211 protein-coding genes and 14 pseudogenes (2 of these 225 only partly in view) are annotated in these 222,957 nt (G+C 69.4%); 103 read left to right on the forward strand and 122 right to left on the reverse strand.

The genetic code is table 11. The features are described 5' to 3' along the window. Positions 1–744, forward strand: partial view of a class I adenylate-forming enzyme family protein gene (locus ACZ4S3_RS19890; protein ID WP_467935906.1) — the 3' portion only. Its footprint begins 1,134 nt before the window's first position; only the last 744 of its 1,878 coding nucleotides appear in the window; the start codon falls outside the window, past its left edge; the stop codon is at positions 742–744. Between the two features lie 59 nt (positions 745–803). Here the strand turns inward: ACZ4S3_RS19890 and ACZ4S3_RS19895 are convergent, their stop codons facing one another. The 4 genes from ACZ4S3_RS19895 to ACZ4S3_RS19910 form a co-directional block, all read right to left on the reverse strand. Continuing rightward, positions 804–1,637, reverse strand: a complete 834-nt coding sequence (locus tag ACZ4S3_RS19895; RefSeq protein ID WP_467935909.1) for a metal ABC transporter substrate-binding protein — start codon at positions 1,635–1,637, stop codon at positions 804–806. Continuing rightward, positions 1,574–2,458, reverse strand: coding sequence for a metal ABC transporter permease (locus tag ACZ4S3_RS19900; RefSeq protein WP_467935912.1), 885 nt, complete (start codon positions 2,456–2,458; stop codon positions 1,574–1,576). Before ACZ4S3_RS19900 ends, ACZ4S3_RS19895 begins: the two co-directional genes overlap by 64 nt. Then, positions 2,455–3,075: an ATP-binding cassette domain-containing protein gene (locus ACZ4S3_RS19905; protein ID WP_467936458.1), complete on the reverse strand. Its 621-nt coding sequence runs from the start codon at positions 3,073–3,075 to the stop codon at positions 2,455–2,457. Before ACZ4S3_RS19905 ends, ACZ4S3_RS19900 begins: the two co-directional genes overlap by 4 nt. A 182-nt stretch (positions 3,076–3,257) precedes the next feature. Continuing rightward, positions 3,258–3,854: a Type-2Aa cytolytic delta-endotoxin gene (locus ACZ4S3_RS19910; RefSeq protein WP_467935914.1), complete on the reverse strand. Its 597-nt coding sequence runs from the start codon at positions 3,852–3,854 to the stop codon at positions 3,258–3,260. 668 nt (positions 3,855–4,522) lie between these two features. Between ACZ4S3_RS19910 and ACZ4S3_RS19915 the strand changes: the two genes are divergently transcribed. Beyond that, complete coding sequence (locus ACZ4S3_RS19915) at positions 4,523–4,948, forward strand: hypothetical protein (RefSeq protein ID WP_467935915.1); 426 nt, start codon at positions 4,523–4,525, stop codon at positions 4,946–4,948. A gap of 117 nt (positions 4,949–5,065) precedes the next feature. Here ACZ4S3_RS19915 and ACZ4S3_RS19920 read toward each other — a convergent pair whose 3' ends face one another. Both ACZ4S3_RS19920 and ACZ4S3_RS19925 read right to left on the reverse strand, forming a co-directional pair. Next, positions 5,066–6,076, reverse strand: coding sequence for a hypothetical protein (locus tag ACZ4S3_RS19920; protein WP_467935918.1), 1,011 nt, complete (start codon positions 6,074–6,076; stop codon positions 5,066–5,068). A 266-nt stretch (positions 6,077–6,342) separates the two neighbouring features. Further along, entirely contained in the window at positions 6,343–7,116 is a 774-nt protein-coding gene (locus ACZ4S3_RS19925; protein WP_467935920.1) for a hypothetical protein, read from the reverse strand. 290 nt (positions 7,117–7,406) lie between these two features. Here ACZ4S3_RS19925 and ACZ4S3_RS19930 point away from each other — a divergent pair, with 290 nt between their 5' ends. The 4 genes and pseudogenes from ACZ4S3_RS19930 to ACZ4S3_RS19945 all read left to right on the forward strand — a co-directional run. Further along, positions 7,407–8,150 (forward strand): hypothetical protein, encoded by a 744-nt coding sequence (locus ACZ4S3_RS19930; RefSeq protein ID WP_467935921.1) that lies wholly within the window; start codon positions 7,407–7,409, stop codon positions 8,148–8,150. Positions 8,151–8,474: 324 nt separating this feature from the next. Further along, the gene (locus ACZ4S3_RS19935) at positions 8,475–11,273 is read left to right on the forward strand and encodes an AfsR/SARP family transcriptional regulator (protein WP_467935924.1); all 2,799 of its coding nucleotides are present in this window, start codon (positions 8,475–8,477) and stop codon (positions 11,271–11,273) included. Positions 11,274–11,406: 133 nt separating this feature from the next. Continuing rightward, positions 11,407–12,120: a DUF4232 domain-containing protein gene (locus ACZ4S3_RS19940; protein ID WP_467935926.1), complete on the forward strand. Its 714-nt coding sequence runs from the start codon at positions 11,407–11,409 to the stop codon at positions 12,118–12,120. 229 nt (positions 12,121–12,349) lie between these two features. After that, a pseudogene (locus ACZ4S3_RS19945) lies at positions 12,350–12,449 on the forward strand (universal stress protein); the annotation flags it as partial. A 281-nt stretch (positions 12,450–12,730) separates the two neighbouring features. On the opposite strand, the gene ACZ4S3_RS19950 reads toward ACZ4S3_RS19945, so the two are convergent. Then, entirely contained in the window at positions 12,731–14,008 is a 1,278-nt protein-coding gene (locus ACZ4S3_RS19950; protein ID WP_467935928.1) for an MFS transporter, read from the reverse strand. 138 nt (positions 14,009–14,146) lie between these two features. On the opposite strand from ACZ4S3_RS19950, the gene ACZ4S3_RS19955 reads away from it, so the two are divergent. The 8 genes from ACZ4S3_RS19955 (at position 14,147) to ACZ4S3_RS19990 (ending at position 22,130) form a co-directional block, all read left to right on the forward strand. Continuing rightward, positions 14,147–15,076 (forward strand): LysR family transcriptional regulator, encoded by a 930-nt coding sequence (locus tag ACZ4S3_RS19955; RefSeq protein WP_467935930.1) that lies wholly within the window; start codon positions 14,147–14,149, stop codon positions 15,074–15,076. 222 nt (positions 15,077–15,298) lie between these two features. Then, a complete protein-coding gene (locus tag ACZ4S3_RS19960) occupies positions 15,299–15,382 on the forward strand; it encodes a putative leader peptide (protein WP_393905965.1) in 84 nt (27 codons plus the stop codon). A gap of 398 nt (positions 15,383–15,780) precedes the next feature. Then, positions 15,781–16,860, forward strand: a complete 1,080-nt coding sequence (locus ACZ4S3_RS19965; RefSeq protein ID WP_467935932.1) for an ABC transporter substrate-binding protein — start codon at positions 15,781–15,783, stop codon at positions 16,858–16,860. A gap of 4 nt (positions 16,861–16,864) precedes the next feature. Next, positions 16,865–17,776 carry an ABC transporter ATP-binding protein gene (locus tag ACZ4S3_RS19970; RefSeq protein WP_467935934.1) on the forward strand — a complete coding sequence of 304 codons (912 nt, stop codon included), beginning with the start codon at positions 16,865–16,867 and terminating at the stop codon, positions 17,774–17,776. Beyond that, positions 17,773–18,774, forward strand: a complete 1,002-nt coding sequence (locus ACZ4S3_RS19975) for an ABC transporter permease (protein WP_467935936.1) — start codon at positions 17,773–17,775, stop codon at positions 18,772–18,774. The genes ACZ4S3_RS19970 and ACZ4S3_RS19975 overlap by 4 nt, the downstream gene beginning before the upstream one ends. Positions 18,775–18,820: 46 nt before the next feature. Further along, positions 18,821–20,176: an LLM class flavin-dependent oxidoreductase gene (locus ACZ4S3_RS19980; RefSeq protein ID WP_467935938.1), complete on the forward strand. Its 1,356-nt coding sequence runs from the start codon at positions 18,821–18,823 to the stop codon at positions 20,174–20,176. Further along, complete coding sequence (locus tag ACZ4S3_RS19985; RefSeq protein ID WP_467935940.1) at positions 20,173–21,765, forward strand: FAD-dependent oxidoreductase; 1,593 nt, start codon at positions 20,173–20,175, stop codon at positions 21,763–21,765. Before ACZ4S3_RS19980 ends, ACZ4S3_RS19985 begins: the two co-directional genes overlap by 4 nt. Then, the gene (locus ACZ4S3_RS19990; RefSeq protein WP_467935942.1) at positions 21,762–22,130 is read left to right on the forward strand and encodes a 4Fe-4S dicluster domain-containing protein; all 369 of its coding nucleotides are present in this window, start codon (positions 21,762–21,764) and stop codon (positions 22,128–22,130) included. The genes ACZ4S3_RS19985 and ACZ4S3_RS19990 overlap by 4 nt, the downstream gene beginning before the upstream one ends. A 17-nt stretch (positions 22,131–22,147) precedes the next feature. Here ACZ4S3_RS19990 and ACZ4S3_RS19995 read toward each other — a convergent pair whose 3' ends face one another. The 7 genes from ACZ4S3_RS19995 to ACZ4S3_RS20025 form a co-directional block, all read right to left on the reverse strand. Next, positions 22,148–22,567: a hypothetical protein gene (locus tag ACZ4S3_RS19995; protein WP_467935944.1), complete on the reverse strand. Its 420-nt coding sequence runs from the start codon at positions 22,565–22,567 to the stop codon at positions 22,148–22,150. Between the two features lie 120 nt (positions 22,568–22,687). Next, positions 22,688–22,885 carry a hypothetical protein gene (locus ACZ4S3_RS20000; RefSeq protein WP_467935946.1) on the reverse strand — a complete coding sequence of 66 codons (198 nt, stop codon included), beginning with the start codon at positions 22,883–22,885 and terminating at the stop codon, positions 22,688–22,690. 145 nt (positions 22,886–23,030) lie between these two features. After that, on the reverse strand, positions 23,031–24,620 hold the full coding sequence (locus ACZ4S3_RS20005; RefSeq protein WP_467935948.1) for an amidase: 1,590 nt from the start codon (positions 24,618–24,620) through the stop codon (positions 23,031–23,033). After that, positions 24,617–25,837, reverse strand: a complete 1,221-nt coding sequence (locus tag ACZ4S3_RS20010) for an MAB_1171c family putative transporter (RefSeq protein ID WP_467935950.1) — start codon at positions 25,835–25,837, stop codon at positions 24,617–24,619. The genes ACZ4S3_RS20005 and ACZ4S3_RS20010 overlap by 4 nt, the downstream gene beginning before the upstream one ends. Positions 25,838–25,852: 15 nt before the next feature. Further along, the gene (locus ACZ4S3_RS20015; RefSeq protein WP_467935952.1) at positions 25,853–26,398 is read right to left on the reverse strand and encodes a hypothetical protein; all 546 of its coding nucleotides are present in this window, start codon (positions 26,396–26,398) and stop codon (positions 25,853–25,855) included. Positions 26,399–26,446: 48 nt separating this feature from the next. Beyond that, on the reverse strand, positions 26,447–26,893 hold the full coding sequence (locus ACZ4S3_RS20020) for a hypothetical protein (RefSeq protein ID WP_467935953.1): 447 nt from the start codon (positions 26,891–26,893) through the stop codon (positions 26,447–26,449). Between the two features lie 174 nt (positions 26,894–27,067). Next, entirely contained in the window at positions 27,068–27,553 is a 486-nt protein-coding gene (locus ACZ4S3_RS20025; RefSeq protein ID WP_467935955.1) for a winged helix-turn-helix transcriptional regulator, read from the reverse strand. A 70-nt stretch (positions 27,554–27,623) separates the two neighbouring features. On the opposite strand from ACZ4S3_RS20025, the gene ACZ4S3_RS20030 reads away from it, so the two are divergent. Together ACZ4S3_RS20030 and ACZ4S3_RS20035 are read left to right on the forward strand one after the other, a co-directional pair. Then, entirely contained in the window at positions 27,624–28,451 is an 828-nt protein-coding gene (locus tag ACZ4S3_RS20030; protein WP_467935957.1) for an NAD(P)H-binding protein, read from the forward strand. Between the two features lie 1,331 nt (positions 28,452–29,782). Further along, the gene (locus ACZ4S3_RS20035; RefSeq protein ID WP_467935959.1) at positions 29,783–30,379 is read left to right on the forward strand and encodes a dihydrofolate reductase family protein; all 597 of its coding nucleotides are present in this window, start codon (positions 29,783–29,785) and stop codon (positions 30,377–30,379) included. Positions 30,380–30,675: 296 nt separating this feature from the next. Here the strand turns inward: ACZ4S3_RS20035 and ACZ4S3_RS20040 are convergent, their stop codons facing one another. Continuing rightward, a complete protein-coding gene (locus ACZ4S3_RS20040; protein ID WP_467935960.1) occupies positions 30,676–31,041 on the reverse strand; it encodes a winged helix-turn-helix transcriptional regulator in 366 nt (121 codons plus the stop codon). 299 nt (positions 31,042–31,340) lie between these two features. Between ACZ4S3_RS20040 and ACZ4S3_RS20045 the strand changes: the two genes are divergently transcribed. Beyond that, entirely contained in the window at positions 31,341–31,523 is a 183-nt protein-coding gene (locus tag ACZ4S3_RS20045; protein WP_467935962.1) for a DUF4180 domain-containing protein, read from the forward strand. A 287-nt stretch (positions 31,524–31,810) separates the two neighbouring features. Here ACZ4S3_RS20045 and ACZ4S3_RS20050 read toward each other — a convergent pair whose 3' ends face one another. Continuing rightward, on the reverse strand, positions 31,811–32,491 hold the full coding sequence (locus ACZ4S3_RS20050; RefSeq protein ID WP_467935964.1) for a hypothetical protein: 681 nt from the start codon (positions 32,489–32,491) through the stop codon (positions 31,811–31,813). Positions 32,492–33,280: 789 nt separating this feature from the next. On the opposite strand from ACZ4S3_RS20050, the gene ACZ4S3_RS20055 reads away from it, so the two are divergent. Then, the gene (locus ACZ4S3_RS20055) at positions 33,281–34,900 is read left to right on the forward strand and encodes a M4 family metallopeptidase (RefSeq protein WP_467935966.1); all 1,620 of its coding nucleotides are present in this window, start codon (positions 33,281–33,283) and stop codon (positions 34,898–34,900) included. Positions 34,901–35,343: 443 nt separating this feature from the next. On the opposite strand, the gene ACZ4S3_RS20060 is transcribed toward ACZ4S3_RS20055, so the two are convergent. The 3 genes and pseudogenes from ACZ4S3_RS20060 to ACZ4S3_RS20070 all read right to left on the reverse strand — a co-directional run. Further along, positions 35,344–36,420, reverse strand: a complete 1,077-nt coding sequence (locus tag ACZ4S3_RS20060) for a mechanosensitive ion channel family protein (protein ID WP_467935968.1) — start codon at positions 36,418–36,420, stop codon at positions 35,344–35,346. A gap of 1,265 nt (positions 36,421–37,685) precedes the next feature. Next, positions 37,686–38,588: pseudogene (locus tag ACZ4S3_RS20065) on the reverse strand (ATP-binding cassette domain-containing protein); the annotation flags it as partial. Beyond that, positions 38,495–38,692, reverse strand: a pseudogene (locus ACZ4S3_RS20070) (ABC transporter permease); the annotation flags it as partial. The pseudogenes ACZ4S3_RS20070 and ACZ4S3_RS20065, both read right to left, overlap by 94 nt. 8 nt (positions 38,693–38,700) lie before the next feature. Between ACZ4S3_RS20070 and ACZ4S3_RS20075 the strand changes: the two are divergent. After that, positions 38,701–39,423 (forward strand): alpha/beta hydrolase, encoded by a 723-nt coding sequence (locus ACZ4S3_RS20075; RefSeq protein ID WP_467935970.1) that lies wholly within the window; start codon positions 38,701–38,703, stop codon positions 39,421–39,423. An 86-nt stretch (positions 39,424–39,509) separates the two neighbouring features. Here the strand turns inward: ACZ4S3_RS20075 and ACZ4S3_RS20080 are convergent, their stop codons facing one another. Then, a complete protein-coding gene (locus ACZ4S3_RS20080) occupies positions 39,510–39,935 on the reverse strand; it encodes a nuclear transport factor 2 family protein (protein WP_467935972.1) in 426 nt (141 codons plus the stop codon). A 114-nt stretch (positions 39,936–40,049) separates the two neighbouring features. Here ACZ4S3_RS20080 and ACZ4S3_RS20085 point away from each other — a divergent pair, with 114 nt between their 5' ends. Together ACZ4S3_RS20085 and ACZ4S3_RS20090 are read left to right on the forward strand one after the other, a co-directional pair. Beyond that, entirely contained in the window at positions 40,050–40,619 is a 570-nt protein-coding gene (locus tag ACZ4S3_RS20085; protein WP_467935974.1) for a PadR family transcriptional regulator, read from the forward strand. Further along, positions 40,606–41,430, forward strand: a complete 825-nt coding sequence (locus tag ACZ4S3_RS20090; RefSeq protein WP_467935976.1) for an SGNH/GDSL hydrolase family protein — start codon at positions 40,606–40,608, stop codon at positions 41,428–41,430. The genes ACZ4S3_RS20085 and ACZ4S3_RS20090 overlap by 14 nt, the downstream gene beginning before the upstream one ends. 28 nt (positions 41,431–41,458) lie before the next feature. Here the strand turns inward: ACZ4S3_RS20090 and ACZ4S3_RS20095 are convergent, their stop codons facing one another. The 4 genes from ACZ4S3_RS20095 to ACZ4S3_RS20110 are packed head-to-tail and all read right to left on the reverse strand — an operon-like array spanning position 41,459 to position 44,146. Next, the gene (locus tag ACZ4S3_RS20095) at positions 41,459–41,911 is read right to left on the reverse strand and encodes a lasso peptide biosynthesis B2 protein (RefSeq protein WP_467935978.1); all 453 of its coding nucleotides are present in this window, start codon (positions 41,909–41,911) and stop codon (positions 41,459–41,461) included. Beyond that, positions 41,908–42,159, reverse strand: a complete 252-nt coding sequence (locus ACZ4S3_RS20100; protein ID WP_403498489.1) for a lasso peptide biosynthesis PqqD family chaperone — start codon at positions 42,157–42,159, stop codon at positions 41,908–41,910. Before ACZ4S3_RS20100 ends, ACZ4S3_RS20095 begins: the two co-directional genes overlap by 4 nt. Then, positions 42,143–43,978 (reverse strand): lasso peptide isopeptide bond-forming cyclase, encoded by a 1,836-nt coding sequence (locus ACZ4S3_RS20105; protein WP_467935981.1) that lies wholly within the window; start codon positions 43,976–43,978, stop codon positions 42,143–42,145. The genes ACZ4S3_RS20100 and ACZ4S3_RS20105 overlap by 17 nt, the downstream gene beginning before the upstream one ends. 33 nt (positions 43,979–44,011) lie before the next feature. Next, positions 44,012–44,146 carry a lasso RiPP family leader peptide-containing protein gene (locus ACZ4S3_RS20110; protein ID WP_169314248.1) on the reverse strand — a complete coding sequence of 45 codons (135 nt, stop codon included), beginning with the start codon at positions 44,144–44,146 and terminating at the stop codon, positions 44,012–44,014. A gap of 386 nt (positions 44,147–44,532) precedes the next feature. Between ACZ4S3_RS20110 and ACZ4S3_RS20115 the strand changes: the two genes are divergently transcribed. The 3 genes from ACZ4S3_RS20115 to ACZ4S3_RS20125 all read left to right on the forward strand — a co-directional run bounded on the left by ACZ4S3_RS20115 (position 44,533) and on the right by ACZ4S3_RS20125 (position 46,551). Beyond that, on the forward strand, positions 44,533–45,117 hold the full coding sequence (locus ACZ4S3_RS20115) for a hypothetical protein (protein ID WP_467935984.1): 585 nt from the start codon (positions 44,533–44,535) through the stop codon (positions 45,115–45,117). Positions 45,118–45,634: 517 nt separating this feature from the next. Then, complete coding sequence (locus ACZ4S3_RS20120; protein ID WP_467936461.1) at positions 45,635–45,982, forward strand: DUF6545 domain-containing protein; 348 nt, start codon at positions 45,635–45,637, stop codon at positions 45,980–45,982. Further along, positions 45,979–46,551 (forward strand): hypothetical protein, encoded by a 573-nt coding sequence (locus ACZ4S3_RS20125; RefSeq protein WP_467935986.1) that lies wholly within the window; start codon positions 45,979–45,981, stop codon positions 46,549–46,551. Before ACZ4S3_RS20120 ends, ACZ4S3_RS20125 begins: the two co-directional genes overlap by 4 nt. Before the next feature lie 308 nt (positions 46,552–46,859). On the opposite strand, the pseudogene ACZ4S3_RS20130 reads toward ACZ4S3_RS20125, so the two are convergent. Beyond that, positions 46,860–47,703, reverse strand: a pseudogene (locus tag ACZ4S3_RS20130) (IS5 family transposase). Here ACZ4S3_RS20130 and ACZ4S3_RS20135 point away from each other — a divergent pair. From ACZ4S3_RS20135 to ACZ4S3_RS20145, 3 genes are all read left to right on the forward strand, one after another. Continuing rightward, positions 47,685–47,846: a hypothetical protein gene (locus ACZ4S3_RS20135; RefSeq protein ID WP_467935988.1), complete on the forward strand. Its 162-nt coding sequence runs from the start codon at positions 47,685–47,687 to the stop codon at positions 47,844–47,846. The pseudogene ACZ4S3_RS20130 and the gene ACZ4S3_RS20135 sit on opposite strands and share 19 nt — an antisense overlap. 62 nt (positions 47,847–47,908) lie before the next feature. Continuing rightward, a complete protein-coding gene (locus tag ACZ4S3_RS20140; protein WP_467935990.1) occupies positions 47,909–48,592 on the forward strand; it encodes a TetR/AcrR family transcriptional regulator in 684 nt (227 codons plus the stop codon). Next, positions 48,585–49,931: a serine hydrolase domain-containing protein gene (locus tag ACZ4S3_RS20145; protein WP_467935992.1), complete on the forward strand. Its 1,347-nt coding sequence runs from the start codon at positions 48,585–48,587 to the stop codon at positions 49,929–49,931. The genes ACZ4S3_RS20140 and ACZ4S3_RS20145 overlap by 8 nt, the downstream gene beginning before the upstream one ends. 127 nt (positions 49,932–50,058) lie before the next feature. Here ACZ4S3_RS20145 and ACZ4S3_RS20150 read toward each other — a convergent pair whose 3' ends face one another. Beyond that, on the reverse strand, positions 50,059–50,985 hold the full coding sequence (locus ACZ4S3_RS20150) for an immunity 49 family protein (RefSeq protein WP_467935994.1): 927 nt from the start codon (positions 50,983–50,985) through the stop codon (positions 50,059–50,061). 61 nt (positions 50,986–51,046) lie between these two features. On the opposite strand from ACZ4S3_RS20150, the gene ACZ4S3_RS20155 reads away from it, so the two are divergent. Further along, a complete protein-coding gene (locus ACZ4S3_RS20155) occupies positions 51,047–51,199 on the forward strand; it encodes a hypothetical protein (protein WP_467935996.1) in 153 nt (50 codons plus the stop codon). Positions 51,200–51,300: 101 nt separating this feature from the next. Here the strand turns inward: ACZ4S3_RS20155 and ACZ4S3_RS20160 are convergent, their stop codons facing one another. Both ACZ4S3_RS20160 and ACZ4S3_RS20165 read right to left on the reverse strand, forming a co-directional pair. After that, positions 51,301–52,062: an SDR family oxidoreductase gene (locus ACZ4S3_RS20160; protein ID WP_467935999.1), complete on the reverse strand. Its 762-nt coding sequence runs from the start codon at positions 52,060–52,062 to the stop codon at positions 51,301–51,303. 273 nt (positions 52,063–52,335) lie between these two features. Then, positions 52,336–53,202, reverse strand: a complete 867-nt coding sequence (locus tag ACZ4S3_RS20165) for an alpha/beta fold hydrolase (RefSeq protein WP_467936001.1) — start codon at positions 53,200–53,202, stop codon at positions 52,336–52,338. A 62-nt stretch (positions 53,203–53,264) separates the two neighbouring features. On the opposite strand from ACZ4S3_RS20165, the gene ACZ4S3_RS20170 reads away from it, so the two are divergent. From ACZ4S3_RS20170 to ACZ4S3_RS20180, 3 genes and pseudogenes are all read left to right on the forward strand, one after another. Further along, a complete protein-coding gene (locus ACZ4S3_RS20170; protein WP_467936003.1) occupies positions 53,265–53,816 on the forward strand; it encodes a helix-turn-helix domain-containing protein in 552 nt (183 codons plus the stop codon). A gap of 79 nt (positions 53,817–53,895) precedes the next feature. Then, a pseudogene (locus tag ACZ4S3_RS20175) lies at positions 53,896–54,195 on the forward strand (transposase); the annotation flags it as partial. 280 nt (positions 54,196–54,475) lie between these two features. After that, positions 54,476–54,856 (forward strand): transposase, encoded by a 381-nt coding sequence (locus tag ACZ4S3_RS20180; RefSeq protein ID WP_467936463.1) that lies wholly within the window; start codon positions 54,476–54,478, stop codon positions 54,854–54,856. Between the two features lie 39 nt (positions 54,857–54,895). Here ACZ4S3_RS20180 and ACZ4S3_RS20185 read toward each other — a convergent pair whose 3' ends face one another. Continuing rightward, positions 54,896–55,819, reverse strand: coding sequence for a LysR family transcriptional regulator (locus ACZ4S3_RS20185; RefSeq protein WP_467936004.1), 924 nt, complete (start codon positions 55,817–55,819; stop codon positions 54,896–54,898). 123 nt (positions 55,820–55,942) lie between these two features. Between ACZ4S3_RS20185 and pcaD the strand changes: the two genes are divergently transcribed. Both pcaD and ACZ4S3_RS20195 read left to right on the forward strand, forming a co-directional pair. Further along, on the forward strand, positions 55,943–56,749 hold the full coding sequence (gene pcaD, locus ACZ4S3_RS20190; protein ID WP_467936006.1) for a 3-oxoadipate enol-lactonase: 807 nt from the start codon (positions 55,943–55,945) through the stop codon (positions 56,747–56,749). A gap of 143 nt (positions 56,750–56,892) precedes the next feature. Further along, positions 56,893–57,462, forward strand: a pseudogene (locus tag ACZ4S3_RS20195) (HEAT repeat domain-containing protein); the annotation flags it as partial. A gap of 387 nt (positions 57,463–57,849) precedes the next feature. On the opposite strand, the gene ACZ4S3_RS20200 reads toward ACZ4S3_RS20195, so the two are convergent. From ACZ4S3_RS20200 to ACZ4S3_RS20210, 3 genes are all read right to left on the reverse strand, one after another. Continuing rightward, positions 57,850–59,220 carry an LCP family protein gene (locus tag ACZ4S3_RS20200; RefSeq protein ID WP_467936008.1) on the reverse strand — a complete coding sequence of 457 codons (1,371 nt, stop codon included), beginning with the start codon at positions 59,218–59,220 and terminating at the stop codon, positions 57,850–57,852. A gap of 77 nt (positions 59,221–59,297) precedes the next feature. After that, the gene (locus tag ACZ4S3_RS20205) at positions 59,298–61,418 is read right to left on the reverse strand and encodes a bifunctional polysaccharide deacetylase/glycosyltransferase family 2 protein (RefSeq protein WP_467936010.1); all 2,121 of its coding nucleotides are present in this window, start codon (positions 61,416–61,418) and stop codon (positions 59,298–59,300) included. Beyond that, complete coding sequence (locus ACZ4S3_RS20210; protein ID WP_467936012.1) at positions 61,415–61,816, reverse strand: hypothetical protein; 402 nt, start codon at positions 61,814–61,816, stop codon at positions 61,415–61,417. Before ACZ4S3_RS20210 ends, ACZ4S3_RS20205 begins: the two co-directional genes overlap by 4 nt. A 1,222-nt stretch (positions 61,817–63,038) precedes the next feature. On the opposite strand from ACZ4S3_RS20210, the gene ACZ4S3_RS20215 reads away from it, so the two are divergent. Then, positions 63,039–63,209, forward strand: a complete 171-nt coding sequence (locus ACZ4S3_RS20215; RefSeq protein WP_467936014.1) for a hypothetical protein — start codon at positions 63,039–63,041, stop codon at positions 63,207–63,209. A gap of 356 nt (positions 63,210–63,565) precedes the next feature. Here ACZ4S3_RS20215 and ACZ4S3_RS20220 read toward each other — a convergent pair whose 3' ends face one another. Then, complete coding sequence (locus tag ACZ4S3_RS20220; protein ID WP_467936016.1) at positions 63,566–64,489, reverse strand: alpha/beta fold hydrolase; 924 nt, start codon at positions 64,487–64,489, stop codon at positions 63,566–63,568. Positions 64,490–64,581: 92 nt separating this feature from the next. On the opposite strand from ACZ4S3_RS20220, the gene ACZ4S3_RS20225 reads away from it, so the two are divergent. Next, positions 64,582–65,253: a TetR/AcrR family transcriptional regulator gene (locus tag ACZ4S3_RS20225; RefSeq protein ID WP_467936018.1), complete on the forward strand. Its 672-nt coding sequence runs from the start codon at positions 64,582–64,584 to the stop codon at positions 65,251–65,253. A gap of 112 nt (positions 65,254–65,365) precedes the next feature. On the opposite strand, the gene ACZ4S3_RS20230 is transcribed toward ACZ4S3_RS20225, so the two are convergent. Further along, a complete protein-coding gene (locus ACZ4S3_RS20230; protein WP_467936020.1) occupies positions 65,366–66,592 on the reverse strand; it encodes an agmatine deiminase family protein in 1,227 nt (408 codons plus the stop codon). Positions 66,593–66,602: 10 nt separating this feature from the next. Beyond that, positions 66,603–68,231, reverse strand: a complete 1,629-nt coding sequence (locus ACZ4S3_RS20235) for an APC family permease (RefSeq protein ID WP_467936022.1) — start codon at positions 68,229–68,231, stop codon at positions 66,603–66,605. Between the two features lie 164 nt (positions 68,232–68,395). Between ACZ4S3_RS20235 and ACZ4S3_RS20240 the strand changes: the two genes are divergently transcribed. From ACZ4S3_RS20240 to ACZ4S3_RS20275, 8 genes are all read left to right on the forward strand, one after another. Then, positions 68,396–69,019, forward strand: a complete 624-nt coding sequence (locus tag ACZ4S3_RS20240; RefSeq protein ID WP_467936024.1) for a TetR/AcrR family transcriptional regulator — start codon at positions 68,396–68,398, stop codon at positions 69,017–69,019. 227 nt (positions 69,020–69,246) lie between these two features. After that, a complete protein-coding gene (locus ACZ4S3_RS20245; protein ID WP_467936026.1) occupies positions 69,247–69,711 on the forward strand; it encodes a DUF6153 family protein in 465 nt (154 codons plus the stop codon). 94 nt (positions 69,712–69,805) lie between these two features. Then, positions 69,806–70,501: a DUF305 domain-containing protein gene (locus ACZ4S3_RS20250; protein ID WP_467936028.1), complete on the forward strand. Its 696-nt coding sequence runs from the start codon at positions 69,806–69,808 to the stop codon at positions 70,499–70,501. Between the two features lie 316 nt (positions 70,502–70,817). Then, a complete protein-coding gene (locus ACZ4S3_RS20255; protein WP_467936030.1) occupies positions 70,818–71,786 on the forward strand; it encodes a cyclase family protein in 969 nt (322 codons plus the stop codon). 321 nt (positions 71,787–72,107) lie between these two features. Continuing rightward, positions 72,108–75,035 carry a SpoIIE family protein phosphatase gene (locus ACZ4S3_RS20260; RefSeq protein ID WP_467936032.1) on the forward strand — a complete coding sequence of 976 codons (2,928 nt, stop codon included), beginning with the start codon at positions 72,108–72,110 and terminating at the stop codon, positions 75,033–75,035. Between the two features lie 192 nt (positions 75,036–75,227). Further along, a complete protein-coding gene (locus tag ACZ4S3_RS20265) occupies positions 75,228–76,763 on the forward strand; it encodes a sugar ABC transporter ATP-binding protein (protein WP_467936034.1) in 1,536 nt (511 codons plus the stop codon). Next, positions 76,760–77,800 carry an ABC transporter permease gene (locus tag ACZ4S3_RS20270; protein WP_467936036.1) on the forward strand — a complete coding sequence of 347 codons (1,041 nt, stop codon included), beginning with the start codon at positions 76,760–76,762 and terminating at the stop codon, positions 77,798–77,800. Before ACZ4S3_RS20265 ends, ACZ4S3_RS20270 begins: the two co-directional genes overlap by 4 nt. Before the next feature lie 44 nt (positions 77,801–77,844). After that, positions 77,845–79,008 carry a substrate-binding domain-containing protein gene (locus ACZ4S3_RS20275; RefSeq protein WP_467936038.1) on the forward strand — a complete coding sequence of 388 codons (1,164 nt, stop codon included), beginning with the start codon at positions 77,845–77,847 and terminating at the stop codon, positions 79,006–79,008. Positions 79,009–79,448: 440 nt separating this feature from the next. Here the strand turns inward: ACZ4S3_RS20275 and ACZ4S3_RS20280 are convergent. Then, positions 79,449–80,208, reverse strand: a pseudogene (locus ACZ4S3_RS20280) (DUF5655 domain-containing protein); the annotation flags it as partial. Between the two features lie 118 nt (positions 80,209–80,326). Here ACZ4S3_RS20280 and ACZ4S3_RS20285 point away from each other — a divergent pair. The 6 genes and pseudogenes from ACZ4S3_RS20285 to ACZ4S3_RS20310 all read left to right on the forward strand — a co-directional run bounded on the left by ACZ4S3_RS20285 (position 80,327) and on the right by ACZ4S3_RS20310 (position 84,663). Continuing rightward, the gene (locus ACZ4S3_RS20285; protein WP_467936040.1) at positions 80,327–81,445 is read left to right on the forward strand and encodes a tyrosine-type recombinase/integrase; all 1,119 of its coding nucleotides are present in this window, start codon (positions 80,327–80,329) and stop codon (positions 81,443–81,445) included. Further along, a complete protein-coding gene (locus tag ACZ4S3_RS20290; RefSeq protein ID WP_467936042.1) occupies positions 81,442–81,576 on the forward strand; it encodes a hypothetical protein in 135 nt (44 codons plus the stop codon). Before ACZ4S3_RS20285 ends, ACZ4S3_RS20290 begins: the two co-directional genes overlap by 4 nt. Positions 81,577–82,746: 1,170 nt before the next feature. After that, positions 82,747–83,154 (forward strand): annotated as a pseudogene (locus ACZ4S3_RS20295) (tyrosine-type recombinase/integrase); the annotation flags it as partial. A 100-nt stretch (positions 83,155–83,254) separates the two neighbouring features. After that, positions 83,255–83,689 carry a hypothetical protein gene (locus tag ACZ4S3_RS20300; protein WP_467936495.1) on the forward strand — a complete coding sequence of 145 codons (435 nt, stop codon included), beginning with the start codon at positions 83,255–83,257 and terminating at the stop codon, positions 83,687–83,689. After that, positions 83,679–84,116: a DUF6262 family protein gene (locus ACZ4S3_RS20305; protein WP_467936044.1), complete on the forward strand. Its 438-nt coding sequence runs from the start codon at positions 83,679–83,681 to the stop codon at positions 84,114–84,116. Before ACZ4S3_RS20300 ends, ACZ4S3_RS20305 begins: the two co-directional genes overlap by 11 nt. 61 nt (positions 84,117–84,177) lie before the next feature. Then, positions 84,178–84,663 (forward strand): hypothetical protein, encoded by a 486-nt coding sequence (locus tag ACZ4S3_RS20310; protein ID WP_467936046.1) that lies wholly within the window; start codon positions 84,178–84,180, stop codon positions 84,661–84,663. Between the two features lie 135 nt (positions 84,664–84,798). Here ACZ4S3_RS20310 and ACZ4S3_RS20315 read toward each other — a convergent pair. Continuing rightward, positions 84,799–84,942, reverse strand: a pseudogene (locus ACZ4S3_RS20315) (DUF5655 domain-containing protein); the annotation flags it as partial. Between the two features lie 276 nt (positions 84,943–85,218). On the opposite strand from ACZ4S3_RS20315, the gene ACZ4S3_RS20320 reads away from it, so the two are divergent. Then, a complete protein-coding gene (locus ACZ4S3_RS20320) occupies positions 85,219–86,070 on the forward strand; it encodes a hypothetical protein (protein WP_467936048.1) in 852 nt (283 codons plus the stop codon). Between the two features lie 507 nt (positions 86,071–86,577). Here the strand turns inward: ACZ4S3_RS20320 and ACZ4S3_RS20325 are convergent. The 6 genes from ACZ4S3_RS20325 to ltrA all read right to left on the reverse strand — a co-directional run bounded on the left by ACZ4S3_RS20325 (position 86,578) and on the right by ltrA (position 96,690). Further along, on the reverse strand, positions 86,578–88,002 hold the full coding sequence (locus ACZ4S3_RS20325; protein WP_467936050.1) for a serine hydrolase domain-containing protein: 1,425 nt from the start codon (positions 88,000–88,002) through the stop codon (positions 86,578–86,580). A gap of 420 nt (positions 88,003–88,422) precedes the next feature. Next, on the reverse strand, positions 88,423–89,565 hold the full coding sequence (locus tag ACZ4S3_RS20330) for a serine hydrolase domain-containing protein (RefSeq protein ID WP_467936052.1): 1,143 nt from the start codon (positions 89,563–89,565) through the stop codon (positions 88,423–88,425). Positions 89,566–89,654: 89 nt separating this feature from the next. Beyond that, positions 89,655–92,885, reverse strand: a complete 3,231-nt coding sequence (locus tag ACZ4S3_RS20335) for a BTAD domain-containing putative transcriptional regulator (protein ID WP_467936054.1) — start codon at positions 92,883–92,885, stop codon at positions 89,655–89,657. Between the two features lie 231 nt (positions 92,886–93,116). Continuing rightward, positions 93,117–93,569 carry a hypothetical protein gene (locus ACZ4S3_RS20340; RefSeq protein WP_467936056.1) on the reverse strand — a complete coding sequence of 151 codons (453 nt, stop codon included), beginning with the start codon at positions 93,567–93,569 and terminating at the stop codon, positions 93,117–93,119. Positions 93,570–93,640: 71 nt separating this feature from the next. Continuing rightward, a complete protein-coding gene (locus tag ACZ4S3_RS20345; protein WP_467936465.1) occupies positions 93,641–94,897 on the reverse strand; it encodes an IS256 family transposase in 1,257 nt (418 codons plus the stop codon). A 56-nt stretch (positions 94,898–94,953) separates the two neighbouring features. Beyond that, the gene (gene ltrA / locus ACZ4S3_RS20350) at positions 94,954–96,690 is read right to left on the reverse strand and encodes a group II intron reverse transcriptase/maturase (protein WP_467936467.1); all 1,737 of its coding nucleotides are present in this window, start codon (positions 96,688–96,690) and stop codon (positions 94,954–94,956) included. An 852-nt stretch (positions 96,691–97,542) separates the two neighbouring features. Here ltrA and ACZ4S3_RS20355 point away from each other — a divergent pair. Beyond that, positions 97,543–98,070: a hypothetical protein gene (locus ACZ4S3_RS20355; RefSeq protein ID WP_467936058.1), complete on the forward strand. Its 528-nt coding sequence runs from the start codon at positions 97,543–97,545 to the stop codon at positions 98,068–98,070. 17 nt (positions 98,071–98,087) lie between these two features. Here the strand turns inward: ACZ4S3_RS20355 and ACZ4S3_RS20360 are convergent, their stop codons facing one another. Beyond that, a complete protein-coding gene (locus tag ACZ4S3_RS20360; RefSeq protein WP_467936497.1) occupies positions 98,088–98,315 on the reverse strand; it encodes a hypothetical protein in 228 nt (75 codons plus the stop codon). Positions 98,316–98,676: 361 nt separating this feature from the next. Here ACZ4S3_RS20360 and ACZ4S3_RS20365 point away from each other — a divergent pair. Continuing rightward, positions 98,677–98,820 (forward strand): annotated as a pseudogene (locus ACZ4S3_RS20365) (IS5 family transposase); the annotation flags it as partial. Between the two features lie 565 nt (positions 98,821–99,385). Here ACZ4S3_RS20365 and ACZ4S3_RS20370 read toward each other — a convergent pair. Next, positions 99,386–99,901 carry a transposase gene (locus tag ACZ4S3_RS20370; RefSeq protein ID WP_467936060.1) on the reverse strand — a complete coding sequence of 172 codons (516 nt, stop codon included), beginning with the start codon at positions 99,899–99,901 and terminating at the stop codon, positions 99,386–99,388. Between the two features lie 571 nt (positions 99,902–100,472). Here ACZ4S3_RS20370 and ACZ4S3_RS20375 point away from each other — a divergent pair. Further along, complete coding sequence (locus ACZ4S3_RS20375) at positions 100,473–100,622, forward strand: hypothetical protein (RefSeq protein ID WP_467936062.1); 150 nt, start codon at positions 100,473–100,475, stop codon at positions 100,620–100,622. A gap of 289 nt (positions 100,623–100,911) precedes the next feature. Here ACZ4S3_RS20375 and ACZ4S3_RS20380 read toward each other — a convergent pair whose 3' ends face one another. Next, positions 100,912–101,661: a helix-turn-helix domain-containing protein gene (locus ACZ4S3_RS20380; protein ID WP_467936064.1), complete on the reverse strand. Its 750-nt coding sequence runs from the start codon at positions 101,659–101,661 to the stop codon at positions 100,912–100,914. Between the two features lie 6 nt (positions 101,662–101,667). On the opposite strand from ACZ4S3_RS20380, the gene ACZ4S3_RS20385 reads away from it, so the two are divergent. Together ACZ4S3_RS20385 and ACZ4S3_RS20390 are read left to right on the forward strand one after the other, a co-directional pair. Then, positions 101,668–102,039, forward strand: a complete 372-nt coding sequence (locus ACZ4S3_RS20385; RefSeq protein WP_467936066.1) for a MauE/DoxX family redox-associated membrane protein — start codon at positions 101,668–101,670, stop codon at positions 102,037–102,039. 68 nt (positions 102,040–102,107) lie between these two features. After that, the gene (locus ACZ4S3_RS20390) at positions 102,108–103,250 is read left to right on the forward strand and encodes an NAD(P)/FAD-dependent oxidoreductase (protein WP_467936068.1); all 1,143 of its coding nucleotides are present in this window, start codon (positions 102,108–102,110) and stop codon (positions 103,248–103,250) included. A 34-nt stretch (positions 103,251–103,284) separates the two neighbouring features. Here the strand turns inward: ACZ4S3_RS20390 and ACZ4S3_RS20395 are convergent, their stop codons facing one another. The 6 genes from ACZ4S3_RS20395 to ACZ4S3_RS20420 all read right to left on the reverse strand — a co-directional run bounded on the left by ACZ4S3_RS20395 (position 103,285) and on the right by ACZ4S3_RS20420 (position 107,087). Further along, a complete protein-coding gene (locus ACZ4S3_RS20395) occupies positions 103,285–103,704 on the reverse strand; it encodes a class I SAM-dependent methyltransferase (protein ID WP_467936070.1) in 420 nt (139 codons plus the stop codon). Between the two features lie 100 nt (positions 103,705–103,804). Next, positions 103,805–104,062, reverse strand: a complete 258-nt coding sequence (locus tag ACZ4S3_RS20400; RefSeq protein WP_467936072.1) for a cation transporter — start codon at positions 104,060–104,062, stop codon at positions 103,805–103,807. 11 nt (positions 104,063–104,073) lie between these two features. Continuing rightward, positions 104,074–105,282 carry an urease accessory protein UreH domain-containing protein gene (locus ACZ4S3_RS20405; RefSeq protein WP_467936074.1) on the reverse strand — a complete coding sequence of 403 codons (1,209 nt, stop codon included), beginning with the start codon at positions 105,280–105,282 and terminating at the stop codon, positions 104,074–104,076. A 131-nt stretch (positions 105,283–105,413) separates the two neighbouring features. Continuing rightward, complete coding sequence (locus ACZ4S3_RS20410; RefSeq protein WP_467936076.1) at positions 105,414–105,839, reverse strand: hypothetical protein; 426 nt, start codon at positions 105,837–105,839, stop codon at positions 105,414–105,416. Positions 105,840–105,948: 109 nt separating this feature from the next. Then, positions 105,949–106,110, reverse strand: coding sequence for a hypothetical protein (locus ACZ4S3_RS20415; protein ID WP_467936078.1), 162 nt, complete (start codon positions 106,108–106,110; stop codon positions 105,949–105,951). A 404-nt stretch (positions 106,111–106,514) separates the two neighbouring features. Continuing rightward, positions 106,515–107,087, reverse strand: coding sequence for a hypothetical protein (locus ACZ4S3_RS20420; protein ID WP_467936080.1), 573 nt, complete (start codon positions 107,085–107,087; stop codon positions 106,515–106,517). Between the two features lie 218 nt (positions 107,088–107,305). Between ACZ4S3_RS20420 and ACZ4S3_RS20425 the strand changes: the two genes are divergently transcribed. After that, positions 107,306–108,139 (forward strand): ZIP family metal transporter, encoded by an 834-nt coding sequence (locus ACZ4S3_RS20425; RefSeq protein WP_467936082.1) that lies wholly within the window; start codon positions 107,306–107,308, stop codon positions 108,137–108,139. Positions 108,140–108,228: 89 nt separating this feature from the next. Here ACZ4S3_RS20425 and ACZ4S3_RS20430 read toward each other — a convergent pair. The 8 genes and pseudogenes from ACZ4S3_RS20430 to pabB all read right to left on the reverse strand — a co-directional run. Further along, positions 108,229–108,455, reverse strand: a pseudogene (locus ACZ4S3_RS20430) (thioredoxin domain-containing protein); the annotation flags it as partial. 707 nt (positions 108,456–109,162) lie between these two features. Then, a pseudogene (locus ACZ4S3_RS20435) lies at positions 109,163–109,597 on the reverse strand (amino acid permease); the annotation flags it as partial. A 54-nt stretch (positions 109,598–109,651) separates the two neighbouring features. After that, on the reverse strand, positions 109,652–110,737 hold the full coding sequence (locus ACZ4S3_RS20440; protein WP_467936084.1) for a pentapeptide repeat-containing protein: 1,086 nt from the start codon (positions 110,735–110,737) through the stop codon (positions 109,652–109,654). A gap of 394 nt (positions 110,738–111,131) precedes the next feature. Then, complete coding sequence (locus ACZ4S3_RS20445) at positions 111,132–112,301, reverse strand: 3-deoxy-7-phosphoheptulonate synthase (protein WP_467936086.1); 1,170 nt, start codon at positions 112,299–112,301, stop codon at positions 111,132–111,134. Between the two features lie 246 nt (positions 112,302–112,547). Next, positions 112,548–112,976, reverse strand: a complete 429-nt coding sequence (locus tag ACZ4S3_RS20450) for a MaoC family dehydratase (protein WP_467936088.1) — start codon at positions 112,974–112,976, stop codon at positions 112,548–112,550. Further along, the gene (locus tag ACZ4S3_RS20455; RefSeq protein WP_467936090.1) at positions 112,976–113,437 is read right to left on the reverse strand and encodes an FAS1-like dehydratase domain-containing protein; all 462 of its coding nucleotides are present in this window, start codon (positions 113,435–113,437) and stop codon (positions 112,976–112,978) included. Before ACZ4S3_RS20455 ends, ACZ4S3_RS20450 begins: the two co-directional genes overlap by 1 nt. Further along, positions 113,437–114,216: an aminotransferase class IV gene (locus ACZ4S3_RS20460; RefSeq protein ID WP_467936092.1), complete on the reverse strand. Its 780-nt coding sequence runs from the start codon at positions 114,214–114,216 to the stop codon at positions 113,437–113,439. The genes ACZ4S3_RS20455 and ACZ4S3_RS20460 overlap by 1 nt, the downstream gene beginning before the upstream one ends. Beyond that, on the reverse strand, positions 114,213–116,321 hold the full coding sequence (gene pabB / locus ACZ4S3_RS20465; RefSeq protein ID WP_467936093.1) for an aminodeoxychorismate synthase component I: 2,109 nt from the start codon (positions 116,319–116,321) through the stop codon (positions 114,213–114,215). Before pabB ends, ACZ4S3_RS20460 begins: the two co-directional genes overlap by 4 nt. A 309-nt stretch (positions 116,322–116,630) precedes the next feature. Here pabB and ACZ4S3_RS20470 point away from each other — a divergent pair, with 309 nt between their 5' ends. Continuing rightward, entirely contained in the window at positions 116,631–118,049 is a 1,419-nt protein-coding gene (locus ACZ4S3_RS20470) for a class I adenylate-forming enzyme family protein (protein ID WP_467936095.1), read from the forward strand. Here the strand turns inward: ACZ4S3_RS20470 and ACZ4S3_RS20475 are convergent. Continuing rightward, the gene (locus ACZ4S3_RS20475) at positions 117,949–118,674 is read right to left on the reverse strand and encodes a 4'-phosphopantetheinyl transferase family protein (RefSeq protein WP_467936097.1); all 726 of its coding nucleotides are present in this window, start codon (positions 118,672–118,674) and stop codon (positions 117,949–117,951) included. The two genes, ACZ4S3_RS20470 and ACZ4S3_RS20475, sit on opposite strands and share 101 nt — an antisense overlap. A gap of 31 nt (positions 118,675–118,705) precedes the next feature. Here ACZ4S3_RS20475 and ACZ4S3_RS20480 point away from each other — a divergent pair, with 31 nt between their 5' ends. The 9 genes from ACZ4S3_RS20480 to ACZ4S3_RS20520 are packed head-to-tail and all read left to right on the forward strand — an operon-like array spanning position 118,706 to position 125,706. Continuing rightward, positions 118,706–118,978 carry an acyl carrier protein gene (locus tag ACZ4S3_RS20480; RefSeq protein ID WP_467936099.1) on the forward strand — a complete coding sequence of 91 codons (273 nt, stop codon included), beginning with the start codon at positions 118,706–118,708 and terminating at the stop codon, positions 118,976–118,978. After that, positions 118,975–119,238 carry an acyl carrier protein gene (locus ACZ4S3_RS20485; protein WP_467936101.1) on the forward strand — a complete coding sequence of 88 codons (264 nt, stop codon included), beginning with the start codon at positions 118,975–118,977 and terminating at the stop codon, positions 119,236–119,238. Before ACZ4S3_RS20480 ends, ACZ4S3_RS20485 begins: the two co-directional genes overlap by 4 nt. After that, on the forward strand, positions 119,213–120,364 hold the full coding sequence (locus ACZ4S3_RS20490; RefSeq protein WP_467936103.1) for a beta-ketoacyl-[acyl-carrier-protein] synthase family protein: 1,152 nt from the start codon (positions 119,213–119,215) through the stop codon (positions 120,362–120,364). Before ACZ4S3_RS20485 ends, ACZ4S3_RS20490 begins: the two co-directional genes overlap by 26 nt. Next, positions 120,361–120,909, forward strand: a complete 549-nt coding sequence (locus ACZ4S3_RS20495) for a beta-ketoacyl synthase chain length factor (protein WP_467936105.1) — start codon at positions 120,361–120,363, stop codon at positions 120,907–120,909. Before ACZ4S3_RS20490 ends, ACZ4S3_RS20495 begins: the two co-directional genes overlap by 4 nt. Next, positions 120,906–121,439 (forward strand): hypothetical protein, encoded by a 534-nt coding sequence (locus ACZ4S3_RS20500; protein WP_467936107.1) that lies wholly within the window; start codon positions 120,906–120,908, stop codon positions 121,437–121,439. Before ACZ4S3_RS20495 ends, ACZ4S3_RS20500 begins: the two co-directional genes overlap by 4 nt. Before the next feature lie 50 nt (positions 121,440–121,489). Continuing rightward, on the forward strand, positions 121,490–122,947 hold the full coding sequence (locus ACZ4S3_RS20505) for a DHA2 family efflux MFS transporter permease subunit (RefSeq protein WP_467936109.1): 1,458 nt from the start codon (positions 121,490–121,492) through the stop codon (positions 122,945–122,947). Next, positions 122,944–123,966 carry a diiron oxygenase gene (locus tag ACZ4S3_RS20510; RefSeq protein ID WP_467936112.1) on the forward strand — a complete coding sequence of 341 codons (1,023 nt, stop codon included), beginning with the start codon at positions 122,944–122,946 and terminating at the stop codon, positions 123,964–123,966. The genes ACZ4S3_RS20505 and ACZ4S3_RS20510 overlap by 4 nt, the downstream gene beginning before the upstream one ends. 45 nt (positions 123,967–124,011) lie before the next feature. After that, on the forward strand, positions 124,012–124,737 hold the full coding sequence (gene fabG / locus ACZ4S3_RS20515; RefSeq protein ID WP_467936114.1) for a 3-oxoacyl-ACP reductase FabG: 726 nt from the start codon (positions 124,012–124,014) through the stop codon (positions 124,735–124,737). 36 nt (positions 124,738–124,773) lie between these two features. Further along, entirely contained in the window at positions 124,774–125,706 is a 933-nt protein-coding gene (locus ACZ4S3_RS20520; RefSeq protein WP_467936116.1) for an alpha/beta hydrolase, read from the forward strand. 389 nt (positions 125,707–126,095) lie between these two features. Here the strand turns inward: ACZ4S3_RS20520 and ACZ4S3_RS20525 are convergent, their stop codons facing one another. Continuing rightward, on the reverse strand, positions 126,096–126,668 hold the full coding sequence (locus ACZ4S3_RS20525) for a response regulator transcription factor (protein WP_467936118.1): 573 nt from the start codon (positions 126,666–126,668) through the stop codon (positions 126,096–126,098). Positions 126,669–127,120: 452 nt separating this feature from the next. On the opposite strand from ACZ4S3_RS20525, the gene ACZ4S3_RS20530 reads away from it, so the two are divergent. Continuing rightward, positions 127,121–127,780, forward strand: a complete 660-nt coding sequence (locus tag ACZ4S3_RS20530; protein ID WP_467936469.1) for a TetR/AcrR family transcriptional regulator — start codon at positions 127,121–127,123, stop codon at positions 127,778–127,780. Positions 127,781–127,904: 124 nt separating this feature from the next. Here ACZ4S3_RS20530 and ACZ4S3_RS20535 read toward each other — a convergent pair whose 3' ends face one another. After that, positions 127,905–128,480, reverse strand: coding sequence for a TetR/AcrR family transcriptional regulator (locus ACZ4S3_RS20535; protein ID WP_467936120.1), 576 nt, complete (start codon positions 128,478–128,480; stop codon positions 127,905–127,907). Positions 128,481–128,582: 102 nt separating this feature from the next. Between ACZ4S3_RS20535 and ACZ4S3_RS20540 the strand changes: the two genes are divergently transcribed. The 4 genes from ACZ4S3_RS20540 to ACZ4S3_RS20555 all read left to right on the forward strand — a co-directional run bounded on the left by ACZ4S3_RS20540 (position 128,583) and on the right by ACZ4S3_RS20555 (position 132,053). Then, complete coding sequence (locus tag ACZ4S3_RS20540; protein ID WP_467936122.1) at positions 128,583–129,731, forward strand: agmatine deiminase family protein; 1,149 nt, start codon at positions 128,583–128,585, stop codon at positions 129,729–129,731. A gap of 544 nt (positions 129,732–130,275) precedes the next feature. Further along, complete coding sequence (locus tag ACZ4S3_RS20545; protein WP_467936124.1) at positions 130,276–130,479, forward strand: hypothetical protein; 204 nt, start codon at positions 130,276–130,278, stop codon at positions 130,477–130,479. A 345-nt stretch (positions 130,480–130,824) separates the two neighbouring features. Then, entirely contained in the window at positions 130,825–131,145 is a 321-nt protein-coding gene (locus tag ACZ4S3_RS20550) for a TetR-like C-terminal domain-containing protein (RefSeq protein WP_467936471.1), read from the forward strand. A gap of 161 nt (positions 131,146–131,306) precedes the next feature. Beyond that, positions 131,307–132,053: an SDR family oxidoreductase gene (locus ACZ4S3_RS20555; protein ID WP_467936126.1), complete on the forward strand. Its 747-nt coding sequence runs from the start codon at positions 131,307–131,309 to the stop codon at positions 132,051–132,053. Between the two features lie 54 nt (positions 132,054–132,107). On the opposite strand, the gene ACZ4S3_RS20560 is transcribed toward ACZ4S3_RS20555, so the two are convergent. Together ACZ4S3_RS20560 and ACZ4S3_RS20565 are read right to left on the reverse strand one after the other, a co-directional pair. Then, positions 132,108–132,566 carry an MmyB family transcriptional regulator gene (locus ACZ4S3_RS20560; protein WP_467936128.1) on the reverse strand — a complete coding sequence of 153 codons (459 nt, stop codon included), beginning with the start codon at positions 132,564–132,566 and terminating at the stop codon, positions 132,108–132,110. A gap of 47 nt (positions 132,567–132,613) precedes the next feature. Then, positions 132,614–132,775 (reverse strand): annotated as a pseudogene (locus tag ACZ4S3_RS20565) (NAD(P)-dependent oxidoreductase); the annotation flags it as partial. A 120-nt stretch (positions 132,776–132,895) separates the two neighbouring features. Between ACZ4S3_RS20565 and ACZ4S3_RS20570 the strand changes: the two are divergent. Beyond that, positions 132,896–133,534, forward strand: coding sequence for a molybdopterin-dependent oxidoreductase (locus ACZ4S3_RS20570; RefSeq protein ID WP_467936130.1), 639 nt, complete (start codon positions 132,896–132,898; stop codon positions 133,532–133,534). Between the two features lie 65 nt (positions 133,535–133,599). Here the strand turns inward: ACZ4S3_RS20570 and ACZ4S3_RS20575 are convergent, their stop codons facing one another. Further along, positions 133,600–133,962, reverse strand: coding sequence for a TOBE domain-containing protein (locus ACZ4S3_RS20575; protein WP_467936132.1), 363 nt, complete (start codon positions 133,960–133,962; stop codon positions 133,600–133,602). Between the two features lie 41 nt (positions 133,963–134,003). Then, positions 134,004–134,720, reverse strand: coding sequence for a DUF4232 domain-containing protein (locus ACZ4S3_RS20580; RefSeq protein ID WP_467936134.1), 717 nt, complete (start codon positions 134,718–134,720; stop codon positions 134,004–134,006). Between the two features lie 198 nt (positions 134,721–134,918). Here ACZ4S3_RS20580 and ACZ4S3_RS20585 point away from each other — a divergent pair, with 198 nt between their 5' ends. Next, positions 134,919–136,340, forward strand: coding sequence for a helix-turn-helix domain-containing protein (locus ACZ4S3_RS20585; RefSeq protein ID WP_467936136.1), 1,422 nt, complete (start codon positions 134,919–134,921; stop codon positions 136,338–136,340). Positions 136,341–136,721: 381 nt separating this feature from the next. On the opposite strand, the gene ACZ4S3_RS20590 is transcribed toward ACZ4S3_RS20585, so the two are convergent. From ACZ4S3_RS20590 to ACZ4S3_RS20625, 8 genes are all read right to left on the reverse strand, one after another. Next, positions 136,722–137,003 (reverse strand): hypothetical protein, encoded by a 282-nt coding sequence (locus ACZ4S3_RS20590; protein ID WP_467936138.1) that lies wholly within the window; start codon positions 137,001–137,003, stop codon positions 136,722–136,724. Positions 137,004–137,254: 251 nt separating this feature from the next. Further along, positions 137,255–137,596, reverse strand: coding sequence for a hypothetical protein (locus ACZ4S3_RS20595; protein ID WP_467936140.1), 342 nt, complete (start codon positions 137,594–137,596; stop codon positions 137,255–137,257). Between the two features lie 281 nt (positions 137,597–137,877). Further along, positions 137,878–138,426, reverse strand: a complete 549-nt coding sequence (locus ACZ4S3_RS20600) for an SRPBCC family protein (RefSeq protein WP_467936142.1) — start codon at positions 138,424–138,426, stop codon at positions 137,878–137,880. 75 nt (positions 138,427–138,501) lie between these two features. Further along, positions 138,502–139,098 (reverse strand): TetR/AcrR family transcriptional regulator, encoded by a 597-nt coding sequence (locus ACZ4S3_RS20605; protein WP_467936145.1) that lies wholly within the window; start codon positions 139,096–139,098, stop codon positions 138,502–138,504. A gap of 209 nt (positions 139,099–139,307) precedes the next feature. Then, complete coding sequence (locus tag ACZ4S3_RS20610; protein ID WP_467936147.1) at positions 139,308–140,945, reverse strand: APC family permease; 1,638 nt, start codon at positions 140,943–140,945, stop codon at positions 139,308–139,310. Positions 140,946–141,500: 555 nt separating this feature from the next. After that, positions 141,501–142,115, reverse strand: a complete 615-nt coding sequence (locus tag ACZ4S3_RS20615; protein WP_467936149.1) for a GOLPH3/VPS74 family protein — start codon at positions 142,113–142,115, stop codon at positions 141,501–141,503. Positions 142,116–142,200: 85 nt separating this feature from the next. After that, a complete protein-coding gene (locus ACZ4S3_RS20620) occupies positions 142,201–142,569 on the reverse strand; it encodes a DUF1330 domain-containing protein (protein ID WP_467936151.1) in 369 nt (122 codons plus the stop codon). Between the two features lie 223 nt (positions 142,570–142,792). Continuing rightward, on the reverse strand, positions 142,793–143,812 hold the full coding sequence (locus ACZ4S3_RS20625; protein WP_467936153.1) for a helix-turn-helix domain-containing protein: 1,020 nt from the start codon (positions 143,810–143,812) through the stop codon (positions 142,793–142,795). Between the two features lie 115 nt (positions 143,813–143,927). Here ACZ4S3_RS20625 and ACZ4S3_RS20630 point away from each other — a divergent pair, with 115 nt between their 5' ends. The 5 genes from ACZ4S3_RS20630 (at position 143,928) to ACZ4S3_RS20650 (ending at position 152,065) form a co-directional block, all read left to right on the forward strand. Then, on the forward strand, positions 143,928–145,520 hold the full coding sequence (locus ACZ4S3_RS20630; RefSeq protein WP_467936155.1) for an alpha/beta hydrolase: 1,593 nt from the start codon (positions 143,928–143,930) through the stop codon (positions 145,518–145,520). 401 nt (positions 145,521–145,921) lie between these two features. Then, on the forward strand, positions 145,922–146,902 hold the full coding sequence (locus tag ACZ4S3_RS20635; protein ID WP_467936157.1) for an ABC transporter permease: 981 nt from the start codon (positions 145,922–145,924) through the stop codon (positions 146,900–146,902). Positions 146,903–147,007: 105 nt separating this feature from the next. Continuing rightward, positions 147,008–148,042: an ABC transporter permease gene (locus ACZ4S3_RS20640; protein ID WP_467936159.1), complete on the forward strand. Its 1,035-nt coding sequence runs from the start codon at positions 147,008–147,010 to the stop codon at positions 148,040–148,042. Between the two features lie 79 nt (positions 148,043–148,121). After that, positions 148,122–150,299: a dipeptide ABC transporter ATP-binding protein gene (locus ACZ4S3_RS20645; RefSeq protein ID WP_467936161.1), complete on the forward strand. Its 2,178-nt coding sequence runs from the start codon at positions 148,122–148,124 to the stop codon at positions 150,297–150,299. Between the two features lie 68 nt (positions 150,300–150,367). Next, positions 150,368–152,065: an ABC transporter family substrate-binding protein gene (locus ACZ4S3_RS20650; RefSeq protein ID WP_467936163.1), complete on the forward strand. Its 1,698-nt coding sequence runs from the start codon at positions 150,368–150,370 to the stop codon at positions 152,063–152,065. A gap of 144 nt (positions 152,066–152,209) precedes the next feature. On the opposite strand, the gene ACZ4S3_RS20655 is transcribed toward ACZ4S3_RS20650, so the two are convergent. Continuing rightward, entirely contained in the window at positions 152,210–153,343 is a 1,134-nt protein-coding gene (locus ACZ4S3_RS20655; protein WP_467936165.1) for a glutathione-independent formaldehyde dehydrogenase, read from the reverse strand. Between the two features lie 224 nt (positions 153,344–153,567). Between ACZ4S3_RS20655 and ACZ4S3_RS20660 the strand changes: the two genes are divergently transcribed. Then, positions 153,568–153,759 carry a hypothetical protein gene (locus ACZ4S3_RS20660; protein WP_088795864.1) on the forward strand — a complete coding sequence of 64 codons (192 nt, stop codon included), beginning with the start codon at positions 153,568–153,570 and terminating at the stop codon, positions 153,757–153,759. A gap of 15 nt (positions 153,760–153,774) precedes the next feature. On the opposite strand, the gene ACZ4S3_RS20665 is transcribed toward ACZ4S3_RS20660, so the two are convergent. From ACZ4S3_RS20665 to ACZ4S3_RS20685, 5 genes are all read right to left on the reverse strand, one after another. Next, positions 153,775–154,395 carry an L-threonylcarbamoyladenylate synthase gene (locus tag ACZ4S3_RS20665; protein WP_467936167.1) on the reverse strand — a complete coding sequence of 207 codons (621 nt, stop codon included), beginning with the start codon at positions 154,393–154,395 and terminating at the stop codon, positions 153,775–153,777. Between the two features lie 141 nt (positions 154,396–154,536). Beyond that, positions 154,537–155,127 (reverse strand): GTP-binding protein, encoded by a 591-nt coding sequence (locus ACZ4S3_RS20670; protein WP_467936169.1) that lies wholly within the window; start codon positions 155,125–155,127, stop codon positions 154,537–154,539. Then, the gene (locus ACZ4S3_RS20675) at positions 155,114–155,479 is read right to left on the reverse strand and encodes a DUF742 domain-containing protein (RefSeq protein WP_467936473.1); all 366 of its coding nucleotides are present in this window, start codon (positions 155,477–155,479) and stop codon (positions 155,114–155,116) included. The genes ACZ4S3_RS20670 and ACZ4S3_RS20675 overlap by 14 nt, the downstream gene beginning before the upstream one ends. Next, a complete protein-coding gene (locus tag ACZ4S3_RS20680; RefSeq protein ID WP_467936171.1) occupies positions 155,476–155,877 on the reverse strand; it encodes a roadblock/LC7 domain-containing protein in 402 nt (133 codons plus the stop codon). Before ACZ4S3_RS20680 ends, ACZ4S3_RS20675 begins: the two co-directional genes overlap by 4 nt. After that, on the reverse strand, positions 155,874–158,213 hold the full coding sequence (locus ACZ4S3_RS20685; RefSeq protein ID WP_467936173.1) for a sensor histidine kinase: 2,340 nt from the start codon (positions 158,211–158,213) through the stop codon (positions 155,874–155,876). Before ACZ4S3_RS20685 ends, ACZ4S3_RS20680 begins: the two co-directional genes overlap by 4 nt. 759 nt (positions 158,214–158,972) lie before the next feature. Here ACZ4S3_RS20685 and ACZ4S3_RS20690 point away from each other — a divergent pair. Further along, a pseudogene (locus tag ACZ4S3_RS20690) lies at positions 158,973–159,275 on the forward strand (sugar phosphate isomerase/epimerase and 4-hydroxyphenylpyruvate domain-containing protein); the annotation flags it as partial. A gap of 133 nt (positions 159,276–159,408) precedes the next feature. Here the strand turns inward: ACZ4S3_RS20690 and ACZ4S3_RS20695 are convergent. The 4 genes from ACZ4S3_RS20695 to ACZ4S3_RS20710 all read right to left on the reverse strand — a co-directional run bounded on the left by ACZ4S3_RS20695 (position 159,409) and on the right by ACZ4S3_RS20710 (position 164,204). Then, complete coding sequence (locus ACZ4S3_RS20695) at positions 159,409–160,944, reverse strand: DEAD/DEAH box helicase (RefSeq protein WP_467936175.1); 1,536 nt, start codon at positions 160,942–160,944, stop codon at positions 159,409–159,411. Positions 160,945–161,238: 294 nt separating this feature from the next. Beyond that, complete coding sequence (locus tag ACZ4S3_RS20700; RefSeq protein WP_018536328.1) at positions 161,239–161,442, reverse strand: cold-shock protein; 204 nt, start codon at positions 161,440–161,442, stop codon at positions 161,239–161,241. A 357-nt stretch (positions 161,443–161,799) separates the two neighbouring features. Further along, the gene (locus ACZ4S3_RS20705; RefSeq protein WP_467936177.1) at positions 161,800–162,678 is read right to left on the reverse strand and encodes a carbon-nitrogen hydrolase family protein; all 879 of its coding nucleotides are present in this window, start codon (positions 162,676–162,678) and stop codon (positions 161,800–161,802) included. 5 nt (positions 162,679–162,683) lie between these two features. After that, positions 162,684–164,204, reverse strand: coding sequence for an APC family permease (locus ACZ4S3_RS20710; RefSeq protein ID WP_467936179.1), 1,521 nt, complete (start codon positions 164,202–164,204; stop codon positions 162,684–162,686). 140 nt (positions 164,205–164,344) lie between these two features. Here ACZ4S3_RS20710 and ACZ4S3_RS20715 point away from each other — a divergent pair, with 140 nt between their 5' ends. The 4 genes from ACZ4S3_RS20715 to ACZ4S3_RS20730 all read left to right on the forward strand — a co-directional run bounded on the left by ACZ4S3_RS20715 (position 164,345) and on the right by ACZ4S3_RS20730 (position 168,329). Next, entirely contained in the window at positions 164,345–164,941 is a 597-nt protein-coding gene (locus ACZ4S3_RS20715; RefSeq protein WP_467936181.1) for a TetR/AcrR family transcriptional regulator, read from the forward strand. A gap of 439 nt (positions 164,942–165,380) precedes the next feature. After that, a complete protein-coding gene (gene asnB, locus ACZ4S3_RS20720; RefSeq protein ID WP_467936183.1) occupies positions 165,381–167,225 on the forward strand; it encodes an asparagine synthase (glutamine-hydrolyzing) in 1,845 nt (614 codons plus the stop codon). A gap of 29 nt (positions 167,226–167,254) precedes the next feature. Next, complete coding sequence (locus ACZ4S3_RS20725) at positions 167,255–167,683, forward strand: MarR family winged helix-turn-helix transcriptional regulator (RefSeq protein WP_467936185.1); 429 nt, start codon at positions 167,255–167,257, stop codon at positions 167,681–167,683. 169 nt (positions 167,684–167,852) lie between these two features. Next, positions 167,853–168,329, forward strand: a complete 477-nt coding sequence (locus ACZ4S3_RS20730; RefSeq protein ID WP_467936187.1) for a hypothetical protein — start codon at positions 167,853–167,855, stop codon at positions 168,327–168,329. 133 nt (positions 168,330–168,462) lie between these two features. Here ACZ4S3_RS20730 and ACZ4S3_RS20735 read toward each other — a convergent pair whose 3' ends face one another. The 4 genes from ACZ4S3_RS20735 to ACZ4S3_RS20750 all read right to left on the reverse strand — a co-directional run bounded on the left by ACZ4S3_RS20735 (position 168,463) and on the right by ACZ4S3_RS20750 (position 174,124). Beyond that, complete coding sequence (locus ACZ4S3_RS20735; RefSeq protein WP_467936189.1) at positions 168,463–170,568, reverse strand: SpoIIE family protein phosphatase; 2,106 nt, start codon at positions 170,566–170,568, stop codon at positions 168,463–168,465. A gap of 343 nt (positions 170,569–170,911) precedes the next feature. After that, a complete protein-coding gene (locus ACZ4S3_RS20740) occupies positions 170,912–172,480 on the reverse strand; it encodes a glutamate synthase subunit beta (RefSeq protein WP_467936191.1) in 1,569 nt (522 codons plus the stop codon). A gap of 199 nt (positions 172,481–172,679) precedes the next feature. After that, complete coding sequence (locus ACZ4S3_RS20745) at positions 172,680–172,883, reverse strand: ferredoxin (protein ID WP_467936193.1); 204 nt, start codon at positions 172,881–172,883, stop codon at positions 172,680–172,682. A gap of 20 nt (positions 172,884–172,903) precedes the next feature. Beyond that, complete coding sequence (locus tag ACZ4S3_RS20750) at positions 172,904–174,124, reverse strand: cytochrome P450 (protein WP_467936195.1); 1,221 nt, start codon at positions 174,122–174,124, stop codon at positions 172,904–172,906. A gap of 185 nt (positions 174,125–174,309) precedes the next feature. Here ACZ4S3_RS20750 and ACZ4S3_RS20755 point away from each other — a divergent pair, with 185 nt between their 5' ends. Further along, positions 174,310–174,891, forward strand: coding sequence for a TetR/AcrR family transcriptional regulator (locus ACZ4S3_RS20755; protein ID WP_467936475.1), 582 nt, complete (start codon positions 174,310–174,312; stop codon positions 174,889–174,891). Between the two features lie 40 nt (positions 174,892–174,931). Here the strand turns inward: ACZ4S3_RS20755 and ACZ4S3_RS20760 are convergent, their stop codons facing one another. The 3 genes from ACZ4S3_RS20760 to ACZ4S3_RS20770 all read right to left on the reverse strand — a co-directional run bounded on the left by ACZ4S3_RS20760 (position 174,932) and on the right by ACZ4S3_RS20770 (position 178,743). Then, positions 174,932–175,768 carry an NB-ARC domain-containing protein gene (locus ACZ4S3_RS20760; protein ID WP_467936197.1) on the reverse strand — a complete coding sequence of 279 codons (837 nt, stop codon included), beginning with the start codon at positions 175,766–175,768 and terminating at the stop codon, positions 174,932–174,934. Positions 175,769–176,109: 341 nt separating this feature from the next. After that, positions 176,110–177,312: a PP2C family protein-serine/threonine phosphatase gene (locus tag ACZ4S3_RS20765; protein ID WP_467936199.1), complete on the reverse strand. Its 1,203-nt coding sequence runs from the start codon at positions 177,310–177,312 to the stop codon at positions 176,110–176,112. Positions 177,313–177,765: 453 nt separating this feature from the next. Continuing rightward, the gene (locus ACZ4S3_RS20770) at positions 177,766–178,743 is read right to left on the reverse strand and encodes a TauD/TfdA dioxygenase family protein (protein ID WP_467936201.1); all 978 of its coding nucleotides are present in this window, start codon (positions 178,741–178,743) and stop codon (positions 177,766–177,768) included. 530 nt (positions 178,744–179,273) lie between these two features. On the opposite strand from ACZ4S3_RS20770, the gene ACZ4S3_RS20775 reads away from it, so the two are divergent. Further along, positions 179,274–180,503 (forward strand): ROK family protein, encoded by a 1,230-nt coding sequence (locus tag ACZ4S3_RS20775; protein WP_467936203.1) that lies wholly within the window; start codon positions 179,274–179,276, stop codon positions 180,501–180,503. On the opposite strand, the gene ACZ4S3_RS20780 is transcribed toward ACZ4S3_RS20775, so the two are convergent. From ACZ4S3_RS20780 to ACZ4S3_RS20790, 3 genes are all read right to left on the reverse strand, one after another. Then, complete coding sequence (locus tag ACZ4S3_RS20780; RefSeq protein ID WP_467936205.1) at positions 180,495–181,268, reverse strand: DUF72 domain-containing protein; 774 nt, start codon at positions 181,266–181,268, stop codon at positions 180,495–180,497. The genes ACZ4S3_RS20775 and ACZ4S3_RS20780 overlap by 9 nt on opposite strands. A gap of 111 nt (positions 181,269–181,379) precedes the next feature. Continuing rightward, entirely contained in the window at positions 181,380–181,850 is a 471-nt protein-coding gene (gene cynS / locus ACZ4S3_RS20785; RefSeq protein WP_467936207.1) for a cyanase, read from the reverse strand. A gap of 117 nt (positions 181,851–181,967) precedes the next feature. Next, entirely contained in the window at positions 181,968–182,600 is a 633-nt protein-coding gene (locus ACZ4S3_RS20790; RefSeq protein ID WP_467936209.1) for a carbonic anhydrase, read from the reverse strand. 136 nt (positions 182,601–182,736) lie between these two features. On the opposite strand from ACZ4S3_RS20790, the gene cynR reads away from it, so the two are divergent. After that, entirely contained in the window at positions 182,737–183,681 is a 945-nt protein-coding gene (gene cynR / locus ACZ4S3_RS20795; RefSeq protein ID WP_467936211.1) for a transcriptional regulator CynR, read from the forward strand. A 278-nt stretch (positions 183,682–183,959) separates the two neighbouring features. Then, the gene (locus ACZ4S3_RS20800; protein ID WP_467936213.1) at positions 183,960–184,127 is read left to right on the forward strand and encodes a hypothetical protein; all 168 of its coding nucleotides are present in this window, start codon (positions 183,960–183,962) and stop codon (positions 184,125–184,127) included. A gap of 139 nt (positions 184,128–184,266) precedes the next feature. On the opposite strand, the gene ACZ4S3_RS20805 is transcribed toward ACZ4S3_RS20800, so the two are convergent. Further along, positions 184,267–184,767: an FBP domain-containing protein gene (locus ACZ4S3_RS20805; RefSeq protein WP_467936215.1), complete on the reverse strand. Its 501-nt coding sequence runs from the start codon at positions 184,765–184,767 to the stop codon at positions 184,267–184,269. A 138-nt stretch (positions 184,768–184,905) separates the two neighbouring features. On the opposite strand from ACZ4S3_RS20805, the gene ACZ4S3_RS20810 reads away from it, so the two are divergent. Together ACZ4S3_RS20810 and ACZ4S3_RS20815 are read left to right on the forward strand one after the other, a co-directional pair. Further along, positions 184,906–186,174, forward strand: a complete 1,269-nt coding sequence (locus tag ACZ4S3_RS20810) for an ATP-binding protein (protein ID WP_467936217.1) — start codon at positions 184,906–184,908, stop codon at positions 186,172–186,174. Positions 186,175–186,331: 157 nt separating this feature from the next. Next, entirely contained in the window at positions 186,332–187,273 is a 942-nt protein-coding gene (locus ACZ4S3_RS20815) for a DUF5996 family protein (protein WP_467936219.1), read from the forward strand. A 79-nt stretch (positions 187,274–187,352) separates the two neighbouring features. Here ACZ4S3_RS20815 and ACZ4S3_RS20820 read toward each other — a convergent pair whose 3' ends face one another. Then, positions 187,353–187,712 (reverse strand): UBP-type zinc finger domain-containing protein, encoded by a 360-nt coding sequence (locus ACZ4S3_RS20820; RefSeq protein WP_467936221.1) that lies wholly within the window; start codon positions 187,710–187,712, stop codon positions 187,353–187,355. Positions 187,713–187,930: 218 nt separating this feature from the next. Between ACZ4S3_RS20820 and ACZ4S3_RS20825 the strand changes: the two genes are divergently transcribed. The 4 genes from ACZ4S3_RS20825 (at position 187,931) to ACZ4S3_RS20840 (ending at position 192,480) form a co-directional block, all read left to right on the forward strand. Beyond that, positions 187,931–189,529, forward strand: a complete 1,599-nt coding sequence (locus ACZ4S3_RS20825) for a glycosyltransferase family 39 protein (protein ID WP_467936223.1) — start codon at positions 187,931–187,933, stop codon at positions 189,527–189,529. 128 nt (positions 189,530–189,657) lie between these two features. Beyond that, the gene (locus ACZ4S3_RS20830; RefSeq protein WP_467936225.1) at positions 189,658–189,867 is read left to right on the forward strand and encodes a ferredoxin; all 210 of its coding nucleotides are present in this window, start codon (positions 189,658–189,660) and stop codon (positions 189,865–189,867) included. After that, a complete protein-coding gene (locus tag ACZ4S3_RS20835; RefSeq protein ID WP_467936227.1) occupies positions 189,857–191,224 on the forward strand; it encodes an NAD(P)/FAD-dependent oxidoreductase in 1,368 nt (455 codons plus the stop codon). The genes ACZ4S3_RS20830 and ACZ4S3_RS20835 overlap by 11 nt, the downstream gene beginning before the upstream one ends. A 35-nt stretch (positions 191,225–191,259) precedes the next feature. Continuing rightward, positions 191,260–192,480 carry a cytochrome P450 gene (locus tag ACZ4S3_RS20840; protein WP_467936228.1) on the forward strand — a complete coding sequence of 407 codons (1,221 nt, stop codon included), beginning with the start codon at positions 191,260–191,262 and terminating at the stop codon, positions 192,478–192,480. Between the two features lie 79 nt (positions 192,481–192,559). On the opposite strand, the gene ACZ4S3_RS20845 is transcribed toward ACZ4S3_RS20840, so the two are convergent. The 3 genes from ACZ4S3_RS20845 to ACZ4S3_RS20855 form a co-directional block, all read right to left on the reverse strand. After that, positions 192,560–192,916 (reverse strand): hypothetical protein, encoded by a 357-nt coding sequence (locus tag ACZ4S3_RS20845; RefSeq protein WP_467936230.1) that lies wholly within the window; start codon positions 192,914–192,916, stop codon positions 192,560–192,562. 157 nt (positions 192,917–193,073) lie between these two features. Continuing rightward, entirely contained in the window at positions 193,074–193,931 is an 858-nt protein-coding gene (locus ACZ4S3_RS20850; RefSeq protein ID WP_467936232.1) for an RNA polymerase sigma factor SigF, read from the reverse strand. Between the two features lie 92 nt (positions 193,932–194,023). Next, a complete protein-coding gene (locus tag ACZ4S3_RS20855; protein WP_467936234.1) occupies positions 194,024–194,443 on the reverse strand; it encodes an ATP-binding protein in 420 nt (139 codons plus the stop codon). Positions 194,444–194,913: 470 nt separating this feature from the next. Between ACZ4S3_RS20855 and ACZ4S3_RS20860 the strand changes: the two genes are divergently transcribed. Further along, positions 194,914–195,237, forward strand: coding sequence for a hypothetical protein (locus ACZ4S3_RS20860; protein ID WP_467936236.1), 324 nt, complete (start codon positions 194,914–194,916; stop codon positions 195,235–195,237). A gap of 77 nt (positions 195,238–195,314) precedes the next feature. Here the strand turns inward: ACZ4S3_RS20860 and ACZ4S3_RS20865 are convergent, their stop codons facing one another. From ACZ4S3_RS20865 to ACZ4S3_RS20885, 5 genes are all read right to left on the reverse strand, one after another. Then, positions 195,315–197,129, reverse strand: a complete 1,815-nt coding sequence (locus ACZ4S3_RS20865) for a M28 family peptidase (RefSeq protein WP_467936238.1) — start codon at positions 197,127–197,129, stop codon at positions 195,315–195,317. A gap of 109 nt (positions 197,130–197,238) precedes the next feature. Beyond that, positions 197,239–197,529 (reverse strand): hypothetical protein, encoded by a 291-nt coding sequence (locus ACZ4S3_RS20870; RefSeq protein ID WP_467936240.1) that lies wholly within the window; start codon positions 197,527–197,529, stop codon positions 197,239–197,241. A 197-nt stretch (positions 197,530–197,726) separates the two neighbouring features. Beyond that, complete coding sequence (locus tag ACZ4S3_RS20875; RefSeq protein ID WP_467936242.1) at positions 197,727–199,571, reverse strand: phospholipase C; 1,845 nt, start codon at positions 199,569–199,571, stop codon at positions 197,727–197,729. Between the two features lie 190 nt (positions 199,572–199,761). Then, positions 199,762–201,015, reverse strand: coding sequence for an iron uptake transporter deferrochelatase/peroxidase subunit (efeB, locus tag ACZ4S3_RS20880; protein ID WP_467936244.1), 1,254 nt, complete (start codon positions 201,013–201,015; stop codon positions 199,762–199,764). 104 nt (positions 201,016–201,119) lie between these two features. Next, positions 201,120–202,334 carry an EfeM/EfeO family lipoprotein gene (locus tag ACZ4S3_RS20885; RefSeq protein ID WP_467936477.1) on the reverse strand — a complete coding sequence of 405 codons (1,215 nt, stop codon included), beginning with the start codon at positions 202,332–202,334 and terminating at the stop codon, positions 201,120–201,122. A gap of 845 nt (positions 202,335–203,179) precedes the next feature. Here ACZ4S3_RS20885 and ACZ4S3_RS20890 point away from each other — a divergent pair. Both ACZ4S3_RS20890 and ACZ4S3_RS20895 read left to right on the forward strand, forming a co-directional pair. After that, entirely contained in the window at positions 203,180–203,659 is a 480-nt protein-coding gene (locus ACZ4S3_RS20890) for an NUDIX domain-containing protein (protein WP_467936246.1), read from the forward strand. Between the two features lie 83 nt (positions 203,660–203,742). Then, positions 203,743–204,930, forward strand: coding sequence for a bifunctional class I SAM-dependent methyltransferase/NUDIX hydrolase (locus ACZ4S3_RS20895; RefSeq protein WP_467936248.1), 1,188 nt, complete (start codon positions 203,743–203,745; stop codon positions 204,928–204,930). Between the two features lie 395 nt (positions 204,931–205,325). Here the strand turns inward: ACZ4S3_RS20895 and ACZ4S3_RS20900 are convergent, their stop codons facing one another. Beyond that, positions 205,326–206,267, reverse strand: a complete 942-nt coding sequence (locus ACZ4S3_RS20900; protein WP_467936250.1) for a trypsin-like serine peptidase — start codon at positions 206,265–206,267, stop codon at positions 205,326–205,328. Positions 206,268–206,531: 264 nt separating this feature from the next. On the opposite strand from ACZ4S3_RS20900, the gene ACZ4S3_RS20905 reads away from it, so the two are divergent. After that, on the forward strand, positions 206,532–208,058 hold the full coding sequence (locus tag ACZ4S3_RS20905; protein ID WP_467936252.1) for a GMC family oxidoreductase: 1,527 nt from the start codon (positions 206,532–206,534) through the stop codon (positions 208,056–208,058). 101 nt (positions 208,059–208,159) lie between these two features. Here the strand turns inward: ACZ4S3_RS20905 and ACZ4S3_RS20910 are convergent, their stop codons facing one another. Both ACZ4S3_RS20910 and ACZ4S3_RS20915 read right to left on the reverse strand, forming a co-directional pair. Next, positions 208,160–209,083: an LLM class F420-dependent oxidoreductase gene (locus tag ACZ4S3_RS20910; RefSeq protein WP_467936254.1), complete on the reverse strand. Its 924-nt coding sequence runs from the start codon at positions 209,081–209,083 to the stop codon at positions 208,160–208,162. Positions 209,084–209,225: 142 nt separating this feature from the next. Then, the gene (locus tag ACZ4S3_RS20915) at positions 209,226–210,041 is read right to left on the reverse strand and encodes a hypothetical protein (RefSeq protein WP_467936256.1); all 816 of its coding nucleotides are present in this window, start codon (positions 210,039–210,041) and stop codon (positions 209,226–209,228) included. Positions 210,042–210,401: 360 nt separating this feature from the next. On the opposite strand from ACZ4S3_RS20915, the gene ACZ4S3_RS20920 reads away from it, so the two are divergent. Beyond that, positions 210,402–210,557: a DUF6131 family protein gene (locus ACZ4S3_RS20920; RefSeq protein ID WP_467936258.1), complete on the forward strand. Its 156-nt coding sequence runs from the start codon at positions 210,402–210,404 to the stop codon at positions 210,555–210,557. Positions 210,558–210,580: 23 nt separating this feature from the next. On the opposite strand, the gene ACZ4S3_RS20925 is transcribed toward ACZ4S3_RS20920, so the two are convergent. Further along, the gene (locus tag ACZ4S3_RS20925; protein WP_467936260.1) at positions 210,581–211,456 is read right to left on the reverse strand and encodes an alpha/beta fold hydrolase; all 876 of its coding nucleotides are present in this window, start codon (positions 211,454–211,456) and stop codon (positions 210,581–210,583) included. 64 nt (positions 211,457–211,520) lie between these two features. Here ACZ4S3_RS20925 and ACZ4S3_RS20930 point away from each other — a divergent pair, with 64 nt between their 5' ends. Then, the gene (locus ACZ4S3_RS20930) at positions 211,521–212,003 is read left to right on the forward strand and encodes a MarR family transcriptional regulator (protein WP_467936262.1); all 483 of its coding nucleotides are present in this window, start codon (positions 211,521–211,523) and stop codon (positions 212,001–212,003) included. 83 nt (positions 212,004–212,086) lie between these two features. Here the strand turns inward: ACZ4S3_RS20930 and ACZ4S3_RS20935 are convergent, their stop codons facing one another. The 9 genes from ACZ4S3_RS20935 to ACZ4S3_RS20975 all read right to left on the reverse strand — a co-directional run bounded on the left by ACZ4S3_RS20935 (position 212,087) and on the right by ACZ4S3_RS20975 (position 216,386). Continuing rightward, positions 212,087–212,260: a CsbD family protein gene (locus ACZ4S3_RS20935; protein WP_467936264.1), complete on the reverse strand. Its 174-nt coding sequence runs from the start codon at positions 212,258–212,260 to the stop codon at positions 212,087–212,089. Positions 212,261–212,376: 116 nt separating this feature from the next. Continuing rightward, a complete protein-coding gene (locus ACZ4S3_RS20940) occupies positions 212,377–212,805 on the reverse strand; it encodes a gas vesicle protein K (RefSeq protein WP_467936266.1) in 429 nt (142 codons plus the stop codon). After that, a complete protein-coding gene (locus ACZ4S3_RS20945) occupies positions 212,795–213,046 on the reverse strand; it encodes a gas vesicle protein (protein ID WP_467936268.1) in 252 nt (83 codons plus the stop codon). The genes ACZ4S3_RS20940 and ACZ4S3_RS20945 overlap by 11 nt, the downstream gene beginning before the upstream one ends. After that, the gene (locus ACZ4S3_RS20950) at positions 213,043–213,870 is read right to left on the reverse strand and encodes a GvpL/GvpF family gas vesicle protein (RefSeq protein WP_467936270.1); all 828 of its coding nucleotides are present in this window, start codon (positions 213,868–213,870) and stop codon (positions 213,043–213,045) included. The genes ACZ4S3_RS20945 and ACZ4S3_RS20950 overlap by 4 nt, the downstream gene beginning before the upstream one ends. Further along, positions 213,867–214,379, reverse strand: coding sequence for a gas vesicle protein (locus tag ACZ4S3_RS20955; RefSeq protein ID WP_467936479.1), 513 nt, complete (start codon positions 214,377–214,379; stop codon positions 213,867–213,869). Before ACZ4S3_RS20955 ends, ACZ4S3_RS20950 begins: the two co-directional genes overlap by 4 nt. A 36-nt stretch (positions 214,380–214,415) precedes the next feature. Then, positions 214,416–214,676, reverse strand: a complete 261-nt coding sequence (locus ACZ4S3_RS20960) for a gas vesicle protein GvpG (protein ID WP_467936272.1) — start codon at positions 214,674–214,676, stop codon at positions 214,416–214,418. A 20-nt stretch (positions 214,677–214,696) separates the two neighbouring features. Continuing rightward, positions 214,697–215,410, reverse strand: a complete 714-nt coding sequence (locus ACZ4S3_RS20965; protein WP_467936274.1) for a GvpL/GvpF family gas vesicle protein — start codon at positions 215,408–215,410, stop codon at positions 214,697–214,699. A gap of 3 nt (positions 215,411–215,413) precedes the next feature. Next, positions 215,414–215,869 carry a gas vesicle structural protein GvpA gene (locus ACZ4S3_RS20970; RefSeq protein ID WP_467936276.1) on the reverse strand — a complete coding sequence of 152 codons (456 nt, stop codon included), beginning with the start codon at positions 215,867–215,869 and terminating at the stop codon, positions 215,414–215,416. An 82-nt stretch (positions 215,870–215,951) separates the two neighbouring features. Next, positions 215,952–216,386, reverse strand: a complete 435-nt coding sequence (locus ACZ4S3_RS20975; protein WP_467936278.1) for a gas vesicle protein GvpO — start codon at positions 216,384–216,386, stop codon at positions 215,952–215,954. 621 nt (positions 216,387–217,007) lie between these two features. Between ACZ4S3_RS20975 and ACZ4S3_RS20980 the strand changes: the two genes are divergently transcribed. After that, a complete protein-coding gene (locus ACZ4S3_RS20980) occupies positions 217,008–217,895 on the forward strand; it encodes a universal stress protein (RefSeq protein ID WP_467936280.1) in 888 nt (295 codons plus the stop codon). Positions 217,896–218,074: 179 nt separating this feature from the next. On the opposite strand, the gene ACZ4S3_RS20985 is transcribed toward ACZ4S3_RS20980, so the two are convergent. From ACZ4S3_RS20985 to ACZ4S3_RS21000, 4 genes are all read right to left on the reverse strand, one after another. Next, a complete protein-coding gene (locus tag ACZ4S3_RS20985) occupies positions 218,075–219,073 on the reverse strand; it encodes an SRPBCC family protein (protein ID WP_467936282.1) in 999 nt (332 codons plus the stop codon). 6 nt (positions 219,074–219,079) lie between these two features. Next, on the reverse strand, positions 219,080–220,120 hold the full coding sequence (locus ACZ4S3_RS20990) for a histone H1-like repetitive region-containing protein (RefSeq protein ID WP_467936284.1): 1,041 nt from the start codon (positions 220,118–220,120) through the stop codon (positions 219,080–219,082). A gap of 442 nt (positions 220,121–220,562) precedes the next feature. Continuing rightward, entirely contained in the window at positions 220,563–221,459 is an 897-nt protein-coding gene (locus ACZ4S3_RS20995; RefSeq protein ID WP_467936286.1) for a glutathione S-transferase C-terminal domain-containing protein, read from the reverse strand. 305 nt (positions 221,460–221,764) lie between these two features. Next, the gene (locus ACZ4S3_RS21000) at positions 221,765–221,878 is read right to left on the reverse strand and encodes a putative leader peptide (protein WP_467936288.1); all 114 of its coding nucleotides are present in this window, start codon (positions 221,876–221,878) and stop codon (positions 221,765–221,767) included. Between the two features lie 190 nt (positions 221,879–222,068). On the opposite strand from ACZ4S3_RS21000, the gene ACZ4S3_RS21005 reads away from it, so the two are divergent. Together ACZ4S3_RS21005 and ACZ4S3_RS21010 are read left to right on the forward strand one after the other, a co-directional pair. Further along, a complete protein-coding gene (locus tag ACZ4S3_RS21005; RefSeq protein ID WP_467936290.1) occupies positions 222,069–222,527 on the forward strand; it encodes an RrF2 family transcriptional regulator in 459 nt (152 codons plus the stop codon). Positions 222,528–222,824: 297 nt separating this feature from the next. After that, positions 222,825–222,957, forward strand: the 5' portion of a protein-coding gene (locus ACZ4S3_RS21010) for an acyl-CoA dehydrogenase family protein (protein ID WP_467936292.1). The gene runs 1,136 nt beyond the window's last position; 133 of the gene's 1,269 nt are visible here — the first part of the coding sequence; it begins with the start codon at positions 222,825–222,827; its stop codon lies beyond the right edge, outside the window.

Here is a 222,957-nt window from a genome sequence, read left to right on the forward strand (position 1 = left end):
GCCTTCGGCTGCGCGGTGGTCAACCTCTACGGCTCCGCCGACGGCGTCAACTGCCACAGCGGCCTGACCTCGCCGAACGCCCCCGATGACCACCCGGGCATCGGCCCGGACCCAGGCCCGGACCCCGGCCCGGACACCGCCCCTGGGATCGCGGTGGGCCGGCCCGATTCCGGCGTCTGCGAGATCCGAATCGCCCCGCTACAAGGAGATATCGCCACTCGGCAAGAGAACTCCTCCGGCGAAGCGGGAGAGATCATCGCGCGTGGCCCGATGACTCCGCTCTGCTACGTCGGCGCACCCGAGCTGAACATGCGCTACCGCACGGCCGAGGGCTGGGTCCGTACCGGCGATCTCGGCATGCTGGACCACGACGGCACCCTGCGCGTCGTCGGCCGCCTGAAGGACATCGTCATCCGCGGCGGCGCGAACATCAGCCCCGCCGAGGTCGAAGGGGAGCTCTCCTCCCACCCGGACGTACGCGAGGTGATGTGCGTCGGCGTCCCCGATCCGCTGATGGGCGAACGGCTCGCGGCGTGCGTCGTACCAAGGCCCGGACGAAAGCCGGGACTTGAGAGCCTGTGCGCCCACCTGGACGCGCGTGGCCTGGAACGCCGCAAACATCCGGAGCGTTTGCTGCTGGTGACCGACGAACTGCCCCTCACCCCGGCGGGTAAGCCCGACCGCATCGCCCTACGGGAGAGGGCGGCCGCGGAGTTCCCCACCGACCATGCACAGGCAGGCTGATGCCACGAAGGGCGGGGCCGCACACAGCGGCCCCGCCCCATCCCGTGCCAGGCGACTGCTCAGGAACCCGAGAACGCCTTCTCCATCTGCCCGGCCGCCTTGCGGTAGACCGCGAGCAGGTCGAGGTCCGAGCCCGGGTAGTTCACGATGTTCAGCTGCCTGGCACCCGAGCCGGGCAGTACGGTCCCGGTCGACATGTTCTCGTTGTCCAGCACGAACTTCGGCTTCTTCGCCGAGAGCGCGGACAGCTGGGCGGGCGTGACCGCCTCCGGGCCGTACGTACCGACCACCTTCGCCCCGGCCAGTTTGGCCGCCCATGTCGTGAACATCTGCGCCGCCACGGCCGGGGTCTTGCCACCGGGCCACGTGGCCTTCACCTGCTTGGCAAGAGAGTTCCACTCCGTCGAGAACGTGGCGTTCCACCGAGCGGCGGCCCCCTCCGTGCCGAACTTCTTGCCCAGCTTCGTCACCTCGGCCTTGGTCGTCGCGGGCGCGTTGTCCAGAGTGAGTTCGACCAGCTTCGCCTTGGAGCCCGCCGCGTCCTTGATCCGGCCCGCGAACGGCTCGAACGAGGCGTAGAGGACGTAGTCGGCGCCGGCGACCGCGGTCAGGTCGGACGGCTTCAGGTCGTAGTCGGGCGCGTGCCGGATCGAGGCGGGGACGATGGACCTGACGTTCTTGGCCCCGGCCGCCTTGGCCAGCGCCGCCTCCCAGCTGGAGGTGGCGACCACTACGGGACCGGACGACGCCGACCCCGACGTGCCGGCCCTGTGCGTACCGGCCTTGCCGGATCCGTCACCGCAGCCGGTCAGCAGGACCAGCCCCGCACTCAGTGCGGTGACCGCGGCGAAGGGCCGGAAGAGGACGCGGAAGAGGACGCGGACGTGCGCCATGATGAGGTTCTCCGTTCGGGTAGGAGATGAGCGGCAAGGGCGACCGCCCCCGCGGCGAGGACAAGGACCGGACCGGGCGGCAGGTCCCAGGCCAGCGAGATCAGAAAGCCGACGACGTTCACGACGACGCCGATGCCGATCGCCCAGAGCGTGATCGACACCAGCGAACGCCCGAGGCGGCGGGCGGCGAGAGCCGGAAGCAGGGTCAACGCGTCCACCAGCAGGGCCCCCGTAAGGCGAAGGGCACCGGCCACCGCGACCGCCACCAGAACCAGCAGCACAACGGTCAGCCGCTGCACCGCCACACCGGAACACATCGCCAGTTCCCGGTCGTGCAGCAGCAGAGACAGCTCGCGGCGCCGCCAGACGAACAGCGCCGGTACGGCCACGGCCAGTACGCCCAGCACGGCAAGGTCGGCCGGCCGCACTGCCAGGATCGACCCCCACAGCAGCGCGAACGCTCCATTGGCATTCACCCCGGACAGCGCCAGCATCAACAGCGCGGCGGCGATCGCCAGGCTCATCAGCAGCCCCATCGCCCCGGACAGGCCGTCGGCGGTCCGGGCCAGCGGAGCCACCCCCGCACCGGCCAGCGCACACGCCACCAGCGCACACAACACCGGGTCCAGGCCCACCAGTTGACCCACCGCGATGCCCAGCAGCGCCACATGCATCATCGCGAACCGCACCGGCATGATGTCCAGACCGACGATCACCACACCGACAACCGGCAGCCCGAAGGCGGCCAGCAGCAGTCCGGCCCCCGCCCGCTGCACCGGAACCAACTGCAGCAGGTCACCGACCTGCCCCCACGCGTTCACGACACCTCCCGCAGCCGGCCGGCCGCCATCTCCAGCGTCCGGTCGCACCGCGCCGCCATCGCCCGGTCATGCGTCACCACCAGCAGTGTCACCGGCAGCGAGGTAAGGAGGTACGCGGCCTCCTCCTGCCCCACGAAGTCCAGCGCCGCGGTCGGCTCGTCCGCGAGCAGCACGCCCGCTCCGGCCGCCACGCACCCCACCGCCCGCGCCAGGTGCATACGCTGCAACTGGCCCCCCGACAGACTCCCCACCGGCCGGTCCGCGACCTCACCCACGCCCAGCCGCTCAGCGGCGTCCGCCGCCTCCGCCGGGGCACCGCTGCTCGCCAGCAATTCCCTGGCCAGCAACGGGAAACGGCCGGCCGCGGGCCGCTGCGGAATCCACCCGCACGCCCTTCGCCGCCACGCCCACTCGGCGGCGCTACGGCTCCCCCGCCCGCCGACCAGAATCTCCCCGTCGACCTGCCGGTGCAGCCCGAGCACCGCCCGCAACAGCGTCGTCTTGCCCGACCCGTTCGTACCGGTCAGAGCGATCCGCTCACCAGCACCCACCTCCAGATCGACACCGTTCACCGCCTCCAGGCGGCCGTGCCGGCACACCACACCCCGAAACCGCATATCGAGGCCGCCCGCACCGCTCACCCGCCGCCCCCTTGAGGGACCTGACCGATTCTCGCTCCGTTCCACAGCCCACTAGTCGGCCCGACTGGGCGTCGAGTTCCCGCCGGCGGGAAACGTCCGGAGAACCACGGCGATACGGCGAGCCGGGGCATGGCGTCACGCCACGCCCCGGCCGGAGGTCAGGCGGCGGGCCGGAGTGCCTGCCGCACGCCGACCGCGTTCAGCCGGATCGCGAACCGTGCGATGTCGTCGAGGGCCAGCGCGCGGGCCTTCTCCCCGTCCAGCGCAATGGTCACATTGACGCAGAAGGCGACGGCGTGGATGAAGCCCTCGGTCTCCTCGTCCTGGAGCGCGAACAGCAGGTTGTAGTAGTAGCTGGTGCTGTCGGTGGCGTCCCCGTGGAACGAGAGGTGGGTGCCCTCCTGTTCGCCGAGACCGACGAAGACGTCGGCGAGCGCCGCCTCGGCCTTCTCCCAGAAGGCGGGGTTTCCGAAGGGCTGCGCCAGTGCCTGGCGGACGGCCTCCCTGAGCGAGAGCACCATGACGCCGGTGGGAGCGGTCTCCTGGAGCCCCCAGCCGCGGGTGATCTTGACCGTCGAGCTGTCGGGGATCTCCCCCGCCACGCGGCTGATCTCACCGAAGTCGTAGTCCACGGTCGCCGGGGCGATCGCGTGCTGGAACGTATCGGCCATGCGCTGCGTCTGCGCCAGGGCATCGGCGCCCACTTCGAAGACCGTCCGGAACGTTGTCTTCTCAGCGGTGGGCTGATCGGCCATGACTGCTCCTCACATGCGGGAATGAACACGTCGCGCCGACGGGCAAGTATGCCGCCGCGCTCATCGGGCCGATGCGCCGCCCTCCGGCCCACGGCAGCCCGGCCGGGCCGCGATGGCATCGACGTCACCAACGAGCCGTGGACAGCCGAGGGTTGGCACGCGAGGACGTAAGATTGAAACGACTGCACGAAAACGGAAAGTCCGGTTGGGCGTGTTTCAGTCGTTGCACGACCCAACGCTGAGGGGGAACTCCGACTCCGGTGGCGGAAGCGCTAAGCGGGCGTCGGCCGCTTGGAAATGCACGAACCTGATCGCGAAGCACTCGTTCCGCAGCGTCATCGACGTCGACCTCGTCGGTTACCCGGACGACGATCACAAGAAGATCACCTCGACGCAGACGCTGTACTGCGGCACGTGCGGTCGATCGGGCCGGTTCCTACGGCTGGCAAACCCTCAGTAGCTGGCTGAACGAGGGCGGAAAGGTCACGGCTCACCACAAGCCCACCTCGTGGGCTCATGAAGAGGTCGGCGGTGACTGGACACAGGATGGCCGGGTTCACCAGTTGGCCTGGCTGCAGGCCGGGGTTCTTACCGCCCCTCCGCGTCCCGGCCTTCCCGTCCGGCCGATCGCCCTGGCGTTGTCCGAGACGTTGGCTCGCGTCGGTGCGGTGACGTTCACCGGCCTGCATGCCCTGCTGCCCTTGCAGGCGACCAAGCGCAACACCGCTTTCCACCAGATCGAGTTAGCGCCGTGGTTCGGCCTGGCGGATCCGGATGCCCGGCACGAAGTGGTGGTGACTGTCTCCTGCCGCCCTGGGAAGGGTGGGCCGGGCAGGGGTGATGCGGTGACCGTGTGCGAGGCGGTGCGGGAGATGGCGCAGGGGGCGGTGGATGTCTCCCCGTCCGTGGCGGCCGGCGGTCTGCCGGGACTGGATCTCGATCTCGGCCGTGTGGTGCATGCCGAGGGAATGCATGAGGTCATGCGGTTGGGCTGCCGTACGCGGGAGTGGTCACCGGATATTGCGGTGTGGCTGGTGGAGATGGTCGCCGATGGATTGCGGGGGGGGCGGGGCGGTTGGCGCCGGTGGTCGTAACGGCCTCGCGCTCGGACCGCCCCTCGGCGTGATGGGGCAACGGCCCGTCCGGCCCAGCGAAGCCTGATCGGGGCCACTCCGCACCGCCGAACCCGATCAGGCTTCCCAGCGCACTCATCAGTGCCGATGGTGAGCTTCACCCGCTTCGGCTTTCCCGCCCGTGGCGCGGTCGTTGTCCGCCCGGTCCGTACCGTGCCCCACAGGCACCGTGAAGGCCGCGGTGCGGACCTTGCCCTCGTGCTGGAAATCAAGGAAGAGACGGTACGAGCCGGTGCTGGGCGCCGTGGCGGTGAAGGAGATGGCGGGGCCCGGCTTGGTCTTTCCGTCGCCGGGGGCGCCGTTGGGGTGGACGTGCAGGTAGGCCAGGTCTCCGGAGCGCAGGGCCACCAAGTGGCCGTAGGCGCCGAGGTAGGGGTCGAGGTCGGTGACCGGGCGGCCGGCCTTGGTGACCTTCAGGTTCAGCTCGCCCGGTGCCCCCGAGCGCAGTTCGCCGTCGAGAGTGACGGTGTAGCCGTCGACCTTGGCTACGGCCGAGGGAGCAGGTAGCGGGGCAGCCCGGTAGTTGCCGGTGACCGCGAGGTCCGTGCCCAGGGTGAGGTTCTTGGCACCCTGGCCGGCGGGAGTGAAGTCGGCGAAGAGCCGGTACGTACCGGCTGCCGGGAGCTCGGCGTTCGTACTCCAGGTGCCGTCGGCCGCCCGGGTGGGGTGCAGGTGCCGGTAGGTGCCCAGGTCCCGGGAAGCGAGGATCAGGTGGAGTTCCTTGCCGTGCGCGCGCTGGTAGGCGGTGACCTGCCGGCCCGCGCGGTCGCGGATGGCGAAGCGGAGTGCGGCCGGCTCGGCCGCCGAAATGCGCGGGGTCTTGAGGTCGAGGGTGTAGCCGCTCTCCGAGACCTGCAGTCCGCCCGGCGGCGCGTCGTGACCACCCTCCTCGTGGACCCCTCCTTCCTCCTCGTGGGCCCCTCCTCCCCCCGGCCCTCCCTCCGGCGTGCCGGTGCCGTGGTGTCCGGCATGCGCCACCGGTCCGCGGGCCGTGGTGAGGGGCGTGACGGCGTTGCCCACTCCGTAGGCGGCACCGAAGGACGCGGCGAGCGCGGTGACGAAGGCGGTGATCTTCAGGGGCGTGGTCATCGGGGGCGTGTTCATTTTGGTTCCCCTCGGGACGTCGGGTGCGGCCGGGCACCAGGTCTGGGGCCAGGCACCGGGTAGTCATGCCAAGCCCGGAGCCGAGCATTTCCCGAAGCATATACCCCCCTAGGGTATGCGCAAGACGTTCAACGCCTGCGAGACATAGGGGCTGGAGGTGTACGCGCTAGAGGTGTACGGGGTAGCGGTGTGCAAGCCGAAGTCGAAGCGAGATGCGGTGTCGGCGCTTGCGCCGCGGTGGATCCGTGCGATCACTTCAAGATGTTGACCGCGCGGGCGACAACCAGGACAACCGTCAGCAGCGAGATCGCCGACTGCAAGAGCATGAGCATCTTCGCCCAACGGGTCAGCGGCATCACATCCGTGGGACTGAACGCCGTGGCGTTGGTGAAGGACAGATACAGGTAGTCGGGGAATGCGGGCTCCCAGTGCTCCGGCACAAGTTCGGGTGCCTGCATCTGCGGGAAGAGGAAATCGGGATACGTCCGGGTGGCCTGCATGCGCGCGACAGGACCGCCCCGGTCCCACTCCCAGTACCAGAGCGCGAAAACGATGACATTCGTGAGCCAGATACCACCGCCGCTCATCAGCAGCGGTCCCGCGTCGGCGCCTCCGGCTCCCTGGACCAGCTCGATCACCAGATGCACCGCGGACCAGCCGTTCGCCGCGCTGATCATCGCGATCAGCGCCAGCCCCGCCAACCGGTAGAGCCGCGAGACACGCTCGATCCGGTACGGATTGGCAGCGACGAGCGCGATCAGCAGCGCGGTCTCCAACGACGGCAGCAGCCACTCCGGATGAATGGCCAGCCGCTCGGGCAGCAGCCACTGCAGCCCGATCGCCGCCAGCACCGCAAGCGTCGACGGCCAGCGCGGCTCGCCCTGTGTCACCCGCCGCCACGCCGGCAGCAACCGGCGCCCCGCCTGCCCTATCCCTGACCGGGCGGGCACCAGCAGCTCCTCGATACGGGTAAGCCGCTCGGACAGAGCATCGCCCGATTCTCCGGGCTCAGGTTGCTGAGACATGTGGTTCATGCTCGCCGCTGACCGGCAGGGTGTCCACGCGCCGTTGCCCCGAGGGCGCGTGGCGCGGTGACATTCGCCATAGCAAAATCTCGACAACCAGGGGCAACTGCCCGGTTTCGCTGAGATCTTCCCCCTGCAATGCCCCGGCCGCCCCTCGCCAGTCAGCGGCGGATGTCTGGGCGCCATGGCCGCACAGCCTTACGATCAGCGCCTGCCGCACCGCCCACCCCCATACCGCGACGGCCTCTCTTGCTTTCCTGACTTCGTTTTTTGACCCAGAAGAAGGCTTCATGAAGCTTCGTCGTGCCTTGGTGACGGTCGCTACGACCGCCGCGCTGCCGTTCGCCCTCGCCGCGTGCTCCTCCGGTGGCACCAGCAAGCCCTCGACGGCCTCGTCCGCATCGTCAGCCAGTCGAACGGCAGATTCGTCATCTGCCGACGGCCCGAACGCCGGCCTGCTCAACGGCACCCGGCTCAAGTCCCTGCTCCTTCCGGCCGGGGTACTGCCCAAGGGGTACAAGGCCGACCCGAAAGTCACGCGTGACACGGGGAACGTCTTCGCAGCCCCGTCGTCGAGCGCAGCTGTCGACCTGGCAAGCGCTTGCCCGAAGCTGGAGGCCAGTGCCTGGATCGAGACCAGCGGCATTCACAGCGCCTCGTTCGCCCAAGGCGACTTCGCCAACGCCTCCCAGGAGGAGTTCAACGAGGAGATCGACAGTTTCAGAGGCACAGACGCGCAAAAGGCCATGACGCGCTTGGAGCAGGTGCTCACGCACTGCGCGCACTTCAAGGACACCTCCAGCGGCACCACCGCCGCGGTGACGGTCAAGACCACGAAGGTTCCGAAGGTGGGCGACCAGACCCTCAAGGCCGTCGTCTCCGCACCTGAGTGGGAGGGCGGCACCACGCTGGTGGCGACTCGGGTCGGGAAGGTCGTCATCACCACCTTCTACAACGTCCAGTCCAGTGACATGGGCGCCGCCGGCCTCGGCCTGACCAAGAAGATCGCGGCACAGGTCCAGCAAGCGAAATAGCCGCCGTCGCATGCCCCGCGCTCCCCGGCAAACACGCGGTGACGCGATCGTTGTGCCGGCTGCGGGGTCAGCGGATGCAGATATCGAGCAGTGCCTCGGGCGTCTTGAGGCCCGGTCGGTGGTGTAGGTGCAGGTGCCGTCCTTGGCCTGCGGCAACCACTCGGCCGGGCCGTTGTCGTCCTTGGCGCGGTTCGGGCCAAGGACTGCGGTCCGACCGCGAAGGAAGTCGCCGGCACCAGCGCCGGTGGTCCCGTGGACGACGCCGGACCGCGCTCGACCCCACCTCCGGTAATCTTGCTCCTTCCCCCACAAGGAGTTGCGTCAGTGGAGTTCCGGCTGCTCGGAGCGGTTTCCGTCGCCACCGAGGCCGGCGAACTGCCGCTCGGTCCCGCCAAGCGGCGCAGCCTGCTCGCCGCTCTGCTGCTGAGGCCCAACCACCCGGTGCCGGTCGACCAGCTGACGGCCGCGCTGTGGGATCACGAACCCCCGCCGCGCTCCCGCAGTGTCATCCAGGGCCACGTGTCACGCCTGCGGGTCCTGCTCGCCGGTGCGGACGCCGACGTGTTCGGAGTCGAACTGGTCACTCAGGGCACGGCGTACGTCCTGCGGATGCCGGAGTCCTTGCTCGATGCCCACCGCTTCGAAGAGCTGGTGACGCTGGCCCGCAGTCAGCGTGCGCCGGCCGACGCGGTGGCAATGTTTCAGGAGGCGCTGTCGCTGTGGCAGGGGCCCGCACTGACCGGGGCGTATCCGAGTCAACCGCTGCAGGCCGCCGCGCATGCGCTGGAGGAGCTTCGGCTGACCTCCGTGGAGTTGCTGGCCGCGGGCTACACACGGATGGGCGAGCACGCCCGTGCCGCGGCCGTGCTGCGCGCGGAGGCGGGTGTCCATCCACTGCGCGAATCGCTGTCCGCCGGGCTGATGAGGGCGCTTCAGCGTGCGGGGCGCCGCTCGGAGGCGCTCGACTGGTTCCACCGCACCCGGCGGCTGCTCGCCGACGAGCTGGGGGTCGACCCGGGACGGGAGCTGGCGGACGCGTACGCGGTGGTGCTGCGCGGGGAGGATGCGGATGCGCCGCAGACCCGGGCTTCGGTCCCGGCACAGACCCCGGCTTCGGACCTGGCACAGACCCCGGCTTCGGACCCGGCGCAGGCCGCACCCGTCGCCGCACAGGGCCCCGAGCTCGATGCATCAACTCCCCTCCATCCAGGCACAGTTGACCTCCTCCCCCGCATGCCGCGCGGCTTCCACGGGCGCACCGGCGAACTCACCGCACTCTCCAGGGCCGCCGCCGGCGAAGCGCCCGTCTGCCTGGTCACCGGGCCCGCCGGGGTGGGCAAGACGGCGCTCGTGGTGCACTGGGCCCACCGCAACCGCGACAGGTTCCCGGGCGGGCTGCTCTACGCCGACCTTCGTGGTTTCAGCGAGACGGGAGAGCCGACCCTCGTCGAGGTGCTGCGAGAGTTCCTCCTGACGCTGGGGGTTGCGCCGCGCCGGATTCCGGAGTCGGCCAGCGGTGCGTCCGCGCTGTTCCGGTCTCTTGCCGCCGACCGTCACCTCCTTGTCGTCCTCGACAATGTGCGCGGCTCCGGGCAGGTCCGGGAGTTGCTGCCGGGCGGCGCCCGCTGCGTCACCGTGATCACCAGCCGGTACCGGCTGCGCGGCCTGATCGCCTCCGATGCCGCCCGTCCCGTGCCCGTGGACGTCCTCGAACCGGAGGACAGCACGGCCCTGCTTGCCGCGGTGCTCGGAAAGGAACGGGTACTCGCGGAGGCGGTGGCCGCTCGGCGGCTTGCCGAGTTGTGCGGCGGGCTTCCCCTCGCGCTACGGGTGACCGCCGCCAGGCTGGCGGACCAGCCGGCCTGGTCGCTGGGCGCGATGAGCGACGAACTGTCCGACGAGTCACGCCGTTTGAGCCTGCTGGACGTGGAGGACACCGGCGTACGGGCGGCGCTGAGGCTCACCGTGCGCCGGCTGCCCGAAGACGCCGCGCACCACTTCGCGCATCTCGGCCGCCATCCCGGCACGCACGTCGACCGGTATACGGCGGCGGCCCTGGCGGGCACGGACCCGGTCACGGCCGAGGCCGCGCTGGACAGGCTCGCCGCGGCGCACCTCGTCACCCGGGCCGCGCCGGACCGCTGGACACTGCACGATCTCGTACGGCTCTATGCGCGCAGCCTGGACACGGGGCCCGACACCCTGGTGCGGGTGCTCGACCACAGTGTGGCCACGGCTCTTGCCGCGGCCGGCGCGGCCGAGCCCGGCGACGAGTCGTGTTTCGCGCCGCCCGCGGACTTCCATCCCCCGCGGGCGATACGGGAGTTCACGGACCGTAACCAGGCCATGGCCTGGTACGCGGCCGAACGGGACGACCTGACTCTGGCGGCGGCCGCCGCACACACCGCCGGACTGCACAGCAGGACCTGGCGGCTCGTCCTGGCCATGTGGCCGCAGATGGTGTGGCGGGTTCTTGACGGCTGGACTCCCCTGCTGCAGACGGCACTTGAAGCGGCGCGGGCCGATGCCGACGCCCGCGCCGAGTCACGGATCCTCGCCCTGCTCGGATGGGTGCTGACCGAAGAGGGCCGCACCCGTGAGGCGCTGGTTCATCTGGAAGCCGCCCCCGTGCTCGCCGCGCGGGCCGGCGATGCCCGCGGCGAGGCGACCGCGCTGGTCAATCTGTCGCTTGCGCAAGCGGCGCTCGACAGCCTGGAGGAGGCAGCCGAGGGATGCGCACAGGCGGCACGACTGGCTCGCGGCGCCGACGACCGGCACACCGAGCGGCTGGCCCTCTATCACCTCGCCCGACACCAACTGGACGCCAGGGAATGGCAGTCGGCCCTCGAGACGTCCATCGCCGCACATGCCCTCGACGACCCCTCGGACACCTCGGAGGCGTCCCGGGTGCTGTTGCTCACGGCAGCCGGGGAGGCGTTGCTGGGTATGGGTGACGAGACCGAGGGCGTCCGGCGGCTCGAGGAAGCGGCGCGCCAGGCGGAGTCGTGCGGCTACGACGACGGTGCGGTACGGGCGCTGGGCGCGCTGCTGCGGGTGTCGGCGGATGTGGGGCTGCAGGCACGCTACGACACGGCGATGGTGCGGCTCACGGCCCGGACGTGAGCCGGCGGCCGCGGAGGTGGCGTCAGCGGGACGTCAGCCGTGCGTAAGCGAAACGCCAGCGGGCCCGGCCAGGCTGGTCTCCACAGCGGGAACGGCTCCACGAGTCCCGCACGACCGCACGGGGGAACCCAGCATGCGTACATCCCGCCTCACCACCACCGCCCTGGCCGCCGCCACCGCCGCACTGGCCCTGACCCTGACCGCCTGCGGCGGCTCGGACGGCGGCAGCGGTACCAAGGCCGCCGACGTGAGCCAGAGCGGCGGCACGGCCGACGGCTCGCAGAACTCGAAGGACACAAAGGACTCGAAGGACTCGGACAAGGCGTCGGGGACGGCGGGGACGGGCGGCAAAAAGGGAACGTCCGGTTCCGGCTCGCGTGCCGACTCCGGCAAGGTCACCACCGCCGGTTCCGCCGACACCCGTCAGTGCCACGGCGACGAGATCTCGTACTCCGTACTGCACCGCTTCCCGAAGCAACAGGGCGAGCACCTGCTGATCACCGCGAAGAACGCCGACTCCAAGCCCTGCTGGGTCACTTCGTATCCGTCGATCATGCTCGGGAAGACGTCGAACGTCCTGCACCACTCGGCCAAGGACGCCCCTGGCGGCAACGCCCGGATCACGGTCCGCCCCGGCGGCACGGTCTACTCCGCCGTGAACCTCTTCACCGACAGCGCGACGACCCACACGTCGGTGACCTTCTCCATCGCCCTGCGCGACCAGACCGGCGACACCGGTCCGGCCACCGAGCAGGACGCCTTCGACAGCAAGGGCATGCCGTCGAAGTTCACCTGGTCCAGCGCCGACGTCACGAACTGGAACACCACCAAGCCGTACGACTTCTGATCGGGTCCTCGACGCCGACATGCTGGGCCCGTCCCTCCAGCTTGGCTCGCCGTCCTCTCCGCTGTCGTCATGAAGCCGTCATGGTGTCCTCTCCCCGCGTCAGGAAATCGCCAACACATGGCGATCGCTCTACCTGCGGCATTTCGATGGGGAGCGACAGGAACGCGGAGACAAAGACGCGGCACAGGTCCAGGACCAGGACCAGTACGAGGACGAGGAGCGTGGCCCGATGGGCGGAACCGGCGGCCGGCGCGTCGTGGCCGGGGTGAGCGGTTCGCTGGGGAGCCTGACGGCTCTGCACCGGGCCGCGGCCGAGGCTCGCCTTAAAGGACACAGCACGCTCCGGTCCCTCCGGCACCTCCCGCACCGGGCTGGAGGCCCGGCTCATCACCCGGCCCAAGGGCCTTCCCACTCCCGGTGACTTCGAGATCACCGACGTCCACCGCATGCCCTGGCCGGCGGCACACGGCGGTACCACGGACGAGGGGGTCACCTGATTGCGGCCGCCGCGGCTCTCGGCCTTCAGCCGGGGTCCATGTGAAGGCGGCGGCGTTGGCGATGGCAATGCCGGGTGGGCCGCCCGGCGGCGACCACGCCGCATGGTGCGGTGTCATGGGTGGCTTTGGGTCAATTCCCTTTCGTGGTGCGGTGCGTGGTCGCGTCGCGGGAGCAGGAGCGGGGTGGTCAGCATGAGGAGGCCGGCGATCGCGATCGCGGTGCGGGGGCTGGTGATGCCGGCCAGCAGGCCCCATAGCCCGGTCATGACCGCGGTGGTGGCTTTGCTGGTGACCGACCACGCGGACAGGGTGCGGGCGACTCGGTCCGTCGGTGTCTGGTCGAGCCGGTAGGTGGCGAGCACCGGGTTGAACACGCCAATGCACGTGATCAGCCCGAGCTCGACGACCATGACGAGCACGATCCCGGCGGCGCCGGGGCGGATGAAGGCCAACCCGAACGACCAGCACGCGCGCAGCGCCCCAGCGGCGAACATGACCTTGTGCTGCCCGAACCGCGCGACGAGCCGGCGGGCCAGCCGCGACCCGATCAGGCCGCCGATGCAGGGGACTGCGAAGGCGATGCTGTACTGCCAGGGCGCGAAGCCGAGGTGGCCGAGCATGAGGACGGCGAGCAGCGGCGAGGTCGCCATGATCAGGCCGTTGACGAGGACCGTGTTGAGGAACAGCGGGCGCAGCACCGGGTCGGTCAGGATGTACCGCCACCCTTCGAGCAGGTCGGCGGCTCGGCGCCGTGGTGGCGCATCGGATCGCGGTGGAGCGGATCGGGGCGCAGCGGATCGTACGGGGTGCGGCTCCGCGCCGCCGATCGCGCGGATCCCTGCCGCCGAGAGCAGGTAGCTGAACGCATCGGCCACCACGGTCATCACCGGACCGAACAACCCGATCGCGGCCCCGCCGAGCGGCGGTCCGAGCACCGTGGCGGTCCAGGTCGTGGACTCGAACCGTCCGTTTGCGGCGAGCAGGTCCTGCGGCTGGACGAGCGCCTTCAGGCACGCGCCGCCGGCGGCGTTGAAGGTGATGTCGGCCGCGGCGACGACGACCGCTACGACCAGGAGCTGGACGAAGCTGAGCCGGCCGAGCGCGTACGCGGCGGCGATGCTCATCAGCGCCGCGAAGCGGACCAGGTCCATCGCGACCATCACCGGCCGCTTGCGGCGGAACTCCACCCAGGGGCCGAGCGGCACCGCCACCGCCGCCCCGACCGCCAGCCCCGCAGCCGCCAGCACCGACACCTCCGTCGGCCCGACATGCAGCACAAGGATCGCGATCATGGGGAACGCGTCGAACGCGAGCCACGTACCGAAGGCGCTGACCCCATACGCCGCCCACAGCCACCCGAACTGCCGCCCCAGCGACCGCCTGGCTCCCATGCCCAGCCCACCCCTCGTGTCGCGCTCACACAACCTCATGTTGACCAAGGACATCAAAGCCAGCAACGGGTCAGCAGATCAAACAACCGTTCCTCGTCCCAAGCCACAACCATGTGTTGTGCGACTAGGATGGCCGGCGTGGATCTCGATGCCGTGCGCACCTTCGTCGCCGTCGCGGACGGGGGGCGATTTCAGGAAGCCGCCACCGACCTGTCGATCACCCAGCAGGCCGTCTCCAAGCGCATCGCCGCGCTGGAGAAGGATCTCGGTGTGCGGCTGTTCACCCGCACCGCGCGCGGAGCCCAGCTCACCATCGACGGGCAGGCGTTTCTTCCCCACGCCCGCGATCTCCTCCAGGCCGAAGAGCGGGCAGCCGCTTCCGTGCGGCCCGGCAGCCGCGCGCTACGGGTCGACGTGATCGGGCGGCGGCTCGCGCCGGCAGATCTGCTGCGCGGCTTCCACCGCGCGCATCCCGAGACCGGACTCGACGTCGTGACTCTCTTCGACGCCGAGGCGGCCATCGCCGCTGTCCGGTCGGGTGCGATCGACGCGTCATTCCGCGCGGTCACCCTGCCCGCGCGGCAGCTCCCCGACGGCATCGAGTCCGTCCGGGTCTTCGACGAGCGCATCCAGCTCCTGACCGGGCCGGCCCACGAGTTCGCCGCCGCCCGCGCGGTCACACCCGCACAGCTCGCCGGGCACCGGATCTGGATGCCCGGCATCGTCACGGGTACCGAGTGGGCCGCCTACTACGACGACCTCGCCGCCGCATTCGGGCTCACCATCGAGGCGACCGGTCCCGACTTCGGCACCGAGCCGCTCCTCGACACGATCGCCGACTCCTCGGTGCTGGCGACCTTCGTCGGCGAACAGACCCGCCTCGTCTGGCCCGCCGACCAGGACTTGCGGCGCGTTGCCGTCCACGATCCGACACCGGTCTACCCGCACTCACTGATCTGGCGCAGCGACAACCCGCACCCCGCGCTCACCGCTCTCCGCCGCTACCTCGGCTCCACACAGCCCGGCCACCGCGACACCGAGACCTGGACGCCGAACTGGGCGCAGTGATCAACACCGCCGCGCCAACCCATCACCCGGTCAAGACGAGGCAAGGCGGGTCAAGGCGGGTCAGGATCGGCTGGACGGGCCCGTCCGTCTACGGCCCCGCGGGGCTTCGGCGCAGCGCGGTTGTGAACGCCGTGCTTCCTGCACGTGACAGGGAATTCGGAATGTGAGACGCATCCGGAAGATGCGTTGACGTGGCTGATTTTCGCTGTCAATCTCTCGGGTGTGAGCCAGTCCGAGAAATTCGCCGCGCGCCTGCACGTCGATCTGCGACGTCAGGCCAGCGCCATCTGTGCCGCTGGTCGTTAGCCCTGCCGGCCGGCATCGTCTCCTGACTCTTTCCATGATTCATGCTGACGCCCATGGTTCATGTTCACGCCGGCCCGCTGACGCGGGCGACGGCGTATAGCGCCTGCTGATCTCGTCTGCGCCGCAGTTGCCCACCGGACGGTCCTCGCCAGAGCCGTCGGCGCCGTTGGGTTCTTGCCCGCTTCCGTGAATGGCGGATTTCCCGCAGGCATTTCTGGCGAGCAGCCCTTTCCTTGTTATGCGCTGAAGAAGAACCCGGGCGCACCATTTCCGGCCGGGGCGCCATGGCTATCACTGACCGGCTGCGACGTAAGCCGTCTCGTTGTACGTCCCCGGATGATCTCGGCGGCTCAGGAACACACTCCAGCCGCTCCACCAAACGTGAACAGGACCTTCCCATGGCCACGCTGAACGCATCGACCCGACGACAGTTCCTCACTCTGCTCGGTCTTTCGGCGGTCGCAGTGAGCTGCGGCACGACGGCGACCGGAGCAACGTCCGGCAAGGGCCAGACCAAGACACTCCGATATCAGGGCTGGGCGGGTCAGGTCACGTTGCCCGAGCTGGCCGAGGACCTCGGCTATCTGGAGGACGTGAAGCTGAAGTGGGTCGGGAACACGATCAGCGGCCCGCAGGACATCCAGTCCGCGGCCACCGGCCAGACCGATTTCGGCGGGGCGTTCAACGGAGCGGTCGTCAAACTGGCCGCGAACAAAACTCCCATCAAGGCTGTCATCAGCTACTACGGCTCCGACAAGGACGCCTACAACGGCTACTACGTACTCGACGACAGCCCGATCCGCTCGGCCCGCGACCTGATCGGCAAGAAGGTCGGGATGAACACCCTCGGCGCCCACGCCGAGGCGTTGCTCGACATCTATCTGGAGCGGGGCGGCCTGTCCCTGGGGCAGGTGGGCAAGGTCGAACCGCTGGTGGTGCCTCCGGTCAACACCGAACAGAGCCTGCGCAAGCGCCAGATCGAGGTGGCCGTACTCGGCGGCATTCTGCGCGATAAAGCCCTGGCGACGGGGGGAATCCGCCGGCTGTTCACCGACTACGAACTGCTCGGCGCCTTCAGCGCCGGCACGTATGTGATGACGGACCGCTTCCTGCAGCAGAACCCCGACACGGCACGAATTTTCGTCACCGCGGTGGGGCGGGCCATCGAGTGGTCCCGGACCACTCCACGCAAGGAGGTCATCGCCCGGATGACGGACATCGTGAAGAAGCGCGGCCGCAATGAGGAGGTCGCCCCCCTGCAGTACTGGAAGTCGTACGGCGTCGCCGAAAAGGGCGGCCGCATCACCGGCAAGGAACTCCAGCTCTGGATCGACTGGCTGGCAAAGCGCGGCGATATCGAGAAGGACCAGGTGACGCTGTCCGAGCTCTACACCAATGAGTTCAACGCGACCGGCGGAGGCGGCAGCGGTGCACCGTCCGCTGCACCATCCTCCTCCGCTTCGACGAGCGGGAGCTGACCCCATGCCGGAATCCACCACACCCAAGATCGCGTTCGAGCGCGTACGGAAGGACTTCACCGTCAAGGACCCGACGGGGAAAGGCCGGACGGGGAAAGGCAGGACGGGGAAAAGCCAGGCGGGGAAAGGCCAGGCGGGCAAGGGCCGGACAGAGGCTCGGCGGGCAACCCAGCTCACTGCCCTTGACGGCATCGATCTGGAGATAGCGGCGGGCGAGTTCGTCGTCCTGGTCGGCCCCAGCGGCTGCGGCAAGTCGACTCTGCTGGATCTGCTCGGTGGTCTCACTGCGCCCACCGGCGGTCGGATCCTTCTGGACGGCGAGCCCGTCACCGGCCCGGGTCTGGACCGCGGAATCGTCTTCCAGCAGTACGCACTGCTGCCGTGGCGCACGGCGCAGGGCAATGTCGAGTTCGGTCTGGAGGCCACCGGGGTGCCACGGCGCGAGCGCGCCGCACGGGCCAGGGAGTTTCTGGACCTGGTCGGCCTGTCCGGGTTCGAGAACCGCCATCCGCACGAGCTGTCGGGCGGAATGCGGCAACGGGTCGCGATCGCTCGCAGCCTCGCCTACGACCCCGATGTGCTGCTCATGGACGAGCCGTTCGCCGCGCTGGACGCCCAGACCAGGGAGTCGCTGCAGGACGAACTGCTGCGGATCTGGGAGCGCACCGGAAAGACCGTCGTCTTCATCACGCACGGGATCGAGGAGGCCGTGTATCTGGGGCAGCGGGTCGCCGTCATGACGTCCCGGCCCGGCCGGATCAAGCAGGTCGTACCGATTGTCTTCGGCTCCCGTACGGCGACGGACGACCTCCGCTCCAGTCCCGAGTTCGCGCGCTACCGGCACGAGATCTGGTCGCTGCTGCACGACGAGGTGGCCAGGGCCCAGCAGTTGGAGAAGGAGGAGGTTTCCGTATGAGCCCCGCAACCGACACGGCCACCGACGCAACCACCGGCACGGCCACCGACGCAACCACCGAGAAGACCCTGACGCCGAGCTCGGCGAGCGCCGTCGATGCCACCGAAGCCGCCAACACCACCCCGTCCCCCTCCCCGTCCCCCTCCCCGTCCCCCTCCCCCTCCCCCTCCCCCTCCCCCTCCCCCTCCCCGTCCGCGTCACCCCCGGCACCGTTCCGGGCGGTCCGCCGGCTGCCGTACCTGCTGCTGAGGGGGGTCACCAAATCCGCGGCGGTCGCCGCCCTGCTGCTCCTGTGGGAGGCCGCGCCGCGGCTCGGACTGGTCGACCGGACATTCCTGCCGCCGTTCAGCGAGGTCGCCGGTGCCTGGTGGGAGCTGGCGGCAGGCGGCCGGCTGGCCGACAACACGGGTGCCAGCCTGGCACGGTCGTTCAGCGGATTCGGTCTGGCGGTGGCCGTCGCCGTCCCGCTCGGTCTGCTGATCGGCTGGTACCGGCCGGTCGCCGACCTGCTCGGTCCGCTGCTCGAGGTGTTCCGCAACACGGCCGCGCTCGCCCTGCTGCCGGTGTTCGTGCTGCTGCTGGGGATCGGCGAGACATCGAAGATCTCCATCGTGACGTACGCCTGCCTCTGGCCGATCCTGCTCAACACCATCAGCGCCGTACGCAATGTCGACCCGACCCTGCTCCGCCTCGCCAGGTCCATGGACCTGTCCGCACGGCAGCTGTTCCAGAAGGTGATCCTGCCGTCCTCGGTTCCGGTCATGTTCACCGGCATCCGGCTGGCCGGAGCGGCGTCGATCCTGGTGCTGGTCGCCGCCGAGATGGTCGGCGCCAAGGCGGGGCTCGGCTACCTGATCAACGCCTCGCAGTACAACTTCGCGATCCCGCAGATGTACGCGGGCATCATCACGATCTCCGCCATCGGCGTGGCCTTCAACCAGTTCCTGGTGACCGTGGAACGGCGGCTCAGCTCCTGGCGCGTCCCGGCTGCCGGCTGACCCGTCGTCCCACCCTGCCCACTCACCCCCGCTCCAAGGAGCCCTCATGCCCGCAACCACCCACCGCCGGCTGCATCTCAACGCCTTCCTGATGAACGCCGGCCATCACGACGCCGCCTGGCGCCACCCGCGTACCCAGCCCGAACGCGTCACCGATCTGCGCTACTTCCAGCAGCTCGCGCAGACCGCCGAGCGCGGCCGGCTCGACTCGATCTTCTTCGCCGACGGCCTGGCCCTGTGGGGGAAGGTCCGCCACAACGCCCTCGGCGGCTTCGAGCCGCTCACCCTGCTGTCCGCCCTGGCCGCGGTCACCGAGCACATAGGCCTGATCGCCACCGTGTCGACCACCTTCAACGAGCCGTTCCACACCGCCCGCAAGTTCGCCTCCCTGGACCACATCAGCGGCGGCCGGGCCGGCTGGAACATCGTCACCTCCGGCACCGTGAACGAAGCCCGCAACTTCGGGCAGGACGAGCATCTGGAGCACCGGCTGCGCTACGAGCGGGCGCGGGAGTTCGTCGAGGTCACCACCAAGTTGTGGGACAGCTGGGAGGACGACGCGATCCTGCTCGACCGTGAGCGCGGCGTCTATGCCGACACCGACAAGGTGCGGGAGATCAACCACCGCGGGGAGTACTTCGGGGTGCAGGGCCCCCTGAACGTTCCGCGCACCCCGCAGGGCCACCCGCTGCTGGTACAGGCCGGCTCGTCGGAGGACGGCAAGGAGTTCGCCGCCGAGTACGCCGAGGCCGTCTTCACCGCCCAGCAGACCCTCGCCGACGGCCAGTCCTTCTACAAGGACCTCAAGTCCCGGCTGGCCCGCCACGGCCGGGCCGAGGACCACCTGAAGATCCTGCCCGGCATCTGCCCGGTCATCGGCGCGACCGAGGCCGAGGCCCGCGCGCTGGAGCGGGAGCTGACGGAGCTTCAGGTCCCCGAGTACGGGCTCGCCCAGCTGTCCGGGATGCTCGGCACCGATCTGACCGGGCTGCCCCTGGACGGGCCGCTGCCCGAGCTGCCCGAGGAGCGGGACATCAACGGGAACAAGAGCCGTTTCACGCTCGTCGCCGAACTCGCCCGCCGCGACGGTCTCACCCTGCGCGAACTCATCGCCCGCCTCGGCGGCGGCCGCGGCCACCGGGTCTTCGCCGGCACCCCGGAGCAGATCGCCGACCAGCTCCAGGAGTGGTTCACGCAAGGAGCTGCCGACGGCTTCAACATCATGCCGCCCCATCTGCCGGGCGGCCTGGAGGACTTCGTCGACCACGTCGTGCCCATCCTCCAGCAGCGCGGGCTCTTCCGCACCGAGTACACCGGCCGCACCCTGCGCGAACACTATGGCCTGCCGCGCCCCGCCAACCGGCTGGCCGCGGCCGCCTCAGGAGAGGGACGGCCGCTATGACCGGACTCGACCTCACCACCGACGTCCTGGTGATAGGCGGCGGGCCCGCCGCCGCCTGGGCCGCGCTCAAGGCCGCGCAGGCCGGAGCGGACGTCGTCCTTGCCGACAAGGGCTACTGCGGTACCAGCGGCGCCACCGCCTCCGGCGGCACGGGTGTCTGGTACGTCCCCCCGGAACCGGCCGCCCGCGCGGCCGCCCTGGAAAGCAGGGAAGCGCTGGGCGGATATCTGGCCGACCGGCGCTGGAAGGAACGGGTGCTGGACCAGACGTACGCCGGTATGAACGAGCTGGCCGCGGCGGGCCGTTACCCCTTTCCCACCGGCCCGGACGGCAAGCCGCTCAGGAACGGGCTGCAGGGCCCGGAGTACATGCGCAGGATGCGTATCCGGGTCCAGCGGGCCGGGGCGCGGATCCTGGACCACAGCCCGGTCACCGAGCTGCTCACCGACCCCTCCGGTGCGGTCGCCGGGGCCAGGGGGCACCGGCGCCAGGCCGGGTCGCCCTACCGCGTACGGGCCGGGGCGGTCGTCCTGGCGACCGGTGGCTGCGCCTTCCTCAGCGGCGCGCTGGGCTGCAACGTCAACACCGGGGACGGCGCGCTGTTCGCCGCCGAGGCCGGCGCGGAGCTGTCCGGGATGGAGTTCTCCAACGCGTACGGCATCGCACCCGAAGGCACCTCGGTCACCAAGACCGCCTTCTACTCCTTCGCGACCTTCTACCACGAGGACGGCACGGTCCTGGAGGGCGCGGCGAGCCAGGGCGGCCGGTCCGTGATCGCCAGGGCGCTGCTCAGCGAGAAGGTGTACTGCCGCCTCGACCGGGCCGACGCGGCTGCCCGGCGGGCGATGCGACTGGCTCAGCCGAACTTCTTCCTCACCTTCGACCGCCTCGGCATCGACCCCTTCACCGAGCTTTTCGCCGTCACGCTGCTCGCCGAGGGCACCGTGCGCGGCACCGGTGGCATCCGCATCACCGGCGACGACTGCTCCACCACCGTCCCGGGGCTGTATGCGGCCGGCGACGCCGCGACCCGCGAGCTGATCTGCGGCGGCTTCACCGGCGGCGGCAGTCACAACGCCGCATGGGCCATCTCCTCCGGTACCTGGGCGGGCCAGGGCGCGGTCCGCCACGCCCGCTCCCTCGGCGTCCGCGCCGCGACCCGGCCCCTGACAGCGGCGGGCGGCGCGGGACTCCGGCCGACCGGCGCACCGGGTCCCGCCGACGGCTTCGTTGACATCGTCACCGCGGTCCAGGACGAAGTGCTGCCGTACGAGAAGAACTATCTGCGCCACGGCGACCGGCTGGCCGCCTCGCTGAACGTACTTGACGGCGTCTGGGCGCAGCTGCGCGCCTCTGTGCAGGCCGGGGGCGGGGATGTCGTACGGGCCAGGCAGGCGGCCGCGATGGCCGCGCACGCCCGCTGGATGTACGCCTCGGCGCTCGCCCGCACCGAGACCCGCGGCATGGCCAAACGCCTCGACTTCCCGGCGCAGGACCCCGCGCAGCATCACCGCATCGTCACGGGCGGCCTCGACCGGGTGTGGACCCGCCCGGAGCCCGTAGCGGCGGCGCTGGGGGTGGCGTCGTGATCGAGCTTGTCTCCGCGGAACGCTGCATCGCCTGCGACAAGTGCATCAAGGTCTGCCCCACCAACGTCTTCGACCGCGGTACGGACGGCATCCCGGTGCTCGCCCGCCGCTCCGACTGCCAGACCTGCTTCCAGTGCGAGGCGAACTGCCCGGCCGACGCCCTGTACGTCGCACCCCAGACCCACCCCCTCCCCGACGACCCGGCAGTACGCGACGAGGGACACCTGGACCGTACGGGCCTCCTCGGCAGCTACCGTCGCGACATCGGCTGGGGGCGAGGCCGCACCCCCGGCTCTCTGCTCGCCATCGGCCCGACGCTCACCCCGCCGGGCGCCAAGGAGTCCTCACCGCCCATTACCTCTTGAACTGTCCATCCCACCTTCTACTGCCGCTCGTTCGCCGGTTCGACGGAGTGGGGCGTCGCGCCGCGACGAGCGGCCACGGCGTCGAAGAGGGTCCAGCCGTCCATCCACGCGGCCAAGGGGGTTTCGGGGTGCCACCCCTTGGCACGAGCCTCGTCGAGCAGGGCCCTGACCGTGCCCGGCTCGTGCAGGTTCAGGTGCCCGCCCTCGGCGGTGCCGACCGCCCCGGAGGGCATCAGTCCGTCCGGGACGACTCTGCCGCGGCCCTCCCGGAAGGCGATGCGGAGACACCCTCTGGCCTTGAACCGGCGGATGACGAGGGATTCGCAGCAGCCTTCGTACCGGCCGTCGCCCAGCGCGCGATGGGTGTGGCCCAACGACCACAGGAACGTCTCCCCGTCGACGACGAGGCGCCGCGCCTTCTTTCCTCTGCGAGCCATCCCCAGAGGGTATCGGCGCACGACGAGTGGATGTCCGGGACCGCCAACCGGACCGTGCACGCGGTGCGGCACATCGGCAGGTCGGCGGTTCGAAGCCCCCTCGCCTCCGCGCGCCAGGCGTCATGCGGCCGCCGTGACCCCGGCCGCCGCACGCTCCGCCCTGGTGGCCAGTCGCAGGACGACCGGCTTGGCGGACCACTCTCGACCGCCGTCGGGCGGTCGCAGGTACACCTCGCCATAGCGTTCGGCTTCCTCCATGACCTGGCCGACCTTGGCGCGCTCCTTGTCCCACACCCATGCGCCTTCGCGGTACGTCATCTTCTCCCCCTCATGGGAAGTCGACGGACGTCAACTCCCCGCACTGTCTGATCAGTTGCTGGAAAGGCCGTAACTTTCTTGCGGTGCGGGCTTGTCCCGCCCCACCCCCGTGGGGGCAGGACAAGCCCGGGTCAGAGGTTCCTCGTCACGCCGCGAACGCGGGCGGCTGCGAGGGCTTCGGCAGGAGCTGCGCGAGGTGCTTCGCCACATCGATGACCGTGCGGTCCCCGAGGTACGGGCCGATGATCTGGATGCCCAGCGGCAGCCCGTCAGCGGTCTTCCCGGCCGGGACGATGACGGCGGGGAGCCGGACGTGACTGGTCATGTTCAGCCAGGTCGTCTGGTCGAAGTAGGGCCGCTTCTCGCCGTCCACCGTGATGTACCGGCTCGGGACCGGGGTGGAGGTCTGGTCGGCGACGGCTGCCGTCGGCGCGGCCGGCGTGATGAGCACGTCGTGCTTCGCGAAGTAGTCGGCCCAGCGGCCGCGCAGCTTCTCGCGCTCCTCGTTGGCGAGCATCCAGTCCCGGTGCCGCATGGTCCGCGAGTGGAGGAAGAGACCACGCGGGTCGTCGGCGGGGATCTTGTCGGCGGCCTCGATGTCGGCCGCGAACGCGGAGTCGGTGGCGGTGGCGCTCGCGGTGGCGTACATGAGGCGCTGGAACAGCCTGTCGCTGTCGGCCAGGTTCACCGGCCGGGTGGAGTCGTCGACGGTCGCGCCGGCGGAGCGGACGAGCCCGGCGACGGTCTCGAGGAGGGCCCGGGTGTCCTTGTCGACGTGGCAGTACGGATCGTCCTGCCAGACGCCTACCCGGTAGTCGCGCAGGCGGCTGTGCTTCGGCGCCGGCAGGTCGATCTTCCACGCGGCGGCGTCGGACGGCGCGGGCCCGGCGAGGACGTCCAGGAGGAGATCGAGGTCCTCGGGCGTACGGGCGAGGGGGCCGAGAGTGATCATGTCGGAGCTGGTGAGCCAGCCCGGCGGGCGGGGAATGTGGCCACGGGTGGAGACGATGCCGTAGCTCGTGCGCAGGGCGTACACACCGCAGTAGGCGGCGGGCAGGCGCAGGGAGCCGGCAAGGTCGCTGCCGACCTCGAGGCTGGTGAGACCTGCGGCGACAGCGGCGGCCGGGCCGCCGGAAGAGCCGCCGGCGGTACGGTCCGCCGCGTGCGGGTTGTTCGTCGTGCCGAAGATGGGGTTGCTGGTCTGGATGTCCTGACACATCGTCGGGACATTCGTCTTGCCGATGATGACGGCACCGGCCGCGCGGAGCCGGGCGACGGCGTCGGCGTCCTGGTCGGGGACGTGGTCGGCGAGATCGGGAGAGCCGCAGGTGGTGCGCATCCCGCGCGTCTCCAGGGCGTCCTTCACGGTCAGCGGCAGACCGTGGAGCGGTCCCAGGGGCTTGCCGGTCTCGGCCAGGTGCCGGTCCGCCTTGTCCGCGGCCGCGCGGGCGCCCTCGGCGTCGAGAGTGACCACGGCGTTCAGGCCCGGGTTGGCCTTGGCGTGGTGTTCCAGGTACTGCTCGACGAGGTCGCGGCTGGATACTCTGCCCCGGCGCAGCGCGGAGATCTGCTCGCGGGCGGGCGCCAGGTGGAGCGCCTTGCGCGGGGTGGGCTCGGTGGACCGGGCGGGCTGGGCGGTGGCGCCGCCGCGCGAGCGCGCGGCCGCGGAGGACGTCATGGTGGCCGCTGCGACGATGGCCGTGGAGGCGACGAGCAGCGTGCGGCGGAGGGTCACGTGCGGGCTCCTGATGTGGGGGTGGAGGCGTCGGGGGCCGCCGGCCGTGGTGGAGTGAAGAACGAGGCGACACGCTGGAGGTGGCGCAGCTCCTCTTCGGTGGTGGCGAGCGGCAGTTCGGCTTCGGCATCGGCGTAGTCGGCGGGGGTGTCGACCGGCTTGTTCTGGTGGTGCCGGACAAGGGCGTCGTGGATCTGGTCTGCGGTAACGGCCGCGGCGAGCTTCGCTCCGGTCAGCCCTTCGGCGCGGCGGCGGATCTCGGAGTCGGCACGGGCGGCCGGGTCGAGGTAGCGGCGCAGCATGTTCTGTCCGTCGCGGATCTCGACCCGGCGGCGCAGGAGGGGGAAGTGGACGCTGCGGCGGTGCAGGATGTCGTCGCGCTGGCGCGTGGGGCGGCGCAGGGCGATGCCGGAGTCGGCCCGGTCCATCGCACTCCACAGGTGACGCAGGCGCCGGTAGCGGACATGCGCGGTGGCCCAGTCACGGGCGGACTTCGTCCGGGCGGCCAGGGTGGGCAGGAAGTACCCGATCTGGGTGAGGGTGGAGCCGACGTCGCCGCACAGCCAGGCGTACGGGTCGAGGCTCTTCACGCTGAACCCGAAAAGGGCACCGAGGACGGCGCCGATACGGATGGCGCTGTAACCGAGGGTGATGACGGCGCCGACGCTGATGAGCCGCAGACCGCCGACGATCGACGCGCTGGCCGCGTCCCGTGCGTACTTCCAGCACGACCGCGCGAGGTAGACCTCCGCCACGGTGTACGTGCCGATGTAGAGCGTCATATACGCCTGGAAGAACGGGTCATGGGCGTAGTACAGCGAGAAGTCGACCGGCCGTTGTGTGGCCGGCGTCAGGAGCACGAACAGCACGACCATGCCGACGATGACGGCGGCCGCCGCGGCGAGCAGGGCGCGGCTGCGGCGCCGGGCCGCGGCGAGCGGCTTCGACCAGTGGGCGAGGACGATGGCTTGCAGGGCGAAGACGAGGACCACGCAGCTCTGAGCCAGGGGCACCACGATGTTGGTGACGCCCAGGGTGCTGTCGATGCGCACCCATACCCAGGTGATGGATACCGCGTAGCTGAGCGCGGAGAACAGGTACGTGAAGGCCAGCGCAACCAGCGCGGGGTCGCGGCGGTCCCTGCGCAGGTCACGCAGCAGGAAGAGGAATCCGGACCCGGCGATGGCCAGACACAGGGGATGCAGGACGTCTTTCACGGGAGCCTTTTCCGTTCAGCGCAGCAGCGTGCGGGCTATCGGGTCGGCGTCCCGTGAACTGCGGGACGCCGCCGAGCGGGACGTGCTCACGTGCTCCAGCAGAAGGGATCCGAGCATCTCGGCTTCCAGTTCGTCGGGGTCTGCGTAACGAGTGCGGCCGAGCACCAGCTGAATGGTGGCGGGATCGATGTCCGTGATCAGCCCGCCCAGATTCCCGGCCGGCACCTGGAGTCCGCCGGGGTGACGCTTGAGCATGTGGGCCAGCTCGTGCCCGATGATGGCGTCGGCGTGGGCCCGGCTGATGCTCGGGTCGTAGAACACGTAGTCCGTGGTCTCCGTGGCCAGCCACAGGCCGCAGGGGGCGGATGCCTGGAGGGCATCCGGGTCCGAGGCGTCGGGGGTTACGGGCATGAGACGGATCGAGCGGTCGAGCCGCTGTCCCACAAAGGGCACCAGGTCCTGGACGCTGCCGACGGGAGGAAGATCCAGATCTTCGACGAACTCCCGGCTGCGCCGCTCTACCTCGTCAGCGGCTTCGCGGTCACGGCGTCGGCGCCACATGCGGATTCCTCTCAAGATCGGCAGGGCTGGAACGGACAGTGCACTGGATTACGGCTGTTCGGGTTCGGCCGGCAGGCCTTCCTGCTCGCGTACGGCGTCGATGGCCTTCAGCACTTCGCCCAGGCTCTCGTCGGACAGGCCGATCGCGCGCAGGGCAACCTGCTTCACGCCGGCCCGGCTCAGCTTCCCCAGCAGCTCGAACTGCGCGGTGACCTTCCGCGTGATCTCGTCCTCGACGAAGTAACCGGCCTCCACGCCGAAGAACCGGGCCAAGAGCGGCACCAGCGTGATGGTCGGGGTCCGTTGGCCGTTGCGCAGCATGCCGAGGTAGGCGCCGGTGAAACTGTCGTCGCCGTAGGAGGAGATCGTCCGGGCGACGTGCGCGTTGCTGAACTCCTTTGCGCCCGGCGGCCGTACCCGGTCGAAGAGATAGTTCAAGCGGTCGGCGAACGAAGCACCCGGGCCCGGCACGGGCACGGTCGGCTTCTCCGACATCCCGGTACCCGGCCTCTCGTCTTCTTGAGCCACGGTGTGCCGCCCCCTCTCGATCTCCCTAAACTATAGTTGACGGTGTCACAGCCGGATGCCCGGGTTCAAGTCCATTGGCGAAGTGGGATGGCGGGCGGGGACACCCGAGGACCAAACCCTCACTTCGTCGGTCCCGTGCGGTCAGCGAACGTCCGAGTCCGGATGGGCCGCCTCCCATGCCTCGCGGGAGGCGGCGATGGCCGGGCGATGGGCGATGGACCAGTCGGCGAGGGTCTTGACGAGGTGGGTGAGGCTGTGGCCCATCTCCGTCAGCTCGTACTCGACCTGGGGCGGGATCGTCGGATACACCGTGCGCTTCACCAGGCCGTCGCGTTCCAGGCGACGGACGGTGAGCGTGAGCATGCGCTGCGATATGTCACCGGGGATGGCGCGCTGGAGTTCCTTGAAACGGCGGACGCCGGAGGCGAGTTCGACCACGACGTAGACGGACCACTTGTCGCCCAACCGGTCCAGGACGTCGCGGACGCCGCACTCGTCCTGCGGCGTCTCGCAGGTGATCACGGGCTCGGCAGCCACCGGAACGGCCGGGCTGGTTGCGGGAGTGGCTGTGGGGGTCGTTGCAGGAGTGGCTGTAGGGGTGGTTACCACGGTGTGCCCTGCTGACATGAAAGTGCCTCCTTATGCGAGTGAGCTCCTCTGTTGAGGATGGAACCACACAGCTCAGGAGGGACTTCTCATGATTCTGGTCACCGGCGCCACCGGCGCACTCGGACAGCTCGTCGCCAAGAAACTGGCGGCGCGCGACGACGTGGTACTCGGCACCCGCACGCCCCGCTCCCCGGCCGAACGGCGCGTCGACTTCGATGACCCGGCAGCGCTCGACTTCACCGGCGTGGACACGCTGCTGCTGATCTCCGCCGGCTACGGCGAGGACGACGTCGTCATCGCCCGTCACGACGCGGCCCTCTCCGCGGCCGAAAAGGCGGGCGTACGGCACGTCGTCTACACGAGCCTGAGCGGTGACGGTGACCACCTGGCGTACGCACTCGCCCATCGCTGGACCGAACGCAGGCTCCGCCAGAGCTCCTTGGAGTGGACCGTCCTGCGCAACGGCCTGTACGCCGAGTTCCTCGCCGCCATCGCCGCACCGGGCCCCGACGGGACGATTGCCGCGCCTCTGGGCGAGGGGCGTCTGGCCGCAGTCGCCCGCGAGGATCTCGCGGAGGTGGCGGCCCGCGTGGTAACCGCCCCGCGGCAGCACGCCGGACGCACCTACGAGCTCGTCGGAGAGGAAGCCCTGGGCGGCGCCGAGCTGGCGGCCGCGGTCGGCGGTGCGTACGAGCCCGGTTCGCTCGCCCGGACCCGGGAGGCGATCATCGCGGCCGGGGACGCCCTGCCCTTCCAGGTGCCGATGCTGGTGGGGACGTACTCGGCGATCGCGGGCGGCTTCCTGGACGGCACCGGCATCGAGCACAACACGCTGCGCGAACTGCTCGGGCGAAAGCCGCAGTCCGCGCTGGAGGTGTACGCAGCCTCGCTCGCTGCGGTGCACCCAACGCCGTAGACCGACGAACGAGGGCTCCGGCGACGACCCCTGCCGGTCTGTCGTACGCGAGCTTCACGTATGTGCCGCTGGAGGCATCGCGACGCGCCACGCCCCGGCCGACGGCCAGGCGGCGGGCCGGAGTGCGCGCCCCCAAGACGGTCTCCTTCCACGCCCTTTATGCGTCGAGTAAGGCCACGGCCGAATGCATCGCACCCACCCATCACGCCTCAGCCCGAACACGGCCGGCGCGGCAGCATCATCAACGCCATGACGCCCGGGGGGACTTCACCGACAGGCCGCACCATCCAGGCAAACGCCGGATGGCTCCACCCCACCCTGGTCGGCCGACGACGACGCGGTGGGGCAGACATTCCGCAGGTGAGCGATGGGGCGCGCCTTTCGCAGAGGAGCGAGCGAGCGGCATGATCGTCGATTCCGGCGAGAATTCCGGCGAGAACCAGGCAGATGTCCCGAACACGCCGTCTCGCGCGTTTGCAGCCCATTGGGGTGGCATTATTCCACCGACTGGTCGTAGCGTGTCGGCAGAGGAGCAACGACAGCCCCGCGGGGACGTTCGGCCCGTACCAAAGACCGCACCCTGCGCCGCAGCCGGTGTCCACCCATGCGAAGCGGTTGAGGAGCGGTTATGCGAGGTCACAGGGCAAAGGCGGCATTCCTGATCTGTGCGGGGGCGGCACTTGCAGCAGCTACCGTACCGGCGCCCGCCTCCGCTTCTTCGGGGCCGCCGACGCGAGCCCGTGTAGCTGCCATCGACTGCGCCGGGCAACCACAGGTCCGCCCCGGCGCCTTCCTGCTCGCTTGCGGCGACGGCAACAACGTCCTCAAATCGCTCCGGTGGTCGCAATGGCAGCCGCAGTCCGCTGTCGCCGAGGGAAGCGATGCGGTCAACGACTGCCGACCCTTCTGCGCAGCAGGCCACTTCCACAGCTACCGCGTCCACGTACGATTCGACCACCCACAGCACCGCCCCGGTCACCCTGGGCAGTGGCACTACACTCGGATGACCCTCACCTACCCAGCAGGCAGGCCGGCCGACACGCCCCCCGTCGTCACCTCCCAGCTCTGGAGCTGACGGGACCCGCGAGCTCCAGGGGCGGACGGTTGAGACATACCGACGCAGGACTGCATTCTGCACTCCCCACGCCTCGCCGCCAGGACTGTTGCGCACGCGGATCTTGGTCGTGGATGATCACGCCTCGTACGGCATGGCGATCTGACGAATGGTCAAGTGGGCACTCAGCCGCAGGATCGGATGAGCGCGATGAATTCGGCGTGGCGCGACAGTCTCTCTTGCCGTAACCCCGGAGCGAGGAAAAGGAGCGAGTCCCATGCGCATCGTCATCAGTGAGTTCATGAGCTTGGACGGCGTCGTGCAGGCGCCGGGCGGACCCGACGAGGACACCGACGGTGGCTTTGCCCATGGCGGGTGGTCGCACCCGTTCTTCGATCCGGAGGTGGTGGGCGGTGCGTTTACCGACGCGATGACCAAGGCCGAGGCGCTGCTGTTCGGGCGCCGCACATGGCAGACGATGGCCGCGGCGTGGCCCGAGCGAGCCGGCGACCCGTTCGCCGACCAGATGAACGCCATCCCGAAGTACGTCGTGTCCCAGACGCTGGGCGACGACGGGCTGACGTGGGAGAACACCACGCGCATCCCTGGCAACGAGGCCGTAGCCCGCATCCGGGAACTGCATGAGAGAGATGGTGGCGACCTGCTGGTCATGGGCAGCCCCACGCTCGTACGCACCCTCCTGCACGAGGGCCTGGTCGACGAGCTCCGGCTCATGATCATGCCGGTGCTGCTCGGCGGCGGAAAGACGATCTTCCTCGACGACGGTGCGCTGCGCACGCTCGAGCTGGTCTCCACGGTCACCAGCGGCACGGGGGTGCAGGTATGCACCTACCGGCCGGCCGCCGAGCGGTAGGGCGGGGCATTCGGGGCGCCGAGCCGTGCCACAGGGCCGGGGGCGATAGGCCTTGCGGGGGCGACGGCTCACGCGAAGAGAAGGGGACGTCCCACGGGCTCTCGGGACGTCCTCCGAAGGTCCTCAAGCCCATCGATCGACTCGGGACGCCACCCGGACACGCCGAAGGGCCACAGCCACCGGCGCGACGACGGCCCCACCCGCCTCGGCGCCTGAGCCATCTCGAGGCGACAACGCTCGCACCACAGTCTCTACGGTCTCCTCACCACCGCGCACCCTCCCCCAACGCGCGCCGGCTATGACACCTGATCCGGTGGGTCAGGTGCCCACGTCCCGAGCTCCGCAGCCCAGCGTTCGGACCACCCGTGCAGGCCGCCCAACATGTCGCAGGCCTCTTTCCCGAGCGCCGTCAGGCAGTAGCCGTCAGCAGTGCCGCGCTCTACCAATCGAGCCTCCAGCAGCTCGACCAGACGCTGCTGAAGCACACTCGAGGACATGCCATCGCACCGCTGCTGCAACGGCCGGAACCCCAACGGCTGGTCGCGTAGTTCCCACATGATCCGCAAGGTCCAGCGTCGGCCGAACAGGTCAAGTGCGGCCATGAGGGGCCGGCCCGTGGTGGAGCCGCGGACTGGGCGTCCTGGTCTGGGAGCCGAGGGCATCTCGCTCGGTGGTTCCTTTCCAAGCAGGCTGGCGCTTCGATTTCAGAAACACTACCCCCTCCTCGGCGAAGGGAAAATCGAAGCATTTGGAGTTGGAGGGGGGCAATGTCCGCAGTGGATACCGCGAATGGAGTCGTCCCCAACCCCCGGAGATGCATCAGTACGCGCCGAACCAGCCCTGCAGCGCGAAGAGTCGCGGTCAGCGACGCAGACGCGGGGTCGATGCCGTCAATGCAGGCATCGGCCATGCGCGAGTTGAGGTGAGACCCAGTTCCCTGGCGCCAGTTACGCGAACCAGAGTGAGTCACGTCGATGCCGCGCCGGCAGCGGGCCCCCGCGTGGGGATCGTCGTACTCGGCAACATCTCCCGCCATACGACGGCCAGTTCGGCGCTGCGGGACTTCGTCCGTGAATGCAACCGTGGGCGGCAGACATGGTTCCTCGCCGATGTCGAGGAACTGCGGGAGCGGCTGCAGGCCTGAACGGTGCCGCCGCCTGGCCCACGCCCTGACCCGGCTCGCCTCGGATGCCTCCGCTCGCCGCAGCACCGACTGGCCGGCGCTTCCCACGGACGGTGAACTGAGCACTCGCTGCGCCAGCCCGGCCGAGGTAGCGCCGGCTCGACCAGGTACGGCAGTTCACCGCAGCCGCGTACCCCCGACGGCCGGGAGGCACGGCTACCGAGGCGTCGGGCGCCGGCACGGGGGCGCGGGGGCGCGGGCACAGGACCCGAACCCATCGCGCTCCAGCACATCAGCGCGTCAGCACGTCAGTGCTTCACCACAAACGCCCTATCCTTCTTCACGCCGGAAGCACACGAAGCCTTCTCCGCCGTGGTCATCTTGCGGGTCTTGACCGTTACGGCATTGCTCTGGCCGTCCGTGCCATTGGACGCGGGCCCCGTGACGGTGTCGGGCACGAACCAGAAGTAGTGTCCCCACTTCGGGCTGTCGTAGTGCGTCTGCCAGGTCCCCGATACGGCTTGCATGACCTGAGCGCGGGAGATCCAGCCCACCTCACCGGGCTTCACCGTCATGTTCAGGGAGCTGTTCTCGGTATGCGAACTCGACCAGGTGTGGCTGTACGTCGCGGTCACGCTCAGATCGATAAGATCGGCGATCTTCCCGCCGGCGGTCACCGAGACACCCGCGGAGTCCGTCGAGCCCACGGTGTCCGACCAACCCATCGACTGCGTGGCGTCCGAAGTGCTGCAGTTGTAGAGCGAGTTGGAGACCTGCCGGAAGTCCCCCAGGTACGCCTTGCCGAGGGTCGGCTCGTTAAAGCTGCATTTCCCCTCACCCGAAGCGCAGTCGGCTATGAGCCGCTCGCGGGTCGGGCCGTCATCCGCGGCTGCCGGCATGGCCATCGCCGTGACCAGCCCCAATGCCGCCGTGGACAGTGCCATCAGCCGGCTTGCGTACCGGATTGTTGTGTCGTTCCGCTTCGTCATCGTGCCGATTGCCTCTCGTGCCACCGCTGTTGCGTTCGAGACTGGTGTAAAAACTGTTCCAACTACACCAAGAGTCGGCAAAGTTGTAGTTGATGGTGAAACAGTTCTCTATACCCGGGTTGGAGACCGCACAACGGCCACGCATCTCCGAGGCCATGTGCGCGGTGAACCCGCCGGCGTCGCTCTCGGCTCGGCGTATCCCCTTCGGCACCCCTTCCACCCGAAGCCGTCTATGCGGCCCCGCGCACGCCCGGCGAATACCCGGCGATTGAAGGAATGGCGTCCGTTCCCGTAAGCCTTCCGGGTGTGGGCGCGCGAAATCCAGTTCGTGGGATTCAACCGGCCCGGACCGTGGGTCTGGTTCGCCACCTGTCGGGATCGCCACCGTCCGCGCCGGTCCCGGCCGGGAGTTCGCCTTCGACGTCACCGCGTTCGGGCTGTCGTTGGGGGCGGCACCCGCAGGCACCCAACCCCAAGAGCCTGACCAAGGGCCTAACTCAAGGCCTGCCCCAGAACCTGACCAAAGGCCTGCGTCAGAGCATGAGACCGGGGCGGAGACAAGAGCGGAACCAGGGCCGAAAGCAAGACCTACATCAGGCCCTGGAGAGGGTTCACAAACCGATCCCATTGGTAAATTTATTGTTTCTTGCATGTTGAACATCTGTCAAAAGAAGTCAACTCATGGCAATCTCACGGCGATTCACTTCTGCTCCACCGGGCACCCCACCCCTCGGCTGCCCGGCCACCTCTTGGGACCGCGACCCCGCGGCCCTCATAAGGGAGACCGAGTTGAGACGGATCTCGTCCACCCCCCGCAAGAACACCCTGCGCGCTGCGGCGCTGGTCGCCTCGGCCGCCATGGTCGCCGTCGGCGTCCAGGCCGGATCGGCCAGCGCGCAGCCGGACCACGCGACCGGCGCGTCGGCGGTCCACCTCTCCGCCGCGCAGCGGGCATCCGCGTTCCAGGATGCTCAGAACAGCGCCTCCGCCACCGCCGCGAAGATCGGCCTCGGCACGCAGGAGAAGCTCGTCGTCCGGGACGTCATCAAGGACGCGGACGGCACGGTGCACACCCGGTACGAGCGCACCTACGCCGGGCTGCCCGTCCTCGGCGGTGACCTGGTGGTACACCAGGCCAAGAACGGCAGCCAGAGCGTCACCAAGGCGACCAACGCCCGTATATCCGTGGCCAGTACGTCCGCCGCGCTCGCCCCCTCCGCCGCGAAGAAGAGCGCACTCAGCGCTGCCGCCGCGCAGAAGGACGCCAAGACCAACACCTCCGCCGCGCCGCGCAAGGTGATCTGGGCCGCCACGGGCAAGCCGGCCCTCGCGTACGAAACCGTCGTCACCGGCGTACAGAAGGACGGCACGCCCAGCGAACTGCACGTCGTCACCGACGCGACCACGGGCAAGAAGCTGTTCCAGAACGAGGCCATCGAGACCGGCACCGGCACCAGCACCTACAGCGGCAAGGTCGCGCTCACCACCACCAAGAGCGGATCGACCTACCGGCTCACCGACGGTGCCCGCGGCGGCCACAAGACGTACGACCTCAAGCAGGGGACGTCGGGCACCGGCACGCTCTTCACCGACGCGGACGACGTATGGGGCGGCGGCCGCCAGACCGCCGGCGTCGACGCGCACTACGGGGCGGCCGTCACCTGGGACTTCTACAAGAACACCTTCGGCCGCAACGGCATCCGCAACGACGGCAAGGGCGCCTACTCACGCGTCCACTACGGCAGCAACTACGTCAACGCCTTCTGGGACGACGGCTGCTTCTGCATGACCTACGGTGACGGCGAGGGAGACTCCCACCCGCTCACCGCCCTCGACGTGGCCGCCCACGAGATGAGCCACGGCGTCACCGCGGCCACCGCCGGTCTCAACTACAGCGGCGAGTCCGGCGGCCTCAACGAGGCCACCTCCGACATCTTCGGCACCTCGGCCGAGTTCTACGCCAAGAACGCCTCGGACCCGGGCGACTACCTCATCGGCGAGAAGATCGACATCAACGGCGACGGCACCCCGCTGCGCTACATGGACAAGCCCAGCAAGGACGGAGCCTCGGCCGACTACTGGTCCAGCGGCGTCGGCAACAAGGACGTCCACTACTCCTCCGGTGTCGCCAACCACTTCTTCTACCTGCTGTCCGAGGGCAGCGGCGCCAAGACCATCAACGGCGTCCGCTACAACAGCCCCACCTACGACGGCTCCAAGGTCACCGGCATCGGCCGGGACAAGGCCGAGAAGATCTGGTACAAGGCCCTGACCACGTACATGACCTCCACCACCAACTACAAGGCCGCGCGTACCGCGACCTTGAAGGCGGCGGGCGACCTGTACGGCACGACCAGCGCCGAGTACAAGGCAGTCGGCGCCGCCTGGACAGGCCTCAACGTGAAGTAATCACCGTCGCGTGATGCGTCCCAGACACCGGTACCCGCATCGGTACCGGTGTCTGGGACGTGACGGTCTCATGGCGGAATCGGCCCCTGAGACAGCATTCCGCGGGGCAAAGGGCGGACAGATCCCGGGAGAACTCCCCGTCGCAGTAGATCGATTCACCTGAATCTCGCCCGTGCAGCGTGCAGCGGCACGGGCGGCGTGCAGCGGATGGTAGTGCGTTCCCGATTTTCTGGAGCACGAGTGTGAGTTTTCATCGGGATCCCAGACGCCTATCCGATACGTATCAACGGCCTCCGTGCCCCTGACCTTTGCGAACAAGATTGTGCTCCCGAAGCGGTGGGAACTTCCGCCAAGGAGATAGCCATGAACAGCCCGGAACCGAATCTCCCGGAACACGAAGACTTTCCGTGGTCCATCTCCGTGGCAGACCACCCACCGCGTCCCTACGGCACCAGGTCCGACGTCCCACGCTGGTGCGGAATCGCGATCCCGTCGGACGGATGCAATGCCACGGTCCGCGTCGGGGCGGGAATCTTGATGCCCTCGGCGCGGTACCGCTGGTGCAGGCGCTTGATGAACTCGTGCTTGATCCGGTACTGGTCGCTGAATTCGCCGACCCCCAGGATCACCGTGAAGCCGATCCTGGAGTCTCCGAATGTGTGAAAGCGGACGGCTGGTTCATGGTCGGGGAGAGCACCGCTGACGTCGGTCATCACGCTTTTGACGACCTCGATGGTGACCCGCTCGACGTGTTCGAGATCGCTGTCGTAGCCAACTCCCGCCTGTACCAGGATCGACAGTCGCTGTTCCGGCCGGGTGAAGTTGGTCATGTTGGTGCCGGCCAGCTGGGCGTTGGGGATGATCACCAGGTTGTTGGAGAGCTGACGCACCACGGTGTTACGCCAGTTGATGTCGACGACATAGCCCTCCTCGCCGCTGCTGAGCCGGATGTAATCACCGGGCTGCACCGTCTTCGACGCGAGGACATGCACGCCTGCGAAGAGATTGGCGAGGGTGTCCTGCAGTGCCAGGGCCACCGCAAGGCCTCCCACACCCAGGGCGGTGAGCAGCGGAGCTATGGAGATGCCCAGCGTCTGCAACACGACGAGAACGCCCATCGCCAGCACCACGATGCGGGTGATGTTGGCGAATATGGTGGCCGATCCCGCCACTCCGGATCTGGACTGGGCCAGGGACCTCACCAGGCCGGTGATCACCCGCGCCGCGGTGAGCGTGACGACCAGGATGAGCAGCACGGTCAGCGTCCGGTTGACGTTGTGTCCGATCGTCGCCGTCAGCGGCAGCGCAGCGGTGGCCGCCGCCAGGCCGGCGCAGATCGCCGCCCAGGGCACCACGGACCGCAGCGCATCCACGATGACGTCGTCCCCGCTCCACCGCGTCCTGCGCGCGTGCCCGGCCAGCCACCGCAAGGCCGCCCGCAGCAACAGGCCGGCCGCGATGCCGGCGGCCAGCGCGGCCCCGGCGACGATCAAGTCATGCAGTGTGAGCGCACGGTTCACCGGCCGACCCCCACTGCCCGGAGAAACGGCTCTGCCGAGCACCGGATGTGATGTTGCGTCACCTTGCCACCTGCTTGTCTCTAGGACTGTGAATGCGTCGGGACGTCCGCGGACATCCCGACGCGAACTGCCATCCTGCCGCACGCGGTGCGGCACACAGCGGGTGCCCCAGGAGAGCGAGAGTCCGCCAGATCGGTGTGGGTGTGGGGCCATTCGCTTCCCGGCGGCGTTGGCGCGCCTGGTGTCACTCCGGCAAGCTCATCGTGGCGCGGCCGAGGTGGAGGGCCTGCCACCCTTGCGGCCACGGCGCCTGGGCACAGCAATCTGGCCGGACGGCTGCGGATCGCTGTCCGGATTACGTGTCATCGCCCTCGACGAACTCCGCCACCGCGGGACCCCAGCAGGCTCCGGCATGGAATGCGTATCCCATATCATCGGCTTACACGGTTACCGCAGTGGTCAATTGGGGCACGGGCGTCACCAGGCTCTGGCAACCCAACTCGCACATTTATCGCCTGCCGTCTGCCGAGACCGTAACAGCCTCACTGGAGGGCGCGCGAGATTGGTTACTCGGCCAGACATGCGCCCGGAGCGTAGCCGTGCCGCAAATAAGTCAGTGCGCGCCGCTTTTCCTGGAAATAACCGGTTAGGCGTAAGGATGATGGAACAGCAGAAGCCGCCCAATTGTGATCTCACTCGGCGGCGGCGCGTTCGTCAAGCCACCTTCACTGCTGGAGAAGTGCGGCAGAACCCACAGCACCACACCGGGAGTTCAGATGAAAATTCGCAGGTCTGGAACCGTGCAGGCGGCCAGCGACGCACGACAGGAGGCCATCATCCGGGCGGACGAAGACGGGGCCGATGTTCTTGCTCCCTACGCGGAATTGCGGGAGCCGGGCGGCGGGCCGGCGACTCTCCGGCCGGGTGAACGAGTGACCTACACCCGTGAAGAGCGGCCGCAGGGACCGATCGCGTCTGACATTCGTCGCTAGCGATCAGAGAAGAAGGATTCTCCGCTCACGCATACCTGCAGCTGTCGCGGGTCTTACCGACTGCATGGGTGAGGGTGGGGCGGTCCAACCCGAACAGCAGGGCCGGCGCCAGGTAGCGGCGGGCCCCCGCTCGCGGCACAGCACGACGAGGTCTTCCGGCTTCTTGATGCTGATCCAGATCCCGGGGCAGCGCGCCATTTCGGCAGTGGGGGGCGCTACCTGGTATGGCGTTTCCGTGTGGACGGTATGCCGCGCACGATGCAGGGTCGGCCTCTACCGAGCTGTGCCCTGGGACGAGACCGCGCGGCCGCCGGGCAGGGCACCGGACGCGCCGGGCGACGGCTGCAGCAGTGTGGCGGTGAGTGGGTGGTGGGGGGCGGTGAGTAGGCGCTCGGTCGGGCCCTGTTCGACGAGGTGGCCCGCGTCGAGGACCGCGATTCGGGTGGCGAGGGTTGCGGTGTCGCGATCGTGGGTGATGAGGACCAGGGACAGTTCCGGGCGGGTCTGCAGGAGGCCGGCGAGGAGGGCGAGGAGGCGCCGGCGGGTGACGGTGTCCAGGCCGGAGGTGATTTCATCGCAGATCAGGACCCTGGGGCGGGCCAGCAGGGCGCGGGCCAGGGCGGCGCGCTGGAGTTCACCGCCGGAGAGCTGTCCGGGTTTGCGGCGTACGAGGTCGCCGGGGAGACCGAGGGCGCTGAGAGTGAGTTCGGCGTCGGTTACGGCTTCGGGCCGGGGGACATTGCGCAGGCGTACGGCGCTGCGGGCCACCTGGTCCACGACCGGGCGGTAGTCGTCGAATGCGGCGCGGGCGTCCTGAAAGACGTACTGCACCGCAGCCAATTGCTCGCGGGTGCGGTGACGGAGGCTCTTGGGCAAGGCGGTGCCGTCGAGCAGGATCTCTCCGTCGTAGGTCCGGTGGAGCCCGGCGAGGCATCGGGCGAGGGTGGTTTTGCCGCTGCCTGAGCGGCCTATGACGGACAGACAGGCGCCGGGGTCGAGGCGCAGATCCGTGGGGTGGACGACGGTGGTGGTGCGGTGGCGGGCGGTGAGGGCGTCCACCTGGAGGGCGGGGGCGTGACCGGGGCGGTCGGCGGCAGCCAGCCCAGGCGCAGCGCGAAGAGCGCGACCAGCAGCACCCCGAGGGCGAACTCTGGCACGGCGTAGACGCCCAGGGTCACCGAGCTGATGACGCGGTCCGCGAGCCGTCCTTCGTACCGGGCGGCGAGGACGCCGAGCCCGCCGGCGACCAGTATCAGCAGGAGCAGGGTGAGCGTGGCGAGGCCGGGCCTTGCTGCGTCAGCGCGAGGCGTTCTTCGCCTGGGCCGCCCGCCACGAAAGGCGCTTCGGGCTCGGTGCCGGCGCCGCGGCCGTACGTGCCGCATACCTGCGGGTGCGCGACGGCCTCGCCAAGCACCCCGTGGGCGGCTTCGGGGCGGCGGAGTTCGACCGCACCGTGTACCGGGCGCTGGGCCGTACCGAGCGCTGGGCGGGACTCGCCGACGGGCTGCGGGCGTATCTGCGCGACGGCACCGTAGAGCCGCTCCGCCCGGCAGAGCCCTTCGACGGTGTGGCGTCGCGTACCTACGAGGCCGCCAACCGCACGGTCAAGTGCGCGGACGGGCAAGCGCCCACCCCGGCCCACGTCGTGGCCGACCTCCGGCGCATGCGGCGGCTCGATCCGCAGCCGGTGCTGACCGGGATGGAGGCCTCGGTGTGCGTGTACTGGCACCACCGGCCCACCCACCGCACACACCTCGGCAGCCCCGAGGCGCCGCCGGCCCTGCTGATCGCCTCCGAGCACGACCCCGTCACCCCGATCGACGGCGCTCGCACGCTACGGCGCAGGCTGCCCGGCGCACGTCTGGTCACCCTGCACAACGACTACTCACACGGGGTGTTCGCCAGCCGGGGCAACCGCTGCGTGGACGATGCGGCCGCGGCCTACCTGGTCGACGGGACCGTGCCGCGCGCCGACGTGCACTGCTCAGGGCCCGGACTGCCCACACCGTGAACCTCGTTGCACCACCCCTGGCCCCGCGCCCACGCACCGAGGAATGCTGAGCACCGTCTCCTCGCTCACGTGCGCACGCGTCGTAGCTAATCCTTGCCGGGGACGAGGCCGTCGGCGACCAGGCCGGTGAGGACCGCCTCGCCCAGGGCGTGTACGGCGGACTGGGGCCGGACCATCACGGTGAACTCCTTGACCCGGCCCGTCTCGTCGAACTGGAGGAGGTCGATGCCGTGGATCTGCTTGCCGTGCACGGTGGCCCGGAAGAGCAGGACCGCCGACGGAGCTTCGTCGCCGTCGGTGCTGGTCTCGGCCGTGCCCTCGAAGTGCCCGATGTAGCGGAAGTCCTCGAAGGTGCGCAGCAGTACGCCGAAGAGCCCCAGCACCATGGGCTTGCCCTCGAAGGGGGTGAACTTCACCGGGCTGTAGAGGCGGATGTCGTCGGTGAGCAGGTCGTCCAGTGCGGCGAGATCGCGCTTGTCCACGGCGGTGCGGAAGCGTTCGGCAGTCTCCATGGCGGCAGTGTCCATGACCCCTCCAGATACTCATGAATGTGATTAGTCATTTTCTTGACTATGACTGAGTATGATGCTGCACGGGCGGACGAAAAAAGGGAAGGGGTTGCTTCGATGGCTTTGCGGCATGCCGTGCTGGCGGCGTTGCTGGACTGCGAGTACAGCGGATACCAGCTGGCGAAGGCGTTCGACGTCGGCGTCGCGAACTTCTGGCACGCACTTCCTCAGCAGCTGTACGCCGAGCTGGCCAAGCTGGAGAAGGAAGGGCTGGTCACGGGCCGGCAGGTGGTCCAGGAGACCCGGCCGAACAAGCGTCTGTTCCAGGTCACCGACGCCGGTATCGCCGAGCTGGAAGCATTCGCGGCGGCCGCTTCGAAGCCCTCGTTCATCCGCGATGACCTGCTCGTCAAGGTGCAGGCCGCCGACCGCATCGGCACCGCGCCGGTGATCGGACAGCTCGAAGAGCGCGCGTCCGCGGCCGAGGCCAAGATCGAACTTCTCGGCAAGCTGCTGCGGCGGATGCGTGGCGATGCGGATGAGGAGGAGTTCCTGCGCCGGGGCGAACGGATCGGGCCGTACCTGACCTGTCTGCGCGGCCTGACCTTCGAGCAGGGCCACCGCGACTGGTGCCTGCGTATCGCCGCCGTCCTGCGGGAAAGGCAGGCGACGCATGCCGAACGGTGAATACCTGCGCTACGTCGCCCTGGGCGACAGCCAGACCGAAGGACTCGGGGACGGCGACGACACCACGGGCCTGCGCGGTTTCGCGGACCGGATCGCCGAGCGCCTCGCGGCCGTCAACTCCTCGCTCCAGTACGCCAATCTGGCCGTACGAGGACGCCTCGCCGGCGAGGTCCGCGCCGAACAGCTGGGGCCCGCCCTGGCCCTGCGCCCCGACCTGGCCACCGTCGTCGCCGGAGTCAACGACCTGCTCCGGCCCCGGTCGGACACCGCAGAGGTGGCCGGGCACCTGGAGGAGATGTTCGCCGCGCTCACGGGCGCCGGAGCCCACGTGGTCACCCTCACCTTCCCGGACGTGGGGAAGATCGCTCCCCTTGCCCGGCCGCTCAGGGCCCGCGTGTTCGACCTCAACGCCCGCATCCGCGCCGCGGCCGCCCGTCACCACGTCACAGTCGCCGAAACCGCCGCGCATGCCGTCACCACCGACCCGCGGCTGTGGACCGCGGACCGGCTGCACGCCAGTCCCCTCGGACACGAGCGGATCGCCGCGGCCGTCGCCCACGCCGTCGGCCTCCCCGGAAGCAACGACGCCTGGACGCTCCCCCTGCCACCGCAGGCGGTCCCCACAAGCCGGCAAGCGGCGGCAGCCGAGCTGCGCTGGGTGGCCGCTTTCCTCGGCCCGTGGCTCGTACGCCGTCTGCGCGGCCAGTCCTCCGGCGACGGCCGCACCGCGAAGCGCCCCCAACTCCTGTCGCTGAAAATCACGCCTGACTTCCCGTCAGACACCGCTCAAGGGCAACGGGAGCCGTCGTAGGGCCGGGCCGGGGCCGCTCGAGGACGGCTCATCCGTCCACGCCGGCCCCTGCCTTCGCCTCGTCCCGGCGCAGCGGGGGGATGGAGATCAGCGGTTTGAAGTGGCCCTTGGGGTGGGGTTCGCCGATGGGGTGGTTGTCGGCTTCCACCCAGGCGTGGGCGGCGAAGGGGTGGGTGCGTACGCCGGTGCACCAGGTGGGCCAGACGCCGCGGGTGCGGCAGAGCAGGGCGGTGGCGATGGAGCGTTGCAGGCAGCCCTGGCCGGCGCAGCGCAGGCTGACCGAGACGACCGCTTCGCGGGCCGCGAGGGCCTGGTCGGCCGTGGCCGGGGCCGCGCCGCGGCGGGCGAATTCGAGGACGGTGCGCAGCCGGGCGGGTTTGGCCTTGGCGAGCAGGCGGGCGAAGCCGACCGCCAGCAGGGGCACCAGGCGGCGGTGCGGGGGCAGTCGGCGGCGTTCGGCCAGCGCGACGGGCATGCTCACGCGATCACCAGCTCCGCGGTACGGAGCTGGTCGATCACGGTGGTGACGTCTTGGTCGGCCCGGGAGCGGTCTATCCGGTGCCGGGTCGCGACGCCGGCCGCGATGTCGTCGGGGCTGTGGCCGTCGAGGAGCTGTCGCAGCACGTGGGCTCCGGTGGCGTTGAGCTGCCAGTACCGTCCGGTGCGTTCGTTGAGCAGCACGGTGCCGTCGTCGGTGTCGGTGGAGACCACGTCAGGATGCAGACGCATGGTCGTCGAACCTCCAAGCAGGGGTGGGTCGGGTGGCGGCGCGTAGCCACGTTTCGCAGCCGATCAGGGGTTCCAGGGCGATGCCCATGGCGTTGTCCGCCTGCGGGGCGAGCAGGCGGGTGCGCAGTTCGCCGGGGTCGATCAGGCCGTGGGCGGCCAGTGCGGAGTCGGCGAACAGGTCGAGAATCGCGGGCAGGTTGCGGCGCAGTCCGGAGCTGGCTTCCTCGCTGAATTCACCCTTGGTGGAGCGGCCCAGCACCGTCTCGGGCACGATGCCGCGCATCGCCTCGGCCAGCAGCGGCTTGTAGCGCCAGGGGCCGGAGTGCTCGTGGACGCGGACCCGCAGGACGGCTTCGACGACGCGGTCGTCGAAGAACGGCGAGTCGAGCTGGACGCCGGCGTCGGCGAACGGGCGGGCCAGCATGCGGTACCAGGGGGCGCTGGTGCGCACGGCGAGCAGCGACTGGTGCTGCCCCAGGTCGCGGGAGAGCGGCTGGGCGCTGCCTGCGGTGTGCCGTAGTGCGCGCCGGGCTTCCTCGACGGCCGTGCCGGTGACCCAGGACGGGGCGCGCAAGGGCCACAGGCCCCAGCCCAGGCTGGGGCGGCGCTTGTGCAGCGGCGGGTCGGTGAGGTGATCGGCCTGCGCCCGCCACCATGCCGCCTCGTCACCGGGGTGCGCCAGGGCGGCCAGGGTGTGCAGCAGCGGCCAGCGCTTGAGTGCGGCGTATCCGCGGACGTGCCGGATCGCGGTCAGCGGACGGCGGCGGAGCAGCTGGTGCAGGTAGCCGGGGAACGGGGTGAAGAGTTCGTCCCCGCCGTGGCCGGCGAGATGGCGGCGCGATCCGCGGTCGGCGAGCAGCTGCGCGGTGTGGTGTGTGCGTGCGGCGGTACGGACGAAGGGGTAGGGCTCTTCGGCGTCGATCGGCGTGTCCGCGTCGGCGAACAGTGCGGGGAGTTCGGCGGGGGGCACCACCAGATGCTCGGCCCGGTCGAGGGTGCCGATGGAGTGGGCGGCGAAGGCGGCGTCGTCGTTGCCCGCCTCGGCCTCGCCCCAGCGGAACGTCAAAAGGTCCGGGACGTTGCGGGCGGCGAGAAAGCACAAGGAGGTGGAGTCCATGCCGCCGGACAGGTCCGTGCTCAACCGGCCCTCGGCCGGTCCGCGGTCCTGCATGGCGGTGGCGAGCGTCTCCCGTACGGCCTGCGCCCCGGCCGACAGCGGCTGTTCGGGGGCCGGTGGCTGCCACCAGCGCACCTCGCGGGCCCGTTCGCGGTCCCAGACCAGGCAGTGGTCGGGAGCCAGCGGGGAGATGCCCTTCCACAGGGGCCGGTCGCTGAGCGGAGACGGGACGAGACCTCCGCAGGCCACCCGTACGGCCAGGGCATCTTCATCGATTCCGGCGCCGGTCATCGCGGCCAGGACGTCGGCCCGGTCCGCGGCCACCGTCAGACCCTTCACCCGGGCGTGGAACACCCGGCGCAGTCCGGTCAGGCTGCCCTGGACGCGCAGCTGCCCGTCGACCGAGGCGACCACGTGGCAGGAGCCCGGCAGCGCCGCCGCCAGGGTGTCCACATCGGACACCGTCCGTATCCGCGCGGTGAGTTGGGACAACCGCGTGGCGGTGACCGGGCAGACCCCGATCACCGCCACTCGAACCGGGCCCGCGGTGGCAACCTGGATTTCGCCGGGTGACCACCGTCCCGCCAGCCATGGGCGTCCTGACGCATGCGAGTACACCCGCGGTGCCGCCCAGGGCACCACCGCGCGAGCCTCGGCTGCGGACGCCGTATCCGGCAGGACCACGAACCCAGTACCGGTCATCTCTGCTTGCTCCTGAGAGTCAGCTGTCGACGATCAGCCGCCGTAGTGGCCGAAGATGTCCTTGCCCCAGCCGATGAAGCCCAGCGTGTCCTCGCTGAACTCGCCGACCTCGACGAGCATCGGGGGCGCGTACGGCTCTACGTTCGACAGCTCGGTCTGCTCTTCCATAACAGCCTCCTTACGTATAAAACGGCAGTCATCCGACCACCGGTTACAAGCTAACACCCAGACAGGGGGCTTGATCGAACTTTTTTACGATCTTGTCGGTGGTGTCCGATCCGGACGGTTGCGTTCCGGGCCAAGGCCGCTGACGGGAGCGTGGATTGAGCCACTTGGTAGGTCAACTCGGCCCCGGAAAAGCATCGTCCGAGCCCCCTGGCCCCGCACTACCGTCCGCCGCTTGCCGGTGGACGAACGACGTAGACGACGAGGACGCCGAAGGCTGAGCTGAGCTTGTTCTTTATGGTCTGACCTGGTTGGGCTGGGTGTGGATCATGTCGGCGTCGCATAGGTGCCGGCCGGCCTGGGGGTGCTGGGCGCCCCGTAAACTTCCGATGCGCCGAGTAACGCGGTCCCGCCCGCCGAGCGGATCCACCTCCCGCCCGGAACTGCGGAAGCATGTGAAGCAGGGCCTGGTGGCGGCTCAGCGACTGGCCGGGAACCTCGGGCCGTCATGGGCAGTGCGCTACTGGGACGAACTCCGCCGGACGTCGAAGTGGGTGTGTTGGGGCTGCGAGCGCCTGCACTGGGAGCGCGACAGTCACGGCACACCTCCGCACCCGGTGGACCTCACCGTCGAGGGCGAGTTCCAGTTCGGTCCGCTGCGCTCCGAAGGATTCGGGGACTTCTTCCCCGATGATCCGGCTGCGGCCCTGAACCTGTCCGACGGCCTCGTCGCCGCGCTGTACGGGTGGGCGGACGAGATCGACACCACTCTGAATCTGGACATCCGCGACAGGGTGGAGGGCAAGTACGACGACACCTGGCAACAGCTGTTCCACGAGGGCAGAGACCTGGCCGGACAGGTCGCCCACGAACTCGGTCCCGCCCGGACGGTGACTTACAAGGGTCTGGCGAACGGCGGCCTGGCCGCGATGACGTACGTCGCGTGGCGGGGGGACCAGGAATGGCCGGCGTGAGTCGGACGCGACGGGCAGAGGCGGAGAGCTGACCCGTGTGCCGCCTCTTCACCGGTCCCGCCATGTCCCCGGATTAGCCTGGCCCACCATCACTCGGGCCTGGGGAGTGAGTCCCACAGATTACCTAGGGGCTTCTCACCGGGGGGCCGGATGCCGGCAACGCGTAGCGCAGAAGCAGATGGTGGATCCGCGGAGCGCTGGGGTGATAACGCCGTTATCACCGCGGGGGAGACTGAGGCTGCCCCAGTGCCGGCAGCGCGTAGTGCAAAAGCAGACGGTGGATCCGCGGGCGAGCACTCTGAGGTTGACGCGATCCACTGGCGAGACGCGCGGTCCGTGGCTGCCGCGGTCACACGGATGATGCCGGAGCAGGAGATTCCACGTCTGCTTGAGCTGTTGGGTGAGCGGTACTCCGCAGCGCGGCATCCCACAGGCGGCTGCAGACCGCGGCGATGGATGGGTGGGGCCCCAGCTTCCTTGGGAGGCTGGGGCCCGCGTCGCGCTGGGGTGGCAGCAGGTGATAACGCCGCTATCACCGACGCATCACTTCGGCGGGACCTCGCTCGGGCCCAACCCGGAACTCAAGAGAGTTCGCCACGCCGAGAACCTGCGGCACGGCGGCGTTCCGTCCGGCCGCGGGAGGCCGCAAGCCCACGGTGCTGTCGCTCAGGCATACTGGATCAAGGCCGCGCTCGCAGCCAAGGCGGGAGGGGCGCCTGCGGGTCCGGTCGCGGCGTTCGAGCAGCAGCAGGCCACTGACCAGGACGGCGAAGTCGCCTGGTTGCGGCATGTCGCCAATGCCTTCCGGAAGACCGACCCATCCCAGGCGCAGCGCCTGCTCGCCACCGCAGGAGCAACCGCATGACCATCACGACGGCGGCCAGGACCGTCACCGACATACTCCAGCCTCGCAACGTCCTGCTGGCCGGCATGCTCGGCATCGGCATCGCAGCGGCCGGCGACTGGACCGGCATCCCCTGGGGTCTGCTCGGCGCGTTGTGCGCCGGCATCATCCCCGCGGCCTACATCGAGTGGGAGCGCAAGCGGGGCACCTGGGGCGACCGTCACGTGGTGGACCGCACGAAGCGGGCCCCCATCTTCGTCGTCATCCTGGCGTCCATCGGCCTCGGTTCGCTCGCCATGGTCCTTGGACGTGCGCCGACCGGCATCCTCATCGCGATGCTCGCCCTGTGGGCCATGACCATCGGACTCCTGACCATCAACCTGGTCTGGAAGATCAGCGTGGACAGCGCGGTGGCCTCCGCCGTCGTCGCGATGCTCGCCGTCGTCCACTCCCCGTGGTGGCTGCTCGCCTACATCCTCACCGCAGCCGTGTGCTGGTCCCGTGTGGCACTGACGTACCACACCGTCGCCCAGACGGTGGCCGGCGCGTCCCTCGGCGCCGCCACCGCCGCGGCGTTCCTCCTGGCCTGACACCCGAACAGCAAGAAGCCCCGGACAGTGCGTCCGGGGCTCCTTTGCATTCAGCGCGCCGGCGCTCAGTCCTGGAGGCGCATGACCCGCCAAGCGGCGCTCTCCTGAGTCATCCTGGAGACGCGCCTCCTCTCTCATCACGAAATCTCCGGGTCTTCCACACCGCTGGGATGCACGGAGATGGGAGGTTACGGAACACCTGCGGGACGGCCTGCCGGCGCCCTGGTGTTCCGGAACCTCCTGTCGTCCGTCCCGGATCGGGCCGAACCGGAAGGCACCCCTTAGAGCCCGCGCGGATAGGCGCGGGATCACGGGCGTCGCCTCGGGCGGTTGTCCCAGCGGTGGGTGGTCCAGGATCGCCTGATCAGACTGCGGACGATGATGATCGTGTCCGCGAGGTCGAAGAAGGCGTCGATCACGTCGACTCGGCGTTCGTAGCCGTGGGAGATGCGGCGGACGGCGTTCTGCCAGGCGTGGGTGCGCTCGACGTGCCACCGCTGGCTTGCCTGGATCGGGGCCTTCTCGCCCTTGTGCGCTATCTGGCCGTGCAGCCCGCGTTCGCCGAGCAGGGCGGGGGTCTTGTTCGAGTCGCATCCGGCGTCCAGGTGCACCGTGATGTCCTCGGGCAGCGGCCTGAGGTACGCGAGGCGGTCCAAGGTCGGAGCCAGCAGCAGAGAGTCGTGGCTGTTCGCTCCGGACAGAACACGGCCGAGCGGGATTCCGTAGCCGTCGGTCATGCCGGAGCGCTTCAGACCCTGTTTTCCCCGGTCGACCGGGGAGCGCCCGGCGACCTCACCGCCGCCGGGGGCCTTGGTGATGGAGCCATCGATGGCAACCTGATCCAGCATTAGGCCGACGATGCGGTCGTAGGAGTCGATCGCGATCTGCTTCAACTTCCTGAAGATGCCCAGGCGGATCCACTCGTCGCGACGGCTGCGGCTGGTGCTGGCCGAGCAGGTCGTGTCAGAGATCGCATCGTAGGAGCAGCCGAACCGCAGCACCTGCAGGAGCTTGTCGAACACGATCCGGTCTTTGATGCGCGGACGGCGGCAGCGCAGAGGATGGTCAGGGTGGTAGGCGGGGCCGCTCGGGCAGCAACGCCGAGAACTGGCCCCACAGTGGTTCGGTCAGCCATGACGGAAGAACAGGCACAGATCTCCCCGTTGATCGCAGAGCGCGGTGGTGGGGCCGGCGGCAAGGCAGGCACAGGTCTTGGTGATCGTCTCGACTACCTGCGCTCGGCTGAGGCCCTTGCCGAACGTCGCCGCAACATGGTCGTGCCGCCCTGGAGTTGACCACTCACCGCAGCGTTGTCATCATTGATGACAACGCTGATGATTGAGAGGGTGGGGCGGATATGGCTGTGGGCAAAGGCCGGGCGGTGCGGTTGTCGCCGGAGCTGATCGTGGAGGCCGCCGTGCGGATCGCGGCGCGGGCGGAGCCGGACGGGCTGACCGGACGGGTTCTGGGGGAGGAACTGGGGGTGGACCGGTCGGCGGTGTGGCGGCATTTCGCGGACCGGGACGCACTGTTGCTGGCTGTGGGTGACCGGCTGCTGACCATGGCCGTGGAGCGGGTGCCCGACAGTCTGGGGCCGCGGGAAGTGCTGCAGAAGCTGGCCCGCTCCCTGGTAGAGGTCTTCGAGGCCCACCCGTACGTCGGTGCGGCCGTCGCGTGCCGGACCACCCGCGGCCCGGGGGAATTCGCCGCGATGGAGATGATGCTCGCGGCGCTGGAGGAGATCGGTCTGGACGAGGGCAGTGTGGCCCGGTACCAACGGATGCTCGCCGACACCGTGCTGGCGTACGCGGGCATGCGTGCCGGGTATGCCGCACTCCCGCAGGAGGTGCGCGCCGCTGACGAGCACGCCTGGGCCGGGGCATACGCCACCATCTCCCCCGAGCGCTATCCGGCCATCACCACGCACCTGCCCCACCTGGCCGCGCAGGACGACGAGGCCGTCTTCCAGACACTGATGAAGGCATTCTGGCTGGCCGTCGACGCAACCGCCCGCACCGCCCCCAAGGACGCAGATGCCTGACCACCACCCTGCCGAGGAAGCCGCCGACGAGGCTGTCGAAACGGACCGGAAAGCCCCGCCGGGCAGCGACTCCGAGCCGGCAGTGAACCACCGGCCCGCTCCCGCCGCCGGCCCCGCCACCCGGGTAGCCGCGCCGACCGACCGTACCCCGGCCGCCTCGCGGTCTGCGAAGCCGCGGGCACGGCGCGCACTACAGCGCACGCTCATCGCGCTGCTGGTGGCGCTTGGCGTGCTGGTGGCCGGCTCCTACACGGCCACCGCGCTGCTCGACATCCCCTCCCCGACCGCGCTGGCCCAACTGCTGAACACCGAGCCCTCACGGCAGGGCGACCTGTTCGCCACCCGCACGATCCCCGCCTCGGCCACACCGGCACCCCTGCCCATCCACAACGAGCCGCTTCCTGCCACCGTGCCGTGGAAGGGCGAGCGGGTGCCGACCGAGCAGTTCCTGGCCACCACCCACACCAACGCCTTCCTCGTCCTCAGGAACGGCCGGCTGACCCACGAGTGGTACCGCGAAGGGGTGGGCCCTACCACCCGCCTGTCCTCCTGGTCGGCCGCCAAGTCGGTGGTCTCCCTGCTCGCCGGGAAAGCCATCGAGCAGGGCAGACTCCAGGAAGGCGACCGACTGGTCGACATCCTGCCCCAACTGAAGACCGGCGGAGCCTACGACGCCATCACGGTGCGCGACCTGCTCGATATGACCTCAGGCGTGGACGTCCCGGAGAACTACAACGAGTACTACCCGCTGACCGGCACCGCCCGGATGTACCTCACCCGCGACCTGCCCGCCTTCGCACACGACCATCGCGACCTGCAGTTCCCGCCGGGCAGCCAAGGCGCCTACCGCAGCATCAACACCGAACTCCTCGGCCAGGTCCTGGCCAAGGTCCAAGGCCGACCACTGGCCGACCTCCTGGCAGAGAACATCTGGGCACCGATGGGAGCACAGGACAGCGCCACCTGGAACCTTGACCACGACGACGGCGACGAGAAGGCGTTCTGCTGCATCAACGCCACCCCGCGCGACTACGCCAAGCTCGGCCAGCTCGTCCTGAACAACGGCCGCGCCCAGGGCAAACAGATCATCCCCCCGGCATGGATCAAGCGCATCGCCACCCCAGCACCCCACAAAGTCGACGGCTGGGGCTACTCCGCACAGTGGTGGCATCCCCCCGGCGGCAACGGCAAGGACTACTCCGCCCTCGGCGTGTACGGGCAGTACATCTATGTCGACCCCGCAAGCAGGACCGTCGTCGTGAAACTCAGCGACTACGGGGACCAGCAAGACGAACAGGAGACCTTCGACGCCCTGCGCGCCATCGCCCAGTCTGGCTGACTTGTGCCTGCCTACCTGCCAGGGGTGCCGCACCAATCTGCGCGAGTTCTTAGACGGGGTGAGCCAGCCAGTGGGCGGTCACGGCTCGTGCTGAGGCAGCGCCCGAGACAGTGGTGAGGGCACCGGTTCAGCCACTGACCGACGGCGCGCCTTCCGGGGCACTGAGCATGGCTTGCGGCAGGTAGGCAGATCGGATGCGCAAATCCCAGCCGTGTATTTGGACTGCCAGGGCGGCCAGGGCGATGGTCTTGTGCGGCAGGAGGCTGCGGGGCGCCGCATCGGAGGGTGCGCTCTCCCGGTGCTGGACGAGGCGATGCTCCAGGGCCTGTTCGAAAGCCGGCTGGTCATCCTCCAAGAGCACGCGCAGTAGGCGCTGATCTGGCGTCAGGGCATCGAGGGTATCGAGCTGCCGCGTTGCCTCGGCGCGTTCGTCGGCGGTCGGCTTGCATAGTGTTACCGACGGCCAGTGCCGGGGCAGATGCCCTTCGGCCTGGGAGAGGTAGCCGCACAAGGCGTCCATCTCCGCCAGTTCGCCCAGGTCCGACGTCGATTCCAGCTTCGAGTGCGGCACACCGTTGCGGATGTCAGGCGCAAAGTCGCCGCGCAGCAGCAGCCCGATGACCAGGTCCCGTTCCCAGACCATGCCGCTGATCACAGACAGAGCGAACGCGGCCAGCCAGGTCCTCGCGGTGGCTGCCTGCTCCACAACGGCCTCGAAGTCCGTGTCTTCGCTGCTGAGCTTCTTGTCGATGAGGGTGAAGGAGATCTCTTGGTCTCCGTTGGGGTAGCAGCCAAGGCTCAGGAGTCCCAGGGCGCACTCGGCCACCGTGCGCAGGATGATGCGTGACGGGGCGGTGCCGGGCTCGGGGTCCGCCACCGTGCGGGCGGCTATGTGGTCGAGGAGTTCGTCGCGCATTGCCTGCAGCTCCTCATCGGAGTAGCAGTCGTATTGCATCGTGTGCCAGCGGTGGCGGGCCCGCCGCTCGATGCCCTCCAGTGCCTGTTCGATCCACTGCTCGCTCACGTCATGCCGGGCTACGTCCTTGATCGTCATAAGAGTCATCCTGACAGCCGCCACTGACACCTCAGGTACCCAGTGGACGAAGGCACACAGGATGGCGGCGGCAGCGCCGATCGTCACCAGGCACTCCTCGTCATCCCCGGAATCCGGCGGCGATGGCGACTTCACCGGTATCGACCTGAAGCGGATGCTGGTGGCCGACGCTGTACCGCTCGATCGCGTGGGGCCTGATAGCTGCCCGCTGTGACGAGCCACTGTCCTGTACGGGGCGATCTTGCATTTGTCAGCTCTAAGAGGCTGCGCAGATAGGCATGGTCGTGGCGCCGGCACAGATATCGCGTAGTGACGTCACAGGGTGCGTAGGGCGCCGCCATCGATGTGGATCATGGTGCCAGTGATGTAGGACGCTGTCGGCGACAGGATGACGGCGGCCATGCGGCCGAACTCCTCAGGCGTGCCGTAGCGTCGCAGTGGGATCTCGGCTGTTCGTTCGGCGCGCGCCCGCTCCGGATCGTTGTTGGCCTGCTCCAGGCTCTTGAGGCGGTCGGTTGCTATTGAGCCGACGACGAAGCCGTTGACTCTGATACCACGTGGCCCCAGCTCATCAGCCAGTGTCTTGGCAGCCATGGCGAGCCCTGGGCGCAGGCCGTTGGACACGCTCATGTTCGGCCAGGGGGATTTCACGGACAAAGACAGCACGAAGCCGATCGATCCGCCGGGCGGGAGTACCGGTGCGGCGGTGCGGGCGAAGCGCAGTGCGCCGAGGAAGACCGACTCGAAGGAGTCCCGCCATTGCTCATCGGTGATCGTGGTAATCGGGCCAGTGGGCGGCCCGCCTACGCTGATCAGCACGCCGTCCAGGCGCCCGAACCGTTCGAGGGCACTGGCCACCAACTGGTCGGCAGCCTGCGCGTCGGCATTGTCGGCGGCTATTCCCAAGGCGTGTTCCGGGCCGCCCAACGTCACCACAGCCTCATCCACTGCGTCCTGGCTGCGTGAGGAGATCACCACCCGAGCACCTTCGCAGACCAGGGCTCGGGCGGCGGCCAGCCCCAGCCCCTTGGTCCCGCCGGTGATCAGGAAGACCCTGCCGTAAATCCCCAAATCCATGGATTCTCCACCGTGTTGGGGAGCGAAGATCGCTCCGGACTTGCGCCACCACCTGAGTCAATCTCGCACCATCCCGCATTGCAAGAAAGCAATCTCACTATACGGGCGCGCCTACGGGCGACGGGCAGGGCGATGAATCCAGCAGTAGTCGGCCCAAGAGCGACGGACGAGGCTCACCTCGTTGATCTGTGCGATGGAAGGGGCATGGATGAGAAGGCCGGTCGGCCTCGTGGATGCCGACTGAGCGCCGCTGTGTGTGGGGGCGCAAGGCTGTCAGGCCGATCGGGCGCTCCGGTCCGGCGTCCGGTCCAGGAGGCGTCCGACCCGGTCCGCGACGATCCCCGGCTGCTCGGCCTGGATGAAGTGACCGGAGTCGACCTCCTCGAATCGGCCGTCCGGCAGCGTCTCGGCCCAACGTTGCTGATGATCGGCGAGGACGGTGTGCTGCTGTTTCCGGCCCCTCGCAGGGCGGGATGCCGAGAGGAGGACCGTCGGGCACGTCGGAAGGGTGGGCGGCTCGGCGCGGAACTGGGGGATGGCCGCAGCCACGGCCTTGAACTCCTTCCTCGTCTGCGCGATGCCGGTCGGGACGAAGTCCTCGGCGAGCATGGCCGCGTAGGTGTCCGCGGGGAAGATGCGGCGGATGTTCCCGCTGGTCATGCGGGCCAGGGGGCGGGACCGGACCAGCGCCTGCGACACGCTCAGTACGCGGTCGACCTTCGCGGCGGTCTGGTCGAACGTGTCGTAGGCGGGCGCAGTCTCCGGTGTCGGGTCGAGCAGCAGCAGCCCCTGCAGCCGCGGCCCCAGGCTCTCCACGGCGCGGCGCGCGACCAGTCCGCCCATGCTGTGCGCGACGAGCACGAACCGGCCGGGGACGACCGCCTCGACCATGGCGACCAGGTCGGCAGCCATGTCGTCGATGCCCAGCTGGACCGTCGTCCGGCCACTGCGGCCGAAGCCGACGCGGTCGTAGGCCACCAGGTGCGCCCGGTCCGCCAGCGGCGGCAGCACCGCGTCCCAGCACGTGCGCCCGAGCCCCTGCCCCGCTTCGAACACCACCCAGTCCGGCCCGTTGCCGGACTCCTCGACGTAGACGGACCGGCCGTTCACCTGCACTGCCCGCCCCGCTGCCTGACGCATGGTCCCCTCCACAGTCATATTTCCAACTTCGATAACGGTATCGCTTATGAAACAGTAGAGCCATGGACACCACCGAAGTACTTCTCCATCCGGTGCGCCTGCGCGTGGTGCACGCGCTCTCCAGCGGTCGGGTGCTGTCCACCTCTCAGCTGTGCGAGCGCATGCCCGAGGTCCCGAAGGTGACCATGTACCGGCACGTCGCCCTGCTGACGGAGGCCGGCTTCCTCGAAGTGGCCGAGGAGCGCCGCGTGCGCAACGTGGTGGAACGCCGGTATCGGCTACGCCAGGACCGCCCCGTCATCGACGCCGACGCGGCCGCCGCGATGTCACTGGACGACCACCGCCGGGCCTTCGCCGCCGCCATGGGTGTGCTGTTCGCAGAGTTCAACGCCTACCTCGACCGCCCCGGCGCCGACCCGGTCAGCGACGCGGTCGCCTACCGCCAGGGCACGCTCTGGCTCAGCGAGGAAGAACTCGCCGAGATGAACCACAAGTTGCTCACGGCCCTGGGCCCCCTACTCGCCAACCAGCCGGCGCCGGGCCGCGCACCCTACCTACTCAGCCGCATCTTCTTCCCGGCCGCGCAGACGCCCCCCGACGAGGAGCGGCCTTAGCTTGACTCTGTCGGGGATCTTGGAGTTTCGCGGTGCGGCAGCATGGTCAACGGGCATGCTCGGGTAGTTCCGATGCCCGATGCAGCTGTCGAGGCGCCCGTTGTCCCTCCGCCCACGTTCCGGTGAGCAAGTGCCGCCTCTGACTGCGCAGGTCGCGCGGGCGAGCAACCCGGGCGGTACGACGGCGATATGGGTGAGGGACCGGCTGGGCGGGCTGTGGCACGACGAGGACTTCGCCGACTGGTACTCGCGTGACGGGCGTCCAGGTCTCTCGCCTGCTCAACTGGCTACCGTCTGTGTGCTGCAGTTCCTGCTCGGCTTGTCGGACAGGCAGGCCGCCGAGGCGGTCCGCCGCCGCATCGACTTCACATACGCGATGGCCATGGAGCTGGATGACCCCGGGTTCCACCACAGCGTGCCGGCCGATTTCCGCGATCGTCTCGCCAAAGGCGACCGTGCTGACCGCCTCCTCGACCTCGCGCCGGCCCGCCTCAAGGAGGCCGGCCTGGTGCACGAGCGCACCACCCAGCGCACCGACTCCACCCACGTCCTGGCCGCGGTGCGTGACCTGACCCGCCTGGAGCTGATCACCGAGGCTGTCCGCGCCGCACTGGAAGAAGTCGCCAGCACCTCCCCTCGCCTGCTGGACGAGCTGGTCGATGAGGACTGGGGGCGCCGCTACAGCCGACCGGCCCCCCTGGGCAACACCGCCGCGACAGCAACGATCGTGTCCTGGTCCCTACGCCGGGCGGTGCCGCAACGAAGCAGCCTTCGCCGCCCTCACCGGCGTCAGCCCGCTGCCTGCCAGCAGCGGCCGGACCACCCGCCACAGACTCGACCGGCGGCGATCGGCAACTCAACACGCTGTTCACGACATCGTCCTCACACGATGGCGCCTCTGCCTACGAACACACGATTACATCGCCCGGCGACGAGCCGAAGGACGCACCGACCGCGAAATCCGCCGAACCCTCAAGCGCTACCTCACCCGCGAACTCTTCCGAACAGTGAACGTCTCCAACCCACTTGACGATGCATAGAAGCGGCCTTGGTACACCCCAATGGCGATCGTGGCGATGTCACCTGTAGTGTTCCGGTGCTTTCTTCGCCTTGGGCACATGGCCTAGCGTCGGCCGTAGGACCGGTGCATGGCGGGCCAAGAAGTCCCACAGCTGGTCAGCGACCGGCCCGTGCGGCCGGTCGCGCCGGCGAGCTGCCGAGAGTTCCTCGACCACACCGGGAAAGTGCCGTCCGGCGATGGAAAGCAGGCGTCCGTCACGCAACTCGGTCTCGATCATGAACCGCGGCACGTGTCCCCACGCCATGCCGTGCAAGATCAGTTCCTTCTTCATGAGGTGGTCCGGAACGGAGCTCCGGGGCGCGCCTTCGACCAGGAAATGGCCTTGCTCCGACGGATGCCGCGCCGAATCCCGGACCATGCATTGGGTGAAGGCATGCATCCGCTGCGGTGTGATGTCGGTGTCCGGAGGGAAGGGCAGGAAACCGGGCGCCACGACGGGCACCAGCGCGACGCGGCCGAGATCGATCCACTCCATCCGCACGTCGCTTTTGGGGACGCGGTGCACGATGAGGTCGGCTTCGTCCTCCAGCAGCCGCTCCCAGGGGCCGGTGACCGTCTCGAACTGCAGGTGCAGTCGTGTCTGCGGGCACTGCGCGAAGAAGCGGCTGAGCATCTCCAACACCGGTGGGAGTGGACACAGGTCCCCTAGCACCACTCGCAGTTCGGCCTCTTCGCCCATCGCCAACTGCGCGGCGTAGGTCTGCAGCTCCTCGGCCTCGTGCAGCAGGAAGCGCACCTTGCGGTGGAAGGCGTGCCCCGCCTCGGTGAGCTGAACCCGATAGCCCGAGCGATCCAGCAGGTCCAGGCCCAGCTGGCGCTCCAGCTTGGCGACTGCTGCGAACACAGAAGGGTGCGAGCGGTGCAGCCGCTCGGCGGCGGCCTGGAAGCCGCCGTCGAGCACAACGGCGTTGAAGCACTGCAACTCGTGGAGCGTGAAGTTTGACATTGTCCAGCGAACCTACAGGGCTCGTTCGATCTTTGTAATAGAACTCTGCAGGTGGCGTTCATAGGCTGAGCGCATACCCGCTAGATCACTGGAGCTGACATGACTTCTCAGACCCGTACTGCCATCACCACCGGCGATGGCGTCCGCATCGTCTACCGCTTCGACGGTGACGAGAACAAGCCGGTGCTGCTGCTCTCGAACTCCATCGGCACCGACCTCCACATGTGGGATGGCCAGGTGTCGGCTCTGACCGAGCACTTCCGGCTGCTGCGCTACGACGCGCGCGGCCACGGCGCTTCCGATGTCCCGAGCGGCCCGTATTCCCTGGACCGACTGGGGCGCGACGTGGTGGAACTGCTGGATGCCCTGGGCCTGCAGCGGGTGCACGTGCTGGGCCTGTCTCTGGGCGGAATCGTCGCGCAGTGGTTGGGGATCCACGTTCCGGAGCGCGTTGACCGCCTGGTGCTCTCCAACACCGCCGCGTACCTCGGCCCGGCGAATCAGTGGGATCGACCGATCGCCGAACTGCTGGAAGCCTCCGACATGCAGGTCACCGCGGAGAGGTTCCTGCACAACTGGTTCCCGGCCCGCATGCTGCAAGGCGACGACGAGGTTGTCGAGGGCTTCCGCCGCACCCTGCTCGCCACGCAGCGCGAGGGCGTGGCCGGGAGCTGGGCTGCGGTGCGCGACTACGACCTGCGCCGCACGGCCACGCTCATCCACAACCCGACACTGGTCATCGCGGGCGAGCACGACACCGTCACGTCCGCCGACCACGGGAAGGAGCTCGCCGCGACCGTCCCCGGCGCGCGGTTCACCGTCCTGCCCACGGTGCACATGGCGAACGTCGAAGGGCAGGCGGAGTTCCTGGACGCTGTGGTGGCCTTCCTCGCAGAACAGTCTTGACGGTTACTGCGTCGTGTCTGGACGGCTCCTTCCCACTGTCCCGACCAACAGGCTCTGACCTTGACTCTGTCGGGGATCTTGGATCGGTCGAGGTCAGGTGCCCAGAGTTCGCCAGGATTTCGGCCGGGGTATCTCGCGCTGGTGTGGAAGCTCTGGTCGAGGCAGCGTTGAGCGAGACGGACCCGAACGTCGCCGGAGCCCTTCGATGGGCTCTGGCGCAATCGGGCGATGGCGGATTGGCGCTGCTGGCGGAGGGCCTTGGCTCGCCAGTGGCCGAGGTACGGAAACGTGCCGTCCAGTCCATCGCCGAGATTCCGAACAGTGAGGCGACCGCACTGCTGCAGGACGCCCTCACGAACTCCGACATCGTGGTCCGCAGGTATGCAGCTCTGGCCCTCGGGGCACGTGGAGTAGCCGACGCGGTCCCGACGCTCATCGACATGATCGTCGAGGAGACGAACGACGCCGATGCAGCCGATGCACTGAGCGCGCTGGCGAGTGATCCCGCCTTGGCGGATCAGATCGCTACCAGGCTCCTTGACTGCCTCGCCCACGGCGCCGTTGAATCGTCCGCACGTCGACGGCTGACACAGGCGCTCGCGGATATCCCGGGGACCACGACGTCACGTGCCCTCGCGGATCTGTCACATGACGGAGACCGTGCCGTTGCGCTTACCGCGACATACATTCTCAAGCTGCGCAACGCACCGTAATGACAGTGGCCCAGCAGCACACGGCGACCAGGGGGCGAACTCGGCGCGCAGGGACCATCGTCGCCTCACATGAACGCCTCACTCGCGCCGAGGGGCATACTCCTACCTGCCGTCGCTCGATGACCATCGCTACGGCGACCTGTGCGCTGTCTGTCTCGGCGATCCGCGGGCTGCTCCGGCTCGGTCCCTCTCCCCCCTGACGGCCTATCTGGCCAGGGCCAGGGCCGTTCCCGTCTTCCCCGATCGCTGGGCCGCGGTCGGCAGCCCGGACCTCGACGGATTCCGCTAGCTGCTGGCGCGGCCGTCTCTACGCCGCGAGGCTCGGCGGCCCGGCGCCCACCCACTGGTGAGGGGGCCGGGCCGCTCCTGGTCCTCACGATCCTGCTGTCACCGTTCGGCCTGCTGCTCTCTCTGCTGCTGTGGGCGGTCATCACGCGACGGCGCGCGGCTGACGGCACCGCCCCGGTGCCGGGACGTCTTCCCCGTCTCCGTCACCGGCCGGTCGTGCCGCAGGTCGTCGAAGAGGCGGGCCGACCTCCTGGCGTCCCACTTCAGTACGTTGCCCTTGGACGTGGGAATCCCGATGCCGGACACGGGCACGTTGATCTGCTTGCCGTGGCCGCCCGTGACGCTCTGCACGGCGCGGAAAATCCTGCTGAGATCGCGCAGGCTCATGTCCTTGTCGACGATGAGCGTGTCGAGCCCGGCCTCCATGGCCGGACCGATCTCCAGCGGGTCGAAGAGGGTGTCGGGCCGGGCGGCCTGGTGGGCGAGGGTCGACAGGAACTTCTGCTGGTTCCTCGACCGGCCCAGGTCGCCCTCCTTCTCCTGGTGCCGCTGGCGGACGAAGGCGAGCGCCTGCTTGCCGTTCAGGGTGTGACAGCCCTTGCGCAGGTCGGCGCCCGACTTCTTGTCCTTGATGTCCCGGTCCAGGCACATCCGAACGCCGCCGATGGCATCGACGATGTTCACGAACCCGGCGAAGCCGATCTCCGCATAGTGGTCGATGCGCAGCCCGGTGTTCTTCTCGACGGTGTGCACCAGCAGTTCGGGGCCGCCGTAAGAGAAGGCGGCGTTCAGTTTGTCTCCCTCGGGCCGCTTGGTCTTTCCCGTCGATGTGTCGAGGCGGCCGGGCACGGTGATCCAGGAGTCGCGCGGCAGGCTGACCATGCTGGTTCCGTGGGCCCCGGTGTGCAGCAGCATCATCGAGTCGGTGCGCCGCCCGCCGCCCCCGCCGGCGTGCAGGTCCTTCACGTCGTCCGGGGAGAGCCCGTCGCGGCTGTCCGAGCCCACGATGAGGTAGTTGGTGCCCTCGCCGGGCGGCGGACGGTCCCCGTACGCGCCGAGGTCGACGTCACGTTGGAGCCGGGTCTCGGCCCAGCCGTACGTGCCGCCCGCCGCGACGGCCACTACGGCCAGCAGGACGAGCACCGCCCGCCGCAGCCTCCTGCGCTTCTTCGGCTGCCGGGCGTGGGCGCGCCGGGGCCCGTAGCGGGAGCTGGGGCGTTCGGCGAACCGCTCACGCTCGGCGGCGCCTTCCGGGGCCGGGTACGGGCCTTGGCCGGCGTACGGATCCGGATCGGCGTACAGCTCCGGGTCGACGTACGGCCCCCGGCCGCCCCCCGGCTCCGAGCGCCACAGCTCGCCCGTCACCCGCACCGGCCCCCGGCGCACCGGACGGCTCCCGACGTCGCCGTTCCAGCCCCGCTCCCCCGTGGGTGTGGTGCGTCCGGCCCGCTGGTCAAGCGGGTCTGTCATGGTCAACTCCCTTGGTCACGTCCCAGGTCCGACTCGAGCGGCCGCTCGCCGGTTCCCCTCCCGTCCCCTGCGTCCCCTCACTGCGACGACAGGCTCCGCCGCGGGGGCGGCTCATCAAGCGGATCTCCGGACGTCTCTGCGGGCGGCGCTTCGAGCAGATACGGGTCGGCGGTTCCGGTGCGCTTCATGCTGTGCCACTTCAGGCGGGTGCCGAGCAGCGCCGTGATCACGGAGTGGATGACCACCAGGTACATCAACTGCCGGTAGACGAACTGCTGGAGCGGCAGCACCCACAGCACGCGCAGCCGTTCGCGGTCGAGCCGCAGCGCGTACGCGGCGGTGACCAACTGGACGGCGAGGAACCCGAACCAGACGAGGGCGGCCTCCACCGGGTCGCGGAACAGCGCCCCGAACAGGGCGAACATGTCCACGACCGGTGCGCACAGCGGCAGCACGATCTGGAACAGCGTGACGTAGAGCAGCACGCGACGGCCGAAGCGTCCGGCGGGGCCGACCTCCGCCACCGCGTGACGGTGCTTCCACATCGACTGGAGGGTGCCGTAGCACCAGCGGTAGCGCTGGCGCCACAACTGCCGCACGGTGCTGGGTACTTCGGTCCAGGCGACCGCCGACTCCTCGTAGACGACGCGCCAGCCGGCCCGCCAGAGCGCCATCGTGAGGTCGGTGTCCTCGGCCAGGGTCTCGTCGCTGACGCCGCCGACGCCCATCAGCGCGTCCCTGCGGAAGGCGCCGATCGCCCCCGGCACCGTCGGCATGCACTCCAGGACCTCGAACATCCGCCGGTCGAGGTTGAAGCCGAGGACGTACTCCAGGTGCTGCCATTTGCCCAGCAGGCGGCGCCGGTTGCCGACCTTGGTGTTGCCGCTGACCGCACCGACCGCCGGGTGGGCGAGCGGCTGGATCAGCCGGGCCAGCGCCTCGGGTTCGAAGATGGTGTCCGCGTCGACCATGACGACGATGTCGTACCGGGCGTGCGCCAGGCCGGTGTTGAGGGCGCTGGGCTTGCCGCCGTTGGGCTGCCGGATCACCGTCACCCGCGGGTCGTCGATCTCCTCGGCGATGTCGGCGGTGGCGTCGGTCGAGCCGTCGTCGATCACGATGATCTGCAAGTGCGGGTGGGTGGAAACGAGCAGGGAGTACACGGTGGAGGCGATACCGGCCTCCTCGTTGTACGCGGGCACCAGGACCGTCACCGGGTCCCGCACCGCGCGCAGCCGTGGTGCGCCGGGCCGGTACCGGTGCAGCCTGCGCACGTGGAGCCGGGCGAACAGCGCGAACAGGAGCATCCGCAGGACGCCGAGCGCGCCCGTGAGGGTCAGCGTCCACACCATCACGGTGAGGAAGGCGTGCCCGAGCCGCTGCGACCAGATCAGGCCCTCGCCCTTGATCTCCTGGGCGACCGGGACCTCGTCGAGGAAGGAAAGGCGTTCCAGCCCGCCGCTGACGGTGGTGAACCGTTTCACGCTGCGGTCTTGCAGAAGATCCTCGGCCTCGTGGTAGCCCAGGTCGGTCTGGCTGTGCTGCGTCACCACCCCCCGCCACGGCTTGCGGGCCTTGTGGTCCGAGGCGACCACCAGATAACCCTGGGCCGCCGCGCGCTTCGCGGCCGTCCACTCGGCGCCGCAGAGCGTGTCCGCGGCCGTGGTGTGCGGCAGTCGCAGCAGGGTGGTGTTGATGCCGGCCGCACCCGCGAGAGCGCTCTGGGTGAGCGACAGCTCCAGCCGCGCGCGCAGCGGCGAGGCGACACCGAGGTCGCCGCCGCTGTAGGTGTACGAGCCGATCTCGTGCCCCTCGCGCAGGATCCGCCGCATCAGCTCCGGGTGCTGGGCCGCGTCCTTCCCGTAGACGAAGAAGGTCGCCCGCGCGTGGTGCCTGCGCAGCAGGTTGAGCAGGCGCGGCGTCCACACCGGGTCGAACCCGCCGTCGAAGGTGAGCGCGACGGTCCCCGGCGGCATGGCCGCGGTGGCGACCCCCTTCGGGCCGAACCGCAGCAGCGGCTTCCCGTCGTCCGCCTCGCGCGGGATCGGCCGGGTGCACGGCGGCTTGTTGCGCGCGGCGTCGACCTGGTGGGTCGTCCAGCCCTCGAAGAGGAGGGTGACGGCGACCACCATGAGGACCAGCACGAGGACGAGCCAGTGTCCGCGCGGTGGGCGGCGAACAGCGGAGTGCCGGCTCACTGCTTCAGGCCTCCGGCCGACGGGGCGGATCTGCCGGCCGGCGGGCGGCGGTGGTCGCGGTCCGCGTGGGCCCTGGCCGGCGGCCGGTGTGCGTCGGCTCGGCCCGGTGCGCCGTGGCCGTGCTGCGACTTGCCGGTGTCCGGGCCGGAAGGCGCCCCTCCGTTCATACTCGGCGGGTGCGTGCCGACGGACTGCCGGAGTCCGCCGATCAGCGTGCCGACGAACAGCAGATACCCGAGGCAGGCGCAGCCCACGGCCAGCGCCACGCCCTGCAGCGTCCGCCTGCGCCAGCCCGACTGGTCGATGAAGACGGGGAGTTGGGGGGCGGCGGCCTGGGGACGCCGTGCCGCCGGGGTCACACGAGGCGCCGCGACCCGGTGCGGCATGCGCTGTGTCATGTCCCGCCCCGTGTGCTGCGGCGTGTGCTGCTCCCTGCGGGCAGGGGGTACGGACGACAATCGCCCGTCGTGCGGTGTGCTGGCTATGTGGGGGATGCCCTGCACTGGTGCTCCTGATCTGCGGCCGCGCACGCGCGACTCTTTGTGTGTGGGGGGTACGGACCCGGGGGTCCGCTGTACTGCCCGTGAGACGTCGGAGCCGCATTTCGGTGCCCGGCGCGTACGGAGGGTTCCCGTACGTGCGCATGTCATGCACCCTTCCCGGGTGGGGCCGGGAAGGCCGTGTATGCATGTGCCCTCACAAGGGCCGGGAGGCCAGGGTGCAGCCGTCAGCCATCACGCAGCTCCCGACCCTACTCGGGCACCCGGGTGGCACGGCAACAGGCCATCCTGGCCTTCGACATCGCGATGAACGACACCTACAACGTCGAAATCACGATCACACTCGACGTCGCGTCGCGCTCCATCCTTGCCCGGCGTCTGATCTCCACCGCGCCTCCTGCCCATGCCGAACAAGGGACTTCGAGACCGCGGCGACCTGCCCCGACCGCGGCTTCCCGAGATCCCGGAAGGTTTCCCTGACGGCTCGTCAAAGGTTGACGTTCGCGCAGGTCACGGGCGTGCGCAAACTCAACTCGCCAGGCACCTTCTCGGCGCTTGGCCCCAGCCGTCCGGCCGCCTGCAGGCGTGTGCAGGCGTGTGCGGGCGTGTGCGGGCGTGTGAGAGTGCTGACGGGGGTGCCGGCACCGTCCACCGGCGATGATCGCCAGCACATCGGGAGGAAGTCGAATGATGCCGGAGGAAGCCGGGAGAAGCCGGGCGGCAGCCGGATGTGCGAATTCCGTCTATTCGAGAGGCTGAGGGTTCTCCCGTTGATGGACTGGGGCAGCCACACCCCCGCTCTTCCAGATTTTCCCCGACGATGATAATTACCGGCGTGCGACGGGAAACCTATTTCACCGATATTGCCACGCGCTCGGATGATGAAATCTTTCAAGGATTCACTGAACCCGAGCCTGGTCCCTGAAAGCCATCGCCCTCGGTATGCCCACGCCCTCGGTATGCCCAATCCGGCACGCTTCCTACATGATCCCCTTTCCCTCATCACGCCGGTCTCCGCCTGTTTTCTGGATACGCCTACCCGACATGCACTCTTCGCGCCCGCATGCAAGTCTGGTAACCGTCCAGGTCCATCGTTCGAGATCCGCCAGGAGGCACGATCGTGGGCAAGAAACAGAGCCGACAGAACCGCGGCGCCCGCACCGGCGGCCATGAACGCAGCGCCGCCGTCGAGACAACGGGACAGGCGAAGACATCCACCCCGCATGAGGCGGAGCAGCCGCTCTCGAAGCACGTCGCTCATAAGCAGCTGCGGAAGTTCGGGCACAACTGATCTTCGGCAATCGGCCACAGCCAAGGCGAAGTGGTGGCACAAGGCACGGGGTGTCACCGCGCAGGTGGGCCTTGGCCGTGCCGCGGAGGGTTTTGCCGTCGGCCGCCACCCCTCGCAGCGCATACGCGGACTCGCTACGCCGATCGGCCGGCCAGCGGCCCACGGTCTGGTCCAACGCGGTGCCACCGATGCGGGCCAGCGGCCGCCGTACCACTTCGGCCAAGCGGGCCGGTAGTCCGGGCAGTGCCTCGGGAACGGCCTCCGGCTGATCGCGGAGTTGGTCAAGGGCGGGCGGGATCGGATTCGGAATCGGAATCGGAGACGATGCGACAGCGGCTGGTTGGACGGGCCGCCGGTTACCCGTGTGTGAGCCCAATGGTGGGTGGTTGCTCATCGGCGCGGTCGGCGAGCGCGCGTAGTTCGTCGGCGTAAGTGGCCCAGACGTCGTCCCGGGCGAGGAAGTGGCCGACGCCTGGCAGGGTGCGCAAGCGGGCCCCGGGGATGGCATCGGCAATGTCGCGCGCGGCCGCCACGCGCAGCAGCGGGTCGCCCTCGCCGTGCAGTACCAGGGTCGGCGCGGTGATCCGGGCGAGTGGGCCGCCGTGCCATTTCGCGCCGATCTGGCGGCTCTGCGCCTTCTGGTCGCGGAAGCCGGCGATGTGGTGCGCGGCCTCCTTGTCCACGAACGTGCGCACGTCGTCCTCGTCGAGGTGTTGGCGGGGCGCGGCCAGGATCCGGGCGAGGGCCACGGCGAGGGCCAGGTTGCCCTGCGGGGTCTCGGGGTAGCGCAGTCGGGCGAAGCGGACCAGCGGCGCCGGGCGCAGGTAGCGCAGGACGCTCAGGCCCGTGGCGTCACTGGGCACGGCTGAGGAAGTGGTGAGGGTGCGCACGCGCTTCGGGTGGCGGATCGCGGTGCGCTGCGCCACGAGCCCGCCCATGGAGTGGCCGAAGAGGTGGGCTCGTTCCCAGTTGAGGGCGTCGAGAACGGCGACGGCGTCGTCGGTCAGATCTTCGGCGCTGTAGGCCGGGGCCGCGCGGCGCAGCAGGGCTCTGATCGGCGGGCCAACACGGTGTTCGGGCAGGTGGGTGGACTGGCCGGCGTCGCGCTGGTCGTAGGCCGCGACGTGGAAGCCGCGGCGCAGCAACTCGTCGACCAGCCCGTCAGGCCACCAAAACCGTGAGGCCCCCAGCCCCATGACCAGCAGCAACGGGTCACCGCCGGTGCCTCCGAGGTCCTCGAAGGCGATCCGGGTCCCGCCGTTGTGTGCGAAGCGCGTCATCGCGGCTCCTCTCTTTCGCGAGCAGTGTTCGCGAACACCGTATGCGAAAGCTGTATAGGAAAGCTAGGCTGGCGGCCATGCGGGAGGTAGCAATGGCAGGAGAATCAAAACCGGTGATCTGGATGCGGCCGGAGCAGGCGCCGGTCGGACGTCCGGCCGAGCGCAGCCGCGCCGAGATCACCGCTGCCGCGGTGGAACTGGCCGACCGAGAGGGCCTGGAGGCCGTCTCCATGCGCCGCGTCGCCGCAGTCCTCGGCACCGGCGCCGCCTCGCTCTACCGCTACGTAGCCACCCGCGACGACCTGCTCGACCTGATGGCCGACAGCACCGCGGCCGCATACGACATGCCCGCCCCGAGCGGCGACTGGCAGGCCGATCTGCTCGAAATCGCCCACCAGGCCCGGCAGATCATGCGACGCCACCCCTGGCTGCCGCCCCTGGTCATCACCCGCCCCACCCTCGGCCCGCACGCGATCGACCTGCTCGAGCACGTACTCGACGTACTCGCCGATCACCCGGCCCACCCCGCCCGCAAGCTCGAGGCCTTCGCCCTGCTGAACGCCCTGACCGCGCTGTTCGTCCAGAACGAACTGGCCGGCGCGCACCCCGGCACCCAGCGCCAGTTCGCGCACCTGCACCACGTGGCCGCCGGCGGCAGCCACCCCCGCATCGCCGCCCTCCTCGCCGCCACCCCGCCTGAAGGCAACTCCCACGACCCCTTCGCCGCCGTACTCACCCGCGCCCTGGCCGGCGTGCTGGGCTGACTCCGCCCCCACCCCGCCCCCTCGCTCCGCTCGCATACGGGGCTCCGCTCGCATACGGGAAGGCGCGGAGGAGGAAGGCGGGGTGCGGCGCCGGTTGGGCAGACCGGCCGCGTCAGGCCGTCTTGGGGATCTGCTGGGTGATGCAGTGGACGCCACCGCCGCCCCAGGCGAGCGTCGTGGCTGAGACGCCGACGATCTGCTTGGTGGGGAAGAGGGACTGGATGATGCCGAGCGCCGCGGTGTCGGATGCCGGGATGCCCGCCGTGGGGACCACGACTCCGGTGGCCGTGGGGTAGTAGTTGGTGTAGCTGAAGGTGATCACCTCGTCCGTTCCCACGGTGAACGTGGGCAGTTGATTCATCTCCGTGAGTTGGAAGGTGCGGCCCCGGGCGTCCGTGGCGGCTTGCAGCACGCTCTTGTTCTCGCTCAGGCGCGCGTAGTTGGGGTCACTGGTGTCGGACGGCAGATTGATCAGCAGGCGGGCCGGACCGGCGTAGGCGGCGACCAGATCGACGTGTCCGTTGGTGACGGTGTCCCCGTACATCCCGTACGGCAGCCAGACCATCGTGCTCGCCTGGTAGGCGTCGAGCAGCTTGGCCTCGATCTGGGCCTTGGTCATGTTCGGGTTGCGGTTGGGGTTGAGCAGACACTCCTCGGTGCCGATGATCGTGCCCTGGCCGTCCTGGAGGAGCGCACCGCCCTCGAAGACCATGCCGACGGGCAGCCGGGGCACCTTCAGGTAGTCGCAGACGCCTGTCGGGAGATCGTCGTCCTTGTCGTGCGGGAACTTGTTGCCCCAGCCGTTGAACTGGAAATCGAGACCGAGGAGCTTCCGCCCGCTGGGGTCGACGCCGAAGATCGGGCCGTTGTCGCGCGGCCAGCAGTCGTTGATCGGGTACTCGATGACGTTGACGGTCGGACCGACCTTCTGTCGTACGAAGTCGACCATTCCGGTGTTGGCCACCATGGTGACCGGCTCGAACCGAGCGATGGCGCGGGCCACATCGGCAACCTCGCCCTGCACCGCCTCGAGCTTGTCACCCCAGTTGTCGCCGGCGTCCCACGGGAAGGCCATGATGCAGCCGGCGTGCGGCGCCCACTCTCCGGGGACGGTGTACGGGGTGCCGTTGTAGGTGGCGGCCTGGGCACGCCCGGTGCCGGCCCCGGCGAAGGAGGCCGTGGCGGCGGCCATCGCGGAGGCGGTCATGAAGCCCCGCCTGCTGAGCCGCAGGCTTCGGGCCGCTCGGGGGTCGGTCATCGTGATCTCCTCGCGGGGTTCGGTCACAGGGGGCTCATCGCGGGGTGCGGTCATCGCGGTCTCGTCGCGGGGTTCGGTCATCGCGGGCTCCTCACGTGGCGTTCCGGGACTCGGGCTCGGCCGCGATCTCGGTGCGTTCAGGCCCGTTTCGGGAGCCGCTATCGCGGCCGTTTCGGGGGCCGTTATCGGGGCCGCTTTCCAGGCCGCTTCCAGGGCCGCTTCGACGGCCGCTTTCCGGGTCGGCGGCCAGGATCTTGTCCTGGGGCCGACGGATCATCAGGTAGGCGACCCCGGCACCCAGGACGACAACGACGCCGAGCGGTGCGGCCCAGATCTGGTACCAGGGCGCTCCCGGTGGCGCGAGTACCGCGCGCGGCCAGGAGACGTTGGTGACCTCGAAGCCGGTCCAGGCCACGGCGATGACATTGAGCACCGTGCCCTTACGGCCCTGCTGGATGTGGCCGTTGGGCACCCAGGTGCCGCGCAGCCGCGCGATCAGGGCGGCCGCGGCGACCAGGAAGAACGGCACGAAGGTGGCCGCGGTGCCGAAGGCGATCAGCGAACCGATCGCGGTGGCGTTCATGCCGAGCAGCAGCGCCACACCGGAGACGATCGTCGAGGCGATCAGACCGCCGATGGGTGCCTGGCGCTTGTTGATCTTGCGGACGTGCCGGGAGAAGGGGAACACGTCGTCGCGGGCGAGCGAGTACAGACCTCGGGCGGCACCGCCCTGGGATGCCATGGCGCAGGCGAGGAAGCTGACCAGGACGACCACGACGAACGGCTTGTCGGACCAGGAGCCGAACGAGGTGACGACGGCCGTGGTGACCGGGTCGATGTCCTTGCCCGCGACGGCGGTGGCCGTATCGGGGTAGGAGACGGCGACGGCCACCGCGTTGAGGATGACCACGGCGCCGACGGACACCAGCGCCCACCACATGGCCCGCGGGACCTGGCGGCCGGCGTCCTTGGTCTCCTCGGCGGTCGACACACAGGCGTCGAAGCCGATGAAGGCCCACCCCGCCATGGCCAGCACGGTCAGGAAGGCCACCGGTACGGAGCCGCCGGACAGCGATTCGGCGCCGAAGGTGTGCATGAACATCGAGAAGGGGTGCTTGCGGAAGAACAGCAGCAGGGACAGGCCGACGAGTACCGAGGCGATCGCCTCACCCGCGATGCCCGCCGAGACGAACCACTTCAGGAAGTTGATGCCGTACGCGTTGACCAGCGCGCACAGCAGCACGATCGCCATCGAGACGACGACCATCGCGCCGGGCGACGGCGTCACCCCGATGAGCGCGAACACCCAGGGAGCGGCCAGATAGGCGACGGTGGTGTTGCCGAACATCACGGCGAACTGCCACACCCAGCCGCTCAGCCAGCCGAACGACGGCCCGATGAGCCGGCGTCCCCACTGGTAGGGGCCGCCGGCCAGCGGCCACTGCGAGGTCAGCTCGGAGTAGACGTTGACCACCAGGCACTGGCCGGCCAGGACCACGGGGAGCGCCCAGACCCACGCGGGTCCGGCGATCATCGTGCCGATCATGGAGACCGCGTACAGCGCGACCACCGGGGAGACCACGGCGAAGCCCATGGAGATGTTTCCCAGGATGTTCAGGCTGCGGCGGAGTTCTTGTTTGTACCCCAGCGACTCAAGACGGACGGCATCGCCGTCAGCGCTGTCGGTGGGGGACGGGGGCGGGGGCGGGGGCATGGACATGGGCATGGCGCACCTGACCTCGGCGTTCGAAATAAAACTAACTTTGTTAGTCGGCGAAGGTAAGGCTGTCCGGCCACTCTGTGAAGCCCCTGCGGGTGAGTAACCTTGCAATGCCAGGAATTCGAGGGGAAGCGAGAGATGCCGTGGGTCGGCCACATCAGACATTGCTGAGCAGGACGGCCATAGCGCACGCGGCACTTGAGCTGATCGACGACCGCGGCTACGAAGCGCTCACGATGCGGGCACTGGCCGACCGGCTGGGCGTGCGCGGCGCATCGCTGTACAACCACATCGGGTCCAAGGACGACATCCTGGACGCCGTCAGCGAACTGCTCGACGCCGAGATCGACCACACCCCGCTGCGCAACGCACCCTGGCCCGAGGGCATCGCCGCCTACGCCCGCGGCTACCGACGAGTCTTCCAGCGCCACCCCAACGCCATCGCGCTGGTCGCCCGGCGCGGTGTGCGCACCGAGGGCGCCCTCAGCGAGTACGACACCCTGCTCGCCACCCTGATCCGCGCGGGCTGCACCCCGGCACTGGCCGCCGAGGCCGCCGCCGCACTCGACTTCCTGGTGATCGGGTCGGCCCTGGAGACGTACACGGCGGGCTTCACCAGGCCGGCGGCCGAGTACCGGCCCGAGTACCCCGCGCTGGCCGACTCCCTCGAAGCGGCCGCACGTGTGGACTCATCCCCGACGGCACTCGACGACCGGGGGTTCGAACTGGGCCTGCGCATGATTCTGGGAGGCCTCGCGAGGCAGGTCGAGACCGGTCACGACGGCTGATCGGGCCTGCCTGCCGCTACGCGCGCGGGCCGGCGGCGAGGGTGCGCCGGTGACGGACGAGGGCAGGCACCTCAAGCAACAGGCGCCGCCGGCATCGCCGTGCGGCCTGCCCCGGTAGCGCAACCTGGCATTCGCTACAGTCAAGGCCGGCCGGTCGTGAGGGGTGGCCGTCGGTCAGGGAGAGGGCTGGGAGCGACGTGGGCGGGCGACGAGCGAGGTCAGGCGGTGTGGCACACCTCCTGATTGTTGTCGCGCTTGCCCTGGGCGTACTCGTCATGCACGGCCTCGGACATCCCGCCGAGGCGGCGGAGCCTGCGGGAGCCGGCAGCACCGCGCAGCACGCCACGATGGCCGAGGGGCCGCACATGGCCTCGGGGGCGCAGGACGACGCCGGCCCGCGCTCCGCCGCCCTCTCCGCTTTCCCTTCCCATTCCAGGGCTCACGGAGCCGCACCCACTCTCGTCGCCTCGAAGTCTGCCCCGGAACACCACCGCCCCAGCCACACCATGGACATGACGTCCCTGTGTCTGGCCGTACTCAGTGTCTGGATGCTGGGGGTTCTCTTCGGCGGCCTGCTGAGCCGTTTCCGTGCCTGGGCGTTCCGTCTCGGCATGTTCGTGGCCGCGTTGCGTCCGAAGCTGCCGCCTCCGCGCGGCCCTGATCTTCATCGGCTCTCCATTCTGCGGATCTAGGCCGGCGCTTGAGCGACGGACGCCCTGTGCCGTCCGTCAGTAGCGCCTGCCTGCACAACTCATTCCGCAGCACTGACACACGAGGTGTAGAGCCATGAATTCGATCAAGCGATCCCTGAACCGGCCCGGTCGTCGCCGGGCGGCGGCGGTCGGCGCGATTGCCGCCGGAGCCCTGGTGCTTGCCGCATGCGGCAACGACGGCAACGCCAACGGCAACGCCAACAAGGGCGACGGCAGCAGTTCCGCGAAGGCCACTCCCGGCTCGTCGGGGTCGTCGAAGGCGTCCGGATCGTCCGCGAAGGGCGCGTTCAACGATGCGGACGTGAAGTTCGCGCAGATGATGATCCCGCACCACCAGCAGGCCGTCGTCATGGCCAAGCTCTCGGGGAGCCGTTCGTCCGACAAGGACATCAAGGAACTCTCGGCGGCCATCGAGCGGGCTCAAGGACCGGAGATCAAGACTCTCCAGGGCTGGCTGAAGTCCTGGGACAAGCCGCAGTCGCCGTCGATGGACCACAGCATGCCGGGCATGGACCACGGCTCCGGCGGCTCAGGCATGTCCGGAATCATGTCCGACAAGGACATGGCCGATCTGAAGGCATCCAAGGGCACGGACTACGACAAGAAGTTCGCCACGATGATGACCCAGCACCACAACGGCGCCATCAGCATGGCCAAGGACGAGCAGAAGAACGGCCGCAACGCAGCCGCCAAGAAGCTCGCCGCCGACATCATCAAGGGGCAGACAGCCGAAGTCGAGAAGTTCAAGAAGATCCTCGACCGGCTCTGACCGCTGGCGGACTCCGCTTCGCCTTCCTTAGCCCATTCGCCAGGCGCCGGGCCTCTGCCACGAGGCCCGGCGCCGCGGCGGTCCGCGGCACTCCGCGGCACTCCGCGGCCGCATCATCGGTCGGCCGGACAGCCGACGGCCTGGGAGATGCTGGTGAAGCGGAGGCCGGGATGGCGGTGCAGCGGCTGCGCGCGGCCGCCGAGCGAGCCAAGATCGAGCTGTCCTCAAGAGCGAGCTGCGTCTCCTCGACAGCGCGCCCTGCGCCCCCGTAATACGGCTCATCCCCGGCTCATCCCCTTGGAGCGCTGAGTAGCAGATGACCGGCAACCCCAGTGACGTACCGCCTCCCCCGCCGGCCGGCGCCGGCAACGGGCCCGCCGTCTCCCGCCAGGAGTTCGACGCTCTGTTCCAGACGGTCCGTACATGGGGCCGCTGGACGCCTGCCGATCGCGGCGCCTGGAACCGGGTGACTCCGGACCTCGTACGACGGGCCACCGCCCTGGTCCGGTCCGGAACGGTCATCCCGATGGCGCGCCCCTGGAACACGGCAGCCGGTCCGGACAACAGCAAGCCTGCCTTGCACTACATGTCCGACCTCGGCGACGTCGAGGCCTCCGAACCCTCCACCCACAAGGACTTCATCGCCGTCGACTACCACGGCAAGGCCGTCAGTCATCTGGACGCGCTGTCCCACATCGCCTACCGCGGGCTGCTCTACGACGGCGGCACAGCGCGCGAGCTCGTCGGCACCGGAGGCGCCCGGTTCGGTGCTGTCTCGGCCCTTGGCCCCCTCGTGACCAGGGGCGTACTCCTCGACCTGCCCGCCGTTCTAGGGGTCACCTGGCTGGATCCGGGACGGGCGGTGCATGCCGAGGACATCGTTGCCGCGGAGAAGGCGCTCGACGTGACGATCGGCGAGGGAGATGCGGTGCTGCTACGGTCCGGCAGCTTGCGCCGCCGCCAGGAAATGGGCGCCTGGAACCTCGACGCGGCGAGCGCCGGCTTCCATGTGGATGCCATGCCCCTCCTGGCCGAACGCGGCATCGCCCTGCTCGGCGGCGACGGCGACAGCGACGTACGGCCCTCACCGGTCGACGGTGTGCACTCTCCGGTCCACGCGCTCGCCATCGCGGCGATGGGAGTGCCGCTGCTGGACAACCTCGACCTCGAAGCGGTCTCCGCCGCCGGCGCCGAGACGGGCCGTTACGAGTTCCTGCTCCTGGTGGCCCCCCTGAACATCCCCGGCGGCACAGGCTCGCCCGTCAATCCGATCGCGGTCCTGTGACGGGCGGCGGGCCGGACGGAGACGGCCGGGCCGCGCAGCCTAGTGACCGACGGCGCTGGGAAACGTAATAAGACCAGGTCACCACCATGATCGCCTCGACGAGTGCACCAAGCTCCGCTTCCTGCTTCCCTGCCTGCTTCCCTTCCCCCTGCTCTTCCCGCTGCTCTTCCCGCTTCTCTTCCTGCCCCCCTTCCTGCTTCTCTTCCCTGTCCGCGATCGGTACCGTGAAATACGCGAAGTTCTACAATTGGATCAAAAGGTACAGCCGCTCCGGTGTACGAGTGGCCATGGCGGCACGTATCGACGCGGGAAGTGATGGGCATGGGGCTCGTGGCAGATGGCATCGGCCCCGCACGCTCCCGTGAGCAGTTCCTTCGCGGTGGATCGGTTGAGGGGACCGTACGAAGCCCGATCCTGAGTTCGTGGCAGCGTTCCCTGTCCCTGGGGCTCTCACCTGACGGATGCGAGCTTCCCTACCGCCAGGATCTCGATCTGGACGGCCGGTTGATCCGCGCCGCCGTGCCCGTACTGGACCGACTGCAGTCCAGGTTCGCGGGCAGGAACATGAATGTGTCCCTTGCCGATGGGCGCGGGGCGGTGCTGCAACGCCGCTTCGGCGAGGTCTCCCAGGTAAGACATCTGGCCGCGATCCAGAGTGTCCCGGGCTTCGTGTTCGCCGAGGAGTTCGGCGGGACCAACGGAATCGGCCTGGCGCTCGCGGAAAGGCAGCTGGTCAACGTCTACGGCGCCGAGCACTTCGCCGAACGCTCGCAGTCAAGTGCCTGTTCGGCAATTCCCGTCCGGGATCTGCTCAATGGACGCATAGAAGGCATCCTCTGTCTCGGCTATCCGCTGACCGATGCGGATATGGCGCTGAATACCGTGATCCGCCGGGCAGCCTGCGCCATTGAACGGCGGATGCTGGAGCAGAGTTCGACGCGAGAGCGCGCCCTGCTGCAGGCGTACGTCGAGGCCAAGCGCCGCGCAGGGGCCGGCGATGCGAGGGGCAACGGGCAGCTGGGCGCGCTGGCCGAGAGCGGACTGGACTGGCGTGATCAGCTGATCCTCAAGGAGAAGGCCGCCGATCTGATCTCCTCGGCCCAGCGAGCCGCCGTCGAGGTATCCCTGCCCGGCGGCCGGCGGGTCACCTTGCTGAGCCGCCTGGTGACCAGCCCCTCCGGGGTGGCGGGCGTCGTCATCGAAGCTGTCCTCCCCACACCGCGTCAGCGCCTCGCCGTCCCCATCGAAGCCGACACCGCACCCCACCACCTGACGCAGCAGGGCCTCGCCCCCGCAGCCCCCGCCGTCGCGCGGCCCGGACCTCTTCCCCCCGCGGTACACAGCCGAGCGGCCACGACAGCCCACACGCCCGGAACGCCCGGTACGCCCGGCCGAACCGGTACGCCTGGCACCTCCAGCACGTCCGGCACACCCGGCATCGCGGAAGGCACCGCCGGGAGCACCGCCGACCGTACGACCACTGGACTGGTGCTGGTGGGCGAGCCGGGAGTGGGAAAGTACGCCGTGGCGGCCCGCCGCCGCCTGGAGCTGCTGTCCGAGGCCAGCACCCGCATCGGCACCACCTTGGACGTGAGCCGCACCGCCCGGGAACTCGCCGAGATGGCCGTCCCGCGCCTGGCCGACTTCGTCACCATCGACCTTCCCGAGGCGGTACTGCGCGGCGAGGAGCCGCTCGACGCCCGCACCGACCTGCACCGCACGGTGGTCCACGGCATTCGCGATGACTGCCCCTTCTACCCTGCCGGTGAGCGGGTCGACCTGCGCGCCACCACGCCCCAGCTCCGTTGTCTGGCCACCAGGCAGCCGGTACTCGAGCCCGACCTGCGGGGTGCCGCGGGCTGGATCGCCCAAGATCCCGTGCACGCCCAGCACCTCCTGGACCACAACGTTCACTCCCTCATCGCCGTCCCCCTCCTCGCCCGTGGGATCGCTGTCGGCGTGGCAAGCTTCTACCGTTCGCGGGACCCGGCCCCCTTCGGCGACGACGACCGTTCGCTGGCGCAGGAGCTCGCCACACGCGCTGCCATCTGCATCGACAACGCCCGCCGTTACACCCGTGAACACACCATGGTCCTTGCTCTGCAGCACAGCCTGCTGCCGCACAGCTTCCCCGAGCTGAACGCCGTCGAGGTCGCCTACCGCTATATGCCTGCCGAGTCCGGAGTCGGCGGAGACTGGTTCGACGTCATTCCCCTCTCCAGCACCCGCGTCGCCCTAGTCGTCGGGGATGTCGTCGGCCATGGCCTGCACGCCGCCGCCACCATGGGCCGGCTGCGCACCGCGGCCCGCAATTTCGCCGAACTGGACCTCGCCCCGGACGAAGTCCTCACCCACCTCGACAATCTCGTCGGGCGCCTCGACCGGGACGAGGGCGCCGAGGAACCCTCCACCGACAGCACCGGGATCATCGGCGCCACCTGCCTGTACGCCATCTACGACCCGACCTCGCAACAGTGCGTGATGGCCCGAGCCGGCCACCTCCCACCCGCACTGGTCGGCCCGGACGGCACCGTCACCTTCCCCGACCTGCCCGCCGGCCCGCCTCTGGGCCTGGGCGGTCTCCCCTTCGAAACCGCCGAATTCCATCTCCCCGAAGGCAGCCAGCTCGTCCTCTATACCGACGGACTCATCGAGGACCGCCATCGCGACTTCGACGCGGCCCTGGCTGAGCTCGGCCGAGCCCTGGCCCACCCGAACCGGCCTCCGGAGGACACCTGTGAGGCCGTCGTCCAGACCGTGGTGCCCCATCACCCCGCCGACGACATCGCCCTGCTCGTCGCCCGCACGCACGCCCTGGACCCCCACCGGATCGCCACCTGGGACCTGCCCGCCGACCCGGCGCTCGTCTCCGGCATCCGCGCCGCCGTGACGCGCCAACTGACCGAATGGGGGCTGGATGAGGTCGTCTTCGCCACCGAACTCCTGCTCAGTGAGCTGGTCACCAATGCCATCCGCTACGGCACCGGCCCCATCCAGGTACGCCTGCTCTACGACCGCTCGCTGACCTGCGAGGTCTCCGACACCAGCAACACCGCCCCGCATCTGCGCCACGCGGCCACCACCGACGAGGGCGGCCGCGGCCTGTTCCTCGTCGCACAGCTCACCCAGGCGTGGGGCACCCGCTACACCGCCGAAGGCAAGGTCATCTGGGCCGAGTGCGCTCTGGAGATACCCGGCGGGAAACTCGGCACCGCCGAAAGCTATTTCGACGATATTCCCGCTATCTAGACGACATTCCCGCCGTCGCATGGTCCATCCGGCGTCACAACCAAAGAGGGCCGTAGCATGACGGAATTGCGGTAATCGGTGCTGGTGGTGCACCGCGAGAGCACACGGCACGGCGCAGTCACCACCACGAAGTGTTCAGCAGCATTGCCGATTCAGTCGGGAAGAACCCAAAGGCCGCCCCCGGAGAAGTCTGTGCACGACGCTCCTCACCTCGCCCCTCCCCCGCGCCACGGCCAAGAGCCTCTCGTCCGCATACGCGGTCTCAGCAAGCGGTTCGGCGGCACGCTCGCGCTGGACGCGGTCGATCTCGACATCCATCCGGGCAGCGTCCTGGCCCTGCTCGGTCCCAACGGCGCCGGAAAATCCACCCTCATCAAGGTACTCGCGGGCGTCCACCACGCGGACGAGGGCGAGGTGACCGTTGCCGGGCACCCGCTCGGCACCGAAGCGGCCTCCCGCACCATGTCCTTCATCCACCAGGATCTGGGACTGGTCGAGTGGATGACGGTCGCCGAGAACATCGCCCTGGGCACCGGCTATCCACGCCGCGCGGGACTGCTGTCCTGGCGGCTGATCCGCAGGCAATGCGCCAGGGCCCTGGACATCGTGGCCGCTCCGCTCGACCCGTGCGCCGTCCTCGCCGACCTTCCGCGCGCCGAACGCTCCCTGGTGGCCATCGCCCGCGCCCTGTCCACGCAAGCCGAACTCATCGTCCTTGACGAGCCGACCGCAAGCCTCCCGGCGGCGGACTGCGCCCGGCTCTTCGACGTCCTGCACACCCTGCGCGACCAGGGCCGTGCCATCGTCTACGTCACCCACCGGCTCGACGAGGTGTACAAGGTCGCCGACGCCTTCGCCGTTCTGCGCGACGGCCGCCTCATCAGCCAGGGCACGCTCGCCCACCACAGCCCCGCCCGGCTGGTGCACGACATCGTGGGCCAGGAACCGGGCAGCTACCGGCTCGCCCCCGCCGCAGGCCCACCCGTCCTGAGCCTCGAGCGCGTACGGACCGACAACACGGCACCCACCAGCCTGGAACTGCGCGCCGGTGAAATCCTCGGCATGGTGGGCCTCACGGGCGCCGGACACATGGAACTGGGCCGCGCCCTCGCCGGCTCCCGGCAGATCCTTGCCGGACGCGCCGTGCTCGACGGCCGCCCGTACACGCCGCGCTCGGTCGCGGCCGCAGTCGATTCCGGCGTCGGCCTGGTGACCAGCAATCGTCAGGAAGAGGGCTGTGCCGCCGAATTGACCGTACGGGAGAATTTCCTGGCCAACCCCCGGGCAGGTGGCCTGACGGCCTTTCACTGGATCAGCCCCCGGCGCGAGCGGGCCGAGGCCGCCGCCCTGATCGAGCGGTTCTCGGTGCACCCCCGGGACAGCGAGGCGCCGATCTCCACTCTGTCCGGGGGAAACCAGCAGAAGGTCATGGTCGGCCGCGGGCTCAGGGCGAGCCGGAACCTGCTGATCCTCGAAGAACCGACCGCCGGGGTGGACGTCGGCGCCAAGACGGCGATCTACCGCCTGCTCCAGGACGCGCTGGCCGAAGGCCTTGCCGTCCTGCTCATCTCCACCGACTTCGAGGAGGTCGCCACAGTGTGCCATCGAGCACTGGTATTCGTCCGTGGGGCGGTGACGGCGGAGCTGAGCGGTGAAGCACTCACCGTCACCGGACTCGCCCGCGCCTCCTCGGCGATGCCCGCGCTCACCGGGACGCCGGAACGATGACCCCCTCCCCCCGTACCCCACTGAGCCGCCGGTTCGGACACCTCATCGGCGCCTACGGCCTCCTGGCCCTGACCGCCCTGCTGTTCCTGGCGTTCTCCCTCATCCTGCCGGACACCTTTCCCACCCTGGACAACATCTCCGAGATCCTGTCCAACCAGTCGATCCCCGCCATGCTCGCGCTCGGCGCGATGATCCCCATCGTCACCGCCAAGTTCGACCTGTCCATCGGCTACGGTCTCGGCCTCGCACACGTCATGACGATGCAGCTCATCGCCAACGAAGCCTGGCCCTGGCCACTGGCCTGCCTCGTGGTGGTCCTCGGCGGCGCAGTCGTCGGCACCGTCAACGGCGTCGTCGTCGAATTCGCGAAGATCAACTCCTTTATCGCCACCCTGGGTACCGGCAGCATCCTGTACGCCTTCACCGGCTGGATCACCAACGGGGCCAGGATCATCCCCGGCCCGCACGGCCTGCCGGCCGCCTTCACCGACCTCTACGACTCCAGGTTCCTCGGCCTGCCCGTACCGGCCTTCTATGTCCTCGCCCTCACCGCCGCATTGTGGCTGCTGCTGGAACGGCTGCCGCTCGGCCGGTACTTGTACGTCATCGGCTCCAACCCCCGTGCCGCCGACCTCGTCGGCATCCCCTCCCGGCGCTATGTCATCTACGCCTTTGCCGGATCGGGCCTGGTCGTCGGCATCGCCGGGGTCCTGCTCGCCGCGCAGCAGCGCATCGGCAACCCCAGCGTCGGCCTGGACTACCTGCTGCCCGCCTTCGTCGGTGCGCTGCTCGGCTCCACCGCGATCACACCCGGCCGGGCCAACGCCCTGGGGACCCTGGTCGCCGTCATCATCCTCGCCGTCGGCCTCGCCGGCATCGGCCAGCTCGGCGCCCAGTTCTGGGTCACCCCGCTGTTCAACGGCACCACCTTGCTCATCGCCGTAGGCATGGCCGGCTATGCGGCTCGCCGACAGCTGCGCCGGCACCGGACGGAACCTCCCCGACAACCCCAGGACATGCCCGAAGTCACCTCGTGACCGCCGGCCGTCACCACCGTGTCACCCCTCCGCAAGGAGCGCCCGTGTACTCGAACCGTAAGCCCACCACCCGGGGCAGCGCAGTCGTGCTGGCAGTGGCGGCCACCGTCGTCACTGTCATCGGCGGCTGCGAGCGCGGCACGTCGAGCGGCGGTGGGCCCGTCTCGGCAGGGCCGACGAAGGCCGGCTGCCCCGCCGTCCTGGCCGGAGCCAAGGCGGCCGTCCAGCAGGCCGAGAAAGCCCACCCCACAGGGAACGGCCCCACCAGTGGCCCCGCGGCAGTCTCCGGCAAAAGAATCGTCTACGTCGCACAGACCATGACCAACCCCGGCGTCGCGGGCGCCGCCGAGGGCGTGTCGGAAGCCGCGAAAGCCATCGGCTGGAACATCCGGGTGATCGACGGCCAGGGCACGCCCGCCGGGATCCAAGCAGCGTTCAGCCAGGCCATCGCCCTGAGGCCCTCGGGCATCGTCATCGGCGGCTTCGACCCGCATCTGACGTCGCAACAGGTCGCGAAGGCCAACGCGGAGCACATCCCGCTCATCGGCTGGCACGCGGTCGACTCCCCCGGCCCGAGCAAGGACCCCAAACTCTTCAGCAACATCACCACCAGGGTCGACGATGTCGCGAAGATCAGCGCGGACTGGATCATCACGCACTCCCACGGTCATGCCGGAGTCGTCGTGTTCACCGATGCGTCGATTCCGTTCGCCAGACACAAGTCCGAACTGATCAAGAAAGAACTCGCCACCTGCCCCGAAGTGAAGCTTCTGGCGGAGGAGAACATCCCGATCTCGGACACCAGCAGCCGAACTCCCCAGGAGGTCTCCTCGCTCCTCTCCCGCTTCCCGGACACCTGGACACACTCCGTAGCCATCAACGACGTCTACTTCGCCGACGCCGCCCCGGCCCTGCGCGCAGCACGCAAGAAGGGCGCCGGAGCCCCCTACAACATCGGCGCGGGCGACGGCGACCCCTCCGCCTTCCAGCGCATCAACAGCCGGCAGTTCCAGGCGGCCACCGTCCCCGAACCCTTCGCCCAGCAGGGCTGGCAGATCCTCGACGAATTCAACCGCGCCTTCTCCGGCACACCCGCCAGCGGCTACGTCGCCCCCGTACACATCTCCACCGCCGCCAACAGCCGCGGGGCGACGACCTGGGACCCGCCCGGCTACCGCACGACGTACCGGAAGATCTGGGGCAGGTAGACCCAGGACACACCACACTCAGCCCCGCCCCTCGCAGGGCGCCCATCACGATCTCGTCGAGGGCGGCGAACTCGTTGGCGCCTCCCCTCGTGGCACGCTCCACGGCACGGATTTCGACCGTATGCCGGAATTGCACAGGTCCTCCAGCAACGCCTCTGCGGCACAACTCACGGCGGCAGCAGTGTGCAAAATGTGCGCCTCCCTTCAAGCCCTGGCAATGACTTTGAGTAACCACCAGCAAGGCCAGCAACCGTACGGTCATCCCTCCGCTCCGGGCTCTCTGCGCCGCTTCATGGGCCCTGGGGAGAATCTGGGGAGAATCGAACGGGGACCAGCCCGCGCGCCGACCCGCCACGCCCTCCCGTACGTCGAAGGGTTCCACCTACGACCGCAGACACGACACGAGCGCAGCCCGCCAGGAGGCAGGCAACAGCAGGCGATCACGCCGCCGCGTAGCTCGCCCGGAACAGATCCTGCGCCCACTCCACGTCCCTCGGCGTACGGAGCTGGACCTCCAAGTCGCCCGTCCCGTGGTGACCGAGACCAGACACGTCCCGGGTGAAGCCCGGAACGAGGTCGACGTCCTTCGGGTCGACCTTCAGTTAGACCAGCAGCTTGCTCCGCTGCGGCGGACACAGGCAGGCGAAGTTCCGCAGCTGCTGATACGCCCGGTAAGTCTTGCGCTCAACCCGGTTCACAGCGTCCCCGAGCCCAAGCAGAACCTCGTCGACCGCGCCCGCCAACTCCACCATCGACGCGCCCTGGACCCCGACCGCCGCCCCGGCAACCGCCTGGCGTCGTGCCCGACGGCCCACCTGCAGGCCGTAACCCACGGAGGCCACTGTCTCAAGCCCGAGCAGATCGCTGCCGAAGAGTCGGTAGCGGACCAGGTCGATCGACCTCCGGTGGTCGCGCACAGCATGCACGTCGTAGCGGGTGAAGTCGTCAGCGATACAGATCAGACGCGGGCCGCTCCACAGGACCTGGGACGCGGCCGTCACCCCCGAGCCGGTCGCGGACCAGGTGCTCGAACTCGGCGCGATGGTCCATCAGCCACGCCAGGTAGAAGAGACCTTGGTTGATGACGCCGGCGTTGACGCCACGCTTGTACTCGATGATGACCGGCGATCCGTTCTCGTCCAGCCCGAGCGAATCGATCCGGCCCCCGTGCAACGGCCCGGAGCTGTACTCGCTAGCCAGTTATCTTGAGCCCGCATCGGCGTGTCCTTCATGTGCGTGAAGCAGTCTGAAGTTCGCCCATCTCCCTTGGTGGATACGGCTATCTGCCGCTGTCCATCACGCAGGAGCTGGAGGTGCGATGCGTGTACAGCGGGTGCTGGCGCCCGACTCGATGGCGGAGTCGTGGACGCTGCTGGGGAACGATCTGCGGCCGGTCGGTCCGGTGGAGTCGTTCCTGTCCTACCTAACGGCGATCGAGCGGTCGCCGAACACCATCAAGGCGTACGCCCACGATCTGAAGGACTGGTGGGAGTACCTCGACGGCCGCGGCCTGGACTGGATGACGGTGGATCTGGAGGCGGTGGCCGCCTTCGTGGCCTGGCTCCGGTTGCCGCCGCTGGCCAGAAGCGGGGCAGTGGCGGTGCTGCCGACGGAGGAGCACCATTGCACGGCGTCAAGCGTGAACCGCAAGCTGGCCGCGGTCAGCATGTTCTACGAGTTCCACGCCCGCAGCGGTGTCGAGGTCGGGGACCTGCTGGTGACGATGCGCCCGGCTGGACGGCACCGGGCGGCGGCCACCTCCTACAAGCCGTTCCTGCAGCACATCGCGTCCGGCAAGCCCGAGCGGACCCGGACCATCAGACTCAAGGCTGACCTGAAGCGCCCGCGCGTCCTGACTGCCGCCCAGGCCCAGAAGATCCTGGACTCGTGCGAGCATCTGCGTGACCGGCTTTTGTTCGCCCTGCTGCTGGACACCGAGGTCCGCATCGGCGAGGCCCTGGGCCTGCGGCACGACGACATCGCGATCGCTGAGCGGCAGGTCATGGTGGTGCCGCGGCAGAACGACAACCGAGCCCGCGCGAAGGCCGGCCGCACACGGACGATCCCGGCGAGTGCGGAGCTGATGCGTCTGTACTCCGATTACCTGCACCGCGAGTACGGTGCTCTCGACTCCGACTACGTCTTCGTGAACCTCTTTGCGGAGCCGCACGGGCATCCCTGGGGCTACCCGGCCTTCTATGACCTGGTCAGACGGCTACGGAAGACTACGGCCATCGTTTTCGAGCCTCACCAATACCGTCACACCTACGCGACCTGGCTGCTGCGACGCGGGGCCGGCATCGAGAACGTCAAGGAACTCCTGGGCCATGCCTCGATCAGCACCACGATCGACACGTATGGCCACCTGACCGTCGAGGATGCCCGCCGCACCCTGGAGGACGCGGGCTGGTTCACTGGGCGGGAGGTGCGACTGTGACCGTCCCCGGCATCAGCCCTGTTCACGGACGTGCCAGGGTGCTGGAGAAGCTGCTGGCCGCCGTCCGGGCCGAGTTCCGCACCGAGATCTACCATCCGGATCGCGATGACCCGGTCGTCGCTTCTCCTTAGTGCGCGGTCACCGAATGTGACCGTGTGACCTGGCAGCAGGGTCTGTGCAACGGGCACGTCATCCGGTGGCGCCACCAGGGCCGGCCGGCCCTGGAGGATTTCCTCGCTGCCCCTGGGCGGCCCGTTCGTGGACGCGGTGAACTCGCTGCCTGCGCGGCTGATGGCTGCCGCTTCGGCGTCAACGGGCGGGAGCTGTGCATGCGGCACTACGACCGTTGGGTGCGGGCCGGACGGCCTGACTCGCATGAGTGGCGGCCGCCGGTCCTGGTGGTCCCTGACCCGTTTCCGGATGAGTGCCGTCTGCCGTTTTGCGCGCTCTGGGTTGATAACCCGGGGAAGATCTTCTGCCGAGGCCACCATGACCGGTGGAGGAACGCCGGCCGTCCGGAGGTCGACGAGTTCATGGTGACCTGTCAGCTAAACGGCACCGCAGCGATTGATCTACGCGGTCTGCCCGCCCAGTTGACGCTGGAGTTTCAGTACGGGATGCAGTGCCGGGCCGACGCCCACCGCCGGACTACCTCTCCCCGTGACGTGATGCATGCGGTTCGACTGGCGAAGTCGTCCCAGGTGATCTCGTTGCTGGACCTCGACGAAGCCGAATGGCGCCAGCGCTCCAAGTCCCAGGTTCGCGAACCCGTGCTGTTCCTGATCGAGACATGCGACGCAGTCGAGACGCTGCGGGACGGCGCTGGCTGGGAGATCGAGTATCCGCGGGACGTGTGGCGTCTGGACAGGCTTCCCGGCATCGCTCTCCCGCACGCGGCAGCCGCCCCGAGGGCCCGGCTGCGGTTCGAACGGATCGCTCAGCTGTGGCTGCGTGAGCTGGCCAAACGATGGCTGCGGATTCGTCTGACGTCCGGTATGAGCATCAGCACCGTCCATAACAGCCTGGAGGCGGTGGCCTGCTTCAGTCGCTTCCTTGCGCATGTCGGCATCGATCGGCTCGCTGATGTCGACCGTCCCCTGCTCGAACGCCACCTCGCCTGGGTTGCCTCCCAGCCCGGCGAATGGGGCCTGAAGAAGACCCGTATCCAGGGGCTCAATCTGTTGCTCGGGGCTATCCGGCAGAACCGCTGGGACGACACTCTTCCCGGCACCGCTGCCTATTACCCCGGCGACAACCCGCCGCCTCCCCCTCAGGTTTCCCGGCGTCTGGCCGAGTACGTCATGACGCAGATCGAGTCCGAGGACAACCTTGGCCGTTGGACGGACCCGGCCGGTCGGCTGATCACTCTGATCCTGGTCCGGTGCGGACTGCGGATCTCCAGCGCGCTCACGCTGGACTTCGACTGCCTCGTCCACGATGGTCAAGGCGCCCCCTACCTGCGGTATTTCAACACCAAGATGAAACGCGAAGCGGCTGTCCCGATCGACGAGGAACTCCAGGCCGCGGTCCGAGAACAGCAACGACACGTCCTCGCCCGTTGGCCGGAGGGGACTCCGGTCCTCTTCCCGAGGCCCCTGGCGAACGTGGCCGGGACTTTCCGGATCGCGGACGGCAGCTATCGGAGAAAGCTCAAGGGCTGGCTGGCCACCTGCGACGTCCGCGATGAACACGGCCGACCCGTTCGCTTGACGCCTCATCAATGGCGTCACACCTTCGCCTGCCGCCTGATCAATCGCGACGTTCCCCCAGGAAGTCGTACGTGTTCTCCTCGATCACGAGTCGGACCGGATGACCGCCCACTACGCGCGGATCACCGACCAGACCGTCCGGCGCCGCTGGGAGGCGGCAATGAAGGTCAACATCAAGGGCGAACACGTCGTTCTCGCCGCCGACGGCCCACTAGGACAGGCCCAGTGGGCAAAGACCCGATACGGCATTGCCACCCAGACTCTGCCCAATGGCTACTGCGGACTACCCGTCCAGAAGACCTGCCCGCACGCGAACGCCTGCCTGACCTGCCCGGTCTTCCTCACCGGGCCCGAGTTCCTGCCCGAATTGAACGAACAACGCACCCGCACCCTGACGCTCATCGACAACGCGAAGAGCTGCGGTCACACCCGCGTCGCGGAGATGAACCAGCAGGTCGCCGCCAACCTCGACCGCATGATCGGTGAGCTGGAGGACGGCCAGCACGAGCGCGAGGAGACCACCAATGCCGGCTGATAACTCTCACCTCATCGTCGCCGCGGCCCACCGTCGTGCCGCGGCAACCCGACGACGCGCGGTCACCGCCCTGCGGCGAATGGACGCCACAGGCACGACTATCACCTTCGAGACCGTCGCCCGCGAAGCGGGCGTCTCCCGGTCCTGGCTCTACAACCAGCCGGATCTCAGAGCCGAGATCGAACGTCTGCGAGCCCGGTACCGCGCCCCCACGACCCGGCTAGTTGCCGACCGCCAACGAGCCTCCGACCTCTCCCTGCTGCGGCGCCTGGAGGTCGCCACCACGCGCAACCGGCAGCTGGAAGCAGAAAACCGGCAGCTTCGGGAAGCTCTCGCACTCGCGCTCGGAGAACGCCGCACTGCCGACGTCCAAGGCGTTCGCGCCGCGATAGGGCCACCAGTTCCCAGAGCGATCGGCCCGTGCTGAGAGCCTGGTGATTCGGAGCCGTGACATCACCTGCTTCCAGAGCCGAGGCACTGGCGAGGAAATGCAGTCGCAGAAGGTGAGCCGGTACGGCACGATCCGGGCAGGTCCGATGACGAGGAGCACGGTGATCACCCAGGGCGTGAAGATCACGACAGTATGCGAAGCCTGCGGCGGCATGCTGATACGTGACGCTGGCCAGTTCATCGACCGCGGAAGGCTGTGGTGGGGAACGGAGGGGACCTGCCAGATCTGCCCCGTTGCCTGGTGCGAGGAGGACAGTGGCGGCGCGACTCCCGAGGCGATCCGCCAGGCACTCTTGACGGAACACGGGCCCGCCCGGCTCCGGCTGATAGAACCCGAAGCGAGCCGCGTGACCGTCCTCCGCGTTCTGCGAGAAGTACACGAGCTGTCTCTGGCACAAGCTCAAGCGATGGCAGAGGAGCTGAGAACGACAGGGTTGGTGGGCACTCTCGTCGAGATGGAGCTCATTGCAGCCCAACTTCGGCACCGCTCAGTAGCAGTGACCGTTGAGACGTCACCCAGCTGACCGACACGACGGACGACGGACCGAATGAGACATTCTCCGTCTCCGGAATAGCCTCTCGGTTCGCGGCGTCGAGGACACTGTCCACATCGCATCGGCCCAGGTCCGGGCCTTCCCCATCGAGCAAGCTCAAGATAACGCCAGGAACCGGACACCCAGCAGCGTCTCCATGTGCGCCTCGACGAGTCCCTGCACATCTGCCTCGACCTCAGCAAGGCGCGGCGTGACCTCAGTCACTCCGCTATTCGTCGTATCCGTGCGGAACAGCTTCAGGCCCGACACCTTCCCCTCCTCGGCTCGGCGATCACCAACGCCGATGAGGTGCGGGAGTGTTTCCGCGAGAGGCTACGGAGGCGTGAAGATAGTGTTACGCCCTGCGTACGGCCCGGCCGGAGAACGCTCGCGTCCCCCGGCCACCGGGAATCTACGATTCCCCCATGCGTCCCCCGCGCCCCGGGGGACAGCGCCCGGAAGCTGCGTTTACGCAGGTCAGCACCGATTGTCAGACCCTCCCCGTAGCCTTGTGAGTCCTACTCGTGGCGGCTGCGGGGAGCACCAATGGACGACGACCTTCAGATCGACAGCGACGAAGACCTCTTCCGTAACCCCGTCTACTACGAACCGGCCGGCCGCAACCTCGACCTGGACCGCTCCGACCTCGGTGTCCCGCAAGGCCGAGACCTCCTGAACGTGCTCCTGCGCATGCGCGGACGTGTCCCCGTCGAAAAGCGCGGGCTCATCTGCCCCGACTGCCGGGACCTCCGCGACCGACGCGTCCCCATGTACCTTGTCCAGCGTGACGGCGTATGGCTTGCCTCCCACTACCGGAAACCCGGGGAGAAGCCCATCAGCCACGAGTCCGACGAGCACCTCGCCCGCAAGGAACGCGTCGCGAAGGACTCCGAAGATCACGGTTTCCACGCCGACATCGAGTCGCAGACCGCCGACGGGCACGCGCGCCTCGATGTACGCATCAATGGCGCCAACGGCCTCGTCCTGGGTTACGAGCCTCAGCTGAGCGCCCAGACAGTCCGCGGAATGCGTGCACGGGAGGGGTTCCGACGCCGCGGCGGTATTCAGTCGGTCTGGGACTTCGCCGACCCCGACCACGCAGGTATCGGCACCGTCCCTTACGTCCGCACGCCCAACCTGCCGGCCTCCGTCATTCGCGTGCAGAAGAACCCCATCGCGGTCCAGGACGGCAACTTCGTCCTGGAGGAGGGCCAGTGCAGCCAAAACGGCGCGCTCACTCGGTGCCCGGAGAAGCCCTACGACCCGGAGAACCCCACCGACTCCGGGTACTGCGGGGGGGGTGGCACCGCGTCCTCATGCCCGCCCATCAGTCGAGACCTTCACAGGGGAAGGCGGCCTGACCCTAACCCGGTTCATCGTGGAAGCTGCGGCCGGTGAGCGGATCCCGTTCCAGCGGGGCGGCCACCACGGTTGGCTCCCCGCACAGCAGTGGCAGCAGTACCTCGAGGCGAACGGGCCCGCCCTGGACGACAAGGAGCGCCAGCCATCCGTACGACAGGGGGACCGGCGCGACAGGTGCACCGAGGACCGTCCGGCTTCAGAGGTGCGGGCTGAACCGAAGCAGAGACGTGGCAGCCGCGCGATCGTCCTTGAGTCCCGACCGCGGGAAGCCGAGGCTGCCAGGGTTCCGGTCGACGCGTCGGGTCAAGCGATCCCGCTCTGCCGCTTCGGCTGCGGTCAGCCCGCAAGCCTTCCAGGACCCGAAGGGCTGCCAGAGCACTTCTCGTGCCGCAGGAAGCATGAGGGGTGATCTATCGGCCACCGCTGACCGCCCCTCGCTGCGTCACCTGATGCCAGAGCCCTGCCCGTTCGGGAGCAATAGTCAAGACCTGTGGATCAAGATCTTGACTATTGCTCCGCGCTGTTCTGGGTCCTCGGTACGAGCTACTGCCCGGCCGCACGCGAGCCGCCGCCGAGGTTCGGGGCAGGTGGCCGGGATGCATCGGACCGTCGGGGTACGGCGCTGCCGATGTGCAGGAAACGTGCCTTGCCGTGGCCGTCGTCGCCGACGAAGGTCTGGATGCGGTGGATGCCCCGTTCCAGCTGGGCGGTGACCAGGGTGTCGCCGTGGTAGGGCAGGAGCTGGAAGCGTTGCGGTGGAGCGGAACCGATGTATTCGCCGGCGGGGACGTGTTCGGCCCAGATCGTGCCGCTGTCGTCTTGGCTGATGGTGATGTCCGCGATCGAGGTGCCGTAGCTGCCGAGGTAGCGGCTCGCGTCGATGGTGCCGGGGCCCGGGGCCGGCAGCGCGGGCAGCTCGATACCGGCGAGTTCGCGCAGCAAGTGGCCGAGGAGTTCGTGGTGCATGGGTACGCCCTGGCCGCCGTTGGTGAGCAGCGCGACCGCGATGTCCTGTTCGGGGACGAGTCGCAGGAACGCGGATTGGCCGATGGTGTTGCCGTTGTGGCCATAGATGGTGTGCCCGCCGACGTGGAAGATTTCCCAGCCGAGTGCCCACGCGTCACCGTGTGCTGTGACTGGGGGCACTCGCACCTGCTCGGTCCGCATGGCGTGGCTGGCCTCGGTGCCGAGCACGCTGCCGCCGTCGTCGGAAAGCTGGCTGCGGGCGAAGGTGAGCAGGTCGCGTGCGCTCATCGTCAGTGCGGAGCCCGCGGGCGCGAGGGAGCGGGGCAGTGCCCAGACTCCGGCTGGTTGGGGTGGAACGTCGGGTCCCGGTTGGAAGTGGCCGACCGCGGCCCGGTGCAGGATGGCTTCCTCCGCGTCGGTGGCGGTGTGCGCGAGTTCCAGTGGCTGGATGAGGTGTTCGCGGAGGCACTGGATGTACGGTTTGCCGCGGAGTGTTTCGATGATTCGGCCGATCACGCAGTATCCGGCGCTGTTGTAGGAGAACAGTTCGCCCGGTTCGAAGAGTTGGGTTGCCTCGCCGAGCAGTTCGACGTACCGGGCGATGCAGTCGTCGCCGCGACCGGTGTCGGTGAGCAGGTCTCCTTCCTCGAACCCCGCGGTGTGGCACAGCAGTTGGCGGGTGGTGATCAGCGCGGCCGCGGACTCGTCCGCCAGCCGGAATTCCGGCAGGTAGGCGCGGACGGGCAGGTCGAGGTCGAGTTTTCCGTCCTCGACCAGTTGCAGTGCCAAGGTGGCTGTCCAGACCTTGGAGATGGAACCGATCTGGAATAGCGAATCGGTGCTTACCGGAACACCGGTGCCGGTATTGAGCACACCCGCGGCGCGTTCCAGGAATTCCCCGTTCGCGTAGACGCCGATGACCGCCCCTGGCACTCGGTGCTCGGCGATCAGTTCGGGGAGCCGTTCGCCGAGCCAGTCCGCCAGTGAGTTGAGTTTCGTCATTGCTGTTCCTTCCTGGTCAATCGATCCGCTTCGCCGCGAATACGCGGTTGAGCATGAGTTCGGCAGGACCGCCGTCGTCCGGGACGAACGCGATGTCCCACCTGTGTACGGGCCGAGGCGCCATCGTTCGGCGAAACACCGCGCGGGCACGTCGATCTGCGGGGTCTGCATGGCGGCCACGGCCCGCTCGGAAAGGATCCGGGTGCCGTCGGCGGCGCGCCCGTTACGCAGGAACACGCAGGCGAACCGGATGACGTCCCCACGCTGGCGCAGGCGTGCTCCCGGCCGGTCCGACTCCCCGGGACATGAACGGCGGGCGTACCACGATGCCGTCGCGTCGATGTCCGAGCGCGACCGGGTGATGGGGGCAGTTCTTACATCCGGGCGATGTCCGCAGGCGCTGACAGACTGCCTGGTGCGCTATTGAGTCATGAGGAATGGAGAGCCGAACGCCGCCTCGACGATCTGGTTGCAGGCCAGGTACCAGTTCCAGTCGCCGTTGAAATGTATGGAGACGATGAGCCCACCGTCGGGAGTTCCCAGGGTCACGCTGACGGTGCCTCCCTCCACTCCAGCCACGACGTAGAGCATGCGGCCGTCGGCCAGCGCCCATTGGGCCACCCCGGTGCCGTACCGGGCGTGGGGGATCCAGTCCCTGGTGGGGACGGTGCTCCACATCGCGCGATGCTGCGCGGGCGGCAGCAGGGAGCCGGTGATCAGCGCGCCCATGAGCCGGAGCATGTCGCTGGTGGTCGAGACAACGCAACCGGCGGCCCAGGTAGGAAAGGTCCTGTCCGTGACGTCGACCGGATCGGCATCGGGGCCCAGCAGAAGCGACGCGTAGTTGTCGGGTGTGAGACTCTCCGGATCGACGCCATCCCTGATGAGCATCCTCGAGTACACCTTGGTGTGTTGCCCGCGGAACCGACGCTCGGCGAAGGACCGCGCATAGGTGTGGGTCAGCCCGAGCGGCCGGATGACCGTCCGATCGACCTCGTCCTCATAGCTCCGGCCGGTCACGTTCTCAAGGATCGCTCCGGCGATGTGGTAGCCGCCATTGGAGTAGGCGAAGTCCTCACCCGGCTCGTACGTCGGTGGAATGGCCATCTGGAGCTTCAGCAGCTCGTCGACGGTCGAGACGTCGTAGCGGTGCTCGGCGAACCCGGACCGGGTGTGATACTTGCGCACAACCTCGGCACTCAGGCCGGTGATCCCCAGGCCGCTGGTGTGGGTGAGCAGCTGCCTGATGGTGATCTTGCGGCCGTCGTTGCCGTTGCCGCTGACCACGCCGGGCAGCCACGTGTCCACCCTGTCGTCGAGGCGCAGCCTGCCCTCAGCCTCCAGTGTCAGCATCGCGACGGCGGTGACCGCCTTGCCGCTGCTGCCGGCGTGGAATTGCTCCCCGGGTTCGCGGCGGCGGCCGGTCTCGAGGTCGGCCACCCCGGCCGAGCCGAACCAGGTGCCGTTCTCATCCTGGACCTCGGCGACGACGCCGGGAGCGCTCTGCTCGGCCACCACCCGGTCCAGCGCCTCCTGCACCTTCTCGTGCGTGTTGCCTGCCATGTCGATGCCTTTCCGAACGGGATGATCACGTGAGATTCACCCTGCCCGGACGCGCTGACCGGGTACTGAAAGGCGACTGACGGCGGCCGTCAGAGTGAGCCGAGCCGACGAAGCGCCTCGACTCGCGGCATCCCGGCACCCCGGCCGAACGCCTGCGCGTAGGCCGTTGCGCCGAGCCGTGCGGTGAGATCGTCGATCAGCGCGCGCAGCTGCGGATCGCCCCGGTCGAACGTCCCGCGAATGACCTGGCTCATGCCGAGCGCGGTCGCTGCCCCGGCTGTGTCCCCCTCCTGCGCCAGCAACCGGGCCAGCAATTCCGCGGCCGGTGCCGTCCTATCTCGTACGGCGGATCCCGCCGCCACCACCTGGGGCAGTAGTTCGCTCGCCGTCGTGGCTCCGGTGTCGAGCCGACTGGCCATCCGGACCGGGGCGATGAGTATCGCAGCGGCCTGCTCGGCACCGGGCAGCCCGCGAACGAGCGTCTCCAGATTGTCGAGCGTCTGCTCGGCGCGGTCCGGTTCGCCCGCGCGGCGGTGCAGGTCGGCCAGGCCCACCAGCGCCTCGATCCGCAGGTGCGGCTGGCCGCGCTCGACCGCCTGCAGCAGGGCGGTGTCCAAGTCCCGCCGAGCCCCGTCCAGGTCGCCGGCGCGCAATCGCTGGGCGCCCAGCCGGGCCCGGTACGAGATCTCTTCCGCCCAGCCGACCTCGGCCGCGAGCGTGACGCACCGCGCCAGGGCGGCGAGCGCCTGGTCATGGTCCCCCTGAAGGGCGTGGTCCTGTGCCACCTCGGCCAGCGTGAACGCCACGCCGAGCCGGTCTCCCGCCTCCTCGAACCCGCGCAGCGCCCGCGTCCGCTCCACCGCCGCGCCCGGCCAGTCACCCTGATCGTTCCGGAAGACGGCGCGCACCCAGGCGGCGGCGGCCGCCACCCACCGGTCCGGATGATCTTCGGTGCCGTGCAGCAGGCGCTCGGCCAGCTCGACGTACCCCATGAAGTAGGCCATGGGGGCCGTCACCAGCAACATCGGGTGGTATTCCAGCGCGCCGGTGCTGACGCAGTCCTCGATGACCGAGCGCACCCGCTCGGGATCGGCGGCCGTTCCATCGCTCCCGTTCAGCTGATACAGCGCGGTGAGAGCGGCCCGGCTGGGGCCGGGGAGGGCGTCGCCGAAGCGGAGCACCTCAGCCACGAACCCCTCCGCCCGGGCGTCGGAGCGCAACGTCTGCCAGTACCACAGCAGCGAGCCGACCAGCCGCGCCGCCGCGTCCGCAACGCCGTCGTTGATGGCCGCACGCAGCGCGGCCACCAGATTGTCGTACTCGGCGTCGAACCACCGCAACGAGGCGAGCTGCTCCCGGGACCGCAGGCGCGGCTCATGCTCCTCGGCCAATGCCAGGAAATATCGCAGGAATCGATCGGAGACGGGTTTGTGTTCGCCCAACCGCTCGCTCGCGTACGCGCGGATGGTCTCCAGCATCCGGTACCGCTGTCCGTCCCACTGCACCAGAGACTTCTCCACCAGCGAACCGAGGACGTAGACGACGTCGTCGGCGGGCAATTTCTCGTCCGCGCAGACGGCCTCAAGGGCGGGCGCCGTCGCCCCACCGGGAAAGATCGACAGCCGTCCGGCCAGCACCCGCTCCTGCTCGGTCAGCAGCTCCCAGCTCCACTCGACCACCGCGAGCAGCGTCCGGTGCCGCGGCAGCGCGACCCGGCTGCCCGAGGTGAGCAGCCGGAACCGGTCGTCAAGGCGGTGCGCGATCTGCTCGGCGGTCATCGAGCGCAGCCGGGCGGCGGCCAATTCGAGGGCCAGCGGCAGGCCGTCCAGCCGTCGGCATATGTCGACGACCACCCCTGCCGTCGACTCATCCAGCGTGAAGCCGGGCCGTACGGCCTGAGCCCGATCGACGAACAGCCGCACCGCTGCGGAGTCCCCCGCCGAGGCAGTCCCCGTCGGCAGTTCCAGCGGACCGAGCCGGCACAGCGACTCGCCGGTGATCGCCAGCGGTTCCCGGCTGGTAGCCAGGATTGTCAGCCGCGGCAGCCGTTCCAGAAGCAGGTCGGCGAACTCCGCGGCGGCGGCCACCAGGTGCTCACAGTTGTCCAGCAACAGCACCGCCGCCTCGGGGCCGATCAGCTCCACCAGTTGATCGAGCACCCCCTGCCGTCCCCCGCCCAGACGCATCCTGGCGGCACTGAGCACCCCCAGCACCGCCCCAGCGACCTCGCCCGCCGCACCGGCCAGATCTATCGCGCCGGCCGGGGCTGCCATGTCCACTCGGCCCGCCGTGCTCACCCGGTTCGGCGTGTTTGCCTGACCCGGTGGGTCGATCCCGGCAGGCACACCCACTCCGGCCAGCGGTACGAACCACACCCGACCCTGTTCGTGGGCCGGGTGCCGGGTCGCCGCCTCGACGGCCAGCCGGGTCTTCCCCACGCCGCCCGGCCCGACGATCGTGACCAGTCGGGCGGCCGCGAACCGTCCGGCGAGCAAACTCAGCTCCGCTTCCCGCCCGGCGAAGCTGGTGAGGTGCGCGGGCAGCCGCCCGGGCACGAGCTTCGGACGCGCCACCAGCGGGTCGAGTTCGCCGCGCAACATGGCAAGGTGGACCTGTCGCAGTTCGGCCCCGGGATCGACACCGAACTGCTCGGCGAGTGCGCCGCGAACTTTCTCGTATGCGGCGAGCGCCTCCGACTGCTGGCCCGCCTCAAAAAGCGCACGGATCCGCAGCGCGGCCAGCCGCTCACGCAGCGGATGCGCCCCCGCCGACGCCTCCAGCTCAGCCAGCACCTCTCCGTGACGCCCCAGACGCAACGCCGCCCCGAAGCGATCCTCAACGGCCCCCAGCCGCAACTCCTCCAGCCGCGCGGCCGCCGTACGGACGAACGAGACGTCCGGCAGATCGCTCAGCGCCGCGCCGGTCCACAAGCCCAACGCCGCGTCAAGACTGGCGATAGCGGCGGCAGGCTGATCTGCGGCCAGTTCCCGGCGACCTCGCGCAGCCAGCTCCTCGAACCGCGGTGAGTCCACCTCCACCCTGAGCCGGTAACCCCCGCTCGACAGCTCCACCGCCGCAGCGCCCACGACCTTGCGCAACCGTGATACCAGCGCCTGCAACGTATTGGTCGCGTCGGCAAGCGAATCCGCACCCCACAGGTCGTCGATCAGCACCTCGGAGGGCACCAGCCGACCGCGAGCCAGCGCCAGCCGGGCCAGCAGGAGACGCACCCGGGCACCGGAAATGCCGATCGGCGATCCATCAACGTAGGCCCGAACCGGCCCCAGCACCGCCACCCGAATCCCGCCACCTTCGCTCACCCACCCATTGATACCGTCCGCCGCGGCGGTTGCGCGAACGCATGGTGACCTCAGGAAACGGAACCGGGATCTGGAACGCTGGTGGCTTCAGTCGCCCGCCGGGCGATAGTCACCGACCACCTCGTCCATACACGGCGGGATCCCGTCGAGTTACGGCGCCAACAACCCCCAGCCGCCGTGGAGACACCGCAACCGGACGAATGCGGTTTGCCAGATGGTGTTACCTGTGTGTCAGGCACCCCTGGAACAGGTCCGATGAGGCCCACTCACTCTTCCGGTGGGCCGTGTTCGGCACAGTCCAGCGCCTGACTGAGGTGCTTCGGTGAGTTGCCGGCGGAGGCGTCGGTTCTCCGTCACCGCCTGGTGCAGTGCTCCGGCGAGAGCTTCATTGTCTTCCCGGAGTTGGCGGAGTTCCTCGGTGTCCGCCGCGCGGAGTTCTTTGAGCTTCCGGATTTGCCGGCGGAGCCGTTTCTCGCTGTCTGGCATCTCTCCGCGGGCGCGGACTTTCTCGTAGAACTCGTTCTTCAAGTCCGTGTGGCGTTGGGTGAGAACGTTGCGGGGCACTTCGGCTTCCGCGCCCAGGGCGACGATTGTCAGCGCTCCGTTTGAGTGCAGTGGTCGTCCGTTGAGGATGCGATCCATGGCATCCCGGATGCGGTCGCGTTCGTCGGGGACCGGGCTCATGCTGAGGTCTCCTCCTGGTCGGCGATGCGGTTGCGGCAGTTCTGATCTGCGAGGTCGCGCAGGGAAGGAAGTTATGCCACCAGAGTCTCCTCCCGTTCGACGAGGTGGCCGCGTTCGAAGCGGGCGCCGACGCGGACAAGGGCGACGAGGTGGGGTGCGTTCACGGCCCGCCAGCGGGCCTGGGCGGACTCGATCAGCTTGAAGACCATGGCGAGCGCGGCGGCGCGGCTGCCGGCGCCCTTGGTGAGCTTCGTCCGCAGCCGGACCGTGGCGAAGGTCGACTCGATCGGGTTGGTGGTCCGCAGGTGGATCCAGTGCTCGGCGGGGAAGTCGAAGAATGCCAGGAGCTCGTCCTCGTCGTCCGTGATCCGCTTGACGACCTTCGGGTACTTCGCCCCGTAGGCCCGCTGGAAGTCGCGGACGGCTTCGGCCGCGTGCTCCTTGTCCTCTGCGTTGTAGATCTCCTGGATTGCGCGCTTGGCCGCGGGCTGGGCGGATTTCGGGAGCGCGTCGAGCACGTTGGCTGTTTTGTGAACCCAGCACCTCTGATGGCGGGTGTCGGGGAAGACCTCGCCCAGCGCGTTCCAGAAGCCGAGTGCGCCGTCGCCGACGGCCAGGACCGCGGCGCGCATGCCCCGGCGGGCGCAGTCCCGCAGCAGGCCCGCCCACGCTTCGGAGGATTCGCGGTAGCCGTCGGTCATCGCGATCAGCTCCTTCGTGCCGTCCGCGCGCACGCCCATCAGAACCAGGACCGCGGCCTTCGCCTCTTCCAGACGAATGCGCAGGTGGACGCCGTCCGCCCAGACATACACATAGTCCGTGGCGGACAGATCACGGTCCTGGAACGCGCTGTGGTCGGCCTGCCACTGCGCGGTCGCCCGCGTCACCGTCGCGGGCGACAGGCCGGCCGAGGAGCCAAGGAACTGCTCCAGCGCGGGCACGAAGTCACCGGAGGACAGACCGTGCAGGTAGAGCAGCGGCAGCACCTCGCTGATCTTCGGGGACTTCCGGCACCACGGCGGCAGGATCGCCGAAGAGAACCTCTTGCGCTCCCCGGTCGCCTCGTCCACCCGCTTGTCGTTGACCCGGGGCGCCTTGACCTCGACGGCTCCGGCCACGGTGGTGACCTTCCTGGGCTGGTGGTAGCCGTTACGGACCACCAGCCGACAGCCGTCACCGTCCCGTTCGTGCGCCAACTCGGCCATATAGGCGTTGACTTCGGCTTCCAGCGCGGCGGCCAGCATCTGCCGGGCACCCTCACGGACGATCTCATCCAGCAGCGAGCTGCCACTTGGCGTTGTGCCGTCCTCGTTGACTACCGTAAGCAGTCGGGTAGCCGGGACACATTGCTGCGTCCCGGCCCCCTCAGAACCGGACGTGCGAGTCATCCCCGCATCCGGCTCAAGCTGGCCTGTGGCTGCCGGTGAGTGTCATGTTTCCGGTCGCCAGCGTGTACCTGGCGATGACAGGTCGTGTGGATCAGCTCCAGGTTGCTCGGGTGGTCGCTGCCGCCCTTGCTGCGATAGGTCAGGTGGTGCACGTGGATCGCCCGGAGGCTCCCCGTGAACCAATTGGCCCAGTCCTGAACGTCGTCCGGGTCGAACCCGGCTCCGTCGATCAGATCCAGTCCGCACCTGGGGCACAGCCCCCGCTGACGGTAGGCGAGGGAGAGAATCTTCTTGGGCTCTCCCACCGCCTGAACCCGCTTGCGTCGACGGTTCCCCCAGTACTCTTCCAGCTCCGGATCATCGGGCGACGCGTCGTCCTTGACCAGGGTGTGACGCTGGATCGGCATCCAGGAGGCTTGCTGCAGGTAGTGCTCGGGGGTGCCGAACACCCACTTGCTGGACCTACCTGGCTGGAACTTGCCCCAATACCTCCGTTTGATCCATCCCCAGGGTTTGCGGCGATGCCGTCGCATGGCCCAGCGTTTCAAGACCTCGAAGGTGTGGGCGTCCAGTAGGTTGAAGGTCTCCTTCGAACAGACAGTCCGGTAGTACGTGGACCAGCCACGTACGAATGGTGACAATGCCCTGACCAGGGTTTCAGTGGGCGAGCCGCTGTTCTCCCTGGCCGTGGTACTGATCCTCTTCCGGGCTCTCTGCAGGGCCTCCCGGCTCGGCTTGATGATCAGCTTTTCGCGGAACCTGCCGACGTTGAACCCGAGGAAGTCCACCCCGTTGGAGAGGTGCACCACCCTGGTCTTCTCCTCGTTGAAGGAGAGACCTCGGGGTTCGAGCCATTCGGCAAGGTCATGCTTGGCCTTGACCGCCTCCTTCTCCGTGGTGCAGAAGACCACGAAGTCGTCGGCGTACCGAACCAGGGCCGGCGAGGTCGTCTTGGCGTTCCAAGGTCGGTTCGCTCCGATGACCTCTCCCATCCCATGGAGGGCGATGTTCATCAGCAGCGGGCTGATGACGCCGCCTTGCGGGGTGCCTTCAGGCGTTGAGATGAACCGCCCGTCCTCCATGACCCCAGCTCTCAGCCACCCCCGGACCTGCCGTCTTCCTGGGAACAGGCCAACGGAGTCCATGAGGTGCTGATGACTGATGTGGTCGAAGGCGGCTGACAGGTCGGCGTCGAGGACCCACAGTCGCTTGGCAGTCTTCCGCCCGGCGACATTGAAGATCATCTCTATGGCGTCCCAAGCTCCCCGTCCTGGCCTGAAGCCGTAGCTCCTGGCCTCGAACCTAGCCTCCCACTCCGGTTCAAGCGCGTTCTTGAACCTGGCCTGGTCGACCCGGTCCCGGATCACCGGGATGCCCAGAGGGCGCCTCTTGCCGTTCGCCTTCGGGATGTACACACGACGTACGGGCCTGGGGTGGGACATGGGGTCAGCAAGTATCTGCCGCGCCATCTTCCCCCGCTTCTCCGGAGACAGAGCCTTCTGCCCGTCGATTCCCGCCGTCTTCTTGCCGGTGCTGACCTGGCAGACCCGCCTGACACTCGTCAACGTGTTGGCCCTGGACCGCAGCATCAGCTTTTGCAGGTTACGCACCTGCTTCATGTCATTCTCACGGGCAGCCCTGAAAATCCTCTGACGCAGCCGCTTTACAGACGTCTCTTCTCGGCTCCAGTCAATGCTGTGCCAGAACTCGGCGTCGCCCTCGGGTCCGTTCATCCGGGGGTCGACGATGGCCGACTCGGTCAACGCAGCCTCCCTTCAGTCCAACTTGTGCCTCGGTGCAAGTGCTTGCTCATCGTCCCTTCATGGCCTACCTGGTCCACGTCAGCCGCCTTTCGGCTCCAGCCACAGGCTGGTGTCCACCGGGTTATGGGCCGCCAGGTGGAGACTCCTGGTCGGCGGCCGCTTCCCCTGGGCTTTCGCCCTGGTGGCGTTCGCTTCTTGGACCATCCTGTTCCCGCACGGGGGTTCGGCCTCCGTTACCTTCGGCTTACCGGCTGACGAGGCCGGACCCGTACGGGGTTTCCGTGTTCCACATCGTGCAGTTACGTCCGGGTGGGGTGCTCCCTTTCCGCCGTCCTCCGCGGTGACCCACAGGCCCCTTCCCGATGGGGACCTGCCGCGCCGGGCTTCCCAGCCCTAGAGGATTCCACCGCCGAGTACTGGCCATTGAGCGGTGTAAGTCTGACGACGAGTCAACGAGAGTTCGTTTTCACTCACCCTTCCGGACTTCCCCTTCACCTGTAGCCTGCGAATGGCCCGCGAGCCCTTGGGCTTGACCACCTCCGCTTAGCACCCCGGGATTACTCCCGGCGCACCGGAGGCTGGGGACTGACCGTTGGTCACTGGTCAGGTCCGCATGACTTGTCTCCTCTCCTGCGGACTCTGCGTGCGATGTGACTTCACGTCGCACCAGGCGTGCCTTCCCGACCGACGCTGCGAACGTCGGCCTTGCTCGATGACCTATCGATCGATCCATCGGGAAGGTACGCCTCGCTCCGTCACGCCGATCCACAGGTCCTGAGCATTGCTCCCGCAGGGCACGGGCGCGTTCCAGGTGATCGACCGATGAGCGACCCTCTGCTGTCCTACGCCCTGGAAACGGACCCCGACCCGTTCCCCGTGGGCGGCACCGCCACGCTGCGGCTGACCGCGCGCGGCGGCGCACGGCCGGCGTACTGCAAGCGGATCGTGGTGGCCGTGCCCACGAGAGCGGGCGCCGGCGAGCTCACCACGGCGCCGGGCTCGCTCGTCCCGGCGGTGACGGGCGGCGAGGCGGCGGACCAGGGCGGCGGCTGGGACGTGGCCGTGACGACAGCACCGGGAGAGGCGGTGTTCACCCTCACCCCCCGGGAGGGCCGGGGCTGGCTCGCCGGCGTGACCCCGCTGACGTTCACGCTCGGTCAGGTCCGGGTCAACACGGCGACCGGCACGGCACGACTGCGGATCACCGAGGAGACCTCCGCCGACGGCGTGGCGTGGGCCACCCCCGAGGCCGACCTTCCCGTGCCCAAGTTCCCCGAGGGGTTCGTCTTCCGGGACCTGCGCGCGAAACGGCCCCATGTGAACAACGGGGACCGCGTCACCCTCACTTAGGAGGGCTCCCCCGCCAACTACACGATGGACTGGGGCCGCAGGCCCGTCGAGGTCACCGAGGACGGCACCTGGACCTCACCGTCGCTGCACAACACCACCGTCTTCCGGCTGGCGGCGACCCTGCCGGGCACCACCGCGGAACGGGTCCTGACCACGATGGTGACGGTGGCCCGCCCGCACCTCCGGCTCACCGACCTGCGGGCGGACGGCCGGATCCGCAGGTTCGGGGCGAGCCGGCCGCTCACCGCTCCCTCCCCCGGTGCCCCGGCACGCTACATGGCGCCCACCGACGGGGTACTGCTCGGCCACGTCCGGGCGCGCAACGGCGGAGAACCGGCCTCCCTCCGGGTCACGGTCCTCGCGGACGACACGCACGTGTACGGGCAGCGGTTCGTGTCGGACAACCTGGACCGGGACCGGCTGCCCTCGGAGACCCCGTTCCATCTGCCGTGTCCGAAGGCTGCACGGTGGTCGTCTCCGCGGAGGGCTCCGCAGACGACGACTTCGGCCTCACGTGGATGCCATACGGTAACGGCCCGCTGGTGCCGCGGGAGTGACGGAGCCGGGGTGCGGCGCCCGGACTCGCGCGCCGCACCCCTGGTACCGCTGCTCGACCAGGTCGCCACCGTCCACCCCGGCATCCGCAAGGTCTGGGTCGACGGCGGCTGCCGCAAGCACTTCGTCGAACACGCCGCCAGCCTCGGCGTCGACATGGACGACGCAGCGACGGATCCCCTGCTGCGGCGGTACCCGACGACGTCAGCCAGGTTGAGAGGAAGCCAAGAGGGTTCGCTGTCTCTGGCATGCCGTCGCGGCGGCCGGCCCGGGGCGAGCCGGGTGCGGCCAGACACGAGGGCGGAGACAGTCGACAGCACGCTGCGGGCTGAAGGTCGTCAGCGGGCGCCGGTCGACCGGCCGCCGGGTAGCGTGCGCGCGGAGCCGTCCGTAGCCTCGGGTACATCCACGCCCGTGAAGGCCACGGCCCTCGTCTGCCGCGTAACGACCCCGCCCTCTGCTGCACTTCGGCCACCGCACCCGCCTCGTCACCGCTGCCCTCCCTACGCCGTCGAGAACGGCGAGCCGGAGCACAGCAAGACCGCGTCGAACACCACGCACCAGGCCCATCCCCGAACGCAGAAACCCCCGCCGGAGCCAGCCGACGGGGGTTCCTCACCTCTCACCTGCTATCACAGTCGCCCCTATGCCGGGGTTTCCGCGGGTACCGGCCTGACCAGGTTGAAACCTCTCGGGCGGCATGGCGTTTGAGGCATCGGATGATCTCGCATCGGGTCTTGCCCTCCTTGGTGCGGCGCGCCTAGTAGTCCTGGGTGCGCGGGTCGTAGCACAGGCAGGTCTGCACGATCCGGTGGAGGGCGGCATTGGCCTGCCGGTCGGCCCCGCGGTTGAGCCGACGGTAACGGTGTCGGCCCGAGGAGTGCTCGACGGTGCTGACCTCGCATAGCACGGCGAAAGACGCCTCGCCGCCCAGGCGTTCCGGGTTGTCGCCCCTGGTGATCAGCAGGGTGACGGCACTGTCCGGACCGATGCCCATGAGCAACTGCGGGAAGTAGCGGCCAACGACCCGGGCCAAGCGCTGTTCCAGTTCACGGATCTGCCCGATCAGCTGCTCGATCCGCTGGGCCAGCAAGCACAGGGTGATGAGGGTGGCCTGCACCACGACATCGCCGCTGTCACCGTTGCAACCGCCGAACCGTGCGCAGGCGCGGACAGCGCGGGGAGCCTCGGCCGGCAGCGCGGCGCCCGCCTGTTGACGCTCCCTCCACTGCGCTCCACGAGCAAGGCGGCCGCGTGGGGTCCGATCCGTGCTCACGCCCGGCGTCGTGGGCTATGGCTTCCGCTTGGCTCCGGCCTCGCAACCGACTTGTTCGCTCGTCCCTGACTCAGCAACAGGCGAGGGGATGGCTCTCGACGGGCCAAATCGAGCGACGGTGATGCAGCTTCGTGCCAGCATGAGTCACCGTGATCAAGACGCAGACGGTTGCCGAGGAGCCAGCGTGAGACAGAACGTCGGATTGGCGATATCCCTGGCGGCTCTGGCGCTGCTGACCGCGTGCGGGGGTGCCACGGGAGACACCCATCCCTGCACCCTGGTGGATGCGCCCGCCGGGATCCGAGTAGAGGTCCACCCGCAACTGGCGAACAGGGTGGCTGACGCAACCCTTACGGCCTGCTGGGACGGCACATGCCGGCAGCGCACGCTCCAACTTCGGGAGACCCCGTCCGACGAACCGCCGACCCCGGGGAACCCCGTGATGGCCACGGAATCCCCCGCCGCCACACAAAGCCCAGCAGCGAGCCCGACTCAAACCCCCAAGCCCTATACCGGACCTGGCTTCGCGGCCGTACCTGGCCTCCCGGAAAAGTCGATTCACGTCAGGCTGGTGTTCAAGAACCAGCAGGGCGCCGTCGTGCTCGACCGACCGATCAGTGTCACGCCGAAGCCCACCTATCCCAACGGCCGCAACTGCTCGCCGGGCGGCCACCAGGCACACCTGACGGTCACGAAAGACGGCTCACTGATCCCACGCTGACCGTGCGCTCCACAAATGATCTGCGCCGGAGAGGCGCTGGGACCACCCGAGTCTGCAGGGGATGACGATCGAACGGGCCCAGCGTGCGGCATTCCTTCTGCTGGGTACGTTTCCATGTACCCAGCTGGGTACTTTCACGCGAACGCCGATGGATGTCGGCGTACACCTGAACGCGGCCAGTCAGGTACAGCCATACGTCCCCGCCCTGAAAGCGGTCGAGTACATAAGGGAGGGCCGGGGTTCGCCGGCTCTCTCAGGGGCGGGGCATGTCGGGCTGGCAGGGCGCGCCCTACGCTTCAGCGCGTCGCAGAGAGGCAGGCGTACGCCCGATGAAGTCCCGCGCAGTACGGGTGAGGTGGGCCTGGTCGGCGAAGCCTGCGGTGGCTGCGGCCAGGGCAGCAGTCGAATCCGGCAGGTCGGCGATCGCGGTGCGGAGCCGGCCCCATCGGCGCAAGCGGGCAAGCGCGATGCCCACGTCCTGCCGGACCAGGGCGCGCAGCCGCGGGGCCGACAGGCCGACCTCGTCGGCGATGGAGGTGATGGGCATGTCCGGATCGCACAACGTGCACAGGTGGATGGCGTGAGCGACTCTCGGATCGAGCGGGGTCGGGTCCCCGGCGAGTGCCCGTAGCTCGGTGTATCCGGCGGCCAGGTCCACACCGGCGTCGGGGCCGTGGGAATCGGTGGTGCCGAGGGCGGCGAGCAGGCGGCGGACCTCGTCGGCATCGAGCCGTATCGACTCCGGGTGGGAGGGCAGCAGCCAGGAGTCGATGAACAGGGCGATATAGGGAGAGGTCGCCGCACAGCTGTGGGCCAGCTGGGGCGGAACGATCAGCCCGGGTGCCGCCACCATGGGCCGTCCCGGCTGGAGGAGTTCGGCGTGGCCGCCGATCGGCAGCACAGCTTTCCACGCGGGCAGCCGGTGTAGGGCGACATGGAATGGGCGGGATTCGGCGAACATCGTCGCTTCGGTGCCGGAGGCGAAGACGATGCGGCGATCGTTTTGTTCAAGTGCCCAGGCACGAGGTGAGCGGATCATCGTGCCATGCACGCTATCGCTGCCGCCGGGTTGGCGGTGTTCCTGGTCGTCACGGGGGTCATGCATTTCCTGGCCCCCGGCTACTTCCGCATGTTGGTGCCCGCGTGGCTCCGCCGGGAGCGGCTCCTTGTGGCAGTCACGGGGGCGGCGGAGGTCGTGGTGGGTGCGCTGGTGCTGGTTCCGTGCACCCGGCCGGCCGGGTGCTGGGGCGCTGCCGTCCTGATCGCCTGTTACCTGGTGTCCCATGTGGACGCGTTGCGACGCGCGCGGCGGGACCGGCCCCGGCTGCTGGAGCGGCCGGTCGGTGCGGTGGCTCGGCTGGTGGTGAACGTCCTGTACATCGTCTGGGCGGTTGCCGTGGCCGGATCAGCGGCCTGATGCCGATGCACAGGGATTGATTGTCCAAGGTGGCAGCGAAGGCCGCCGTAGTCAGAGGAAGTTATGCCATGAGCCATCGCCTCGTCGTCGTGGGTGCCGGTTACGCCGGTCTGCTGGCGGCCAAGCGCCTCGCCCGCAAGCTGCGCCGCAGCGATGTCACCGTCACGCTGGTCAATGCCTCAGACCAATTCGTGGAACGGGTACGGCTCCATCAGCTTGCCGCCGGGCAACGATGGGCGGCGCCGTCGTTGCGTCAACAGCTCAGCGGTACATCGGTCCAGCTGGTCGTCGCACGCGTGACCGCGATCGATGCCACTGGCCGGACCGTGTGTATGGACGTCGCGCCCGGAGCGATCGGCTACGACACCCTGGTGTACGCGGTGGGCAGCCGGGCAAGACTCGACGATGTCCCCGGGGCGGCCGAGCACGCCTACACCGTCGCCGACCTTGAGCAGGCGACGCGGCTGCGGCACAGGGTTGCCGAGATTGCATCCGGCGGCACGGTTGCGGTGGTCGGCGGAGGGCTGACCGGCCTGGAAACCGCCTCGGAGCTCGCCGAGAGCTATCCCGAGCTGCGAGTCCGGCTGTTCACCGGTGCCGATGACGTCGGGTCCGGGCTCGCGCCCCGAGCCCGGACCCACCTGCGGCGCGCTCTGGACCGGCTGGACGTCACGGTTCATCCGAAGACCGTCGTCGCGGCGGTGCGGGAGGACGGCTTGGACACCCGAGATGGCGCGCTGTTCGCCGCTGACGCCGTTGTGTGGAGCACCGGGTTCCGTGCGCCGGAGCTGGCCCGCGCGGCAGGGTTCGCCACGGATGAGAGCGGCCGGATGCTCGTCGACGCCACCCTGCGCTCGGTCTCGCACCCTGAGGTGTACGCCGTCGGTGACGCGGCTGCCGGGGTGTCGGTGAGCGGGGCACCGAGCCGAATGTCCTGCCAGGCAGCCCTGCCCATGGGCCGGGGTGTGGCCGATGTCGTCGCGGCTCGGCTGACGGGCCGGGCGCCCGGACCCGTTCGGATCGGTTACACCTTCACCAACATCAGCCTTGGCCGGCGTGATGGTGTCGTTCAGTTCACCCACGCCGACGACCGCCCGCGCAGGTTTGTCCTGACGGGACGCGCCGCGGCGGCTTTCAAGGAGACTGTCGTGCGAAGCACGGTACGTTCCGGGCCGCGCGGCGAGTCGGGCAGGAATGAGTCGGATTCCTGAGCCGGCCCGCCTACCTCAGACGAATCTGCGGACCTCACGAGGTCCGCTCACGAACGCGCACCAGCACCTGGGGACGTTCACCTGTACGTGGCTGGGGAGCCAAGGTCGTACGCCGACACACGGTGTCGAACGAGGCACCCGGGAACGGCAGGGCTTGAGCGTCGGCTTCCCGCAGGTCTGCTGTCCGGCCGAGCTCGGCGGCTCGGCGGCGGGCGATGGCCAGCATCTTCGGGCTCCACTCGATCCCGGTCAGCCGGACGCCGGGCGGGTAGAGGGGAAGGTTGAGGCCGGTGCCGATGGCGACCTCCAGGACGTCGCCACTGGCCTGGGAGCAGACCCAGGTGCGGCTCTCGCCGAACAGGGTGCGCTCGAAGGACCGCATCTGCCGGTCGTAGGAGCGGGCGGGCTTGTCCCAGTAGTGACGCAACCGCCCGGTGTTCCTCGGCTCGGGCACACCTTCATCCTCACGGCGACCGGCGTTCCCCGCACCCGAGCCGCTACGGCGAACGGCCCGGCCGGGGGCTTCCCGACTGGGCCGCTACCTCGGTCTCAACTCAGTCGGCCGGCCGGGCCTTGTACTCGCCGGCCTGTTCCACCGCCGCCACGAGCGCGGCGACATCAACGTCGGCGCCTTCTTCGAGGCAGACGGTGGTGCGGCCGGCGTTCATGTCGGTGGTGGAGGAGTGGACGCCGGAGATGTCCTCCAGCTCGTCGTCGATCAGCAGGCCGCAGCTGGAGCAGTGCATGCCCTCGATCTGGAGCAGCACCTGCGGTCCGCCTTCGGTCTCGTTCTTGCGGCTGAACAGCTTCATGGGATTTCTTTCTACTGGAAGTTGATGGCGCCGGTCTTCATGCCCATGGCACAGGAGAAGCGGAGCGTGCCGGGCTTGCGGGTGCCGAGGTCGAGGGTGGTATCGCCGTTGCTCTTGACGATCTCCCGGACGCCGAGTGCGGGGATGGTGAAGGCGCGTGCGCAACCGCTGGCGTCCTTGCCATGCAGCACCAGCGTGGTGGGCTTCCCCGCCCTCGCGGTGAACTGGGTGGGGGCGTAGAACTCCGTCACGGTCAGCGTGATGAGCTGCTTGCCGGAGGCATCGATCCGCACCGGCGCCTCGGACGCCGAGTCCTGCCCGTCTCCGCCTCCCGAACCATTCCCGGGCCCAGTCTGAGATCCGCCCTCAACGGTGAACGGTTGGCTCGCCGCGGCCGGCTTGCCCTGGCTGGCGAAGGAGACCCAGCCTCCGGCTTGCAGTGCGGAGGCCATCGTCCACACGGCGATGGCCAGCACCACCACACCGGTGAGCGAGGCCAGGCGGCCGGACAGCGCCCGGCTCGTACGGCGGAAGAGGTAGCCGAGCACAGCGAACAGCGGCGCGGTGCCGAGCACGAACCCGGCCATCACCGCGGCGCCGGCCACCGCGGATCCGGAGGTGATCGCGACCAGCTCCATCGACAGCGTCACCCCGCAGGGCACCAGGACGGTGGCGAAGCCGATCAGGGCCGGGGTGATGACCGAGTCGGTCCTGGCGCTGCGCCGCAGCACCCGGCCGAACGAGGCCGGCGGCCGGGGCACCAGCCGGGCCACGGCCTTGACGCCGAACAGGTCCAGCGCGAACAGCACCATGAGCAGCCCGGCCACCAGCAGCAGCACCGCCTGCGTACGAGGGCTGGGCTGCAGGGCATCGCCGAAGACCCCGAGCAGGACGCCGAGGAGGGAGTGGGACAGCAGCTTCCCGGCGAGGAACGCACCAACCGGGGCCAGGGTCTTGGCCGTGAGGTCCAAGGACGTGGCGGAAGCGCTGTGTGGGGCGTCCGCGTCCGCACTGCGCGCGGAGGCCGGTCGCTTCGCAGAGGACTCGGAAGATTTGAAGGACTTGGAGGACTTGGAAGTGTCGGGAGCGGGGGCCTGGGCCCGATCGCGGCGGGTGACCGCGCCGGCCAGCAACCCCCCTTGAACGGCGGCGCACGAGGCGCCCCCGGCGAGCAGACCGGTGCTCACACCACTGATGAGCAAGGTGATGGACGACGGCATGCGTCGTGACTCCTGTTCGGATACGACGGCACGCGCACGGAGCAATGGGATACGGGCGTGCCGAGGCGGACGTGAGGAAGATCGGCGTCCCGCAAGGCAGCAACAGGGGCAACCTCACGGGCGTCGAACCATCACGTCCGCGACACGCACAACCGGTGGAGATCAGGAGGGGCCAGCGCCGGAGGCGGCGCGTTGGGCCGCGCCACCAGGGCCGCCGCAGAGCAGCCCATCGCTCCCGGCAGACCGGCAAGCGCCGGGACCGGCTGGACATCGTGGAGAAGGGTGGCCTTGGCAGCGGTGCACTGCTGCTCGGCCATCGGGCAGTGCGGCGCTGCGTCCGACGAACCAGCCGCCATCGGCACCGCGGACGGCGCAACATCGTGGGCCGACAGATGCCCGGCCGCATGCCCACCGGCCATGGCCGAAGGCGTCCCCATCGGTCCCGGCACCGGCATCGCCATCGCGGGACGGGCCAGCCCTCCCAGGCAAAGCAGAAGGACGCACACCAGAAACGCCCCGGACCAAGCCCGGAGCGCCGACGGTGCGCGTCTCGTCATGCGGGCCATGCTAAAGCACGCCCGTCGTTCGCACCGTGAGCCGGGGCGCACGCCGGGCCGGCGCCCCCAGCGGCTGCGTCTCGACCGCTGACCTGGGGATTGAGGGGATTCACTCGCCCTTCGGCCAGTTGTAGCTGCTGGGCACGTTGACCTTCTGGCCCGCAGGCCCGTAGACGAGGGCGATCTCGTCGTGCGCCTTGAACTCGATCGCGGCCGGGTTGCCCCGGATCTCCTTGCCCCTCCGGGGGCTCGCGGGACATACGGAGGTCACTCCTCTCCCGAACCGGATCAAACGCGTCGACACGGACGCGGAGATTCCGGAAGAACCACCCTCATCAAGGCTAGGCGCCGACCGGCAATGTGAGCATCGCCGGGTCCTTGACCTTGCCCTCGGAGGAAGGTTTTAGCGTCGTCAGCGTATGCAGCACGAAGCCAGAAGGAAGTCACCTCATGGCAATCGTCGAAGGCGAGGTGTACCGCTGCCCGGACGCCGAGTGCGGCTGCGGGATTTCCATGGAGAAGGTCCGCTGACCGACCCGCCTCATATTGGAGGGCCTGTGATGGACAACCCGACCGGGGCGGTAACGCTCACCGTTGGTCCAACGTCAGGAACGCCGCGCAGCCCGGCATCGGGCGGTGCATCAGGCGGCTGCACCAACAGCAGGGCATCCGGGGTCAGTGCCTGCTGTTGAAGAACCCGATGATCACCGCTCCCCACCAGCAGAGCTGAGACACCGCAGCGGTGGCCGCGCCCCACATCAGGACCCGGGGTGCCGGAGCGGGCACCGCATGGCGGGACAGGCGGTGGGCGAGCACCTTGGCCTGCAGGCCATTGAGGGTGAGGACCAGTACGAGGGCCAACTTGGCGCGGGTAAGGGCGGAGCCGAGGTCCGGGTGGAGCAGGGCGCCGCTGGCAACCAGGCCGGCGAGGCCCGCCCAGACCGGGGTGTGGAGCCGGCCTGCGGTAGTGAGCGCTTCGGACAGGGCGCATCTGCCCGTCAGCCACAGCAGGCCGTAGTAGTCGATCACCAGGACCGCGCCGAAGCCCAGCATCAGGGAGGCCAGGTGGATGAAGAGCGCCACGATGTGCAGGGCCGGGTCGGGGTTCAGGTGGGCGGAAGCCCACAGGCAGGAGGCGAGAGCGAGGCCGGCCAGCAGGGCGGCGGCGCCGACGGCCCACCAGGAGTCGTGCAACCGCAGCGATGGGGTCTGGCATGCGGAGGTGGTGGTTGCGGACAGCGATGGCACGTCAGGCTCCAGGCAGGTCACGAACAAAGAAGGCAAGCCTTACCTAAATTCCTCCGCGCCGGTCAACGCCCGGGGGCGGATCGGGCGATGCGCCGATCAAAGTGTGGCCTCGCCGAGATGTTGCCGAGATCTGACGTTCCAAAGGTTGTTAGGTAAGCCTTGCCTGCTCTATGTTCTGCGCGCCGCTCCCCCTCGGTTCCGCAGTCACCTGGAGCATCGTGTCCAGTTCGCAAATCGCCCTGCTCGGCGCCATCGCCGGCTTCACCATCTATCTCGGGCTGCCCATCGGCCGTCTGCGCAACCCCGCGCCCCGACTGAGGGCCGGACTCAATGCGGTCGCCATCGGCATCCTGCTCTTCCTGTTCTGGGACGTCCTGAGCGCAGCCTGGGAGCCCACCGACGCCGCGCTGAGCGACAAGCACTGGGGCACCGCCGCCACCGGCGGGCTGGTCCTCACCGCCGGTCTCGCCGCCGGTTTGGCCGGACTTGTCTACTACGACCGCTGGACCGCACGCCGCCAGGCCCCCGCCAGCGCCCCCTCCTCAGAGGGACCAGGGGCGGCCGCCGAGACCGAACTGGCCCCCAAGCCCCAAACCCACGCCGCCAGCCTGGCGATGATGATCGCCATCGGCATCGGGCTGCACAACTTCGCCGAGGGCCTGGCCATCGGCAACTCCGCCGCCAAGGGCGAGATCTCGCTGGCCGTGCTGCTCATCATCGGCTTCGGTCTGCACAACGCCACCGAAGGCTTCGGCATCGTCGCCCCTCTGGCCGCCGAAGGCACCCGCCCCTCCTGGACCAGCCTCGCGCTCCTCGGCCTGATCGGCGGCGGCCCCACCTTCGCCGGAACGCTGCTGGGCCAGCACCTGGTCAACGACACCCTCTCCATCGCCTTCCTGGGACTGGCGGCCGGCTCGATCCTCTACGTCGTCATCGAACTCCTCGCCGTCGCCCGCCGCGCGGCCCTGAAGGAACTCACCACCTGGATGATCCTCGTCGGCCTGCTGCTCGGCTTCGCGACCGACGCCGTCGTCACCGCCGCCGGCGTCTGACGCACCGGAAGCGAACACCCCCTCGCTGCGGGTGGGACAGCCGCCTCGCGGCGTCCCACCCGCAGCGGGCGACAACGACACCTCCGGAACTACGGCAGGACGGACCGCACCGCCTCCGGTGAGCGTCCCACCACCATCGTCCCGTCGTCGGCGGTGATGATCGGCCACTGAATCAACATGGGGTTGCCTGCCGGCGCCTCGATCCACCGGTCACGGTCCGCCGCCTCGCGCGACCACGCCGCAAGGCTCAGCTCAGCCGCGGCCGGGTCGCCAGGCGGGTGATGTCCCACGGCTCCAGGGAAAGGCGCCTCAGCACAGCGCACACCGAACCACAGGGATGCTGCTGGCCATGGCGCCACCTAGGCATCGGATGATCGCGCGTCGGGTCTTGCCCTCCTTAAGGCGGCGCGCGTAGTAGTCCTGGGTGCGCGGGTCGTAAGCGCAGGCGGGTCTGCACAGTCCGGTAGAGCGCGGCATTGGCTTGCCGGTCGCCCCCCGGTTGAGCCGACGGTACTGCTGACGGTCCGAGGAGAGCTCGATGGGTCGACTAGGAAGAGTGCGCAGACAGGCCCAGCGGAAAGCGGGCGCGACAGACCTCGCCAGCCGCCGCGACCGCCGCAGCTGAACCACCCGAAGGCAATGCTGGACGTGTCCGAGCAGTCGGCCACCGCTGCCGCGGTGGCCGGCCGGAGCATAGCTCGCCGAGCGCCAAACGCGCTGGCCCCACACCTTCAGCCCGCACGTCCTGATCTCCCGGCAGACCGCGAACGGCACCGGCCCCGTCAGCACGTACTTCCTCAGACGGCAGCTCACCCTGCACGGCGCCAGCCTCGACAGAGTCCGCGCCGACCGCGTCCTCGGCGCAGCCGTGGCCACCGGAGCCGACCCACTGCACCTGACCGCTATCTTCGACCTCTCCGAGGCAACCGCAGTGAAGTACGCGACCCTTGCCTGCCAGCTCATCCACGACCCGGCCATACTGCCGGCATGTCAGCGCGGGGTCAGTCGGAGGGACATGAGGTGTCAGCGGCTGGGGCGGCTGGTCGCGCCTTTTCGCAGGCCGTAGATGGCGGCCCCGAGGGTGAGGACGGCGGTGCCGGAGATGACGGTGGTCAAGGGTAGGGCGAAGGCGAGGGCCGCGCAGCCGGCCGTACCGAGGACGGGGACGAGCCGGTTCGGCCGGCCCTCTGCCGAGGTGAGGGTCCAGGCGGAGGCGTTGGCGACGGCGTAGTAGGCCAGGACTCCGAAGGAGGAGAAACCGATCGCGCCGCGGACATCGGTGGTCGCGGCGAGCACGGCGACCACCGCGCCGACGAGCAGTTCGGCGCGGTGCGGGACACCGAAGCGGGGGTGGACGGCGGCCAGCGTGTGCGGCAGGTGCCGGTCCCGGGCCATGGCAAGAGTGGTGCGGGAGACCCCGAGGATCAGCGCGAGCAGCGTGCCGAGCGCGGCATTCGCTGGGGCGGACGACCCCTCAGTGCAGCCGCCTGACGGACCCCCTCGATTGGAGCATTAAGCCGAACGCAGGGGTGGGACGTTCCTCGCGATCGCGGCGGCTGGCAGCAGAATGCTCGGCTCGGCACCGGGATCCTCGAGTATGACGACGCCAGCCGCCTGAATGTCGAAGTCCGTCGGCCAGACGGTGACTTCGCTCGCCAGTGCGCCTTCCAGCTTCGCCCGTGTCAGGTCGGCACCAGTGAGGTCTGTTCCTCGGAGATCAGCCAATCTCAGATCCGCGCCGGTGAACTTGGTGCCATGGCCCCGCGCCTTGCGCAGATTTGCCTCACGCAGGTCGGCGTCGGAGAAGTCAGCGTCGCTGAGGTCGGCCCTGACCATGCGAGCGCCGCGCAGGTCGGCTTCGATGCAGCGGCTCTGGTGGAGAATCGACGTCCCGAGCTCCACGTGCCGCATGTTGGCCGCGATCAGCGATGCCTTGGTCAGGTTGACCTGGTAAATACTCGCCGCTTCCAGGCAGGCGCCGTCGAAGTTGATGTGGTGCAGCCACAGTCCGTCGCAGTCGGCCCGACGCAGGTCGGTGTAACTGACGTTGAGCCAGTCGGGGTGGTGTTCCTGGCACAGGACCCCGAGGCCGGTGAGCGCCACCTGGGCATCCGGGGCACGGGTCTCCAGCGGAGGCACGGAGTTGATGGAGGCTTCCGCCGCCGGGGAGTCCTGCCCTTGCGGAGGCCATGGCAGGTGAGTCCGAAGAAACGCGGCCTTGATCGAGATGACCGCCTCCCGGTCGTGAGCCGAATGGTCCGCGATCCGCCACAGTGCGTAGAGGCCGCCGATCCGGACGTCCGTGTTCTCGCTGCCGAGCTGGTCGACCGCCCGGCTGAAGCGGTCGGTGATGTGTCCCTCTCGGGTGGCGTTCAGACCCTCCTGGTTGACCCTCAACTGCCGCCAGGTGGCGTACGCACCGAAGAGGACGACAGTGCCACCGACCGCCTGCACGAGCGTCGTGCGTACGTTGTTCACAGCTCCGAGCCGTTCAGCAGCCGAGATCCTGGCCCCGCCGAGATCGCGCTCGACCACCAGTCCCGGGAGCACCACGACCACTACGGCCAACGCGGCGAGCACGGCCAACACCGCCGCCACCGTGAGAAGAGTGGAACTGACCCGACGCCGCCGAGAGGCCATCGGCATGCGGCGGCCATGAGTAGATCCCCCCGTATCCATGCACACATGATCGCAGGGCGGCACGGAAGCACCTATCCGGTCAGAGCACTAGTAGGGCTTGGTCAGGTGTACTCGCCGGTGGCGTGTCCTGTTGAGCGACTGTGCTGTTGACCGGGTGTGAAACCCGAGGAATTGGACGAAGTCCGTTGCCGTCTGGAGGACTTCGCGGAGGATGTGTTCGAGCCGTTCGCGCGGGCGGATCAGCGTCGGTGGGGCGGGGTCTATCTGCGCAGGTAGGCCCCCGGGACACTCCACACTCAGGCCCCTCGCGCAGTGCACTCCACGATCTCGTCGTGTGCGGCGCCGTTGCCGGTCAGCTCTGCCAGGCCGCGACGACGGAGACGGCCTGCGCGGGGTTCAGCCGCGGATCGCAGAGGCTGGTGTACGCATCGCCGACCCGGCCCGCCTCGGTCCGGTCCGTCACGCATTCCGTGACGTCGTCAGGGGTGGTCTCCAGGTGGAGGCCACCCGCGACACCGCCCGCGGACTCCACCGCGAACCGAAAGGCCCGCACCTCCTGGGCGACGGTAGCGACGAAACGCGTCTTGAGGCCGGAGGGCGCGGACACGGTGTTGCCGTGCATCGGGTCGCTGATCCAGATGACGGGGTGGCCGGCGTGCTGGACGGCCTTCACCAGCTGCGGCAGCCGGTCCGCGACGGTGTCGGCGCCCATCCGGGCGATCAGGGTCAGCCGTCCCGGTTCCCGGTCGGGGTCGAGGACCTCGCACAGCGCCAGCAGTTCTTCCGCGTCCATCCCGGGACCCACCTTGCAGGCAATGGGGTTGGCGACCTCGGACAGCAGGGCGACATGGGCGCCGTCCACCTGGCGCGTGCGCTCGCCGATCCAGGGGAAATGGGTGGAGGTCAGGAGCAGGTTCCCGTCGTCGCACCTGCGGATCTGCGGAAGCTCGTAGTCCAGGAGCAGCGCCTCGTGGCTGGTCCATACGGGGGCTTCCGGGACCGCCGCCGCGGGATGCTGCCATCCCAGATGTCCCATGATTTCGTTGGCGGCCATATAGCCGGTCAGCATCCGCAGCGGATCCGGCCGGCGGGAAAGGGGATCGGCCTCCGGGCCGTTGACCATGTGGCCGCGGTAGACGGGAAGTTCCACGCCGTCCACGGTCTCCGTGGGCCGCGACCGCGGCTTGGCGAACTGCCCGGCGAGCCGGCCGATCCGGACGACGGGCCGGTGTGCGGTCATCTTCATCGTGCCGGCGAGCAGATCCAGCAGAGCGGCCTTGCGGTGCACGTCCCGGGCGGTGCTCTCCTCCGGGTCCTCGGCGCAGTCACCGGCCTGGACGATCTGTGCCCGGCCGAGGGCCACTTCAGCCAGGGCGGCACGCAGTGCGCGCACATCCTGGGTGCGCACCAGCGCGGGCCGCGTGGCGAGCTCCCGCCGTACCTGCTCCACCTGTTCCTGGTTCTCCCAATGCGGCTGCTGCAGAGCGGTCTTGCGGCGAATTCCGAGCAGGGTGTCTTCCATCGGTGTCTCCCGTGAGTCGTGGGTGAGGGGAAGCGGCACCGGCGGGTTCCGGGGCAGGGCCGCCGGCACCGGGACCTCCTCGCCGCTCCGGGACGGCGGACGTGGTGAGGTGGGTCCCGGCGCGGGACGGTGTGCGGTGTCGCCGGATGCCGATGCGGTTGGCGCCGGCGTGTGCTTCGCCGGCGGGGACGTGCCGCAGCCCCGTCCGTCCGAGGTGCCGTTGGGCTAACAGCACCTGAAACAAGGTCAGTTGAGCTGAACGACCGCCTGGGCCGAACCCAGCACCTTCACTCCGTCGCAGAGGACGTCGAGGGCGACCCGGACCCGGCGTCCCTCCAGTTTCGCCGTCACCGTGCCCCGTAGGCGGAGGTGGGCGCCGACGCCGTCGTCGGGGACCGGCACCGGCTTGGTGAAGCGCACGCTGAAGTCGCACAGCGACGCCGGGTCGCCGCTCCAGCCGGTGACCAGCTGCCCGGCGAGGGCCATGGTCAGCATGCCGTGCGCGATGGCCGTGGGGAATCCCGCCTGCTGTGCCGAGCGGTCGCTGAAGTGCAGGGGGTTGAAGTCGCCGGAGGCGCCCGCATACCGGACGAGGCCGCTTCTGGTGACGGGGACGATCAGGGGCGGGAGTTCGGTGCCCACCAGGACGGTGTCGTAGTCGACTCGCGCGGTCATCAGCCGGTCTTCCTCTCGTCCGGGGCGCCGGCCGTGAACGTCATGAAGGTGTCCACGACGTGTTCCCCGCCGTCCGTGCGCACCTCACCCCGCATCTGCACCACGTCCCGGCCCGCCAGGCGGCGGACGGACTCGACGTGCAGGGTCACCGCGAGCCGGTCACCGGCGCGCACCGGCCGGCTCGACAGGATCCGCTGAGCGGTGTGGACCGGGGAGGCGTCCGCCAGACCCCACTCGGGGCCGCTCAGAACCTGACTGCTCACCCGGTGTACGACCAGGAAGGGGAAGGTGGCGGGAGCGATCACATCGGCGTGGCCCAGCTCCGCCGCGGCGGCCGGGTCGAAGTGCGCGGGGCTGCCCGCGCCGACGGCCTCGGCGAATTCGCGGATCTTCGCGCGACTGACCTCGTAGATCTCCGTGGGCGGGTAGACATGCCCCGTCGACGGACGGTCCGCTGCCATCAGTTGCCCCCGTCACGGGTGTGCGGGAGAGGCTCCGCGGCCGCGGCACAGGCGGCCCGCCACGGACCGGACCGGGGGGCCGGCCCGGGGGCGATCCCGGGGCCGGCGCCCATCCAGGCGGTCACCGGCCGGATGCCGTGCAGCGCATTGACGCACCACACCTCGAGTCCTGCGAGGTCCGCCGGCCGGCAACGCCGCCGGCTGACCGGGATACCGAGGGTCTCGGCCCGGTGCAGCGCCCAGTCCCGGGTCACCCCGGGCAGGGTGGGCAGCGACGGATCGACCGCGCACAGGGTGTCGTTGTCCCACCACAGGAGGCTGGTGGTCGCTCCTTCGAGCAGCAGCCCGTCCCGGGTGGTCAGCAGGGCCTCCGTCGCTCCCGCCCCGACGGCCTCCTCGCGCAGGGCGACCAGGACGTCCAGATCGGGTCCCTTGCGGTGGGGCATGCTGCGGGGGTCCGGGCGTCCGGGGACCCAGACCCGCACCTCGTCGGTGCGGGAGGGCGCGGGGCGCAGCCGGAACCCCAGTCGGGGGGCTCGGGAGCCCTCCTGTGTCAGTTCCGCCCGGGGGAACCAGTCGCCGGTGGCGGGCACTTGCCGCAGCTCGTTGTCCCAGAAGGCGTGGACGGCGGACGGCTCGGGGCCTCCTGCCGCGGCCACGGCCGCGGTGAAGCGGTCCCGGTGCCGGGCCAGTTCCCGGGCGCGGCCGTCCTGCACCAGCCATGAGTCGGCGGCCAGGAGCGTGGGCGCCGGACGCGGCGCCTGTGTGAGGGTGTTCACTGGGCGGCCCGGTCCTCGGTCAGCCGGCCCGGGAACGTCGTACCGAGCAGCCCGAGGAGCGGGGTCGCCTTCACCGCGGTCTCCTCGAACTCCTCCGCCGGGTCGGAGAGGGCGGTGATCGCGCCGCCGACGCCGTACCGCACCCGGTCAGGGGTGATCACGGTGGTACGGATCGCGATGCTCAGATCCGCGGCCCCGGAGAGCGAGAAGTAGCCGATGGCTCCGGAGTAGACGCCGCGTGGTCCTTCCTCGAGCTGGTCGATGATCTGCATGGTGCGGATCTTGGGGGCGCCGGTCATGGACCCACCGGGGAAGGCGGCACGGACGCAGTCGACGGCGGTCCGGTCCGGGCGGAGCCGGGCCCGGATGGTGCTCACGAGCTGGTGCACGGAGGCGTAGCTCTCCACGTCGAAGATCTTGGACACCTCGACCGAGCCGGCCTGGGCGCAGCGCGCCAGGTCGTTGCGGACCAGGTCGACGATCATCAGGTTCTCCGCGCGGTCCTTCTCACTGCCGAGGAGATCGGCGACGAGCAGCTGGTCCTCGTCCGGGGTGGCGCCGCGGGGCCGGGTGCCCTTGATCGGCTTGGACTCGGCCAGGCCGTCCCGGCCGACGCGCAGGAAGCGTTCGGGCGAGGTGCTCAGGACCGAGAGCCGGTCGAAGCGCAGCAGTGCGGAGAACGGGGTCGGGCTCGTACGGCGCAGGAAGCGGTAGCCGGCCCAGGGGTCCACCGCGCCCTCGGCCTCGATCATGTTGGTGAGGCACACCTCGTACGACTCGCCCACGTGGATGGCCTCGTGGCAGGCGCCGATGAGCGCACGGTAGTGGTCGGGGTCGTGCCGCAGCTCGACGGGAATGCTGACGCCGACGGGCAGTTGCTCCTGGTCCGCCACCTCGCCGGCCAGCGACTCCAGCCGCCCGGCGGTCGCCGTCAGCCAGTCGCGGGCCTGCTCCGCGTCGTCGGCCGGGGCCAGTGCCAGCAGATAGGTGGTGGCGGTGGCGTGGTCGAAGACCACCGCGCGGTCGGCGAAGATCAGGGCGGCGTCGGGGTCGGAGGAGGTGTGTGCGACGTCCGCGCCGCACTCCGCCTTCAGCTCGTAGCCGAGATAGCCGACCCAGCCGAGCGCGAACTCGAAGGGCAGCTCCGGCAGTTGGGTCTCGGTGCCGCGCAGGTCCTGGTCGAGCCAGTCCAGGAACGGGGTGTGGTGCACGACGCTGGTGCCGTCGGACGCCCGCTCCGTGACGGTGCACTGCTGGACATCGGCCAACGCGACCCGGGCGAGCGGACCGCTCGCGTCACCGAGTACGGAGAATCGGCCGAGCTCCTCGTCGGACCGGCTGCTGTCCAGCCAGAAGGCGTGCTCGGTGCCGCGGAACAGGGCGTCGAACACGATCTCCGGGTCCCAGCGGGTGGGCAGCTGCTCGGCGTGCACCCGCAGCCGCCGGCGTGGCTGCGCCGCCTCGGTGTGTCCGGGCACGGCGGGCTTGTCGGCGACCACGGGCAGGGCGGCGCGGCCCGGTCCGCCGGTGTGCTTCTCGGCCATCCGGAAGAAGTTCGCCAGCAGCTCGTGCCCGTGCTCGGTGCATATCGACTCCGGGTGGAACTGCACTCCCCACTGCGGCCGGTGCCGGTGGCGCAGCCCCATCAGGACGCCGTCGGAGGCCCAGGCGGTGGCCTCCAGGTCCTCGCTCAGGGCCGATACGGCGAGGGAGTGGTAGCGCACCACCTCGAACGGCGAGGGCAGGCCGGCGAACAGACCCTGACCCATGTGGTGGACGGGGGAGAGCCGGCCGTGGCGCTCCTCGGGAGCCAGGCCCACACGGCCGCCGTGGAGGTGCGCCAGGGCCTCGTGACCGAGGCAGACACCAAGCAGGGGGACCTCACCGTGCCGGATGATGTCCGCGCAGATCCCCAGGTCGGTCTCGACCTCGGGGCTGCCGGGCCCCGGCGAGATGATGACGTTGTCGAACTCCGCCACGTGTTTCAGTCGCCAGGCGGGGTCGTCGTTCTGCACGACGGTCGGTTCGTCTCCCGTCACTTCGGCGACGTAGTGCACCAGGTTGTAGGTGAACGAGTCGTAGTTGTCCACGATCAGCGTGCGCATCTGGTGTCTCCCCCAGGCCGTTGGATCCGCGCCGATTTGCATGCAGGCATTGCATACAGGCGTCGAGGTGCAGGAAATCAGGAAAGAAATCGAGGGAGCACCGGCCCCTATGACGTCCGGGCCCTGCGGCGCTGGCAACCTCGGGTTGTGTTCACGCTAACCCGGCGGACCTCGTTACCGGCATACCTCTTTGGTGACATCCGATCACCGTTGAATGTCCCTGTCCCGAAGGCTAGTTTGATGCAGTACCGAGGCTGAGCCGGGGGGACCGGGAGTCGTTCTCAGCTTTTTCAGAATTGTGGAGCATCAATGATCACTGGGCAGGCGGCCGGACGATCCGGTGCGACCGCAGGTTCCCGGACATCGCACGCCGACTGGGTCGAGGACACGCTGTTGCACGGCCCCCCGCACGACGTCTGTCTTGTGCTCGACGAGCACACCGACCGGCAGACGCTCCGCGCTGCCGTGACAGAACGTCAGGAAGTGCTGGAGCGCGCAGGCCTGCGCCCCAGGGGCACCCTCGCGCTGCAGCTCCCGCCCTCACTGGACTACGTGGCGCTGCTGCTCGCCGGCTGGCGGCTCGGCGCGCAGGTCGTCCTGCTGGACCACCGGCTGACCGAGGCGGAGACGGAGAAGGCGGTCGCCCATACGAATCCGCAATTGCTCGTCTCGACGCGGGAAGCCGCGAGCGCGATGCGCGGTTTCCACCAGGTGAACCCGGAATTAACACTGCGTCCCGAGGGTGAACCGGCCCGTTCCGACCATATTCTGGTCCAGTTGAGTTCCGGCTCTACCGGCCCGTCAAAGGTGATCGGCAGAACGGCCGAGGACCTCGTCACGGAATTGGAGCGGTATTCCGGTCTCGACGGAATGCCGCAAGCCGGCGAACAATTGCTGATTCTCGGTTCGCTGTCGCACACCTGGGGCCTGATCGGCGGTCTGCTCCACGGCCTGCATGCCGGGACCCGGATCGTCCTGCCGGCCCGGACCTCGGTACGCGGCATCCTCAACACCGTCGCCGCCGCCCCGGTGCCGACCACACTGCTCGGCGTGCCTGCCCAGGTGGCACTCCTCGCCTCGATCGCCAATCCACCCCAACTTCCGTATCTGACAAGGATGATGACGGCGGGCGGGCGTACTCCGGCGAAGGTCGCGCAGGCGTTCACCGAGCGCTACGCCGTACCGCTCAGCCAGTGCTACGGCATGACCGAGACCGGCATGATCACCATGGACCTCTCCGGGACGCACTACCCGTCGGTCGGCCCCGCCGTGCCCGGTGTCCGGGTCCGGGTGGACAACGGCGAACTGCTCGTCGCCCTCCCCCGGTCCCCCTACCTCGGCGATGCCCCGCAGGACCGGTGGTCGGACGGCTGGCTGCGCACCCGCGACGCCGGTGAGATCGACCCGGGGACGGGGTGTGTGACGGTCCTCGGTCGGCTCGACTCCCAGGTGTCGATCCGCGGGCTGAAGGTGGATCTGACCGAGGTCGAGGAGACGCTCACCGGGCTCGACGGCGTCGCGGAGGCGGTCGTGCTCCACCAGGACGCGATCGACGCCTATGTGACGCTGGCACCCGGGGCCGCGCTGCCCCGGATCCAGCAGGAGCTGGCGGCCAGGCTCGCCTCCTTCAAGCTTCCGAGCCGCTGGTACGTCCTGCCTCAGTTTCCCCGTACGGCGACGGGCAAGCCGCGCCGTGATCTGGCCGTTCTGCGGGCGGCGGCAGCATGAGCACCTCCGGACGGACCCCGGCAGCCTCGGGCCCGCTCGCGACGGCCAGCACGAATCCTTCGGGAGCGGGGGGCAGCGCGGTGGAGAGCCGTGGGGTTCCTGGCCCCGGGCACAGGGCGGTCCCGGCCGGGGCGCCGAGCCGCACCGGCCGGAGCAGGCCGCCGTCCGCGAGTCCGGTGCCCAGCACCTTGCCGATCGCCTCCTTCTGCGTCCACAACCGCAGGAACTGGAGCGGCTGTTCGGCCTCGGGCCGGCCCGCCAGCCAGTCGGCCTCCCGGGCGCCGAACCAGCGCCGCGCCAGGGCCGCGGCCGGGAGGGCCCGGAGGCGTTCCACATCCACCCCCACCGGCCCCTGCGAGCCGAGCGCCACGGCGGACAGCCCCGGGACATGACTGACACTCGCGTGCAGCCCACGGGCGGCACCGCCAAGCACCGGACGGCCCGAGGGCTCCCGGCCCACCAGGACGTGTTCCGCGGGCACACCGAGGACGGCGCCGGCCGCGGCGCGCAGCAGCGCGGCGCCGGCCGGATGCCGTTCGGCGGTGCGGGTCAGCAGGACCCGGACGGTGCCGGGGTGAGCCGAGGGCAGGGTGCGCGCACAGACATCTGACACAGCAGCAGACATTCCGAATCATCTTGCGAACATGGAGGCGTCAATGAGCGACACCATAAGTGAGTTCGTCCTGAGCACACTGGGCGACCTGAACTACGACACGAGCGGGGTCACGGACGCCACGCCCCTCGGCGACGGCGGTCTGGAGCTGGAGTCGCTGTCGCTCGCCGAGATCGCGATGCATGTCGAGCAGCGGTACGGAGTTGCCTTCGACGACGAGGAGCTGGAGAGCATCGGCAAGCTCACCTTCGGTGAGTTCGCGGCGGTCATCGGCGAGCGCTCCACGGGCCCGGCGGTGGCGGGGCAGACCGCGTGACCGCTCAGGCCCCGCCGACCATGGACGATCTGGTCACGATCCTCGCGTCGTACGGCGAACGACCGCCCGGCGAAGTGCCGGACCGGGTCGATTCGCTGGAGCTGGCCTGGATCATCCACACGATGGAGGAGCGCTACGACGTGGAGCTCGATCTCGATGACGTCCAGCTCGCGCGCATGGTGACGCTCGACAGCGTGCTCGACGTCCTCGCGGCAGCCCTGGGGGGTGAACCGCATGACCGCCCCGCGGCCCACCACTGAGCGCGAGGCCGTCGTCGTCACCGGCATGTCGGTGACGACCGCCTTCGGGCGCGGAACCGACACGCTGCGCGAGGCACTCGCGGCCGGGAAACCAGCCTTCACCGATGTGACCCGGTTCGATGTGAGCCGCCGGCGTGCCAAGCGGGCCGCCCATCTTCCGGGCGCCCCGGTGCTGCTGGACGAGCTCACCGATCTCCTGGCGCAGGCGGCCGGTCAGGCGGGTCTGGACAATGGAGCGGTCGGCGCGACGCCGCTGCTCTTCGCTCGGCACAGCGATCCGTCCTGGCCGAGACAGCCACGGGAAAGCCAGGCGGACTGCCACGCCGCGGCCACGGGCAGCGCCCTCGCGGCCCGCGCCGGGCTGCGCGATGCCCGCCGCACCTACACCAACGCCTGTGTGGCGGCGAGCACGGCGCTGGCCGACGCGGCGGCGCTGATCGCGTCCGGTCGTGAGGAGCGCGTGGCGGTGGCCGCCGGCTACCTCGTCGACGAGGACGTCTTCGCCCTGTTCGACGCGGGGCGCGCACTCGCCGACGACGGCGCTCTGCGCTCCTTCAGCGCCGGCCGCCGGGGGCTGCTGCTCGGTGACGGGATGGGGGCCGTGATCCTGGAATCGGCATCCGCGGCCGAGCGCCGCGGTGCCCTGCCGCTGGCGAGGCTGCTGGGCTGGGGCCGGGCGGGCGACGCCTATCACGTGTGCCAGCCGCATCCCGAGGGCCTCGGTATGGCCCATGCCCTTTCGGTCGCGATGGCCCGCGCGGACCGTACCCCCGAAGAGGTCGGCTACCTCAACGCGCACGGTACCGGCACCTCGTACAACGATTCCGCGGAGGCCGCGGCCATCCACCGGGCGTTCGGGACGTACGCGCCGAACCTGCCGGTGAGTTCCACCAAGTCACTGACCGGACACACCCTCGAGGCCTCCGGGCTCGTGGAGTTCGCGGTGTCGGTCCTCGTCCTCCAGGAGGGACTGCTTCCCGTGAACGCCGGCTACACCGGCCTGGATCCGGCCTGCCGGCTGGACCTCGTGACGGACACACCGCGCAGGCTGAAGGCCACCACCGTGGTATCCCTCAACGCCGCCTTCGGCGGTGCCAACACGGCTCTGGTTCTGGGGGCGGCATGAGCGGGGCACGGATACAGGTGCGGGAGCGGGCTTCCTGGCCCGGTCCGCAGGACGAGGTGGCCGTGGGCCCGCGCAAGCTTCCCGGCTTCGTGGTGTCGTCGTTCAGCCCGCTCGTCGCCGAGGTCGCGGACCGCTGTCTGCGCGGGCACTACGGCGAGCCGGCCGCCGCGGCGGACGAGGGCGCCCGGACGGCCGTCGTGCTCGTCAGCCGGCTCGGTGACTTCGCCACCGACCGCGCGGTGGCCAAGGCGGTGGACGCCGGACGGCCGGTGCAACCGCTGCTGTTCTTCCAGTCGGTGCCCAATTCGGTGATCGGCCATGTGACCACCCAGTGGCAGCTGCGGGGGCCGGTGATCTGCTTCAGCCCGGAGGGTGATCCGGAGGAAGCCGCGCTGGAGTACGCCGACCTGCTCTTCGCGGACGGCGAGGCGGACCGGGCGCTGCTCGTCCTGGCGGAGCTCGCGACCGAGGAGGGCGCACACGGTTCGGCGTCCGCGCTGCTGGTCGCCCCGGAGGACCGGCCGGCGGAAGGAGAGCGGCCATGACGGCGCAGGAAGCCGAGAAGCCGGCCAGGACTCCGGTCGCGGAGCTGGAGAACGAACTCACCGTGGCATTGCGCCAGTTCTGGTGGCTGCACGACGCCCGCTGGTACCAGGGCGTCAAGAAGCGGTTCGGCCAGGAGGTCGCCAACGAGATCAACGCGGAGGCGCTCAGGTTCGTCGGCCGACGGGTCGGCTCGTGGTACGCGGACCGGGAGGGGACGCCCGATGCGTGCTCCGCCGACGCGTTGCAGGCGGTGATCGAGGGGATCACCCGGATCATGACCAACGAGGGGATGATGCGTTCCCACGCGGAGCCGGACCCCGACGGGGGGCCGGGCGTCCAGACCGTCATCACCGAGCACTTCGCACTGCGGATGCTGCGGGCCGCGCGCTCCCTGGAGGGGTACGACTGCCCCTGTCTCGACATGCGTGGTGGCTGGTTCGAAGGGCTCGGGGTCGAGGTCCGCGATGAAAACAGGGAATGTATGCGGACCGGTGGAGCCGTCTGCCGGTTCCACACCGAATCCGTCTAGCGCAGAGTCCGTGGCGCAGAAGCCGTGAAGCTCAAGGAGTTGCACCGTTCATGACCGACAGGATTGCTCCGGCAGATCCGTCTGACCGCCCGTTATACGCACGCCCGGGGCTGACCCTGCTCTCGGCATGCGGTGCCGCCTTCATCGCCTTTCTCGGCGTCTCGGTGGTGTACATCGCCTTTCCCGAGCTGCCGAAGAGCTTCCCCGGCTCGTCGATCTCCTCGCTGTCCTGGGTCGTCAGCGGATACACGGTCGTCTTCGCCGCGGCGCTGGCGCCGATCGGGAAGATGGCCGATGTCATCGGTCTGCGCACGCTGTTCCTGGTTTCGGTGACGGGGTTCACCGCCGCCTCGCTGCTGTGCGCGCTCGCGCCGACGGCGGAGCTGCTGATCGCCTTCTGCGCGCTGCAGGGGCTGTTCGCGGCGGGCATGATCCCGTCGTCGCTCGGTCTGCTCCTGGCGTCCCGGCCACCGCACCAGCGGGCGAAGGCCATCGGCCTGTGGGGCGCCAGCTCTTCGGCGGCCGCCGCGGTGGGGACGCCGTTGGGCGGTTTCCTGGTGCACAGCTTCGACTGGAGCGGTGTGTTCCTGGTGAACGTACCGCTCGGTGCGGTCCTGCTGATCACGGCGTGGCGCGTGCTGCCCAAGGTGCGCGGCGAACGCGGTGGTGTGCCCGACATGATCGGCATGCTGGCGCTGATGCTCGGCGTCGCCGGTCTGGTCGCGGGTCTGACGAAGGGCAGCACCTGGGGCTGGGGCAGCGCCGCGTTCCTCGGGACCACTCTGGGCGGCGCCCTGTTGCTCGGGCTGGCGGTGCTGCGCTCGCGGCGCCACCGTGTCCCGGCGCTCCAGCTCACACTGCTGCGCACCCGCAAGTTCGCGGTGGCCAATGCGACGTTCGTGCTCTTCGGTGCGGCGATGTACTGCTGGCTGATCGCGGCGCCGCTGTTCACCACCGAGGTCTGGCACTACTCACCGCTCGCGGCCGGACTCGCCCTGACGCCCGGCGCGGTGCTGTCCGTGGTCGCGTCCGTGCTGGCCGGGCGGATGCCCCGCAAGTACCAGCGGACGGTGGTGGTGGCCGGCGCGCTCATGGTCGCCGTGCAGTGCGGAATCTGGGCGGTGGCCCTCCGGTCCGCACCGGACTACCTCACGGTGTGGCTGCCCGCCAACCTGATCGGTGGCGTGGGGATCGGTGCCGTGATGACGACGCTGTCCTCGGCGGCGGCCGGGGCGCTCCCGCCGCAGCAGTTCGCGGCCGGGTCGGGCATGGCAATGACCTCCCGTCAGGTCGGGGCGGCCCTGGGGACGGGTGCCTTCGCGGCGCTGACGGCGGCGCTGGGCGGTCCCGGACTCGGGGCGTTCCGGCAGGTGTTCCTGGTCTGCACGGTGCTCTCGGCCCTGGCCGCAGTCATCGCCCTGTGGCTGACGGACCCGGCGGAGCGGACCGTGGCGGCGTCCGCCGCAGCGGCACGGCCCGTACCCGAAGTACAAGGAGAATCACGATGAACGGTCGGGCGCCCGAAGAACCCACCGGTGGCCGGCCCCCGGAGATCCCCGCGTACGACCCGGACGACCCGGTGGAGAACGCCGTCATCGCCAGGCTCGCCGGGAACTGGCACCGCAGGGCCGCGGTCAAGCGCGAAGAGCCCAACCTCGCCGACCTGTTCGAGCTGTCGCGCGACGACTACCCGGAGCGGATCATTCCGTTCCGGGATCACCCCACCTTCCGGGCGCTGTCGCCCGAGGACCGTTCCCGCCTGCTGAGCTGGGCGTGGGTCTCGTACAACCGCACCACGGTGCTGCTCGAGGGGCAGATCGTGAATCCCGCCTTCCAGCTCGGTCTGGACGGCGAATTCCCCCAGCCGGTGGGCGAGTTGATGCAGCGCAGCCTGGCGCAGGCCATGGTCGACGAGCAGTACCACACCCTGATGCACCTCAACGCCAGCGTCGTGACCCGGCGCAGGCGCAAGGAGGCGTTCGCCGACGCCGCGCTGCCCAAGCCCCTTGTCGTACGGGAGCACGAGGCCCGGCTCGCCTCCTGCGCGGACGTGCGGGAACGCCGGCTGACCACCCTCGCCTTCGCCACCGTGGCCGAGATATCCATCAACGCGTATCTGAACCTGATAGCGGACGACAAGGAGATCCAGCCGGTCAACAGCGCCACGGTCCGGATCCACAACCGCGACGAGTACTGCCACGCCTCGATCTGCGCCGTACTGGCCGAGCAGGTCCACCACGCCCTGGACGACGGCGAACGGCGGTACTTCCTCAACTCCCTCGTCTCCGGTCTCGAGGCGTTCGTCGGCAACGACTTCAAGGCCTGGCACCGCATCATGGACGAGGCGGGGATCCGCGGCGGTCACGAGATGCTCGACGACATCCAGCACGCCGGCGGGCGCAAGCGTCTGGTGCAGGACTTCTCCGGACTGCGGAGTCTGGTCGAGAGCCTGGACGCCGTCGACGACGTCGACTTCGACTGGTCCCGGAGCGTCACCGGCTCCGATGCGCTCTCCCCCACCCGCTGACACGCGGCCCCAGACCCCAGCCCCCCTCCCCGGGAAACGGAAACCATGAATCAATCGACCGGACAGCCGGTCCGTACCGTGCTCGTCACCGGCGGCAACCGCGGCATCGGCGCGGCGATCGCGGAGGCTTTCATCGCTCAGGGCGACCGCGTCGCCGTGACCCACCGGGGCTCCGACGTCCCCAAGGGAGCCCTCGGCGTGACGTGCGATGTCACCGACACGGCCTCCGTGGACGCCGCCTTCACCGAGGTGGAGGAGAAGCTGGGGCCGGTGGACGTCCTGGTGGCCAACGCAGGGATCACCGCGGACGGCCTGCTGATGCGGATGAAGGAGGAGCACTTCCTGCGCGTGCTGGACACCAACCTCGCTGGTGCCTGGCGCTGCACCCGGCGGGCGATCGCGCCGATGCTCCGCGCCCGCCAGGGCCGGATCGTCCTGGTGTCCTCGGTGGCCGGTCTCCACGGCAGCGCCGGACAGACCAACTACGCCGCGAGCAAGGCGGGTCTGGTCGGGCTGGCCCGCTCCATCACCCGGGAGTACGGTGCGCGCAATGTCGTCGCGAACGTAGTGGCTCCGGGCCTGATCGACACGGACATGACCGCGGCCCTGTCGGAGGAGTCCCGCCAGGAGAAGGTCCGCGGGATCCCCATGGGCCGCAGCGCGACCGCGGAGGAAGTGGCCGGCACGGTGACCTGGCTCGCCGGACCGCAGGCCGCCTATGTGGCCGGTGCGGTGATCCCCGTCGACGGCGGCCTGGGAATGGGACACTGACGCCCGCCTCCGCAGAACCGACGAAGGAGTATGTCTGTGTACGTTCATCCTGAACTCGAGCCGGTGCTGGCGGCGTTACCGGAGCGCAGCATGTTCGGCAACATTCCCCGGGCCCGGGAGGGGATGCGCGTGTCGATGTCCACGCGTGCTCCGTACGACGATCCCCGGCTGTCCATCTCGGACACCGTCGCCACCGGCGCCGACGGTCCCGACGTCCCGGTCCGGCTCTACCGCCCGACCGGTGCGGAAGGGCCACTGCCTGCGGTGCTCTTCTTCCACGGCGGCGGATTCGTCCTGGGCGACCTTGATTCGGGCGACCGGAACTGCGCCGGCATCTGCGTCGAGACGGGCGCCGTGGTGATCGCCGTCGACTACCGGCTGGCTCCGGAGCACCCCTGCCCGGCGGCGCTCACGGATGCCTGGACGGCGCTGCGCTGGACTGCCGACAGCGCGGCAGAGCTCGGTGTCGACCCCGACCGCATCGCGGTCTCCGGGCACTCGGCGGGCGCCTGCCTGAGCGCCGGCCTCACGCTGCGCGCCCGCGACGAAAACGGCCCCGCCATCGCCTTCCAGCATCTGCTGCTGCCCGTCCTCGACGACCTGGCCGACGGCGGCTCCCGGGCCGAGATCGACGACCCCAGGGTGCTCAACGGGGCCTCGGTGGCGCAGGTCTGGGAGCTGTACCTGGGTCCCGGGTCCGCCGGCGCGGCGCCGTACGCCGTCCCCGCGCGGGAGAAGGACCTCTCGGGACTGCCTCCCGCCTACGTCCAGGTGGCGGGTGCCGACCCACTGCGTGACGAGGGGCTCGCCTACGCCCGGCAGCTCATGGACCACCAGGTCGCGGTGGAACTCCACTTCGTCCCGGGTGCGTTCCACCTCTTCGAGGACTGGGCACCGGCCACGGAGCTGGCCCGCTCCACCGTCGCGCACTGGACGCGTGCGCTCCGGGATGCACTGAGCGGTAAGTGACGGCGTCGGTGGCGGAAAACGGGGTGGTTGGCGGTTCTTGGGTATCCGTTCTCCCGATACCGCGTCGCACTCCTTGGAATTTCCCATTCCGTCGCCGCGAAGTTCACCGCGTTCACCGCATTCACTGCGTTCGCCAAGAGACAGCAGGAACAGAGAATTCCGGATACGCCCCGGCCGTGTCACACCGACGGCCGGGGCACCGGATCTCCCCTCAGAAAACGATGCGGCGCCCTCCCACCCAAAGGGTCGGCGCAGTCAAGAAATTCACGGTGTCCACGGAGTTACCCGGGACTTACGGAACAAGACGTTCCGGCCGGAATTCCTTTCCGGCCGGAACGATGAGAATGCTCGGTCACCCGCCTGCCGGTTCCGGCCGGACGGCCCGGTGCTCAGCAGGCACGCGGCGCCGGCTGCGGCAGCGCCTTGTTCACCGCGTCCATGCGGGATCTCGCATCGAGCTTCGTGAAAATGTTGCGCAGGTGGCGCTTGACCGTGCCTTCCGAGATGGACAGAAGTTTGGCGATCTGACGATTGCTCAGGGCTTGCGCGACGTGCTCCAGGATCTCCGTTTCGCGGCTGGTCAGGGACGCCCAGCCGATCTCGCGCGCCTTCGGCGCAGCGCCCTGGGCCGCGGCCGCGGCTCCGGCGTCCTTCACCGTCCCGCCGGTCGCCCGCGAGGCGCCCTTCCGACCACTCCCCGTCGCCTGCTCGCCTTCGGCGGCGGAGTGTCCCGGTGGCTTCGGCAGCACTCCGATCCGGTTGCGGAGGCGGTCATTCGATTCCCCGCGCAGGTAGTACCGGTGAATCATTCCCGAAGGCAGGGTCACGCTCAGATAGGCGCCGGGCTCCCAGTCGAACAATTCCTTTCCCGCCGGATCGACAAGAACGAGCCCTCTTGCCCCCTCGGCCAACCGCCCGGTCGGTTGCACCAGCAGTTCCCGGTACTTCTCGTACCGACTCATATTGTCCTTCCCCCGCAAGTAAATCCGGCGTGTCGCCACCAGGTGGCTTCAAGACAATAATGGCCCTTCTGTCGCATCCACGGCGTAAGTAACCCTCGGTACCGTCAAAGAATGGCCGACTGCTGCCCCTGAGTGGCTCAACTCAATATGGCGGCCCCGGGACCTGCGAGGCAGCGAGGGGTCTTTTCCGGCCAGACGGACACCGGCTCAGGGTTTTACCCGGTGAAGCCTCGAAGTCTGCGGGTCCGGATCTCTGCCAGCGCCGTACCTCGCCTCCAGCCGGGCCCAAAAGCCGGTGACATGGCGGTATCCCTCTTCGTACGGTGCCGGTCATGAGCACCGCACCGACCGTCCCACTCGCCGGCCCGGTCATAGCCGCCCGCCGCCGGCGCCGGAGCCGCCACCACGGACAGCACGTCATTGCCGCCCACCAGGCACTGCAGCGCTCCTTCATGACTGAGCCTGTCTTCCAGCGAGCGCGCAGCGTCCAGGCCAAGCAGGCTCGCGAAGTAGCGATCCTGGACGCAGCCCGAGCGCCCGGTCGCGAGCGCGGCATCCGGGATGTCACCCTGACCGACATCGCCGCGGCCGTGGGCATGCACAAGTCGGCCCTGCTGCGGTACTTCGAGACGCGGGAGCAGATCTTCCTCAAGCTCACCGCGGAAGGGTGGCGGGAGTGGTCGGCCGCGCTGCGCGGCGATCTCGAGGGCCGGGCGCACGCCACTGCGGATGAGGTTGCCGCGGTCTTCGCCGCCACACTGGCGGCGCGCCCCATGTTCTGCGATCTGCTGGCGCAGGCGCCCATGAACCTCGAACGCAATGTGTCGATCGACTCGGTGCGCGATGTCAAGCTGGTGACGCTCGAGGAGATCGCATTGATCGGGGGCGAGTTGCGACGGCTGATCGGGCTGAGCGAGGTGCAGACCGTCGACACGGTTGCGACGGCGACCAGCATGGCCGGAGCCCTGTGGCAGATGGCCACCCCCGGCCCGCGGCTGCGGGAGCTCTACGAGAGCGACCCGCGGCTCGGCCATGCCGTCGTCGAGGTGGAACCCCGTCTGCGCCGCGTCCTCGCCGCCTTCCTCACCGGGCTCGGAACCTCTGCGAGTTGAGGCTGCGGTCTGCGCTCAGCAGGTGCCGTCCGGGTCCGGGGCGGGCCGGGTCGTACGCGTCGCCGGGCTCGGACCGGCCGTGGTGCAGGGCCGGCGATCGGCGACGTGAAGTCCGCGGCGCAGGTCATGGGCGGCGGAGTTCCATGGCGATGGCGTCACGCAGTAGCTCGTGGGCGCGATGGAGTGGTGTGGTCCCGCTCAGCCATCGTTCGCTCAGGCCCTCGACCAGGGCGGTGAGGCGTTCGGCTGCGGCACTCGGGACGATCTCGGGGCCGGCCAGACCGGCGGCCTGGGCCTGGCGCACCAGGTGTGCGAGGTCCTCAACCCATTCCCTGGTCGAGGTGGCGAGCTGTTCCCGCAGGTCCGGGTCGAAGATTGCGGTGGCCCTGAACTCGCCCCAGGCTGCGCTGTTCTCCCTGACCTGGGGGGTGTCCTGCAGTTCCAGGAGCAGCATTTCGGTGAGTTGAGTACGCGGATCGTCGGAGGGGTCCAGGGCGGCGTCGGTGTAGCGCACGGCCCGCTGGTTGATGAACTCCAGCGTGCGGCGCAGCAGCCCGGCGCGGTCCTTGAAGTGGTAGTAGATCAGCGCGGTCGAGACGCCGGCCTCTGCGGAGACTTCCTCGACGCGCAGCCCGCGCACGCCGCGTCGGGCGATCAGCCGGGCTGCGGCTTCGAGGATCTGGGTGGGCCTGTCCGGCATCGAGTGCTCCCACTGCCTGAAGGATCTACATGTGTGACTGGGTCCGATCATGCCCTATCATCGTACTGACTAAATTTTCAGTCAGGAGGTGGGATCGTGCGCATGTCCAGACGTCAGACCCTGCGGGCAGGGGCCCTGGCCGCGTTCGGCGTGGCGCTGAGTGCCTGCAGCACCCAGGGCGGCAGCCGGCCCGCGAAGGGCGATAGCAGTGCCGCTCCCGCGGGGGCGACGCCGGCCGGTGGATGGCGGATGCCCGACGAGGCGCACCCCCACGAGCTGACCTACATGTCATGGCCCACCCGGCAGATCTGGAAGTCGGACATCTACGGGGTGCGTGAGGACATCGCGCGGATCGCGCGGACGATTGCCGAGTTCGAGCCGGTGGTCCTCCTGGCCAATGACCAGGATGTGAAGGCGGCTCGGGCGGCCTGCGGCTCCGGGGTGGAGGTCGTACCGATTCCGGTGGACGACCTGTGGATGCGCGACATCGGGCCGACCTTCGTGCTCGGGCCCGATGGCATCGCCGGAGTCGACCTCAACTTCAACGGCTGGGGTAACAAACAGGCCCACGGCCGCGACGGTCAGGTCGCCAAGGCGATCCTGGACGACGAGCACATCACCAGGATCAAGGCGCCGATCATCGGTGAGGGCGGCTCGATCGAGGTCGACGGCAAGGGCACTCTTTTGGCGACCGAGAGTTCTCTGGTCAACGGGAATCGCAATGCCGGCACATCCCGCGACGACGTCGAGCAGGCGCTCAAGGCTCTGTTCGGCATCACCACGGTGATCTGGGTGGACGGCGTCAGGGGCAAGGACATCACGGACTACCACATCGATGCGCTGGCGCGGTTTTCCGAACCCGGCGTCGTGGTCATGAGCACACCGGACGAGGAGGCCCCCCGGGACGTCTGGACCGACGCCTACGACCAGGCCCGGAAGGTCCTGGACAAGGCCGTGGACGCCCGGGGCAAGCGGCTCGAAGTCGTCGAGCTGCCCGAACCGGTCGACATCGGCCGCCGCGGGGACGGGTTCCTGGCCAGTTACGTGAACTACTACGTGGTCAACGGTGCGGTCATCATGCCCGGCTTCGGCGACAAGAAGGCCGACAGCGATGCCACGTCCATCGTGCGCGATCTGTACCCGGGGCGGAAGGTCGTGCAACTGCCCATCGACACCCTCGGCGAGGGAGGGGGCGGCATCCACTGCTCCACCCAGCAACTCCCCAAGACCGCGGGGCGAGCGCGTCGGTGAGGCTGCGGGCCTGGTACCCGCCGCTGGAAGCGCGCCAAGGGATCAGACTTACGGTCGGACTTACGGGACAGCCTTCAGACGCTGACCCGATTGGGCCGGCTGCGGGCGCGCAGAGCCGGGGCTACCAACGCGGTGTCCTCCGGGCGGCGCGCCCGCTGGGCTCGGTCCTCGTCGCCGGCCCTGCGGAGCAGCGCTGCCCCTACCACTCGGAAGTCGAGCCGAGCGGCCTCGAGCGGGGAGTCCGAGGGGACGCCCTCCGCAGGCGTGGCCCCTGGACACGTACGTCATTCGCCGGACCGGGGCCGAGGACGGATGCGATGGTGATCGAACGTCAACGGCCCTCATGTTCACGGCACTTGGACGAGGAGCCGAACATCCGACTCGGGAGGCACGACAAGCCATGACCGTCCAACGCTGCGAACGCTGCGACCTCATCATCGGGGTGGGGTGCGCCTGCCCGCCCGATGGTTCCGCCCCTCGCATCGCACACGGGCAAACGCCACCGCAGGCTGTCCGGCACGGGCAGTTGCCCCACGCCATCATCGTGTCGCCCGCCGGCAACGCCCACCTCCCCGGCTGTGACCACCTCTCCGACAGCGAGATCTCCGCCCCGAAGTTCGGCTGGGTGACCGGCCCCGATCCAGATGTCTGGTCCCGCATATCGGAGTCCGAGCCGTTGCACGCCACCGAAGGCAACACCGGCCGAGTGGCCACCCGCCGCTGCCAAACCTGCGACGCCTCCTCGTAGCAACCGCGCCACCTGCCGTCGAGAGCGTCCGACCGGAACCCGAAGGCGATCCTCAGTTCGGTGTTGCCGCGTACGGGCATGATGCCGAAACCGGCGCCGCCGTCGCGCAGCCCTGTCTGTCAGTTGTCCAGCGCCATGCCTGCGGCTCAGGTTCCTGCCGGCACACCGAGCGGCATGGGCTGGGTCAGGCCGTTCCCCACAGCCGATGCCTGAGCTGGGTGTACAGCTCGGTGACGGCCGCGTCGGCGGCCGGGGAGATCGGGAAGAGGTTGAGGAAGGCGTGGATCAGCCCGGCGTAGGTGCGGGCGAAGACGTCGACGCCCGCGTTCTTCGCTGTTCACGGCTCTGGCCCGATACCTCGCGACACCGGCCGGCGCCGCGCTGCTCCACCTCGGCACCGTGCGCGGTGAGGACGACCTGGAAGACGGCCGGCGCTCCTACTGGAACACCCGGCTCGAGCGTGCCGAAGCCCTGGTCCGCCGCGGCATCGACAGAGGAGAACTGGCCGCCGATACCGACCCTCACCTGGTGGTCGAGGCCATCACAGGCCCCCTGCTCGCGCGGGTACTGCTCACCGGCGAGCCGCTGGAAGAGACCCTGGTCCCGCGCCTGGTCGACCTGGTCCTGGACGGGGCACGCGGACTGCGCGATCAAGGTCAGCGCTAGGCCCAATACCGTGGCGCGGAAGGGTTTGGCCTGCCCACGTGTCGCGAAGGAGGGTGTGCGGCACCCACGTCGGCGGGGCCTTCTTGCCAGAGGTGTGTAGGCGAAGACTCGGGTTGTCGGCGATCGCCGATGCCGAGCTTCATCCCACTCCGGAGGGTCCTGTGACCACGACTTCCATCCCGTCCGACGGCAAGATCATTCTCGTGACAGGGGCATCCGGCGGCATCGGCGAGGCGACCGCCCGCCACCTGGCCGCGGCCGGCCACCACGTCGTCCTCGGGGCCCGGCGCACCGACCGCCTCGCACTGCTGACCAAGGAGCTGAGCGAGGCCGGGTACAGCGCCGAGTACGCCGAGCTGGACGTCACCGACCAGGCCGGCGTCCAGGCCTTCGCCGAGGGAGCGCTGGCCCGTCACGGCCGCATCGACGTACTGGTCAACAACGCGGGGGTGATGCCGCTGGCACCGCTGGCGGCCCTGCGCGTCTCGGAGTGGGACCAGATGATCGACGTGAACCTGCGGGGGGTGCTGCACGGCATCGCGGCGGTGCTGCCGTCGATGCTGGAGCGCCGGTCCGGGCACGTCGTCAACCTCGCGTCCACCGCCGCCCACCGGGTCGACCCCACGGCCGCGGTGTACTGCGCGACCAAGTACGCGGTACGGGCCCTGTCCGAGGGGTTGCGGCAGGAGAACTCCGACATCCGGGTCACGGTCGTCAGCCCCGGCTTCACCCGCTCCGAACTGGCCGACAAGGGCGGTGACGCTCAGGCGCAGGGCGCGGCACGCAGTGCCACCGAGCTGATCGGGCTGGCCGCCTCGGCGGTCGCCGAGGCCATCGGCTACGCGATCGCCCAGCCCGCGGGCGTCGACGTGAACGAGATCATCGTCCGTCCCACGGCCCAGAACTGATGGTGCCCGGCAGGTCGTCGCGCTGACGCGCGGGCCCACATCCCGGGACGCGCGTCAGCAGCGGGGAGCCGCCATGGACGCAAGGTACGTCAGGGCTTCCGCGCTGCGGGTTCCCGGCTCTGCCGAGCCCACCAACAGCTCTTGGCCGGGCGCGCCGCGCACATCGAAGCTTTGGTAGGTGAGCTCGATGCGCCCGACCTCAGGGTGGACGAACACCTTGTAGGCGCGGGTGAGGGCCCCGACCGTCTGGTCATTCCACAGGGTCCGGAACTCCTGCGAAGTCTCCAGCAGCTCCTGGACCAGTTCGCCGATCTCGGGGGCGTCGCTGAACCGGGCCGCATTCAGGTGCAGCGCGTACACGGTCGCGCTGGTGACCAACTGCCAGTCGGGGAAGACCTCGCGGGCCCGCGGGTGGGTGAACAGGATCCGCGGCATGTTGGTCTCCCCTTCGAAGGGGGACAGGAGGGCGTCGGCGAGGGCGTTGGTGGCCAGGATGTCGAACGCCGGGCCCATGACGTAGGCCGCGGCCGTCGGGAAGGCGTCGAGCAGCCGCAGCAGGTCGGGGTGTACTCGGTCGCGGAAGCCTTCTCGGTCGCGGCCGGCAGGCGGTGGCGGTCGGTGTAGTGGAGCGTGACGTCGAAGGGCGCCAGCCGCCTCAGCACCGCGAGCCCGATCCGGCCCGCCGCCACGGTCCCGACGTGCATGCCTTCGAGGTCGTACGAAGTGGGCCCGCCAGCCGGCTGACAGGCGCCCACGCTGTGGGTGCTGACCGGATCCGCAGAAGCCCCGTGTAGGAGAATGCGTCCGATACCGCGATGTCGACGAGCAGGGAGGATGACCCGATGGGAAGTGACGAGCCCGGAATGGGCAGCGGCCCGTACGCCACCGACGGACTCCTCCCCCCTGGGCAGCGACTCGCCCGGGGCTGGCCCGTCTCCCACTACGGCCCTGTCCCCAGGTTCCGGCCCGACCGCTGGGACCTGAAGGTCTTCGGCGCCACCGCCACCGGCGACAACCACACCTGGACCCTCGACGAGGTCACGGCCCTGCCGACCATCGAGGTCGTCGCCGATCTGCACTGCGCGACAGGGCCCACTTCGACCGGCCACGAGTGGTTCGGCGTCGCTGCCACCACTCTGCTGGAGCTGGCACCGCCCGCGCCCCATGTCACGCACGTCATGGCCTGGGCGGAGTACGGCTACAGCGCCAACCTCCGGCTCAGCGACTTCAGCTCTGCCCAGACCCTCGCGGCCACACATCACAACGGAGAGTCGCTCACCGTCGAGCACGGCTTCCCCCTGCGCCTCGTCGTCCCGCACCTCTACGGCTACAAAGGCCCCAAGTGGCTGCGCGGCATCGAGTACATGACCGCCGACCGCCGCGGCTTCTGGGAAGAGCGCGGCTACCACAACATCGGCGAGGCATGGCGAGGCCGGCGCCACTCCTACCAGGAGGAAGAGGGCGACGGGCCTCCTCTGTAAGCACGCGACGGGCGACAAGAGGACGGGGCTTCCCGGCAGACGATGCCGGGCCCGGCCTGTTGCCGTCAGGCGGCGGCGAGGGACAGCTCCGTCGACTTGATCAGGGCGACGACGGTGGAACCGGCGGCCAGGCCGAGATCGGCGACGGCGTCCTTGGTGATCGCGGCGGTCAGCTCGCCGCCCTCGACCGTGACTTTCACGGAAGCCATGGCGCCACCGGTGGCGATGTCGGTGACGGTGCCGGGGATCTGGTTGCGGATGGACAGGCCCACGACGGGGGCAGTGGCCAGCGAGACCTCGGTGGACTTGGCGAGGATGCGCACGTCGGAGCCCTCTGCGAGGCCCAGTTCCTTGACCGCGTCCAGCGTGATCGCGGCGGTGCCGTCCTGGCCGCCGGCGAGGCGTCTCGAACCAGAGATGGAGACCACCCACCGGCCTGCGCACCGGAGACCGGCCCGATGGCGGTGTGTCACCAGCTGATGGCGTCGTCCATCGACTGCTGCCAGTACGTGACCTTGAGGGAGTCGTCGGCGTAGACGCCCTTGGCGGGCAGTGAGGGGTGGGCACCCGTGCCGACGCTCTCGTTGCCGGAGGGGCCGTGGAAGTAGACGGCCAGAGACTTCTCCGTGCGGCCGTTGGAGCCGCTGCCGTCGGCCGCGGACAGGTTCACGGAGGCGTAGCCGGACTCGCCCGGCTTGAGGGTGACGACGGCCTGCGGGTGGGAGTCCTCGATGACCGGCGGTACGGACTGGGCCTCGCCGAAGCGGACGGCCGGGTAGCCGTAGAGGTAGCAGGTGCTGCTGCCGGTGTTGGTGACGGTGAGCAGCATGTGGTTCACGGGGCGGTTCAGGGGGGCCGCGACCGTCTTGGTGTTGGAGCCCTGGCACGTGACGGCCTTGCCGCTGGTGCCGGTCTTGCCGTTCCCCGACTCCGTGGGGGTCTTCGTCGCGGGCGCGTTCGCGGCCGGCTTCGAACCGGCGGGCGCGGGCTTCGCGTCGTCGTGGGAGGAGGAGCCGGAGCCGGACGAGGTGGAGGTGGAGGGCGACGCGGTGGCGGAGGCGTTCGTGGACGAGCCCTCGTTGCGGACGTTCGAGCCGTCGTTGCACGCCGTCAGGGAAAGGGCGGCGAGCACGCCGGTCGCGGCGGCGGTCAGAAGGCGGGTGCGGGAGTTCCGGATGCTGGACATGTGGATTGAGCCCCTTCGGTGGTTCGGTGGGTGTGGTGCTTGGATGACCGCAGCTTGTGGGGTGATCCGTCCCAGCCGCCACGAATGCCGGGCAGTTGGGGATACTGGAACGCAGAAACGGGCTTTGACCAGGGGAAACGTAAGTGGCCTGGAACGCGGGAATGGGACGCGCCGGGCCACATGGGGAGGGGAACAACGGTGTCAGGGGCGACAGGGGCGACGTGGGCCGCCGGGGACGCGGACGCATTCGCGGAGCTGCTGCGGGAGCTCAAGGAACGCTCGGGGCTGAGCTACGGGACGCTCGCCAAGCGGCTGCACATGAGCACATCGACGCTGCACCGTTACTGCAACGGCAGCGCGGTACCGGCCGATTACGCGCCGGTCGAGCGGCTCGCCCGAGTGTGCCGGGCGACCCCCGAGGAACTCGTCGAGCTGCACCGGCGGTGGATTCTGGCGGATGCGGCGCGGGGGCGTAAGGGGCCAGGGCCGGATAGGGCGGTGCGCGGTGCCGGGACCGGGGAGCCCGAGGGGGCGCCGACGCCCGATGCAGCGGCGGCCGGCACCGGGAACCCCCTTGGGGGCCCTGCCGATTCGGGTGGTGGGCTGCCCGAGGTGGCGGGTGGGACGGAATCGGCGTCCGTGGGCACTGAACGCCGCGAGCCCAGTGGCAGTGATGAACCGGTTGTCAGCAGCACCGCCCCGTCCGCTCCCGTGCGGCCCCGTCCGCGCCGCACCGCGCTCATCGCCTCCGTCGCCGCGGCCGCCGTTCTGGGAGCCGTCGTGCTCGCCGTGAATCTGCCGTCCTCCGGAGGCGACGGCGGTGACCAGAAGGCCGCCGGGGCCGCCGGTACCGCCACCAGCACCGGTACCGGTACCGGTACCGGTACCGGCCGAGCGAACGACAAGCGGCCGTCCGCGTCGGCCTCTCCTTCCCCGTCTCAGGGCGCGAAGACCGGCCAGCCCTCCGCCTCGGCGTCGGAGTCCGCCGCCCACAAGGGCGGGGGCGCCGCCGAGCACACCGACGGCGTACCGGTCAACGTCGCCACCCGCCCCTACGTCTACGACAGCCCGTGCAGCCAGCACTTCCTCGTCGACAGCGAGCCCGAACAGGTCGGCCCGCCCGCCACAGAGCAGGACGCACCCCGCTGGGCCGCCGCGTACGGCGCGGCCTCCTCCGGGGAGCAGCGCGTCGCCCTCACCCTGCAGGGCACCGGGAAGGACACCGTCGTCCTGGAGGCGCTGCACGTACGCGTCGTCGCGAAGGCCGCCCCGCTCGCCTGGAACGACTACTCGATGGGCGTCGGATGCGGCGGCAACGTCGAAACCAAGTCATTCGACATCGACCTCGACAACGGCAGCCCCACCGTCACCGTCAAGAACGGCCAGCGCGACTTCCCGTACAAGATCAGCGAGTCCGACCCGGAGGTCTTCTACGTCACCGCCCACACCAAGGCGCACGACGTCCGCTGGGACCTCACCCTGGACTGGTCCAGCGGCGACCGCCACGGCACCGTGCACCTCACCGACAACGGCACCCCGTTCCGCACCAGCGCCAACGCCGGACGCCCCGGCTACGACTACCCACTGGGCGGCAGCGAGTGGATCAAGCGGGCGAAGTAACCACGAACGCGACGCCGAAGGGGCACCGCGCCATGCCGAGCCGCTCTTCCACATCCGGTCCGGGCTACCAAGCTCGTCGTAGGACAGGAGTTGGGCAAGCCTCCGCCGCCTGCGGCAACGCCGGCTCCACGCCCCAGCCCGGGTCCCACCCGGCCGCGGCCGCTACCTGGGCCAGTGCCGCGTGGTTGCCGAGGTAGCCGCCGTGGGTGAAGCCGTGCCCCGACACGGAGTTGGGTATTTCATGAGACACCTTGAAGCGCGGGACTCAGACGATCTGCGTGACGCTCAAGCAAGACCACAGAGTTCTGCGTGACACTCAAGACCGCAGAAGTCTCGTGACGCTCAAGACCGCAGAACGCGGGAGCCCTGCTTGTGCTCTGTCTATCGGCGCCGCCGCTCATACGCAATGCCTTGCATCGCCTGTGCTTTGCGTTCTTCGTCGTCGATGGATTGCGCGATGCGCTCGGCCCGATCGGGATCAGTGGCCGCCACCCGTTCCGTGACCCTGAACAGCGTCTCGTTCCTGAGCTGGCTGTCGGTGGTGATGGACTTGGCGGTGCGCTCAGCCTGGTCGGGATTGGTGGCCGCCAACGCCTTCGCGGTCTTCGCCCGCGAAATGTCCTCGTCAAGGCGCTTCAGCTTCTTGCGGTAATTGGGGGACACAGTCGTCTCCTCTCAGTGGGGGCACTGACAGCGAAGCGCACGCCGGCAGAACCATTAACTCCCTTACTGAACAGTGGATTTCCACGACCAATGTTCCGGCCGGCCGCTCTTCAGAAACGGTTTCGTACCGGTGCGCAGTCAGCCCGGCTCCGGTTCTCCGACCCCGGATGCATTCGGGTTCGGAAACAACCACTCACCTTGCCGTTCAACCCGTGCGTCGGGGAACGAGCTCACGCCGAGCACCGCCACCGTTAGCACTTGGGCACCCGGTCAGGGGACACCTCTCCACCGTCGCTCATGATGGAAGTGCCCTCGTCGATATAGCCGGATCCCCCGTCATAGGAGATCTTGTACGTCGCGCCGTAGCCGAATCCGGTCGCGTCCACGTCGCCTGGCGTGTAGCACTCGACTGTTACCGGCGTGAGTGTGGTCAGATCGGCGATCGGATTCTGGCCCCGGGGATCAGCATTCGGCCAGACCGAGACCTTGTCGTAGTCCCCGATCTTTCCATCGACGCCGCCACACCCTGCCAGCACAACCGTCGCCAACCCGGCCGCTACAACCGAAACCACCACGCTCCGTTTGCGATTCACTTGTGCCCCCGTCCTTTCCGCCCACTGGTCTGAGGTTGAACAACAACTAGTCGCCCCCTCCCCCGCCGCAGGAAGAGCCGCACGAAGAGCCACAGGACGGAGTGGAACAGCCGCCGCCTGGATGGGGCCGCCGCCTGCACCTCGCCCCCGCCGGGACCAGTGCGCTTGTCGGCACCGTCCACAGTTCCTTGTCCGCACTGAACCCCGCCTCTTCTGACGCCCGCCTCGGCCGTTCGACCTGCCAGGATTGATCCGTCCGGGGCGGGGGTCACTTCGCTCGGTCAGCCCACTGGCCGCTCACTGCGCTGCGAGCTGTCCGCCGCGCTGGGCGGGGGCGACTCCAGATGGTGCTTGAGGCGCTGCAGTGTGGTGCCGATGTTGGTGTTGTTGATGCCGATGCGGTCAAAGACGCCGGTGATCAAGATGGCGAGGGGAATGAACCACAGGGGCACCCGCATCCAGTTGGTCTCGGTGACGGTGCAGCCCTCCGCTGCGGGCGCGATGTCGTACTGCCAGCGGGAGATGGGGACTCCGAGCGGCGCCGTCACCTCGTAGGCGAAGCACCGGCCCGGATCGGCATCCGTGATACGGCAGGTGGTGACCCAGCGACGCAGGCCGTTGCGGTTGTGGCCGCGGAAGCGGGCGCCCACCGCCGGGGCAGTGGCTCCGCCCAACCAGCGGGCGCGGTGGGCCTCTTCGGCGAGACGGATCATGACGGGCGGATCGCTGACAACGCGATACGCATCAGCCGAGGTCGTCCTGATGGCCACCGTGCCGGTGGCCGCGGGGTCCGGGAATCGCGGAATGCGCGACAGGCGCGGTACAGACATCGGAGCCTCCTCGACTGATGTAATCAGCGATTACATCAGCGCGCGGAGTGGCGGTCAAGACCCCGCGGAATCCGGTCAGTTGGCGACGCCGAGGCCGAAGGTGTCCAGAACCTGCTCGGCCAGCTGCTCCGCCTGATCCGGCGGCAGATACCCGTCAATGATCATCTGTGACAGGCCGTAGACGACCGCCTGACCCGCGAGACCCACGATCGCGGGGTCACCGGGACCCAGCACACCGGCCTTCTGGTCGGCGACGATGATGTCGGTGAAAGCCCGCTCGATGTCAGAGAGACGCTGGTGCAGTTCGGCGGGCTGACTGTCGCCGAACACCCTGGTCTTGATCAGCTCGAAGCGGCGCGGGTGGCGGATCGCGAAACGGACGAAGCCCAGGCCGAAAGCGCGCATCACAGAACCCTCGACGTCTGCGACCATGCCGATCTGCCACTGCATGAAGTCGGCCAGGATACGGTCGGCGACCGCTGTCAGCAGCGCCTGACGGTCGGCGAAATGCCGGAACGGCGCTCCCGGCGACACCCCCGCCCTGCGCGCGACTTCACGTACGGTCACATGCTCCATCCCGCGCTCGTCCAGGAGCTCGATGGCCACGGCGGTGAGAGCTGCGGGGAGGTCGCCATGGTGATAACCAGCGCGTTCAGTGGGCTTGCCCTTCATGTACGCAGTGCTACCACACGCGGGAGCGTGACCGACCGGCGCCCTGGAGCCGCCGGGCCGTCCCCTGGGCAGGTCACCGCTGAGGAGTAAGCCGCGGCGAGAGGGAAGTTGCGCAGCAAAAGTCGATGCGCTCGGCCGGATGTCCGGCCGAGCGCATCGACTTGCCTGGGCGTCAGGTCATGGTGCGGGGTGGGGTGTGGAGTGTGGGGTCAGTGGCCGCCCTCGTCCACGACCGCGACCTCCTCGATGTTGTGCTCGATCGCCTCGGCCGAGACGGCGGTGGAGCGGGCCCAGTAGTAGATCCCCAGCGAGAACGCCGTGATGATCGCCATGTCCCACCACAGCGGGACGTTGCTCTGGCCGCCGAATCCGCCCTGCCAGGAAATGAGACCCATGCCGATCAGGTACACCGGAAGCCACTGCGCGGCCTTCCAGTCCAGTCGGGGAGCGTTCGGCAGCTGCTTCTTCGTCGCGTACCAGGCGTAGCTGCCGAGCAGCACGTACCCGATGATGATCGCCCAGCCGAGCCGCTGGAGGGTGTCCCAGCCGGCCCAGTAGATGATCAGGCTCGCGACGACGAAGGAGACCGGCGAGATCACGTTGCCGCCGGGCAGGCGGTACGGGCGCTCGTGGTTGGGCAGCCGGTTGCGGAAGACACCGAACGCCAGCGGTGCGCCCGCGTACATCAGCACGCTCGCCGAGGTGATGAAGGAGACCAGCTCCTGCCAGCTCGGGAAGGGCAGGAAGCAGATCACGCCGGTCACGAACGAGATGATCAGGCCGAACCACGGCACGCCGCGGGCGTCGGTCTTCTCGAACAGTCTGGGCGCGTAGCCGTTCTTGCTCAGGCCGTAGGAGATGCGCGAGGTCGAGGTGGTGTAGATCAGGCCGGTGCCACCGGGAGAGATGATCGCGTCCGCGTACAGGACCCAGCCCAGCCAGCCCAGGCCGATCACGGTGGCCAGGCCGGCCCACGGGCCGCTGATGCCGACGTAGTCCAGCTTGGCCCAGCCGTGGGCGAAGGAGGCCAGCGGCAGTGCGCCGATGTAGACCACCTGGAGAAGGACGTAGATGACCGCGCCGATGGCGACCGAGCCGATCGTGGCGCGCGGCAGGTCGCGCTTGGGGTTGCGGCTCTCCCCCGCGAGCTGGATGGCCTGCTCGAAGCCGAGCAGCGCGAAGATGATGCCGCTGGTGCTGATGGCGCTGAGGACGCCCTTGGCGCCGAACGGCGCGAAGCCGTGGGAGGTGAAGTTGTGCGGGTGGAAGTTGGTCGCCGCGATGATGAAGATCGCCCCGAGGGGTACGGCGATCTTCCACCAGGTGGCGGCGCTGTTGGTGTGGGCCAGCACCTTTACGCCCAGGAAGTTCACCGCGACGAAGATCGCCATCAGGAAGACCGCGACGATGAAGCCGCTCGTCGTGAGGGTCCCGTTCGCATTCAGGAATCCCTGGGCCCATGACCAGTGACCGGCGTACCCGATCATGGCCTCGACCTCGATCGGGGCCACCGTCGCCGCCTGGAGCCAGGAGAACCAGCCGAAGGACATGCCGGCCAGACCGCCGAAGGCGTAGTGCGGATACCGCGCCGTACCGCCGGCGACCGGGAAGAGGCCACCGAGCTCGGCGTGCACCAGCGCCAGGAGCACCACCGCGACCGCTCCGATGATCCAGGAGATCAGCGCGGCCGGCCCCGCTACCACCACGGCCTTCTGGGCTCCGTACAACCAACCGGATCCGATGATGGAGCCGACCGAGGCCCACATCAGGCCGATCAACCCCACGTCCCTGCGGAGGGAACCGGATGTGCGCGCCTTCTGGGGAGCGATCTCGTCAACGCTGACCATAGGAGGCCTTTCAAGACAGAGCTGGCTGGAAATTTGCCTCAGAGTAGGGAGCATTCATGGATCTGCAAAGAGCCCTGGGTTGAATAGTGATATTCCTGGGAGGATTCTTACCTCACTCTCAGCTCATCACTGCGGACACACCGTGGGATGTACGCCCTGATGGACTCCGCGAGGCGCGGCAAGGTAGCCGGATGCGACCGGTCGACTACTCAACCGGATATTTACACGCCTCATACTTGGTAAAACCTTTGAACTTTCACGCCCTGACCGATGCTCTTCACTCTGACGGGTCTTGTCCTAACCGTCAGTGAATGGCGTGGCAAATGTCCGGGGCGGCCCGCTCGATCAGCGAGGGCATCCGTAAAGCTCATTTACTCGCCCGCGCGAGATGCGCTCAAGTGGCAGGTATTGGCCACACATTTGACGGCACGTCATATCTCAACTGACGCGATCCGAAAGGGACGACAAACGGACGACAAAGGGACGACAGCGCGTCGTGTCACCTTTAGCGGCACTCCGAAAGAAGCGCGCCTCTTGCACACTGCCGTTCGGTCGTCAATCGCCGTAGCCTCGCCAGATGTTGTCGAAGGCCGCCTCGTCGAGGGCGCGCCGTTGCCGTTCGAACTCCAGGTGCCTCAGTGCGTCGTTGACGGCGGCGAGGACCGTCGCCACCGCGTCGTCGGCCATGCCCGGGGAGTCTCCGGTCCGCTCGTCGCCGATCCCGAGGGCCGCCGCGAGGGCGGCGAGGAGGGGCTCGTCCGACGTCCAGCGTTCCACCGCCTCGCGGCGGGCAGGCGAATCGGCCAGCACCATCTCACTGGTCCGGAAGGGGGCCCAGCGGCCGCGCCGTTGCTGAGTGAGCTGCCCTTCCGCCTCGAGGGCGGCCACGTAGGCCGTGGACAGATCGCGGCCTCTGCGCCACAGCCAGTCGTCGACCGACTCATACGGCGCTTGCCGGACAAGCGACGACGCGGCCTCATCCAAGAGGCGATCAGCTATCGCCGGCCGGTAGCCCGGCACGATGTGATCGCCGTCCAGTGTGAGGGCTTGCGCGCCCAGGAGGTCGATCAGCTCGGCTCCCGCCAGCGCAAGCGACAGGTCGCCCCGCTCGAGAGGGCGACTGGACTCCGTGTCCATGGCAACGATCAACAGGTCCCGCGGTGTGGTCATGAAGGGCTCCACGTCAGGGGCATCAGTAGCGATGCGTGTCGCTGAGCAGCAGATCCGGCACCTGGCGTGACGCCGAGCGCCGAGGTCAGCTGCCGGTATCGGTGGCCGCCGCGATCGCTGAACGGATTTGCTGCGCGTAGCCGGCGGGCGTGAAGTCCGGCCCGACACCGTCCACCAGGATCAGGTCGCTGATCGCGTGGTCGGCGCGCAGGGCATGGATCTTCCGGTACTCGGGCGAGCTGTACCACGCCTTCGCCTTCGCCATGTCGGGGAACTCGAGCAGCACCACCGAGCCCGGCCATGCTCCCTCGAGGACCTGCACCTTGGCGTCTATCGCGAGCCACTTTCCGCCGTAGGGCGCTGTGGTGGCCTCCACCTGCTCCAGGTAGGCCAGATTCTCTTCCTTCGGTATGTCACCCGGGATGCGCAGGTGATTGATGAGGTACGTGGCCATGTCCCGCCTCTCGGAGCGTGACGAATGCCCGTCAGGTGAACCTGATGCCGGTCAGGTCCGGCGCGATCGGGATCCCCAACAGGTCCGGGGTCCCGTCGTCGTTGCGGACGGGGACGCCGAAGGCGAGCGGTACGTATGGAGCCGGCACCTCGCGGGCTGGAGGCGAGCGGCGCCGTGCGCCGGCTGGAACTCGGCCGGCCGGCGAGCACTCCCCTATACGAGCTTACGGAGTGCGGACGACGCCTGCATCCCACGCCGGCGGCTCGCCCGGGACCCCGGTTGCGCCGGGGATCCCGGTTGCGCCCCGGACCCCGGTTGGTGAAGCCGGTGCCCACGCGGTCCAGGCGGCGGGACGTTCGATCTGGGTGTCCAGGGCGGCGCAGAGCCAGTCGTGGGCGGCGCCGGCGGTCGGTTCCGACGGGCCGGACAGTTCGGCGATGAGTTGCCAGTAGCGGTCGATACGGGGATCCGCGGCGAGCTGGGCGCTCAGCTGCCGGCGGAAGGCCGGCGTGTCACGCACACCGCATGCGCCGGCATACGCGGAGACGAAGCAGTCGAGAGCCGCACCCTCGTGCGGTGGCTGCCGTGCCAGCAGTTCCGGAGAGGTCAGCGCATACGCCTCGCCGAGACCGTCGTAGAGCACGGCCGGGCGGTAGCCCTTGTCGGTCCGGTGTGCGGCGGGCCGGACGTGATCGGCGTTGGGGCAGGGGGCGGAGACGAAGGCGTGCAGCCGTGCGAAGGCCAGTACCTGGGCCGGGTTCGGTTCCGCAGGGGGCTGGGGAACCGTCTGTTCGAGGATCGCGGAGACCACTCGGGCCGGGAGCCGCGGCGGCAGCCAGCGCCGCCAGAAGCGCGCCAGCGCGGCCGTACTGGGCGGGGCGGACACGGCGCCGACCAGCCGCAGCCGCTCGGCGCGTTCCTCCGGGGTGCAGTCCCGGAGCAGCTGGAGCGCGGCCTCCCGCCAGCGCAGTGCGGCCAGGTGCGAGCCGATCTCCCGCAGCTGTCCCGCGATGACGTCCTCGAGCGCGTCCGCCTCGTCGAGGACCCGGCCCACTTCCGGGACCGGCAGATCGAGGGTGCGCAGGGAGCGGATCGTGCGGAGCCGGTCGAGCGCCTCAGGGCCGTAGCGGCGGTGGCCGCCGGCGCTGCGGACGGCTTCGGGCAGCAGACCGCGATCCGAGTAGAACCGGACGGTCTTGACGGTGACGCCCGCACGCTCGGCGAGCTCTCCGATGCTCCACATGCAGTCAGGGGACACGACTTGAACCTCCCTCAGGGGGAGTTCCTACCGTACTGGTCAGCGCGGACGGCCGGTGCAGCCGGTCCCGCGGAACAGGGCGTGCGAGGAGGAGACGTTCATGACGGCGTTCGTACTGGTGCCGGGCACCTACACCGGCGGCTGGATCTGGCGGGAGGTGGCCGCTCGGCTGCGGGAGTCGGGGGCTGAGGCGTATCCGGTGACGCTGACCGGCATGGGTGACCGCCGCGATCTGGCGGGACCTGACACGGACCTGGAGAGGCATATCCAGGATGTGGTGCAGCTGATCGACGATGTGGACGCGCCGGAGGTGGTGCTTGTCGGTCACTGCTACGGCATCCACCCGGCGCTCGGGGCCGCCGGCCGGCGCGCGGAGCGGATCGCGAGGATCGTCTACCTGGATGTCGGCATGCCCCAGGACGGCGACTCGGCCCTCCAACTGGTGCCCGACCAGGCGGTCCGCCACCAGCTGCGGCACCCGGCCGAGACGGGGAACGAGCCGGGCCACGGGGCGGGGGGCGAGCCGGCCGAGGACGACTGGCGGATCTCGCCGCCGGCGCTCGACGAGTGGCAGCGCTGGGGCAGTATCGCCGGCATCCCCGAAGACACGCTGGCCCAGTTGACCCGCCTGGCCGCACCGCAGCCGCGCGGCACGCTCACCCAGCCGCTACGACTGCCCGGGGCGGTCGCCGAGCTGCCGACGACCGGCGTCCTCTGCACCGCCAACGGGTCGAGTATCGCCATGGTCGAGATGCTGGTGCGGCTCGGCGACCCTCGCATGCAAGCGCTCACCGAACCCCATGTGAGCTTCTTCGAACTCGCCACCGGGCACTGGCCGATGCTCTCCGCCCCCGACGAACTGGCCGAGGTACTGCGCCGAGCGGCCGCCGGAGAAGGGCACCGACTGGCCGAAGCGGTGAGCGAGCAGCCTGCGCACCGTCGGCCTTTCCTCATCGATGTACCGGAACGGCGCCGCGAGCGGGTGGGAAACGTCGATCTCTACCTGCCCGATGACGTATCTGATGCCTTGTCAGCTGACCGGCCTGATGACCTGCCCGACGCCGACCGCCCGCGTCCCGCGGTGGTGTTCATCCACGGCGGCCCGGTTCCCGCCGACGTCCGGCCGACCCCGCGGGACTGGCCGTCCTTCGTCGGCTACGGCCGGTACGTGGCGAGTCTGGGAGCGGTCGGCGTGACGCTGGATCACCGGCTGCACGATCTCGCCGATTACGAGCGCGCCGCCGAGGATGTCGCCGAAGCGGTCGAGCTCGTACGCGCTGATCCGCGGGTGGACGGCGAACGCATCGCGCTGTGGTACTTCTCCGGTGGCGGGCCGTTGTCGGCAGACCGGCTCGCGGCGCCCCCGCCGTGGTTGCGATGCGTGGCAGCGACCTATCCCGTCCTCGCGCCGCTGCCGAACTGGGGGCTTTCCGATTCCCGGTTCCGTCCTGCGGCCGCGGTACGCAGTGCGGGGCAGTTGCCGATCGTGCTGACCCGGGTGGGGCTGGAGCTCCCCGAGATCGCGGTGACGGTCGAGGAGTTTCTGACCGCCGCCGAGGACTGCAAGGCCAATGTCGAGGTGATCGACGTGCCGCTCGGCCACCACGGGTTCGAGACGATCGACCACACCGAGCAGGCCCGCGACGCCGTGGAACGCGCGGTGAGATCGGTACTGGGACACCTGCGGAGCTGACGCTCCTCATCGGCGGGCGGTGGGGAGATGACCTCCTCACCGACCGCACTCTCGCCGCACCGTCACACCAATGAGCGGGCCCTGACACCCCCACATGCGTAAAGTCTTCACCAATTAGCCGTGCGCATCGTTACGTTCGAGACGCTGTCCGTATATCGGCCATCCCTCCCCAAGGAGCGATGGCGCCTACGAATGACAGGCAGACAGGCGACGCAACCGTCACTTTCATCGACTCATGTCCGAAATACCCTTAGTCGATGCCGGAGTTGGCGTTACCGGTCCGTGAACATCCCGTGATCGACAATCAGGTCTTATCGCTAAAAGATGTCGATCGACCCGCACCGCCCCCACCTCAGCCGCAACGCGCTGATGCGGTGCGCAAGAGGGAGAGGCATCAAAACATGGGCCGGTATCTGCTGCGCCGATTGGCGAATTATCTGGTCCTGGTGGTCGTCGCGGCGGGACTGACGTACTTCCTCGCGGGGCTCAGCCTCAACCCCCGCGCCAAGTTCGAGGGCCGCAACCCACCGCTGCCCGAGTCGTCCATCACCAAGACGCTCGACGACTACAACATGAACCCGGACACCCCGATCCTGACACGGTTCGGGCACTGGGCGGACGGCGTTGTCCACGGCGACCTCGGCAAGACCATCGAAGGCGACAACGTCAACGACGACTTCGGCCGCCGGGTGGGTGTCTCCACCCGGCTGTTGCTGATCGCCACCATCGTCGGCTCGATCGGCGGTGTCGCGCTCGGCGCCTTCGGCGCCATCCGCCAATACCGGCTCTTCGACCGCTTCACCACCCTGGCCTCGTTCTTCGTGCTGGCCATGCCGGTGTTCGTGATCGGCGTCGCGCTGAAGATCGGCGCCACCGCCCTCAACGACGGCTCGCAGACCATCAAGGTACTGGGCGAGTACGACCCGCAGTACGCGGGACAGTGGAACATCGACGCCCTCGTCAACCGCGCCCAGCACATGCTGCTTCCGGCACTCACCCTGATCATCCTGCAGGTCGCGCTCTACAGCCGCTACCAGCGCTCCACCATGCTTGACGTCCTCGGCAGCGATTTCCTGCGGACCGCCCGCGCCAAGGGACTGAGCCGGCGAAAAGCCCTGGTCAAACACGGCCTGCGGACCGCGATTCTGCCCGTCGTGCCGCTGCTGGTCTACAACATCGTGCTGCTCTTCACCGGTGCGACCTTCACCGAGAAGACCTTCGGCTGGCACGGCATGGGCGAGCTGCTGGTCGACTCGATCCAGAAGCAGGACATCAACTCCGTAGCCACTGTCGGGCTGTTCACGGCCGTACTGGTACTCATCGCCGGACTGCTGTCCGATCTGTTGTACGCGGCGCTCGATCCGCGCGTACGGGTCCGCTGACCTCCCCCAGCTACCGCTGGGAGGTACCCCCACCCCCAGCTACCGCTGGGAGGTACTCCCGTCGCCGACCGACCCCCACCCCACCGCCCCTCAGGAGAGCGCGCGATGAGCGTCCAGCTGCCCCCCGCGACCGAACCGGTCCCCGGCCCCGTCCCGCCCAGTGATGCCGAAGGCCGCCCCGCCAAGGCCCGTACCTCACGGCTGCGGCTGACAGTCCGCCGCTTCGCCCGAAACCGCCTGGCACTGCTCGGGCTGTTCCTGCTGGTGCTGCTGTTCCTGGGCGCGTACGTCGGCCCGTTCCTCACCAAGTGGGACTACCAGCAGCACGACTACATGAACTTCCTCTCCAGCCCCTCCGGGGACCACTGGTGGGGCACCACACAAGGCGGCGTCGATCTCTTCTCGCTCACCATGCGCGGTCTGCAGAAGTCGCTGATCATCGGCCTGCTGGTCGGAGTCCTCTCCACCTTCCTGTCCGCCACCGTCGGCGCCTTCGCCGCGTACTTCGGCGGCTGGACCGACCGGGTACTGACGTGGATCGTCGACCTGCTGCTGGTGATGCCCCAGTTCCTGATCATCGCCGTCCTGTCGCCCGCGTTCCGCGGCGCCACCTGGCTGGTCTTCGTGTTCCTGCTCGGCGCCTTCAGCTGGATGGTCACCGGACGCGTCGTACGCTCCATGACCTTCACGCTCAAGGACCGCGAGTTCGTCAAGGCCGCCAAGTACATGGGCGTGCCCGCGCCGGTCATCATCTTCCGGCACATCCTGCCCAGCATGGCCTCGATGCTGATCATCGATGCCGTCATCCAGGTCGGCGCGGCGGTCATCGGCGAGAGCAGCCTGTCGTACTTCGGATTCGGCGTGCAGGCGCCCGATGTCTCCCTCGGCACGGTCATCGCCGACAACACCACCAACGCCTCCACCTACCCGTGGCTGTTCTTCTTCCCCGCCGGCTGTCTGGTGCTGATCGGCGTCTCCATCTCGTTCATCGGCGACGGGCTGCGCGACGCGCTCGACCCCAACGCGGCGGGCGCGAAGGCACGTTCACCCCGTAAGAGGAAGCAGCTGAAGCAGCAGCGGCCCGCCGCGACGGTTCCGGCGCAGGCGCCGGCCGCCGAAAGCCAGGGCGCCGCCTCATGAATCGCCGCCCCATGCATCGCGCTGTCCCCACCCCCCACCACCACCTCGCGCACGGCGCACCCCAGGAAGGACCCCGACGGTGACCGAGACCAGGCCGGCCCAGCCCACCGAGGCTGTTGACGCGGCGCAGCCCGTCCTCGACGTCAGCGATCTGACGGTCTCCTTCCCGAGCGAAGCGGGCGACGTGCAGGCCGTACGCGGCGTCTCCTACGCCGTGCGTCCGGGCGAGGTGCTCGGCATCGTCGGCGAGTCCGGCTCCGGCAAGTCCGTCTCCTCCATGGCCGTGCTGGGGCTGCTCCCGGAGAGCGCCGAGGTCGCCGGGTCCGTGAAGCTCGCCGGGCGCGAGCTGCTCGGCCTGGGCGACGCCGCCATGTCGAAGATCCGCGGCAAGGACATCGGCATGGTCTTCCAGGACCCGCTGTCCGCCCTGACCCCCGTTTACTCCGTCGGCGACCAGATCGTCGAGGCCATTCAGGTCCACCAGTCACTGGACAGGGCGGCCGCCCGCAAACGGGCCGTCGAACTCCTCGACGTGGTCGGCATTCCCGACTCGAAGCGCCGGGTGGACGCGTTCCCGCACGAGTTCTCCGGCGGTATGCGCCAGCGCGCGATGATCGCCATGGCCATCGCCAACGACCCCCAGGTCATCATCGCCGACGAGCCCACCACCGCCCTCGATGTGACCATCCAGGCGCAGGTCCTGGAGGTGCTCAAGACCGCCCAGGAGGTCACCGGCGCCGCCATTGTCATGATCACCCATGACCTCGGTGTCATCGCCGGATTCGCCGACCGGGTGCAGGTCATGTACGCGGGCAAACCGGTCGAGGCGGGCCCGGTGGACGAGGTCTACTACCGGCCGCGGATGCCGTACACCATCGGCCTGCTCGGCTCGATCCCCCGGCTGGACGAGGCGCGGGCGGAGGGCGCCGCGCGCCGCGCTCTGACCCCCATCGACGGCAACCCGCCCAGGATGGTCGACCTCGCGCCCGGCTGTCCCTTCGCGCCGCGCTGCCCCATCGCCATCGACCAATGCCGCACGGTGGAACCGGAGTTGAAGGTAGTCGAGGGCTCCGGCCTTCCCCAGGCTGTCAGCTCTGTTCGAGCAGGGGAGACCCCACTCACCGCCTGCCACCGCGCCCACGAGATCGGGGCCGGTCTCGACCGCGATGCCGTCTACCCGGTACCGGTGCTGCCGGAAGCCGGTGCGATCGAGCGGCTGCCGCGTGCCGAGCGCCCCGCCGTTCTCGAACTCGACGGGCTCGTCAAGCACTTCCCGCTCACCAAGGGCGCGATCGTCAAGCGCGCGGTCGGCACCGTACGGGCCGTGGACGGCATCAGCCTCGACATCCGCGAGGGCGAGACGCTGGGCCTGGTCGGCGAGTCCGGCTGCGGCAAGACCACCACCCTGCTGGAGATTCTCGACCTGCCCAGTGGCCAGGCCGGCACCGTCACCGTCTTCGGCAAGGACATCCGCGGCCTCAGCCGAGCGGACCGCAAGGGCCTCCGCCGCGATATGCAGATCGTCTTCCAGGATCCGATGGCGGCGCTCGACGCCCGGATGCCGGTCGGCGACATCCTCGCCGAGCCGCTCAAGACCCACGGCTGGGACAAGGCGCGGATCGCCGCCCGGGTCCCCGAACTCCTCGACATGGTCGGCCTGGAGCCCGAGCACGCCGACCGCTACCCGCAGGAGTTCTCCGGCGGCCAGCGCCAGCGCATCTCCATCGCCCGCGCCCTCGCGCTGGAACCCAAGCTGGTCATCCTCGACGAGCCGGTCTCCGCGCTGGACGTCTCCATTCAGGCGGGCGTCCTCAACCTCCTCGAGGAGCTGAAGACCCGCCTCGGGCTCAGCTATCTCTTCGTCGCCCACGATCTGTCCGTCGTACGGCATATCGCCGACCGCATCGCGGTCATGTACCTGGGCCGGATCGTGGAGCTCGGCGCGGCCGACGACGTCTTCACGGCGCCCTCCCACCCCTACACCCAGGCGCTGCTGTCCGCGGTCCCGCTGCCCGACCCGCGCAAGGAGCGGGAACGCAGCCGGATTCTGCTCAGCGGCGATCTGCCCAGTCCGGCGGACGTGCCGTCCGGCTGCCGGTTCGCGGGCCGCTGCCCGAAGTACAGCGGGCTCGGCGAGAGCGAGCAGGCGCGCTGCCGGGACGAGGACCCGGCCACGGCCGTCCTCGGCCCGGACCACACGGCGGCCTGCCACTACGCGACGGCGGTCGATGTCGTCCAGCCTGCAGCACCGCACTGATCCACCCACACGCCCACTCCCCACACACCGGTGGCCGGCACATCACCGCCACCCAGGAAGAGGAACTCGTGAAGGTCTCCCGATATCCACTCGCCCTCGTCGCGACGCTCGCCGTGTCGTCGCTGGCGCTGACCGCCTGCGGCGGCTCGGACAGCGACGACGCGGAGCAGAAGGCCCCGCAGAAGTCGACCGCCCTCAACATCAAGGCGACCGACCCCGCGAAGCTCAAGCAGGGCGGGACGATGAACTGGGCGATCCAGACGTTCGCCACCCAGTGGAACATCGTCGAGATCGACGGTCTCCAGTCCGGCCCCACCGAGGTGATGAAGTCCCTCATGCCGAGCTTCTGGATCTCGGGGCCGGACGCCGTGCAGACGCCGAACAAGGCGTTCCTGCTGGACGCCTCGTCCAAGACCGTCAAGGGCAAGCAGGTGGTCACCTGGCATCTGAACCCCAAGGCCAAGTGGTCCGACGGCACGCCGATCACCTGGAAGGACGTCGCCGCCAACACGCGCGCCCTGGACGGGCATGACAAGGCGTTCAAGGTGACCTCCACCGTCGGCTTCGACCAAGTGGCGGATGTCAAGAAGGGCAAGGACGACTACGAGGCCGTCATGACCTTCGCCAAGCCGTTCGCGGACTGGAAGGGCATGTTCAACTCGGCGGCCAACCAGCCGCTGTACCCGGCGAAGTACTTCTCCGACGCCAAGGCCTTCAACACCGCCTACATCAACAAGATCCCGGTCACCGCCAACGCCTTCAAGGTGGGCACCATCGACAAGTCCGCCAAGACGGTCACGGTGCTGGCGGACCCGAAGTGGTGGGGCGACAAGCCCAAGCTGGACAAGATCGTCTTCCATGCGATGGACCAGGCATCGATGCCGGGCGCCTTCGCCAACGGTGAGGTCGACTACTTCGACGTCGGCGGCGACTCTTCCGCCTACAAGCAGGCGACCAAGGTGTCGACCGGTGAGATCCGTGAAGCGGGCGGCCCCAACTACCGCCAGATCACGTTCAACGGCAAGAGCGCCAAGCTGAAGGACCCCAAGGTCCGCCAGGCGCTGTTCATGGCCACCGACCGCGAGACGATCGCCAAGTCGGACCTCAAGGGCCTGGGCTGGAAGCCCTCCACCATGGACAACCACCTCTTCGTCGACAACCAGAAGGGGTACCAGAACAACGCGGGCAAGCTGGGTAAGTACGACCCGAAGGCAGCCGGGAAGCTGCTGGACGAGGCGGGCTGGAAGCTCAGCGGCAAGATCCGCAAGAAGGGCGGCCAGGAGCTGTCGCTGCGGTTCATCATTCCGTCCGGCACTCCCGCGGCCACCAACGAGGGGTCGATGCTGACGCAGATGTACCAGCAGGTCGGCGTCAAGCTACAGGTCCAGACGGTGCCGTCCAACGACTTCTTCGACAAGTACATCACCCCGGGCGACTTCGACGTGACGCCCTACACCCTGCTCGGCACGCCGTTCGCCGCGAGCGGCTCCACCAACGTCTACGCGGCCAAGGGCGGCAACAACTACGCCAGGATCGGCACCAAGAAGCTGGACGACCTCCTGTTCGCGGCCAGCACCAACGCCGCCGACCCGGCCGGCGCGCTCAAGCAGGCCAACCAGGCCGACGCCGAGGCCTGGCAGCTCGCCGGCGTCCTGCCCCTCTACCAGCGCCCCGACATCGCGGCCATCAACAAGAAGCTCGCCAACATGGGCGCCCTCGGCATGACCGAGCACCCGGTCTACGAGCACATCGGCTTCATCAAGTAGCCCGCTGAGCGGCACGCACCCTATGCCGGAGGCCGGACCCGTACCGTACGGGTCCGGCCTCCGGTGTAAGGGCGGTCAGGTGCCACCGACCTCAAGGACTGCCCCGCCCGGACCGCCGGAGCGGCGAGGGGCCGGGCCGCCGGTCTACGGATGCAGGATCACCTTTGTGTAGCCCTCGATGCGCTTGTCGAACTTGTCGTACGCCGACGGGGCCTGGTCCAGGGGCAGTTCGTGCGAGACGACGAAGCTCGGCTTCGCCCGGCCCTCGATGATCATGTCGCGCAGGTAGCGGTTGTAGCGCTTCACATTGCACTGCCCCGTACCCATCCGCAGGCCCTTCTCGAAGAGCTTGCCGACCGACACGAGGAGCATGCCCCGCTTGGCCTGCTCGTCAGGGCCTCCCGGGTCGGCCGGAACGTACAGGCCGGGTACGCCGAGGGCGCCGGTGGCCCGGACCGTGCCGACGAGCGAGTTCAGGACGGTCGCCGGTTCCTCACGGTCCGCGCCGTGCGCCATCGCCTGGTAGCCGACGGCGTCCACACCCTTGTCCGTGCCGACGCCCTTCGTCTGATCCTTGATCTGCTGCACCGGGTCGCCCTCGGCGAAGTTGATCGGGACCGCGCCGATCTCCCGGGCCTTCTCCAGCCGCTCGGGAACCCGGTCCACGACGAACACCTTGCTCGCGCCGCGCAGCAGAGCCGAGTAGGCGGCCATCAGGCCGACCGGTCCGCCGCCGTACACCGCGACACTCTCGCCCGGACGGACCTGGGCGAGTTCACAGCCGTGGTAGCCGGTGGGGAAGATGTCGGCGAGCAGCATGAAGTCGGTCTCGTGCTCGTTTCCCGGCGGCAGCTTCAGGCAGTTGAAGTCGGCGTAGGGAACCCGAAGATATTCCGCCTGGCCACCTGACCAGGGCCCCATGGCTACATATCCGTAAGCGCCGCCCGCAAATCCCGGATTGACGGTCTGACAGTATCCGGTGAATCCCTCGGAGCAATTGGTGCAGAACCCACAGGCGACATTGAACGGCATGACCACTCGGTCGCCCTCGCTGAGGGAAGTGACGCCCTGGCCGATTTCCTCGATGATTCCCATGTTCTCGTGACCGAAGACGATGCCGGGCTCAGCTGCCGTACGCCCTTCGTACATATGCAGGTCCGAGCCGCAGATCGCGGTGGAGGTGATCCGTACGATCACCTCGTTGGGATGCTGGATGCTGGGCTTGTCGACATTATCGACCGCCACGGAGAACGGTCCCTTGTAGACGACGGCTTTCATTTGCTGCCACCTCCCGCTCGACGGAGCGCATGCGGAAGCACGCGTGAGCAGAGGTATTTTCCCCGCCTTTTCGCGTGACCCATCTCTCATGATTCTCCGGGCTACTGGATGGGGCAAGCCGGTAATGTGTGGAGAAATACCCACTCCATACACCCCGAGTAATGCCACTCTGGACTCTGGGTATCGCACCGTCGCACCGAGAAACGAAACAGGGAGGTCGACACGTGGCAGCACAGCGACTCGGAACCTTGCTCGTCCCCGTGCTCGGCCTGTCCGGCACCTCGTACCCGCCGGGCACGACGGTTACCGTCCGCGGTCGCGGCGCTACTGTCGATGCGTTTGTGAACGGCGACTGGCTCCCCCTGTCGTGGTGGGAGTTCTCCGACGGCCTCCGCGAGGACATCGCCGACCGCTGACGCGTCCCGCCGCGGCTACTCGAACCGCGCGGGGTCGCCTGCCCCTCGGCGTACGATCTCGGCTTCGCCGCCGGAGAAGTCGATGACCGTGGTCGGTTCGGTGCCGCAGTCGCCCGAGTCGATCACGGCGTCCACCACGTGGTCGAGCCGTTCCTTGATTTCCCAGCCCTGGGTCATCGGCTCCTCCTCGTCGGGCAGCAGCAGGGTGCTGGAGAGCAGCGGTTCACCGAGTTCGGCGAGCAGCGCCTGAGCGACGACATGGTCCGGGATCCGTACCCCGACCGTCTTCTTCTTCGGGTGCAGCAGCTGGCGCGGCACCTCCTTCGTCGCAGGGAGGATGAAGGTGTAACTGCCGGGCGTCGCCGCCTTGATCGCGCGGAACACGTCGTTGTCGACGTGCACGAACTGCCCCAGCTGCGCGAAGTTCTGGCACACCAGGGTGAAGTGGTGACGATCGTCGAGGTTCCGGATCGACCGGATCCGGCCGATGCCGTCACGACTGCCCAGCTGACATCCCAGTGCATAACAGGAGTCCGTCGGGTACGCGACGAGCGCGCCGGAGCGGATGCTGTCAGCCACCGTGCTGATGGTGCGCCGCTGAGGATTCTCGGGGTGTACGTCGAAATACTTCGCCATCCGCCGAGTCTAGGTGATCAGGACAGCCGCGCTGAGGTGGCCGTTCCCGGCGGGTGCGACGGCTCGGCAAACCGGCGGGTCGCCGAGCCGTCGCACCCTCCCCTTCTCGCCCGTGCGCCGGGCCCACGCGTCCTGTTGGCGTCAGACCGACGCGGCGGTCTCCGCTCCGGCGATGAGCACATCCAGCAGCGACAGCAGGGCACCGCGCACGTCCGAACGGGAGCGGGCGTCGAGCATGAGGATGGGCGTGTTCGGGTCGCTCAGGTGCAAGGCCGCCTTGATCTGCTCTGCGGTGTAGGGCTGCTCGCCGTCGAAGCAGTTCGCGCCGATGACGAACGGCAGCCCGCGGCTCTCGAAGAAGTCGACGGCCGGGAAGCTGCGGTCCAGTCGCCGGGTGTCGACCAGGACGATCGCCCCGAGCGCTCCTGCCAGCAGGTCGTCCCACATGAACCAGAAGCGTTCCTGGCCCGGTGTGCCGAAGAGGTAGAGGACCACTCCCGCGTCGGCGAGGGTGATCCGGCCGAAGTCCATCGCGACGGTGGTCGCCGTCTTGGACTCGATGCCGTCGAGGTCGTCGACGCCGACACCCGCGGCGGTCAGCCGTTCCTCGGTGCGCAGCGGCTCGATTTCGGAGACCGCTTCGACCAAGGTCGTCTTGCCGACGCCGAAGCCACCCGCGATCAGGATCTTGACGGGGGACTCTTCCTGGGCGTCTGTGTCATATCCGGGCAAGGTTGTCCCTGATTTTCATGAGCAGGTGGACATTGGACGTTTCGGCCGCATCCAGGGGCGGCCGGTGATGGATCAGACCGCGATCCGCCAACTCGCTGAGTAGGACCGTCATCGGGGTGAGGCGCATCTGCATACGAGCGGCGATCTCGGCGACCGCCCGCCCGTTCGGCGGTTGGCACATGGCCAGAATGTCCTGCCATTCGGTGGACAGGCTGCCGTCGGCATCCGCCGCCACCGTCGCTGTGATCAACGTGTCCATGGTCAGGACGGTGCGGGGTGCGGTGGTCCGCCCGTCGGTGAGGGCGTACAACCGCGTCCGGCGCCGCCTGGCGGGCTGCGGATCGGCCGTCATGACGGCTTGGGCGCCGGCGTGCGCTCCGGGGTGCTGAGCCACTCACCGAGCGCCTGCGATGCCCGTACCACCTCGCCACCCAGCTCCCCGAGCCGGGCCTTGCGCGAGGTCACGACGATGAGCGTGCTGCCCTCGCCGCACCCGACGATGCAGAGATAGCGGTCGTCCATCTCCACCAGCTGGCGGATCACCCGGCCACCGCCGACCTCCCTGGAGATCGCCTTCATCGTGGCCGCGATGCCGGAGGACGCCGCGGCTATGCGCTCCGCCTGGTCCCGGTCCAGCTGATAGGCGCTCAGCTTGATCCCGTCGTTGGACAGCAGCACCGCTCCCGCGATGCCGGCGATCCGGCTGAGGTGGTTGTCCAGAATGCTGTAGATCATGTCGTTCGTCGTCATGGCTGGTCCCGTCGGAGCTCTATTTCCACTGTCTCGGTGCCGTGCTCGTAATCCGCCCAGGCGTCGGCCACTTCTTCGGGCGTCGAGGTGTCCTCGGCGACCGGTTCCGCTACGCGTTGCTCGCGGAGTTGCTTGGCGATATGCGTCTGCGGCACACGCTCCGGCAGGGGCGGCACGGAGGAGCCGTCCCGGGGCAGGGTCCGGACCGCCGCGGGCGCCTCACGCGACTGACGGCGTGGCAGCCCGGAGCCGGTGAGAACGGGCTCCGCCGGCGCGGCGGGGCGCGCGTGGAGGACGAACTCGGGCTTGCGCTCGTCCGGCGTGGGCGCGTGCGACGTGGGCGCGTCCGACGTGCGCTGCTCCGGCTTGCTCTCGTCCGGGCGGCGTGGCGCGGGGGTGCGTGGCGCCGAACCGGCCGCGGCTGACCCCCCGGTCCGGACCTGGTTCTCCTCGGTCCGGACCAGGTGCTCCTGGGGAATGATCACGATGGCGGCCGTGCCGCCGAATGTCGAGCGGCGCAGGGTGACCCGTGCCTGGAGCTGGTCGGCGAGGTGGCCGACCACGAACAGGCCGAGCCGGTGGGCATTTTGCGCCAGGACGGCGTACGGCGGGGCGGCGTGCAGCCGGCCGTTCATCTCCTCGTAGCGCTCGGCCGCCACGCGCGGACCACGGTCCTCGATCTCCACCGACAGTCCGTCGGTGACGAGTTCGGCCCGGATGGCGACCTTCGACGCCGGCGGGGAGAACCGCGTCGCGTTGTCCAGCAGCTCCGCGAGGAGGTGGCTGATCGCGCTGATGACTCGCGGCTCCACGCTGATCTCGTCCAGGGCGACCCGCTCGATCCGCCGGAAGTCCTCGACTTCCGCGGCGGCCTCACGCAGCAGGTCCGCGACGCGCATGGGCTCAGCGTGCGGGTCGGGGATCTCGCCGCCCGCCAGGATGAGCAGGTTTTCGATCTGCCGCCGCATACCCACCGTCAGCTGGTCGGATTTCATCAGCTGTGCGAGCAGCGCTTCGTCGTGGCCGAAGGTGTCCTGAAGGTCCTCGGTCAGGCTCAGCTGGCGGCTGACCAGGTTTCCGGTGCGGGAGGCGATGCCCGCTGCGAACATGCCGAAGCCCTGCCGCTCGTCGGCGAGTTGCCGGTACCCGTCGACGGATACGGCGACGGCTCGGGCGAACGCGTCGCTGATGCGGCCGACTTCGTCCCGGTCCTGTCCCGGCCCCGGCAGCGCCTCGGGGTCGACAGTCTGCCCGCGCTGCAGTCGGTCCACGATGTCCGGCAGCGTTTCCTCGGCGACGGTCACCGTGCGCTCGTGCAGCACGGCCATGCGGCGCAGCACCGTGCGCGTGGTGAAGACGACGACGGCCACGACGAGCAGGAGGCCGGCGCCGCCTCCCACGATCATCCAGATGACGTCTGACTCGAGCTCGTCGGCCGTGGCATCGGCGTGCACGATCACCGCACGCGTCTGGTCGGAGTTGAGCTGGGACAGCTGTGGGACGACCTTTGCGTACGTGGCCGTCCAGCCACGCACCAGGCGCGGCAACGCGACGCCGCCCGGGATGTCGCGGTGATCGGACAGCGCCGCATTCTCGATACGGGTCTTGGTCTTCCACGCGTCCGAGGAGACGATCTGCGCGTAGGCTGTCCGGCCTTTTTCGGGCAGATAGGGAACGATCGACGTGCCGTACAGGAAGCGGTGGGCTCCAATGGCGTTGGTGAGCTCTTCGAACTTGCCGCCTCGCAGCTTTCCGGCCGGGCCGGCGGACGCGAGGAGTGTGTCTTCCTGCGCGAGCACCTCCGATGCTGCGAACAGGGCGGCCACCGGTCGGCTCTCCTGCGTGAGCGTCGCATCGTCCATGTTGCTGAACTGTTGGTAGACGCGGATCATCTGGCCGATCACGCCGGTGTAGTAGCCGGTGACGCGGTCCACGCTGCCGCTGCGGGCGTCGGTGCGCTCGCGGTAGGCGTCCAGGTCGTCAAGCTGCTTCTTCACGTCCCGGACGTAGCGGTCCGCCCGGTCGTCCCTGCGGTCGTCCGGGGCGTCGGCCGACCGCTGGAATGTGGCTACCGCTCGGTCCGTGGCCGCGCGCCGGTGGCTCAGGTCGGCCCGGGACACGGGCGAACCGGCCCACTGCGCGGCCGCCATGCTGCGCTCGGCCTGCATCTCGGCCATGAGCTCGTACAGGGGAATGCCGATCCGCTCACCGTCCGCCACATCGGCGCGCAGGTGCGAGGACTGCTGCAGCAGCCGGTCGGCGGTGACGAAGACTTGGGCGCCCATCGCCACGGTGGGCACCACCGCCAGCCAGATGAGCAAGGTGCGCAGACGCACGGCACCCCGTCGTCGACTTCTCGTGGGTGCTATGTGGCCTTCGGGCTGTGGGCCTTCGGGATCTATGGGAGTCATCGGTCCTCGTGAGCGGAGACAAGGGAACAGAAGACCAAAAGCCGGTACGGCCACTCCGCCCAGGGAAAGCGGAAGTGTCCGTCCGGCATCGGTAGGACGTGGGGCGATCATAACCAGCCACAACATGAAAGGGAGAGGTAGCAGCGGTGATCGATGCGTGATAGCGGCTTGCGTCGGGGTGGCCCGAGAGGCCGCCCAGGGCACTTGGTCAGCCCGAGGAGACGGTCAGCCCGAAGTGCTGACGGCGGCTCACGATGCGGCGGGGCGACGGTGGCAGCCGGTCGCGGCCGCTTTTGGCCCGCTATAGCCGCAGACATCCGGCCGTCTCGGCCCTTGCCCTACGGCGCGATCGCCGGACCCTTGCCGTCAGCCACCGTGTACCGCCGCTGCCGGCGCTCCCGGCAGTCAACTCCCCCCACCGCACCGGCGTAACCAAGCTCATACGGAGCCCAGGGCCGTACAGCTGTCGTCCGGAGTGCGTCGCCCGTCCGGGCGGCAGTCGACATTTGCGACGCACTCGACATCTCGCCATTCCGAACGTGATGCGGAGCAACGGGGGTTGGGGAAGCACCACCGCCGAGCGACAACGCGTCGTCGGCGTCGCCGCGGTTCTTCAGCCCCGTAGACGCCGACGCCGCACGCGCGGAAGACCGGACGCGATCGCGACGTCGCCGGAGTGGTACGCACGCCGTCCCGGCCGGGTACTCCGGGCCGCTCTCGCTGGAGGTGTTCAACGACGTCTTCCGGCAGGCGGACGCGGGACGGACGGCCGTCGAGGCGCTACGGTCGCTGCGCAGCCTGGAGGGGTCGGCGCGGCTGAGCACGCTGCCCGCGACGGTCGTGCCGAGCGGTTTCGCCTTCGCGGAGGTGGCGGCAGCCGACCCCGATCCGGTGCGTACGCTGCTGGGCGCACTCGGCTTCGCCCGCGCCGGCCGCCACACCGGCAAGCCGGTGGAACTCTGGCAGCAGGGCACCGCCCGCCTCCTGTGATGTCGGCGCTGACGATCTCGCCGTCGGACACCGTGCAGGTCCCCAGGAGGTGCCGCCGATGTTCTTGCCGGCCGATGGCCCCGTTCCGTCCCGTCTGCGGGCCGCACTCGATGATGCGGCCCGCACCCGGTCACGAAGAGCGGCGCACCCGCGCGGCCTTGCGGGCCTCGGCCATCTCACGGGCCTCGGTGGTACGGCGGGACTCGCCGCCCGAGCGCCCGGGGCGCCCCAGGCGGGTGCCCCGGCCGCGGAACGGTGCGCCACCGCGCTTGGGGCGCTCGGCGACCGGCGCGGCAACGGTGATGGGGACCCCGGAGGGGGCCTGGGCTCCGGTGATGCGGCTCAGTTCGGCCTCGCCGGAGCGGACCTGGGTGGTCTGCGGGGTGATACCGGCGTCGGCCATCAGGCGGTCCATGTCGCGGCGCTGGTTGGGCAGGACAAGGGTGACGACGCGGCCGGACTCGCCGGCACGGGCGGTGCGGCCGCCGCGGTGCAGGTAATCCTTGTGGTCGACGGGCGGGTCGACGTTGACCACCAGGTCGAGGTTGTCGACGTGAATGCCGCGGGCCGCGACGTTGGTGGCCACCAGGGCCGTGACCTCGCCGGTCTTGAACCGGGCGAGGGTGCGGGTGCGCTGGGGCTGGGACTTGCCACCGTGCAGGGCGGCGGCGCGTACACCGCTCTTCAGCAGGTGCTTGGTGAGCTGGTCGACGGCATGCTTGGTGTCCAGGAACATGATCACCCGGCCGTCACGGGCGGCGATCTCGGTCGTGGCGGCGTACTTGTCGGCGTTCTGCACGTGCAGGACGTGGTGCTCCATCGTGACGACCGCGCCCGCCGACGGGTCGACCGAGTGGACGACCGGGTCCTGGAGGTAGCGACGGACCAGAAGGTCGACGTTGCGGTCCAGGGTGGCCGAGAACAGCATCCGCTGGCCGTCGGGGCGTACCTGGTCGAGCAGCTGGGTGACCTGGGGCATGAAGCCCATGTCGGCCATCTGGTCGGCCTCGTCCAGGACCGTGATGTTCACCCGGTCCAGGCGGCAGTCCTTGCGCTCGATGAGGTCCTTGAGACGGCCCGGGGTCGCGACGACCACCTCGGCGCCGCCGCGCAGTGCACTCGCCTGGCGGCCGATCGACATGCCGCCGACCACTGTGGCCAGCCGCAGCTTCAGGGCCTGGGCGTACGGGGTGAGCGCGTCCGTGACCTGCTGGGCCAGCTCGCGGGTGGGGACGAGGATCAGGGCCAGCGGCTGCCTGGGCTCGGCTCGCTGCCCGGCGGTGCGCGCCAGCAGCGCCAGGCCGAAGGCGAGCGTCTTGCCCGATCCGGTGCGACCGCGGCCCAGGACGTCCCGGCCTGCGAGGGAGTTCGGCAGCGTGGCCGCCTGGATCGGGAACGGCTCGCTCACGCCGAGTCCGGTCAGCGTCTTCAGCAGCTCGACCGGCATGTCGAGTTCGCCGAAGGTCGCAGCCGCGGGGAGGGCCGGGGTGATGGTGACCGGCAGTGCGAACTCGCCGGGCGCGGAGGGGCGACGCCCTTGTCCGCCGGAACGGCCGCCGGGGCGGCCCTTGCCCTTCGGGCGGAAGCCGGCGCCGCGGTCGGAGCCGGCCGAGGTTTTCTTGCGGGGATTGGAGTAGCGGTCGTTCGTGCGAACTGAGCGGTTCATGGAGAACCTTCCTCGATATGGCACGTATCGAGGAATTCTCGGCAAAGTTTAGCCGAACGAATTGCAAGAACGAGCCGAATAAAAGACTGAAGAGAAGCCGGTCGCACCGGCTCGGTAAAGCAGCGACGCCTGACGTGGGAATGTCGATGGGCGGGCTTGATGGTGGGAGGGGTCCCGGGGGCGTGGAGGGCCGCGCGCCTGGCGGGAGCCGTGGCGCGTCGGGCAACCCCTGCAAACAGCAACGAGCTGGAGCCCGCACCAGTGCGGACTCCAGCTGCGTCTTACGCCTCAGCGTCAGGCAGGAACAATGTTCTCCGCCTGCGGGCCCTTCTGGCCCTGCGTGACGTCGAAGTTCACCTTCTGACCTTCCTGAAGCTCACGGAAGCCCTGGGTGGCGATGTTCGAGTAGTGGGCGAAGACGTCCGGGCCGCCACCCTCCTGCTCGATGAAGCCGAAGCCCTTTTCCGCGTTGAACCACTTCACGGTACCAGTAGCCATGTCAAATCTCCTTCGGGGCAGTGCCTGGGGGCCCGCACTGCGCGAACCCCGGCGTCGCCGCGATGATTGCCCCGTCCGGAATACAGCACCGGAAATATAAAAGCGCCTGACAGCATAATGCCATCAAGGCGCTATGGGAACCACAACTGCAACTGGGATCAACAGTAGCACGACATCAGCAGGGGCAGGGAAAATTCGCTATTCCCCCCGTTCCCCCATGGGCACCCGCACCGCAAACTGCCCAAATTTGCGGACCGTCGCCGCCACCGGCCCCGCCACAGGCGACAGCGAGCGGCCTGGGGCCGGTACGGAGGGCTGACGGCTGACGGCTGCCGGCTGCCGGCTGCGTCGTCGGCGTCACTCCCCGTGCGCGTGCGGGCGCCACGGCGGTGCCTGGAAGCTGCCGCCGTACATCGGAAGCTTGATCCGGTCGCCATAGCGTGCGAGCTGCGACCAGGGCCGGTTGATCCCGGAGGAGCCATGGGCGCGGACCCGGGTGACGGCGTCGAGGTCGAGAACGTCGACCAGGACCTCCTCGCCGGTGCCCGCCTTCTGGCGAACGATGCCCTCGGGGTCGACGATGGCGCTCTCGCCGACGCCGGCGGGCTCGGCGGCGTTGACGTTGACGACGTAGAGCTGGTTGGTCCAGGCGTTGGCGCGGGCGCAGACCAGTTCCATTTCGCGGTCCCGGGTCGTGGTGAGGGTGGGCTGGATGATCACTTCGGCGCCCATCCAAGCCAGTTGCCGCGCCGTCTCGGGGAAGGATCCGTCGTAACAGATCGCCAGCCCGAACCGCCCCGCCTGCGGGATGTCGAAGACGACGAACTCGTTGCCCGGGGTGGTCTGTTCGTAGGGCTGCCAAGGGAACACCTTGCGATACCTGGCGACGATCTCGCCCTGGGGGGAGACGGCGAGGGCGGTGTTGTAGATCCGCTGGTCGTCGGCGCGCTCGTAGAGACTGCCCGGCACGAGCCAGAGGCCGGTCTCCCGGGCGAGGTCACTGATGCGGTCGGTGAGCGGGCCGGGGATGGTGGTGGCGGCCTGGTCCATCCAGTCGGCGCGGGCGCGGAGCAGGGGGGCTTCGGCGGCGAGCATCAGCTCGGGTGCGACGACCAGTTGGACGTGGGGGAAAAGGCCCTTTACGGCGCGTACCTGGTCGGCGAAGCGTTGCCAGCTGGCTTCGAGGTCGAAGGGGACCGGCGTGGTCTGGATGGCGGCGATGGTGAGTGTGCGCATGGAGGTCAGTCCTCGGTGATGGTCAGTTCGGCGACGGTCCGGCGGCCGTCGCGGAAGAAGCGGCGGTGGCGTGAGCGGACGATGAGCATGACCGGCGCGCCCAGGACGATGGAGCCGGCGCCGAGCAGGAAGACCCCGCCGATGCCATGGAAGGAGGTGGTGCCGTAGGCCGGGTCGAGCATGTCGTGGACGCTGCGGGCGAAGGCGGCGAGCATCATCAGGCCGCCCAGCAGAGGAAGCACGCCTTTGAGGAGCAGGTCGCGGACGGAGCCGCGCAGCTGGTGGCGGAAGTGCCATACGCAGGCGAGGCCGGTGACGCCGTAGTAAAAGGCGATCAGCAGGCCGATGGAGAGAATGGCGTCGCCGAGAAAGGCCGTGGAGAGGACGCTCAGGAGCGCGAGCAGTGCGGCGGCGGCCGCGCCGAAGAGGACCGTACCGAAGGACGGCGTGCGGTGCTGGGGGTGGATGCGGGTGAACGCCTTGGGCAGGGCGCCGTGGCTTCCCATGGACAAGGTGGCGCGGGAGCTTCCGACGATGCTGGTGAGCAGGGCGGAGACGGCCGAGACGCAGATGGCGAGCTGGACCGCTTTGGCCAGGCTCGGGCCGAGCACCGGCGGGGCGAGGGTGGCGAGGATGTCGGCGGCGGTGTCGGGGTTACCGAGGCCGGTCCCCGTGGTTCCGGTCCCGGCGAAACTGATCGCAGCGAAGGCGGTGAACAGGTAGGTGCCGAGCAGGACCAGTGTGGAGATCACCGCCGCCTTGCCGGGGATGCGGCCGCTGTCGCGGGTTTCCTCGTTGACGGTGATCAGTGCGTCCCACCCCCAGTAGATGAACAGGCACAGGAGCACCGATTCGGCGAAGGGGCCGAAGCCGTCGAAGGCGAAGGGGTTGAGCCAGGACAGGCGCGGTGTGGCGGTGCCGCCGCGGGCGAATGCGGCGGCCCCGAATCCGAACAGGGCGGTGAGCTGCAGCCCCAGGAGCACGTACTGGACCCAGGCGGCGAGTTGCAGCCCCCGGTACGCCACGGCGGTGACCGCGGCCAGCAGCAGGATCGCCGTGACGGTCACCGCGACGCCGCTGCCCGCCAGTGAGCCCAGGCCGAGCAGCCCCAGCAGATAGGTGGCGCCGACCTGGGCGAGCGCGGTCATGCCGATCAGCGTGGCAATCTGCACCGCCCAGCCGCCGCAGAGCCATCCGGCGAACGGGCCGAAGGCGCGGGTGCTCCATACGAAGGTGGTGCCACAGTCCGGCATCGCACGGTTGAGCTCGCGGAAGGCGAAGGCGGTCAGCAGGATCGGCACGAAGCCGAGCAGCAGGGCGGCAGGGGCTTGATGGCCGACGACCGTGGTCACCAAGCCGAGGGTGACCGCGATGCTGTAGGCCGGGGCGACGCAGGACAGGCCCAGCGCGACCGAGGCGCCCAGGCCGACGGAGCCGCGGCGCAGCCCCTTGCCGCCCGGTTCGGTACGCATCGCCGCTTGGGGTGGGTCGGTAGTGCTGTCGGCAGCGGTGAGACGGGGGATCACGGGGGCCTCCTGTGGCAGCACGCCGGATGCGCGATTCGTTAAACGGGAGTTTAAGAACTGTCGTGCCTGGCACGTCAAGGCCTGGTCGCGTACTTTTAAATGCGGGATAGAAGATAGAGATCCGAGTGGAGGCAGTCGCGGTGGCACGGAAGAAGGACCAGGCCGCCCGCCGGGCGACGCTGGGCGCGGCCGTCGAGCGGGCGGTCCTGGCCCGCGGCATGGAGGGCCTGCGCCTGCGGGACGTCGCCGATGAGGCCGGCGTCACCCCGGCCGCGGTCCTGTACTACGGGGATCTGGACACGCTGATATACGAGACCTACCAGCAGGCCATCGAGCGGTTCAGCCGGGAGCGGGAGCAGGCCGCGGAGCAGTCCGACGACGCGCGAGACCGCCTGCACGCCTGCATCGAGCACGGCGTCGCGCACGGCCCCGGGGACAGCCTGCCGCGCCTCCTGTTCGAGTACTGGCCGCGCACCCTGCGCGACGCGAAGGCGGCCGCCCTCGACAGTGCGCTGACGGAGCGCCAGATCGCCATCTATTACGGAATCCTCGTACTGGGCCAGGCGCAGGGGCACTTCACGCTCAGCGATCCCCCGCGCCTGCTGGCCGCCAACTTCGTAGCCATGGAAGACGGCTACCAAATGGAAGTGCTGGCAGGCCGCCGCGTCCGTACAGAGGTGATCGAGGCCCTGCATTCCTACGCCCGGACGGCTACCGGCTACGACCCTGGGCGCTGAACGCATTAAGCGCCGGCTCGCGGCGCTTCCCACTCCCCCGATCCGACCGGCCGGCACCGCGGGCACCTCCGGCGGTACCGCGGGCATGGCGGACGGCCCCGAAGCGGTGGGCGGCGCCCTCCTCCCCAGGTAAAACCTTTCTCGCATTCCCGTATACCGCACGCCATCGGCCGGTCGGCCCGGCCTGCCCTTCCGGTCCGTACAGCGCGGCACAGCCGCAGCTCAGGACCCTTTTGCGGGTGGATCGCCGAGAAGGAAGGCGGGGCGTCGCATGTTCCGGGCGTGTTGCGGCGCGGTTGACGGGGCGACGTCCGAGGCACACGATCGATATATAGGTGCTGGATACAACAGACCCCTGTGGGGCTGTCTGGCCGCTGGTCTCCGGCGTGCTCGCTCCCGGCGTCCGACAGCTTCCTCGGTGGAATCAGGAGGACATGGCATGTGTGGCATCACCGGCTGGATTTCCTTCGACCGTGATCTGCGCTCCGAGCAGGAGACCGTGGACGCGATGACCGAGACGATGTCCTGCCGCGGGCCCGATGACCGCGGCACGTGGGTGCAGGGGCCCGCCGCTCTCGGGCACCGCCGTCTCGCGATCATCGATCTGCCCGGTGGACGTCAGCCGATGACCGCCGAGAGGGCGGACGGGACCCCGGTCGCCCTCGTGTACTCCGGCGAGACCTACAACTTCGGTGAACTGCGTGAGGAACTGGTCTCCAGGGGCCACCGCTTCACCACCGACTCCGACACCGAGGTCGTCCTGCGCGGATACCTCGAGTGGGGCGAGGCGGTCGCCGAACGGCTCAACGGGATGTTCGCGTTCGCGATCTGGGACGAGCAGCGCCAGCGGCTCGTCATGATCCGCGACCGGATGGGCATCAAGCCGTTCTACTACTACGCCACGTCCGACGGCGTGCTGTTCGGATCGGAGCCGAAGGCCATCCTCGCCAATCCGCTCGCCAAGCGGAACGTGGGGCTCGACGGCCTCCGCGAGCTCTTCGCCTTCATCAAGACACCCGGTCACGCCGTCTGGGAAGGCATGAACGAGGTCGAGCCCGGCACGGTGGTCACCGTTGACCGCAACGGCCTGCGCCGGCACGTCTACTGGTCGCTGCAGACCCGCGCGCACCACGACGACCGGGACGCCTCGGTCGCCCATGTCCGTACGCTGCTCGACGACATCGTCCGCCGTCAGCTCGTCGCCGACGTACCGCGCTGCACCCTGCTGTCGGGCGGCCTGGACTCCTCGGCCATGACCGCGCTGGCGGCCCGTCAGCTGGGCGAGGTGGGCGAGACGGTACGCAGTTTCGCCGTCGACTTCGTCGGCCAGACCGAGCACTTCGTGGCCGATGAACTGCGCGCCACCCCCGATACGCCCTACGTGCACGACGTGGCCCGCCTCGCCGGCACCCGGCATCAGGACATCGTGCTGGACTCGGCCGCCCTGGCCGATCCCGAGGTGCGCGCCAAGGTCATCCGGGCCCGGGACATCCCGATGGGCCTGGGCGATCTGGACGCCTCGCTCTATCTGCTGTTCAAGGCCATCCGCCGGCACTCGACGGTCGCCTTGTCCGGCGAGTCGGCCGACGAGGTATTCGGTGGGTACAAGCAGTTCTTCGACGAGGAGGCCCGCCAGGCCGACACCTTCCCCTGGCTCGTCCGCTTCGCGGAGCACTTCGGCGACGACGGCAACATCCTCACCGACAGTGTCACCAACTCCCTCAACCTGGGCTCCTACATCCAGGACGGCTACGACTCCGCCATCAAGGACGTCGAACGGCTCGACGGGGAGAGCGACTTCGAATTCCGTATGCGCAAGATCTGCTACCTGCACCTGACGCGCTTCGTACGGATCCTGCTCGACCGCAAGGACCGCGCGAGCATGGCGGTCGGGCTGGAGGTGCGGGTGCCGTTCTGTGACCACCGGCTGGTCGAGTACGTCTACAACACGCCGTGGTCACTGAAGTCCTTCGACGGACGGGAGAAGAGCCTGCTGCGCGAGGCCACGGCGGACGTACTGCCGAAGTCGGTCTACGACCGCGTCAAGAGCCCCTACCCGTCGACCCAGGACCCCCAGTACGCGGTCGCGCTCCAGCACCACGCCAAGGAACTCCTCTCGCAGTCCTCGCACCCGGTCTTCGACCTCGTCGACCGCAAGTGGCTGCAGCGGGCGGCGGACCACGACACCCCCCAGATCACTCAGGCGTCCCGGCGCGGCCTCGAAAGGACACTGGATCTGGCCCTGTGGTTGGACATGTACTCCCCCACCATTACGCTCGCTTGATCGGAAACGGGCGCGCGATGGGCTGAGCGATGACATTCGGCGATGACGAGGCGCTGCACCTGGTGATCTCCCTGCACCGGCTCACCCGGAGCCTGCGCAGGGCTGCCACCGCGGGCAGCATCCAGCTGACCCATATCGCCGTTCTGGCGCTGCTGTCGCAGCAGGGACCCGCCCGGATCGGTGAGATCGCGCAGTGGGTGCCCTGTTCCCAGCCGACCGCCACCGCGGCCGTCCTCGCGCTGGAGTCGGCGGGCCTGGTCCGCCGCGAATCCGATCCGGCGGACAAGCGAGCCAGCCGCGTGCTGCCCACCGAGCGCGGCACCGCCGCGCTGGCCGACGTCGCCCGCGGCGAGGCCGAGGTGCTCTCCAAGCGCCTCGCCTCGCTACGGCCCGACGAGATCCGCCAACTCGCCGCGGTGGAACCGCTGTTGCGGCGGCTCGCGGAGGCGGCGGACTGAGGGATGGAGTGCGGGGTGGACCGCGGTTGAGCCGGGCGGCCCGCCGCTCACCCGGCCCGGCGCGGGCGGCTGCGCCGGACCCGGCTGTGTCCGGACCATCCCGGGCGAGGTGCGAGGACAGGCTCTAAGCTCGGTGAAGGGGCCCGAAGAACTGATCTTGGAGGCTCCCATGGTGCAGTTGCCCGAAGCCCGCGATGTGGCCCCACGCGTGGCCGTCGGCGCCTTCTTCCTGAACACCGGGCTGACGAAATTGCGGGCCGACCAGGCGACCGCCGAGGCCGTGCACGGCATGGCCCGTACGGCGTATCCGTTCTTGGAGAAGATCCCCGCCGAGCGGTTCACGCGGCTGCTGGCGTGTACGGAAATCGCGGTCGGGGGTGTACTGCTCACCCCGTTCGTACCGACCCGGCTGGCCGGGCTGGCGCTGACCGGATTTTCCAGCGGGCTGGTCGGGCTGTACCTGCGGCTGCCGGGCATGCGGGAATCCGGAAGTCTGCGGCCGACGCAGGACGGGATGCCGTTGGCCAAGGACAGCTGGATGCTGGGTATCGGGCTGGGATTCCTGACCGCTCCGTGCCGGCGACGGCGGTCCGCGGCTGCTCGGCACCGGCATGCCGCCGCGCGCCGGCGGTGCTGCACGGGCTGATCCCGTAGCGGCGGTACGCAGCAGGGCGCTCGCCCGGCCTCGGCCGGCCGGGCGCCGCCGTACGCGAAGAACCTCCAGGCCTGCAGAAGCCCGGAGCAGGACGCTCCGCGCTTCAGAACGGCAGACCCCGCAATCACTCTTGAGGGGGCTCTGAGCCGAGTGTGAAGGGCTGCGCGCGGCAGACGAGCAGGGCGACGTCGTCCGGGTCGTCGGGGCGCCGGAGTTCACGGAGGAGGTGGTCGCAGGTTTCCTCCAGGGGGCGGTCGGGCGCGTCGAGCAGGTGGAGGAGGGTGTCGAGGCGTTCGTCGATGGCGTGGTGGCGGGTTTCGACCAGACCGTCGGTGTACAGGACCAGTTGGTCGCCGGGGGCGAGGCCGAAGGTGATGGTCTCGAAGGGGACGCCGCCGACTCCGAGCGGCGTACCGGTGGGCAGGTTGAGCAGTTCGGGGTGCCTGCCGCTGCGGACGAGGGCGGGCGGCAGGTGGCCGGCGGTGGCGACGTGGCATTCGGCGCGGTGCGGGTCGTAGACGGCGTACACGCATGTGGCGATGAAGTGCTCCAGCCCTGAGGTGATCTTGTCGAGGTGCTGGAGGACCTGCGCAGGCTCGAGGTCGAGGTCGGCGAAAGCGCAGGTGGCAGCGCGCAGGCGGCCCATCGTGGCGGCGGCGTCGATACCGCTGCCCATGACGTCGCCCACGACGAGTGCGGTCCGGTCGCCGCCGAGCGGCAGGACGTCGTACCAGTCCCCGCCGACCTCTTGGGTGGCCTGCGCGGGCCGGTACCGGGAGGCGACGTCCAGACCGGGAAAGTGGGGTGGGTGGTCAGGGAGCAGGCTGCGCTGCAGGGTCTCGGCGGCGTTGCGCACGCTCTGGTGCGAGCGGGCGTGGTCGATGCATACGGCGGCGCGCGAGGCCAGCTCACCGGCGAGGGCGAGGTCGTCCTCATCGAAGGGCAACCGGTTGCGGGCCCGCGTGAGCCCCAGGAAGCCGAGGATCTGGCCGCGGGCGATGAGCGGGGCCAGCATGTAGGAGTGCACGCCGGCGCGGGCCAGCAAGGTGGCGGCGTGGTCGTCACGGGCGATGCGCGCCAGGTCGTTGTCATCCGCGTGGGAGATCAGGATCGGCCGGCCGGTGCGTACACATTGGGTGGCCAGGCGGTCGGCGTCGTAGGCGGCGATCTCGCCGGGCGGATCGGCGGCCTGGACGGCTTCGGTGGGGTAGGCGGCCTTCACCGCGAGGGCGCGGAAGCGCGCGGGGCCGTCCTGGGGAGCAGGTCCGGGGCGGTGCTCATCGAGGACCGAGTCGAGCACGTCGACGGTGACGACGTCGGCGAGCTCGGGAACGGTGACCTCGGCCAGCTCTCGGGCGGTCTGTCCCACCTCCAGGGTGGTGCCGATACGCGCGGAGCCGTCGGCGATCAGGGCCAGGCGCCGCCGGGCCTCGGCAGCCTCCATCGCCGCCTGATACCGGTCGGTGACGTCCACCACCAGGTCGGCCACCCCGAGAATGCGTCCCTGGGGGTCCTCCAGCCGGTAGAGAGAGATCGACCAGGCGTGCTTGTCCGAGTCGGCGGGTGTGTGGCCGACGATGGTGGACTGGTCGACCATGGGGATCCCGGTCTTGAGGACCTGCCGCATCGCGGCCTCGGGCACCTCGAACTTCGCGGCGGACATGATGTCGCGGTAGTGCCGGCCGAGGTGGTCCTTCGCCGGTATGCCGTGCATCCGCTCCAGAGCGGGGTTGACGGCTACGTACCGCAGATCGGTGTCGAGGATCGCCAGCCCGATGGGGGACTGGGAGATCAGCCGGGTGGACAGGGCGACATCCCGCTCCACTTCGCGCAGCGTCGGTGAGTCGGTGGCGAGGCCGAGGGCGTAGAAGTCGCCGCGGTCGTCCAGCAGCCGCATGTTGCGCAGCTCCACCAGCCGCGAGGTGCCGTCCTTGTGCCGGACGGGGAAGGCGCCGCCCCAGCTCTGGCCGGTCTCCATGACCTCGCCGAACTTCTTGATCACCAGGTCCCAGTGCTCTTCGTGGACCAGCAGCGGCGCCGCGTACTGCCCGAGCGCTTCCTCGGCGGTGTAGCCGTACAGGCCTTCGGCCTGCGGGCTCCACAGAACGATCCGCCCCTCGGCGTCCAGCAGCACCGCGGCGACACCGAGGAGGTCCATCAGGCCGCTCGGCTGCGGCGACCGTCCCTCCGGCTCACCGGAGTCAGCCGGACGCCCGTCGACTGCGCTCACCCGGGCACTCCTTCCACCTGGCGGACCACGTGCGCTGTCCCCTCGCTTCGGTCCGTGGCCTGTCCACCTGTCCCTGGCTGCCCCCTTACCTGGTGAGTGCTTCCGCTTCCATGGTCCACCTGGTCCGGCCGATCGCCCACCCCGTCCGGAACCGGGGTACGGACGGCTTGCCCGGCCCTGAGGAGGCGCTCCGGCGCGGCGTGGCCGTCATCGCGCGGTGCCCGCAGTGCCCGCGGCGCCCCCACGGCCATCCGGCAGTCCGGCTGCCCGGCCCTCCGGCCGTGACCTCCGTGGTTGACCACGTCCCCACTCGGGCGACCGGCACCGCCGGCGGTCCACGCGCTCACACCGCCAGGGGCCGGTCCCTTGGGGCCACGGGGGCCGGGAGCACGGTGGATCCGGTCAGATAGCGGTCTGTGGCCGCCGCGGTGGCCCGTCCCTCAGCGATGGCCCACACCACCAGGGACTGGCCGCGTCCCGCGTCGCCCGCGACGAAGACCCCGTCCAGGGCCCCGTCCAGGGCCCCGTCAAAGTGCGGGTCCGCTCCCCCGCCCAGGTCACCGTCCGTGCGGGTACGGGCTGTCCGCTCCGCCCGCTCCCGCATCTCGGCCGCGAATCCGTCGTCCCGGGCGAAGTTGCCCCGGTCGTCCAGCGTGAGCCCGAGCTGCCGCATCAGTCCGGTCCCTCGTTCCGGACCGGAGAAGCCGAGGGCGAGCAGGACCAGCTCCGCCGGGATCACCCGCTCGGTGTCCGGCCGCGGCCGTCTGGCTTCGGGTTCCACTTCCGTCAGGTGCAGCGCGCACACATGGCCGTCCGTGCCCCCTGCGAAGCGGAGAGTGGCGGAGGAGAAAACCCTCGGGTCCGTGCCCTCCCGGCCCCGGGCCTCCTCGTGGGCATGGGAGATCCGGTAGACCTTCGGATACGTGGGCCAGGGCTCGGCGTCCGGCCGCGCGTCGCCCGGCTCCGGGTTGATGTCCAGCTGCACCACGGAGATCGCGCCCTGGCGCAAGGCGGTGCCCAGACAGTCCGAGCCGGTGTCCCCGCCGCCGACTATCACCACGTGCTTGCCCTCGGCGGTGACGGGTGACGTGGCGTAGTCGCCCTCCCTGACCCGGTTGGCGAGGGTCAGGTAGTCCATGGCCTGATGGATGCCGTACAGCTCACGGCCGGGGACGGGGAGCTCCCGCCGCTCCCCGGCTCCGACGGCCACAACCACCGCGTCGTGCCGCCTTCTGAGCTCGGTGGCGTCGAGATCGCTGCCGACCTCCGCACCCGTGCGGAACGTGGTGCCCTCCGCCCGCATTTGCTCGATGCGGCGGTCCAGGTGCCGCTTTTCCATCTTGAACGCGGGGATGCCGTACCGCAGCAGTCCGCCGAGGCGGTCGGCGCGCTCGTAGACGGCGACGGTGTGACCGATACGGGTGAGCTGTTGCGCCGCCGCCAGCCCCGCGGGCCCGGAGCCGATGACGGCGACGGTCTTCCCGCTGAGCTGCTGCGGCGGGTGCGGCGGCGCGTACCCGCGCTCCCAGATCTGGTCGGCGATGGCCTGCTCGACGTTCTTGATCGTCACAGGATCGGCGTTGATGGTCAGCACGCAGGCGTCCTCGCAGGGCGCCGGGCACAGCCGGCCGGTGAACTCGGGGAAGTTGTTCGTCGCGTGCAGCCGCTCGGCCGCGGCCCGCCAGTTGCCCCGCGCCGCATACACGTTCCACTCGGGGATGAGATTCCCCAGCGGGCAGCCGCTGTGGCAGAACGGGATGCCGCAGTCCATGCAGCGCCCCGCCTGCTCGGACACGACCGGGAGCAGTGCCTGCCCCGCGTAGACCTCGTTCCAGTCACTCAGTCGCTCCTCGACGGGGCGCGCCGGGACAGGCCGACGGGGGGTCTTGAGGAAGCCGTAAGGGTCGCTCATGCGCCGCCTCCATCGCCCTCGCTCACTCGCGGTGCACTACGGCGTTCACGCCAGGCTACGCCCTCTTTGCTCCCATTAGTCCTGGCTTGGTCCCGGCTTGGCCCCGGCTTGGCCCCGGCGTTGGCGAGGCGCGGCCGTGCGGCTGTGCGGCTGGTGGTGGATGACCGGATGGGCCGTGTGCCGGCGGCGGCGCTTCGTCCTATTCGTCGGTGTCGTCGACGATCCTGAGGGCGCCGGACGGGCAGAGACCGCAGGCCTCGCGCGCGGCCGGCTGCTTGACGACGTCGGGGTCGGGCTCGAGCACCAGGACAAGACCGTCGTCGTCCTGGTCGAAGACGCCGGGTGCGGTCAGAGCGCACAGGCCGGCACCGACACAGACGTTCCGGTCGGCGATCACTCGCATGGCCACTCCTCTCGCCACGGTCACCAGGTGACCGGGAGTTCGTTGACGCCCTGGATCGTCGTCCCCGGGCGCAGCGTCAGCTGATCGACCGGGACGGCCAGACGCAACGTCGGAATGCGGTCGAACAGAGCGGTGAGGATCACTTCGAGTTCCAGACGGGCCAGGTTCTGGCCGAGACACTGGTGTACGCCGAAGCCGAAGGCGAGGTGGTGGCGGGCCGAGCGGTGCACGTCGAAGGCGTCCGGGTCCTCGAACACCGAGCCGTCGCGATTGGCGATGGAGTTGGTGACGATCACGCCCTCACCCGCCCGGATGAGCTGCCCGTCGATCTCGATGTCGGCCTTTGCGACGCGGCCGCCCGCGATGTCGGCGATGGCGAGATAGCGCAGCAGTTCCTCGACCGCGGCGGGAGCGAGGCCGGGGTCGGCGCGCAGGGCGGCGTGCTGGTCGGGGTGCTCGAGCAAGGTGATCACGCTGAGCGAGGTCATCGAGGCGGTTGTCTCGTGGCCGGCGATGAGCAACAGCAGGGCGCTCGAGATCAGTTCCTCGCGGTCGATCTCCCCGTTGGCCAGTTGCTCGGCGATCAGGTGGCCGAGCAGGCCCGGTCCGGGCTCGGCCTGCCGCTTGGTGATCAACTCGTCCATGTAGCGCTCGAGTTCATTGCGCGCGGCGACCGCATCCGCCGCGTCCGCCGCCTGCACCAGGCGCCTGCTCGCGCCCTGGAAGAAGTCGTGGTCGGCGTAGGGCACGCCGAGCAACTGGCAGATCACCATGGAGGGCACCGGCAGGGCGAACCGGCTGACCAGGTCGGCGGGCGGGCCCGCGGCAAGCAGCTCGTCGATGAAGCCGTGCACGATCCGCTCGATGTCCGGGCGCATGCCCTTGATGCGCTTCACGGTGAACTCGCCGATCATCATCCGCCGCTTGGCGCCGTGCTCCGGCGGATCCAGGCCGATGAACGCGGGGCGGCGGTCCCGGAAGGAGAGGATGCGCGGCGAGGTGGCGGGAAAGTCGACGTGGGCGCGGTCGGAGGAGAGCCGGGGGTCGGCGAGCAGCTTGCGCGCCGCCTCGTGCTTGGTCACCACCCACGCCTGGCGGCCGTCGAAGAGCGTCACCTTGCGCAGCGAGTCGGGTTCATCCCGCAGCCGCGCGTACTCCTCGGGCGGGTGGTACGGGCAGGTGCGGTCCCTCGGGAAGGCGGGGGCGTCCTCGGTACGGGGTGTCGCAGCGGTCTCTGTCATGGATCCCCTCGAAATCTCTCGCACTTAAGGAACGATGAGTTCTCTAATCGGAGGATAAACTGCCCTCCCAGGGAACGCAACGATCTCTCGGTAAACCCTCAGGAGTCCCCCTGTCACTCAACGTCGACAAGACCGTCGATTCGGCCGTTGACCACCGCAAAGGCCCGCGCCGCCGCGGTGAGGAGCTGGAAAACGCCATCCTGACGGCGACTTTGGAGGAGCTCACCGAGACCGGGTACGCCGCGCTGACCATGGAACGGGTCGCCACCCGCGCCCGCACCAGCAAGGCCGCCCTCTACCGCCGCTGGTCCAGCCGCGCCGAACTGGTCATGGACGCCTGCAAGCTGGGCGGCGTTTCCAAGGTCGACCTCCCCGACACCGGTGCGCTGCGCACGGATGTGATCGCGCTGCTGCGGCAGATCTCCGCGAAGATGGCCAGCCCCCTCGGCGGCATTCTGCGCGGCCTGCTCGCCGAGCTGACGCGCGATCCGGACTTCGCCAGGCTGATCCGGGAACGGGTCCACACCGTGGGCCCCGCGACGCTCCGCGTCATTTTGGAGCGCGCCATCGAGCGCGGCGAGGCCCAGCCCTGGATCCTGGACTCCCGCCGGGCCACGGTCGCCACCGACCTGCTGCGTAACCAGTTCCTGCTGTTCGGCGCGCCCATCGACGACGAGATCATCACGGACATCGTCGACGAGGTGTACCTGCCGCTGGTCCTGAGCCCGGCAAGGAACGACGCCGATCCCGCGGGCGGCTCCGAATAGGGAGGCCGACACGGCCGGATGCGCGCTGACGTAACGCGTCTCACGCGTCCGGTGCAGGGTCGTGCACGGCGAAGAGATAGAGCCCCGCGTCCCCGACCACGGCGAGGCGCCGGCCCGAGGGGTCGAAGGCGGCGTCGCGTACGGTGCCGTTGGTTTTAAGCCAGCAGACGGGCCGCATGTCGGGGAGGCCGAAGAGCCCGATGAGCCCGGGGTTGGCGACCACGGCCGCGTGCGTCTCGCTGGCGGTGATACGCCAGATGTGCCCGATCGAGCGCCCCGAACCGTCCTGACAGTCCGTCACCCATTGTGCGGCGGGATGCTCCTGGGCCGCCCCGGTCAGCGGCCAGTGCCCGGCCCGCCGCAGCAGCGGCCTCAGCGTCCCGGCATCCGCCGGGCCGCGCCCGAGCAGAGCGACGGCCTCGTCGTCGCTCATGGCGTCCACGGCGATCTCGGTGCCCTCCAGCACGTTCGTACGCCGCGTGGTGACCAACAAGGTGACCCGTTCGCCGGCGCTCAGGAACGGTGGGAGATCGGCGGCGCTCCATACGTCGTCGACCACCAGCAGGATCCGGCGGTCCGCGAGGGCCGCTCGGAACGCGCCGGCGACGGAGGGCACATCGGCATACGTCCCCGGTGCCGAGCCGGTGAGTACCGCGATGAGTCCGGCCAGAGCCGTCACGATCCGCTGTGTGCTGGGGCGCTGTCCGAGTTCCACCCAGAGCACGCCGTCCGGGAACCGCTCGCCCACGTCAGGCTGCCGGCACACCCAACTCGCCAGCGTCGTCTTCCCGAAGCCCCCGGCGCCGCACAGCACCACGTTGCGCTCCCCGTGCCGCAACGCTTCGATGAGCCGGCTTCCGACACCGGCCCGAGGCACGAACCGGGACGGTGGAGCGGGCGCCATGGCAGGGGTTGGTGGTGACGAGGGCGGGGGCGCCGCTTGCAGTACGACATCGCCGTGGATGACGCCCGCCTGTACGACGACGGACGCTTGCCCCGAAAACTCGTTGTGTGTCTCCGCCAGAGCGTCGTCACCCTGCCCTGGGGCTTCTCCCCCGTCGCTGCCCGTCATCAGAGCGAAGTCTCGCGGGAGGGACCTACGGGAACAAGCAGAATCCGGAAACAGAGGTATCCGGAAGCAGAGGTATCCGGGAACCGGCGAGGCGGGAAGCCAGAGGCGGTGAAGCGCCCGCTGGGGAGCCCCGCCGGCCGCGCTCGTCATGGTGCCGGTACGCCACGCCCCCGCTGAAGGGAACTGAGAGAGGTGGAGGTTTCCGTAGGGGCGATGGCGAGGATGGCGACGTCGTCGTGGAAGACGCGGGTGTGGTGGGGCAGGTCGGTGTTGAGGAAGTCGATGACATCGGCGGGGCCGGGGGCGGGCTCGCCGGCGAAGCGTTCGCGGAGGCGGTCGAGGAGCGGATAGAAGGCGCCGGTCCGGTCGCGGGCCTCGATCAGTCCGTCGGTGCACAGCAGCAGGACATCGCCGCAGGTGAAGCGGTGGGTGTAGGAGACGGGCAGTTCGTTCGCCAGGGTGCCCAGGCCGAAGGGGAGGGCGGGGGGTCCGATGAGGGCGGTGATCTCGCCGCCGGAGATCAGAATCGGCTCGATATGCCCGTGGTTGACGATCGTCACCCGCTGGGCCGGTGCGTCGTATTCGATCAGCACGGCGGTGACGAACAGCTCGTCGTCGCGGATCTCATCGGCCGCCCTGGCCATGCTCCGCTCCATGCGCAGGGCGACGGCCAGCAGGTCCCCCTGGTCGTAGGCGGCCTCGCGGAAGCTGCCGAGAATGTCCGCGACGGTGCGTACGGCCTTGAGTCCCTTGCCGCGGACGTCGCCGATGATGGCGCGCTCGCCGGCGTCGGTGGCACGGATGTCGTAGAGGTCACCGCCGACCATGGTGCCCACCTCCGCGGCGCGGTAGAGGCCGGCCGCGAGTACGTTTCCGACCTGGTGCGGGACCGGTCGCAGCAGGGTGCGCATCAGGGCCTCGGCCACCGAGTTGGCGTGCACCAGGTGCCGCTCCTGGCGCTGGCGGTGGGCGGCCAGTGCGACGCCGAGGATGCCGACCAAGGCGGTGGAGATATAGGCGGCGACGTGGTGGCTCTCCCACAGTTGGTGGACGTTGCGGCCGGCGCAGCACGGGGTGCCGGCCAGCGTGCCCTCCAGCACGATGGCGAAGGCCGTGACGGCGGCGACGCCCACGGGGCCGAGGGTGTAGGCGGCGGTCACCGGCAGGGCGACGAGCAGGAAGCTGACCGGCCACGGCGTGGGAGTCACCGGTTCGAGCAGCAGGACGACCGCGACGTAGGCGACCGGCAGCCAGCGCATCCACGCGGGCGGACGGGGCACCGCCACGCCGTTGCTGTCCGCGAGCGCCGCGAGGCGGCCGGCCGTACGGTCCCCGCCCGGCCGCCTCACTGCTCGCCCCGGGGTGGCGGCGGCAGCGGGCGCCGCTGCGTGCCCGTCGCCTCAGCCTTCGCGCGCAGCATGGCCTCGGCCTCCGCGCGCAGCACGGCGTCGCCGAAGCCTCTCAGCGGCTCCCGCACACGCTGCCCTGGCGGCAGCTTCCTCCGCGTCGCAGGCACCGGACGCGCCAACGCCTTCACCACCGTATTCCGCGACACCTCGTCCCACCGTGGCCCACCGGGCCGGCATCCGCCCCGAGACCGGATGGTGCAACTGACGTTCATGACAGATCCGCTCGAGGTCCAGGCACCCGACCTGTGCATACGGGTTCCTGGCACAACCGGGAGCAAGGGCCCCAGCCTGACCCAGGCAAACCATCCAACCCGATGATTACGCCATCAGCGGCATGTCACGCGCCGTCAGGCAATCAGATCCACCGGGGGCGGGGTAGGGGCGGTCATCGGATCAGGACTCCGCCACCGAGCCGTCGGTGGAGGCGCCGGAGGCGATTCCGTACGTGGGCTCCGGCACCGACTCCGGTGCGATCAGCACCGAGCGCCGGCCGTCCACACCCACCGGTACATCACCGTCGATGGTGACGCGGCGCAGGGTGCGCTCATGGTCGTCGGAGTCATCGACTCCGTAGTGCTGGGTGGCGCGGTTGTCCCAGATGGCCACGTCGCCCGCGCGCCACTGCCAGCGGACCGTGTTCTCCGGGCGTTCGACATGCGACTGGAGGATGTCGATCAGGCCGCGCGAGTCCTGGCTGCGGAAGCCGGTGAGCTTCTGGAGGAAGTTGCCCAGGATCAGGGTGTGTTCGCCGGTCTCCGGGTGGACGCGGACCACCGGGTGCTCGGTCCGGAACGTGATCGCGGTGAAGACCTTCCGGTGCTGCTCCAGCGCCGCGGAGGGGGCGTTGGGGCGGACGGCCGCATAGTCGTAGTCGTTGGTGTGCACGCCGCGGAGGCTGTCGGTCAGTACGCGGAGCGGTTCGGGGAGCCCGGCGTAGGCGGCGGCGGTGTTGGACCACAGGGTGTTGCCGCCGTACGGCGGGATGACCTCGGCGCGGAGGATGGAGAACGCCGGGTAGGCGGGGACGAAGGTGACGTCCGTGTGCCACTGGTTGGCGCGGCCGCCGTGCTCGTTGTCGATGCCGAGCGCGTAACGGCCGTCGACGGAGGGCACGGTGGGGTGGGCTACGGGGGTGCCCAGGAGGCGGCCGAACGCCTCGTGGCTCTCCGCGTCGAGGTGCTGCTGGTCGCGGAAGAAGACGACCTTGTGCTCGAGGATCGCGGCACGCACGGTGGCAACGGTGGCTGCGTCCAGATCGCCGCCGAGGCGGACACCGGATATCACGGCACCGATCCGGCCGCCGACCTTCTGGACGGTGAGGGCGTCGGTGGCGGCAGTGGGTTCGGCTACGGCTACGGGTGCGGACGTCATGGGCTGGTTCCCTTCGATGGGGCGGCGGCTGTCAGAAGGAGCGTTGTCGGACGCCGCGGTTATTAAATGTTCTCGGAGCGGAATGAAATCCGTGCAGGTGAGAGAACGGGTGAGAGCTGCGGGCGGCGCGATTCCGTAGTGTGCGCGTCGGTGGCGTGCGTCGAGTTCTCCCGCTTCACCGAGCGCTACGGATTCCGTGCGTTACGGCCTCGGTGGCGAGGAGCCGGCCACAAGGCCGGCCGTGATCACGCAGGGCGGCGGGAACACGCCGCAGAGGCAAGGCGGCCCAGATCGACATGGAGCCGCAGGACGAGAGGGGGCGTCGCGGTCATGCCCAGGAGCATGGCCGTACGGCCGAGGACCGGTCAAGGTCCCTCCGGCCGGCTTCACGACGCTGCAATACGGCCGACACCGTGGCCGTGGTCGGGACCACTCCGCACTCGCCAAACTCCCTGCGCGCACGGCATGTTGGACCGTCTCACGCCACGCAGGCGGGACACCAGGAAGACAGGAAGGGCAGGCAGGACACCATGCTGAACGCCACCTCGACCGGTACGCACACCTCCGGTGACGGTCGCCGCGAGGCGAACGCCGCCGCTGTCCTGCGGGCCGTGCTCGACCACGGGCCGGTGGCCCGCAGCGGGATCGCCCGGCTGGCCGGGCTGAGTCCGGCGGCGGTCTCCCGGCAGTGCACCGATCTGGCGCGGCTCGGACTGATCCGGGAGATGCCGGAGCTGGTGGCGGCCGGGGGTGTGGGCAGGCCGCAGCTCCCGGTGGACCTGTACCCGGGGCACGTCGGCGGCCCGGTGGCCGCCGGGGTGCACATCGGGGTTCCGCAGTCCACGTTCTGTCTGGCGGACCTGAGGGGCCGGGTGCTGGCCCGGCAGGCCTTCCGGCACGACGGGATTCCGGCGAGTGAGCTGCCGGGTGAAGTGGGGCGCGGGCTGGCCGCCTTCCTCGGGAAGCGCACGGCGGGTGGCCGGCTGCTGGGTGTGGGCGCGGCCATCGGCGGCTGGGTGGATCCCGGCACCGCCACGGTCGTACGGCATGACGCCCTGGGCTGGCACCAGCATCCCCTCGGTGCCGAGTTGCAGCGGCACACCGGGCTCCCGGTCCGTATCGACAATCACGCACGTGCGGTGGCGCAGTCGGAGTTGCTCTTCGGGCGGTCGGCGGCGCGGCGCTCCCTGCTGCATCTCTTCGTGGGCAACGTCGTGGACGCGGCGCTGGCCATCGCCGGGGTGGTGCACCGCGGTCCGCGGTCGGGCGCGGGCGAGGTGGCGCATCTGCCGGTGCCGGACAGCACGGTGGAGTGCCCCTGTGGCCGCATTGGCTGCCTGGAGGCGACCGCTTCCGACACGGTGCTGGCGCGGCACGCCGCGGCGCGCGGCATCGTGCCGGAGCCCAGCGCCGCCCTCCTGGTGGATGCGGCGGCGGCCGGTGACCGGCGCGCCGACACCCTGCTGCGGGAGCGGGCCCGTGCGGTAGGCCGGGCGGTGGGGCTGCTGCTCGATGTGCTCAACCCCGAGCTGGTGGTGGTCACCGAGCAGTCGAGTCTGCTCAACCCGGAGTATCTGGAGGAGATCCGCACGGCCGCGACGGGTCATTCGCATGTCTGCGACGATCCGGAGCGGATCGTGATCCCCCATGCCGGGCCGGCGGTCCTTCCCGTGGCGGCCGTCACGGTCCTGCTGAATCCGCTGTTCAGAAGCCCGCTGCAAGCTCTGGGCGAGAGAGGTGCGGCACAGCCTTCACCGTGACCGGCCGGGTGCGGACGGCGTAGGGGTCACGGAGCGGCCCGCGGCCGCCGCGGCGCGGGCGAACCGGGTGGCGTCGAGGACGGCCGCCCCGCCCGGGTCGTTGTTGAAGTAGGTGTAGACGTCGGCCCGGTCCGGCCAGGTGTCGGCGATCCGTCGCACCCAGGTGGCCAGCGCCTGCCGTCCGTAGCGCGGCCAGGGTTCCGCGCGGCCCTGGTGGAAGCGCAGATACCCCCAGTCGGCCGTCCGCCACAGGGGCGTCACGGGCCGGGACCCACGGTCCGCCCAGCACAGCGCGGCACCGCGCCGCTCGAGCACCGTACGGGTCTGCGCGGTCCACCATGATTCATGGCGGGGCTCGACGGCCACGCGGGTTCCGGCGGGGAAGCAGCCGAGGCAGGCGTCCAGCAGCCCGGCGTCCGCCTGCAGCGTGGGCGGCAGTTGGAGCAGGACGGGGCCGAGCCGGGAGCCGAGCCGGGCGGCGCGGGACATCAGCCGCCCGACCGGCTCCTGCGGCTCGCGCAGCCGCTTGATGTGCGTCAGATAGCGACTGGCCTTGACGGCCATGACGAAGCCGTCCGGCGTCCGGTCCCGCCAGTCCGCGAAGGTCTTCTCCTCGGGCAGCCGGTAGAAGGCGGCGTTGCTCTCGACGGTGGCGAACTGCCGCGCGTACTCCTCGAGCCACAGCCGCTGCGGCCGGTCCTGCGGGTAGAGGACGCCGCGCCAGTCCTTGTACTGCCAGCCGGAAGTGCCGACGAGGAGGGTCATGCCCGGATCCGTCCCCGCCCCGGGGCACGCTCTACCAGCCGCCCCCGTTGGGCACCCATGGCGGAGCTGTCACCGCGGCAGCGGTGACAGCAATCGCGCTCGGCTCGCGGATCAGAAAGGCTTGGTGGGCAGGTACTTGCCGTCGAGGGTGATGACGGCACGCTCGCCGCCCTCCGGGTCGGCGACCTTCTTCACGTCCAGCTTGAAGTTGATCGCGCTGATGATGCCGTCGCCGAACTGCTCGTGGACCAGGGCTTTGAGGGTGGTGCCGTAGACCTGGAGCATCTCGTAGAAGCGGTAGATGGTCGGGTCGGTGGGGACGGCGCCGGGGAGGGAGCCGCGGGTCGGGATGGTCTGGAGCAGCATGACGGCGTCCTGGTCCAGGCCGAGCAGCTCGGCGACGGCCTTGGCGGCCGCCTCGGGCAGGGCGTGCTGGCCGAGTACGGCGGCGGTGACAAAGGCCACCGACAGGCCGGTGACGTCGGCGATCTGCTGCCAGGACAGGTCCTTACGGGTCTTGGCTTCGACGGCGGCCGCGGCCAGGGCCTGACGGACGGCGGGGTCGAACTGGGCGTGCGCCATGAGCGGACTTCCTTTCTGGGGCGCCGGTCCGCGCGGGAAGCGGGAGCGGCGGGTTCGTGGGTGGTGTGGGACCCCGGACGCGACGGTGCGGCGGGGACCGGGCAGTGGACTTGCGGGTCAGGCCGCGTGCGCCGTGCCACGACCGGTGATGTCGAGGTCCTCGACTCCGCCGGTGGCGATGTCGTAGACCCAGCCGTGCAGGGTGACGGTGTTCTCGGCCAGGGCGCGGGCGACCGAGGGGTGGGTGGCCAGGTTCGCCAGCTGGGCGAGCACGTTCTGGCGCACCAGCGCGGCCACCGTGCCATCGGCGGCCTCGGCGGTGGTGGTCGGCACGTTGGTGGTCGTGGTGGTGGTGCGGGCCAGGGAGGCGTCCGCGTACCTCAGCCAATGGGCGACCGTCGGCGCGGACGTGAGGTCGTGGCCCTCGGCCAGCGCGGTCATCGCGCCACAGGCCGAATGCCCGCACACGACGATGTCGGACACGCCCAGGACGGCGGTGGCGTACTCGATGCTCGCGGCCACGCCGTCGGGGCCGGGGGCGTAAGCGGGGACCAGGTTTCCGGCGGTGCGGATGACGAACAGCTCCCCCGGCTCACTGCCGGTGATCAGCTCCGGCACGACGCGGGCGTCGGAGCAGCTGATGAACAGCGTGCGCGGTGTGTGGGTGGCCGCCAGGCGGGCGAAAAGTTCCGCCTTGGCCGGGAAGACATCCCGCTGGAAACGCGCGACGCCCTCGACGAGGTCTTGCATGGTCACTCCCTTCGGTGGCTGCCGGCCCCGCGGGGCTGACTTCATCCACCATGCATGACCAGTACCTATAGAGTCCAAGACGCATTGACCATGACACCTATCGATGTCATCTATGACGCCACCTATAGTCGACGCCATGGCCCTGGACCTGCATCACCTGCGTCATCTGCGCTACCTGCTCGCCGTCGCCGAGCACGGCAGCTTCACCCGCGCGGCCGACGAGCTGCACATCTCCCAGCCCACCCTGTCCCAGCAGATCAAACAGCTGGAACGCGCCGTGGGCATACAGCTGCTGGACCGCACCGGCCGCACCGTACGGCCCACCGACGCCGGCGAGACGTATGTGCACTACGCCCGGGGCGCCCTGCGGGATCTGGCCGCCGCCGAACGCGCCGTCCATGACGTCCGCGACCTCTCGCGCGGCCATCTGCGCCTGGCGGTGACCCCGACCTTCACCGCCTACCTCGTCGGGCCCCTGACCGCCGAACTGCACACCCGCCACCCCGGCATCACCCTCAACGTCACCGAGATGGCCCAGGACCGCATCGAGTCAGCCCTGCTGGCCGACGCCTTCGACCTCGGCATCGCCTTCGACGCCGCCCACCTTCCCGGCATCACCGCCACCGCCCTGTTCACCGAGGCGCTCACCCTCGTCGTCGGCACCCACCAGGCGGACACGGACACCGGCCGGCCCCGATCCGGCACCGACCGGCCTCGCCCCCTCCCCGTCCACGAGCTCGACCGGTACCAACTCGCCCTGCTCAGTGGCGACTTCGCCACCCGCGGCCATATCGACGGGTACTTCGCCCAGCACCGGGTGAGCCCCCGTATCGCGGTGGAAGCGAACTCCATCCAAGCCCTGACCGAAATCGTCCAGCGCACCACGCTCGCCACCGTGCTGCCCGACGCCCTCACCCACGACCACCCCCACCTGGCCCCCGTCCCCCTCGAGCCCGCCCTGCCCACCCGCACCGTGGCCCTGCTCGGCCGCGAAAGCGCCTATCGCAGCGCCGCCAACCGCGCCTTCACCCAGCTCACCCAGGAGCTCGTCCACACCCGCGGCTACACCCCCGCCTCCTGAACCGCGTCCCGCGAGCCCGCCGTCGCCCGCGCCCGGACTCCTGCCGAAGGCGGTGAACCCGGGGGTGTGCTGCTTGGCGCCATCGGTGTCGTAGCCGATCGTGGGGTGAATCGTGGGCAGCTCCCGCGAGACGTTGCCCATGTCCGTCGAGGCAAGGGTCTCCCCCGCCCGCGACTGCACCGTACGGCCCAGTTCGCGGGCCAGGCGTCGCCGCCCTCCCGGAGTGCCGCCTGGTCGCCGCCGTCACCGGGTCCGCCCATATCTTCGCCACCCTCTGGGTGCACGACCTCGGCGACATCCAACGCCTCGAAACCGCCCTCTGCGCCCGCCTCCCCACCCTCACCGTCACGGACCGCATCGTCGGCCTGCACACCGTCAAACGCATGGGCCACCTGCTCGACCACGACGGGCGGCGCACCGGCGTGCAGCCGATCTCTCCCTGGTAGAGGTGGGGGTCCGCCGGGCGCCTCGTGGCGGAGCGGTGCGGGTGGCCCAAAAGACGCCGACGGTCAATGACAGTTCATCAATTACCGCAACGGGCAAGGTGACTTCGGCCAACCACCGGTCCTGGCCCTGGCGCGGGCCTCACCGCGCGCCGACTTTCCCCAGGAAGTCCCGCAAGTTGGTCCGGAGGCGGTCGATCTGCTCCTCGAGAGTGAGCGACTCCTCGTAGCGCAGCCCCAGCCCGGTTTTCTTCTTCCCGCGGACGTAGAGCGAGCAGGCGAGATCCGCGCACAGATATGCGCCGACGGTGTTGCCCCGCCGCCCCGAGGCGCCCATTTTCGGTGCGGCGAGCAGGGCCACCCCCGTCCCGGGGTGGCTCGTCGTGCAGATAGTGCAGATGTTGGTCTTCGTAAGGCTGCGGTGGACGCCCTGCGGGGCGCGCAGCGTGACGCCCACCGGCTCGCCGTCCCGCTCGCCGACGAGATAGCCACGGTCAGGGGCACCCGGGTCGCGCCAGCCGAGAAAGTCGAGGTCCGACCAGGGACGTTCGGCCAGGTCGCGGGGGATATTGATCCTGCGGGCCTCGCCCTTTGAACAGTTGATGAAGGAGGCGCGGACGGCCATCTCGGTGAGCGGTTCCATGGCCACTGAAGCTAACAGCCACGCGGTGTTGCGTCGCCCGAATATTGCCGGGGCGGCGTCCTGCCGGCCCGCCGTGCAACCCGCGGGGCTGCGGGCTCATGATGGAAGGGGAATGCGGCGCCTCAGAGGAGGCTGTGGATGGCCGGCTGGCATGTGCGGGACTTCGCTCCGGACGATCTCGAAGCGATCGTCCGGCTCGATGCCGAGAGCGCGGCCGGTGACCAGCGCGGCGTCTTCCGTCTCTCGGACGTCGTCGCGGCGCTGCAGGGGCTCCACCCCACCGTTGTCGCGATCGCCGACGGCCGCCTCGTGGGCGCCGCGGTGGGCCGGGTCGACGGCGAACGGGCGTGGATCCTGCGGATCGTCCTGCACCCGGCGTGGCGGAATCTGGGCATGGGCAGCGCGATGCTGGCGTCTCTCGAACACCGCCTGCAGTCCGCAGGAGCGACCACGCTGGCGGCGGTGCTCCCCGAGGGCGAGACCGGCTTCGCGGCCCTGCACCATTCCGGTTTCCGCCCCCACCCAGGGCTCACCTACTTCGAGAAGGCCGAGGCGGTCACCGCCCAGGACTCCGCCGTCCTGGCTTCCTTGGGCGGAGTGGTGCCACCGGCGGGGCGGTGGGAGATGCTTGCGGGGATGGCCGAGGAAAAGGGGCTCATCGAGCGCCGCCTCGTCCTGCCGCTCGCCCACCCCGAACTGGCGGCCGAGCACGGTGTCGAACCGCCGCAGGCCGTCGTCCTCTTCGGCCCGCCCGGCACCGGGAAGAGCACCTTCGCCCAGGCGGTGGCCAGCCGTTTGGGATGGCCGTTCGTGGAGCTCTTCCCCTCGCGGCTCGCGCTGGAGGACGGGCTGGCGACCGGGCTGAGCCGGCGCTTCGACCAGGTCGCCCAGCTGGAACATGTCCTGGTCTTCATCGACGAGGTCGAGGAGGTCGCGAGCGCACGCAGCGAATCCGATCCGGTCTCCGTGGGCGTCGTCAACGAACTCCTCAAGTCGATCGTGCGATTCCGCGACCGCGACGGCAGGCTGCTGATCTGCGCCACCAACAACGTGGCCGCGTTGGACCCGGCGTTCCTGCGCCACGGCCGGTTCGACTATGTGCTGCCGGTCGGCCCGCCCGATGCCGAAGCGCGCGGTGCGCTGTGGGAGAGCTACCTCGCCCGAGCGGGAGCCGAGGCCGACACCGCCGTCCTCGCGGAGGCCAGCGAGGGCTTCACCCCCGCCGACATCGCACAGGCGGCCCGTACGGTCGCGCAGACGGTCTTCGAGCGCACCCTCGCTTCCGGGCAGCGCGCCCACCCGGCCACCGATGACTACCTGCGGACCATCCGCCGGACCCGTCCCACGGTCACCACCGAGATGGCACTGGCGTTCGCCGATCAGACCAGCCGCTACGGGCGTACCTGAGGGCGAGCCGGGACGGCAGCGGCGAGCGGAGACTCAGGAGGGCGGCAGGGCGGCAGAGCAGCAGGGCCACTGACGTCGGCGAGATGCCGTTCGCGCGGGCCGTGGCCATCATGGAAGTGCCCGGTCAGCTGGAGCACCGGGCGGGAAGGGGAAGCTGATGGAGCCGTTCCCGCCGATACCGCTCGCCGAGTGGCAGGACACCAAAGAGACGCTGCACCGCTTCGCACAGATCGTCGGCAAGATCCGTCTCGCCGCGAGTGCCCAGCGCAATCACTGGTGGAACATTCCGTTCCATCTCACCGGGCGCGGCATCACCACACGCCCCATGGGCCAGGTCGACGGCAATCCGGTCTTCACGATCGACTTCGACTTCGTCGCTCATCGGCTGGTGGTCACCACGCTGGACGGCAGAGCGATGTCCTTTCCGCTCCCGGGCCAGTCCGTGGCGTCCTTCCACGACAGCCTCATGAGCACCTTGGCCGCGCTGGGAATTCACGTGCACATCGCCATTCCCCATCCGTTCGATCTGCCCGATGCCGCGCGGCCGTTCGCCAAGGACACCGAGCACGCGACCTACGATCCCGTTCACGCCAACCGCTACTGGCAGGTCCTGAGCCAGGTGGCGCTGGTGCTGGAGGAGTTCGCCGCCGGCTTCTCCGGGAAGGTCAGCCCGGTACATCACTTCTGGCACACCTTCGACATCGCCCACACCCGGTTCTCCGACCGTCATGTCGACCAGCCGCCGCAGACAGATCCGGTGACGCGGGAGGCGTACTCCCGCGAGGTGATCAGCTTCGGATTCTGGTTCGGTGACGCGTCCTTCGCCGAACCGGCCTTCTACTCCTACACCGCCCCCGAGCCCGCGGCGCTGGCCGAAGCCCCGCTCGCCCCCGCGTCAGCGCAGTGGGTTGCGCGCAATGGCAGCCACCTGGGCGTGCTGCGTTACGAGGCGGCCCGCGCCGAGCGCGATCCCCGTAGCGCGGTCCTTGATTTCTACGAGAGCGCGTACCAGGCCGGAGCCCGCGGCGCGGGCTGGGACGTCTCCCGGTTGGCCTGTCCCGGCGGAATCACCGACCCGCAGCTGCCGTCCCGCCGCTAACCGCCGACGCCCGGCAGGCGCGGCGGCGGTTTCAGTCGCGGCGGCGGATGTTGCTCCCGGTCAGTGCAGTTGCTCCCGGTCAGTGCAGTTGTCGCTCCCAGTCAGCGGGGACCTTGCCCCGCGGACCCGGCGTCGGCTGGGAAGCCGGGTGTGCGGCGGGCGGGGGCAACTGCGGCCCCTCGTAATACTGATCGGTCTCGATGTTCCAGAACCAGCTCTCTCCCGGCTCAAAGCTGGTCAGGAGCGGGTGCCCCGCCTCGCGTGCATGCTTCGTACCGTGCTGCGCGGGCGAGGAATCGCAGCATCCGATGTGGCCGCACGCAGCGCAGCGCCGCAGATGAAACCACCACCCCGGCCCGTCGTGTGCCAAACACTCCACGCAGCCGTCTCCGCTCGGAACCGCGGTCGGATCGAGACCTGGGATCTGATGATGAGCCATGGTGCCGCGCCCCTTTGCTGGACTCCGGACAGACGCTCAAGGGCCGGTGCGGCGGTGCCGAGGCCTGTCGACCGGCCTGCTTCCATCGTATCCGGCCAGGTTCTACGAAGGCCCGTTGAAGCCATGGGCGGGCGGGCGCAAGGACGCCCTCGATGCCGGCGGCCGGACAACACCGCATCTATGCGTTCGATGTATACCTCGGGGATAGGGTTCCCGACATGTCTCTCGATCTCGGTACCGGATCCACCGCCGCCGTCGGACGGACGCCCGCCCCGGGCCCCGTTGGAGCGCACCGGTGGCCGTACTGGGCGGTTCCCGCGGTGCCGGCGCTGCTGGCACTCGCACTGGACCTGTGGGGGCTGGCCCGCCAGGGCGCCATCTGGCGCGATGAGGCCGCGACCTGGGAGGCGGCCCAGCGGTCCCTACCCGAGATCTGGCACCTGATCGGGCAGGTGGATGTCGTCCACGGGGTCTACTACCTGCTGATGCACGGCGTCTTCGAGGTCTTCGGAGCGAATCCGGCGACGCTGCGGCTGCCGTCGGTGCTGGGCGTGATGGTTGCCGCGGCGGCCACCGCGGCGACCGGCCGCCGGCTCGCGGGGCCCCTGGGCGGCCTGTCGGCCGGGCTGCTGCTGGCCCTGCTGCCGGCGATGCAGTGGTACGCGCAGGAGGGGCGCTCCTTCGCGCTGGTGGCGGCGGGGGTGGCGGTGGCGACCTGGCTGCTGGTGGGCGCGGTGTGCCCCGGGACCGCGCGCGACGGCCGCGGGGGGCGGGCCACAGGGGGGCGGGCCGCAGGAGGGCGGGCCGCAGGAGGGTGGCGATGGGCCGCCTATACCGCGGTCATGCTCGCTTCCGCGCTGCTCAACTGGTTCTCGCTCTTCGCGCTGGCGGCCCATGGCGTGACCGTTCTGATCGCCTGGCGGGCCGGTCAACGCGCGCTGCCGGCACGGTGGTTGGCGGCCGCCGTCGTGACCGCGTCGGGGACGCTGCCCCTGATACTCGCCAGCCTTCCGCAGGCGGGTCAGGTGGCGTGGATACAGCCCCCCTCGGCCGCCTCCTTGCTGGGGGTGACCGCGATGCTGGTGGCCGCCCTGATAAGTACCCGAATACTGCGCCGCGCGCACACGGAGCGTACGGAGCTGTCGCCGGCCTCGGTGGGGCTGCCGCTGCTCGCCGTCCCGCAACTCGGGCTGCTGCTGGCCTCCTGGCTGATCGAGCCGGTCTATGTCGACCGCTACATACTCTTCACCTCCATCGGGCTGTCGCTGCTCGTCGGCCCCGCCGTCGCGCGGGCGGTGCAGGCATTGCGCTCGTACGGCCGGGCCCGGGACCGCCGTTGGGGACGGATACGTAGCGAGATGCTGCTCGCCGGGGTCGTAGCGGTCGTGTTCGTGGCACTGCTGCCGCTGGAACTGCACCTGCGGGCCCCGGCGAGCCGGACGGATGACGTACGGGTGACGGCCGACAAGGTCGCGGCGCTCGCCCACCCCGGGGACGGCATCGTCTTCCTACCCGACCAGCGGCGTGACGCCGCGCTCGTGACCCCCTCCTCGTTCCACGGCCTCGACGATCTCGCACTGGCCCGGAGCCCCGTTGCCTCAGGAACTCTCTACGGCATCGAGGCCGCACCGAAACGCATCCGAGCCGCCATGCTGGCTCACAAGCGCATCATCGTCGTCAGTGACGTCATCGCCACCCCCGTGCCGACGCCGCCCCGCGACCTGGCCAAACGCGCCGTCCTCGCTCAGCACTTCACCCTCACCTCCACCACCGAGACCGGGGGACGCCGGGTGAGGGTGTACGAGAAGGCACGGTGAAGGGCATCAGCTGACCGTCGCCGTCCCGGTCACTCCGCGTGCACCCCCCGTCGGCGTATCACCGCCCGCGGCCTTGCCTGATGCGTAGTAGTACGGAGTCGACGGCCGGCGCGGAGGAGTGGTGCGGGATGCAGATCGTCGTCGATCTCAACCGGTGTCAGAGCTATGCGCAGTGCGCGTTTCTCGCACCGCGTGTGTTCGAGCTGCATGGCGAGGAGACCCTGTTGTACTCGCCGGTCGCCCCCGATGACCAGCGGGAACGCGTCCACCGGGCAGTGGCGGCCTGTCCGGTGCAGGCCATCCTCGTAGGCGAACAGGCAGGCGCCGATGCCGAGTGAACCGCAGGTGGACCGGATCGTCATCGTCGGCGCATCACTGGCCGGGCTGCGCGCGGCCGAGGCGCTGCGCGCGGAAGGCTTCGCCGGATCGCTGACGCTGGTCGGGGAGGAGCCCCACCCCCCGTACGACAGGCCGCCACTGTCCAAGCAGGTGCTGCTCGGACGGGCGCGGGCGCAGGACATCGGGCTGCCGCAGCGCCGTCCGGTGGACGCGCGGTGGAAGCTCGGTGTGCGCGCCGGCGGGCTCGATCCCGAGGCGAAGGAGGTGGTTCTCGCCGACGGGGAGCGGCTGCCCTTCGACCGGCTGCTGATCGCCACCGGAACGCGGGCCCGGCCCTGGCCGGTCCCCGATGAGGCCGGTCTGGACGGGGTGTTGACGCTGCGTACGAGCGACGACGCGGGCCGGCTCGTCGAGCGGCTCGATGCCGGGCCGCGCCGGGTCCTGGTGATCGGCGCCGGGTTCACCGGCTCGGAGATCGCCTCCGCCTGCCGGGAGCGCGGTCTGGAGGTGACGGTGATCGAGCGCGGGCCCGCACCGCTCGTCGGCGCGCTCGGTGGCACGCTGGGCGCCTTGGCCGCGAAGCTGCAGCGGGCCCACGGAGTCGACCTGCGCTGCGGCGTGACGGTCACCGCCCTCAAGGGCAGCAACGGCCGGCTCACCGGCGCCGAGCTGTCCGACGGCAGCCGGATCGACGCCGACGTCGCCGTGGTCGCCCTGGGCGCGGTCCGCAACACCGAATGGCTGGACGGCTCGGGGCTCGCCGCGGGCCCCAAGGGCCTGGCCTGCGATGCGGGATGCCGCGCCTTCGACATGTACGGGATCGTCACCGACGATGTCTTCGTGGCCGGTGACGTGGCCCGCTTCCCCCATCCGCTATTCGAGTACCAGATGCTGACCCTCGAACACTGGGGCAACGCGGTCGCCCAGGCCGAGATCGCGGCGCACAACATGGTCAGCCCGGGGCCGCACAGGCGCCCGCACCTGACGGTGCCGGCCTTCTGGTCCAGCCAGTTCGGCCTCAACATCAAGTCCGTCGGCGTGCCGACCTTCTCCGATCAAGTGGTCAGCGCCCAGGGCTCGTTGGCGGAGCGCCGGCTGGTCGCGGTCTACGGCTATCGAGGACGTATCACCGCGGCGGTCAGCGTGAACCGGGCCAAGTGGCTGGAGCACTACCAGCACCTGATCGAGACCGCGGCGCCGTTTCCTCCCGCGCCCGGCGCCGCCGACCGGCCCGAGTCCGCGACTCCCGTCCCCTCCGACGTACCGGACCCGGCGGTGCTCTCCCACGGCCCGACCGTCGCCCTCACCGGTCATCTGCCCGACCGGCGGCTGGCTCTGGTGCGGCAGGCCGGCTGAGCCCACCGCCACTCGTTACCGCTGAGGAGCCCCGCATGTCGACGGACACCCTGTTGCGCCGGATCAACGACTACGCGAGCCGCGCCAACCCCTATCCGCTCTACACCGAACTCCGCGAGAACGGGGTCGCGCGGCAGGAGGACGGCAGCTACCTGGTGGGCACGTATCACGAGATCGCCGCGCTGCTCCACGACCCCCGCATCAGCTCGGACGTGCGCAACCGCACCGATCCGGACGAGGCCCTGGCCGCGTCCGGCAAGGTGCCCCCGGCCTTCATTGGGCGCGACGATCCCGAACACGACCGGCTGCGTCGCCTCACGATGCGTCACTTCGGCCCGCCGCACTCCCCCGGCCGGATCGATGCCCTGCATGACGACATCGGCGACATCACCCGGGAGTTGATCGACGGGCTCCGGGACAAGGACCGGATCGACCTCGTCGACGACTTCGCCTACCCGCTGCCCGTCACCGTGATCTGCCGACTGCTGGGCGTGCCCCACGAGGACCTGCCGCGGCTTCGCGCCTGGGCGAACACCATCATCGACTCGCTCGACCGCAGACCCGGGGAGGACCGGACCGAGCGCCAACGAGCCGCCCAGGAAGCCCGATTGGCGATGGCTCTGTACCTGGGGGAACTCGCCGAGAGCCGGCGCGGACACCCCTCCGACGACCTGCTCTCCGCCCTCGTCAACGACGAAGGTCCCGAAGGGCGGCTGACCCAGGTGGAGTTGATGGCAACGGCGACGCTGCTGCTCATCGCCGGACACGAGACGACCGTCAATCTGATCACCAACGGCATGCTCACCCTCTTGCGCAACCCGGACGCGCTGGAGCGGCTGCGCCGCGAACCCGAGCTGATGCCGGCGGCGGTGGAGGAGCTGCTGCGCTATGAACCCCCCGTCCAGATGCTGCCGCAGCGCACCCCCCTCGCCGACATCGAGGTGGCGGGCACCACCATTCCCAAGGGCGCGCCCCTGATCCTCGTGCTCGCCTCGGGCAACCGGGACCCCCTGCGGTTCGACGACCCCGACCGCTTCGACCCGGCCCGCGAGGACAACCAGCACTTCGGCTTCGGCAGCGGCGTCCACAACTGCTTCGGCGCCCCGCTCGCCCGCATCGAGACACAGATCGCGCTGACCGAGCTGCTCCGTCACCTCGGCTCCCCCCGCCTGATCGAGGATCCGCCCCCGTACCGGCAAAGCCCCATCCTGCGCGGCCCCCGCCACCTGCCCATCGAGCGAACGGCCGGCCGGTAGCCCGGCCCATCTGGGGAAGACGTGGCAGGGGCCTACGGGCGGCGGACCACCAGGAAGACCGCCGCCCGGCTCGCGCGCCTCATGGTTGGCGATCGACCTGTCCGCACACCCATGCAAGGGCGGAGTGAACCCCGCGAACGTACTCGCGCGCCGCGTCCGGCTGGGTGACGTCCTCCAGCTGCACGGCGGCCGCGTCGGCCTCCGTGGTCAGCGTCGACAACGTGGGAGCTTCATCGCCGCTGCCGCCCGTGACGGGCGCCGGGCCCGCGCCGCCCAGCGCCCAGCGATAACCGGCCAGTACGCCTCGGACTCGCCATGTCTGCTCCGAGGCGCCGGTAGCCGCCGCTTCCAACCGCTCACAGGCCCGCTGCACCATGGTCCGCGGCCGGGTGCCGACCGGCCGCTCCTCGTGCGGATCTGGCTGCCAATGGGCCATGGCTGTTCGTCCGTCCCTCGTCGCGTGCCTGGACCGGGCATGTCGTTCCGGCCCCGACCGGGGCCGATGCTCACGGCACAGAATAGGGCGACCGAAGGCCGCGATCAGCGCATGGCGGACGGCGCCCGCGAAGGCGGCGGGGCCGGCCGCTCGCGGTTCAGCGGTCGGTGAGCAGGCCTGCGCGGAGTTTGGTCAGGGTGCGGGTGAGCAGGCGGGAGACGTGCATCTGGGAGACGCCGAGCTCGGCGCCGATCTCGGATTGGGTCATCTCCTGCCCGAAGCGCAGTTCGATCAGCCGGCGCTCACGCTCGTCGCAGGTGTGCAGCAGCGGTGCGAGGGTGTGGAGGTCTTCGACCATCGCCATGCCCGGATCGTCCTCGCCGAGGACGTCGGCGAGGCTGCGACGCTGGTCGGTGGGGTCGGGGGCGGTGGGCGTGTCCAGCGAGCCGGCGCGGTAGCCGTTGGCCGCGACGATCCCCTCGATGACCTCCTCCTCCGACAGTTCGAGACGGGCGGCGAGCTCACGGACGGTGGGGTCGCGGTCGAGCTCGAAGTGAAGATGTTCTTTGGCCTTGGCCAGCTCGCTGCGCAGCTCCTGCAGACGCCGGGGGACGTGTACCGCCCAGCCCGTGTCCCGGAAGAACCGCTTGATCTCGCCAAGGATGTAGGGCACGGCGAAGGTGGAGAACTCCACCTCGCGGGAGAGGTCGAAGCGGTCGATGGCCTTGATCAGTCCGATGGTGCCGACCTGGATGATGTCTTCCATGTCGTCGCCACGGTTGCGGTATCGACGGGCTACGTAGCGCACCATCGACATATTCATCTCGATGAGCGTGTTGCGTGCGTACTGGTACGCATGCGTGCCCTCCTCGAGATCCTGGAGCCGGTCGAAGAACTGCTTCGACAGCTCCCGCGCGTCGGCCGGAGCCATCGCGCTCGGACACCGTATTACCGGCAGGTCCACGGCCGGCTCGGTGCGCTGCTCCCTCGCGGTGCCGTTCACGACGGTGGTCATCATGCCTTCCTGCACACCCGTCGCACGCGGGTGCCACAGCGCGCGCTTACCCGGCAGCGGGCAATGCATGCGGAGGGCGTGATCACACCGGGTCATCGCAGGAGAAGCACAACGCTGATGATCTTGCCGGCGGGGGTGGAGGTGACGTCGACGGACGTCGCGAGTTGGCGCACCATCGGCCAGCCATAGCCGCCGATGTCTCCTGGGCTGTGACGGGAAGCCGTGGTGGGGTGCTGTGAGCTTGCGTCCTCGACGAGGATCTCGAGTCGGTTGCCGGTGATACGCGCGGCGAAGGCGGTCACACCACCTGCGTGGCGGTGGGCGTTGGTGACCAATTCCGAGGTGATCAGAAGGGCGTCGGTCAGCGTCACGTCGTCGAGAACGCCGAGACGGGCATGCAGGAGACCATGCACACGATCGCGCGCCTGGGCTGCCGTGGCCGGTAGCTCTGCCGCCTGTGTCACCGTGTGCACCTCCTCCGTACCGGGATCGATCTTGTTGTCACTCTTCACCTACCCGCCCTGCGCGAGTTACTGCACCGGTCGCCATTCCTTCATCGTGATCGCACCCACAGCAGGCTCGCCCGGATAATGAAAGCACTGGCCTGCCGGCGCCATGGAGAACCCCTCGGAGTTTCTTCACCTGCCGACCGCGTCGGCCGCGCTGCCGGCTCCTGGACGTCCGGTGGCCCGAGACGCCGCGGAGGCCGGCCGGGGACCAGCGCCTCGGGCCATATTCTGCGACTGTCCCGGCAGCCGAGGAAAATGCCCGAATTACCACTGTCAGCCGAATAATGCCGATAGGCCGTAATACGGATAGGGCGGACGCCGCGGATTCCCCACCCGGCGCCTGCCTCGGCACCGCGCCTACCCGCGTGCCTCCCCCGCACACATACCTCCCGCAGCGGCTCCGGATCACGCAGACTCTTCACAGCGTGCTCGTCACTCGCCATTGCTCGCCCCATGACAGGAGCGCACTTCGTATGACCGAGACCCATCAGAATGCCGGGACGACGCGGGCCGTCTACCGCGCGGAAGCCTTCGTACGCGACGGCCGCTGGCACCTCGAAATCGCCGGCCTCGACAGCGAACCCGACGCCGGCGACACCGAAGCCGTACTCGTGACGCTGTGGCCCGTCGAAGACACTCCCGATGGCCCCGGCTTTCCCGCTGACTCGCTCCGCGAGCACCTCTTCGGCAGCGGTTTCACCCTGGCCGCGCCCGGCGGGGATACCGGCGGCTGGGCTCCGGCGAACGACGAAGGCCGCCATGTCGCCCTGTGTTACCTGACGGATGAGAGCCTTTGAACCATGACCGGAGGGGCGAAGCGCTGATGCGCTCGCCCCTCCGCCGCACGCTTGCCCTTCTGCCTTGCCCTGCGGTGTCAGCCGGTCTGCAGCGTTGCGTCGTCGACGACGAAACTGGTCTGGAGGCCGGAGTCCTCGGTGGCGGTGAACGTCACGGTGATGCGCTGTCCGATGTAGGGGGTCAGGTCGAGGGTGTGCCGGGTGTAGCCACTCGCGGCGTCCGTGTTGGACAGGGTGGCCAGACCGGTGCCGCCCACCTTGACCTTGAAGGTGTCGTAGGCGACGCTCTCGGTCTCATCGGTGTCGATGTGCAGCCAGTACGTCAACGTGGCCTTGGCGCAACCGGCGGGCACGGTCACCGACTGGCTGAGCGAGTCGGCGGCGGCAGAGCCGTAACCGCCCAGCCAGGCGAACCGGCTGCCGCTGTGCGCCGACTGGCCCGTGTGGGTGCCGATGACTCCGGTGTCGCCCGTCCAGGGCGCGGTGCCGTTCTCGAATCCCCCATTGGCCAGGAGCTGTTGGGCGGTGCAGCCGCCGGCACCCTTGACCGTCAGGGTGTAGGTCGTGGTGTGGGTGACGGATCCGGTGCCGGTGACGGTGAGCGGGTATGTGCCCGGGGCCACGTTCGATGCCGTGGCGACCGTCATGGTGGAGTTGCTGCCGGAGGTCACCGAGCCGGGGCTGAAGGAGACGGTCACGCCCGGCGGTGCGCCCGACGCCGTCAGCTTCACCGTCTGGGCGGACCCGCTGGTGGTGGCCGTGGAGACGGTGCTGGTGGCCGACGTGCCCGGCTCGACGCTGCCGGTGGCGGGGCCGGCGCTCAGGGAGAAGTCGTTCGCCGGGGTGGAGTCGGCGACGGCGAGCTGCCACAGGGTGGCGGCGATGCCGTCGACGCTGCGGTCCAGTCCGACGCCGTTGATGTTGCCGGTGGTGTCACAGGACTGGTGGTAGCAGGAGTCGTAGGCGCGGTTCGCGGTGCCGCCCCACTTCGCAGCCTGCGCGGAGGTCTTTCTGGCACTGGCACCCATCGCGTAGCCGGAGGTCGGGATGCCCGCCTGTTCGAAGGAGTAGTCATCGGAGCGGCCGGCGCCTTCGGTGTTCTCCTCCGGCTGGAGGTTGAGGGAATCCCAGTAGGCCTTCATCGGCTGGGCGGCGGCGGAGTTGAGGTGGTTGATGAAGTAACCGCCGTTGACCGAGGCGATCATGTCGAAGTTGTAGTACGCCTTGATCCTTGACCGTCCGTCGGACGAGAGGGAGTTGACGTAGAAGTCGGACCCGTTGAGGCCCTGCTCCTCGTCCGTCCACCAGCCGAACCGAACCCGCGCCGCCATGGCGGGATTGCGTTCCGCGAGGGTGAGCGCCGTCTCCAACAGGGCGGCCGAGCCGGAGCCGTTGTCGTTGATGCCCGGCCCGGCGCCGACGCTGTCGAGGTGGGAGCCGAACATATAGACCTTGGTGGCGTCGCCCTGGGGCCATTCGGCGATCAGGTTGGGCCCGGCCCCGGTGGCGCAGACGGAGGTGCAGGGCTGCTCGGTGACGGTGTATCCGGCCGCCTGAAGCTTGTTCTTGACGTACGCGACGGACTCCCGGTAGCCCTGTCCGCTGGACTTTCGGGTGCCGCCGTTACGGCTCGCGATAGCGCTGAGCTCGGTCAGGTGGGCCTGGACCTTGGCCACGTCGACGTCCGGGGCGCCGGCGACGCCGGGGCCTTGGGCCGGTATCCCGGGATCACGGCCCAAGGACTTGTCGGCCGCCGATATCGCGCGTACGAGCGGAGCGGGAGACGGATTCGCCTGCGGCGAGGCCGCGGCTATGGGTGCTGCGGTCAGCGCAGCCGCTCCGAGGGTGGCGACGAGGGATACGCCGGCCACCACAAGTCTTCGTAACACCATGACTCCTTGAGGGGGGTAAGCGCGCGGCCGGTCGGGAACCGGCACGAGGACGACATGTCCATGACCATGACCCAGGCGGCCGTACTTTCACACCCTCGCACCCATGACGTCAACAGATATCCCCGCATGGCGCGGTATTTGTCGTAAAGCAGCAGATGCCGGTGTGGCCCCGCCAGGTGACGCACTCGAAGCGCGCGGGGATGTACACCGGGCCGGCAAAGGTCGTGTAGGCACCCGAATCCGAGGCGCTGACCTGCGTGTTGTGGGTCTGGAATACCTTCGCGTGCAGATAGACCGCGGCGGCCGGCTCGGTGCGGACGGTCACCACGCAGTTCTCGCCGGTTGTTGCGTTCCATGTCAGGTACACCGTGCCCAGCGTGCCGATGTCGCTGAAGTCCACGACGTGGTACCCAGCCCCGCAGGCCCCGTTGTACGCGGCCCTCGCGCCGTCTGTTGTCGCTGCGGACGCGGGCACCGCGAACCCGGTAGCACCGACCACCCCCGCAACGGCCAGTGTGGTGACGCGAACTGCCCGGCACATCACCGCACTTGGCGAATGATGCGCCGGGCAGCCCCCTGCCCGCGTCGTGCTCAGGTTCAGACGGTGCCGTGCTCCTTGCGGCGGCGCAGTATCAGGAAGGTGCCGGTGATGCCGCCCGCCACCACGGCCGCGCCGATGCCGGCCGGGAGGACGGGGAAGCCGGAGGGGTCACTGGCCGAGGCCACGTTCTGCATCGCGGGGCCCGGGTCGATCGTCGTCGTGACCGGCTCGACATGCCGGATCGGGCCGACGGACTTGACCGAGCCGTCCGCGTTGAGCAGGACCTGCCGCTTGTTGGGGTGCCGGAAGTCGAACATGCCCTGCAGCGAGCCGGCCCGGGTGTCGAAGGCCGCGTCGCCGATCCGGCCGGTGTGCCAGTTGTTCTCGATGAACTTGATGATCGAGGTCTGCTCGGTGCGGGTGTGGTCGATCTTGTTGACCTTGCTGTACGGGGAGATCACCAGCAGCGGCTGCCGGGTGCCGGGGCCGCAGCGGTCCGCGTAGCCGCCGGCGGCCGCGGGGCCCGCCTGGCAGGCAGGGCTGTCGGTGGCCTTGCCGTTGGAGCCGGTCGAGGTGTCCTTGGAGCCATTGCGCGGCTTGACGAAGGTGTGGTCGTACCAGCCGTCGGAGTCGTCATAGGCGACGACGACGGCGGTGTCCTTCCACTGCGGCGACTGCTGGATGCGGTTGATCTGCTGGACGAGGAAGTGCTGTTCGTCGAGCGGGTCGGAGTAGCCGGCGTGCCCGTCCTGGTACTCGGGGGCCTTGAGGAAGCTGACGGCCGGCAGCTTGCCCGCCTTGAGTACGGCGTCGAAGTCGGTCAGGTCGTAGTTGTGGTTGGCCGGTCCGGCGTGGCCGATCTCGTCGACGCTCTTCGGCGCCAGGTGGTGGGGGTTGGCCGTCGACTTGTAGTACTCGAACGGCGAGTGGTGCGGGCTGTAGTCGACGGCCGCCGCTCCCCCGACGTTGGTGTGGGTGGTTCCGCCGCACTTGGCGTAATGGTCCGATCGGCCGTCCCACGGCGTGCTGGGACGGAAGCCGCCCTGGAACCAACCCCAGCTGACTTTACGGGAGTTGAGCACATCGCCGACGTTGCGGCCCTGCATCGCGGCGAGCGCGTTCTTGCCGGTGTGGTCCTTGTTGGAACAGTCGTCGTACGCCGGGTCCGGGTCGTTGACGATGGTGCCGACACCCTTCGCGTCGGGCGACTGCACGGCGTGCGGGTCGGGCGTGGCGGTCTGCTTCGGGTTCTCGGTGCCGGAGGCCGGGTCCATGGAGATGACACCGTGCGTCTGCCCGGAGATCAGGTTGAGGGCTCCCGGTGTGGACGGGCCGTAGACCGAGCCGAAGGAGCGGTCGTTCAGGGAGTAGTGCTGGGCGTAGTTCCACAGCCCGGTGACGGTATTGCCGTCGTAGTAGTCCATCACCAGTCCGGGCTCGCCGAACAGGCCGCCGGAGCACTTGCCGGAGTCGGTGTTCTGGACGAACTGGTCGGCCTTGCCGCCGTTGTACGCGTACTGCTCGGGCCCGTAGTCGTGGTTCTGGTCGCAGGTCATGGCCTGCGACGGCGCGAGCCGCTTGGGGGCGTACTGGTTGGGGTTGTGCTTCAGCAGCCCGGCGGTGCGCAGGTTGTCGATGTCCCGGGGCGTGCGCGGCGAGGCGGTGAACTTGGTGCCGTCGGTGTTGGCGGCCTTCGGGTAGGTCGCGAAGTAGTGGTCGAACGAGATGTTCTCGTCGAAGAGGACGACCACGTGCTTGATGGGAGTGGTCGTACGGGAGGCATCAGGGTGTTGCGGCCCGGCGGCCCAAGAAGGCGCTCCCCCGCCCAGGACCGCGAGGGCCGCAGCACCCGTGAGGGCCCCCAGGCTCCGTATCGCTGCTCGTCTTCCCCTACTGGCCATGCTGGTTCACCCTCCGGACAAGGACGCGGTTGTGCTGTACGGGCGGGATGCTCCGCCGGGTGAACGGCGGCCCGGCAGAGCCATGATGACGCCAGAGTGAACACCGGGTCAGGTAAGTCAGGTCAAACCTTGACCGGGTATTGACCTTTCGGGACCACCCTTGTCCGCTCTTGTCCGTCGCCTGGTCGAGCTAGGAGAGCAGCGCTCGGCCGTACCAGTCCGCCGCGTCGCGTACACCCGGCAGCGCGAAGAAGTAGCCTCCGCCGAAGGGCTTGATGTAGTCCGTGAGCGGCTCGCCGGCCAGCCTTCGCTGCACGGTCTCGAACTGCCGGGCCGGGTCCTGCTGGTAGCAGCAGAAGAGCAGGCCCATGTCGAGGTTGCCGTTGCTGTCCAGACCCTTGTCGTAGTTGTAGCCACGGCGCAGGAGCCGCTGTTCGGCAGTGGCCGGGGTCCGGGGATTGGCCAGCCGGATGTGGCTGTCCAGGGGAATCACATCGCCCTTGGGGTCCGCGGGGTAGTGGGGTGCGTCGTGTTCGTGGTCACCGTCGAGGGGCGCGCCGGTCTCCCGCGCGCGGCCGAACATGCGCTCCTGCTCGGTCAGCGACACCCGGTCCCAGAACTCCACGAGCATGCGGATCAGCCGTACGACCTGGTAGCTGCCGCCGACCGCCCAGTCCGGCTCGCCCGCGCCCCGTCCCACCCACACCAGCCGGTCCATCAGCCGGGCGCTGCCCGCGTCGGGATTGGCCGTGCCGTCCTTGAATCCCATGAGGTTACGGGGCGTGCCGGACGGGCGGGGCGGGCTGGCGAAGCCGTCCAGCCGCCAGCGCACCTGCATCCCGCCCCGGGTGTGCCGGGCGATGTCACGCAGGGCATGCAGCACGACGTCCGTATCGTCCGCGCAGAGCTGCAGGCTCAGATCGCCGTGGCACCAGTCGGCTTGCAGATCGTCGTCGGGAAAGGCGGGCATGGTGGTCAGGCGGCGCGGTGCGCGGCCGTGCAGCCCGAACCGGTCGTCACCGAAGAGCGCCGCGCCCAGGCCGAGCGTCACCGACAGGGCGCCGGCGGGCACCTGTGGCCCGAGGATGCCCGAGTCGGTGGGCGGGCCGGTGATGCCGACGGAGGACGGCGTACCGCCGCCGGTCAGGAAGCGTGCCCGTTCGGTGAGGGTACGCAGCAGGTCGGCCAGCTCCCGGCGGTTCTCTGCGGTGACGTCGAAAGCGGTGTACGCCGTGACGCGGCGGGGTGCGGCCAGCACCGACGCCTGGTGCGGGCCGTGGAAGGGAACCGGCGGCGGGGCCTGCGGTGCCAGACCAGGACCGGGCGCCGGGACCGTCCCGCCCACCGGCTGCGAGCCCTGGGCGGCCGAGGCGCCGCCGGCCGCGAGACCGGCCCCGGCCAGCGCCGCCCCGCGCAGAAACCTCCGCCTGCCGACACCGTTCATCCCCTCCGTGCCACGCGCACCACTGGCACCATGCGCAGCACTCGCACGGCGCTCACGGTCCTCGCCACTCTCACCGCTCAGACCGATCCCACCGCTCACGCCACTCACACCGTTCTCCGCGCATCGCACAGGGTCGCCACCGACGCCAGCCGTTCCACCAGGTCGCCGAGCAGTGCATCGGTCCGCTCCCGCTGCGTACGGTCCAAGTGGGCCGGCGACGTCCACCGCCCGCCCCGCCGGAAGCCGTCGAGCAGGTGCTGCGCCCGGCCCAACTCCCCTTCCAACGCCGGCAGGTCGGGGTAGCGAGTGACCAGCAGGGGGCGCAGTCGGCTGAGGACGGCCCGGGTTCCGTCGAGGTTGGCGCGCGCGGTGGCGAGGTTGCTGCCACTGCCGTAGTCGGTCCGCCCGGTCAGCTCGAACTGGATCGTGTTCTCCAGGATCTCGTGCGCCCGCAGACCGAGGTCCGCCGGTTCCATGCGCGCCTGCGCCCAGTCGTCCCGCAGTCTCTCCACGGCGTGGGCGAGCGCGGTGGCCGGGGCGCGGAGGGTGTCTGCGGACTGCCCGTGCCACAGCCCGTACTCGAGGCGGTGGAAACCGGTGAACGCCGGATCCCGGTCGCCGCCAGGCAGGCCGGCACCGGTGCCGTTGATCTTCTGGTCGGCGTCGCCGAAGGTCCCGTATGCCGCGCCCAGCCGTTCGTACGCGAGGTGCGCGGCCAGCCAGGCATCCCTGGCTCGCGCCAGGTTCCCGCTCGCCAGGGCATCCCGCAGCCTTCCGGTCCGGCCGACGAGGTCGTCCAGGCCGCCCGCGACCCACCTCTGGTAGTCCAGCGCCGGCGGAATCAGGTCATGCTCGGTGACCGGAGCCGCCGCCGGCCCGCTGCGACCGCGCCCGCCGATACGGACCGTGGGCCCGGTGACCGCGTCGGCATCGTCCGGCAGACACATGAACGCGTACGCCCCCGTGCCCAGCCGGACCCGCAGCTGCCGCGTGGTGCCGGGACCGATCCCCTCCACCTCGCCGTAAACGGCCCCGCTGCGTGGCGACTTGAGATACACCTCGGCCGCGGCATCGGACGTGTTGTGCAGATCGAAGACCTGCGTCCCGGGGCGGGGATGCCGCCATCCCCGGCCGCAGCCGCTCGGTGATATCTCGACGGTGGTATGCCGCAGCCCGTCCACCGCGGCCGGGCCACGCGGCGCGTCACCGTCCGAGAGGCCGGTCAGGGCCGGCACCACCAGCAGACCGCCGGCGAGGAGGACACTCCCTATGCCCCAGGCACGCGGGGAACGCAGTGGGGAACGCAGTGGGGAACGCAGTGGGGAACGCAGTGGGGGACGCAGCGGGGGACGCAGCTTCTTGAGGCCGGATCGCGGCACTCCGGGCCTCCCAGGGAGTCGTTCGGCACGCGATCACAGGCGTCGCGTGCAATACGGGAAAGGAGCCACGGGCCCCGGCGCAGCGCCTTCCGTACCCGATGGCAACTGTGCCCATGCTAGGCAGCGCAATGCATCCAGGCGTGTCTTCGTTCGAAGAGATGCCAAGAGTTCCCCGCTGGTTCATCGGGCCGTCGATCGGATCGAGGGGATCGAGGGGATCGAGCGGGCTTTTCGGGTCATTCCGAAACCCGTGCGTCCGTGAACCGTGACGCCGGGAGGCGACGGGCCGGGCCCGTCGGGCCACGCCGCGGCCAACGTATCGAGGTGCGGTCCCGCCCGCTGACGCAATCCCTCGACCGAGTGGCAGCCCACTGTCGAGTGAATCGAACGCAGCGTTGCGCCAGCCGCACCCGCAAAGCTGGGGATTCATCCCGATTTCGAACATGGAACCGAGAATTCGCCCTTGGGTGCCCGTTACGGGTTCATGATCAGGCGCGTTTTCCGATCGCCTGTCCGCCTCTGCGTTCTCCAGGAGGAACCATGAATCCCGCCCCTGCCGCCACCACCGTTCATGCTGCGTTCGAGCACCCTGCCGTCACCCCGCTCCTTCCCGTGCGCCTTGTTGACGCCGCATGCGTGCGCGTTCCCTCCTCATCGCGCCTGGCATCGAGGTGGTGGGCATGAGCACGTCCGAGGGGATGCCTGCCGCGTCGGCGCACGCGGGACCGGCGGATCAGGGGGATCACGGGGGTCACGGGGATCACGGGGATCAGGGGTACGTTCGCATGATCGCGAGCGAGCGCTACCAGAGCATCGGCGACGCGCTGCAGTTGCTGATCCGCGACGACGGGCGCGCCCTGACGCTGCGCCCCGCGCCGGGGCGGCACGCGGCCGGACAGCTGGTGGTGGTGGGCGGGCACTTGGAGCGGGGCGAGCCGATTGATGCCGCGGCCCGGCGTGAGGCGCTGGAAGAGGTGGGGGTTCACGTGGCGCCGGAACACCAGGAGTTCTGCGGGCTGGCCCATTACTTCAGCCCGCAAGCCGGCGGCCGTCTCGGGGCGGTGTTCGCCGCGCAGACCTGGAGCGGCGAGCCCCGTAACGAAGAGCCGGACAAGCACTCCGCGCTGGTGTGGGTGGACCCCGGCCGACCGCCCAGCGGCGTCCATCCCTACACCGCCGCGGTCCTGGACATGTTCGTCCGCGGCTCGCTCTACACCGCCGTGAACTGGCCCTCCGCAGCCGCAGCGGGAGGTGGCCGAGCGTGAACGCAGGTCACCACGCCGCACGCCGGACCCGCCGGGAGTCAGCCGTGCCGGTGGCGTCGACGGACAGATCGACGGACACATCGATGGACAGATCGGCCGACGCCGCCAGGACGGCAAACCTCGCCGCATGGCAGGCCTACGGGCAGCACCATCTCGACCGGAACACCGCACTCCTCGACCAGCGGAACATCGACTGGGGGTTCTGGGGCCACGGGCCCGGTACGGAAGTACTCGACGAACTGGAAGGCAGGAGGCTGCTCGACATCGGCAGCGGCACCGGCCGCAGCGCCGCACACCTCGCCCGTGATCACGGCGCCGAAGTAGTCGCGGTGGACGCCTCCCGTACGCAACACCTCCGAGCCGTCTACCGCTACGGCCATCTTCCCGGCGTCCAGTTCGTGCACCGCGACATCGTTGATCATCTGGCGGAGGAGCGCAGGTACGACGTCGTCTACTCCGTACACGGCCTCGCCTACATCGACCCGCACGCCGTGCTGCCGGCCATCGCGGGGCGACTGCCGGACAACGGCCGTCTCGTGTTCTCCGTCCTGCACACCAACTCCGACGGCACCGGCCCGACGAGCAGCGTCGCCCCACGCCGGGAAACACTCAGGCTGTCCGGCGGACGCGAACTCGCCGTGCGGATGTGGGTCCTGACGCCCATGCTCTGGGAAGACCTCCTCACCGAGGCCGGCTTCGCCATCGACGAGCTGCGCGTACTCGGCTCCCCTCACACCGGTGACCCCGTTCAGTGCACGCTGATCACCGCCCGCCGCCGGCAGGCCTCCCCTCAGCCCACCGGTACGACGCCTTCCCGCAGCCGGCCGCCCCAGCCTCGGGCCGCGTTCGGAGTCGGGGTCATCGTCTGCGACCCGCAAGGCCGCATCCTGCTCGGCCGGCACCGCAGCGGGACCTGGGAGCTTCCGGGCGGCAAGATCGACCCGCCGGAGAGCATCCAGGCAGCCGCGGCACGGGAGCTGCGCGAGGAAACCGGCCTGTACGCCGAGCGGCACGACGTCCGCGTCTTCGCCATGCTCCACGACGACATTCACGGGCTCGCCCGCATCACGATGGCCGCCCAGGTCACCGCATACGCGGGCACGCCCCATGCGGCGGAGCCCGACCTTGTCAGCCACTGGGATTGGCGCTCCCCCAACGACCTCCCGAGCCCGCTGTTCACGCCGTCCGCGCAGATCCTCCACGCCTGGCGCCCCGACCTGGATATCGCTTCACCGGCCGCCCACCACCTCACTGTCACCACTGTCCGGTAGCGGCCCGACCCGCAGTGCGAGCCGCCCGCCCCACACCCGGGGCGGCGCGGCCCGGCATCAAGCCACTCCCTCAAGCCCAATCCCCATCCACCCCATCCCCACCCGGGAGACTTACGTGCTCCATCACGCCCCGGCTGACCACGGACGCCGACACGGCCATGATCGAAGCAAAAACCCCCGACTCGTCGCCAACCCACCGCCCTACCGCGCGAGCCCCAGTCTGCGCGGCCCCCGCCACCTTCCGGTCGAGATCGACGGCGTCAACCCCGCACACTGACCACGCACCGCACTCCTGGTCCTCACGAGGAACGCGTACGGACCGCCCCCATCGCCGTGACCCGTCACAGTGCCCCGGTCGCCCCGGATTGCGTGTTCCCTACCGACGCGACGACGCCTCAGCGCGGCGCGGCGGGGGTATCTCCGCGGACCGCATGCAGGTAGAGGGCCAGTGTGTCGAGAGTGAAGTACGAGCTGTAGGAGACGTCGGGGAAGTCGCCGCCTGTGTGGTAGCCGCCGATGACGCCGATGAGGGCGTATCCGGTGAAGTCCCTTACGAGGAAGGGCCCTCCGGAGGTCCCGCCGATATATCCGGCGCAGGCGATCTCGAGAAAGTCCCCGGGGGCGGCGGGATCGGTGCTGGTGTACCGGTGTGTGGAAGAGGTGCAGTCGAGTGGCTTGGGGTGGGTGGTGTCGCTGTTGCCCGGGTAACCGATGAGCCGCACCTCACTGTGGTCATAGCCCGAGTAGGGAACGAGGTCGAAGCCGCCGGTGACCTCCTGCACATCGGCCCCGTCCTCGCGTGCCCCGAGGCGTACGACCGCGTAGTCCCAGCGGGCACCCGCGTCCGTGCCGAGGTCGTAGTACCGCTGGTCGAGGTAGATGCGGTCCACGGGGAAGATCCCGTACGGCTTGAGACCGTCGTGATACTGCGGCACGAACGCCAGATGACGCTTCGGGTCAGGGGAACGGAGGCAGTGTGCGGCGGAGACCACGAGGTCGCGGTGCGGGCTGCGGACGACCGTTCCGCCGCAGAACCGGCCGGTGTTGGTGCCGTCCGTCCAGAAGAACGTCCCCACCTGCGGGAGGCCCTCGAAGGGATGGCTCGGCGGAGCGGGATCCGCCGCCGGGTGCGACGCCGGTGAACTCCCCCTGACCGAGGCCGGTTCGGCGGTCCGCATGCGCTGCGGGGTCCAGTACGTGTCGTCCGATGCCGCCGAGCCTCCCGGGGTGCCGGCGGCGTGCGCAAGCGGTCCGGGCAGGGCGGTGAGCGGCAGCGCGAGAAGCAGGGCGGCGAACAGCTGGACGGCATGGGCGCGTACGGCAAGCGGTCTGCTCATGGGCGGATCCTTTCCCGGCACGGCGTACGGAAGGAACGGCACTTCTGTGAGGCGCGTGGACATGGTCGTACGGCGGGAGGCCCATGGCGAGAGGGCCGCGCCGGATGAGTCCACGACCTGACGGGGACCCCGGGCTCGCGCATACCCGGCCCGGGCTTGATCCGTATTCGTGGTTTCGCCTGCCGGCCGTACGACGTGCCGTCAGAATCGACTCCAGCCGTGTGACGGCCGTCAGAAGGAAAGAAAGCGAAGCGGAAGGACGCCATGCCGTCGGAGGAATTCGACTACATCGTTGTGGGTGCCGGGTCGGCCGGGTGCGTGCTTGCCGCGCGGCTGTCCGAGGACGCGGACCGGACGGTGCTGCTGCTCGAGGCGGGACCGCCGGACACCAAGCCCGAGCTCGCGGCACCACCGGCATGGCCCGCGCTCTTCGGCACCGAGGTCGACCACGCCTACACCACGGTGCCGCAGGCCGGGACCGGCGGGCTGGCGATTCCGTATCCGCGGGGCAGAACGCTGGGCGGGTGCAGCGCGATCAACGCGATGGTGTTCCTGCGCGGACACCGCAACGATTACGACCGCTGGGCGGCATCCGGAGGCGCCGGGTGGGGCTTCGACGCGCTCCTCCCCTACTTCCGGCAGATGGAGACCACAGCCGGTAAGAACCCCAAGTTCCGCGGCGACAGCGGCCCGATGCGGCCGGCGCAGGCGCGGGCTCAGGACGCCAATCCGCTGTCGCAGGTCTTCGTCGACGCCGCGGTGGCGGCGGGTCACCCGAGGACCGACGACTTCAACGGCGCTGACCAGGAGGGCGTCGGTTGGCACGATATGAGCATCGCCGACGGCACGCGGCAGAGCACCGCGAGCGCCTATCTGCACCCGGTCCGCGCCCAACGCCCCAACCTGACCGTCTTGACCGGCTCCCGCGCACGCCGCCTGCTCTTCGAGGGCGACCGGTGCACCGGTGTGGAGGTCCAGCGCGGCCACGACACGATCACCGTACGGGCCGTCGCCGAGGTGATCGTCAGCTCCGGTGCCATCGATTCCCCGCGGCTGCTCCTGCTGTCGGGCATCGGCCCCGCCGACGAACTGCGGCAGGCCGGTGTCGAGGTCCGCCATGACCTGCCGGGTGTCGGGCGCAATCTGCACGATCACCCGCTCTGCCCGGTCGTCTACGAGGCGAGCCGGCCGATTCCCCCGGGGCTCACCAATCTCGCGGAGACCTCGTTGCTCTGGCGCAGCGACGCGTCCCTGCCGGGACCCGACATGCAGCTGATGTTCATTCATCTGCCCTACCACCCGCCGACGATGCAGGCACCGGCGGACAGCTTCACCTTCGGCGTGGCGACCGTGCCGCAGAGCCGGGGCTCGGTGCGCCTCGCCGACGCCGACCCCGACACGCCGCCGCTGATCGACCCGAATTACCTCGGGGAGGAGTCGGACGTACGGCGCATGCTCCACGGCATCCAGGTGGCGCGGGATATCGCGGCGGCGGGCCCTTTCACGCGGTGGCGTTCGCGTGAGGTGCTGCCCGGGGACGACGTCACCGATGAGGCGGGGCTGCGCCGGTATCTGGCGGCCGCCACCGGGACGTACTTCCACCCTGTCGGCAGCTGTGCAATGGGGACGGGCGGCGACTCGGTGGTCGCTCCGGACCTGACCGTGCACGGGCTGGCGGGCCTGCGGGTGGTGGACGCCTCGGTCATGCCCAGCATCGTCTCCGTCAACACGAACCCGGCGACGATGGTGATCGCGGAGAAGGCGGCCGACCTCATCCGGCGGACGGCTTAGGACCTGTCCGGCTGCGCACCGGCCCGCCCCGCGACAGGCCCATCGGCCCACCCGCGGGGCGGGCGCCGCGCACACACACGCCCGCTCCGCGCCCGGTGTGATCAGCCCGCCAGCTCCCCCAGAAGTGCCCAGGTGCGGCGCCGGTCGGCATCCCCGGCGATCTCCGTTCCCGAGAACACCACCTCCGTGGCCCCGGCGTCTTGGTAGCGGCGCACCTCGTCGGCGACCGTCCGCTCGTCGCCGATCACGGCCACATCGGCGGCCCGTTTGCCGCCGGAGAGCTCGATGACCCGCGCGTAAGACGGAATCTGCTCGTAGAACGCGAGCTGGTCGGTGGCCTTCTCGCGCACCGAATCGACGTCGTCGGTGACCACTCCGGGCACGAGCGCCACGATCCGGGGCGCAGGGCGGCCGGCGGCCTCCGCCGCCGCGGTGACGGCCGGAACGATGTGCTCGGCCAGGGCGCGGGGCCCGGCGAGATAGGGCAGGATCCCGTCCGCCAGCTCGCCGCTGGCACGCAGCGCCTGCGGGCCCATTGCGGCGACGAGCAGCGGCACGCCGGCCTCGGCGCCCGGCACGCGTGCGGGGATCGGAGTGGTCGCGGTGAGCAGCTCGCCGTGGAAGTCGGCGGCGCCGGTCTCGGTCAGCTGACGCAGAGCGGTGAGGAATTCACGCAGGCGGGCGATGGGCCGTTCGAAGGGGATGCCAAAGCCTGCCTCGGTCAGGAGCTTGGTGCCGAGCGCGAGCCCGAGGTGGTAGCGGCCGTGCGTGGCCGCCTGCGCGGTCTGGGCCTGGCTGGAGACGAGCAGCGGATGGCGTCCGAAGACGGGGATGGCGGAGGTGCCGACGTCTATGCCCGGTACCTCACGCCCGACGATCGCGGCGAGTTGCGGCGAGTCGGCGCCGAAGGTCTGCCCGAACCAGGCGGACCGCAGCCCCGCGGCCGCGGCCTCCCCGGCGAGCCGTACGGTGGCGTCGATCTGGTTGTCGGCGTCGGTCGCATGGAGCGCTACTCCCACAGTCATGTCGGTTCACAACAGCGGCAGTTGGTCCTGCATTCCGGCTCTTGTGTGCCTCCTTCATGTCGGCTGTGTGTCCGCGCCCGCCGATACGGACATCGACACCGACACCAGCCGTCGCGCTACGCAAGCGCGCCTGATCCGCTTCTCAGATAGCGAGTGCGCCCCTGAACCGACCGTGGCCAACGTCCGGGTCGGTCACCGCCAGCCAGCCGTGGCCCACTGTCTCGAGTACCTCGACCGTTGTCGGCTGGATGGAAATCCAGGACGCGGCCTCCTCCGGGTCGCGGACACCCTCGGCGTATTCTTCGGCTTCTTCCGGGTCATACAGTTCGTCGTCCTCGTCCTGCATCAGATCCCGCTCGAACTCCAGCGGTTCTCCGATCCACTCGGGATCGCCGTACGTGCGGTAACCGCGCTTGTCCTGACCGTTCTCCGAGACCCACCACACCCGCGCACCGTTGTAGTCGTCCACGGCATAGAAGTGGGCTTCCCCGCAGTGCGTGCTGAGTTTTTCTACGGCTTCCGCCCAGTTCTCATTGAGATAGTCGGCACCGTAGATGAGCCGCCAGCCGTCGAATTCGGATGTGATGAACACGCGGTAGGCCGTGGATTCGGTGCCGTCATCGGCACCATGGGTCAGCGAATTCTCGTGGTGGACGGCGGCGGAAAGTCCCATGGCCGTCGTCACGGGGCGCGCATCGTGCAGCTCCAAGGCCCTGACGATGTCCGTCACTTCCGCCCGGGGAACCGCAATCCAGAACTCAGCCGGAAGGTCGCCGGGCTGCTCGTCCAGGAGCTTGACCCGCACAAGCCGTTCGATGGCCGACCGGTCCGCGGGGCCCAGGGCATCGCCCCCGCCGAGACCGGCGAGCATGCGCAGCGCGGCGGCCCGCAGGCCGCCGGGGCCCTCGCTGCGTACGGTTGCCAGAGGCGCGATCGCCGCCGCACCGAGGCGTTCCATGCAGGACTCCGCCGCCGAGCGGCCCGGTCCTTCCGCGTCCCGGAGCAGCGGCAGAAGATGCTGCACGGCGGGGGCGCCGAGAGCGGCCAGCCTGTCCGTCGCCTCCCTGCGGGCGTCCCGGTCGACGACTGTCAGCTGACGTACCAGTGCGGCGATGTCCTCACTCATGCGAACGACCCTAGCCGAGCGGATCCCGGGCCCGCCGGGCCTGTATGAGGAGAACGGTCAAACCGCATCCGGACCACGTACTTTCGGACAACGGCCCGCCGAAGCCGGTGGTACATCCGGCACCACTTGCCCTTGCGGCAGCCAAGGACCACAGTGAAAAGAGGGAACATTCTTGCGAGATCGGAGCGCACGGTGATAGTTCTCGGGATCATTCTTCTTGTGATCGGTTTCCTGACGGGCATAGCCATCTTGTGGACCATCGGAATCGTGCTCGCCGTCCTCGGGGCAATCTTCTGGGTGCTCGGCTCGATGGGGCACGCGCTCTTCGGGCGAAAGCATTACTGGTAGCCAGGAGGCCTCCCGTCGTCGCCTCACGGCTTCTCCACGAACTCCAGGAAATCCAGGAAATCCAGGAAATCCAGGATCATGCGGTTGACTGCGGCGGCGCGAACAAAAGGAATGCCGTGGTGGGAGAGGCCAGGAATTACGGCAGTCTCGACGCGCGGCAGGCACCGGCGGGCCGCCGCCGCTACGCGCCGGGCCGCATGCGCTCGGCTGTCCCCGGCGAGGGCCACCAGCGTCGGTACGGTTGATGCCCGCAGCTGCCGGAGCCGCGGGCGTTTCCCCACGATGACCTTCGTGTGCGGGAACTCGGCGGCGAGACCGTACAGCTCCCGCCACACGGGGTCGACTTCGGCACCACGGGTCTCCCAGGCCAGGAAACGACGGGCGCGGCCGGCCGTGGGCCGGATCAGCAGCGGAAGGGCGCGTAGCAGATAGCCGGTTCGGTATCCGGCGAAGCACCGGGTCGGGTCGAGGAGAACGAGCTTGCGGACTCGCTTCGGTGCGCGCAGCGCGTAGGTGAGGGCGATCCAGCCGCCGTACGAATGCCCGCACAGATCGGCGCGCTCCAGGCCCAGGCCGTCGAGTACGCCGTCCAGCCAGTCGAGAAGGTCATCGACGGACCCGATCGGTCGCGCGCCGCGCAGGCTGCGGCCCGCCTCGCCGATCCGGTCGACGGCATGGACCCGTCGCGTGCGGCCCAGCTCGGCCGCGTTGGCGAACCACGTCGTCGAGGTGGCGCCGCCGCCGTGCAGCAGCACCAGCGGTTGCCCGTCCTCGGGGCCCCACACGGTGACCCTGGTCGTGCCGTACGCCGAGGTGAGGTCCACCCGGTCGACGGGCACCGGCCAGCGGTCGAGGACGGCGTCGTAGGCCGCGAGGAAGCGCGTCAGGTCTTCGGTCACCGGGATCCCCCAGGAAGAGTGCCTTGCCGAGCAAGTATCTTGTTGAGCGAGATAATATGCCGGCATGGATGAAGGAGAGCCCGGACTGCGGGTGGTACATCAGCTGCGGGCGGTCACCGTCGAACTCGATTTGCTCGGGGCGGAGTTCGCGCAGCGCAACGGGCTGCATCCCACCGATCTGCGCGCCCTGATCTGCCTGCTGGACGCGGCGCGGTCGGACACCCCCGCGACACCGGGCCGGCTCGCGGCGCAGCTCGGCCTGAATTCCGCCGGCACAACGGCGCTTGTCGACCGTCTCGAGGGGCTCGGCCACGTGCGGCGGGTACGGGACACCCGCGACCGGCGCCGGGTACTGCTCGAGGTCGACGAACGGGCGGTCGGCCTCGGGCAGTTGTTTTTCGGTCCGCTGATGACGGAGATCGTCGCGGCGATGCGGACCTTTACGGACTCGGAGAGGGAAACGGTCCAGCGGTTCCTGGAGAGGGTGCGGGAGGTCGTCGCCGCCCAGCGGGCTCCTCGCGGGACTTCACAGGACGCCCGGGGGTGACGACCGGTGGCAGTGCCCGAGGGGCGGCGCACTCTCGAGGGGGCGCACCCGGGCGCCGCCCCGGTCATAGGCGTTCATGGGCGTCAGTGCTTGAGAGCGTCCTTGGCCCGTTCCGCGGCGTGCTTCACCTTGCCCATGATCTTTTCGGTCTTGCCCTTCGCCTCCAGGCTTTCGTTGCCGACGGCCTTTCCCGTCGATTCCTTGGTCTTGCCCTCGAAGATCTGGCCGATGTTCTTGGCTTTCTTTCCGATGCCCATGTCACGCTCCTTCAGAGGTGTCGGTCGAGTCCGGTGGGATTCTCGATCGGTTTCCCAGGCGTAGTTCCCGGGTCACGCATTCCTCCGTTGAATTGTCTCACTTCCGGGGAATTCGCTCAGTCGGACGGCGGCAGCAAGGTCCCCAGCGGGCCGAGATCCACGTTGAGGTCTGCCAGGGAAAGGTCGTATTGGGCGCAGAGTTCGATCATGCGGTTGTGGAGGATCATGAGCGTGGATCCCAGGCGTTCCTCCTGTTCCTCGCTGAGATTTCCGGCGTCGACCCGGTGCAGGGCCTGGCGTTCCATGAGCTGACGCAGGAGCTCGACGAGGGTGAGGACGAGTTTGACGAGGTCCCTTTCCACGGTGTCGGGGTCGGTGTTGATGCGTTGTGCCGCGCTCCGCGTTTCCGGGTCGGTCATCCGCGTTTCCGTGACGTTCAGGGGCGCGGTGCCATGGGATTCCGCGGGCAATCGCCGTACGGCGCGGGTGGCCGCGTCGGCGACGTCATGGAAACGGTTGGCCGGGCGGCGGCCGTCAGCGGTCATCGCCGGTCCTACTCGGCGGCGTGATGGCCTGGCCGAGCCACGGCGAAGGGGTCTGTTCGCTGATGGAGGCGATGAGTGCGCGCAGCGAGATGCGTACGAGGTCGATGTCGGCGATGGAGAGGACGACGTCACCGGTGAGGACCACGCCTCCGCTGAGCAAGCGGTCCAGCAGGTCGATCAGCGCTACCTGCCGGTCCGGCAGCGGCCGCTGCGTCGCCGGTGACCCGTCCGCGGCGCTCATGGCGCGGCTCGCGGCGACGGCTCGGCTTCGGAGGGGGCGGCGAAGGAGTACGGGGCCCAGGGGCCGGTGACTTCCACGCGTACCCCTGAGAGCCCTTCAGCGGCCCGCAAGACGTCGGCGCGGAAGCTGTCGGCGTGCCGCAGTGGTACGAGGTAGGCATCGTTGATGACATTTTCGCCGGGCCCGCGGGCGAGTTCGCCCTGCTGCGGTCGGTGCCGGACCCGGTCGACCGCATGGCCGCGGGCGGCGGCCTCGGCGCGTTCGGCGGCCTGTTCGGCGTCCCGGTATGCGTCGTCGCGCGCATGCCGCTGTGCTCGGCGCCGGCTGAGATAGGCCCGCCCGGGGCTCAGGTCCGCGTCCGGTTCCGGGGCCGCGGCGGGCTCCGGCCGGCCTTCCGCCGCCTCCGGCGCCTCGACGTAGATCTTGACGCCCCACTCCTCGTGCTCGGCCAGTACGGCCAGGCGCTCGGCGAACGCCTCCCGGCCGGCCTCGAGCATCAGCCGCACCCGCTCGTCGTCGAGATAGACCGTGGCCAGCCGGAGCGGCAGGACGGTGGTGCGGGCGGCCAGCGCCTCGATCACCCCGTGATGGGCGCGGGCCACCGACTCCAGCCAGTCCAGGTCCTCCAGGTGCGCTCTCAGCGCGTCCTCCTCGAAGTCCTGCGACGGCACCTGGCTCACGGCGGCCACCACCTCGCCGCCGTGTCCCGCGCGCACCAGACGCACCGGAGCATCCGCCACCCCGCGCAGTCCGGACACCGCCTCCGCCAGCAGTGCATCGGCGTCGCGCGCCGCGCCGTACACATAGGTGAGGGACTCGGTCATTGCTCATCCCGCTTCCTGCCGCGGGGGCTGCGCTCGGTCCGTTCGCCGCGTCCGGTACGGGCGGTGGTACGCGCGGCACCTGCGGTGCGGGCGGTGCGCCGGGGGCGGGCCGCCGGACGGCTGTCCTCGACCTCGACCTCGTCCTCGTCCTCCACCTCGTCCTCGTCCTCGGCCGGTGGCAGTTCGCCTTCACCGCCTTCGCGCAGCGCCGCGATCTCGGCCCGCAGCCGCTTGTTCTCCTCGGCGAGCGAACGGTCGCCGTCGCCGCGGGCGCGGGAGGAAAGGGCAGGATCGTGCTCCCACCAGTCGATGCCCATTTCCTTCGCCTTGTCCACCGACGCGATCAGCAGACGCAGTTTGATGGTGAGCAGCTCGATGTCCAGAAGGTTGATCTGGATATCGCCGGCGATGACGATGCCTTTGTCCAGGACGCGCTCCAGAATGTCGGCGAGATTGGCCGATGAGCCCTGGCCGTATGGCGTGCCGGCCCGGGACGGGAAGTCGCCCATCCTCCTGGCGACGGGTTCGTTCACGGCCTTTCCACCTCAACTTCCTGGTGTCTCGGTTCCCCGCAGGTGGGCCCGTATCTCGTCCAGCCGGTCCAGGAGCTCGTCCTCGCGCCGGTCGAACGTCTCCTCATCGATCTCCCCCGCCAGGAGCGCCCGCTCGAGCTCGGCCAGCTCCCGCTCGACGGGCTCGGGGTCGTAGTACTGATCCTCCGCGGCCTGGAGAACGCGCTCCACGACCCAGGCCACGCCGCGCACCGGCGCCAGAGGAAAGGTGGTGATCTGGGTGAGCAGGCCCATGAGGGACTCCTTGGACGTCTTCAGACGAAGCTGTATGCGGGCAGCGGGCCGCGCAACCGGAGGTCGAAGTCCTCACCCAGCTCTGCCGCGAGCCCCTGCTCCGCGGCGAGGAACTTCGCTTCGTGGTCCCGGTCCACCAGGAACGACACATTCAAGAAGTCGTCCCCGGCCGCCGGTGACGACTGCTCCTCCCGCGCGAATTCGCGCAGTACGTCGGCGACCGCGGCGGCCAGCCGGTCGTGGCGGGCCTCGACTTCCTGTGCGATCACTTCACCGAGAGCGAGCGGCAGTTGCGGGCTGTTGTTGCCGCCCCTGATCTCCTCGTTGAGTCCGCGCGCCTCGTCCGACTCCCCGAGGATCTCGCGCAGCAGCGACGCCTCGTCCTGGGCCGCCTTCAGGTGGTATTCGGCGCAGCCCTCCAGCGCCTGCAGTCGTTCGGTGAACTCCTCCGTGCGCTCATCCAGCACCGCCCGTACGGCCTCGTCGTCGTCGGCGGTGAAGCCGAACTGCAGCGGCAGCACCGTTCCGTCGGCCATCAGCCGCTCCTGTACGGCCTGGTGCGCGCCGAGGTCCCGCCGTTTGGGCCGCAGGCCCTCCGGAGCGTCACTCACGACTGCGGACAGTTTCCGGCTCCGTACCGTGCGGAGGGTGGCCGGCGGGTCTCCTACCCCGCCGAGGCCGTCCAGGCTCTGGGGATGGCTGCTCGCAACAACGGAGTAGACGTACACGGCCATAGCTCATTCCTTCCGGCGCCGGGCCGGCCGCCGAGCCGGCCGCTCCCGCTTCTCCGCGGGCTCCTTTTGCGTCTTCTCGGAGTCCTCGTCGTCCTCGCGTCCTCCCTTGACCGCGTCGGACACCGCCTCCGCGGCCCCCTGCAGGGCGCCCTTGGCCTTGCCCTCGGCACCGCCCTCGGTCACCTCGCCGACGATGTCCGTCAACTTGCTGGGCGCCTTGTCTCCCGACTCCAGGTCGAGGCGGTTGCAGGCCTCGGCGAAGCGCAGATAGGTATCGACGCTCGATACGACGATGCGGGCATCGATCTTGAGGATTTCGATGCCGACCAGCGACACCCGTACAAAGACGTCGATGACCAAGCCACGGTCCAGGATCAGATCGAGAATGTCGTAAAGGTTTCCGCTACCTCCCCCACCCGCCCTGGACACGGTTCCTCCGCCTTGCGGCACCACAGTCACGGTGCCTCCTTTCGTCGGCTCGCCCCTGCCTCGGCGGGGCGCCGCCGTTCCGTTCGCCTGGCGAACGGAGCTTCCCTGTCGATCAGCTACGCCCGTCGATCTGGCTTCGGGTGTAGCGGCCGATCCGCTCGTACGCCACCAGTTCGCCCTCCTCGTCGAGCGTCACCCGGTAGGTCGCCATCACGCTGGTGGTCTGGGGGACGCGTTCCAGCTCCAGAACTTCCACGTCCGCCTGCCAGCCCTCGGCCGTCGGCTTCACCGCGGAGACGGACTCGGGGGCCCGCCCCAACAGCTCCTGGAGCTGCTCGGCCGCGTACCGCATGGCCCGCGGCGCCGAAACGCGGCGGGACGCCTTTTTCGTGGCGCTCTCGCTCTGTGGACTGCCGCTGCCGGCCCGGTCGTCATCGGCCTTCTGGGCGACGGTCTTCCGGGCAGTCGTCTTGGCGGTCTTTTTGACGGTCTTCTTGCGGGACGGACGCCGTACTCGGTCCGTACCGTCCTCTTCACCTGCGGCCATGTTCTCTCTCCGGGATCGGAGACGACATGTTGCCCGCGCTCCCTTCGGGGAGACGCCATTACATGATATACGGCATGAGAATGGGGCAACTTGGGCGTGACGGACGGTCTCGCCGGGCGCCGTACCGCCGCGGCGGGGCTTCATTGAGCCGAGGCCCGGCCAGGGGGCTGACGAGCCGGTACGGAGCCGGACGTCCTGCACGGGAAGCGGACGCGAATCCTGGGGCCCGGGAGGCGGAGTAGCGCTTGCGGAGCCTGCCGGGCCGTATGGCGAAGCGGGACCGGCTCGGATCAGCCACGGTCCCGGGTGGCCGGTGACGGCTTGTTTCGCGGTCGGTGAGCCACGTCGCGTCAGTGCGTGACCACACGGCGTTGAGGCCGCCCGCCTGCCGGTTTGTGCCGACGGCGCTGGGGGCGGGGCCCGCGCCGTGGCCCGCGTATCGGAGCCGGAGGTCTCCCCCACCAGCCTCTCGCGGCGCCGCTGCGCGCTCCTGCCCCGTCACCGAACGGCTGATCTGCACCGCCTTGAGCCCCGGACATCACGGGTAGCAGGGACCGCCAGCGAGCCAACAAGTGAGCCAACGAGCTCGCCTGCGTACCCGATACGAACAGGAGCAGCCTGATGAACGATGTCGTCACGGCAGGCCGTACCGTCCTGGTGGGGATCGGCGAAGGGGGCGGCCAGGAGGCCGTTGTCCGGCACGCCGCGCGCCACGCCCAGCTCCACAACAGCCCCTTGCACCTCCTCCATGTCACCGAATCGCCGGACCCGGCAGGGTGGTTGTCGGAAGACGGAAACGAGACCGGCCCGGCGCCGGGCAGTTGCGTGGTCGAGCCGCTCGAGGCGCTGGTGCGGGCGGAGTTCCCCGGCGTGACGGTGAGCGCCGAGGCAACACCTGGCCGGGCCGCCGCGGAGCTCTTGAGCCGGTCTTCCCGGGCGGCCGCCCTCGTCCTCGGGCACCACGGAAACGGCGGCTTCCCCCGCCTGCCCCTGGGCTCGGTCAGTTGGGAGGTGGCCGCACATGCCGGCTGCCCGGTCATCGTCGTCCGTCCCGGAGAGACCCCCGCGGCTCCGGAAAACCGCGTCGTCGCCGGGGTGGACATCTCCGATGTCTCCGAAGAAGCCCTGGACCTGGCCTTCGCAGAGGCCGAACTGCGCGGCGCCCCGCTGGAGATACTGCATGCCTCGTTCCACCCCAGCGACCTTCCCGCCGGACCGAGCCTGGTGGCACCCGACTACCAGGCCCTCGACGACGCGGCACTGCTCGTGCTCGAGGCCGAAACCGCCAAGCGCCGTGACCGCTACCCCGGGGTCCACGTCCACTCACGCGTCGAGCGCGTCCGCCCCGCCACCATCCTGCGAGAAGCCTCACGGCACGCCGCCCTGCTGGTTGTCGGCTCGCACGGACGCAGCGGACTACGGCGGCTGATGCTGGGATCCCTCAGCGGCGAGGCGCTGCATACGTCGGGGTGCCCGGTGGCCGTGGTTCCCTGCACGGATGCTTCATGAGGCCGGACGGCACCTGGGCGAGACGCGGGCGTACCCGAGTGGTGGCCGCGGTGGTCTACCGCCCGACTACGAGGTGACTCGCTCATAGGACCCGGCTGGGGCCGACGTTCGACGAAGATGCGGGGACCTGGCTCATGGCGGCGTGGAAATGGCGTCACCGGGGTGGACCGAAGGTCCGCTCATTTCTCTTCGTCTGCTTCGTCGTAGCCCTCTTCGTCGGCCTCTTCCCAGTCACTGTCCTCGGCGCCGCCGTCCTCCTCCTCGTCAGATTCCTCGCCTTCCTCGCCTTCCTCGTCCTCTTCCTCATCCTCGTCGTAGTCCTCGCGGTCGCCGCCCTCGGCTTCTTCGTCCTCGGCTTCTTCGTCCTCGATGGCCTCTTCGTGGGTCCGTACGACCTCGCCGTCGCGAATTTCTCCGCGCCAGCCCTCCGCCTCTTCCTCGGTGAGGCTGACGTAGCGCTGGAAGTGTTTGAAGTCCAGCCTCAGCCGACGCCCCTGAGCTCGCCACAGATTTCCGGTTTTCTCGAAGAAACCCGAGGCGTAGTACTCGACGACCAGAACGATCCGGGTCAGATTGGGTGCCAGTTCGTGGAAACTGACGGCACCCCGGGTCGATCCCTTGGCGCCCTCGGACGTCCAGACGATGCGGTCGTCCGGTATCTGCTCCTGGACGGTCGCCTTCCAACTCCTGGTTGACGGGCCGACCTTGGCCTTCCAGTCGCTAGTGGAGTCATCGCTCCGCGATACGCTGCGTACGCCTTTGGTGAAGCTGCTGAACTTCTCGTACTGCGTCCAGTGATCGTAGGCAGTGCGTACCGGCACACCGACATCGAGCACTTCGATGATGTTGGTGACCTTCGTATCTCCCGACTTACCTCCCTTTCCGCCACCGAGGGCTTCTTTGGCCTTGCCCAGGACGTTGTCCTTGACGTCCTTCAATTTCCCGGTGACCGCGGCCTTGATCGGAGAGTCACCCTTGAGGAGGTTGGCCCCGATATTGGCCAGAGACCCGCCGTTCTCGGCGACATCGGAAAGCTGGTCCGTCACATCGACCAGCTTGTCACCGGCCTTCTCGGCCAGATTCCCCACCCAGGCGTTCACGTAATTCCCGAGCTCGCCGCGCAGTCGATCGATTCCCGAGTCTCCTGCACCGCCGTTTTCCTGTTCCGTCTTGGCCATGACCGGCTACCTCCGGCGCTCGGCGCGCGATGATGTCTTCTTGGCAGCCCTCTTCGACGAGGCTGTCTTCTTACTCGACGAAGCCGCTTGCTTCCGTCCGGCCGCCTTCTTGGCTGGCGCCTTCTTGGCGGGGGCCTTCTTGGCGGGGGCCTTCTTGGCGGGGGCCTTCTTGGCGGGGGCCTTCTTCGCCGCGGTCTTCTTAGCCGTCGTCTTCTTGGCTGCGGTCTTCTTGGCCGGGGCCGACTTCCTGCCGGCGGTTTTCTTGGCCGTGGCCTTCTTGGCGGGAGCCGACTTCTTCGCCGGAGCCGACTTCTTGGCCGCGGTCTTCTTCGCCGGAGCCTTCTTTGCCGGGGCCTTCTCCGCTGCGGTCTTCTTGGCCGGGGGCTGCTTCTTCGCTGCGGTCTTCTTCGCCGCAGCCTTCCTGGAGGGAGCCGGCCTCTTCGCTGCCGACTTCTTTCCCGCCCGCTTTTCCGGAGCCGCCTTCGAGGGTTCTCGCGCAGCACGACGGCGGGGACGCCGCCTCGGCTCCTCCTCCGGCTCCTCCTCTTCTTCCTCTTCGGGTTCCTCTTCTTCCTCTTCCTCTTCGGGCTCTTCCTCTTCCGGCTCTTCTTCCTCCGGCTCTTCCTCCTCCTCTTCCTCCTCTCCCTCCGCTTCTTCCTCCTCTTCCTCTTCCGGCTCCTCTTCCTCCTCCTCTGCGCCTTCCTCCTCGTACTCCTCTTCCGGCTCTTCCTCACCGCTCTCGAGTTGGAGGGTGCGGTCGTGGAGCGTGTCGGCGAGCGTCGCCAGCTGGCGGTTGGCGGCAGCCGTGACGGCCTGCCGGCCGGCGTCCATGACTTCCCCGCGCAGCTGCTCAACCAGCTCCGTGACCTGGGGTATCTCGCTGAGCTTCTTGACCCCTTCCACTACGAGCTGGCGCGGCTCAAGCCCGAATTGGTGCCCGGCGAGGTAGGAAGCCACGGTGAGAGCGAACCGCCCCTTTTTCGTACGGCCCAGAACGTAGCCGCCGAGCAGAGCAGCGCCGAGCAGGACCTTGGACCCGTCATTCATACGTGCATCACCTCTTCATCGGCATGCGGCCGACCGGCGCCCGTGCAACAGTCGAGCGGCCATCCCCCTCACGTCCGAACGCCTCAACACAGCGGCACGGCGTGCGTCCGGGATTGCTCTCCCATATTTCAAGAGTGGGCCGGGTCCTGACCTACGCATCCCGAGCGGCCATGAGGTGACACTGTGGAGTGGGGTGATTGTGCTGCGTGGTGGGGCGCGGGCGCGCGTGCGACTTCGGCCACCGGGTCGCCACGTTGCGTAAGGGCGGCCCGCGATCGCTCACGCCAAAAAGAACAGCCGGGAGTCACGGGAATCAGCCGGGAGCCGAGCCGGGAATCACGGGATCAGCTCGGCACCGGCGCATTGCCAATTGGCCGTAGCAGCCGCCCCACTCGCCGTCACGCCGTCACGCCGTCCCCTGTCCCGCGTCCCCCGTCCCCCGTCAACGGGGGCCAAGCGCGACAGGGCCGGACCGGCGTGCCGCCGCCCAGTCCACGATCTGCACCGCAGCGCCCGCGGACTCGTGCCCCTGGCAGCGGGCATGATGCCGGCGCGCGATGCCCTCCAGGTCGAGGTGGGAGCCGAAGGCGGGGAGGGCGGCAAGGCGGCGGGCATACGACCACAGCTGTCGGTGGTCGGCGATGCGGTGTACCGCGGCGGCATCCAGGTGGCAGCGGTGCACGGTGTCGAGCTGTACCAGCGTCACCCACAACTGCACGTCCGCAGCGGTGAGTTCACCGCCCAGCACGAAGTCGCGGCCGGCCAGCCGCCGCTCCAGGGAGTCCAGCGCACGCAGCAGGGTGGCCAGCGCGGTCTCATACTCCGCGCTGTCGGCGCCGAGTCGGCCGGCGCGCTGCGCGGCCTCGTTGATGGTGTCCTCGCAGAGCCGCCCGATCTCCTCGATGTCGTTCCGGGCATGGTGCGGATACAGCGCAGGGCCCTCGCCGCCGAACCGCTCGGCCAGGTCGCGCAGGATGTCGGGCGCGTGCGTGCTGACGATCCGCCCCGTCCATCCGTCACTGAGCACCGGCGCCGCGGCCGGCCCGGGGTGCTGGTGCGAGCTGGCCTCGTACAGCGGGCGCAGCGAAAGGAATTCGCCTCCCGGAGCGTCGGGGACGACGGGCAGCAACGTCACCGGGAGGGCGTAACCGAGGCTCAGGAGGCTGTGCGTAACGGCGATTCTCAGACAGTCCGGACAGGACAGCGAGAGATGCAGACGGTAGCGGTGTGGCACGGCGTAGTGGCCGCTGCGTGCATCGCAGCCGATCCTGCCCCGGAGGGATGGCGCGGAGGTCTGGGACGTGGCAGACGCGCTGGTCGTAGCGGGCGTAGCGGTCATACGGGCTCCTGACATCTGGGCCGTTTTCACGGGCCGTTTTCACGGACGTACGGACGGGTGCACGGGCCGGCGTATGGGCGGATGTGGGGACTGGCGTGCGACTGGACGTGGGCGCCGGCGTACGGCCGGTGTATGGGCAGGTGGACGACCCAGCCCGGCAGCGGCTGGAGGTCGCCTCGGCTTGGGCCGAGCGCAGCCCCGGGTGCGGAGTGGATGCGTCACGCGACAGCAGTCGGGCGGACGGGAAGGCAGGCAGGCAGGCAGCGGAAGGGGGCTCGAGCCGCGATCGCCTCAGCCGGATTGCCTCAACTGAGGGGACTGGCCGCGCTGCAGACGCGCAGCAGATCGATGTGCCGGCGCGAGGTGAGAAGGGGGAGCGGCTGGGCCGCGCAGACCGCGCGGTCGGTGTCCAGCGCCATACACCCCATGATTTCCCACCCGTTCGCTAGGGTTCCCGCCCCTGAGTGTCGAGCCGCCGGCGGGCCGCGTCAAGGGTGGTGCGCGGCCGTGGACCGACGTAGGGCCCGGTGGCGATGCCGGCGGACCGGTCGATCGGCAGGGAATAAACCCGGGGGCCCCTCTCCCGCGCCCCTACGGGATAATGGACGCATGCGGATTTCAGCCAGAGCGGACTATGCGGTGCGGGCCGCGCTGCAACTCGCTGATGCCCGGGATGCGGGGCCGCTGAAGGCCGAGGCCATCGCGGACGCTCAGGACATTCCACACAAGTTCCTCGAAGGCATCCTCAACGACATGCGCCGGGGCGGACTCGTCCTCAGCCAGCGCGGCGGCAACGGCGGCTATCGGCTGGCGAAGCCCGCGGAGGCCATCAGCATCGCGGATGTGATCCGGGTCGTGGACGGGCCACTGGTGTCGGTACGTGGCGTCCGCCCGCCGGAGTTGTCCTACACCGGCCCCGCCGAGTCGCTGCTCCCGCTGTGGGTGGCGCTGCGGGCCAACGTCCGCCAGATCCTCGACGGTGTGTCGCTGGCCGATGTCGCGGCCGCCGAACTGCCCACCCGGGTATCGGCGCTGACCGAGGACCCCGCCTCCTGGACAAACCCCTAAGGGCTGTCCCGCGGGACGCACGCCCGGGAAGCGGGTCTCTCCTCGTCCGGTCGACGGCTCAGCTGTCATCCGGTCCGGATTCCGACCACGGGCTGTCCATCCCTTGAACACCCCTTGCTCCGCCCGGAGTCCGGAAGCATTCTTATTCCCTACCAATCCAGTGGGAAAACTAGGGAACGAGAGGTGGTGGCGGCCGTGAGAGCGCCGATCCGTGCCACCGCTCCTCCGCCCCTCCGCGCCTCTTCCCGGCCGAGGCTCACCGGCCCATCCGACCCGACAGGACGGTGAAACGGCGCCATGCCGAAGAAGTCCGCAGCACTCCCCGCCTCCCTCCAGGCCGACCCCTTGACGGAGGACGGGATCTGGTCACGCGTCACCCATGAACTCGCGGACGATCTCGCCGTCGACGCGCTGGCCCGTGACCGAGCGG

Source organism: Streptomyces sp. NPDC028368 (genome assembly GCF_055565615.1).

Bases quoted from the DNA above. Each gene is read 5' to 3' on its own strand.
- ACZ4S3_RS20750 (WP_467936195.1), bottom strand. From the start codon at position 174,124: ATGACAGAGACCGCTGCGACACCCCGTACCGAGGACGCCCCCGCCTTC.
- ACZ4S3_RS20530 (WP_467936469.1), top strand. From the start codon at position 127,121: ATGACTGAGCCTGTCTTCCAGCGAGCGCGCAGCGTCCAGGCCAAGCAG.
- ACZ4S3_RS20805 (WP_467936215.1), bottom strand. From the start codon at position 184,767: ATGGAACCGCTCACCGAGATGGCCGTCCGCGCCTCCTTCATCAACTGT.
- ACZ4S3_RS20620 (WP_467936151.1), bottom strand. From the start codon at position 142,569: ATGGCCACGTACCTCATCAATCACCTGCGCATCCCGGGTGACATACCG.
- ACZ4S3_RS19965 (WP_467935932.1), top strand. From the start codon at position 15,781: ATGGCCACGCTGAACGCATCGACCCGACGACAGTTCCTCACTCTGCTC.
- ACZ4S3_RS20725 (WP_467936185.1), top strand. From the start codon at position 167,255: ATGACATTCGGCGATGACGAGGCGCTGCACCTGGTGATCTCCCTGCAC.
- ACZ4S3_RS20180 (WP_467936463.1), top strand. From the start codon at position 54,476: ATGAGGACTGGGGGCGCCGCTACAGCCGACCGGCCCCCCTGGGCAACA.
- ACZ4S3_RS20510 (WP_467936112.1), top strand. From the start codon at position 122,944: ATGAACGGTCGGGCGCCCGAAGAACCCACCGGTGGCCGGCCCCCGGAG.
- ACZ4S3_RS20560 (WP_467936128.1), bottom strand. From the start codon at position 132,566: ATGGGCCCGGCGTTCGACATCCTGGCCACCAACGCCCTCGCCGACGCC.
- ACZ4S3_RS20635 (WP_467936157.1), top strand. From the start codon at position 145,922: ATGGGCCGGTATCTGCTGCGCCGATTGGCGAATTATCTGGTCCTGGTG.
- ACZ4S3_RS20985 (WP_467936282.1), bottom strand. From the start codon at position 219,073: ATGGCCAAGACGGAACAGGAAAACGGCGGTGCAGGAGACTCGGGAATC.
- ACZ4S3_RS20850 (WP_467936232.1), bottom strand. From the start codon at position 193,931: ATGACCACCGTCGTGAACGGCACCGCGAGGGAGCAGCGCACCGAGCCG.
- ACZ4S3_RS20285 (WP_467936040.1), top strand. From the start codon at position 80,327: ATGCGTGTACAGCGGGTGCTGGCGCCCGACTCGATGGCGGAGTCGTGG.
- ACZ4S3_RS20890 (WP_467936246.1), top strand. From the start codon at position 203,180: ATGATCGCGAGCGAGCGCTACCAGAGCATCGGCGACGCGCTGCAGTTG.
- ACZ4S3_RS20505 (WP_467936109.1), top strand. From the start codon at position 121,490: ATGACCGACAGGATTGCTCCGGCAGATCCGTCTGACCGCCCGTTATAC.
- ACZ4S3_RS20955 (WP_467936479.1), bottom strand. From the start codon at position 214,379: ATGGGCGACTTCCCGTCCCGGGCCGGCACGCCATACGGCCAGGGCTCA.
- ACZ4S3_RS20605 (WP_467936145.1), bottom strand. From the start codon at position 139,098: ATGAAGGGCAAGCCCACTGAACGCGCTGGTTATCACCATGGCGACCTC.
- ACZ4S3_RS20810 (WP_467936217.1), top strand. From the start codon at position 184,906: ATGGCCGGCTGGCATGTGCGGGACTTCGCTCCGGACGATCTCGAAGCG.
- ACZ4S3_RS20320 (WP_467936048.1), top strand. From the start codon at position 85,219: ATGGACGACGACCTTCAGATCGACAGCGACGAAGACCTCTTCCGTAAC.
- ACZ4S3_RS20915 (WP_467936256.1), bottom strand. From the start codon at position 210,041: ATGGAACGCCTCGGTGCGGCGGCGATCGCGCCTCTGGCAACCGTACGC.
- ACZ4S3_RS20580 (WP_467936134.1), bottom strand. From the start codon at position 134,720: ATGTCCAGCATCCGGAACTCCCGCACCCGCCTTCTGACCGCCGCCGCG.
- ACZ4S3_RS20960 (WP_467936272.1), bottom strand. From the start codon at position 214,676: ATGGGCCTGCTCACCCAGATCACCACCTTTCCTCTGGCGCCGGTGCGC.
- efeB (WP_467936244.1), bottom strand. From the start codon at position 201,015: ATGAACGGTGTCGGCAGGCGGAGGTTTCTGCGCGGGGCGGCGCTGGCC.
- ACZ4S3_RS20355 (WP_467936058.1), top strand. From the start codon at position 97,543: ATGAGCGACCCTCTGCTGTCCTACGCCCTGGAAACGGACCCCGACCCG.
- ACZ4S3_RS20270 (WP_467936036.1), top strand. From the start codon at position 76,760: ATGACCCCCTCCCCCCGTACCCCACTGAGCCGCCGGTTCGGACACCTC.
- ACZ4S3_RS20525 (WP_467936118.1), bottom strand. From the start codon at position 126,668: ATGAGTCGGTACGAGAAGTACCGGGAACTGCTGGTGCAACCGACCGGG.
- ACZ4S3_RS20490 (WP_467936103.1), top strand. From the start codon at position 119,213: ATGACCGCCCCGCGGCCCACCACTGAGCGCGAGGCCGTCGTCGTCACC.
- ACZ4S3_RS19910 (WP_467935914.1), bottom strand. From the start codon at position 3,854: ATGGCCGATCAGCCCACCGCTGAGAAGACAACGTTCCGGACGGTCTTC.
- ACZ4S3_RS20640 (WP_467936159.1), top strand. From the start codon at position 147,008: ATGAGCGTCCAGCTGCCCCCCGCGACCGAACCGGTCCCCGGCCCCGTC.
- ACZ4S3_RS20260 (WP_467936032.1), top strand. From the start codon at position 72,108: ATGGGGCTCGTGGCAGATGGCATCGGCCCCGCACGCTCCCGTGAGCAG.
- ACZ4S3_RS19930 (WP_467935921.1), top strand. From the start codon at position 7,407: ATGAAGCTTCGTCGTGCCTTGGTGACGGTCGCTACGACCGCCGCGCTG.
- ACZ4S3_RS19980 (WP_467935938.1), top strand. From the start codon at position 18,821: ATGCCCGCAACCACCCACCGCCGGCTGCATCTCAACGCCTTCCTGATG.
- ACZ4S3_RS20895 (WP_467936248.1), top strand. From the start codon at position 203,743: ATGGACAGATCGGCCGACGCCGCCAGGACGGCAAACCTCGCCGCATGG.
- ACZ4S3_RS20655 (WP_467936165.1), bottom strand. From the start codon at position 153,343: ATGAAAGCCGTCGTCTACAAGGGACCGTTCTCCGTGGCGGTCGATAAT.
- ACZ4S3_RS20630 (WP_467936155.1), top strand. From the start codon at position 143,928: ATGACGGCGTTCGTACTGGTGCCGGGCACCTACACCGGCGGCTGGATC.
- ACZ4S3_RS20940 (WP_467936266.1), bottom strand. From the start codon at position 212,805: ATGACCGCTGACGGCCGCCGCCCGGCCAACCGTTTCCATGACGTCGCC.
- ACZ4S3_RS20475 (WP_467936097.1), bottom strand. From the start codon at position 118,674: ATGTCTGCTGCTGTGTCAGATGTCTGTGCGCGCACCCTGCCCTCGGCT.
- ACZ4S3_RS20330 (WP_467936052.1), bottom strand. From the start codon at position 89,565: ATGGCAGGCAACACGCACGAGAAGGTGCAGGAGGCGCTGGACCGGGTG.
- fabG (WP_467936114.1), top strand. From the start codon at position 124,012: ATGAATCAATCGACCGGACAGCCGGTCCGTACCGTGCTCGTCACCGGC.
- ACZ4S3_RS20170 (WP_467936003.1), top strand. From the start codon at position 53,265: ATGGACACCACCGAAGTACTTCTCCATCCGGTGCGCCTGCGCGTGGTG.
- ACZ4S3_RS20780 (WP_467936205.1), bottom strand. From the start codon at position 181,268: ATGACCCTCCTCGTCGGCACTTCCGGCTGGCAGTACAAGGACTGGCGC.
- ACZ4S3_RS20150 (WP_467935994.1), bottom strand. From the start codon at position 50,985: ATGACGATCAAGGACGTAGCCCGGCATGACGTGAGCGAGCAGTGGATC.
- ACZ4S3_RS20390 (WP_467936068.1), top strand. From the start codon at position 102,108: ATGAGCCATCGCCTCGTCGTCGTGGGTGCCGGTTACGCCGGTCTGCTG.
- ACZ4S3_RS20145 (WP_467935992.1), top strand. From the start codon at position 48,585: ATGCCTGACCACCACCCTGCCGAGGAAGCCGCCGACGAGGCTGTCGAA.
- ACZ4S3_RS20815 (WP_467936219.1), top strand. From the start codon at position 186,332: ATGGAGCCGTTCCCGCCGATACCGCTCGCCGAGTGGCAGGACACCAAA.
- ACZ4S3_RS20830 (WP_467936225.1), top strand. From the start codon at position 189,658: ATGCAGATCGTCGTCGATCTCAACCGGTGTCAGAGCTATGCGCAGTGC.
- ACZ4S3_RS20025 (WP_467935955.1), bottom strand. From the start codon at position 27,553: ATGTCAGCAGGGCACACCGTGGTAACCACCCCTACAGCCACTCCTGCA.
- ACZ4S3_RS20665 (WP_467936167.1), bottom strand. From the start codon at position 154,395: ATGGCGAAGTATTTCGACGTACACCCCGAGAATCCTCAGCGGCGCACC.
- ACZ4S3_RS20300 (WP_467936495.1), top strand. From the start codon at position 83,255: ATGACCGCCCACTACGCGCGGATCACCGACCAGACCGTCCGGCGCCGC.
- cynS (WP_467936207.1), bottom strand. From the start codon at position 181,850: ATGGCGCACGCCCAGTTCGACCCCGCCGTCCGTCAGGCCCTGGCCGCG.
- ACZ4S3_RS20035 (WP_467935959.1), top strand. From the start codon at position 29,783: ATGCGCATCGTCATCAGTGAGTTCATGAGCTTGGACGGCGTCGTGCAG.
- ACZ4S3_RS20305 (WP_467936044.1), top strand. From the start codon at position 83,679: ATGCCGGCTGATAACTCTCACCTCATCGTCGCCGCGGCCCACCGTCGT.
- ACZ4S3_RS20910 (WP_467936254.1), bottom strand. From the start codon at position 209,083: ATGACTGTGGGAGTAGCGCTCCATGCGACCGACGCCGACAACCAGATC.
- ACZ4S3_RS20015 (WP_467935952.1), bottom strand. From the start codon at position 26,398: ATGTGGCGCCGACGCCGTGACCGCGAAGCCGCTGACGAGGTAGAGCGG.
- ACZ4S3_RS20385 (WP_467936066.1), top strand. From the start codon at position 101,668: ATGCACGCTATCGCTGCCGCCGGGTTGGCGGTGTTCCTGGTCGTCACG.
- ACZ4S3_RS20745 (WP_467936193.1), bottom strand. From the start codon at position 172,883: ATGCGAGTGATCGCCGACCGGAACGTCTGTGTCGGTGCCGGCCTGTGC.
- ACZ4S3_RS20135 (WP_467935988.1), top strand. From the start codon at position 47,685: ATGACGGAAGAACAGGCACAGATCTCCCCGTTGATCGCAGAGCGCGGT.
- ACZ4S3_RS20600 (WP_467936142.1), bottom strand. From the start codon at position 138,426: ATGTCTGTACCGCGCCTGTCGCGCATTCCGCGATTCCCGGACCCCGCG.
- ACZ4S3_RS19995 (WP_467935944.1), bottom strand. From the start codon at position 22,567: ATGGCTCGCAGAGGAAAGAAGGCGCGGCGCCTCGTCGTCGACGGGGAG.
- ACZ4S3_RS20995 (WP_467936286.1), bottom strand. From the start codon at position 221,459: ATGACCGCTACGCCCGCTACGACCAGCGCGTCTGCCACGTCCCAGACC.
- ACZ4S3_RS20730 (WP_467936187.1), top strand. From the start codon at position 167,853: ATGGTGCAGTTGCCCGAAGCCCGCGATGTGGCCCCACGCGTGGCCGTC.
- ACZ4S3_RS19940 (WP_467935926.1), top strand. From the start codon at position 11,407: ATGCGTACATCCCGCCTCACCACCACCGCCCTGGCCGCCGCCACCGCC.
- ACZ4S3_RS20740 (WP_467936191.1), bottom strand. From the start codon at position 172,480: ATGAGCGACCCTTACGGCTTCCTCAAGACCCCCCGTCGGCCTGTCCCG.
- ACZ4S3_RS20480 (WP_467936099.1), top strand. From the start codon at position 118,706: ATGAGCGACACCATAAGTGAGTTCGTCCTGAGCACACTGGGCGACCTG.
- ACZ4S3_RS20775 (WP_467936203.1), top strand. From the start codon at position 179,274: ATGCTGAACGCCACCTCGACCGGTACGCACACCTCCGGTGACGGTCGC.
- ACZ4S3_RS20125 (WP_467935986.1), top strand. From the start codon at position 45,979: ATGACCATCACGACGGCGGCCAGGACCGTCACCGACATACTCCAGCCT.
- ACZ4S3_RS20540 (WP_467936122.1), top strand. From the start codon at position 128,583: ATGTCCAGACGTCAGACCCTGCGGGCAGGGGCCCTGGCCGCGTTCGGC.
- ACZ4S3_RS20980 (WP_467936280.1), top strand. From the start codon at position 217,008: ATGAACGATGTCGTCACGGCAGGCCGTACCGTCCTGGTGGGGATCGGC.
- ACZ4S3_RS19920 (WP_467935918.1), bottom strand. From the start codon at position 6,076: ATGACCACGCCCCTGAAGATCACCGCCTTCGTCACCGCGCTCGCCGCG.
- ACZ4S3_RS20500 (WP_467936107.1), top strand. From the start codon at position 120,906: ATGACGGCGCAGGAAGCCGAGAAGCCGGCCAGGACTCCGGTCGCGGAG.
- ACZ4S3_RS20865 (WP_467936238.1), bottom strand. From the start codon at position 197,129: ATGGTGTTACGAAGACTTGTGGTGGCCGGCGTATCCCTCGTCGCCACC.
- ACZ4S3_RS20900 (WP_467936250.1), bottom strand. From the start codon at position 206,267: ATGAGCAGACCGCTTGCCGTACGCGCCCATGCCGTCCAGCTGTTCGCC.
- ACZ4S3_RS20085 (WP_467935974.1), top strand. From the start codon at position 40,050: ATGGCTTTGCGGCATGCCGTGCTGGCGGCGTTGCTGGACTGCGAGTAC.
- ACZ4S3_RS20860 (WP_467936236.1), top strand. From the start codon at position 194,914: ATGACCGAGACCCATCAGAATGCCGGGACGACGCGGGCCGTCTACCGC.
- ACZ4S3_RS20325 (WP_467936050.1), bottom strand. From the start codon at position 88,002: ATGACGAAACTCAACTCACTGGCGGACTGGCTCGGCGAACGGCTCCCC.
- ACZ4S3_RS20165 (WP_467936001.1), bottom strand. From the start codon at position 53,202: ATGCGTCAGGCAGCGGGGCGGGCAGTGCAGGTGAACGGCCGGTCCGTC.
- ACZ4S3_RS20000 (WP_467935946.1), bottom strand. From the start codon at position 22,885: ATGACGTACCGCGAAGGCGCATGGGTGTGGGACAAGGAGCGCGCCAAG.
- asnB (WP_467936183.1), top strand. From the start codon at position 165,381: ATGTGTGGCATCACCGGCTGGATTTCCTTCGACCGTGATCTGCGCTCC.
- ACZ4S3_RS20340 (WP_467936056.1), bottom strand. From the start codon at position 93,569: ATGAGCCCGGTCCCCGACGAACGCGACCGCATCCGGGATGCCATGGAT.
- ACZ4S3_RS20535 (WP_467936120.1), bottom strand. From the start codon at position 128,480: ATGCCGGACAGGCCCACCCAGATCCTCGAAGCCGCAGCCCGGCTGATC.
- pabB (WP_467936093.1), bottom strand. From the start codon at position 116,321: ATGCGCACGCTGATCGTGGACAACTACGACTCGTTCACCTACAACCTG.
- ACZ4S3_RS20250 (WP_467936028.1), top strand. From the start codon at position 69,806: ATGAATTCGATCAAGCGATCCCTGAACCGGCCCGGTCGTCGCCGGGCG.
- pcaD (WP_467936006.1), top strand. From the start codon at position 55,943: ATGACTTCTCAGACCCGTACTGCCATCACCACCGGCGATGGCGTCCGC.
- ACZ4S3_RS19985 (WP_467935940.1), top strand. From the start codon at position 20,173: ATGACCGGACTCGACCTCACCACCGACGTCCTGGTGATAGGCGGCGGG.
- ACZ4S3_RS20080 (WP_467935972.1), bottom strand. From the start codon at position 39,935: ATGGAGACTGCCGAACGCTTCCGCACCGCCGTGGACAAGCGCGATCTC.
- ACZ4S3_RS20705 (WP_467936177.1), bottom strand. From the start codon at position 162,678: ATGCGCACACTCACCATCGCCGCCATCCAGACCACGCCGGTCCCCTTC.
- ACZ4S3_RS20030 (WP_467935957.1), top strand. From the start codon at position 27,624: ATGATTCTGGTCACCGGCGCCACCGGCGCACTCGGACAGCTCGTCGCC.
- ACZ4S3_RS20200 (WP_467936008.1), bottom strand. From the start codon at position 59,220: ATGACAGACCCGCTTGACCAGCGGGCCGGACGCACCACACCCACGGGG.
- ACZ4S3_RS20235 (WP_467936022.1), bottom strand. From the start codon at position 68,231: ATGTCCATGCCCCCGCCCCCGCCCCCGTCCCCCACCGACAGCGCTGAC.
- ACZ4S3_RS19950 (WP_467935928.1), bottom strand. From the start codon at position 14,008: ATGGGAGCCAGGCGGTCGCTGGGGCGGCAGTTCGGGTGGCTGTGGGCG.
- ACZ4S3_RS20210 (WP_467936012.1), bottom strand. From the start codon at position 61,816: ATGACACAGCGCATGCCGCACCGGGTCGCGGCGCCTCGTGTGACCCCG.
- ACZ4S3_RS20020 (WP_467935953.1), bottom strand. From the start codon at position 26,893: ATGTCGGAGAAGCCGACCGTGCCCGTGCCGGGCCCGGGTGCTTCGTTC.
- ACZ4S3_RS20935 (WP_467936264.1), bottom strand. From the start codon at position 212,260: ATGGGCATCGGAAAGAAAGCCAAGAACATCGGCCAGATCTTCGAGGGC.
- ACZ4S3_RS20405 (WP_467936074.1), bottom strand. From the start codon at position 105,282: ATGCCGTCGTCCATCACCTTGCTCATCAGTGGTGTGAGCACCGGTCTG.
- ACZ4S3_RS20675 (WP_467936473.1), bottom strand. From the start codon at position 155,479: ATGACGGCCGATCCGCAGCCCGCCAGGCGGCGCCGGACGCGGTTGTAC.
- ACZ4S3_RS20470 (WP_467936095.1), top strand. From the start codon at position 116,631: ATGATCACTGGGCAGGCGGCCGGACGATCCGGTGCGACCGCAGGTTCC.
- ACZ4S3_RS20570 (WP_467936130.1), top strand. From the start codon at position 132,896: ATGGGAAGTGACGAGCCCGGAATGGGCAGCGGCCCGTACGCCACCGAC.
- ACZ4S3_RS19925 (WP_467935920.1), bottom strand. From the start codon at position 7,116: ATGTCTCAGCAACCTGAGCCCGGAGAATCGGGCGATGCTCTGTCCGAG.
- ACZ4S3_RS20975 (WP_467936278.1), bottom strand. From the start codon at position 216,386: ATGGCCGCAGGTGAAGAGGACGGTACGGACCGAGTACGGCGTCCGTCC.
- ACZ4S3_RS20040 (WP_467935960.1), bottom strand. From the start codon at position 31,041: ATGCCCTCGGCTCCCAGACCAGGACGCCCAGTCCGCGGCTCCACCACG.
- ACZ4S3_RS20825 (WP_467936223.1), top strand. From the start codon at position 187,931: ATGTCTCTCGATCTCGGTACCGGATCCACCGCCGCCGTCGGACGGACG.
- ACZ4S3_RS20680 (WP_467936171.1), bottom strand. From the start codon at position 155,877: ATGACGACGAACGACATGATCTACAGCATTCTGGACAACCACCTCAGC.
- ACZ4S3_RS20115 (WP_467935984.1), top strand. From the start codon at position 44,533: ATGCGCCGAGTAACGCGGTCCCGCCCGCCGAGCGGATCCACCTCCCGC.
- ACZ4S3_RS20380 (WP_467936064.1), bottom strand. From the start codon at position 101,661: ATGATCCGCTCACCTCGTGCCTGGGCACTTGAACAAAACGATCGCCGC.
- ACZ4S3_RS21005 (WP_467936290.1), top strand. From the start codon at position 222,069: ATGCGGATTTCAGCCAGAGCGGACTATGCGGTGCGGGCCGCGCTGCAA.
- ACZ4S3_RS20615 (WP_467936149.1), bottom strand. From the start codon at position 142,115: ATGACCACACCGCGGGACCTGTTGATCGTTGCCATGGACACGGAGTCC.
- ltrA (WP_467936467.1), bottom strand. From the start codon at position 96,690: ATGAACGGACCCGAGGGCGACGCCGAGTTCTGGCACAGCATTGACTGG.
- ACZ4S3_RS20445 (WP_467936086.1), bottom strand. From the start codon at position 112,301: ATGGAAGACACCCTGCTCGGAATTCGCCGCAAGACCGCTCTGCAGCAG.
- ACZ4S3_RS20220 (WP_467936016.1), bottom strand. From the start codon at position 64,489: ATGACGCGCTTCGCACACAACGGCGGGACCCGGATCGCCTTCGAGGAC.
- ACZ4S3_RS20875 (WP_467936242.1), bottom strand. From the start codon at position 199,571: ATGGCCAGTAGGGGAAGACGAGCAGCGATACGGAGCCTGGGGGCCCTC.
- ACZ4S3_RS20310 (WP_467936046.1), top strand. From the start codon at position 84,178: ATGCAGTCGCAGAAGGTGAGCCGGTACGGCACGATCCGGGCAGGTCCG.
- ACZ4S3_RS20455 (WP_467936090.1), bottom strand. From the start codon at position 113,437: ATGGCAGCGGACCGTCCGTCGACGGGGCATGTCTACCCGCCCACGGAG.
- ACZ4S3_RS19905 (WP_467936458.1), bottom strand. From the start codon at position 3,075: ATGCGGTTTCGGGGTGTGGTGTGCCGGCACGGCCGCCTGGAGGCGGTG.
- ACZ4S3_RS20140 (WP_467935990.1), top strand. From the start codon at position 47,909: ATGGCTGTGGGCAAAGGCCGGGCGGTGCGGTTGTCGCCGGAGCTGATC.
- ACZ4S3_RS20090 (WP_467935976.1), top strand. From the start codon at position 40,606: ATGCCGAACGGTGAATACCTGCGCTACGTCGCCCTGGGCGACAGCCAG.
- ACZ4S3_RS20155 (WP_467935996.1), top strand. From the start codon at position 51,047: ATGGCGGCGGCAGCGCCGATCGTCACCAGGCACTCCTCGTCATCCCCG.
- ACZ4S3_RS20845 (WP_467936230.1), bottom strand. From the start codon at position 192,916: ATGGCCCATTGGCAGCCAGATCCGCACGAGGAGCGGCCGGTCGGCACC.
- ACZ4S3_RS20930 (WP_467936262.1), top strand. From the start codon at position 211,521: ATGGATGAAGGAGAGCCCGGACTGCGGGTGGTACATCAGCTGCGGGCG.
- ACZ4S3_RS20820 (WP_467936221.1), bottom strand. From the start codon at position 187,712: ATGGCTCATCATCAGATCCCAGGTCTCGATCCGACCGCGGTTCCGAGC.
- ACZ4S3_RS20400 (WP_467936072.1), bottom strand. From the start codon at position 104,062: ATGAAGCTGTTCAGCCGCAAGAACGAGACCGAAGGCGGACCGCAGGTG.
- ACZ4S3_RS20625 (WP_467936153.1), bottom strand. From the start codon at position 143,812: ATGTGGAGCATCGGAGAGCTCGCCGAGCGTGCGGGCGTCACCGTCAAG.
- ACZ4S3_RS20450 (WP_467936088.1), bottom strand. From the start codon at position 112,976: ATGACCGCGCGAGTCGACTACGACACCGTCCTGGTGGGCACCGAACTC.
- ACZ4S3_RS20965 (WP_467936274.1), bottom strand. From the start codon at position 215,410: ATGGCCGTGTACGTCTACTCCGTTGTTGCGAGCAGCCATCCCCAGAGC.
- ACZ4S3_RS20610 (WP_467936147.1), bottom strand. From the start codon at position 140,945: ATGGTCAGCGTTGACGAGATCGCTCCCCAGAAGGCGCGCACATCCGGT.
- ACZ4S3_RS20160 (WP_467935999.1), bottom strand. From the start codon at position 52,062: ATGGATTTGGGGATTTACGGCAGGGTCTTCCTGATCACCGGCGGGACC.
- ACZ4S3_RS20050 (WP_467935964.1), bottom strand. From the start codon at position 32,491: ATGACGAAGCGGAACGACACAACAATCCGGTACGCAAGCCGGCTGATG.
- ACZ4S3_RS20255 (WP_467936030.1), top strand. From the start codon at position 70,818: ATGACCGGCAACCCCAGTGACGTACCGCCTCCCCCGCCGGCCGGCGCC.
- ACZ4S3_RS20105 (WP_467935981.1), bottom strand. From the start codon at position 43,978: ATGACCGGTACTGGGTTCGTGGTCCTGCCGGATACGGCGTCCGCAGCC.
- ACZ4S3_RS20230 (WP_467936020.1), bottom strand. From the start codon at position 66,592: ATGACCGAACCCCGCGACGAGACCGCGATGACCGCACCCCGCGATGAG.
- ACZ4S3_RS20225 (WP_467936018.1), top strand. From the start codon at position 64,582: ATGGCAGGAGAATCAAAACCGGTGATCTGGATGCGGCCGGAGCAGGCG.
- ACZ4S3_RS19970 (WP_467935934.1), top strand. From the start codon at position 16,865: ATGCCGGAATCCACCACACCCAAGATCGCGTTCGAGCGCGTACGGAAG.
- ACZ4S3_RS20945 (WP_467936268.1), bottom strand. From the start codon at position 213,046: ATGAGCGCCGCGGACGGGTCACCGGCGACGCAGCGGCCGCTGCCGGAC.
- ACZ4S3_RS20100 (WP_403498489.1), bottom strand. From the start codon at position 42,159: ATGCGTCTGCATCCTGACGTGGTCTCCACCGACACCGACGACGGCACC.
- ACZ4S3_RS20695 (WP_467936175.1), bottom strand. From the start codon at position 160,944: ATGAACCGCTCAGTTCGCACGAACGACCGCTACTCCAATCCCCGCAAG.
- cynR (WP_467936211.1), top strand. From the start codon at position 182,737: ATGGCCCTGGACCTGCATCACCTGCGTCATCTGCGCTACCTGCTCGCC.
- ACZ4S3_RS19895 (WP_467935909.1), bottom strand. From the start codon at position 1,637: ATGGCGCACGTCCGCGTCCTCTTCCGCGTCCTCTTCCGGCCCTTCGCC.
- ACZ4S3_RS21000 (WP_467936288.1), bottom strand. From the start codon at position 221,878: ATGGCGCTGGACACCGACCGCGCGGTCTGCGCGGCCCAGCCGCTCCCC.
- ACZ4S3_RS20700 (WP_018536328.1), bottom strand. From the start codon at position 161,442: ATGGCTACTGGTACCGTGAAGTGGTTCAACGCGGAAAAGGGCTTCGGC.
- ACZ4S3_RS20110 (WP_169314248.1), bottom strand. From the start codon at position 44,146: ATGGAAGAGCAGACCGAGCTGTCGAACGTAGAGCCGTACGCGCCCCCG.
- ACZ4S3_RS20770 (WP_467936201.1), bottom strand. From the start codon at position 178,743: ATGACGTCCGCACCCGTAGCCGTAGCCGAACCCACTGCCGCCACCGAC.
- ACZ4S3_RS20840 (WP_467936228.1), top strand. From the start codon at position 191,260: ATGTCGACGGACACCCTGTTGCGCCGGATCAACGACTACGCGAGCCGC.
- ACZ4S3_RS20835 (WP_467936227.1), top strand. From the start codon at position 189,857: ATGCCGAGTGAACCGCAGGTGGACCGGATCGTCATCGTCGGCGCATCA.
- ACZ4S3_RS20950 (WP_467936270.1), bottom strand. From the start codon at position 213,870: ATGACCGAGTCCCTCACCTATGTGTACGGCGCGGCGCGCGACGCCGAT.
- ACZ4S3_RS20905 (WP_467936252.1), top strand. From the start codon at position 206,532: ATGCCGTCGGAGGAATTCGACTACATCGTTGTGGGTGCCGGGTCGGCC.
- ACZ4S3_RS19975 (WP_467935936.1), top strand. From the start codon at position 17,773: ATGAGCCCCGCAACCGACACGGCCACCGACGCAACCACCGGCACGGCC.
- ACZ4S3_RS20410 (WP_467936076.1), bottom strand. From the start codon at position 105,839: ATGACGAGACGCGCACCGTCGGCGCTCCGGGCTTGGTCCGGGGCGTTT.
- ACZ4S3_RS20495 (WP_467936105.1), top strand. From the start codon at position 120,361: ATGAGCGGGGCACGGATACAGGTGCGGGAGCGGGCTTCCTGGCCCGGT.
- ACZ4S3_RS20790 (WP_467936209.1), bottom strand. From the start codon at position 182,600: ATGCAAGACCTCGTCGAGGGCGTCGCGCGTTTCCAGCGGGATGTCTTC.
- ACZ4S3_RS20990 (WP_467936284.1), bottom strand. From the start codon at position 220,120: ATGAATGACGGGTCCAAGGTCCTGCTCGGCGCTGCTCTGCTCGGCGGC.